The sequence below is a fragment of the Streptomyces sp. SUK 48 genome (genome assembly GCF_009650765.1).
In the GTDB taxonomy this organism is placed as follows: Bacteria; Actinomycetota; Actinomycetes; order Streptomycetales; family Streptomycetaceae; genus Streptomyces.
This window is the reverse complement of sequence record NZ_CP045740.1, coordinates 5,014,978-5,243,964: the sequence shown is the minus strand read 5'-3', so window position 1 is coordinate 5,243,964 and position 228,987 is coordinate 5,014,978. Positions and strand designations below refer to the sequence as shown.

At 71.8% G+C, this 228,987-nt stretch carries 187 protein-coding genes, 5 tRNA genes, 3 rRNA genes, 1 other RNA gene, 12 pseudogenes and 1 riboswitch (1 of these 209 only partly in view); of the genes and pseudogenes, 87 read left to right on the top strand and 121 right to left on the bottom strand.

The features are described 5' to 3' along the window. The 4 genes from GHR20_RS23035 to GHR20_RS23020 form a co-directional block, all read left to right on the top strand. On the top strand, nt 1–142 hold the 3' portion of the coding sequence (locus tag GHR20_RS23035; RefSeq protein ID WP_153814248.1) for an ABC transporter substrate-binding protein. It extends 1,184 nt beyond the left edge of the window; the window shows 142 of its 1,326 coding nt (coding positions 1,185–1,326); its start codon lies off the left edge, out of view; the stop codon is at nt 140–142. Then, entirely contained in the window at nt 139–1,161 is a 1,023-nt protein-coding gene (locus GHR20_RS23030) for a sugar ABC transporter permease (RefSeq protein ID WP_148023627.1), read from the top strand. The genes GHR20_RS23035 and GHR20_RS23030 overlap by 4 nt, the downstream gene beginning before the upstream one ends. Next, nucleotides 1,158–2,051: a carbohydrate ABC transporter permease gene (locus GHR20_RS23025; RefSeq protein ID WP_181516423.1), complete on the top strand. Its 894-nt coding sequence runs from the start codon at nt 1,158–1,160 to the stop codon at nt 2,049–2,051. The genes GHR20_RS23030 and GHR20_RS23025 overlap by 4 nt, the downstream gene beginning before the upstream one ends. A 175-nt stretch (nt 2,052–2,226) precedes the next feature. Then, on the top strand, nt 2,227–3,654 hold the full coding sequence (locus GHR20_RS23020; protein WP_153814247.1) for a GH1 family beta-glucosidase: 1,428 nt from the start codon (nt 2,227–2,229) through the stop codon (nt 3,652–3,654). 108 nt (nt 3,655–3,762) lie between these two features. Here GHR20_RS23020 and GHR20_RS23015 read toward each other — a convergent pair whose 3' ends face one another. The 3 genes from GHR20_RS23015 to GHR20_RS23005 all read right to left on the bottom strand — a co-directional run bounded on the left by GHR20_RS23015 (nt 3,763) and on the right by GHR20_RS23005 (nt 7,423). Continuing rightward, nucleotides 3,763–5,205 carry a cellulose binding domain-containing protein gene (locus tag GHR20_RS23015; RefSeq protein WP_153814246.1) on the bottom strand — a complete coding sequence of 481 codons (1,443 nt, stop codon included), beginning with the start codon at nt 5,203–5,205 and terminating at the stop codon, nt 3,763–3,765. A gap of 110 nt (nt 5,206–5,315) precedes the next feature. Further along, complete coding sequence (locus tag GHR20_RS23010) at nt 5,316–6,719, bottom strand: HAMP domain-containing sensor histidine kinase (RefSeq protein WP_153814245.1); 1,404 nt, start codon at nt 6,717–6,719, stop codon at nt 5,316–5,318. Further along, nucleotides 6,716–7,423, bottom strand: coding sequence for a response regulator transcription factor (locus GHR20_RS23005; RefSeq protein ID WP_111584464.1), 708 nt, complete (start codon nt 7,421–7,423; stop codon nt 6,716–6,718). Before GHR20_RS23005 ends, GHR20_RS23010 begins: the two co-directional genes overlap by 4 nt. Before the next feature lie 125 nt (nt 7,424–7,548). Here GHR20_RS23005 and GHR20_RS23000 point away from each other — a divergent pair, with 125 nt between their 5' ends. Next, on the top strand, nt 7,549–8,073 hold the full coding sequence (locus GHR20_RS23000) for a hypothetical protein (RefSeq protein WP_153814244.1): 525 nt from the start codon (nt 7,549–7,551) through the stop codon (nt 8,071–8,073). A gap of 51 nt (nt 8,074–8,124) precedes the next feature. Here GHR20_RS23000 and GHR20_RS22995 read toward each other — a convergent pair whose 3' ends face one another. Next, a complete protein-coding gene (locus GHR20_RS22995; protein WP_111584463.1) occupies nt 8,125–8,994 on the bottom strand; it encodes a fused MFS/spermidine synthase in 870 nt (289 codons plus the stop codon). A 56-nt stretch (nt 8,995–9,050) separates the two neighbouring features. Beyond that, nucleotides 9,051–9,457, bottom strand: a pseudogene (locus GHR20_RS22990) (hypothetical protein). A gap of 266 nt (nt 9,458–9,723) precedes the next feature. Here GHR20_RS22990 and GHR20_RS22985 point away from each other — a divergent pair. Further along, nucleotides 9,724–11,213: pseudogene (locus tag GHR20_RS22985) on the top strand (hypothetical protein). Between the two features lie 9 nt (nt 11,214–11,222). Here GHR20_RS22985 and GHR20_RS22980 read toward each other — a convergent pair. Next, a pseudogene (locus tag GHR20_RS22980) lies at nt 11,223–11,818 on the bottom strand (histidine phosphatase family protein). A 240-nt stretch (nt 11,819–12,058) separates the two neighbouring features. Here GHR20_RS22980 and GHR20_RS22975 point away from each other — a divergent pair. From GHR20_RS22975 to GHR20_RS22945, 7 genes are all read left to right on the top strand, one after another. Further along, nucleotides 12,059–12,991: a phosphatase PAP2 family protein gene (locus GHR20_RS22975; protein WP_153814243.1), complete on the top strand. Its 933-nt coding sequence runs from the start codon at nt 12,059–12,061 to the stop codon at nt 12,989–12,991. 1 nt (nt 12,992) lies between these two features. Beyond that, a complete protein-coding gene (locus GHR20_RS22970; protein WP_153816101.1) occupies nt 12,993–14,084 on the top strand; it encodes a hypothetical protein in 1,092 nt (363 codons plus the stop codon). Continuing rightward, nucleotides 14,075–15,664, top strand: a complete 1,590-nt coding sequence (locus tag GHR20_RS22965; protein ID WP_153814242.1) for a hypothetical protein — start codon at nt 14,075–14,077, stop codon at nt 15,662–15,664. Before GHR20_RS22970 ends, GHR20_RS22965 begins: the two co-directional genes overlap by 10 nt. Beyond that, on the top strand, nt 15,661–16,998 hold the full coding sequence (locus GHR20_RS22960) for an AAA family ATPase (RefSeq protein WP_153814241.1): 1,338 nt from the start codon (nt 15,661–15,663) through the stop codon (nt 16,996–16,998). Before GHR20_RS22965 ends, GHR20_RS22960 begins: the two co-directional genes overlap by 4 nt. Nucleotides 16,999–17,202: 204 nt before the next feature. Then, on the top strand, nt 17,203–17,571 hold the full coding sequence (locus GHR20_RS22955; RefSeq protein WP_153814240.1) for a hypothetical protein: 369 nt from the start codon (nt 17,203–17,205) through the stop codon (nt 17,569–17,571). Between the two features lie 135 nt (nt 17,572–17,706). Then, nucleotides 17,707–18,249, top strand: coding sequence for a hypothetical protein (locus GHR20_RS22950; protein ID WP_111584455.1), 543 nt, complete (start codon nt 17,707–17,709; stop codon nt 18,247–18,249). Continuing rightward, a tRNA-Lys gene (locus tag GHR20_RS22945) sits at nt 18,240–18,313 on the top strand. The genes GHR20_RS22950 and GHR20_RS22945 overlap by 10 nt, the downstream gene beginning before the upstream one ends. Nucleotides 18,314–18,454: 141 nt before the next feature. Here GHR20_RS22945 and GHR20_RS22940 read toward each other — a convergent pair. Continuing rightward, nucleotides 18,455–19,714: a M6 family metalloprotease domain-containing protein gene (locus GHR20_RS22940; protein WP_153814239.1), complete on the bottom strand. Its 1,260-nt coding sequence runs from the start codon at nt 19,712–19,714 to the stop codon at nt 18,455–18,457. 322 nt (nt 19,715–20,036) lie between these two features. Here GHR20_RS22940 and GHR20_RS22935 point away from each other — a divergent pair, with 322 nt between their 5' ends. Further along, nucleotides 20,037–21,839, top strand: a complete 1,803-nt coding sequence (locus GHR20_RS22935) for an EAL domain-containing protein (protein WP_153814238.1) — start codon at nt 20,037–20,039, stop codon at nt 21,837–21,839. A gap of 36 nt (nt 21,840–21,875) precedes the next feature. Here the strand turns inward: GHR20_RS22935 and GHR20_RS22930 are convergent, their stop codons facing one another. After that, nucleotides 21,876–23,006 carry an LLM class flavin-dependent oxidoreductase gene (locus tag GHR20_RS22930; protein ID WP_153814237.1) on the bottom strand — a complete coding sequence of 377 codons (1,131 nt, stop codon included), beginning with the start codon at nt 23,004–23,006 and terminating at the stop codon, nt 21,876–21,878. 124 nt (nt 23,007–23,130) lie between these two features. Continuing rightward, nucleotides 23,131–23,862, bottom strand: coding sequence for a decarboxylase (locus GHR20_RS22925; protein WP_153814236.1), 732 nt, complete (start codon nt 23,860–23,862; stop codon nt 23,131–23,133). A 383-nt stretch (nt 23,863–24,245) separates the two neighbouring features. Between GHR20_RS22925 and GHR20_RS22920 the strand changes: the two genes are divergently transcribed. The 7 genes from GHR20_RS22920 to GHR20_RS22890 all read left to right on the top strand — a co-directional run bounded on the left by GHR20_RS22920 (nt 24,246) and on the right by GHR20_RS22890 (nt 29,606). Then, complete coding sequence (locus GHR20_RS22920) at nt 24,246–25,244, top strand: D-2-hydroxyacid dehydrogenase (protein WP_153814235.1); 999 nt, start codon at nt 24,246–24,248, stop codon at nt 25,242–25,244. A gap of 138 nt (nt 25,245–25,382) precedes the next feature. Next, nucleotides 25,383–26,297, top strand: coding sequence for an ectoine/hydroxyectoine ABC transporter substrate-binding protein EhuB (gene ehuB, locus GHR20_RS22915; protein ID WP_153814234.1), 915 nt, complete (start codon nt 25,383–25,385; stop codon nt 26,295–26,297). Continuing rightward, on the top strand, nt 26,294–27,013 hold the full coding sequence (ehuC, locus tag GHR20_RS22910) for an ectoine/hydroxyectoine ABC transporter permease subunit EhuC (RefSeq protein ID WP_153814233.1): 720 nt from the start codon (nt 26,294–26,296) through the stop codon (nt 27,011–27,013). Before ehuB ends, ehuC begins: the two co-directional genes overlap by 4 nt. After that, nucleotides 27,010–27,660, top strand: a complete 651-nt coding sequence (gene ehuD, locus GHR20_RS22905; protein WP_153814232.1) for an ectoine/hydroxyectoine ABC transporter permease subunit EhuD — start codon at nt 27,010–27,012, stop codon at nt 27,658–27,660. The genes ehuC and ehuD overlap by 4 nt, the downstream gene beginning before the upstream one ends. Next, nucleotides 27,650–28,432 carry an ectoine/hydroxyectoine ABC transporter ATP-binding protein EhuA gene (gene ehuA, locus GHR20_RS22900; protein ID WP_153814231.1) on the top strand — a complete coding sequence of 261 codons (783 nt, stop codon included), beginning with the start codon at nt 27,650–27,652 and terminating at the stop codon, nt 28,430–28,432. The genes ehuD and ehuA overlap by 11 nt, the downstream gene beginning before the upstream one ends. Before the next feature lie 242 nt (nt 28,433–28,674). Continuing rightward, a complete protein-coding gene (locus GHR20_RS22895) occupies nt 28,675–29,433 on the top strand; it encodes an IclR family transcriptional regulator C-terminal domain-containing protein (protein WP_194858966.1) in 759 nt (252 codons plus the stop codon). Between the two features lie 99 nt (nt 29,434–29,532). Continuing rightward, nucleotides 29,533–29,606 (top strand) — tRNA-Lys (locus tag GHR20_RS22890). A gap of 154 nt (nt 29,607–29,760) precedes the next feature. Here GHR20_RS22890 and GHR20_RS22885 read toward each other — a convergent pair. From GHR20_RS22885 to GHR20_RS22875, 3 genes are all read right to left on the bottom strand, one after another. Further along, nucleotides 29,761–30,366, bottom strand: coding sequence for a lytic polysaccharide monooxygenase (locus GHR20_RS22885; protein WP_148024690.1), 606 nt, complete (start codon nt 30,364–30,366; stop codon nt 29,761–29,763). A 62-nt stretch (nt 30,367–30,428) separates the two neighbouring features. Continuing rightward, nucleotides 30,429–31,631: an SPFH domain-containing protein gene (locus GHR20_RS22880; RefSeq protein WP_153814229.1), complete on the bottom strand. Its 1,203-nt coding sequence runs from the start codon at nt 31,629–31,631 to the stop codon at nt 30,429–30,431. A gap of 93 nt (nt 31,632–31,724) precedes the next feature. Then, nucleotides 31,725–33,011: a peptidoglycan-binding protein gene (locus tag GHR20_RS22875; protein ID WP_153814228.1), complete on the bottom strand. Its 1,287-nt coding sequence runs from the start codon at nt 33,009–33,011 to the stop codon at nt 31,725–31,727. Between the two features lie 176 nt (nt 33,012–33,187). Between GHR20_RS22875 and GHR20_RS22870 the strand changes: the two genes are divergently transcribed. Beyond that, nucleotides 33,188–33,261, top strand: a tRNA-Lys gene (locus GHR20_RS22870). A 182-nt stretch (nt 33,262–33,443) separates the two neighbouring features. Next, nucleotides 33,444–34,115: a FadR/GntR family transcriptional regulator gene (locus tag GHR20_RS22865; protein WP_111584443.1), complete on the top strand. Its 672-nt coding sequence runs from the start codon at nt 33,444–33,446 to the stop codon at nt 34,113–34,115. A 19-nt stretch (nt 34,116–34,134) separates the two neighbouring features. On the opposite strand, the gene GHR20_RS22860 is transcribed toward GHR20_RS22865, so the two are convergent. From GHR20_RS22860 to GHR20_RS22795, 14 genes and pseudogenes are all read right to left on the bottom strand, one after another. After that, entirely contained in the window at nt 34,135–34,653 is a 519-nt protein-coding gene (locus GHR20_RS22860; RefSeq protein ID WP_111584442.1) for a hypothetical protein, read from the bottom strand. Between the two features lie 108 nt (nt 34,654–34,761). Next, nucleotides 34,762–35,541 (bottom strand): HAD-IIA family hydrolase, encoded by a 780-nt coding sequence (locus GHR20_RS22855; protein ID WP_148024686.1) that lies wholly within the window; start codon nt 35,539–35,541, stop codon nt 34,762–34,764. A 104-nt stretch (nt 35,542–35,645) separates the two neighbouring features. Continuing rightward, entirely contained in the window at nt 35,646–36,467 is an 822-nt protein-coding gene (locus GHR20_RS22850; protein ID WP_153814227.1) for an alkaline phosphatase family protein, read from the bottom strand. A 75-nt stretch (nt 36,468–36,542) separates the two neighbouring features. After that, a complete protein-coding gene (locus tag GHR20_RS22845) occupies nt 36,543–37,595 on the bottom strand; it encodes a 2-aminoethylphosphonate ABC transporter substrate-binding protein (protein WP_153814226.1) in 1,053 nt (350 codons plus the stop codon). Between the two features lie 94 nt (nt 37,596–37,689). After that, nucleotides 37,690–38,487 carry an ABC transporter permease subunit gene (locus tag GHR20_RS22840; RefSeq protein WP_194858964.1) on the bottom strand — a complete coding sequence of 266 codons (798 nt, stop codon included), beginning with the start codon at nt 38,485–38,487 and terminating at the stop codon, nt 37,690–37,692. Next, nucleotides 38,474–39,348 (bottom strand): annotated as a pseudogene (locus GHR20_RS22835) (2-aminoethylphosphonate ABC transporter permease subunit). Before GHR20_RS22835 ends, GHR20_RS22840 begins: the two are co-directional and overlap by 14 nt. Next, nucleotides 39,341–40,387, bottom strand: a complete 1,047-nt coding sequence (locus GHR20_RS22830; protein ID WP_111584438.1) for an ABC transporter ATP-binding protein — start codon at nt 40,385–40,387, stop codon at nt 39,341–39,343. Before GHR20_RS22830 ends, GHR20_RS22835 begins: the two are co-directional and overlap by 8 nt. A 1-nt stretch (nt 40,388) precedes the next feature. After that, a complete protein-coding gene (locus GHR20_RS22825) occupies nt 40,389–41,117 on the bottom strand; it encodes an HAD family hydrolase (RefSeq protein ID WP_153814225.1) in 729 nt (242 codons plus the stop codon). Nucleotides 41,118–41,125: 8 nt separating this feature from the next. Next, nucleotides 41,126–42,250 carry a TIGR03364 family FAD-dependent oxidoreductase gene (locus GHR20_RS22820; protein WP_153814224.1) on the bottom strand — a complete coding sequence of 375 codons (1,125 nt, stop codon included), beginning with the start codon at nt 42,248–42,250 and terminating at the stop codon, nt 41,126–41,128. 154 nt (nt 42,251–42,404) lie between these two features. Beyond that, nucleotides 42,405–43,160 (bottom strand): GntR family transcriptional regulator, encoded by a 756-nt coding sequence (locus GHR20_RS22815; RefSeq protein WP_153814223.1) that lies wholly within the window; start codon nt 43,158–43,160, stop codon nt 42,405–42,407. 38 nt (nt 43,161–43,198) lie between these two features. Then, complete coding sequence (locus GHR20_RS22810; RefSeq protein ID WP_153814222.1) at nt 43,199–44,203, bottom strand: hypothetical protein; 1,005 nt, start codon at nt 44,201–44,203, stop codon at nt 43,199–43,201. Nucleotides 44,204–44,405: 202 nt separating this feature from the next. Next, a complete protein-coding gene (locus GHR20_RS22805; protein ID WP_111584435.1) occupies nt 44,406–44,678 on the bottom strand; it encodes a hypothetical protein in 273 nt (90 codons plus the stop codon). Between the two features lie 64 nt (nt 44,679–44,742). Next, the gene (locus GHR20_RS22800; protein ID WP_153814221.1) at nt 44,743–45,078 is read right to left on the bottom strand and encodes a hypothetical protein; all 336 of its coding nucleotides are present in this window, start codon (nt 45,076–45,078) and stop codon (nt 44,743–44,745) included. A gap of 140 nt (nt 45,079–45,218) precedes the next feature. Then, on the bottom strand, nt 45,219–46,352 hold the full coding sequence (locus tag GHR20_RS22795; protein ID WP_153814220.1) for an ROK family transcriptional regulator: 1,134 nt from the start codon (nt 46,350–46,352) through the stop codon (nt 45,219–45,221). A 56-nt stretch (nt 46,353–46,408) separates the two neighbouring features. On the opposite strand from GHR20_RS22795, the gene GHR20_RS22790 reads away from it, so the two are divergent. The 3 genes from GHR20_RS22790 to GHR20_RS22780 all read left to right on the top strand — a co-directional run bounded on the left by GHR20_RS22790 (nt 46,409) and on the right by GHR20_RS22780 (nt 48,978). Continuing rightward, nucleotides 46,409–47,473, top strand: coding sequence for a Gfo/Idh/MocA family oxidoreductase (locus GHR20_RS22790; RefSeq protein ID WP_148024678.1), 1,065 nt, complete (start codon nt 46,409–46,411; stop codon nt 47,471–47,473). Beyond that, nucleotides 47,470–47,982, top strand: a complete 513-nt coding sequence (locus tag GHR20_RS22785; RefSeq protein WP_111584431.1) for a heme-degrading domain-containing protein — start codon at nt 47,470–47,472, stop codon at nt 47,980–47,982. Before GHR20_RS22790 ends, GHR20_RS22785 begins: the two co-directional genes overlap by 4 nt. A 120-nt stretch (nt 47,983–48,102) precedes the next feature. Continuing rightward, entirely contained in the window at nt 48,103–48,978 is an 876-nt protein-coding gene (locus GHR20_RS22780; RefSeq protein ID WP_148024676.1) for an LLM class F420-dependent oxidoreductase, read from the top strand. A gap of 87 nt (nt 48,979–49,065) precedes the next feature. On the opposite strand, the gene GHR20_RS22775 is transcribed toward GHR20_RS22780, so the two are convergent. From GHR20_RS22775 to GHR20_RS22760, 4 genes are all read right to left on the bottom strand, one after another. After that, the gene (locus GHR20_RS22775; RefSeq protein WP_153814219.1) at nt 49,066–49,923 is read right to left on the bottom strand and encodes a fumarylacetoacetate hydrolase family protein; all 858 of its coding nucleotides are present in this window, start codon (nt 49,921–49,923) and stop codon (nt 49,066–49,068) included. A gap of 147 nt (nt 49,924–50,070) precedes the next feature. Then, entirely contained in the window at nt 50,071–50,790 is a 720-nt protein-coding gene (yidC, locus tag GHR20_RS22770; RefSeq protein WP_153814218.1) for a membrane protein insertase YidC, read from the bottom strand. 90 nt (nt 50,791–50,880) lie between these two features. Then, nucleotides 50,881–51,216 carry a DUF6412 domain-containing protein gene (locus GHR20_RS22765; RefSeq protein ID WP_181516417.1) on the bottom strand — a complete coding sequence of 112 codons (336 nt, stop codon included), beginning with the start codon at nt 51,214–51,216 and terminating at the stop codon, nt 50,881–50,883. A gap of 61 nt (nt 51,217–51,277) precedes the next feature. After that, nucleotides 51,278–51,805, bottom strand: coding sequence for a helix-turn-helix domain-containing protein (locus tag GHR20_RS22760; protein ID WP_148024673.1), 528 nt, complete (start codon nt 51,803–51,805; stop codon nt 51,278–51,280). Nucleotides 51,806–52,097: 292 nt separating this feature from the next. Here GHR20_RS22760 and GHR20_RS22755 point away from each other — a divergent pair. Next, nucleotides 52,098–53,413: pseudogene (locus tag GHR20_RS22755) on the top strand (MFS transporter); the annotation flags it as partial. Between the two features lie 5 nt (nt 53,414–53,418). On the opposite strand, the gene GHR20_RS22750 reads toward GHR20_RS22755, so the two are convergent. From GHR20_RS22750 to GHR20_RS22740, 3 genes are all read right to left on the bottom strand, one after another. Then, entirely contained in the window at nt 53,419–54,222 is an 804-nt protein-coding gene (locus GHR20_RS22750; protein WP_153814217.1) for a class E sortase, read from the bottom strand. Between the two features lie 75 nt (nt 54,223–54,297). Continuing rightward, a complete protein-coding gene (locus GHR20_RS22745) occupies nt 54,298–55,032 on the bottom strand; it encodes a TIGR03943 family protein (RefSeq protein ID WP_153814216.1) in 735 nt (244 codons plus the stop codon). Continuing rightward, nucleotides 55,029–56,063, bottom strand: a complete 1,035-nt coding sequence (locus tag GHR20_RS22740) for a permease (RefSeq protein WP_148024670.1) — start codon at nt 56,061–56,063, stop codon at nt 55,029–55,031. The genes GHR20_RS22745 and GHR20_RS22740 overlap by 4 nt, the downstream gene beginning before the upstream one ends. A gap of 245 nt (nt 56,064–56,308) precedes the next feature. On the opposite strand from GHR20_RS22740, the pseudogene GHR20_RS22735 reads away from it, so the two are divergent. From GHR20_RS22735 to GHR20_RS22715, 5 genes and pseudogenes are all read left to right on the top strand, one after another. Next, a pseudogene (locus tag GHR20_RS22735) lies at nt 56,309–57,318 on the top strand (hypothetical protein). An 84-nt stretch (nt 57,319–57,402) separates the two neighbouring features. Beyond that, nucleotides 57,403–57,795, top strand: coding sequence for a very short patch repair endonuclease (locus GHR20_RS22730; RefSeq protein WP_208446852.1), 393 nt, complete (start codon nt 57,403–57,405; stop codon nt 57,793–57,795). A gap of 229 nt (nt 57,796–58,024) precedes the next feature. After that, the gene (locus tag GHR20_RS22725; protein WP_343336017.1) at nt 58,025–59,977 is read left to right on the top strand and encodes a helix-turn-helix transcriptional regulator; all 1,953 of its coding nucleotides are present in this window, start codon (nt 58,025–58,027) and stop codon (nt 59,975–59,977) included. Nucleotides 59,978–60,056: 79 nt separating this feature from the next. After that, nucleotides 60,057–61,034, top strand: coding sequence for a hypothetical protein (locus GHR20_RS22720; RefSeq protein ID WP_153814214.1), 978 nt, complete (start codon nt 60,057–60,059; stop codon nt 61,032–61,034). Further along, nucleotides 61,034–61,990, top strand: coding sequence for a DUF6339 family protein (locus tag GHR20_RS22715; protein ID WP_153814213.1), 957 nt, complete (start codon nt 61,034–61,036; stop codon nt 61,988–61,990). The genes GHR20_RS22720 and GHR20_RS22715 overlap by 1 nt, the downstream gene beginning before the upstream one ends. Before the next feature lie 135 nt (nt 61,991–62,125). On the opposite strand, the gene GHR20_RS22710 is transcribed toward GHR20_RS22715, so the two are convergent. From GHR20_RS22710 to GHR20_RS22680, 8 genes are all read right to left on the bottom strand, one after another. Then, nucleotides 62,126–63,229, bottom strand: coding sequence for a DNA cytosine methyltransferase (locus GHR20_RS22710; RefSeq protein ID WP_243878114.1), 1,104 nt, complete (start codon nt 63,227–63,229; stop codon nt 62,126–62,128). A 47-nt stretch (nt 63,230–63,276) separates the two neighbouring features. Next, nucleotides 63,277–63,999 carry a DNA cytosine methyltransferase gene (locus tag GHR20_RS22705; RefSeq protein ID WP_343336016.1) on the bottom strand — a complete coding sequence of 241 codons (723 nt, stop codon included), beginning with the start codon at nt 63,997–63,999 and terminating at the stop codon, nt 63,277–63,279. Nucleotides 64,000–64,043: 44 nt separating this feature from the next. After that, nucleotides 64,044–64,385 carry a DNA cytosine methyltransferase gene (locus GHR20_RS38375; protein WP_343336015.1) on the bottom strand — a complete coding sequence of 114 codons (342 nt, stop codon included), beginning with the start codon at nt 64,383–64,385 and terminating at the stop codon, nt 64,044–64,046. A gap of 68 nt (nt 64,386–64,453) precedes the next feature. Next, nucleotides 64,454–67,423 carry a Z1 domain-containing protein gene (locus tag GHR20_RS22700; RefSeq protein ID WP_153814212.1) on the bottom strand — a complete coding sequence of 990 codons (2,970 nt, stop codon included), beginning with the start codon at nt 67,421–67,423 and terminating at the stop codon, nt 64,454–64,456. Nucleotides 67,424–67,471: 48 nt separating this feature from the next. Further along, complete coding sequence (locus tag GHR20_RS22695) at nt 67,472–68,497, bottom strand: PD-(D/E)XK motif protein (protein WP_153814211.1); 1,026 nt, start codon at nt 68,495–68,497, stop codon at nt 67,472–67,474. Then, entirely contained in the window at nt 68,497–70,023 is a 1,527-nt protein-coding gene (locus GHR20_RS22690) for an ATP-binding protein (RefSeq protein WP_153814210.1), read from the bottom strand. Before GHR20_RS22690 ends, GHR20_RS22695 begins: the two co-directional genes overlap by 1 nt. A 208-nt stretch (nt 70,024–70,231) precedes the next feature. Continuing rightward, complete coding sequence (locus tag GHR20_RS38370) at nt 70,232–70,933, bottom strand: DUF2267 domain-containing protein (RefSeq protein WP_153816099.1); 702 nt, start codon at nt 70,931–70,933, stop codon at nt 70,232–70,234. A gap of 156 nt (nt 70,934–71,089) precedes the next feature. Beyond that, a complete protein-coding gene (locus GHR20_RS22680) occupies nt 71,090–71,515 on the bottom strand; it encodes an Hsp20/alpha crystallin family protein (protein ID WP_194858963.1) in 426 nt (141 codons plus the stop codon). A 182-nt stretch (nt 71,516–71,697) separates the two neighbouring features. On the opposite strand from GHR20_RS22680, the gene GHR20_RS22675 reads away from it, so the two are divergent. Then, the gene (locus tag GHR20_RS22675) at nt 71,698–72,000 is read left to right on the top strand and encodes a hypothetical protein (RefSeq protein ID WP_153814208.1); all 303 of its coding nucleotides are present in this window, start codon (nt 71,698–71,700) and stop codon (nt 71,998–72,000) included. A gap of 48 nt (nt 72,001–72,048) precedes the next feature. Here GHR20_RS22675 and GHR20_RS22670 read toward each other — a convergent pair whose 3' ends face one another. Together GHR20_RS22670 and GHR20_RS22665 are read right to left on the bottom strand one after the other, a co-directional pair. Then, entirely contained in the window at nt 72,049–73,671 is a 1,623-nt protein-coding gene (locus tag GHR20_RS22670; protein WP_243878112.1) for an MFS transporter, read from the bottom strand. A gap of 95 nt (nt 73,672–73,766) precedes the next feature. Further along, nucleotides 73,767–75,086, bottom strand: coding sequence for a DUF445 domain-containing protein (locus GHR20_RS22665; RefSeq protein WP_194858962.1), 1,320 nt, complete (start codon nt 75,084–75,086; stop codon nt 73,767–73,769). A 289-nt stretch (nt 75,087–75,375) separates the two neighbouring features. Between GHR20_RS22665 and GHR20_RS22660 the strand changes: the two genes are divergently transcribed. Together GHR20_RS22660 and rdgB are read left to right on the top strand one after the other, a co-directional pair. Then, on the top strand, nt 75,376–76,680 hold the full coding sequence (locus GHR20_RS22660) for an SGNH/GDSL hydrolase family protein (protein WP_243878391.1): 1,305 nt from the start codon (nt 75,376–75,378) through the stop codon (nt 76,678–76,680). Between the two features lie 69 nt (nt 76,681–76,749). Further along, nucleotides 76,750–77,352: an RdgB/HAM1 family non-canonical purine NTP pyrophosphatase gene (gene rdgB, locus GHR20_RS22655; RefSeq protein WP_148024663.1), complete on the top strand. Its 603-nt coding sequence runs from the start codon at nt 76,750–76,752 to the stop codon at nt 77,350–77,352. A 55-nt stretch (nt 77,353–77,407) separates the two neighbouring features. On the opposite strand, the gene GHR20_RS22650 is transcribed toward rdgB, so the two are convergent. The 4 genes from GHR20_RS22650 to bcp all read right to left on the bottom strand — a co-directional run bounded on the left by GHR20_RS22650 (nt 77,408) and on the right by bcp (nt 79,440). Continuing rightward, a tRNA-Leu gene (locus tag GHR20_RS22650) sits at nt 77,408–77,480 on the bottom strand. A 25-nt stretch (nt 77,481–77,505) separates the two neighbouring features. Continuing rightward, a complete protein-coding gene (locus tag GHR20_RS22645; protein ID WP_243878111.1) occupies nt 77,506–78,159 on the bottom strand; it encodes an HNH endonuclease signature motif containing protein in 654 nt (217 codons plus the stop codon). Between the two features lie 8 nt (nt 78,160–78,167). Continuing rightward, complete coding sequence (locus tag GHR20_RS22640; protein WP_153814204.1) at nt 78,168–78,824, bottom strand: HNH endonuclease; 657 nt, start codon at nt 78,822–78,824, stop codon at nt 78,168–78,170. Nucleotides 78,825–78,972: 148 nt separating this feature from the next. Continuing rightward, nucleotides 78,973–79,440, bottom strand: a complete 468-nt coding sequence (gene bcp, locus GHR20_RS22635) for a thioredoxin-dependent thiol peroxidase (protein WP_111584414.1) — start codon at nt 79,438–79,440, stop codon at nt 78,973–78,975. Between the two features lie 102 nt (nt 79,441–79,542). On the opposite strand from bcp, the gene GHR20_RS22630 reads away from it, so the two are divergent. The 3 genes from GHR20_RS22630 to GHR20_RS22620 all read left to right on the top strand — a co-directional run bounded on the left by GHR20_RS22630 (nt 79,543) and on the right by GHR20_RS22620 (nt 80,803). Next, nucleotides 79,543–79,869: a DUF3618 domain-containing protein gene (locus GHR20_RS22630; protein WP_148024660.1), complete on the top strand. Its 327-nt coding sequence runs from the start codon at nt 79,543–79,545 to the stop codon at nt 79,867–79,869. A gap of 73 nt (nt 79,870–79,942) precedes the next feature. After that, a complete protein-coding gene (locus GHR20_RS22625; RefSeq protein ID WP_037651486.1) occupies nt 79,943–80,302 on the top strand; it encodes a co-chaperone GroES in 360 nt (119 codons plus the stop codon). Nucleotides 80,303–80,381: 79 nt separating this feature from the next. Continuing rightward, nucleotides 80,382–80,450, top strand: a riboswitch (guanidine-III (ykkC-III) riboswitch). Between the two features lie 35 nt (nt 80,451–80,485). Next, the gene (locus GHR20_RS22620) at nt 80,486–80,803 is read left to right on the top strand and encodes a multidrug efflux SMR transporter (RefSeq protein ID WP_111584412.1); all 318 of its coding nucleotides are present in this window, start codon (nt 80,486–80,488) and stop codon (nt 80,801–80,803) included. A gap of 8 nt (nt 80,804–80,811) precedes the next feature. Here GHR20_RS22620 and GHR20_RS22615 read toward each other — a convergent pair whose 3' ends face one another. Further along, complete coding sequence (locus GHR20_RS22615; protein WP_153816097.1) at nt 80,812–83,652, bottom strand: transglycosylase domain-containing protein; 2,841 nt, start codon at nt 83,650–83,652, stop codon at nt 80,812–80,814. 857 nt (nt 83,653–84,509) lie between these two features. On the opposite strand from GHR20_RS22615, the pseudogene GHR20_RS22610 reads away from it, so the two are divergent. The 4 genes and pseudogenes from GHR20_RS22610 to GHR20_RS22595 all read left to right on the top strand — a co-directional run bounded on the left by GHR20_RS22610 (nt 84,510) and on the right by GHR20_RS22595 (nt 87,761). After that, nucleotides 84,510–85,309 (top strand): annotated as a pseudogene (locus GHR20_RS22610) (ABC-2 family transporter protein). 49 nt (nt 85,310–85,358) lie between these two features. After that, nucleotides 85,359–86,123, top strand: a complete 765-nt coding sequence (locus GHR20_RS22605) for an ABC transporter permease (protein ID WP_111584571.1) — start codon at nt 85,359–85,361, stop codon at nt 86,121–86,123. Nucleotides 86,124–86,129: 6 nt separating this feature from the next. Continuing rightward, nucleotides 86,130–87,092: an ATP-binding cassette domain-containing protein gene (locus tag GHR20_RS22600; RefSeq protein ID WP_153814203.1), complete on the top strand. Its 963-nt coding sequence runs from the start codon at nt 86,130–86,132 to the stop codon at nt 87,090–87,092. 9 nt (nt 87,093–87,101) lie between these two features. Continuing rightward, nucleotides 87,102–87,761, top strand: a complete 660-nt coding sequence (locus tag GHR20_RS22595; protein WP_153814202.1) for a DUF1707 domain-containing protein — start codon at nt 87,102–87,104, stop codon at nt 87,759–87,761. 33 nt (nt 87,762–87,794) lie between these two features. Here GHR20_RS22595 and GHR20_RS22590 read toward each other — a convergent pair whose 3' ends face one another. From GHR20_RS22590 to GHR20_RS22580, 3 genes are all read right to left on the bottom strand, one after another. After that, nucleotides 87,795–88,181: a hypothetical protein gene (locus GHR20_RS22590; protein ID WP_153814201.1), complete on the bottom strand. Its 387-nt coding sequence runs from the start codon at nt 88,179–88,181 to the stop codon at nt 87,795–87,797. A 73-nt stretch (nt 88,182–88,254) separates the two neighbouring features. Further along, on the bottom strand, nt 88,255–88,992 hold the full coding sequence (rph, locus tag GHR20_RS22585; protein WP_148024656.1) for a ribonuclease PH: 738 nt from the start codon (nt 88,990–88,992) through the stop codon (nt 88,255–88,257). 108 nt (nt 88,993–89,100) lie between these two features. Next, nucleotides 89,101–89,334: a PTS glucose/sucrose transporter subunit IIB gene (locus GHR20_RS22580; protein WP_111584405.1), complete on the bottom strand. Its 234-nt coding sequence runs from the start codon at nt 89,332–89,334 to the stop codon at nt 89,101–89,103. A 197-nt stretch (nt 89,335–89,531) separates the two neighbouring features. Here GHR20_RS22580 and GHR20_RS22575 point away from each other — a divergent pair, with 197 nt between their 5' ends. Both GHR20_RS22575 and GHR20_RS22570 read left to right on the top strand, forming a co-directional pair. After that, nucleotides 89,532–90,824, top strand: a complete 1,293-nt coding sequence (locus GHR20_RS22575) for a PTS transporter subunit EIIC (RefSeq protein WP_153814200.1) — start codon at nt 89,532–89,534, stop codon at nt 90,822–90,824. Between the two features lie 188 nt (nt 90,825–91,012). Continuing rightward, entirely contained in the window at nt 91,013–92,278 is a 1,266-nt protein-coding gene (locus tag GHR20_RS22570; protein WP_153814199.1) for a PTS transporter subunit EIIC, read from the top strand. A 71-nt stretch (nt 92,279–92,349) separates the two neighbouring features. Here the strand turns inward: GHR20_RS22570 and GHR20_RS22565 are convergent, their stop codons facing one another. Further along, nucleotides 92,350–93,102, bottom strand: a complete 753-nt coding sequence (locus GHR20_RS22565; RefSeq protein WP_153814198.1) for an MBL fold metallo-hydrolase — start codon at nt 93,100–93,102, stop codon at nt 92,350–92,352. A 247-nt stretch (nt 93,103–93,349) separates the two neighbouring features. On the opposite strand from GHR20_RS22565, the gene GHR20_RS22560 reads away from it, so the two are divergent. Then, nucleotides 93,350–93,823 (top strand): type II toxin-antitoxin system PemK/MazF family toxin, encoded by a 474-nt coding sequence (locus tag GHR20_RS22560; protein WP_111584401.1) that lies wholly within the window; start codon nt 93,350–93,352, stop codon nt 93,821–93,823. A gap of 52 nt (nt 93,824–93,875) precedes the next feature. On the opposite strand, the gene GHR20_RS22555 is transcribed toward GHR20_RS22560, so the two are convergent. From GHR20_RS22555 to clpS, 8 genes are all read right to left on the bottom strand, one after another. Next, nucleotides 93,876–94,310, bottom strand: coding sequence for a hypothetical protein (locus GHR20_RS22555; protein WP_153814197.1), 435 nt, complete (start codon nt 94,308–94,310; stop codon nt 93,876–93,878). 194 nt (nt 94,311–94,504) lie between these two features. Beyond that, nucleotides 94,505–96,595, bottom strand: a complete 2,091-nt coding sequence (locus GHR20_RS22550) for a putative Ig domain-containing protein (protein ID WP_153814196.1) — start codon at nt 96,593–96,595, stop codon at nt 94,505–94,507. A 281-nt stretch (nt 96,596–96,876) separates the two neighbouring features. Beyond that, a complete protein-coding gene (locus GHR20_RS22545; protein WP_148024651.1) occupies nt 96,877–97,827 on the bottom strand; it encodes a cysteine synthase in 951 nt (316 codons plus the stop codon). Nucleotides 97,828–97,843: 16 nt separating this feature from the next. Continuing rightward, nucleotides 97,844–98,122, bottom strand: a complete 279-nt coding sequence (locus GHR20_RS22540; protein ID WP_111584397.1) for a MoaD/ThiS family protein — start codon at nt 98,120–98,122, stop codon at nt 97,844–97,846. Between the two features lie 186 nt (nt 98,123–98,308). After that, complete coding sequence (locus tag GHR20_RS22535; protein WP_111584396.1) at nt 98,309–98,731, bottom strand: M67 family metallopeptidase; 423 nt, start codon at nt 98,729–98,731, stop codon at nt 98,309–98,311. Nucleotides 98,732–98,875: 144 nt separating this feature from the next. Beyond that, the gene (locus GHR20_RS22530) at nt 98,876–100,309 is read right to left on the bottom strand and encodes an amino acid permease (protein WP_148024649.1); all 1,434 of its coding nucleotides are present in this window, start codon (nt 100,307–100,309) and stop codon (nt 98,876–98,878) included. A gap of 327 nt (nt 100,310–100,636) precedes the next feature. Then, a complete protein-coding gene (locus GHR20_RS22525; RefSeq protein ID WP_148024648.1) occupies nt 100,637–101,242 on the bottom strand; it encodes a DUF2017 domain-containing protein in 606 nt (201 codons plus the stop codon). 12 nt (nt 101,243–101,254) lie between these two features. Further along, entirely contained in the window at nt 101,255–101,572 is a 318-nt protein-coding gene (gene clpS / locus GHR20_RS22520; RefSeq protein ID WP_153816096.1) for an ATP-dependent Clp protease adapter ClpS, read from the bottom strand. 56 nt (nt 101,573–101,628) lie between these two features. Here clpS and GHR20_RS22515 point away from each other — a divergent pair, with 56 nt between their 5' ends. Next, on the top strand, nt 101,629–102,975 hold the full coding sequence (locus GHR20_RS22515) for a nicotinate phosphoribosyltransferase (RefSeq protein ID WP_153814195.1): 1,347 nt from the start codon (nt 101,629–101,631) through the stop codon (nt 102,973–102,975). 80 nt (nt 102,976–103,055) lie between these two features. Beyond that, on the top strand, nt 103,056–103,652 hold the full coding sequence (locus tag GHR20_RS22510; protein ID WP_153814194.1) for a nicotinamidase: 597 nt from the start codon (nt 103,056–103,058) through the stop codon (nt 103,650–103,652). A 4-nt stretch (nt 103,653–103,656) separates the two neighbouring features. Here GHR20_RS22510 and GHR20_RS22505 read toward each other — a convergent pair whose 3' ends face one another. Both GHR20_RS22505 and GHR20_RS22500 read right to left on the bottom strand, forming a co-directional pair. After that, a complete protein-coding gene (locus tag GHR20_RS22505; RefSeq protein ID WP_111584391.1) occupies nt 103,657–103,977 on the bottom strand; it encodes a hypothetical protein in 321 nt (106 codons plus the stop codon). A gap of 121 nt (nt 103,978–104,098) precedes the next feature. Beyond that, a complete protein-coding gene (locus GHR20_RS22500) occupies nt 104,099–106,453 on the bottom strand; it encodes an immune inhibitor A domain-containing protein (protein ID WP_153814193.1) in 2,355 nt (784 codons plus the stop codon). Nucleotides 106,454–106,771: 318 nt separating this feature from the next. Between GHR20_RS22500 and GHR20_RS22495 the strand changes: the two genes are divergently transcribed. Continuing rightward, complete coding sequence (locus GHR20_RS22495; protein WP_111584389.1) at nt 106,772–107,011, top strand: hypothetical protein; 240 nt, start codon at nt 106,772–106,774, stop codon at nt 107,009–107,011. A 10-nt stretch (nt 107,012–107,021) separates the two neighbouring features. Here the strand turns inward: GHR20_RS22495 and GHR20_RS22490 are convergent, their stop codons facing one another. Together GHR20_RS22490 and GHR20_RS22485 are read right to left on the bottom strand one after the other, a co-directional pair. After that, on the bottom strand, nt 107,022–107,774 hold the full coding sequence (locus GHR20_RS22490; RefSeq protein ID WP_153814192.1) for an RDD family protein: 753 nt from the start codon (nt 107,772–107,774) through the stop codon (nt 107,022–107,024). Between the two features lie 80 nt (nt 107,775–107,854). Further along, entirely contained in the window at nt 107,855–109,471 is a 1,617-nt protein-coding gene (locus tag GHR20_RS22485) for an RDD family protein (RefSeq protein WP_153814191.1), read from the bottom strand. A 245-nt stretch (nt 109,472–109,716) separates the two neighbouring features. On the opposite strand from GHR20_RS22485, the gene GHR20_RS22480 reads away from it, so the two are divergent. After that, complete coding sequence (locus GHR20_RS22480; RefSeq protein ID WP_153814190.1) at nt 109,717–110,130, top strand: SsgA family sporulation/cell division regulator; 414 nt, start codon at nt 109,717–109,719, stop codon at nt 110,128–110,130. A gap of 41 nt (nt 110,131–110,171) precedes the next feature. On the opposite strand, the gene GHR20_RS22475 is transcribed toward GHR20_RS22480, so the two are convergent. After that, entirely contained in the window at nt 110,172–111,596 is a 1,425-nt protein-coding gene (locus tag GHR20_RS22475) for an FAD-linked oxidase C-terminal domain-containing protein (protein ID WP_153814189.1), read from the bottom strand. Between the two features lie 92 nt (nt 111,597–111,688). Between GHR20_RS22475 and GHR20_RS22470 the strand changes: the two genes are divergently transcribed. Beyond that, entirely contained in the window at nt 111,689–113,179 is a 1,491-nt protein-coding gene (locus tag GHR20_RS22470) for a tetratricopeptide repeat protein (RefSeq protein WP_153814188.1), read from the top strand. Between the two features lie 150 nt (nt 113,180–113,329). Here the strand turns inward: GHR20_RS22470 and hppD are convergent, their stop codons facing one another. Then, nucleotides 113,330–114,478 (bottom strand): 4-hydroxyphenylpyruvate dioxygenase, encoded by a 1,149-nt coding sequence (hppD, locus tag GHR20_RS22465; RefSeq protein ID WP_153814187.1) that lies wholly within the window; start codon nt 114,476–114,478, stop codon nt 113,330–113,332. Between the two features lie 122 nt (nt 114,479–114,600). Between hppD and GHR20_RS22460 the strand changes: the two genes are divergently transcribed. The 3 genes and pseudogenes from GHR20_RS22460 to GHR20_RS22450 all read left to right on the top strand — a co-directional run bounded on the left by GHR20_RS22460 (nt 114,601) and on the right by GHR20_RS22450 (nt 115,833). After that, the gene (locus GHR20_RS22460) at nt 114,601–115,068 is read left to right on the top strand and encodes an Lrp/AsnC family transcriptional regulator (RefSeq protein WP_153814186.1); all 468 of its coding nucleotides are present in this window, start codon (nt 114,601–114,603) and stop codon (nt 115,066–115,068) included. Continuing rightward, nucleotides 115,065–115,576: pseudogene (locus tag GHR20_RS22455) on the top strand (helix-turn-helix domain-containing protein). The gene GHR20_RS22460 and the pseudogene GHR20_RS22455 overlap by 4 nt, the downstream one beginning before the upstream one ends. 71 nt (nt 115,577–115,647) lie before the next feature. Further along, nucleotides 115,648–115,833, top strand: coding sequence for a hypothetical protein (locus GHR20_RS22450; protein ID WP_111584380.1), 186 nt, complete (start codon nt 115,648–115,650; stop codon nt 115,831–115,833). On the opposite strand, the gene GHR20_RS22445 is transcribed toward GHR20_RS22450, so the two are convergent. From GHR20_RS22445 to GHR20_RS22430, 4 genes are all read right to left on the bottom strand, one after another. After that, nucleotides 115,830–116,621, bottom strand: coding sequence for a S16 family serine protease (locus GHR20_RS22445; protein ID WP_153814185.1), 792 nt, complete (start codon nt 116,619–116,621; stop codon nt 115,830–115,832). The genes GHR20_RS22450 and GHR20_RS22445 overlap by 4 nt on opposite strands. Before the next feature lie 144 nt (nt 116,622–116,765). Beyond that, nucleotides 116,766–117,407 carry a helix-turn-helix domain-containing protein gene (locus tag GHR20_RS22440; RefSeq protein WP_093681026.1) on the bottom strand — a complete coding sequence of 214 codons (642 nt, stop codon included), beginning with the start codon at nt 117,405–117,407 and terminating at the stop codon, nt 116,766–116,768. 301 nt (nt 117,408–117,708) lie between these two features. After that, on the bottom strand, nt 117,709–119,499 hold the full coding sequence (locus GHR20_RS22435; protein WP_111584378.1) for a DEAD/DEAH box helicase: 1,791 nt from the start codon (nt 119,497–119,499) through the stop codon (nt 117,709–117,711). Between the two features lie 226 nt (nt 119,500–119,725). Continuing rightward, entirely contained in the window at nt 119,726–121,174 is a 1,449-nt protein-coding gene (locus GHR20_RS22430; RefSeq protein ID WP_153814184.1) for an MFS transporter, read from the bottom strand. Between the two features lie 174 nt (nt 121,175–121,348). Here GHR20_RS22430 and GHR20_RS22425 point away from each other — a divergent pair. Then, nucleotides 121,349–121,420 (top strand) — tRNA-Cys (locus GHR20_RS22425). Nucleotides 121,421–121,441: 21 nt separating this feature from the next. On the opposite strand, the gene GHR20_RS22420 is transcribed toward GHR20_RS22425, so the two are convergent. The 7 genes from GHR20_RS22420 to GHR20_RS22390 form a co-directional block, all read right to left on the bottom strand. After that, nucleotides 121,442–122,602: an SUKH-4 family immunity protein gene (locus tag GHR20_RS22420; RefSeq protein ID WP_153814183.1), complete on the bottom strand. Its 1,161-nt coding sequence runs from the start codon at nt 122,600–122,602 to the stop codon at nt 121,442–121,444. Between the two features lie 156 nt (nt 122,603–122,758). Then, complete coding sequence (locus GHR20_RS22415; protein WP_148024633.1) at nt 122,759–125,062, bottom strand: molybdopterin cofactor-binding domain-containing protein; 2,304 nt, start codon at nt 125,060–125,062, stop codon at nt 122,759–122,761. Further along, a complete protein-coding gene (locus GHR20_RS22410; protein WP_153814182.1) occupies nt 125,059–127,908 on the bottom strand; it encodes a 2Fe-2S iron-sulfur cluster-binding protein in 2,850 nt (949 codons plus the stop codon). The genes GHR20_RS22415 and GHR20_RS22410 overlap by 4 nt, the downstream gene beginning before the upstream one ends. After that, the gene (locus tag GHR20_RS22405; protein ID WP_111584373.1) at nt 127,905–128,798 is read right to left on the bottom strand and encodes an FAD binding domain-containing protein; all 894 of its coding nucleotides are present in this window, start codon (nt 128,796–128,798) and stop codon (nt 127,905–127,907) included. Before GHR20_RS22405 ends, GHR20_RS22410 begins: the two co-directional genes overlap by 4 nt. A gap of 293 nt (nt 128,799–129,091) precedes the next feature. Further along, entirely contained in the window at nt 129,092–130,789 is a 1,698-nt protein-coding gene (locus GHR20_RS22400) for a beta-N-acetylhexosaminidase (protein ID WP_153814181.1), read from the bottom strand. A 222-nt stretch (nt 130,790–131,011) separates the two neighbouring features. Then, nucleotides 131,012–131,305, bottom strand: a complete 294-nt coding sequence (locus GHR20_RS22395; protein ID WP_194858960.1) for a DUF3039 domain-containing protein — start codon at nt 131,303–131,305, stop codon at nt 131,012–131,014. A 29-nt stretch (nt 131,306–131,334) separates the two neighbouring features. Continuing rightward, nucleotides 131,335–131,907 (bottom strand): YqgE/AlgH family protein, encoded by a 573-nt coding sequence (locus tag GHR20_RS22390; protein ID WP_161215296.1) that lies wholly within the window; start codon nt 131,905–131,907, stop codon nt 131,335–131,337. 272 nt (nt 131,908–132,179) lie between these two features. Here GHR20_RS22390 and murA point away from each other — a divergent pair, with 272 nt between their 5' ends. After that, nucleotides 132,180–133,520 carry a UDP-N-acetylglucosamine 1-carboxyvinyltransferase gene (gene murA / locus GHR20_RS22385; protein ID WP_111584369.1) on the top strand — a complete coding sequence of 447 codons (1,341 nt, stop codon included), beginning with the start codon at nt 132,180–132,182 and terminating at the stop codon, nt 133,518–133,520. Nucleotides 133,521–133,677: 157 nt separating this feature from the next. On the opposite strand, the gene GHR20_RS22380 is transcribed toward murA, so the two are convergent. From GHR20_RS22380 to GHR20_RS36865, 5 genes and pseudogenes are all read right to left on the bottom strand, one after another. Beyond that, nucleotides 133,678–133,959 carry an HU family DNA-binding protein gene (locus tag GHR20_RS22380; protein ID WP_014673024.1) on the bottom strand — a complete coding sequence of 94 codons (282 nt, stop codon included), beginning with the start codon at nt 133,957–133,959 and terminating at the stop codon, nt 133,678–133,680. Between the two features lie 309 nt (nt 133,960–134,268). Continuing rightward, nucleotides 134,269–135,684, bottom strand: coding sequence for an NAD-dependent malic enzyme (locus GHR20_RS22375; protein ID WP_111584368.1), 1,416 nt, complete (start codon nt 135,682–135,684; stop codon nt 134,269–134,271). Between the two features lie 368 nt (nt 135,685–136,052). Beyond that, nucleotides 136,053–138,409, bottom strand: a pseudogene (locus GHR20_RS22370) (UvrD-helicase domain-containing protein). Nucleotides 138,410–138,537: 128 nt separating this feature from the next. Then, a complete protein-coding gene (locus tag GHR20_RS22365; RefSeq protein ID WP_153814179.1) occupies nt 138,538–139,101 on the bottom strand; it encodes a CGNR zinc finger domain-containing protein in 564 nt (187 codons plus the stop codon). Nucleotides 139,102–139,208: 107 nt separating this feature from the next. Then, complete coding sequence (locus GHR20_RS36865) at nt 139,209–139,298, bottom strand: BBE domain-containing protein (protein ID WP_194858959.1); 90 nt, start codon at nt 139,296–139,298, stop codon at nt 139,209–139,211. 290 nt (nt 139,299–139,588) lie between these two features. Between GHR20_RS36865 and GHR20_RS22360 the strand changes: the two genes are divergently transcribed. Further along, nucleotides 139,589–140,437, top strand: a complete 849-nt coding sequence (locus tag GHR20_RS22360; protein WP_153814178.1) for a class I SAM-dependent methyltransferase — start codon at nt 139,589–139,591, stop codon at nt 140,435–140,437. A 127-nt stretch (nt 140,438–140,564) separates the two neighbouring features. Here GHR20_RS22360 and ssrA read toward each other — a convergent pair. From ssrA to ftsE, 5 genes are all read right to left on the bottom strand, one after another. After that, nucleotides 140,565–140,933, bottom strand: a transfer-messenger RNA (tmRNA) gene (ssrA, locus tag GHR20_RS22355). Between the two features lie 90 nt (nt 140,934–141,023). After that, nucleotides 141,024–141,566, bottom strand: a complete 543-nt coding sequence (gene smpB / locus GHR20_RS22350; RefSeq protein WP_148024701.1) for an SsrA-binding protein SmpB — start codon at nt 141,564–141,566, stop codon at nt 141,024–141,026. Nucleotides 141,567–141,623: 57 nt separating this feature from the next. Next, a complete protein-coding gene (locus GHR20_RS22345) occupies nt 141,624–142,790 on the bottom strand; it encodes a S41 family peptidase (protein ID WP_194858958.1) in 1,167 nt (388 codons plus the stop codon). A gap of 67 nt (nt 142,791–142,857) precedes the next feature. Continuing rightward, a complete protein-coding gene (gene ftsX / locus GHR20_RS22340; RefSeq protein WP_037651393.1) occupies nt 142,858–143,775 on the bottom strand; it encodes a permease-like cell division protein FtsX in 918 nt (305 codons plus the stop codon). 43 nt (nt 143,776–143,818) lie between these two features. After that, nucleotides 143,819–144,508: a cell division ATP-binding protein FtsE gene (gene ftsE, locus GHR20_RS22335; RefSeq protein ID WP_037651391.1), complete on the bottom strand. Its 690-nt coding sequence runs from the start codon at nt 144,506–144,508 to the stop codon at nt 143,819–143,821. Between the two features lie 206 nt (nt 144,509–144,714). Here ftsE and GHR20_RS22330 point away from each other — a divergent pair, with 206 nt between their 5' ends. Then, nucleotides 144,715–144,906, top strand: coding sequence for a hypothetical protein (locus GHR20_RS22330; protein WP_111584361.1), 192 nt, complete (start codon nt 144,715–144,717; stop codon nt 144,904–144,906). 111 nt (nt 144,907–145,017) lie between these two features. Here the strand turns inward: GHR20_RS22330 and GHR20_RS22325 are convergent, their stop codons facing one another. The 4 genes and pseudogenes from GHR20_RS22325 to GHR20_RS22310 form a co-directional block, all read right to left on the bottom strand. Then, nucleotides 145,018–145,896, bottom strand: coding sequence for a hypothetical protein (locus GHR20_RS22325; protein ID WP_153814177.1), 879 nt, complete (start codon nt 145,894–145,896; stop codon nt 145,018–145,020). A 306-nt stretch (nt 145,897–146,202) separates the two neighbouring features. Next, nucleotides 146,203–147,309: a peptide chain release factor 2 gene (prfB, locus tag GHR20_RS22320; RefSeq protein ID WP_148024621.1), complete on the bottom strand. Its 1,107-nt coding sequence runs from the start codon at nt 147,307–147,309 to the stop codon at nt 146,203–146,205. Nucleotides 147,310–147,355: 46 nt separating this feature from the next. Then, nucleotides 147,356–148,587: pseudogene (locus GHR20_RS22315) on the bottom strand (serine/threonine-protein kinase). 112 nt (nt 148,588–148,699) lie between these two features. Then, a complete protein-coding gene (locus GHR20_RS22310) occupies nt 148,700–150,394 on the bottom strand; it encodes a serine/threonine-protein kinase (RefSeq protein ID WP_153814176.1) in 1,695 nt (564 codons plus the stop codon). A 424-nt stretch (nt 150,395–150,818) separates the two neighbouring features. On the opposite strand from GHR20_RS22310, the gene GHR20_RS22305 reads away from it, so the two are divergent. The 4 genes and pseudogenes from GHR20_RS22305 (at nt 150,819) to GHR20_RS22290 (ending at nt 157,938) form a co-directional block, all read left to right on the top strand. Further along, nucleotides 150,819–154,091, top strand: a complete 3,273-nt coding sequence (locus GHR20_RS22305; RefSeq protein ID WP_153814175.1) for an FHA domain-containing protein — start codon at nt 150,819–150,821, stop codon at nt 154,089–154,091. Nucleotides 154,092–154,309: 218 nt separating this feature from the next. Then, a pseudogene (locus tag GHR20_RS22300) lies at nt 154,310–155,685 on the top strand (ABC transporter substrate-binding protein). Nucleotides 155,686–155,692: 7 nt separating this feature from the next. After that, complete coding sequence (locus GHR20_RS22295; protein WP_153814173.1) at nt 155,693–157,036, top strand: sugar ABC transporter permease; 1,344 nt, start codon at nt 155,693–155,695, stop codon at nt 157,034–157,036. Next, a complete protein-coding gene (locus tag GHR20_RS22290; RefSeq protein ID WP_153814172.1) occupies nt 157,033–157,938 on the top strand; it encodes a carbohydrate ABC transporter permease in 906 nt (301 codons plus the stop codon). The genes GHR20_RS22295 and GHR20_RS22290 overlap by 4 nt, the downstream gene beginning before the upstream one ends. Before the next feature lie 55 nt (nt 157,939–157,993). Here the strand turns inward: GHR20_RS22290 and GHR20_RS22285 are convergent, their stop codons facing one another. The 6 genes from GHR20_RS22285 to GHR20_RS22260 form a co-directional block, all read right to left on the bottom strand. After that, entirely contained in the window at nt 157,994–158,545 is a 552-nt protein-coding gene (locus GHR20_RS22285) for a GNAT family N-acetyltransferase (RefSeq protein WP_208446877.1), read from the bottom strand. Between the two features lie 7 nt (nt 158,546–158,552). Beyond that, nucleotides 158,553–159,284, bottom strand: a complete 732-nt coding sequence (locus GHR20_RS22280; RefSeq protein WP_148024613.1) for a lasso peptide biosynthesis B2 protein — start codon at nt 159,282–159,284, stop codon at nt 158,553–158,555. After that, the gene (locus tag GHR20_RS22275; protein ID WP_148024612.1) at nt 159,277–161,106 is read right to left on the bottom strand and encodes an albusnodin/ikarugamycin family macrolactam cyclase; all 1,830 of its coding nucleotides are present in this window, start codon (nt 161,104–161,106) and stop codon (nt 159,277–159,279) included. Before GHR20_RS22275 ends, GHR20_RS22280 begins: the two co-directional genes overlap by 8 nt. A gap of 67 nt (nt 161,107–161,173) precedes the next feature. Next, a complete protein-coding gene (locus GHR20_RS22270; protein ID WP_148024611.1) occupies nt 161,174–161,311 on the bottom strand; it encodes an albusnodin family lasso peptide in 138 nt (45 codons plus the stop codon). Nucleotides 161,312–161,524: 213 nt separating this feature from the next. Further along, on the bottom strand, nt 161,525–161,989 hold the full coding sequence (locus GHR20_RS22265) for a hypothetical protein (protein ID WP_243878109.1): 465 nt from the start codon (nt 161,987–161,989) through the stop codon (nt 161,525–161,527). Continuing rightward, nucleotides 161,986–162,351: an ATP-binding protein gene (locus tag GHR20_RS22260; protein WP_275549815.1), complete on the bottom strand. Its 366-nt coding sequence runs from the start codon at nt 162,349–162,351 to the stop codon at nt 161,986–161,988. The genes GHR20_RS22265 and GHR20_RS22260 overlap by 4 nt, the downstream gene beginning before the upstream one ends. Nucleotides 162,352–162,677: 326 nt before the next feature. Between GHR20_RS22260 and GHR20_RS22255 the strand changes: the two genes are divergently transcribed. The 5 genes from GHR20_RS22255 (at nt 162,678) to GHR20_RS36860 (ending at nt 164,799) form a co-directional block, all read left to right on the top strand. Continuing rightward, entirely contained in the window at nt 162,678–163,565 is an 888-nt protein-coding gene (locus tag GHR20_RS22255) for a helix-turn-helix transcriptional regulator (protein WP_153814168.1), read from the top strand. Beyond that, on the top strand, nt 163,552–163,743 hold the full coding sequence (locus GHR20_RS22250; protein ID WP_153814167.1) for a DUF397 domain-containing protein: 192 nt from the start codon (nt 163,552–163,554) through the stop codon (nt 163,741–163,743). The genes GHR20_RS22255 and GHR20_RS22250 overlap by 14 nt, the downstream gene beginning before the upstream one ends. Before the next feature lie 59 nt (nt 163,744–163,802). Then, on the top strand, nt 163,803–164,015 hold the full coding sequence (locus GHR20_RS22245) for a DUF397 domain-containing protein (protein WP_153814166.1): 213 nt from the start codon (nt 163,803–163,805) through the stop codon (nt 164,013–164,015). A 108-nt stretch (nt 164,016–164,123) separates the two neighbouring features. Then, complete coding sequence (locus GHR20_RS22240; protein ID WP_153814165.1) at nt 164,124–164,315, top strand: DUF397 domain-containing protein; 192 nt, start codon at nt 164,124–164,126, stop codon at nt 164,313–164,315. Between the two features lie 196 nt (nt 164,316–164,511). Beyond that, nucleotides 164,512–164,799, top strand: coding sequence for an NUDIX domain-containing protein (locus GHR20_RS36860; protein WP_194858957.1), 288 nt, complete (start codon nt 164,512–164,514; stop codon nt 164,797–164,799). 225 nt (nt 164,800–165,024) lie between these two features. On the opposite strand, the gene GHR20_RS22230 is transcribed toward GHR20_RS36860, so the two are convergent. Next, nucleotides 165,025–165,540 (bottom strand): DUF6879 family protein, encoded by a 516-nt coding sequence (locus GHR20_RS22230; protein WP_148024604.1) that lies wholly within the window; start codon nt 165,538–165,540, stop codon nt 165,025–165,027. 345 nt (nt 165,541–165,885) lie between these two features. Here GHR20_RS22230 and GHR20_RS22220 point away from each other — a divergent pair, with 345 nt between their 5' ends. The 3 genes from GHR20_RS22220 (at nt 165,886) to GHR20_RS22210 (ending at nt 172,781) form a co-directional block, all read left to right on the top strand. Beyond that, on the top strand, nt 165,886–168,132 hold the full coding sequence (locus tag GHR20_RS22220; RefSeq protein WP_153814164.1) for a bifunctional glycosyltransferase family 2 protein/CDP-glycerol:glycerophosphate glycerophosphotransferase: 2,247 nt from the start codon (nt 165,886–165,888) through the stop codon (nt 168,130–168,132). A gap of 240 nt (nt 168,133–168,372) precedes the next feature. Beyond that, complete coding sequence (locus GHR20_RS22215; RefSeq protein ID WP_153814163.1) at nt 168,373–170,574, top strand: bifunctional glycosyltransferase/CDP-glycerol:glycerophosphate glycerophosphotransferase; 2,202 nt, start codon at nt 168,373–168,375, stop codon at nt 170,572–170,574. 2 nt (nt 170,575–170,576) lie between these two features. Beyond that, nucleotides 170,577–172,781, top strand: a complete 2,205-nt coding sequence (locus GHR20_RS22210; RefSeq protein ID WP_153814162.1) for a bifunctional glycosyltransferase/CDP-glycerol:glycerophosphate glycerophosphotransferase — start codon at nt 170,577–170,579, stop codon at nt 172,779–172,781. 112 nt (nt 172,782–172,893) lie between these two features. Here GHR20_RS22210 and GHR20_RS22205 read toward each other — a convergent pair whose 3' ends face one another. Further along, on the bottom strand, nt 172,894–173,307 hold the full coding sequence (locus tag GHR20_RS22205; protein ID WP_111584347.1) for an organic hydroperoxide resistance protein: 414 nt from the start codon (nt 173,305–173,307) through the stop codon (nt 172,894–172,896). Between the two features lie 124 nt (nt 173,308–173,431). Here GHR20_RS22205 and GHR20_RS22200 point away from each other — a divergent pair, with 124 nt between their 5' ends. Then, nucleotides 173,432–173,917 carry a MarR family transcriptional regulator gene (locus tag GHR20_RS22200; protein WP_111584346.1) on the top strand — a complete coding sequence of 162 codons (486 nt, stop codon included), beginning with the start codon at nt 173,432–173,434 and terminating at the stop codon, nt 173,915–173,917. Here GHR20_RS22200 and GHR20_RS22195 read toward each other — a convergent pair. Beyond that, a complete protein-coding gene (locus GHR20_RS22195; RefSeq protein ID WP_243878107.1) occupies nt 173,862–175,529 on the bottom strand; it encodes a glycosyltransferase family 39 protein in 1,668 nt (555 codons plus the stop codon). The genes GHR20_RS22200 and GHR20_RS22195 overlap by 56 nt on opposite strands. Nucleotides 175,530–175,640: 111 nt before the next feature. Between GHR20_RS22195 and GHR20_RS22190 the strand changes: the two genes are divergently transcribed. The 3 genes from GHR20_RS22190 (at nt 175,641) to galE (ending at nt 179,683) form a co-directional block, all read left to right on the top strand. Next, complete coding sequence (locus GHR20_RS22190; protein ID WP_153814161.1) at nt 175,641–176,912, top strand: glycosyltransferase 87 family protein; 1,272 nt, start codon at nt 175,641–175,643, stop codon at nt 176,910–176,912. 44 nt (nt 176,913–176,956) lie between these two features. After that, complete coding sequence (locus GHR20_RS22185) at nt 176,957–178,597, top strand: glycosyltransferase family A protein (protein WP_153816092.1); 1,641 nt, start codon at nt 176,957–176,959, stop codon at nt 178,595–178,597. A gap of 90 nt (nt 178,598–178,687) precedes the next feature. After that, nucleotides 178,688–179,683, top strand: coding sequence for a UDP-glucose 4-epimerase GalE (gene galE, locus GHR20_RS22180; protein ID WP_111584567.1), 996 nt, complete (start codon nt 178,688–178,690; stop codon nt 179,681–179,683). A gap of 51 nt (nt 179,684–179,734) precedes the next feature. Here the strand turns inward: galE and GHR20_RS22175 are convergent, their stop codons facing one another. Continuing rightward, nucleotides 179,735–180,373 carry a TetR/AcrR family transcriptional regulator gene (locus tag GHR20_RS22175; protein WP_111584568.1) on the bottom strand — a complete coding sequence of 213 codons (639 nt, stop codon included), beginning with the start codon at nt 180,371–180,373 and terminating at the stop codon, nt 179,735–179,737. Between the two features lie 208 nt (nt 180,374–180,581). Here GHR20_RS22175 and GHR20_RS22170 point away from each other — a divergent pair, with 208 nt between their 5' ends. From GHR20_RS22170 to GHR20_RS22155, 4 genes and pseudogenes are all read left to right on the top strand, one after another. Beyond that, complete coding sequence (locus tag GHR20_RS22170; RefSeq protein ID WP_148024597.1) at nt 180,582–181,493, top strand: ABC transporter permease; 912 nt, start codon at nt 180,582–180,584, stop codon at nt 181,491–181,493. A gap of 79 nt (nt 181,494–181,572) precedes the next feature. Beyond that, entirely contained in the window at nt 181,573–182,394 is an 822-nt protein-coding gene (locus tag GHR20_RS22165) for an ABC transporter ATP-binding protein (protein ID WP_148024696.1), read from the top strand. 181 nt (nt 182,395–182,575) lie between these two features. Then, a pseudogene (locus tag GHR20_RS22160) lies at nt 182,576–184,770 on the top strand (CDP-glycerol glycerophosphotransferase family protein). Then, the gene (locus GHR20_RS22155) at nt 184,767–186,440 is read left to right on the top strand and encodes a glycosyltransferase family 2 protein (RefSeq protein WP_153814160.1); all 1,674 of its coding nucleotides are present in this window, start codon (nt 184,767–184,769) and stop codon (nt 186,438–186,440) included. The pseudogene GHR20_RS22160 and the gene GHR20_RS22155 overlap by 4 nt, the downstream one beginning before the upstream one ends. 85 nt (nt 186,441–186,525) lie before the next feature. Here the strand turns inward: GHR20_RS22155 and GHR20_RS22150 are convergent, their stop codons facing one another. Next, on the bottom strand, nt 186,526–188,040 hold the full coding sequence (locus GHR20_RS22150; RefSeq protein WP_243878106.1) for a hypothetical protein: 1,515 nt from the start codon (nt 188,038–188,040) through the stop codon (nt 186,526–186,528). Nucleotides 188,041–188,222: 182 nt separating this feature from the next. Beyond that, complete coding sequence (locus tag GHR20_RS22145; RefSeq protein WP_153814159.1) at nt 188,223–193,175, bottom strand: NAD-glutamate dehydrogenase; 4,953 nt, start codon at nt 193,173–193,175, stop codon at nt 188,223–188,225. 575 nt (nt 193,176–193,750) lie between these two features. Between GHR20_RS22145 and GHR20_RS22140 the strand changes: the two genes are divergently transcribed. Then, a complete protein-coding gene (locus GHR20_RS22140; RefSeq protein ID WP_111584339.1) occupies nt 193,751–194,317 on the top strand; it encodes a DJ-1/PfpI family protein in 567 nt (188 codons plus the stop codon). 32 nt (nt 194,318–194,349) lie between these two features. On the opposite strand, the gene GHR20_RS22135 is transcribed toward GHR20_RS22140, so the two are convergent. Then, nucleotides 194,350–195,018: an HAD family hydrolase gene (locus tag GHR20_RS22135; RefSeq protein ID WP_111584338.1), complete on the bottom strand. Its 669-nt coding sequence runs from the start codon at nt 195,016–195,018 to the stop codon at nt 194,350–194,352. A gap of 58 nt (nt 195,019–195,076) precedes the next feature. After that, nucleotides 195,077–195,580: a hypothetical protein gene (locus tag GHR20_RS22130; RefSeq protein WP_111584337.1), complete on the bottom strand. Its 504-nt coding sequence runs from the start codon at nt 195,578–195,580 to the stop codon at nt 195,077–195,079. A gap of 288 nt (nt 195,581–195,868) precedes the next feature. Here GHR20_RS22130 and GHR20_RS22125 point away from each other — a divergent pair, with 288 nt between their 5' ends. Then, nucleotides 195,869–196,405, top strand: coding sequence for an Rv3235 family protein (locus GHR20_RS22125; RefSeq protein ID WP_153814158.1), 537 nt, complete (start codon nt 195,869–195,871; stop codon nt 196,403–196,405). Nucleotides 196,406–196,480: 75 nt separating this feature from the next. Here GHR20_RS22125 and secA read toward each other — a convergent pair whose 3' ends face one another. Beyond that, complete coding sequence (gene secA / locus GHR20_RS22120; RefSeq protein ID WP_153814157.1) at nt 196,481–199,294, bottom strand: preprotein translocase subunit SecA; 2,814 nt, start codon at nt 199,292–199,294, stop codon at nt 196,481–196,483. 253 nt (nt 199,295–199,547) lie between these two features. Here secA and GHR20_RS22115 point away from each other — a divergent pair, with 253 nt between their 5' ends. Together GHR20_RS22115 and GHR20_RS22110 are read left to right on the top strand one after the other, a co-directional pair. Further along, a complete protein-coding gene (locus GHR20_RS22115; protein ID WP_111584564.1) occupies nt 199,548–200,120 on the top strand; it encodes a GNAT family N-acetyltransferase in 573 nt (190 codons plus the stop codon). 49 nt (nt 200,121–200,169) lie between these two features. Further along, nucleotides 200,170–201,345 carry a crosslink repair DNA glycosylase YcaQ family protein gene (locus tag GHR20_RS22110; protein ID WP_153814156.1) on the top strand — a complete coding sequence of 392 codons (1,176 nt, stop codon included), beginning with the start codon at nt 200,170–200,172 and terminating at the stop codon, nt 201,343–201,345. Between the two features lie 19 nt (nt 201,346–201,364). Here the strand turns inward: GHR20_RS22110 and GHR20_RS22105 are convergent, their stop codons facing one another. The 7 genes from GHR20_RS22105 to mtnA form a co-directional block, all read right to left on the bottom strand. Continuing rightward, nucleotides 201,365–202,120 (bottom strand): response regulator transcription factor, encoded by a 756-nt coding sequence (locus GHR20_RS22105; protein WP_148024590.1) that lies wholly within the window; start codon nt 202,118–202,120, stop codon nt 201,365–201,367. Between the two features lie 204 nt (nt 202,121–202,324). Continuing rightward, nucleotides 202,325–203,017 carry a ribosome-associated translation inhibitor RaiA gene (gene raiA / locus GHR20_RS22100; RefSeq protein WP_148024589.1) on the bottom strand — a complete coding sequence of 231 codons (693 nt, stop codon included), beginning with the start codon at nt 203,015–203,017 and terminating at the stop codon, nt 202,325–202,327. Nucleotides 203,018–203,331: 314 nt separating this feature from the next. Continuing rightward, nucleotides 203,332–204,177: a ComF family protein gene (locus GHR20_RS22095; RefSeq protein ID WP_153814155.1), complete on the bottom strand. Its 846-nt coding sequence runs from the start codon at nt 204,175–204,177 to the stop codon at nt 203,332–203,334. Nucleotides 204,178–204,382: 205 nt separating this feature from the next. Continuing rightward, nucleotides 204,383–206,215: an LpqB family beta-propeller domain-containing protein gene (locus GHR20_RS22090; protein WP_187279110.1), complete on the bottom strand. Its 1,833-nt coding sequence runs from the start codon at nt 206,213–206,215 to the stop codon at nt 204,383–204,385. Continuing rightward, on the bottom strand, nt 206,205–208,322 hold the full coding sequence (gene mtrB / locus GHR20_RS22085) for an MtrAB system histidine kinase MtrB (protein WP_194858955.1): 2,118 nt from the start codon (nt 208,320–208,322) through the stop codon (nt 206,205–206,207). Before mtrB ends, GHR20_RS22090 begins: the two co-directional genes overlap by 11 nt. Nucleotide 208,323: 1 nt before the next feature. Further along, on the bottom strand, nt 208,324–209,013 hold the full coding sequence (gene mtrA / locus GHR20_RS22080) for a two-component system response regulator MtrA (protein ID WP_187279108.1): 690 nt from the start codon (nt 209,011–209,013) through the stop codon (nt 208,324–208,326). Between the two features lie 144 nt (nt 209,014–209,157). Further along, nucleotides 209,158–210,300, bottom strand: coding sequence for an S-methyl-5-thioribose-1-phosphate isomerase (mtnA, locus tag GHR20_RS22075; protein ID WP_153814154.1), 1,143 nt, complete (start codon nt 210,298–210,300; stop codon nt 209,158–209,160). 140 nt (nt 210,301–210,440) lie between these two features. Between mtnA and GHR20_RS22070 the strand changes: the two genes are divergently transcribed. The 5 genes from GHR20_RS22070 to GHR20_RS22050 are packed head-to-tail and all read left to right on the top strand — an operon-like array spanning nt 210,441 to nt 216,066. After that, complete coding sequence (locus tag GHR20_RS22070) at nt 210,441–211,790, top strand: hypothetical protein (RefSeq protein WP_153814153.1); 1,350 nt, start codon at nt 210,441–210,443, stop codon at nt 211,788–211,790. Nucleotides 211,791–211,842: 52 nt separating this feature from the next. Beyond that, nucleotides 211,843–212,577 (top strand): DUF4129 domain-containing protein, encoded by a 735-nt coding sequence (locus GHR20_RS22065; RefSeq protein ID WP_153814152.1) that lies wholly within the window; start codon nt 211,843–211,845, stop codon nt 212,575–212,577. Next, nucleotides 212,574–213,767, top strand: coding sequence for a DUF4350 domain-containing protein (locus tag GHR20_RS22060; protein WP_153814151.1), 1,194 nt, complete (start codon nt 212,574–212,576; stop codon nt 213,765–213,767). The genes GHR20_RS22065 and GHR20_RS22060 overlap by 4 nt, the downstream gene beginning before the upstream one ends. Continuing rightward, nucleotides 213,764–214,756 carry a MoxR family ATPase gene (locus GHR20_RS22055; RefSeq protein WP_153814150.1) on the top strand — a complete coding sequence of 331 codons (993 nt, stop codon included), beginning with the start codon at nt 213,764–213,766 and terminating at the stop codon, nt 214,754–214,756. The genes GHR20_RS22060 and GHR20_RS22055 overlap by 4 nt, the downstream gene beginning before the upstream one ends. Then, nucleotides 214,756–216,066: a DUF58 domain-containing protein gene (locus tag GHR20_RS22050; protein WP_153814149.1), complete on the top strand. Its 1,311-nt coding sequence runs from the start codon at nt 214,756–214,758 to the stop codon at nt 216,064–216,066. Before GHR20_RS22055 ends, GHR20_RS22050 begins: the two co-directional genes overlap by 1 nt. A gap of 102 nt (nt 216,067–216,168) precedes the next feature. On the opposite strand, the gene rrf is transcribed toward GHR20_RS22050, so the two are convergent. From rrf to GHR20_RS22030, 4 genes are all read right to left on the bottom strand, one after another. Next, nucleotides 216,169–216,285 (bottom strand): 5S ribosomal RNA (gene rrf / locus GHR20_RS22045). Between the two features lie 72 nt (nt 216,286–216,357). Continuing rightward, nucleotides 216,358–219,477 (bottom strand): 23S ribosomal RNA (locus GHR20_RS22040). A 316-nt stretch (nt 219,478–219,793) separates the two neighbouring features. Next, nucleotides 219,794–221,318 (bottom strand): 16S ribosomal RNA (locus tag GHR20_RS22035). Together the 16S, 23S and 5S rRNA genes form the textbook arrangement of a ribosomal RNA operon. 554 nt (nt 221,319–221,872) lie before the next feature. Beyond that, the gene (locus tag GHR20_RS22030) at nt 221,873–222,880 is read right to left on the bottom strand and encodes a stage II sporulation protein M (RefSeq protein WP_148027109.1); all 1,008 of its coding nucleotides are present in this window, start codon (nt 222,878–222,880) and stop codon (nt 221,873–221,875) included. A 144-nt stretch (nt 222,881–223,024) separates the two neighbouring features. Here GHR20_RS22030 and GHR20_RS22025 point away from each other — a divergent pair, with 144 nt between their 5' ends. Beyond that, a complete protein-coding gene (locus GHR20_RS22025) occupies nt 223,025–223,990 on the top strand; it encodes an RDD family protein (protein WP_194858954.1) in 966 nt (321 codons plus the stop codon). A gap of 86 nt (nt 223,991–224,076) precedes the next feature. On the opposite strand, the gene GHR20_RS22020 is transcribed toward GHR20_RS22025, so the two are convergent. The 4 genes from GHR20_RS22020 to manA form a co-directional block, all read right to left on the bottom strand. Then, nucleotides 224,077–224,688: a hypothetical protein gene (locus GHR20_RS22020; RefSeq protein WP_153814148.1), complete on the bottom strand. Its 612-nt coding sequence runs from the start codon at nt 224,686–224,688 to the stop codon at nt 224,077–224,079. 185 nt (nt 224,689–224,873) lie between these two features. Beyond that, a complete protein-coding gene (ahcY, locus tag GHR20_RS22015; RefSeq protein ID WP_153814147.1) occupies nt 224,874–226,331 on the bottom strand; it encodes an adenosylhomocysteinase in 1,458 nt (485 codons plus the stop codon). A gap of 299 nt (nt 226,332–226,630) precedes the next feature. Beyond that, the gene (locus tag GHR20_RS22010; protein WP_111585856.1) at nt 226,631–227,611 is read right to left on the bottom strand and encodes a cation diffusion facilitator family transporter; all 981 of its coding nucleotides are present in this window, start codon (nt 227,609–227,611) and stop codon (nt 226,631–226,633) included. A gap of 129 nt (nt 227,612–227,740) precedes the next feature. Then, nucleotides 227,741–228,892, bottom strand: coding sequence for a mannose-6-phosphate isomerase, class I (gene manA, locus GHR20_RS22005; protein ID WP_148027105.1), 1,152 nt, complete (start codon nt 228,890–228,892; stop codon nt 227,741–227,743). Nucleotides 228,893–228,987: the final 95 nt, after the last annotated feature.

Sequence of the window (228,987 nt, the reverse complement as noted above, 5' to 3'; positions counted from 1 at the left end):
GCAGATCTTCGGCATCAAGGACCAGCCGATGACCACCGCCATCACGGACGTCGGCATCCTCCAGGTCGAGCAGAAGGGCAAGACGCCGGCCGAGGGCTGGAACGCCGCGGCCAAGGAGATCAAGGACGTGCTCGGCCAGTGACCAGCTCCAACGAGGCTCTCGCGCACTCCGCGTCGAGCGCCGAGGCCGCGCCCGGCACCCCGCCGGGCGCGGCCCGGGGCGCTCACGGCCGGGGCGGCCCCGCGGCCGACTCCTGGCGCAGCCGGCTGTACCGCTGGGACATGAAGGGGTCGCCATACGCGTTCGTCGCCCCCTTCTTCATCCTGTTCGGGGCCTTCACTCTGGTCCCGCTGCTCTACACGGCGTGGTACTCACTGCACAATGTGCAGCTTTCCTCGCTGGACCACCAGACCTGGACCGGCCTCGACAACTACCGGAACCTGCTGTCCTCGGACTTCTTCTGGAACGCGCTGAAGAACACCTTCACCATCGGGGTGCTCTCGACGGTGCCGCAGCTGCTGGCCGCGCTCGGGCTCGCCCATCTGCTGAACTACCGGCTGCGCGGCTCGACCGTGTGGCGCGTGGTGATGCTGACCCCGTACGCCACCTCGGTGGCCGCGGCGACCCTGGTGTTCACGCTGCTGTACTCCTGGGACGGCGGCATGATCAACTGGCTGCTGCACTTCGCCGGGGTGGGGCCGGTCAACTGGCGTGAATCCGACTGGGGTTCGCAGTTCGCGGTGTCGTCCATCGTGGTCTGGCGGTGGACCGGTTACAACGCGCTGATCTATCTCGCCGCCATGCAGGCGATACCCGCCGACCTGTACGAGTCGGCGGCGATCGACGGCGCCAACCGATGGCAGCAGTTCCGCCATGTCACCGTCCCGCAGCTGCGTCCGACGATCCTGTTCACGGTCGTGGTCTCCACCATCGGCGCCACCCAGCTCTTCGGCGAGCCGCTGCTGTTCGGCGGGGTCAGCGGGTCCAAGGGCGGCTCCGAGCACCAGTACCAGACGCTCGGTCTGTACATGTACGACCAGGGCTGGATCGTCGGCAACCTCGGCAAGGCGTCCGCGATCGCCTGGTCGATGTTCCTGATCCTGCTGATCATCGCCGCGGTCAATCTGCTGCTCACCCGACGGCTGAGGAAATCCCAATGACCACCAGTGAACTGACGCTGCCGCCGAAGGCGCCGGCCACGCGCGCCCGGCGCCGGGTGATGGGCGCGGGCAAGCAGATGCACGCGGGCCCGGTGACGTACGTCGTGCTGACCGTGTTCGCACTCGTCTCGCTCGCCCCGCTGGTGTGGACGGCGGTCGCGGCCTCCCGCACCGACCGGCGGCTCGCGCAGACCCCGCCGCCGCTGTGGTTCGGCGGCAATCTGTTCAGCAATCTCCAGGCGGCCTGGGACCAGGCCGGGCTCGGCACCGCGATGCTCAACTCGGTGCTGGTGGCGGGCACCATCACGGTCAGCACGGTGCTGTTCGCGACCCTGGCCGGGTTCGCCTTCGCCAAGCTCCGGTTCCGCTTCTCCGGGCTGCTGTTGCTGCTGACCATCGGCACCATGATGATCCCGCCGCAGCTGGCCGTCGTACCGCTGTATCTGTGGATGGCGCACCTCGGCTGGTCGAACCAGCTCCAGACGGTGATCCTGCCGAGCCTGGTGACCGCCTTCGGCACCTTCTTCATGCGGCAGTACCTGGTGCAGGCGCTGCCCTCGGAGCTGGTGGAGGCGGCCCGGGTGGACGGGGCGAGCAGTCTGCGCATCGTCTGGCACGTGGTCTTCCCGGCCGCGCGGCCCGCGATGGCGGTGCTCGGCCTGCTGACCTTCGTGTTCGCCTGGAACGACTTCCTGTGGCCGATCATCGCCCTGAACCAGCAGAACCCGACCGTGCAGGTGGCCCTGAACTCGCTGGGCACCGGCTATGTCCCGGACCAGTCGGTGATCATGGCGGGCGCGCTGCTCGGCACCCTGCCGCTGCTGATCGCCTTCCTGCTCTTCGGCAAGCAGATCGTGGGCGGCATCATGCAGGGCGCGATCAAGGGTTGAGCCCGGTGCGCCGGTCACCCCGCACGGGGCCGGGCCGGCGCCGCCCGGCCCCCTCGTCCGCCCGCCGCGCGGGGCCGCCCGGTCCGCGCCGGGCGCCGTCCCGCCGGCCCCGCGGCCCGCCCCGCACGGCCCGCACCCCACCTCCGGTCCCTCCAACTCATCTGGGAGCGCTTCCATGCCTGAACCCCTCACCCCCGTCACCTTCCCGACCGGCTTCCTCTGGGGCTGTGCGACCTCGGCGTACCAGATCGAGGGCGCGGTGCGGGAGGGCGGCCGCACCCCCTCGATCTGGGACACGTTCAGCCACACCCCGGGCAGAACGGCGGGCGGTGACCACGGTGACATCGCCGTCGACCACTACCACCGTTACCGCGAGGACGTCGCGCTCATGGCCGACCTCGGCCTGAACGCCTACCGCTTCTCCGTCTCCTGGTCCCGGGTGCAGCCGACCGGCCGGGGTCCCGCGGTCCAGGTGGGCCTGGACTTCTACCGCCGTCTCGTGGACGACCTGCTGGAGCACGGCATCCAGCCCGCCGTCACCCTCTACCACTGGGACCTGCCGCAGGAGCTGGAGGACGCGGGCGGCTGGCCGGAGCGGGAGACCGCGCTGCGGTTCGCGGAGTACGCGCAGCTCGTCGGGGACGCGCTGGGCGACCGGGTGGAGCACTGGATCACCCTCAACGAGCCCTGGTGCAGCGCCTTCCTGGGCTACGGCTCCGGGGTGCACGCCCCCGGGCGCACCGACCCGGTGGCCTCGCTGCGCGCCGCGCACCATCTCAACCTCGGCCATGGCCTCGCCGTCTCCGCGCTGCGCTCGGTGCTGCCCGCCCGCGACCAGATCGCGGTCAGCCTCAACTCCTCGGTGGTACGGCCGCTCTCCCAGGACCCGGCCGACCTCGCGGCGGTGCGGCGCATCGACGACCTGGCCAACGGCGTCTTCCACGGTCCGATGCTGCACGGGGCGTACCCCGCCACGCTGCTGGCGGACACCGCCTCGGTCACCGACTGGTCGTTCGTGCGGGACGGCGACCTGGCCGCGGCCAAGGCGCCGCTGGACGCGCTGGGCCTGAACTACTACACGCCCGCGCTGGTCTCGGCCGCCCCCGGCAAGAGCGCGGGCCCGCGCGCGGACGGCCACGGCGCCAGCGAGCACTCCCCCTGGCCGGGCGCCGACGACGTTCTGTTCCACCAGACGCCGGGCGAGCGCACCGAGATGGGCTGGACCATCGACCCGAGCGGCCTGCACGAGCTGATCATGCGCTACTCCCGCGAGGCCCCGGGGCTGCGCCTGTACATCACGGAGAACGGCGCGGCCTACGACGACAAGCCGGACGCCGAGGGCCGGGTGCACGACCCCGAGCGCATCGCCTATCTGCGCGCCCACCTCGCCGAGGTCGAGCGCGCCATCGCGGACGGGGCCGATGTGCGCGGCTACTACCTGTGGTCCCTGATGGACAACTTCGAGTGGGCGTACGGCTACAGCAAGCGGTTCGGCGCGGTGTACGTCGACTACGCGACCCTGGAGCGCACCCCGAAGTCGAGCGCCCACTGGTACGGCAGGGCGGCGCGGACGGGCGAGCTGCCGCCGGTCGACGCGGCGTGAGCCGACCGTACGAGGCCGGCCCTGCGAAGCCGACCGTATAAACAGGGGGCGCGGCACGCAGAGGGGGCGCGGCGTCTCGCTGCCGCGCCCCTGACACGTGCCCATGCCTCACTTGAAGGCGGCGAACGCCTTCGAGAACGCCCACTTGTCCTGGGCGACGGAGCTGCACGTCGGGTCGGCGTAGGGCTTGGGGCCGCCGGGGCACTGCTGGTCGCGGGCGCCGGACCACATGGACAGGCCGCCCAGGCCCTTGGCCGCGGCGAAGCCCGCCAGCTGGGTGGCGTCGGAGACCGTGAAGGTCTCGGCGGAGACGTCGTTGACCCCGATCATCGGGGTGACGGCGACGGTCTTCCAGGCGGCCGCGTCGGAGAGCCCGAGCACGCTCTTGACCTGGGCCTGGGTGGCGGTGGCCGCCTGCTCGGCGTAGCCGCCCATGTCGCCGTTGTACGAGGAGCCGTAGTCCATCGCCATGATGTTGACCAGGCCGGTCTTCACCCCGTTGGCCTTGGCGTTGGACAGCAGGTTGACGCCGTCCTGGGTGAGGCCCTCGGGCATCACCGGGAGGGTGAAGGAGACGTCCAGACCGGGGTGCTGGGCCTGGAGCTTGGCGATGGCCTGGGCGCGGCGGGTGTTGGCGGCCGTGTTCGGCAGCGCGCCGCCCTCCACGTCGAAGTCGACCTTGGTCAGCTTGAACGCGTCGATCGCCTTGCCGTACGCCGCCGCGAGCGCGTCGGCGGAGGAGCAGGTGGTGGCCAGCTCGGAGCCGGAGGCGCCGCCGAAGGAGACCCGGACGTCACCGCCCTTGGCGCGCAGGGCGCCGATCTGCGCGGCCACCGCGTCGCTGGTCACCTCGGTGACGCCGCCCCACTTGGGGGTGCAGCCGCCGCCGTCGGTGATGAAGGCCAGGTTGTAGTTCTTCACCCCGGTGGCGTCGGCGGCGCCGAGCAGGTCGAAGGCCGGGTAGAGGGAGGTGTCCACATAGGGCGCGAACCCGGCGGACGCGGTGGTGCCGGAGCCGGTGCTCGTGGTCGGCGTCGGGGTGGGGGTGGCCGTCCTGGTGGGCGTCGGGGTCGGGGTGGGGGTCCCGGTCCCGGTGGGGCGGCCGCTCGGCTCGGGGGCCGGTCCGTCGTCGGTGGAGCAGGAGCTGTTGTCGATACGACAGCCCGTCGGGGCGCCGCCGCCCTCGACCACGAAGCCGACGGTCACCGACTTGCCGGGGGCGAGCCCCGCGGTGTCCCAGCCGGCGGGGCGGACCGTGACATGGCTCCCGCTGACGCTCGACGCGCCGTTCCACAGCGAGGACAGCTTCGCCCCGGCCGGCAGATCGAACTCCAGGGTCCAGGTCTTCTCCTGCTGGGTGCTGTTGTTGGTGACGACGTACTGGCCGGTGTAGCCGGTGGACCAGTCGCTGGTCCTGGTGTACGCGGCGTTCACCCCCGCCGCGTTCGCCGTGCCCGTGAACAGGAGCGCGCCGCCGCCGACCACGGCCGCGGCGACGATGCCGCCTATCGCCTTGTTCCTGCCACTGATCCTGCGCCGGTGGGTGCTCATGCGCATGCCTGCCTTCGTTCGTCACGGGGGTGTGGTGCGGCAGCACGCTAGCGAGCCGGAATCGGGCAAACCGCTTGATGCGGACGGCCGTTGCAGTCCTTAGGCTTCGCTTAAGGAAGGGATCGGGGCCGGTTAAAGATCGAGGCCGGCCGGCGGGCCCCGCGCCGTCGCACGGCACCCCGGTGACCTCGGCGCTGCGGCCCCCGCGCGTCCCGCTGGAAGCGGATGCGTATCTCGCTGCCGCCCAGCACCGAGGCGCCGACGCGGACGTCGCCCCCGGTGGACTCGGCGAGCCGGCGCACGATGTCGAGACCGAGCCCGGTGGAGCCCGCGGCCCCCGAACCCCGGCCGCGGGCCAGCGCCGCCTCGGGGTCGGGGATGCCGGGGCCCGCGTCGGAGACCAGCACGATCACCGCGTCCTCGCCCTGGTGCACGTCCACCGCGAAGGCGGTGCCCTCCGGGGTGTGCCGGAAGACATTGCCGAGCAGGGCGTCGAGGGCGGCGGCCAGGTCGGCGCGGGCCACGGGTATCCACACCGGGCGGTCCACCCCGGCCACCCGCCAGGTGCGTCCCTCGTCCTCGGCGAGCGCGGACCAGAACTCCATCCGCCGGCCCACCACTTCGGCCGCGTCGCACCCGGCGCCGGCACCGGGCGCGGCCGTCTGGGGCTTGGCCTCGCGCGCGGTGCGGATGATGGTGTCCACCTCGCGCTCCAGCTGGGCGACGGCGGCGCGGGTCTGCTCGGCGGCCGGTCCGGCGCCCAGCGAGGCCGCGTTCAGCCGCAGGACGGTCAGCGGGGTGCGCAGCCGGTGCGAGAGGTCGGCGGCCAGCTCCCGCTCGCCCGCGAGGAGCCGGACGACCTGGTCGGCCATGGAGTTGAACGCGACCGCCGCGAGCCGCAGTTCGGTCGGGCCCTCCTCCGGCACCCGGGCGTCCAGTTCGCCCTCGCCCAGTTCCCGCGCGCCCTCGACCAGCCGGCGTGCGGGCCGCACCATGCGCACCCCGAGCCGGTCGGCGACGGCGACCGAGCCGACGATCAGCGCGAGGCCCACACCGGCCAGCACCGCCCAGGCGGTGCCGACGCCGTTGGTCACCTCGGCCTCCGGGACGTACACCTCGACCACGGCGATCGCGCCGGAGCCGAGGGCCACCGGCTGCAACAGGGTGAAGCCGCCGGTGACGGTGGTGGTGGAGGCCCGGCCGAGCCTTCGTACCGCCCGGATGTCGTGGCCGGTGGCGCGGGAGGTGCCGATGTCGAGGGCGCCGCGGGCGCTCTCGGCGGGCAGGTGGACGGCCATCCCGGAGTCGGCGCCCGCCGCGGCCACCACCCGCTCCAGTTCGTCCCGGTCGGTGGTGATGGACAGCGCGGGCGCCACGGCGGCGGCCTCCCGCTCGGCGCCCGCGAAGGCGCGGTCGCGGGCCATCTCCCGGACCACCAGGCCGAGCGGCACCGCGAAGGCGACGACGACCATGGTGGTGACCGCGAGGCAGACCTTGACCAGGGCCCACCTCATCGCGCCGGCTCCGGGTCCGCCGGGGGTTCCAGCTTCACGCCGACGCCCCGCAGCGTGTGCAGATAGCGCGGCCGGGCCGCCGTCTCCCCCAGTTTCCGGCGCAGCCAGGACAGATGGACGTCGATGGTCTGGTCGTCACCGTACGACTGCTGCCAGACCTCGGCGAGCAGTTCCCTGCGGGGGACGACGACGCCGGGGCGGCCGGCGAGGAAGGCGAGCAGGTCGAACTCGCGGCGGGTGAGGTCGAGCCGGGTGCCGTCCAGCTCGGCCTGGCGGCGCAGCGGGTCCACGGTCAGGCCGCCGACGCGCAGCACGGTGGAGGGCGGGACCTCGCCGCCGGTGGCGCGGGCCCGGCGCAGCACCGCCGCGATCCGGGCGCAGAGGTGGCCGACGGAGAACGGCTTGGTCAGGTAGTCGTCCGCCCCCGCGTTCAGCAGCCGTACTATCTCCGCCTCGTCGTCCCGGGCGGTGGCGATGATGACCGGCACGTCGGTGATGCCGCGCAGCATCTTCAGGGCCTCGGAGCCGTCCAGGTCCGGCAGGCCGAGGTCCAGGACGACCACGTCGAAACGGTGATGGGCGACCTCGCGCAGCGCCTCCAGCGCCGTACCGACGGAGCGCACGGTGTGCGAGGCGTCGGTCAGCTGCCGGATCAGCGCCGAGCGTACGAACTGGTCGTCCTCGACCACGAGCAGACTTGCCATGCGCCGCACCGTACGCCATGCGCGGGAACCCGGTGCGGGCCTGTGGACAACTCCCCGGCTGTGGACAACTCCCCTGTGCACGACCGGTGCCGGCCGGGTGCGACCGGTGGGGCAGGATGGACGCGATGCGCAGAGGACTCGTACACGTGCTGGCCTGGCTGCTCGCCACGGGCGCGGCGGTCACGCTGTCGTGGTGGGGCGTGCACACGGTGATGGCGGGAACGGCGTACGACCCGCCGCGCGCGCTGCCGGTCGTGGGAGCGGGCGCCCCGACGACGACGGCGTCGGCCACGGCTCCGGACCCGGCCGCGCCGCACCGGCCGTCCCGGTCGCGCCCCGCGTCCCCGTCGCCGTCCCCCTCCCCCACGGCGAGCGTCCACCGCTCCGCGGCTCCCCCCGCCACGACCGCTCCCTCCGCCACCGCCTCCGGCGAGGTCAAGGCGTACGACACCGACGGCGGCCACGCGGTGTTCGAGCTGGGCGCGGCCGACGCCACGCTCGTCTCGGCGACGCCGGGGGCCGGCTGGTCGATGCAGGTGTGGAAGACGCAGACCTGGATCCGGGTGGAGTTCAGCCGGGGCACGGACCGGGTGTCGGTGTTCTGCACCTGGCACGACGGGCCGCCGCACGTGGAGATCGGCACGTACTGAGGCGGACGGCCGCTGTCCGCAGGACCGGCCCGGGGCAGTGGTCGGCCGGGCTCAGTCGAACACCGAGGGCGGCGGCGCCGGGGAGTCGACGGCCGCCGCGTCCGTCACCGGCGGCGCGCCGCCGGTGAAGTCGGTGAGCTGACGGCCGTGTTCGACGCGGGCGGTGTGCGGGTCGCAGGCGGCGCGCCGGGTGAGTTCGGGCAGCGGCAGCGGCAGATCGGAGGCGACCAGGATCGCGTTGCCGAAGCGCTTGCCGCGCAGCAGGGCCGCGTCGGCGATCAGCGCGAGTTCGGCGAACCGGGCGGCCGCGGTGGCGATCTGGCCGCGCAGATGGGCGAGCGGCGGGCCGTCGGCGAGGTTGGCGGCGTAGATCCCGGACGGTTTCAGGGCGCGGCGCACCTCGTCCAGGAACTCGGTGGAGGTGAGGTGGGCCGGGGTGCGGGCGCCGCTGAAGACGTCGGCGACGATCAGATCGGCCCAGCCGTCGGGCACCTTGCCGAGTCCCGCGCGCGCGTCCGCCGACCGCACCCTGATCCGGGCGTTCGGGTCCAGGGGCAGCTCCCGCCGCACCAGTTGCACGAGGCGCGCGTCCCGCTCCACCACCTGCTGGGTGGACCGGGGCCGGGTGGCGGCGACGTACCGGGCGAGGGTGAGGGCGCCGCCGCCCAGGTGGACGGCGTGCACGGGCTTGCCGGGCGGGGCGGCGAGGTCGATGACATGGCCGATGCGGCGCTGGTACTCGAAGGAGAGATACGCGGGGTCGTCCAGGTCGACGTGCGACTGGGGCGCCCCGTCGATCAGCAGCGTCCAGGCCCGGCCGCGGTCGGGATCGGGGACGAGCCGCGCGAGGCCGCCGTCGACGGCTTCCTCCACGGCGGCGGTGGCGGCCGCTGCGCGCCGCGGGTTCCTGGACCTGCCCATCCGCCCATTTTCTCAGGTCCCCGCGGTAAACGTTTCAGCAGCACGTGCCGACGGTTTCAGCAGCACTTGTCGGCGGCCTCGATCAGGCGTGCCGCCTCGCCGAGGGCCTCGCGCAGGACGGCCGGGTCGGTGGCGAGGTCGGCGTCGTCGCCGGGGGCAGGAGCCAGTCGGCGCCCGCGACCGGCGGCTCCGGGGCGAGGCGCAGCCCGCGCCCGTTGGTCTGCGTGCAGGTGCTGCCCGGCACGTCCCAGCCGGCCGCGGTGCCCGCGGGCACCAGGAAACCGAGGGTGTCGCGGTCGTCGTCGTGCAGCACCGGCCCCACCGCCTCCGCGGCGGCGCGGCGCAGGATGTCGACCGCTTCCAGGCCCTGCCGGGCCGGTACGGTCACCAGGTCGCACACCGTGTCGCCCGAGGCGGGCGGCAGCGGTGACGTACACGGTTCGTTGCTCTGGCTGGTCTCCATGCCCGCCTCCACCACACAGCACTGTCGCGGTCAACACCTTCAACGCGTCACCGTGTCAACGGCTACGGCACAAGTGCGCCGCAAAGGATGGCACTTCATGGCAGATCACGGATGAGATATCCGCTTTTGTGGCCAAACTCAGCGTGGCGGGACCCTCACAGCCGGTACGTTCTTGCTCGCCGGAACCAGGGCACCACTCGGGCGCCATGTCCCGAACCCGCCCCGGCACCGGCATGGTTCGACGGTTCGCACGAGAGGACCCGGCCATGGCGTCGTCTACCGTGACCTCGTCACAGCCCGAGCGGCCACCCCGGCCGAACCTCGCCTTCCGGCGGCTGCGCGGCCGGCGCTCACCGGCCGAGTTCGCGGCGCTGGTGCGGCGGGCCGCGCGGGAGATCGGTGAGCGGGTGAGCTGTGACGCGCGCTACGTCGGGCGGGTCGAGGCGGGTGAGATCCGCTGCCCGAACTACGCCTACGAGCGGGTGTTCCTGCACATGTTCCCCGGTCGTACGCTCGCCGACCTCGGCTTCGCGCCCCGCTCGTCCGTCCGCGGCCGCGCGGCGCGCACCGCCCCGCGGGCGCGCACCACGGGCGGTGCGAGAGAGGTCGCCGCCGGGCGCCCGGACGAGCCGTTCGAGCCGCCGGACCAGCACAACGCGCAGGACCCGTATGACCCGCACGAGGTGTGCGACCCCCAGGGGCCGTACCCGTACGACCATCCGAACCACGAGGAGAGCGACGTGCTGCGTCGCGCATTCATGACCGGCGGGGCCACCGTGGCCGCCGCCGCGCTGGGCCCGCTGGGGCTCACCCCGGACGCCGTACCCGCGCCCCGGCGCTCGCGCCGTCCCGGGAGCACCGAGGCGACGGCCCTGGAGGACGCCGTCCGCCGGATCCGGCTGCTCGACGACCGGCACGGCGCGGACGGCCTCTACCGGCGCGCGGCGGCTCCCCTGCGCGCGGCGTACGCGCTGCTGGACGCCGGTGCGACCCGGCAGGCCACCGTCGACCGGCTGCACACGGGCGCGGGGGAACTCGCCATCTCCGTGGGCTGGCTGGCGCACGACTCCGGCCGCTTCGACGACGCCCGTTCGCACTACGCGGAGGCGTTGGCCACGGCCCGGATGACCGGGGACGAGGGGCTGGAGGCGCACGCCTTCTGCAACACCGCGTTCCTGGCCCGGGACGCGGGGCGGCCCCGGGAGGCGGTGCGTGCCGCGCAGGCGGCGCAGCGGGCGGCCCGGCCGCTCGGTTCCGACCGGCTGAACTCCCTGCTGGCGCTGCGCGAGGCGGGGGCTGGGCGGGGCTGGCCGACCGCACCGGCTGCGCGCGGGCGCTCGCCCGGGCGCAGGCCCTGTTCGCGCGGGGGCGCTCCGCGGCCGACCCCGAGTGGATGAGCTTCTACGGCGAGGCCGAGCTGGAGGGGCTGGAGGCGCAGTGCTGGTCCATGCTGGGCGACTGGCCGCGGGCGTCCCGGCACGCCCGGCGGGCGACCGACCTCCAGGATCCGCACTTCACCCGGAACATCGCCCTGTACACGGCGGAACTCGCGGACGACCTGGCGCGCGAGGGGCGGCCGGACGAGGCGGCGGAGGCCGGGACGCGGGTGCTGTCGCTGCTGGACCAGGTGCAGTCGTCGCGTATCCAGACGATGCTGGCGGGGACGGCGCGGGTGCTGCTGCCGCATCGGCGGGCGGCGGGTGTGCTGGACTTCCTCGACCGGCACAAGGCGTATCCGAGGATCGCGGGCGCGTAGCGGTAGCTCCTAGCCCGCCAGGTGGCCCACGTCGTTCCAGCTCTCCAGTGCCGGTTCGCCGTACGCCCAGCCCAGGACGGACAGCGAGGTCGGGTTCAGCCGGATCCGCGCGCCGAACTCCAGCGGGAGGCCCAGCCAGCGGGCGGCCAGGGAGCGCAGGATGTGGCCGTGGGCGAAGAGAAGGACGTCGCGGTCGGCGGAGCGGGCCCAGCCGACGACCTCGTCCGCGCGGGCGGCGACCTCGGCGGTGCTCTCCCCTCGGGGACGCCGTCGCGCCAGATCAGCCAGCCGGGGCGGATCGCCTGGATCTCCGCCGGGGTCAGGCCCTCGTAGGCGCCGTAGTCCCACTCCAGCAGCGCGTCCCAGGTCTCGGCCCGCTCCCCGAACCCGGCCAGCGCGCAGGTCTCCGCGGCGCGCACGAGCGGGCTGGTGCGGACCGCCACACCCGGCAGCCCGTCCAGCGGCGCCCGGTGCAGGCGTTCCCCGAGCAGCTTCGCGCCGTGCCGGCCCTCCGCCAGGAGCGGCACATCGGTCCTGCCGGTGTGCTTGCCGGACAGCGACCAAGCCGTCTGTCCGTGCCGGGCCAGCAGGATGCGCGGTGCCATGGGGGAGGACCTTTCCGGGAATCGGGCGCCCGAAGGACGTCACAGGAACAACAGGAGTCGGCCCCTCCATCATCGCTCACACCCTCCGGGGCAACCCCGCGCCCGGCCCGGCGTCTTTGTGGGCCGGAGCCGTCCGCACCGGGCGACTCCGGAGCACCCGCGTGGGCACGAGAAGGACACCGTAAAGTGGCACGGTCGCCCGACGGGGCGGCCGTACCGCAGAAGGGGGAGGGCGATCGGATGGCGCAGACCGAGACACCGGGCACCGAGGTGGCGCCCCGCACCCGGTTGCGCTGGTGGACCGAGCTGCCGCTGCTCCTGCTGGTCTACGGCTGCTACTCGGCCGGCCGCCTCCTGGTACGCGGCGACGTCGACGACGCCGTGGACCACGGCCTGGCGCTGCTGCGCGCCGAGAAGCTGCTCCACCTGAACGCCGAGCACCCCCTCAACCGCCTGTTCACCCGCGAGCCCTGGCTCGGGATACCCGCGGACTTCTGGTACGCCTCGCTGCACTACCTGGTCACGCCCGCGATTCTCATCTGGCTGTTCCGCAACCGCGCCGAGTACTACCGGCGGGCCCGCGCCTGGCTGATGACGTCCACGTTCATCGGACTGATCGGCTTCACCCTGGTGCCGACCTGCCCGCCCCGGCTGCTCGCCGCGAACGAGGGCTTCGTGGACACCATGGCCCACTACAGCTCGTACGGCTGGTGGGGCGGCGACGCCAGCGCCCCGCGCGGCCTGGGCGGCATGACCAACCAGTACGCGGCGATGCCGAGCCTGCACGTCGGCTGGGCGCTGTGGTGCGGGGTGATGCTGTGGCGGCACGGCGGCACCCGGCTCACCAAGGTGCTGGCCGTGCTCTACCCGCTGGGCACCGCCCTGGTCGTCATGGGCACCGCCAACCACTACCTGCTGGACGCGCTCGCCGGCATCGCCGTGATGGGCGTCGGCCACCTGCTCGCGCCGCGTGTGCTGCGGGCCGTCGACCTGGTCCGGGCCCGCCTGTTCAAGGGCTTCGGAGCCGAAGGTTCCCCGATTGTCGGTGGCGGATGCAAGACTTCCGCGGGTGAGCGAATTCCACGGCAGCGAGAGTCGCGGCCCGGCGCCGGAGCCGAGCCCGACCCCTCCCCCACGGACGCGGGCGACGGAGCTCCGGCACCGGCTCGCTGAGCTGCGCGGCGCCGACGTACCCGCGAAGGCTCTGGACGCGCGTGCCCTCGCGGCGCTGGCCGCGAACCCGGGGTGCCGCAGACGGGCGATCCTGGACGGCGCCGGGGTGGACAAGGCCGCACTGGCGAGCGCGCTCGGGGTGCCCTCCGGTTTCGGCCAGTCGCAGTTCGCGCTGACCCGGGGCAACGCGTTCGAGGCGAAGGTGAAGGCCGACGGCGGCGCCGAGCTGCTGCGCCTCGCGCACACCCGGCTCGACCCGGGCGCCGAGGCCCCGGAATCCGCCGCGGTGCCCGACCTGACCGCCCACGGCCCCGAGGGGCGTACGGCGCGTACGGCGCTCGCGCTGCGCGAGGCCACCCGCGCGGGCGGCTGGACGCTGCTGGACCACCCGATGCTCGCCCTGGACGTGGCGGGCTCGCTCGCGTTCCTGGAGCCGGACGCGGTGGTGGTGCACCCGGACGGCAGCTGGTCCGTGGTGGAGATCAAGTCCTTCCCGATGCTGGACGGTTCGGCGGACCCGGCCAAGGTGGGCGCCGCCGCCCGGCAGTCCGCGGTCTACGTGCTCGCCCTGGAGGACGTCGCCGCCCGCCTCGAACCCGCCCCCAGGGTGCGCCACCGGGTGCTGCTGGTGTGCCCCAAGGACTTCTCGAACCTGCCGGCCGGCTCCGCCGTGGACGTGCGCAAGCAGCGGGCGGTCACCGCGCGACAGCTCGCCCGGCTCACCCGGATCGAGGAGATCGCCGAGGAGCTGCCCGAGGGCACCTGTTTCGCGCCCGGCCAGGACACCGGGGAGCTGACGGCCGCGGTGGCGGCGGTCCCGGCGACGTACGCGCCCGAGTGCCTGTCCGCCTGCGAACTGGCCTTCCACTGCCGGGAGCGCGCCCGCGCGGCCGGCGCGGTCACCCGCCTCGGCCGCCCGCTCCGTGCCGAACTGGGCGGTCTGACCACGGTCGAGGACGTCCTCGCGGCGGCCCACGGCGAGCTGGGCGACCCGGACGATCCGGCGGTCGCGGCCCTGCGCCGGGCGGCGGTCCTGCGCGCGGAGGCGCTCCAGGAGGCCCGGGCGCGGGAGGTGGCGGCCGTATGTCGCTGATCGACACCCTCGCCCGTCTGGAGGCCGTCGGCAGCGGACGGGCGCAGCCCACCGCGACCGTGCGGCACCGGCATCTCTCCGCCCGCCCGCTGGTGTTCGTGCCGCTCACCACGGCGGGCGAGGCCGGCGCCCCGCTCGGCGCGCTGGTCGGCACCGACCGGGACGCGCCCCGGCTGCTGGTCGTACCGCAGCCCCGGGACCGCGATCTGCGCTTCACGTTCCTCGCCGAGCTGGCCGACGTGGTCCTGCCGTACATCGACTCCTACGCCGCCGAGGTGGAGGCCGCCGAGCGCACCGAGACCGACCCGGAGACCGGCAAGCGGGTCAAGGTCGAGACGGAGCTGTGCGCGGACGCGCCCCAGCTGATCGTGCCGAGCCGCGCGGGCCTGGCGTTCGTCCGGCTGCTCGGCCGCTCCATGCGGTTCCGCCGGACCGCCGAGCAGGACCCCGAGGCGCCCTATCCCGCGCCGCCCCGGGTGCCGCTGCTCGGGCGCTGGCTCACCCACTACGGGGAGCGGTCCCGGGTCCCCGGCTCCGCGCTGCTGCTCGCCCTCACCGATGTCCTCTCCCGGCACTGGGCGAGCGGCCAGTCGGGCCTGGAGGACCAGCATCTGGGCGCGCTGCTGGCCTGGCTCGACCCGCCGGCGGGCAGCGGCGGCGCCGAGGCCGCGCGGGCGGCCGAGCTGGACCGGGACCCGGCCGGGCAGCTGCGGTGCCCGCCGGCCGGACCGGCCACCGACCCGGCGTTCGACAACAAGCTGCTGGCCCCGGCGATCGAGCGGTACGACCGGGCGCGCACCGCCCTCGCCGCCGCCGAGGACCCGCTGGAGGCCGATGACCGGCTGGCCGCGCTCACCCGGGCCGAGCGGGAGATCCGCGGCCTGGTCGAGAGCCAGGCCCAGCCCACCTGGGACGCGGTGTGGCGGGGCCTGGACCTGCTGCGGGCACTGCCGGAGGGCGGGCATGCCGAGGAGCGCTGGATCCGGGACCGCTGGTCCTTCACCGGGCACCGGGACCGGGTGGTGGCCGGGGAGCCCCCGCAGCCGCGCCGGGACGACGCGGTGACGGCGGCGAACAAACTGGCCACCCGGGAGCGGGAGCAGGCCCGTCTGGAGGCGCAGGAGGCGCTGGACGATCCGCTGGTGATGGCGGGGCGGCGGCTGGCCGGGGAGGCGTTCGCGGGCGAGGTGACCGAGGTCGTCATGGCGTACAGCGAGGGCAAGCGGCCGAGTCCGCGCCCGCTGGTGACGGTCCGCACCGAGGACCGGCCGCATCTGGCGGAGCGCGCGAAGGTGTACCGCTCGCTGGCCGGCCGGCCGCAGTCGGCGGAGTTCGTGGAGCGGGCGGCCGAGGACGCGTTCGTGCTGCGGATCCTCGACAAGATGGGCCGCGGCAAGGAGCCGGAGCCGGGTTCGCTGCCGGAGAAGGGCGACCGGGTCTGCTTCACCCTCTTCGAGCACGAGCAGCGCGGCGGGGCGAAGCTGCCCGACCCGGAGGAGACCCCGTGGACGCACGGCGGGCCGCCCGGCGAGGCCGCGGCGGAGGCCGCCGATCCGGTCACCGAGGAGGATGTGCTGTGACGACCGTCGACGTCGACCCCGGGGCCGCCGCCGCCCGCGCCACGGACGCGATCCTCGACGACACGCTGCACGGCACGGAGCGGGGCGTGGTGGTCGACTCGCCGCCCGGCGCGGGCAAGTCGACCCTGGTGGTGCGGGCGGCGCTGGAACTCGCGGACGCGGGGCGCCCGTTGATGGTGGTGGCGCAGACCAACGCCCAGGTGGACGACCTGGTGCTGCGCCTCGCCGAGAAGAACCCCGGGCTGCCGGTGGGCCGGCTGCACAGCAGCGACGCGGACGCGTACGACAAGGCGCTGGAGGAGCTGCCCCAGGTGCGTACGTCCGCGAAGGCGGCCGACCTCGCCGGGCTGCCGGTGGTGCTGTCCACGGCCGCGAAGTGGGCGCATGTGAAGGTGGACGAGCCCTGGCGGCACGCGATCGTGGACGAGGCGTACCAGATGCGCTCGGACTCGCTGCTCGCGGTGGCCGGTCTGTTCGAGCGGGCGCTGTTCGTGGGCGATCCCGGCCAGCTGGACCCGTTCGCGATCGTCGGCGGCGAGCAGTGGGCGGGGCTGTCGTACGACCCCTCGGCCTCCGCCGTCAGCACGCTGCTCGCCCACAACCCCGGGCTGCCGCAGCACCGGCTGCCGGTCTCCTGGCGGCTGCCCGCGTCCGCGGCGCCGCTGGTCTCGGACGCGTTCTACCCGTACACCCCGTTCCGCAGCGGCACCGGGCCCGGTGACCGCCGGCTCTCCTTCGCGGTGCCCTCCGACGGCTCGGGTCCCGACCGGGTGATCGACGAGGCCGCCGCCACCGGCTGGGGCCTGCTGGAGCTGCCCGCCCGGCACACCCCGCGCACGGACCCGGAGGCGGTGCGCGCGGTGGCCGCGGTCGTCCGCCGCCTGCTGGACCGGGGCGGCGCGGCGCTCTCCGAGCGCTCACCCGACCCGGCCCCGCTGACCGCCGCCCGGATCGCCGTCGGCACCGCCCATCGCGACCAGGCGGCCGCGGTGCGCTCCGCGCTGGCCGACCTGGGCGTCTTCGAGGTGACCGTCGACACGGCGAACCGGCTCCAGGGCCGCGAGTACGACGTCACGGTCGTCCTGCACCCGCTCTCCGGCCGACCCGACGCCACCGCCTTCCACCTGGAGACCGGCCGCCTGTGCGTCCTCGCCTCCCGGCACCGCCACGCCTGCGTCGTGGTCTGCCGCGAGGGCGTGAGCGGCCTGCTGGACGACTACCCCTCCACCGAACCGGTCCAACTGGGCACGCTGGTCAAGTTCCCGGACGGCTGGGAGGCGAACCACGCGGTACTGGCACATCTGGCGGAACACAGGGTGCGCTGGCGCCCGTGACCGAGGCTCGGGTCCCTCACAGCCGACGGCACGGCGATCCCCAGGGGCGCGGGGAACCGCGCGAGCGATAACGACGCACCCGCGGAACACCACGGCGGCCCCCCAAAGCCCGGCGGCGCCCTTGCGTGCCCGCGAGACAATGGACGGTGGCCCGGCAGACCCGCGGGGCCGGTCATCAGAGCCGTACGAGGAGGAGATGAAGACATGGCGGAGCCCACGCCGCGTCGGAACGAACCGCGGCTACGCCCCGCGCCCCTGATCTTCGAGCCCGCGGAAGCGGCCGCCGATCCCGAGCACTTCTTCCAGCTGGAGTCCATCGAGGATCCCCGGGCGCTGCTGTCCCGGGCGACGGAACTCACCCAGGCGTTCCGCGCGGCCGCCGACCGTGCCGTGGAGTTCCAGGCCATCGCCGCGGCCCAGCTCGCCGATCCGCGCCGGTTCGACCGGCTGACCGCCGCCGACATCGCCGAGCGCGCGGAGTGGACCGAGGACTATGCCAAGAAGATGGTCGAGTTCGGCCGGGATCTGCTGCGCGGGAACAGTGAGGGCCGTACCAGCGCCGACCCCGTGTGATCCCGGTGCGATAAACCGACGTGATCGTCATCTGGCATATGCCAGGCGGGCAAGATACTCCCCTCCCCCTCCCCCTGTCCCGGTTTTCCGCAACTCAGCAGAACCGGTTGCTCACTGCCGGTAGACCTGGTCCGCATGAGCGGTACTCCGAACGTCACCCGCGTCACCTCCGACGGCGCCGCCTGGCTCGCCTCGGCCGGGTCGTACCCGCGGCGTGCGCCCGCCCCGGCCGTCCTGCCCTGCGGCACCGTCTTCGACGTGGTGAGCGCCCCGGTCGTCTTCGGGCGCCGGATGCTGGACCGGCTCTGGGACAACGGCCCCGGCTCCGGCCCGGTCGCGATGTCCCGTGGCCGGATGCTGCTGTTCTGCGCCCCCGGCACCGCCCACCGGCTGCCCTCGCTGCTGGCCTGGGAGGAGTGGGGCTCGCACCGCGCGGCGGCCGTACCGCCCCTGCTCTGCCACGGCACGGGCGACGCGGTGACCGTCCCCGCGCCGGACGGCGGCCCCTCGGCCGACCCCCGCTGGCTGGTCGCCCCGGACGCGCGTCACCCCTGGTTACCGGGCCCGGAGGTGCTGCTGTGGGCCGCGGTGCGGGCGGCCAGGGCGGCGGTGCGGATATCGATTTTTCCTCCCCCGGATCAGGATGCTAAGGTCTACGACGTCAGCAGGCGCCGCTAGCTCAGTTGGTTAGAGCAGCTGACTCTTAATCAGCGGGTCCGGGGTTCGAGTCCCTGGCGGCGCACGCGATGGTGATGGCGAGTTCTGAGCGCAAAAAGCGCGGTCGGAACTCGCCATCACTGTTTTTGCGCGGCTTCGCCGCGCGGTGTGGGGGCTTCGCCACCCACGCCCCCTCAGGTCGGCCCCATGGACGTCGGCCGACAGGTCAGCCCCTGAGCCGCTGCGTGATCCGCACCGTCCACGTCCCCGAAGCCGTCCGGTCCACCACCTCGACCTTCACGCCCTCCCCGGGCACGGTGAAGCTCTCGCCCAGGGCGACCGGGGCGTCGGCCAGGGGCGGGTAGACGGAGTCGTCGGGGCAGGCCGAGGTGTGCGGGTGGGCGTCGACGACCTCGATGGGGCCGCCGCCGGACTCCGCGCCGCTGCGCACCCGGTAGACGAGGATGCCCTCGCGGCAGGTCCCGCGGTCGTTGCCGGCGGCGGTGCGGGCCTCGAAGGCGAGGACGCTGTCGGGGCCGGTGCGCACCACCGCCAGCTTCACCCCGTCGCCGAGCCCGAAGGCGGGCGCCCCGCCAGCACCCGGCACCGGGACGCCGGGCCCCGCGGCGAGCGGTTCCAGGGAGATCCGGACCGGGCCCGCCCCGCGTACGCACAGCACCTGGCGCGGCTCCAGCCACCCGAGCCGCCACTTGTGCCAGGCGAACAGGTCCGGCGAGAGCCCGAACTGGCTGCCCATCAGGTCCCAGTCGCCGACGTACGTGTCCCAGTCACCCTTGCCGTCCGCCGGACGGTGGTACAGGTCGGGCAGATCGAAGACATGGCCGCTCTCATGGGCGAGAACCAGCCGGTCCGGCGGGTGCTTCTCGAACACCGTGACGACCCGTCGCACATCCGTGCCGTCCATATGGAGGGGCGTATCGAGATTGACGACTTTGGTGGCGTCGGAGTCCACACCGGGCGCGTCCGGGTCGGCGACGAGGTACACCACCTGGTAGCGGGAGAAGTCCACCGCTTTGTCGGCCACTTTGAAGGCGTCGTTCAGATAGGCGGCCCGGTCCTCGGCGGGCCAGTCCCGCCGCATGGCGTACGCCGTCGAGGGACGGGGCATACGCAGCCAGTGCGTCAGTGGATGCGGGTGCACGGTGAATCTGCCGTAGGACGCCTGCTCGAAGTAGCGGCTGGTCTCCGGGAAGTGATCGGCGGTCAGTTCGGCCGGAGTGGTGCGCGGAGTGCCGTCCGGGAAGGACAGGAAGATCATCACCGCGTCCAGCGCCCGGGTGGGGCGCGTGTAGTCGGAGTCCCAGGAGTCGACACCCTCGGAGTGGTGGGCCTCGGTGCGGTGCAGGGCGCACGGGGCGGTGGAGAAGGGCTCGGCGACCGACGGGCCGGTGAGGATCGAGGTCGCGGCCAGCGCCGACAGCGTGGTGCACACGGCGGCGGTGCTGCGCAGCAGGGGCACGGACATGACCTCCGGACGCGATTGGACAGACCCGCACCCAGATTGCTGCGTTTCGCCACTCGATGCCCTGTTTGTCTGCACCACAAGGGTGAGCGCTCCCCATTTGGGCGCCGGCGCACTACGGCGCTCGACACCCCCGATTCACTCACGGAACGTCACAACTGGTCGACGACCTCAATAACCCGTCCAGGTGCGGGCAGAAACGATCTGTCAGAAAGTCTGTCCGGTCCGGGACACTGGACGACGGCTGGAAGGGCCCGGGGCCAGCCTCTATGATCGGCACACTTTCCGGCACGGACAGAGATCGAGTGCACTGCGGGAGCGAGCGGTGAGCGGAACGTCCGAAGGGCCGACGCCCGCGGCAGACCTCGACCGGTCAGCCGTCACAGACAGTGATCACATCACCTACGACCGTGTCTTCGGTGTGGCGCCGCTCGCCATGGCCGTCGTGGATCGCGAAGGACACGTCCTGCGCGCGAACCCGGCCTTCGGCGAGCTGCTCGGCACCGACTGCGACACTCTCACCGGCCGGTCCGCCGCCGACCTGGTGGACCTGACCGCCGACGCCCGTTCGTGGCACGCCTATCGGGAGGTGCTGTGCGGGCGGCAGGCCAGACTGCGCTGCACCCGCAGGCTGAAGCAGCACGGGGGGAACTCGGTGTGGGTGCAGCTCACCGTGGTCCCGCTGACCGACGGCGAGGAGGGCGTGCTGCTGTCCGCCGCCGACATCAGCGCCCGGCGCGAACTCCAGGCGCGGCTGCGGCACTTGCAGATGCACGACCCGGTGACCCGGCTGCCCAACCGCACCCTGTTCTTCGAGCGGCTCTCGGCCGCGCTGGAGGCGGAGTCGTACGAGCAGAACGGCACCGGCCGGATCGGGCTGTGCTACCTGGACCTCGACGGGTTCAAGGCGGTCAACGACACGCTCGGCCACCGGGTCGGGGACCGGCTGCTGGCGGCCGCGGCCGAGCGGCTGACCAGGGTCGCCGACGAGGCCGGGTACGCGCGCGCCGCGACCCCGCTGGTGGCCCGGCTCGGCGGGGACGAGTTCGCGCTGCTGGTGGAGGACTCCACCGGCACCGAACAGCTCGCCGATCTCGCGGAGTCGGCGCTGGAGGCGCTCCAGGAGCCCTTCGACCTGGCCGGGCAGCGGCTGTCGCTGACGGCCTCCATCGGGGTCGTGGAGCGGCACGCGGCGGGCACCACGGCGACCGGTCTGATGCAGGCGGCGGACACGACGCTCTACTGGGCGAAGGCCGACGGCAAGGGCCGCTGGACGCTGTTCGACCCCGAGCGCAACGCGCACCGGATGACCCGGCAGGCGCTGTCCTCCACGCTGCGGCCCGCCATCGAGCGGGGTGAATTCGCCCTGGAGTACCAGCCGTTGGTGGGCATGGAGGACGGCCGGCTGTCCGGGGTGGAGGCGCTGGTGCGCTGGCACCATCCGCAGTTCGGCACGCTGACGCCGAATCGGTTCATCGGGCTGGCCGAGGAGGACGGCTCGATCGTGCAGCTCGGCCGCTGGGCGCTGGTCACCGCGTGCCGGCAGGCCCGCCGCTGGCAGCTGGCCCATCCCGGCGAGCCGCCGATCTTCGTCAGCGTGAACGTGGCGGTGCGCCAGGTGTGGGACTCCGACCTGGTGGCCGATGTCGCGGAGACCCTGGCGGACACCGGACTGGCCCCGCATCTGCTCCAGTTGGAGCTGACCGAGTCCGCGGTGATGGGCTCGGCGGGCCGCCCGCTCCAGGCGTTGCAGGCTCTCAGCGACATGGGGGTGCGGATCGCCATCGACGACTTCGGGACCGGCTACTCCAACCTCGCCTACCTCAGCCGGCTCCCGGTCTCGGCGCTGAAGCTGGACGGCTCCTTCGTCCGCGGCTTCCAGTACGAGGAGGCGCCCAAGGGGGTCGCGCCCAACCCCGCGGACGAGGTGATCGTGGAGGCGATGATCCAGCTGGCCCACCGGCTGGGTCTCACCGTCACCGCCGAGTGCGTGGAGACCTCCGCCCAGGCCACCCGTCTGCGCCGCATCGGCTGCGACACCGGCCAGGGCTGGCTGTACTCCCGCCCGGTCCCGCCGGATCGCATCTCCGAGCTGCTGGGGGCGCGGGCGTACACCGCCACCACGTGAGGGCCGGCGGCGTGAGGGCCGGCGGCGCAGCGGGAGCTACCCGGCCGTCGGCAACTCGTAGGCGTCGGCGAGGAGTTCGTACGAGCGCACCCGCACCTCGCCGCGATGCGCGTGCGTGGTGATCATCAGCTCGTCGGCGCCGGTGCGCTTCTGGAGGCCGTCGAGGCCGGAGCGCACCTCGTCGGCGGTGCCGTGGACCACGTTGGCGGACCAGGAGGCGATGAACTCCTCCTCCATGGCGCCGAGTTCGGTTTGCTCGGCCTCCGCGGGGTCGGGGAAGAGGCCGGGGCGGCCCATGCGCAGCCGGAGCATGTTGAGGGCCATGGCGCGGGTCTGGCGGCGGGCCTCGCGCTCCTCGTCGGTGGCGAGGGCGGAGACGCCGATGAGGGCGTACGGCTCGGCGAGCACCGGGGAGGGGCGGAAGGTCTGCCGGTAGAGGTCGAGCGCGGGGATGGTGTTCTGCGCCGAGAAGTGGTGCGCGAAGGCGAACGGCAGGCCGAGCATTCCGGCCAGCTGGGCGCTGAAGCCGGAGGAGCCGAGCAGCCAGACCGGCGGGCGGTGCGCGGACTGGACCCCGCCCGGGGCGCTGCCCTGCACCGGGCCGGGGATCGCGTGGATGCGCCGGTAGGGGTGGCCGTCGGGGAAGTCGTCGTCCAGGAAGCGGATCAGCTCGGCGAGCTGCTCGGGGAAGTCGTCGGCGCCCTCGTTCAGGGTGTCGCTGCGGCGCAGGGCGGCGGCCGTGGCCCCGTCGGTGCCGGGGGCGCGGCCGAGGCCGAGGTCGATCCGGCGCGGTGCCAGCGCCTCCAGCGTGCCGAACTGCTCGGCGATCACCAGCGGGGCGTGGTTGGGCAGCATGACGCCGCCGGAGCCGAGCCGGATGCGCTCGGTGTGGGCGGCGAGATGCGCGAGGATCACGGCCGGCGAGGAGGAGGCGACGCCCGGCATGGAGTGGTGTTCGGCCACCCAGTACCGGTGGAAGCCGCGGGCCTCCGTACGGCGGGACAGCTCGACGCTGGTGCGCAGCGCGTCGGTGGCGGTGCGGCCCGCGCCGACGGTCACCAGGTCCAGGACGGAGAGCGGGACGGGCGCGGTGCCCCGCGCCGTACCCCGGATGCCGTCCGCGGCCTCGCGGTTCTCGTGTGCCTGAGCTGCCTCGTCTGCCGACACGGTAGGGGCCTCCTGTTCCCGGCGTGAGCTGTGCCGGAGTGTCGTAACAGGTGGCCCTCCCCGGATATTCCGGCGCGCTCCCCCGCCCGCCACGCCCCCGCCCGCCGCGCCCCCGTTCCGGCTCTCAGACCTGGACGATCGGCTCCCGGGTGAACAGCGCCCCCAGCTCCGGCGCGTTCACCCGGCGGTCGGCGAGCCGCAGCCCCTCCCACACGGTGACCTGGTTCGCGGTGAGCACCGGCTTGGCCAGGTGCTTCTCCAGCACGCCGAGGTGGGCGGCCGTGTGCAGGGCGGTGTCCGGCAGCAGCACCGCCTCCGCGCTCGCGTCGTCCGCGCCCCGGGCCAGCGCCAGCACCTCCTCCTCGCCCCAGCGGGCGGCCTCGGCGGCCGTGCCGGTCCCCGCGGAGCGCGTCCCGGTCACCTCCAGGCCCCCGGCCCGCAGGAACTCCGCGAACAGCGCGGTGACCTCCTCGGGGTAGGTGGCGCCGACGGCGACCCGTCGCACCCCCAGCTCACGGGCCGCGTGCACAAAGCCGAAGGACGTCGAGGAGGCCGGCATCCCGGCCAGCCGGGCCAGGGTGCGCACCTGGTCCTGGGCGCCCTGCCAGCCGTGCACGAAGCCGCCGGAGGTGCTCGCCCACACCACGGTCTCGGCGCCGGCCAGCCGCAGCCGCTCCATGCCCGCGCCGAGCCGCTCGGCCGAACCCGCCCCGCGCAGCGTCTCCACCCGGCGGGCGTCCTCGCCGGGCTCGGTGTGGACCAGGTCCACCCGGATGTCGCTGCCCAGGAGCTGCTCGATGCGCGGATAGTCGTCCTCGGCGAAGTGGCCCGGGTAGAGGAGTCCGAGTGCGGTCATGTCCAGCCTTCCTGCGTGCGGTCGGGCAGTACGGGGCCCCCGCGCGCCGCCTCGTGGGGCAGCGCCCGGTACGGCCCCGCGGCCCGGGTACCCAGCCTCCCCGGGCCCGCCCACCCCGTGACCCGATCGGCCGAGAGCGGCGGGGTCCGCGGCTCGCCCTCCGGCCGAGAACCGTGCGTCCACCGTGCCGTACGCCGGGCGGGGGGAGAGCGCGCCGCAGGTCTTTGGTACTCGCTCCGGGGCGGGCGGCCGATGGCGGACCCGTCCGTGTTGACGGCGGTCGATCCGGGTGCGAGCGTGGGCGATCCGTGTGTCCCGGGCGGCCGGAGGAGCGTCTCCGGGGCGTCTCGGACGCGCCCGCCACGGACCGCCGGGAGCCGCGCATGTCGGACGTCGGGAGCCGTCCCGCCGGACGCCGGGAGCCGTCCCGCACGGGGAGCGTGCCCACCCTGCTCGTGCTGGACGCCGAGCCGCCGCCCCGGCTCGGCGCCCTGACCGGGCGCGCCCGGATCGTGCACACCGACGCGGCGCACCTGGCCGAGCGGCTGCCGGCCGCGGACGCGCTGCTGGTGTGGGACTTCACCTCGACCGCGGTGCGCGCGGCATGGCCGGGCGCGGGTCCCCGGCCCCGCTGGGTGCACACCGCGAGCGCGGGCGTGGACCATCTGCTGTGCCCGGAGCTGGCCGCGTCCGGCACGGTGGTGACCAACGCGCGCGGGATCTTCGACCAGCCGATCGCCGAGTACGTGGCGGCGCTGGTGCTGGCCGTGGCCAAGGATCTGCCGCGCACCCTGGAGCAGCAGCGGGAGCGGGTGTGGCGGCACCGGGAGAGCCGGCGGGTGGCCGGTACCCGTGCCTGCGTGGTCGGGTCGGGGCCCATCGGGCGGGCGATCGTACGGCTGCTGAAGGCGCTCGGTGTGACGACGGCGCTGGTCGGGCGGGTGCCGCGGACCGGGGTGTACGGCCCGGCCGACCTGGACCGGCTGGTCTCCCGGGCGGACTGGGTGATCGCGGCGGCGCCGTTGACGGAGGCGACGTACCGCATGTTCGGCGCGCATGTCTTCGGCGTGATGCAGCCGTCGGCGTTCTTCGTCAACGTGGGGCGCGGCGATCTCGTGGACGAGGACGCGCTCGCCCGCGCCCTGTCCCGGCGCTGGATCGCGGGCGCCGCCCTGGACGTGTTCGCCACCGAACCACTGCCGCCCGGCAGCCCGTTGTGGGACCTCCCCGGTCTGATCGTCTCCCCGCACATGAGCGGGGACACGGTGGGCTGGCGGGACGAACTCGGGCGGCAGTTCGTGGAGTTGTACGAGCGCTGGGCGGCGGGCAGGCCCCTGGTGAACGTGGTCGACATGAAACGCGGGTACGTTCCCGGCCACTGACCCGGCCGGACGCCGGAAACGCTCCGCCGGGTCCTCCCGTGGGGGTTGTGTGGAGGTGCGGGGCGGGAAGCGGGGACACGCCGTCCGGCCGGAAAACCGGGGCGCATACCTCGGACCGGCCTGGGTAGCGGCGCCGCCATGGCCCCACCACATGGGAACGACGGACATATATTCCGGCCAGAACTCAGACCCAGCCGGCGGACATTGCTCGGCTCGATCGCGGCGCTCGGGACACTGGGCGCCGCGGGCTGTACCCGGGTGGCCGCGGCGGACGGGAACGGCGGCGAACTGCTCGACCGGCTCCGCGCGCAGGGCGTCGTACGCCTGGGGATCGCGGGCGAGATCCCCTTCGGGTACATCGACAAGGACGGCCATCTCACCGGTGAGGCACCGGAGTTGGCGAAAGCGGTTTTCAAGCGGCTCGGGGTCGGCCGGGTGCAGCCGGTGCCGACCGAGTTCGGCTCACTGATACCCGGCCTGAACTCGCAGCAGTTCGATGTCGTCGCGGCCGGCATGTACGTCAACGCCGACCGCTGTGAACAGGTCGTCTTCGCGGATCCCGACTACCAGATGCTGGATTCGTTCATCGTCCGCAAGGGGAACCCGAAGGGGTTGCGCTCCTACCAGGACGTCGTCGCCAAGAGGGCGCGGTTCGCGACCGGTACCGGGTACGCCGAGATCCAGTACGCCGTCGAGGCGGGCTACCGGCAGAGCGACATCCTGATCGTGCCGGACCAGGTGGCCGGCCTGAACGCGGTCGAGGCGGGCCGGGTCGACGTGTTCGCCGGTACGGCGCTCACCACCCGCGAGGTCGTGAAGAAGTCGGCCGAGGCGGAGGCGACCGCGCCCTTCGCGCCGCTGGTCAAGGGTCAACGGCACATCGACGGCGGGGCGTTCGCGTTCCGGCCGACCGAGACCCGGCTGCGGGACGCGTTCAACACGGAGCTGCACCGGCTCAAGCGGACCGGTGAACTCTTCCGCATCCTGCGGCCGTTCGGCTTCACCGAGGCCGAGATGACGGACCTGACGGCGAAGGAGCTGTGCGGGCGATGACCTCGGGGCTCTGGAAACTGGTACTCGAGGGCGTCTGGACCACCCTCCAACTGCTGCTGTTCAGCGCGCTGCTGGCCGCCGCGGTGTCCTTCGCGGCCGGCCTGGCGCGCACCCACCACCGGTGGATCGTGCGCTTCGTGGCCGGCGTCTACACCGAGATCTTCCGCGGCACCTCCGCGCTGGTGATGATCTTCTGGGTGTTCTTCGTGCTGCCGATCGCCTTCGGCTGGCAGCTGGTGCCGATGTGGGCGGGCACGCTGGCGCTCGGCCTGACCTACGGCGCGTACGGCTCCGAGATCGTGCGCGGCGCGCTGAACTCGGTGGACCCGGCGCAGAAGGAGGGCGGGATCGCGCTGAGCTTCACACCGGCGCAGCGGATGCGGCTGATCGTGCTGCCGCAGGCGGTGCCGGAGATGATCCCCTCCTTCTGCAATCTGCTGATCGAGCTGCTCAAGGGCACCGCGCTGGTCTCGGTGATGGGCATGGGCGATCTGACGTTCAGCGCCAACCTGGTGCGCCTCGCGCTCCAGCAGAGCGCGGAGATCTACACGTACGTGCTGGTCGTCTACTTCGTGATCGCCTTCGTGCTGACCCGGCTGATGCGCGGCTTGGAGAAGCGGCTGAAGGCCGGGCTGGGCCGGGACACCGGCCAACAGCCCGCGGCGCGTGAGCCGAAGCGGGTGCGGACGACCGGGGTGGGCGGTGGTGTCGTATGACGTGGGACTGGCACGCGGTGAGCGACTTCATGCCGCACTTCCGGGACGGCCTGCTGGTCACGCTTCAGGCGCTGGTCCTCGGCTCGCTGCTGTCCTTCAGCCTCGGCCTGGTGTGGACGCTGCTGATGCGGGCGCCGACCCGGTGGGTGCGCTGGCCGGTCGGGGTGGTCACGGAGTTCGTGCGCAACACCCCGCTGCTGGTGCAGCTGTTCTTCCTCTTCTACGTGCTGCCGGAGTGGGGCCTGACCTTCTCCGCACTGGCCACCGGCGTCTTCGCGATCGGGCTGCACTACTCGACGTACACGATGCAGGTCTACCGGGCCGGCATCGAGGCGGTGCCCGTCGGCCAGTGGGAGGCGGCGACCGCGCTGAACCTGCCCAGGCGGCGGACCTGGACCGCGGTGATCCTGCCGCAGGCGATCCGCCGGGTGATCCCGGCGCTCGGCAACTACGTGATCTCCATGCTCAAGGACACACCGCTGCTGATGGTGATCACCGTGCTGGAGATGCTGGGCCAGGCCCGGCTCTTCTCCCAGCAGCGCTTCCAGTTCACCGAGCCGCTCACCGTGATCGGCGTGGCCTTCATCCTCATCTCCTACCTGGCCTCCCTTCTCCTGCGAGCCCTGGAGCGACGCCTTGTCCGTTGAGCCCCGCACCCAGCCCTCCGGCAGCGCCGCCCGGCCGGCCGATCTGATCCGTCTGGAGCAGGTCACCAAGCGCTTCGGCGCCCACACCGTGCTCGACCACCTGGACTTCGCGGTCCGGCCGGGCCGGCACGTGACCCTGATCGGGCCCTCCGGCTCCGGCAAGACCACGATCCTCAGACTTCTGATGACCCTGGCGAAACCGGACGCGGGGACCATCACCATCGACGGCGAACCGCTGTTCCCGGCGCCGGAGAAGCGGGTCAGGGAGGTGCGCAAGAAGATCGGGATGGTGTTCCAGCACTTCAACCTGTTCCCGAACATGTCGGTGCTGCGCAATCTCACCGAGGCGCCGGTGCAGGTCCTCGGCCTGTCCAAGGACGAGGCGGAGGAGCGGGCGCGGGAGCTGCTGGAGCTGGTGGGCCTCGCCGACAAGTGGGGGGCGCGCCCGGCCCAGCTGTCCGGCGGACAACAGCAGCGGGTGGCGATCGCCCGGGCGCTGGCGATGCGGCCGCGGGTGCTGCTGCTCGACGAGGTGACGTCCGCGCTCGATCCGGAGCTGGTCGCGGGCGTGCTCGACCTGTTGCGGGACATCGCGCGCAGCACCGACATCACGATGCTGTGCGTGACCCATGAGATGGGCTTCGCCCGGGACATCTCCGACCAGGTACTGATGTTCGACGGCGGCCGGGTGATCGAGTCGGGGCCGCCGGAGAAGATCTTCAGCGAGCCGGAGCAGGAGCGCACCCGGGAATTCCTCGGCGCGGTTCTGTGAGGGCGCTGCCGTGAGGGCGCCCCGGTGAGGGCCGTGGACAACGGGCGAGGTCCGGCCACTGGGACATGACTTTGGCATATGCCTCCGGGCCTTCGCCGCAGTTGAGACGGCCGCCGGGACGAGGGGGACGAGCCGGAATCTTGTCAACGCCCCCTCCCCGGCGGCCGTTTGCCCGTTATCGTGGTATCGCCGCACCGTCCGGAAACCACCGCCCCAGCAAGCGAGCGCAGAGGGGACCCACCGTGGCGCTGATGCACGAGCCGACCGCCCCGTACCACTCCGCCCAGGACGCGCTGCGCGTGCTGGAGACCGTGGCGCGCACCGCCGCCGGGGTCACCGAGACCGAGCTGGCCCGGCACACCGGCCTCGGCCCGGAGCGGCTCACCGTGCTGCTGCGGATGCTGCGCCGCGAGGGGTACGTGGAGCAGATCGGCGGCGGGGCGTACGTCACCGGCGACACGCTGCGCCGGCTGACCTCGGCCCAGGACCACGAGCGGGCCCTCGCCGACAAGCTCCAGCTGATGCTGGACCGGCTGCGCGACTCGGTCGGCGCGGCGGTCTACATCAGCCGGTACGTGGACGGCGAGGTCAAGGTCACCCAGTACGCGGCCGGGCCCGCCGCGCCCGCGGTCAACGAGTGGGTGGACTTCCGCTACTCGGCCCACGCCACGGCGGTCGGCAAGAGCCTGCTGACCCAGCTGGACCACAACGGGCGCCGCGACCATCTCGCCCGGCACAAGATGGCCCGCCTCACCTCCCGCACCATCACCAGCGACAAGCTGCTGCTGTCCCGGCTGGAGTCCCAGCCGCCGACGGTGCCGGTGCTCGACCTCCAGGAGTACGCGGTGGGCACGGTCTGCGCGGCCGTCCCGATCACCGCGGGCGCCTCGGTGGGCTGCCTGGCCGTGTCCCTCCCGGTGGAGCACGCGCACCGGCTGAAACAGGCCGCGGACACGCTGAACCGGAACGCGGCGCCGGTGCTGCTGTCGCTGGCCATCTGAGCGGACCCCGGCCGGCCGCTCGGGTGGTCATGAGCACCCCCGGGGACCAGGTAGTATTTTCTTCGTCGCCGGCCGCGAAGAGCGGAAGGCGAGAGTCATGCGCCGCTAGCTCAGTTGGTTAGAGCAGCTGACTCTTAATCAGCGGGTCCGGGGTTCGAGTCCCTGGCGGCGCACGATGACGATGGCGGTCCATGTTCGCAAAAAGCGCGAACATGGACCGCCATCTCTGTTTTTCGCGGCTTCGCCCGCGCGGTGGGGGCTTCGCCACCCACACCCCCAGCGCCGAGATCGGGCCCCTCGCGGCAGCGAGGGGCCCGTCGACGTCGCTCAGAAGGTGACGTCCGAGCAGGCGTAGAACGCGTTGCCCGTGTCGGCGATCGTCCAGACCGCGAGGATCACGTGGTGTCCGGACAGGCCCGTCGGCAGGACGCCGCTGTGGCTGAGCGTCGCCGGCGGCTGCTGGCCGTTGTAGGGCACCGTCAGGAACGGCGTGAGGTTGAGGTCCGAGCGGGACAGCGGGTGGTTCTGGTTCCAGCCCTGCTTGGTGACGTAGTACTTGAAGTCCGTCGTGGCGTGCCGGGCCGTGAACTGCCAGCGGAAGGTGTACGACTGCCCGCCGGTCACCTGGGTGGTGGGCCAGGCGGCGCCGGACGGGGTGGTCGGCGAGCTGAGCTGGGCGAACCGGTCCACGCTGCCGTTGCAGAGCTGGCCGTCGGCGGGCCCGGTGGCCGGGAAGCCCTTGGGCCCCTCGACGCTCTGCGGCTCGTACTGGATGTCGCCGCAGCCCTTGACCGTGCCGTTGGCGCAGAGCTTCTGTCTGCTGATCGGGAGGTCGGTGTAGCCGTGCCCGCTGGCGCCGCCGGTGGAGAGCGCGAACGCTCCCACGGTCACCGCACCGAGCACGACTGCGGACATTCTGGTCGTGATACGCATACTGCCGCTCCTGGAGAACGTGGGGAGTTCACTGAGCCGTGCAGGGGAAGGTCTAGACCAAGTCACAGATTATGGGCGGCACTTGAGCATGTCCATACCGGTGGCGGAGACGGCGGCTCCCCGCGTCCGGCGCAGAAGGCCACCGTGAGATCCCGCACCAGCACCTTGCGCTCGGACTCGTCCAGCTCGACCAGACCGCGCGTGGTCAGCCGGGTCACCGTGTCCTCCACGGAGTCCACCACCGAGCTGAGCATGCTGGCCCGCTGCCGGGCGTCCAGCGCGGCGATCCGGCGGCGCTCCATCGCGGCGGCGACCTCCGGGGCGTACTCCACCCGCAGCGGCCGCACGGAGAACACCTCCAGACCGGCCGGCCCGGTCTCCGCCGTCACCAGCCGGGTCAGCGTCTCCCCCGCCACCGCGGGCCCGCGCCGCCCGCCGCCCGCGGGTTCCACCGGCACCCGGGCCAGCGCCGCCTCCACGCACTCGCGCAGATACCGCTCGTGGTCCTCCAGGCCGAGCACCGCCCGCGCGGTGTCCCGCACCCGCCACACCACGAGCACCGCCACCCGCAGCGGGGTGCCCCCGGGATCGGTCGCGGGGATCGCCTCGCTGCGCCAGTGCCGCAGCCGTACGTCGACCCGCCGGCGCCGCAGCAGCGGGTTGACCCAGAGCAGCCCGGTGCGCCGTACCGTGCCCCGGTAGCGGCCGAACAGGCCCACCACCCAGGCCCGTCCGGTGCGCCCCCGGGCCAGCCCGCCGAACCCGGCCGCGCCGAGCAGCCCGGCCCCGGCGTACGCCGCCCACTGCGCGGGGCCGAGCCCCGTGCCCGCGGGCTCCGGCAGGCGCAGCGCCTGGGCGGCGAGCGGCGGCAGCACCCCCGCCCACCAGGAGGCGGCCAGGCAGCCGGTGACCCCGCAGGCCCCGGCGAGCACCCCGGCCGCCCCGGGCAGCACCCGCACCTCCCGTTCGGCCAGCTCCGGGTCGATCCGGGGCAGCGCGCGCCGCAGCGCCGGTGCCGGGCGGGCGGCGCGCGGCAGTTCGCCGGTGCCCTGCCGGCGCCCCACCACGGCGGGCTTGGGCGTGACCCGCGCCGGTTCATCGCCCTCGGGGCGGTCGCGGTCCCCGGGGTCGTCGCGGAAGAGCAGATGGACCGGGATCTCGGTGGTGGACTCGTTGCGGATCAGCCGGGCCGGGCGGGTGCCGGCGACCGTCACCGGATGGGGTCGCCCCTCGGATTCGGACGGTGTGTGGGTGGTCGTACTCATGCGTGCCTCCAGCCTCCGCGCCAGATGCGTCATGAACGTGAACTGATGGGTGGGGTAAGGCGGTCGGGGATGGGCTATGGCGGGCGGGGTGGGTCAGGAGAACAGGCGGCGCCAGGTCTCGGGGCCGACCGAGCCGTCGGCGGCGCCGCCCCGCCAGCCCTGGCCGCGCTGGAAGGCCGCCACCGCCTGCCGGTCCGCCTCGCCCCAGCGCGGGCCCGGGCCGTCGTCGTAGAACCGGCCGAACCCCTTGCGGGTCAGCTGGACCCCGAGCCGGGTGACGTAGTCGTTGCTCTGCCCCGGGCGGAAGTAGCCCTTGCCGGGGTAGCCGGGCACCCCGTGCGAGGCGGGCTCCGTCGCCTGCGGGGTGATGTCCCGGCCCCCGCCGGAGGTGAGCAGGTCCCAGGTGCGCGGGCCGGGCAGCCCGTCGGCCTCCTCGTCGTCCCAGCCCTGGGCCCGCTGGAACGCCTCGGTGGCGCCGCGGTCCGCCTCGCTCCAGGCCGGGCCCGGGCCGTTCGGGTAGTACGCCGCCGCGCCCCGGGCGATCAGCATCCGGCCCAGCTCGGTGACGTAGGTGTTGACCGCGCCGAGCCCGAAGGAGTCCGCGCCGGGGAAGTCCGGGGAGGTCCTGCCGTCGGTCGTCTCGGCGCCCGCGCTGCCGGTGGCCAGGCCCTTGTAGCGGTAGGGGACGTACTTCCCGGCGTGGCTCCAGTAGGGGTAGGGCGTGGTCCGGCTGCGGGTGTGCGGGGGTGTCTGCTCGTAGACCTTGTAGTGGGTGTGCGCGGAGTCCGTCCAGCCGCCGAAGATCACCACGTGCGAGCCGTTCTGGGGGTTGGCGGTGTTGTGGTAGAGCAGCATGTCGCCGGGCTGGAGCTGGGACTTCTTGATCTTCACGCCGTACTTGGCGAGGCTGCCCGTCCACTGGTTGCTGTTCAGGCCCCAGGCCATCGAGACATAGCCGGAGCAGTCCTGCCGGTAGCCGTCGGTCCAGTAGCGGCCCAAGCTGTACGGCACCTTCGCGGTCACCCAGGACTTGGCCCGCTTGATGATGGCGTCGCGGGTGGTGCGCGGGGTGAGGACGCCGCCGGGCCGGGCGGCGCCGCTGCCGGGACCGTGCAGGGGGGACTCGGCGCCCTGGGGGGTGTCGGGACCGTCGCCGGGGACGGCCTGGCGGTGCGTGGGGTGGCCGGCGGGCAGGGCGGCCGCCGGGGTCACCACGCCGAGGGCGGCGGACACGGCGGCCACGACGGCCATCCCGCGCCTCGCCGGGAGGTGGGCGAGACGGCCGGGCGGCCGGCGGGGACGGGCGCGCCTGCGGTGGACACAGCCGGAACAGCCGCAGTCGCGCGCGGGTTCGAACTCCTCGAACGCCGGAGCGGTCATGCGATCTGCCTCACATTCATGGTGTTTTTGTCCGCTTGTGTGCACGTTGAGCAGTTTCCCAACTGTCCGCACGGCGCGCACTTTGACGGTCCGAATGATGTACGGCGCCCTCCGGGACCCCCTGCCAGTGGTCCGGAGCACCCTCACAGGTCGGGTAGAGTTCTCTCTGTCAGCAGGCGCCGCTAGCTCAGTTGGTTAGAGCAGCTGACTCTTAATCAGCGGGTCCGGGGTTCGAGTCCCTGGCGGCGCACGATGACGATGGCGACCTGTGTCCGCAGACAACGCGGACACAGGTCGCCATCTCTGTTGTTGCGCTGCTTCGCCGCGCGCGGTGGGGGCTGCGCCACCCACACCCCCGAGCCGGTCCCGGCCCCTCCCCCCGGCGGGGACCTTTTCGTATGCCCCTCTTCACCGGGCCGCTACTCTCTGGCCATGGCAGCGCGGGACCTTCAGGAGCGGATCAAGAAGCTGATCGTGGACCGTCGGCTGCCCCCCGGGGCCCCGCTGCCGACCGAGCCGGAACTGATGGAGTTCCTCGGGGCGAGCCGGAACTCGGTGCGCGAGGCGCTCAAGGCGCTCCAGGCGATGGGCATCGTGGAGATCCGGCACGGCTTCGGGACGTACGTCGGCCCGATGACGTTCGCGCCGATGATCGAGGGCCTCGCCTTCCGCACGGTCGTCGGCCACTACCGGGGCGAGGACTCGCTGCTCCAGCTCCTCGAACTGCGCGAGGCGGTGGAGACCGGCCTCGTCTCCCGGCTCGCCGGGCGGCTGCCGCGGGCGGACCTGGCCGAGCTGGACGCGCTGGTCGACCGCATGGAACAGCAGGCGGCCCGGGGCGAGGGCCTCGCCGAGACCGACCGCGCCTTCCACGCCACGCTCTACCGGGGCCTGGACAACGCCCTGCTCAGCGAGGTCCTGGAGGCGTTCTGGGACGCCTTCCACCGGGTGCGCCGGGATCTGGTGGACGTGCCGCAGGACCCCCGGGTGACCTGCCGCCAGCACCGGGAGATCCTGGACGCGGTGCGCGCCGGGGACTCCCCGCGGGCGGAGCGCGCCATAAGGGACCACTTCGGGAACGTACGGACGCGTCTGTCGGGCTGAGCCGCGGCCGCGCGGGGGCTCAGCGGGGACGGCGGCTCCGGCGGGCGCGCAGGCCCACGGCGACGGCGGCGACCGAGGCCAGCGCGAGACCGGTCACGGCCTGCGCGGTGTCGGGTCCGGAGCCGCTGGTGGCCACGGTGGCGAAGTGCGCGGTGGCGTCGACCGGGACGGCAAAGGCTCCTTTGTCAGCTCCTTCGTCCATGGCGACGACCGTGATCCTGCCGCCCACCACCCGGTCGGCGCAGGTCACCTTGACGTCGTAGGCGCCCGGCCCGACCGCGGAGGCGACGCGGGCGCTGCCCGAGAGGGCGCCCCGGGCCCCGGTGAGGCGGGCGTCGGCGGCGAAGGCGGGCGAGGCGGCGACGGCCTGCCTCCCGGTGCAGCCGCCGACCTTCAGGGTCACCTCGGTCCCCGGCGCGGGGGCGGCGGGCGCCGCGGCGAGGGTGCCGCCGTCCGCCGCGTGGGCGGCCTGGGCCGCCGGACCGAGCGCGGCTACGACCAGCAGACCGCTGCACACAGTGAGGGGGAGTGAGCCCATCGTGAACCTCCAGACACGTTAGGAGGTTCTCCCGCCGGGGGCGCCCCCGCATCCCGGCGGGCACCCCCGCTGCTCCGTCCGGGTGAGACCGGGTTTGAGCGGCGGATGTCAGACGAGGTCGACCAGGTCCGCGATGGAGTCCACGACCTGGGAGGGCCGGAACGGGTACGCGTCCACCTCCTGCGGCTGGGTCACCCCGCTGAGCACCAGGAAGGTGCGCATACCGGCCTCCAGGCCCGCCAGTACATCGGTGTCCATCCGGTCGCCGATCATCGCGGACGTCTCGGAGTGGGCGCCGATCGCGTTCAGGCCGGCGCGCATCATCAGCGGGTTGGGCTTGCCGACGAAATAGGGCTTGCGGCCGGTCGCGGCGGTGATCAGGGCGGCGACCGAGCCGGTGGCGGGCAGCGCGCCCTCGGTGGAGGGGCCGACGTTGTCGGGGTTGGTGGCGATGAACCGGGCGCCGTCGTTGATCAGCCGCACGGCCTTGGTCATGGCCTCGAAGGAGTAGGTGCGGGTCTCGCCCAGGATCACGAAGTCGGGCTCGTGGTCGGTGAGGACGTAGCCGACGTCGTGCAGCGCGGTGGTCAGACCGGCCTCGCCGATGACGTAGGCGCTGCCGCCGGGCCGCTGGTCGTTCAGGAACTGGGCGGTGGCGAGCGCCGAGGTCCAGATGTTCTCCGCCGGCACGTCCAGGCCCATCCGGCGCAGCCGGGCGTGCAGGTCGCGCGCGGTGTAGATGGAGTTGTTGGTGAGGACCAGGAAGGGGCGGCCCGAGTCGCGCAGCTTCTTCAGGAAGTTCTCGGCACCGGGGATCGGCACGCCCTCGTGGATCAGGACGCCGTCCATGTCGGTGAGCCACGATTCGATCGGCTTGCGGTCTGCCATGTTGTGCGTCTCCTGGCATGCGTGAGATCTACGAGCGGGGGCCGGAACCACGGCGTACCGACGCCCCCAGCCTAATCAGCCCCGGCTGATCCGTACCCCGTCGATCAGCGGGTAGCCGCCGGCGCGCGCAGGGGGCGCCCGTCCAGGTCCCAGGCCGGGTCGAGGGCGAGGCCGAGATGGGTGAGGGCGGTGGCGGCCACGTCCGGCATCCGTATGTCCGCGCGGACCGAGCCGGGTGCGAGTCCGCCGCCGACGGCGATCAGGAAGGTTCGGCGTTCGGGGAGGCTGGGGCCGCCGTGCCCGCCGGCGTCGGTGTGGCCGTGGTCGGCGGTGACCAGGACCAGCCAGTCCTCGTCGGCGGGGCGTGCTTCGACCGCGGCCACCATCCGCCCGACCCGGGCGTCGGCGCCGTGGATGGCCTCCAGGTACCGCGGCGAGGCGGCGCCGTGCCGGTGGCCCGCGTCGTCGACGCCGTCGAGCTGGACGAACAGCGCGTCCGGGTCCCCGTCCCGCAGCTCGGCGGTCACCCGGTCCGTCGTACCGGCGTCGTACTCCGCGTCCGGGGTGGCGATCCGGGTGCCGACGCGCGCGGAGAAGACCTTCTCGGCGAGCGGTGCCCAGGAGGTGATCGCGCAGGTTTTCAGGTCCGGCCCGGCGGAGGCGAGGCGGGTGAGGAAGTCCGGGTAGCGGGCGAACGCGTGGCCCGCGAAGGAGTTGTCCCGCACCCGGTGTTTGGCGGGCCGGACGCCGGTGAGGATCGTGGCCCAGCCGGGCCCGGACAGCGTGGGCGCGCCGGGCTCGATGAGGCTCGGCGCGGTGAGTCCGGCGGCCGTCAGCGCGGCCAGGTGGGGCGCGTCGGCCTCCCGGATACGGCCGAGGAGGGCGCCGTCCAGGCCGATGACGAGCACTTTGGGCGTACGGGGCACGGAAACCTCCGGGGGCGAGGGCGGCGGGGCGCCGCCCCCGGTGCGGGACCGGGGGCGGCGCGCCGTGCCAATCAATCAGCTCCCGGTCGCCGACTTCCAGTCCTCGACGTACGACGTCAGGTTCTTGTCGATGTCGTTCCAGTCCGGCTGGAAGAGCTCGACGCCGTCCATGAGCCTGGTGAGAGCGATGGCGTTGGCGTCCGTGGCCTTGACGTCCTCGCGGGCCGAGAAGCCGCCCCCGATGGAGCTGACCTCGGTCTGCGCCCGCTGGGAGAGCATGAAGTCGAGCAGCTTCTTGCCGTTGGCGCTGTGCGGGGCCTTCGTGACCAGGCCCGCGGCGTAGGGCAGCGCGAAGGTGGAGGGCTTGCCGTCCTTGCCCGCCGGGAACCAGATGCCGAGGTGGGGCATGGTCTTGGACTGCGCGTAGTTCATCTGGACATCGCCGTTGGCGACGAGCAGTTCGCCCTTGTCGACCTTGGGCGCGAGCTTGCCGGTGGAGGCGGACGGGCCGACGTTGTTGGCCTGGAGCTTCTTCAGGTAGGCGAGGGCCTGGTCCTTGCCGCCGAGGTCGTGCATGGTCTGGATCAGCACGGCCGTGCCGTCGCCCGCGACGCCCGGGGTGGAGTACTGGAGCTTGTTCTTGTACGACCCGTCGAGCAGGTCGTCCCAGGTCTTCGGCGCGGACTTCAGCTGCTTCTTGTCGTAGACGAAGCCGAAGTAGTTGTTCACGACGGAGGTCCAGGTGCCGTCGGGCGCCTTGTCGGCCCCGCCGACCGCGGTGGAGCCCGCGGGCTCGTACTTCTGGAGCAGGCCCTTGGCGTCCGCCTGCTGGATGAACGGGGGCAGCGTGACCAGCACATCGGCCTGCGGGTTGCTCTTCTCGCGGACGGCGCGCTGCACCACCTCGCCCGAGCCGCCCTCGACGTACTTGACCTTGATACCGGTCTTCTTGGTGAAGTCCGCGAAGACCTTGTCGTACCAGCCGTCGCCCCTCTCGCCCTTGAGGCCGTCCGCGCTGTAGACGGTGACCTCCTTGGCGTCGGCGGCGGCGGAGGAACCGCAGGCGGACAGCGCGGGGGCGGCGAGCAGGGCGACGGCTACGGCGAGCGAGAGTCGGGTCCTGGACATGGCGAGGCGAACTCCTGGCGTTCTCGGGGCGATCGGGAGGCGATCGGGGGGATCGGGGGGGTGATCAGGCGATTCGGGGGTGATACGGCGGTGATCAGCGGTACGACGCCCGGGTGCGGACCCGGGCGACGGCGAACAGGACGAGCAGGGTCGCGGCCATCAGCACCACGGCGACGGCGGAGCCGGTGAACAGCGCGCCGCGGTCGGTGGCCGCGTAGATCAGGACGGGCAACGGGGTCCAGTCCGGCGGATAGAGCATCATCGTGGCGCTCAGCTCGCCCATGGACAGGGCGAAGCAGAGGCCGGCGGCCGCGGTCAGGGAGGGCAGCAGCAGGGGCAGCCGCACCCGCCACAGCACGTAGGAGGGCCGGGCGCCGAGCGAGGCGGCGGCCTGTTCACAGGCCGGGTCGAGGCGGGTGATCGCCGCCGACACGGACTGGTGGGCGAAGGCGGTGACCAGCACGGTGTGCGCGAGGATCACGATCCACCGGGTGCCGTTGAGCAGCAGCGGCGGCCGGGAGAAGGCCACCAGGACCGACAGACCCACCACCACGGAGGGCACCGCGACCGGCAGCACGAACAGGGCGTCCAGCATCCGCTTGCCGCGCCTGTGCAGGGCCGCCCCGGCGAGCGCCGCCCAGGTGCCCGCGGTCAGCGCGAGGAGGCTGGCGCCGGTGGCGGTGAGCAGGCTGGTGACGAGCGCCTGGAGGGCCTCGCCGCGGGTCGCGGAGCGGTAGTTGGCGAGCGTCGGGCCCGAGGGCAGCACGCTGGACCAGTGGGTGGCGAAGGAGGCGCCGAGCACCACGAGCAGCGGCAGCGCGAACAGCGGCAGGAAGAGGACGAGGAACACCGCCCACAGGGCCCCTCTGGCCCCTCGGCTATGCACCAGCACGACGGCTCACCACCCGGTAGAGGCCGTAGAGACCCACGGAGATCAGGACGTTGACGACGGCGACCACGCAGGCGCCCGGGTAGTCGGACTCCAGGATCGCCTTGCCGTAGACGAGCATCGGCAGGGTGGTGACCCCCTTCGCGCCGGTGAAGAGCACGATGCCGAACTCGTTGAGGCAGAGCACCAGGACGAGGCTGCCGCCGGCCGCGAGCGCGGGCAGCGCCTCCGGCAGGATCACCCGGCGGACGATCCGCGGCGCCCGCGCCCCCAGCGAACTGGCCGCCTCCAGCTGGGCGGTGTCCAGCTGCGAGAACGCGGCGAGCAGCGGACGCATCACGAACGGTGTGAAGTAGGTGATCTCCGCGAGCAGCACGCCCCAGGGCGTGTTCAGGAACTGGAACGGCCCCTGCGCGGCGCCCGTGAGCCCGGTCCAGGCCCCGTTGGCCATGCCGACGCCGCCGTAGACGAACAGCAGGGCCAGCGTGATCAGGAAGGACGGGAAGGACAGGAACACGTCCACGAACCGGGCCACCGCCCGCGCCCCGGGGAACGGCACGAACGCGATCACCAGTGCCAGCAGGAACCCCAGCACCAGGCACCCGGCGGTGGAGGCGAGCGCCAGCCAGACGGTGGTCCACAGCGCCTGCCGGAACGCCTCCGACGCGAAGACGTCGGCGTACGGCTGGACGGAGGTCCCCCGCTGTCCGGGCAAAACGACTGCTGGACGACGAGGGCGAGGGGGTAGAGGAAGAAGAGGGCGAGGAGGGCGACGGGGGGCAGGGCCCACAGCACCGCGGTGAACGACCGCGGGCGGCGCACCGGTTCACTCCTGGCCGGCGCCGGCCGGACGGCCTCAGCCATGGCTCACTCCCGCGGGCAGCAGCACCGCGTCGTCGGACGCGAAGTGCAGCGTGACCTCGTCGCCCCGCCACGGCGGCTCCCTCAACTCCCGTACGTCGGCCATGACCTGGTGGTCACCGATCTCGACGTACAGCCGGTGCGTGGACCCGCGCCACTGGATCTCCTTCACGACGCCGGTGAGTTGGTTGGGGCCCGCGCCGATCCCGACGAGGTGCGGCCGCACGCACAAGGTGGCCCGCGCGCCCGCGGCCACGCCCGCCGTGTCGACCTTCACCGCCCGGCCCGCGAGGTCGACGCCGTCCGGACCCACCGTCACCGGCAGCAGGTTGGCGCCGCCCACGAAGGACGCCGTGAACGCGTCGGCGGGCGCCCGGTACAGCTCCCTCGGCGTCCCGCACGCGCGCAGCCTCGCCCGGTCCATCACCGCGATCCGGTCCGCCAGGGTCAGCGCCTCGACCTGGTCGTGGGTGACGTACAGCATCGAGACCTCGGGCAGCTCCCGGTGCAGCCGGGCGAGTTCCGTGAGCATCCCGGAGCGCAGCTGCGCGTCGAGCGCGGACAGCGGCTCGTCCAGCAGGAGCACGCCGGGCCGGATGGCGAGCGCGCGGGCGATGGCGACGCGCTGCTGCTGGCCGCCGGACAGCTCGCGCGGATGGCGGCGGGCGAAGGCGGCCATGCCGGTCATCTCCAGTGCCTCGCCGACCCGTTGCCGTATCTCGCTGCGGGCGGTGCCGCGCGCCTTGAGCCCGAAGGCCACGTTCTCGTCGACCCGCAGGTGCGGGAAGAGCGCGTACTGCTGGACGACCATCCCGATGCCCCGGCGGTACGGCGGCAGGTCCGTCACGTCCCGGCCGCCGAGGAACACCCGCCCGGACGCGGGCCGGGCAAACCCGGCGACCGCCCGCAGCGCGGTGGTCTTGCCGGAGCCGGACGGCCCGAGGAGCGCCATGACCTCGCCGGGCTCGACGGTCAGATCGAGGCGGTCGAGGACGACCTGGCCGTCGTAGGCGACCGTGACGGAATCGAAGCGGATGCTCATCTCACCGGGCTCCCGCAAGCAGCGCGGGCAGGCCGGCCACCGAGTCCAGGACGTGGGTGGCGCCCGCCGCGCGGAACTCCGCGTCGCCGTGGGCCCCGGTGCGCACCCCGGCGACCAGCCCGGCCCCGGCGCGCACGCCGCTGAGCACGTCGTACGAGGTGTCTCCGGCCACGGCGACCTGCCGGACGTCCTCGGCGGCCTTGGTGCGCAGGAACGCCTCCAGGACCATGTCCGGGAAGGGCCGTCCGCGCCCGCCGGCGTCCGCCGGGCACAGGGTGAGCGGCACCAGGTCCGCCCAGCCGAGGGCGGCGAGGATGGCGTCCTGGGTGACCCGGGCGAAGCCGGTGGTCAGGACGACACCGCGGCCGCTCGCGAGCAGGGCCTCGACGGTCTCGCGGGCGCCGGGGACGGGAGCGATCAGGCCGCCGTCGACCAGTTCGCCGTACGCCTTCTCGAAGGCGGCGTTGGCGCGCCGGGCCCGCGCCTCGTCCCCGAACAGGTGTCGGAAGACGGAGATCTTGGACTCGCCCATGGTGGCGCGGACGTAGGCGAGGTGCTCGGCGTGCTCGGCCGTGCCCTCCCGGACGCCGAGTTCGGCGGCGGCCACGGCGAAGGCGCGCTCCACGAGCCCGCCGTCGGCGACGGTCGTACCGGCCATGTCGAGGACGACGAGCCGGATGTCGGGGGTCTTCTGCGCGTGGGTGCTCGCGGGGGTCGTCGCGTGGGTCATCGGGGTGCTCACCAGCCCAGTTCGTTCGCGGTGGTCTCGGCTATCGCGGGGGAGCAGGTCATGCCGCGCCCGCCGGGCCCGGTGACCAGCCATACCCCGTCGGCGACCTGCCGGCGGTGCACGACGCGGGTCCTGTCGGTGCACTGCGCGTACACGCCCGCCCAGCGGCGGCGGATCCGCGGCAGCGGCCGGCCCAGCAGGTGCTCCACGACGCCGGTCAGGTGCTCGTACGGCTCCTCGACGGTGTCGAAGGCGAAGGGGTGCTCGTACTCGTGGGTGTCGCCGATGGTCAGGCCGCCGTCGGCGCGCTGCACCATGAGCAGCTGCATCCTGTGCGCGGCCGCCGTCTCGTGCTGCGGCTGGCCGGCGTCGAGCGCGTCGAGCGCCTTCGAGGCGTAGGCCGGGTAGTAGCGGAAGCTGTCGCCGTCCGCGACCGAGGTCGGCAGCGGCTCGCCCAGCGGGTCGGTCTGCATCATCTGGAGCCGGACCCGGCGCACCGGCAGATCGGGGCCGGCCAGCTCGCGCACCAGGCCGCCGAGCCAGGCGCCGGTGGCCAGCACGACCGCGTCGGCGTGGTGCACGTCCCCGTGGTCGTCGCGGACGGTTCCCGCGCCGACCACCTCGCGGACCTCGCGGCCCGGCAGGAAGGTGTAGCGCGGGGACCTGCGCAGTTCCGCGCGCAGGGCGAGCTGCGCGGTGCGCGGCTCGACGGCGGCGTCCCGCTCGCAGAACAGGGCGGCGGTGAACGCGCCGCGCAGGGCGGGGTTGAGCGCGCGGGCCTCGTTTGGGGTCAGCAGCTTGTAGCCGCGGGCCCCGGCGTCCGCGCGGGCCACGGCGGCCTCGGCGACGGCCAGTTCCAGCTCCGTGCGCACCGGGGTCAGGGAGCCGGTGGCGCGGAAACCGAGCTTCGGCACCCTGGCGCCGATGCCCTCCCACAGGTCCCGCGCCCGCAGCGCGGTCTCCAGCTCTTCTCCCCCGGCCCGGCCGCTGACCCAGATCTGCCCGAAGTTGCGCAGCGAGGCGCCGCGCGCCTCGGCCTCCCGTTCGATCTGGACGACCTCGTGGCCACGTTCGATTGCTTGCCAGGCGTGCATGGTGCCGACCACGCCGCCTCCGACGACTGTCACTCTCACGCCGTCCACGGTCCTCGGGGGCGGGTAACCGCAGACGTCCGCCGGCCGACGGGAGCGTGAACTGCCCATCACGTTTGGACTAGACCCGTTATCTTTCTGTGACCTGAAGAGGGGTGGGTATGCCCTGATCTGCCTACCGAAAAGGGATCTTTCTTCAACCCTGGAGGTGGGCGGTGAAGGAGAACCGGTCCCCCCGGTACAGCGAGCGCACCCGCTCCAGCGGCCGGCCGCCGGTGTCCCGGGAGACCCGGTGGATCAGCAGCATCGGCAGCGCGGGCGGGGTGCCGATGAGCAGCGCCTCGCGGGGCGTGGCCAGCACGGTCTCCAGGCGCTCGTCGGCGTCGCCGAAGCTGATGCCCTGGGCGGCGAGATAGCCGTAGAAGGAGGAGTCGGCGTCGAAGTCGGCGTCCAGCCGGGGCACCCGCGCGACCGCGACGTAGGTGCTCTCCAGGCCGACCCGCTCCTCGTCCGCGAGCAGCACCCGCTCCAGGTGCCAGACGGGCTCGCCCGCCGTCAGCCCGGTCTCGGCGGCCAGCGGCCCCGGGCAGGGGAAGCGGTCGAGGGTGACGAGGGTACGGCCGGGCGTACGGCCCTGGCGGCGCACGCCCTCGGTGTAGCTCGCCAGCGACAACGGCTGGGCCAGCTTCGGCCCGGCCACCACGGTCCCGCGCCCCCGCCTGCGCAGCCGCCCCTCCAGCACCAGCTCCCGCACCGCCTGGCGCACGGTCTCGCGGGCGACGTCGTACCGCTCGGCGAGGTCGCGCTCGGTCGGGATGAGGCTGCCCTCCCCCAGTTCCTCCAGCAGTCCGGCGATCCTCGCCTTCACCGCGTAGTACTTCGGGATGCGGCCGTGCTCGGGGATGCCGGACCGTACGGGGGCGCCTGGGGCCTGCTCATAGGGGTAGTCCACGCAGGGATCGTCGCAGACGGGGGCGGGGCTCCCTCAACTCAGCGGCGCCTGCGGGCCAGCAGGAACGCGGCACCGGTCACACAGAGCAGGGCACCGGTGGCGGCGAGCAGGCCATGGGTGAGGGCGGGGCCGGTCCGGGCGAGTTCGCGGGCGCGCCGCCCGGCCTCCTGGGCGTCCTGGGCGAAGGGGAGGGAGGGGTCGGCGGCGGTGCCTGCGGGGCGGGGGGTGCCGGGGCCGTCCGAGCCGGTGCCGGGCTCCGGGGTGCCGGGGTCCGTACTCCCGGTGCCGGAGCTCTGTCCCGCACCCGTGCCCGTTCCCGTTCCCGACAGGTCCTGTGCCACCGGGGTGCCGTCCTGGTCCCCGGGCGGCTCGGGCGCCGGGGACATCGGGGTGCCGACCCCGAACCGGTAGGCATTGGACTCGCCCACCCAGTCCCCGTCCTGGCCGCGCCGCTGCACGGCGGCCGCGTTGGCGGTGACCTGGTCGGGCACGGCGGCCTCATGGGTGAGCGCGAGGCGGACCCGCACGCTGACGGTCTTGCCGGGCGACACGGTGAAACCGCTGAATCCGGGTGCGTCCAGCACGCCGACCAACTCCTTCTCATCGGTGCTCTCGAACGTCACCGGGTGGACGCGGGAGCCGTCGTCGAAGTCCAACCGGGCCTGCCCGGCCGTCAGTTCGTGCCGGTCGTCGACGAGGACGACGACCGGGTGGATGCCCGCGCAGGAGCGGGGGGTGGTGTTGGTGAGATCGATGTACCAGGTGCCGGCACCGGTGCCGGGCCGGTACTCGGTGGGGCCGCCGCGGATCCGGGTGTTCAGGGGGAAGGCGTGCTCACCGGGCGCGGCACAGGAGGGCGCGGAGGTGGCGGCCGCGACGGGGCGCGGGCCGCCGGGGGCCGACGCCGGGACGGGGACCCCGAGGGCCGACGCCGGGACGGGGGCGAGAACGGCGGCCGGGAGGGGGACGAGGGCGGCGGCCGCGGCGAGGCCGAGGGGGCGGAGGGCGATGCGGCCGGGGGACGGGGACGTACACAGTCGCATGAACACATGACCATGCCGGTTCAGGGGCGCGGGGCCGGGCCGCCGCTCCGGGCCGGACCGGAATGCCGCTCGATCGGCCGAGGAGTTTGGCCGGGAGGTGGCCGAGGCGGTTGAGTCGGCCGACCGCTCACACGGTGGCGGTCCGCTCACACGGTGGCGGTCGGCTCACGCGGTGGCGGTCGCCTCACACGGTGGCGGCCCGTCAGGACGCGCCCGCGCAGACGCGCTCGGCCTCGGTGGACGTCGAGTTCCGTACGCTCTCGGCCTTCTGCAGCGCCTGCCGCTGGGCGGTGCCGGGGTGCCCGCCGTTCGCGATACTGCGCAGCAGGTCGGTCTTCAGGCCGTCGTAGTACCGCTCGGCCCGCTGGGCGGCGGCGAGGGCCTTGTCGCAGTTGGACTGCGGGGCGGCGTGGGCCGCGGGCACGGCGACGGAGAACGCGAGAAGCGCTACGGCACCGGCCGCGAACGGTCGCATGGACCTCATGGGAACCTCCGGTGTGTCTCGGGTCGTACGTACGGCTGCGGCTACTGGCTACGGCTCAGGACGACAGCGTGACCACGCGCCCGCTGCCCTTCACCTCCACACATGCCTGGTACGGATCGGGATTCCCCCGCCGTTCCCCGCACGTCCACCTGGCCCCGGCCGCGCGCACCTCGGCCCCGCCCCGCGCGCCGTGCCAGACCTTCGTATAGGCGGCCGCGACCTGGCGTGCCACGCCGCAGGTCACCCGCTTGCCCGCGAGGACGCCCAGCCCCGAGGCGGGGTCGGCGCCGCAGGAGCGGACGCCCGCGCCCCGCGCCGCGACGGCCGTGCCGCCGCCCGGGACACAGACCAGGGCGATCCCGATCGCTCCGATGACCACTCCGGTTCTCATCGACCTCACCGGGCACCTCCGTCCCCTGGGCAACCCCACTCGCATGAGTACCCACATACGGGTCCGGCGTTCGCGCGGCACGCTCGAAAACCGGCGGTCCGGCGCGCCCCCGGCCCCCTCAGCCCCCTCCCCTCGCCCCCTCACCCCTCTCCGCGTCCGAACACCGCCGCCCCCAGCACCATCTCCGCCGCCCCCTGGGCCACGACCCGCTCCCCCCGCCGCACCACGTCCACCGCGACGCCCTCCCGGAGCCCCTCCCGCCGCGCCCGCGCGTCCAGCTCGGCCGACACCCCCCGTATGAAGGGCTCCGGGTCCGCCAGCACGGTCCGCCCCCCGAGCAGCACCCGGTCGATGTCCAGCAGCCCCACGAGATTCCCGGCCCCCACCCCGAGCACCCGCGCCGCCGCCTCCGTCTCCCCCCGGGCCACCGCGGCCAGGCACAGCACCTCCAGGCACCCCCGGTCCCCGCACGCGCAGCGCGGCCCGTCCAGCTGGACGACCTGGTGCCCGAACTCCCCCGCGCCGGTCCGCGCCCCCCGGTGCACCCGCCCGCCGATCACCAGCCCTGCCCCGAGCCCCGTACCGAGATGCAGGTAGGCGAACGAGCCCCCCGCGCCCCCGACCGCCAGCCCCACCGCCGCCGCGTTCGTGTCCTTGTCCACGACGACCGGCACGCCCAGCCGCCCGTGCAGCGCGTCGCGCAGCGGGAAGCCGTCCCACCCCGGGAACCCGGTGACCCGGTGCAGCACGCCCCGCACATGGTCGAGCGGGCCCGGCAGGGCCACCCCCACCCCCAGCGGCGAGCCGGCCTCGGCGAGCTCCCCGAGAGAGCCCAGGCAGCGGCGGAGCAGTTCGGTCACCGCCGCCTCGACCACCCCGAGCACGGCCTCCGCGCCCGCCCCGAGGTCCAGCTCCCCGTGCCGCTCGCCCACCACCTCCCCGTCCAGCCGTACGAGCACCACCCGCAGCGCGTCCCGGTCCAGCTGCACCCCCACCGCGTGTCCCGCCTCCGGCACCAGCCGCAGCACCGTGCGCGGCTTGCCGCCCGTGGAGGCGCGCCGGCCCGCCTCCGCCGCGAGCCCCGCCTCCCGCAGCCGTCGGGTGATCTTGCTGACGGCCTGCGGGGTCAGCCCGGTCCGCTCGGCCAGCTCCAGTCGGCTGATGCCCTCCGTCCCGGCCCCGCGCAGCAGACCGAGCACGAGCGCGCTGTTGTGCGACCGCACCGCCCCCAGGTTCGCTCCGGCCCGTCCGCTGTTCACCCTGTCCTCGCTCACACGCCCATTCTCCCCGCGGCTTGCACTTTGGCAACAGCGTTGCGAAAGTGGAGCGCATGAGCACTCCCCTCCGCGTCGGCCTGATCGGCTACGGCCTCGCCGGCTCCGTCTTCCACGCCCCCCTGATCGCCGCCACCGAGGGCCTCGTCCTCGACACGGTCGCCACCTCGAACCCGGAGCGGCAGCGGCAGGCCCGCGACGCGTTCCCGGACGTGACGCTCGCCGCGGCCCCCGAGGACCTCTTCGCCCGCGCGGGCGAGCTGGACCTGCTCGTCGTCGCCGCCCCGAACAAGACGCACGTCCCGCTCGCCACCGCGGCCCTGGAGGCGGGCCTGCCCGTGGTCGTGGACAAGCCGGTCGCCGGCACCGCCGCCGAGGCCCGGGCGCTCGCCGCCCTCGCCGAGGACCGCGGCCTCCTGCTGTCCGTCTTCCAGAACCGCCGCTGGGACAACGACTTCCTCACCCTGCGCGCCCTCCTCGACGACGGCGCGCTCGGCGAGGTGCGCCGCTTCGAGTCCCGCTTCGAGCGCTGGCGCCCGCGCCCCAAGGGCGGCTGGCGCGAGTCCGGCGACCCGGCGGAGATCGGCGGTCTGCTCTACGACCTCGGCAGCCATGTCGTCGATCAGGCCCTGGTGCTGTTCGGCCCGGCCGCGGAGGTGTACGCGGAGGCCGACGTGCGCCGTCCGGGCGCCGAGGCCGACGACGACACCTTCATCGCGCTCACCCACGCGAGCGGTGTCCGCTCCCACCTCCACGTCTCCGCGACGACCCCCCAGCTCGGCCCGCGCTTCCGGGTGCTGGGCTCCGAGGCGGGCTATGTGAAGTACGGCCTCGACCCCCAGGAGGCCGCCCTGCGCGAGGGCCTGCACCCCGGCCCCCGGTGGGGCGCGGAGCCCGAGGCCCTGTACGGCCGGATCGGCGCCGGCGAGTCCCCGCTGACCGGCGGCGGCACCCCCGTGAAGACCCTGCCCGGTGACTACCCCGCCTACTACGCGGCCGTCGCCGCCGCCCTCACCGGCGCGGGCCCCAACCCGGTGACCGCCCTGGAGGCGGCCGCCGCCCTCGACGTACTGGAGGCGGCCCGCAGGTCCGCCCAGGAGAAGGTGACGGTGACCCTGTGACCACGCAGCAGCAGCAACTCGCGCCCTCCATCGAGGAACTGGAGGAGCAGGAGCACCGCCTGGTGTTCGACCGGTTCACGTACGACGACGCGTGGGCGCTCGGTTCCCTGATGGTCGGGCTGGCCCGCGAGCGCGGGCTGCCGGTCGCGATCGACATCCACCGCGGCGGCCAGCAGCTCTTCCACGCGGCGCTGCCCGGCTCCGCCCCGGACAACGACGCCTGGATCGTCCGCAAGCGCCGGGTGGTCGAGCGCTTCGGCGCCGCCTCCTACCTGGTCGGCTCCCGCTTCCGCGCCAAGGGCACCACCTTCGAGAACTCCTCCCGCCTCGACGCGGACACCTACGCGGCCCACGGCGGCTCCTTCCCGATCCGCCTGGAGCAGGCGGGCATCATCGGCGCGGTGACCGTCTCGGGGCTGCCCCAGGTCGAGGACCACCGGCTGGTGGTGGCGGCGCTGGAGAAGTTCCTCGGCCGCCCGGCGGGCTCCCCCGGCGATTCGACCGACTGAGGGAACCGGGCAGCCAGACCGAGGGAACCCGGGAATCAGCCAGAACGCCCTCCGGTTGGCAGTGGGCACAGACGTGATGAGCACGCCAGCACCACCCCACCCTCCGGAGGGATCGCCCGCATGAGTCAGAGCACCGGCACGCTGAAGGAACGCCTCGGCCGGCACGGCGTCTGGGACGTCGCGCTGCGCGCGGAGGACCCCGCGCGCCGCGGCGAGCAGGAGGACGCCGCCGCCGAGCTGGAGGAACTCGACTTCGGCGCGATCTGGCTCGGCGGCAACAGCACCGCCGCGCACGCGACCCCGCTCATCGAGGCCACCCACCACATCACGGTCGGCACCAGCATCCAGAGCGTCTGGCAGCAGGACGCCGCCACGACCGCGGCCGACTTCGCCCGGCTGGAGTCCTCCCACCCCGGCCGCTTCCTCCTGGGCCTCGGCGTGAGCCACGGACCCCGCGTCGAGGGCTACCACCGCCCCTACTCCGCGATGGTCGGCTACCTGGACGAGCTGGACCGGGCCGGTGTCCCGGCCGGCCGCCGGGTCCTGGCCGCGCTCGGCCCCAAGATGCTGAACCTGGCCGGGGGCCGCGCGGCCGGCGCCATCCCCTACCTCGTCACCCCCGAGCACACCGCGCAGGCCCGCGAGATCCTCGGCCAGGGCCCGCTGCTCGCCCCGGAGTTCAAGGTCGTCCTGGAGCAGAACCCGACCCGCGCCCGCGAGATCGCCCGCGGCTATCTGGCCCGCTATCTCGAACTCCCCAACTACACCAACAACTTCCTGCGCCTCGGCTTCGACGAGTCCGACACCGCGGGCGGCGGCAGCGACCGGCTCATCGACGCGGTCTTCGCCTGGGGCGACGACGACCGCATCCGCCGCCGCGTGCACGCCTTCCACGAGGCGGGCGCCGACCACGTGGCCCTCCAGGTCGTCACGGAGGACGCGGGCCACACCCTCCCGCGGGAACAGTGGCGCAGGCTGGCCCTGCTGCTGCGGTGAGCGGTCCGGCCGCACGGTCCCGGACCGGCGGGCGCCCGAACCGGGTGGGGCCGCGTCACGCGTGACCCGTCCCACCCGGCGCGGCGGCTACGCGTCCTTGAACTCCTGCCGCTGCCGCCCGAGGCCCTCGACCTCCAGTTCCACCACGTCCCCGGCGCGCAGATACGGCTTCGGCTCGGGGTGCCCCATCGCCACCCCGGCCGGCGTCCCGGTGTTGATCACGTCTCCGGGGTACAGCGCCATGAACTGGCTGACGTAGCGCACCACTTCGCCGACCGGGAAGATCTGCTCCGCCGTCGTGCCGTCCTGCTTCAGCTCCCCGTTGACCCAGAGCCGGAGCGACAGCCGCTGCGGATCGGGGACCTCGTCCGCCGTCACCAGCCAGGGCCCGAGCGGGTTGAACGTCTCGCAGTTCTTGCCCTTGTCCCAGGTGCCGCCGCGCTCGATCTGGAACTCCCGCTCGGAGACGTCGTGCGCGACCGCGTACCCGGCGACATGCGCGAGCGCCTCCTCGGCCGACTCCAGGTAGCGCGCCGGGCGCCCGATGACGACGGCCAGCTCCACCTCCCAGTCGGTCTTGGCCGAGCCGCGCGGCACGAGCACGGTGTCGTCGGGCCCGACCACCGTGTCCGGCGCCTTGAGGAAGACGACCGGCTCACCGGGCGGCTCGGCGCCGGTCTCGCGCGCGTGGTCGTGGTAGTTCAGCCCGATGCACACGATCTTCCCGATCCGCCCGAGCGGCGGCCCGACGCGCAGCCCCGCCGCGTCCAGCACGGGCAGCCCGCCGGCGGCGGCCGCGTCCCGCACCCGCCCGAGCGCGGCGGCGTCGGCGAGCAGCGCCCCGTCGATGTCGTCCACGAGTGCGGACAGGTCGCGCAGGGTTCCGTCGGCGTCGAGCAGCGCGGGCCGCTCGGCCCCCGCCGTACCGACTCGCAGCAACTTCATGGGGTCACCCTCTCCCTCGATCGCGGGTGCCCGGCCGAGGTGTGCGGCCATCGGAGGGCTGGACGATCCTCCAATCACCCCGTCCACCCGGCAAGACCCTGTTCACGTACTGGACCGTAACCCCGGCCGTTACGGCCGTTCCGGCCGTTACGACTGCCGGTACAGCGCCGCCCGCTCCACCGCGCTCCACGTCGTACTGGTGACGACGTACAACGCGGCGGCCAGCGGTACGACGGCCACGCTGACCAGGGTGAAGAAGGACAGGAACGGCATCACCTTGCCGACCGCCCCGAGCCCCGGCACCTGCTCCTCGCCGCCGGCGGCGGCCATGACCGGGTTCTGCGCCATCTGCGTCCTCGCGCGCCGGTAGTTGAAGGTGGCGACGCCCGCGACCAGGGCGAAGAGCGCCAGGTAGACGACCCCGGCGCCGCCGAACAGCCCGTCCCCGGCGAGCGCGTCGGCCCACCGCCCGCCGAGCGGCGCGGCGAACAGCCGGTGGTCGAGCAGCGCGTTGCCCGAGGTGCTGGAGAACAGGTGGTAGAGGAGGAAGAACGCGGGGAGCTGGAGCAGGCTCGGCAGGATGCCGGACAGGGGCGAGACCTTTTCCTCGGTGTGCAGTTCGAGCAGCGCTGTGCGGAACCGCTCCTGGTCCTTGCCGTGCCGCTTGCGCAGTTCGGCGATGCGCGGCTGGAGCGCGGCGCGGGCCCGCTGGCCCCGGGCGGCGGCGCGGGAGAGGGGGTGGACGAGGAGTCGTACGAGCGCGGTGAACAGGACGATCGCGGCGGCGGTCGCGGAGCCGTGGCAGAGCGGTGCGAGCAGGTCGGCGAGCCGCTCGACCAGGTGCGCGAAGACGGAGAAGACGGACATGGGTGAGCCCTCCGGGGGTCTCGTCGTGCCGGGGTGAGGTGATGTCGGCAGGACGACCCGCGCGGGGTCACGGAGCGAGAAGAGCGTGCCCTACGCGGTGGTCGCCGGAAGGGTCCGGCCGGGCGCCCGGGGCCTGCGGCGGCCGCGGGCGTCGGGATCACGCTGGGGCAGGAAGGCCGTACGCCGGGCCCGGTCGCGTATGGCCGTACGGACGCGGGTGGGCGGTACGGCGGGTGCGGAGCCGGCGGCGAGCAGCGTGCACAGGGCGAGCGCGGAGCCGGCGGCGGCGGTCGCGGCGAGGGCGACGGCGGTGGTGAGGCCGCCGGTGTCGAGGAGTGCGAGGGGGAGCAGGAAGAGCAGGGGGGCCAGCAGGAACGCGACGGCGCGGCCGGCGGGCCCGCGGCTCATGGCCTGGCTCATCGTCATCCCCCTCCCCCGATCGGCGCTTTCCTCACACCGGATTATGCCTGTTCTCCACCTGTTCGCTTCAGACCTGTTCGGTGGCCATGGGCTCCAGCAGCCGCCGCGGCTTGAGCAGGGCGCGGCTGACCGGATCTACCGGGTCCGGATCGAGTCCGGGGCCCGGCTCCATGACAACGTCGGCGACCGGCACGATGGTTCCGCACCGGGGACATTCGCCGTACGGGCCGAGTTCGGTGCCGCAGGCGGCGTGCCGGAAGTAGCGCAGCCGGGTGTCGGTGAAGTGGTCGCGGCCCCAGAGCCCGAGGGCGCGCAGGGTGGGCCACAGGCCGATGCCGCGCTCGGTGAGCACGTACTCGTCGCGGGGCGGCGACTCCTGGTACCGGCGCTTCTCCAGAATCCCCTCGGTGGTCAGCGCCTGGAGCCGGGCGGCGAGGACGGCGCGCGGGATGCCGAGGTGGACGAGGAAGTCGTTGTAGCGCCGTACGCCGTAGAGCGCGTCGCGTACGACGAGCAGCGTCCAGCGCTCGCCGACGATCTCGAGCGCGCGGGCGATCGAGCACTCCTGTGTCGCGTAGTCCTTGCCCAGTGCCATGCCCTCCACTGTAGCCACTTTCCGACCTTAGGTTCAGTCATCGAACTGACCGTGTTACGGTGACCGTGACCGCTAGGTTCAATGACCGAACTGAGGGCTTGCCATGACCGGGCTCGATTCCGCCGCAGTGGGCGAGGCGCATGGGGTGCAGAAGGTGGCGCGGGGAGTGCGAGAGGTGAAGCGCGAGGCGCGGGGAGTGCGAGAGCCGGCGCGTGGGGCGCGCGAGGCGCCGGGCGGGAGCGGCGCTCACGGCGCGCACGCGGGATCGGACGCCCTCGGGCCCACCCCCGTCCGCCCCCGCGCCACCCTCGCCCTCGTCAGCGCGGCGACCGCCGTGACCCTGATGAACTACACGGCCCCGATGGTCACGCTCCCGCAGACCGCGGCCGCCCTGGGCACCCCGCTCTCCGGCCAGGCATGGCTCCTGAACGGCACCCCGCTGGGCCTCGCCGCCCTGCTCCTGGTGGCCGGCAGCCTCGCCGACGACTACGGCCGCCGCCGGATCTTCCTCGCCGGCACCCTGGCCCTCGGCCTGACCACCGCGCTCGGCGCGCTGACCACCTCGACCTGGCAGTTCACCCTGGCCCGCATCGCCCAGGGCGCCGCGAGCGCGGCCCTGCTGGCGAGCGCCCTCGGCCTGATCGTGCACGCCTTCCCCAGCCCGCGCGGCCGGCTGCACGCGACCGGCGTGTGGGGCGCGTTCGTCAGCGGCGGCATCGCGGCGGGCCCCCTGGTCGCGTCCGCGCTGCCCAACTGGCGCGCCGGCTACGGCGTCCTCGGCGCCGCGGCCCTGCTCCTGGCCGCGCTCGGCACCCGCACCCTCGCCGAATCCCGCGCACCCCGCGGCGGCCGTCCCGACCTACCCGGCGCGCTGACGTTCGGACTCGCCCTGGTCGCCCTGGTCGCGGCCCTCACCCTGGGCCGCGACGGCTGGCTGCGGGCACCGGTCGGCCTGCTGCTGGCGGCGGCCGCGGGGCTGATCGCCGTCTTCGTCGCCGTCGAACGGCGCTCCGGCACCCCGATGATCGACCTGGGCCTGCTGCGCCACCGCCGCTTCCTGGCCTCCTCGGCGGGCGGCCTGTTCACGGGCCTCGCGGTGATCGCCGTCTTCAGCTACCTGCCCTCGGTCGTCCAGCGGACGATGCACCTCTCCCCCCTGGCCACCGCCGGTCTGCTGCTGCTCTGGTCCGGGCTCAGCTTCGGCGTCGCCCTCCAGGTCAAGCGCCTGACCCTCCCCCCGCGCGGCCAGCTCGCCCTGGGCTTCGCCCTGCACGCCGCCGGCGCCCTGACCATGCTCGGCGCCATCGGCTCCGGCTCCTGGACCCGGCTGCTGCCCGGTCTGATCATCGGCGGCGTGGGCAGCGGTCTGCTCAACGGCGCCCTTCCGCTCCTCGCCGTCGACTCGGTCCCCGCGAACGCGCCGCCATGGGCTCCGGCGCCCAGCAGACCCTGCGCTACATCGGCTCCAGCGTCGGCGTCGCCCTGACCATCGCCCTCGCCACCTCCGGCGGCCACCTCGCCCACGGCACGGATCTCGCCCTGCTGGTCTCGGCGGGCCTCGCGGTGATCGGCGCGCTCGGTGTGCTGGCGCTGCGGGACCGCGCGTAGGACGGCTACCGGGGGCGGACCGACACCAGCGTCCCCCACACCGCCATCCGGTACCGGGAGGTGAACTCGGGGGTGCAGGTGGTGAGGGTGATGTAGTGCCCCGGCTCGCGGTACCCGTACCCGGGCCGCACGAGGGAACGTGGGACGGGCCGTACGACCCCCGAGTCCGCCGCCGAGGTCCGGGGCAGCACGCTGTCCACGTCGTAGGTGTACGTCGCCGTCCGCGTCTCCACCTCGACGGCGTCCCCGCGCCGCAGCCGGGGCAGGTACCGGAAGGGCTCCCCGTGGGTGTTCCGGTGCCCGGCGAGCGCGAAGTTCCCCTCCTGGCCGGGCTGTTGGGTACCGGGGTAGTGGCCGACGTACCCCTTGTCCAGGACGTCCGCCTTGCCGACACCCTCCGCGACGGGGACGCGCAGCCCGAGCCGGGGGACGACGAGCACGGCGTACGCCTGGGAGGGGCGGGGGCGGACGGCGGTGTACGACGGCTGCCGTGACGGATTCGGCGTGCGGGGCCCGGGTGTCGTGGGCCCAGGTGTCATGGGCGCGCGGGTCGTGGGCGCGGGCGCGCCCGCCCCCGGCGCAGGGTCATCGGCGCGCGGCCCCCACTCCCGCTCCAGCGCCGCGACCTTCCGCTCGGCCCCCTGCCGCGCCTCCCGGTTGGTCCACCACAGCTGGTGCACCACGAGCAGCAGGACCAGCACCCCGCCGGTGACGAGCAGCTCGCCGCCGCCCCAGAGGATTCTCCGGCGCCGGGCACGCCGGCGCCGATCCCCGTGCCCGACGACCCGGACACCCGCCGCGGTCCGCATCCGCACACCACCTCCAGCCGGAGCCGCCCGCACGATAGGCGCGCGGGCCTCAACTGGCCAGAGGCGCGGCCGATTTCAGGGGGTGCGCGTGGTGGGCAGCGGGAGGGCGTCCTGGTAGCCGTTGAGGGGCCGGGGCACCTTTTCGACGGTACGGGCGTCCAGCGCGACCGCCGCGGAAGCGGTGCCCAGCGTGCCGCCGGGGTGCCAGGTCCCGGTGACGGTGACCCACGTATTGGCGGGCAGCACGGGACCGCCGTACACCCGCACCTTCACCGACTGGGCGTCCGCCGCACAGCAGTTGATGATGATCCGGGTGAGATCCCAGCCGCCCTTCCCGTGCGGGGTGACGATGCCGGTCATCAGGACGGTGCGCCCCTTGATGGCCCGCGCGCGGTCCTGCTGGACCCGGCTGGTGAAGTCGGACAGGGTGATGGGCAGCGGCGAGACGGCGGCCAGCGGCGCGAACTCGCTCTGCTGGGCGACGGGTCTGGGCGGCTGCCGGGAGGCGGTGTAGGCGCCGAGGGCGGGCGGGGCGTAGCAGAGCAGGCTGAGCGCGGGCAGCAGCAACAGCCAGGCGACGCGCGGCACATGGGAGTGGTCGTGCCCGTGACCGTCGTACTCCTGCTGGTGCCGCCTGCGGTCGAGGATCGCGCTGACCACCCCCAGCAGCACCAGCACGCACCCGGAGGCGATGAGCAGGGGCCGCATGCTCTCCTTGACGTACCGCAGGCACAGGTCGGTGACCAGGGAGACGCGCAGCAGGCCGAGCCCGCACAGTACGAGCAGCCCCGATTGCAGGGTCCGCTTCACAGCAGGGCACCTCCGATCAGCGCGCTGCACGCGACGGCGACGACGAGGGTGGCGGCGGAGAACCGTACGGCGAAGGCCCGCCCGAACGTGCCCGCCTGGAGGGCGATCAGCTTCAGGTCGACCATGGGCCCCACCACCATGAACGCCAGCCGCGCCACCGGCGGGAACCCGGTGAGCGAGGCGGCGAGGAAGGCGTCCGCCTCGGAGCAGACGGCGAGCAGCACGGCGAGGGCGGCCAGGAAGAGCACGGACAGCCAGGGCGTGCCGGTGAAGGTGGCGAGCACGGAGCGCGGCACCCCGACGTTGAAGGTGGCCGCCGCCATCGCGCCGAGCACGAGGAACCCGCCGGCGTGCAGGAAGTCGTGCTGGAACCCGGCCCGGAACTCGTCCCACCTGCTGTGCCCGGTCTGGTGCCCGGTGTGCCGTACGGCGGGCCGCAGCCACTCGCTGCGCCCGAACCGCAGCCACAGCCACCCCATGGCGACGGCCGTCGCGAGGGAGGCGAGCAGCCGGGCCAGCACCATGGCCGGATTGCCGGGGAAGGCGATCGCGGTGGCGGTGAGGACGACCGGGTTGATGGCCGGCGCGGACAGCAGGAAGGCGAACGCGGCGGCCGGGGTGACCCCCCGCCCGATGAGGCTGTTGGCCACCGGCACGGACGCGCACTCGCACCCCGGCAGCACCACCCCCGCCACGCCCGCCACCGGTACGGCCAGCAGGGGCCGCCGGGGCAGCATGCGCCGGAACACCCGCTCGGGCACGAAGGCGTTGATCGCCCCGGACAGGGCCGTACCGAGCAGCAGGAACGGCAGCGCCTGCACGGTCACCGCCAGGCACACGGTCCGCCACGCCTCGACGGCCGGGGCGTCCCCCCACCGCCCGACGAGGAAGAGCAGGGTGCCGGGCACGACGGCGGCCCCGACGAGCAGCAGCGGCCAGTACCGGGGCAGCGCACCGGCGCCCTCGCCCTTGGCCCGGGCGGCTTCCCGCCCCTCCCGCTCGGCGTGGACCAACTCCCCCGTCACGCGCATCCCGACCCCACGTCCAGATGTCCACACGGACCGGATGTCTGCGTGGATGTCGATGTACGCACCGAAGATAGCGAGTGGTCCTGTGTGCGGTGGGGCGGGGCGACCCCGGTGTCTCCGGTGCTCCGGGGACGTAGCTGAGGCCGCTTTATCCCGACAGGGACCGGTATATGCGGGGTGTCCCCCTCAGGGATCACCCCACCGGACCGCCCTCACGTTTGTCGGCGCCCGGCAGTACGGTGTCCCCCATGCGCCCCGACACGCCTGCCGAGAACGTCGACCACACCGCCGAAGCGGCACGCCTGGAGCGGACCGCCGGCCTGTACCCGGAGGACGCCGAGGCCCTGCTGCTGCGAGCCGCCGCCCACCTGGAGCTGTCCGGCGACCGCCCCGCGGCCACCACCCTCTACGACCGCCTGCTGTCCACCCCGTCCGCCCTGGAGAACCCGTCGCTGGTACGGGCCCTGAAGGCGTCCAACCTCTGGGAGTACGGCCATGAGGCCGAGGCCCGGGCGATCATCGAGGGCGTCCGGACGACCGCGCCGGACGAGCCGGGCCCCTGGGTGATCATCGCGGAGTCCCTGGAGGCCCACGACGAGCTGGAAACGGCGGAGGAGACGTTCACGGAGGCGGCGCGCCTGCTGCTCCCGGCCGCCGCGGAGCCCCCGGTCGGCCTTCACCCCCTGCTCTACGGCCGCCACCGGGTCCGCCGCATGCGGGGCCTGCCGCACGACGACTGGGACACCCTGGCCGACACCCTGCACACCGCGCCGGTCACCCTGGACGAGCTCCACGACCCCAAGCGCGTGTGGTCCCTCGGCTCGGACAACCCGGCCGAGCTGGAGGCCGAGATCTCCCGCCTGCGCACGGAACTGGGCGCCTACCGGGAGGCCCTCTCCCGCCCCTTCCCGGTGGCCGTCCTGCACTGGCCGGCCCCGGAACTGACCGAACTCCTCTCGGCCTACCCCGCGCTCTCCACGGAGTACCCCTCCCACACCGCCCACCTCACGACCATAGAGTCCTCCCTCCGCGAACTCTCCACCTCCGGCACCGGCAACCTCGGCATCGTCACGGGCACGGTCCCCTCCTACGAAGCCTTCGCCGCCTCGGAGGCAACCTCCCCGGACGACCCGACCTTGCTGCCCCAGTACGCGACGACCCTGGCAGCACGGGGACGGGCGGTCGCCTGGCCCCGAGCAGGGGAGCGGAGTGCTGGTGCGGGGAGGGGCGGGGGTACGTGGAGTGCCACGGATCGTAAGGAAAGCAGGGCCCACGACGACGGTCCCGGTACGACGGAAAGACATGACGGACGGTGGACACCACACCTGAGACCCGTGCCCGAATGAGCCGGCAGAAGAGCCGGAACACTCAGGTCGAAATCGCGTTGCGACGAGCCCTGCACGCCGCAGGTCTGCGATATCGGGTGCATCGCAGACCCTTGAAAGGCGTGCGGCGCGAGGCCGACGTCGTGTTCGGACCGACGAAGGTCGCCGTCTTCGTGGACGGGTGCTTCTGGCATGGCTGCCCGGTCCACGCAACCTGGCCGAAGAACAACTCCGACTTCTGGCGTACGAAGATCGAGACCAATCGTCGGCGGGACCGGGACACGGATCAACGTCTGATATCAGCCGGCTGGCTGCCCGTACGGGTGTGGGAGCACGAAGACCCGGTCGTGGCAGCCGCCCGTGTCCTCGCCCTGGTATTGGCGCGCCGAGCGCAGGACAACCGGCAGTGAGGCCCGGCTCACACCCCCGCCAACCCGCCCAGGAATCAAGGCGGTCAATTATTTTTTGACGCAGCTGGCGCCGTCAAAGCGAGTGCTAGCCTGAACCGCCTAAGCCGACAGGTACTCAGGGTCGCTCTCGCGGCAGGAGGCAGGGCGCACGATGTCCGAACCATCACCATCCGTCTCGCATGGAGAGGATTTCGGGCCGTGGCTTCGACGCCAACTCCATCGAGCCGAGATGTCACAGGCCGACCTGGCGGCCAAGCTCGACAAGACACGTGCCGCCGTCTCCGCTTGGATCAACGGCCGTGCCGAACCGCGGGATGTCACCAAGCGTCACATCGCCGAGATCCTCGGCACAGACCTCGTCGCGGTCGTGACCCGTACCGAGGACATCCCCGTCGAGCGCCCGCGACGCTGGCATCACCGTCTGGCGCATCTCGACGGCGGTCGTGAATACGGCAATGCCGCTGCCTTCGCCTTCGACGCCGATCTCTCGGTACTGGCACGCGAGGCAACCCAGAACTCCCTGGACGAGCGCTACGACGTCGGCTCGCCCGTCCGCGTCCGCTACACATTGCACGAGTTGGACGGACCTCATCTGGACGCCTTCCTCGCCACGCTGCAATGGGAGAAGTTGCTTCCGCATTACGAGGCGGCCTCCCAAGGCAATCAGAAGGTGTCCCGCAGTCTCCGGTCCGCCCTGACGGATCTCTCCCGGGAACGTCGACTGCGTCTGCTGCGCATCGACGACTACAACGCGGCGGGGTTGACGGGGCCCGAATACGGCGACGGCCGGTTCGCCGCGGTGGTCCGCCGCCAACTCGACAGCCACAAGGTCGCGGCGGGGCGGGCCGGAGGTTCGTACGGATTGGGCAAGGCAACCATCTGGGCCGCGAGCCGTTTCGGCCTCGTCCTGATGAACACGACCCTGTCCGAACGGCACGAGGGACGCACCGCAGGTCGCGTGATCGGGCGTCTCGATCTTCCGTGGCACGAGGCGAACGGCACGGCTTACGCGGGGCCCGCCTGGTTCGGCGAACCGGACACCGACCCGGAACACCAAGATGTCTCCCGGTCCTGGTGGGCCGACGATGCCACCCTGCGCGGGCTGCACCTGGATCGATCAACCGACGAACCGGGGACGTCCTTCCTCATCGTGGGGGCGTACGACGCCTCTGGAGCGAACGAGACCTTGCGGGAGATGCACGACGAATTCGTCCGATCACTCGCGGACGGCTTCTGGGCGGCAATGATCGGAGGCCGTTCCGCCGGCCCCCTGCTCGATGCCCGCGTCACCACCCTGCGCAACGGTGCGGTCTACATCCCCGAAGAGCAGGTCGACCCCCATGCCTATCGCCCGGCTGTCAGCCGAGCGCTGCAGGCGTACCTCGACGGCGACACCGTCGAAGAGCTGACCTCCTCTGAACAGGTGGTCCGGGCCGAGGTCCCATTGATCGTGACCCCCCTGAAGGAGCGAGGACGCACTGACGACAAGGGCCACGAGCACCGGGCCGTCCTACTGCTCACCCCGGCCGACGAACAGGACGCACAGCCGAATCGGGTGATCTGCATGCGCGGCAACCGCATGTCCGTCACCGAACAGCGGCCACGCGAGCTGCCGTTGGGCACGCCCTCGTTCCAGGCCGTCTTGCTCGCCGGTTATGCGACGGGGCGGGACGGGGAGGATGTGGCACTCGCCGAGGCATTCCTGCGTGCCTCCGAACCGCCCGAACATGATCGTTGGGACCGAACCGAGGAACTCACGACGACATACCAGCGCGGCGCTCTGTCCCGGCTCAAGGAATTCCGGTCCGCGATCGACGAGACCGTACGCTCTCTTCTGGGCAACCGGGATGTCGTTCGCAGCGGTGGGCCTGCCGTCCTGCGCGAATTGTTGAAACTGGACACGGGGATAGGCGCGGGCGCGCGACGCGTCCAGTCGTTTCCCACCGTACGCAGCGTCGACGCCCGTACGGACGATCGTGGAGCCTGGCATGTCACCGTCCGTCTCAAGCTGCCCGATGCGGCGGACCCTTGGGTTCTGTCCCCGTCGCCAAATTCGACGTGCGTTCGGGCGGCCGCCCCACGGTGGGATGGGAGTTGCTTGTCGGATCCGAGTCTTGTCGGGTGGAGAACGACACGGTCATCGTCGAGCCCGGCGTCCGTACCGCTGTGTTCAGCGGGGTGACCGATCCGTCCAGCCATCCGGTACGCGGCGGGTATGCCCGGCTGATCGTGGACGTGCCCAAGGCTCGCGGAGGTGCGGCGTGAAGGCGGTATTCCCGTATCCAACGCTTCTCGGCGACGTCACGTGCGATGTCGTCTCCGTGATGGTCGACGGCAAACCGCTTCCGTACCGGCACATTTCCGCGTCGGAGCGCGTCGTCGCACTTCATCAATCGGGACGCGCCCAATGGGAGGAAGCGGTTCTCGAGCTGCGAGCGGCTCTGCCGGAAGACGAGTTGCGGAGCGGCCCCTGGCAGGACGTGATCTGCTTGGCGGTGCTGACCGAGAAGGCCACCAACGCCCGCTCCACCACACGCCTTCGCCGTGCTGCGGACGGCTCCATGGCCGGAACGATCACTCTGCCACGCACCTTCCATATCCGGCGCGCGACGCTGTCCGTTCTGGTCGCCGCGACGGTGGAGGGGGTGCCGGGGCGCCTTGTGGGCTCCTTGGAGGACGACTGGTATGTCGATCTCTCCGAAGCCACGCCGGTTCGACAGCGAGAGATCGAAACCGTGGAAGTCGACTTCCGCGACGGGCCGCACGAGTGGCTGCGCCCCTACAAAGACTCGGCCTGGATAGTCGACACCTCAGCCGACATCCCGACGGTCTACCTCAACACGACCGCCGTCGAAGGACTGGTGCAGATTCTGCACGGCTCCGGGGGCAGCACCGCGGAGCACGCGGTGCGCGACATGGCAGCCTCCCAGATCGCCCAGGACGTCTGGACGGCGATGTTCCACACGGCCGCCAGCAATCTGGACGCGGACGAGGACGGCACGCCTGTCATGCCCACCGGATGGCGAGAGGCCGTACTGCGGGTCATGCTCCCGCATGTGTTCCCCGGACGTCAGCTCACCGATGCCCTCTACGAGATCAACGAGCGCCGCACGAAGGGCTTCGGCTGGTCGGAGCTCCAGACCGGAATCCAGTACGCGGCCGGCCGTCGTGCGCAGATCGCCAAGAAACTGACCCGCGCGGTACGAGCCGTCGACCACGCCGAGAGGAGCACGGTCTGATGCGGCATCGCGCAGCATTCGACATCCCACAGTCGCTCGGTTTCCTGCCCGACACAGCAGTGGCCAGGCATTTGAGCCGGGGCATGCAGTCGGGCCAGGAGAGCCCTCCCCAAGTGGCCTTGCGGAAGGCGAGCGGGTCTCTGCCACCCGAGGCCCGGTGGGGAACGAATGCCATCCGAGAACTGGTCGACGAGGCGATGTCGCGCTTCGACGCCAACCGTGCGGCCGCCGACGGTTGGCTCGCCCCACGGTTGCACGCCACTGTACGTATGACTCGCGCCGAGGCGGGCGACGGCCGGCTATGGAATCACCTCGCCATGCTCGTCGCTCCCGACTACGTGGTGTGGCGGCACAGAGGAGCCGAGGTCGCACCCAGTTCACGCTTCTCCGGACCCCACTACACACAGTGCTTCGCCAGGCTGTGGTGGGGGGCCGAACTCTTCCGGAACGGTTCGGACTACCGCCCCGTGGAGACGGCGTGCGCCTTGCAGGACATCCTCAACACCACGCTTCGCCTGGACGTCATCGACCATCGGCCGACCGCCCAGGCATTGATACGCATCTTCGAAAGGTTGCTTTCGGCAGGCACGCCTCGGCCGGCCGACCACGTCAACGCTCTCTCCTCGGCGGTCAACACCGCGGGTAGCACGCTGGTCTACGACGTTCTCGCACCCGACGCCCCTCCACTGGTGGAGGAACTACAGGACTGGATCGCCGAGCGTGAGGAGGCTCCCGCAGTGCCGTGGGACCGCCTCCCGGAAGGCCCCGACGACGGCCGCGCCCCGACGCATTCCGTGGACATCCTGATGCCTCTGTTCGACAAGCTTCTCGCGGAGGCTCCGCTCCGGCACCGCGGCCGTACGCCGGAACAGGCCGGGGAACCTTCAGAGGACAGCGCCGTGCCCGTACAACGTCAGGGGGTGAGTCTGGAGAAGGATTTGCCCGCGTGGACGTGACGATCGAGACGCGACTCGCTTCTCAATCCGATACCTCGGTTTGAGAAGCGGCCTCCTGATCCTTTGGCTCCGGCCGCCACCGCAGAAGCCTCTCCCATACGTCGGCTCGGGGGACGCCCAATTCGAGTGCCCCGCTCAATACGTGCACACCGAAACGCGGGGCACCGCGTTGCCGATCTGCTGTTGCTGGGCAGCATCGCTGCCCCGCCAGGGGTACCGATAGGGAAAGGTCTGGAAGACGCCGGCTTCCTCGTTGCTCAGGCGATCCATCTCGGTTTCCGGGGCATCCAAAGCCACGATCCGATTGCGCTTCCATTTGCCGGTGATCGTCGCGGAAGGCAGATTCGATTCCCTACGGCCACGCGCCTTCGGGTCGCCTCCACTGCCGTAGTTGGATACGACGCAGAACGGCGTGGGACGACGCTTGGCCTCGCCGACGTGCCGGTACATCTCTTGGAGGGCGTCCGCCATCGAGACCCAGGGGGCCCGGCCGGCAAAGAGGGTGTCGCTGTTCTGCACGCCCTTGCGGTACTGGTGATGCGTCGGAGGCAGGAAGTGTTCCGGGAGATCTTCTCCGTTCCTTCGGGCCACGAGTACGGCCCTCCGTCGCGTTTGCGGGACCCCGTACTGTTCCGTGTGGAAGACCTTCGCCTTGGCCTGGTAACCGACGGCGCTCAGAACCTTCTCGTACTCGTGCCAAACCTCGATGACGGAAGGAACCTGCTCCAAGACGATCACTTCGAACGGCCGCGGCTGCGTTTCGCCGTGCCGCGGGCGAAGCATCGCCTCGAAGACCCACCGCAGAGGCTGGAGGACGAGACCGGTTCGCTCGTCGTCGAGTTTGTCCAACTCGCGCTGGATGTCTTCCCAGCGCTCGCCCTTCTTCCCGGCCCGCTCGAGCTCGTACCAGGCGTGCATACGGCGGATGAATCCGGTGACGAGATCGAAAGCCTTACGACCGGAGCCGTTCCCCGCGATGGAGAAGGTCTGGCACGGAGGCCCTCCCGCCAGTACGTTGCAGTTCTTGAAGTCGGGATGATCAGGCCCGAACAGACGGACATCGCCGTGGACGGTCTTCAGGCCCGCGGCCAGCCGAGTGGCCACCGCGTCGTCGTCCCACTCGATTCCGATCGATGGAAGACCCAGAGCCTCGGCCGCCATGTCCAACCCACCGGGGCCGGCGAAGAGATCGACGACGTGAAAGGGCCGTCGTGGCCCAACGGGCGGTGCGCTGGTCATGGTGGCGTTGCCTATCGGTCGGTCTGCAACGACCAACCCTACCGTCACTACTCGCCCTTCGACCCCAGGTCTTCGCCATCGCACCGAAGGACCTGGGCGATGGCCTCGCCGACGGCCCTTGCGAGTGGAGGGGGTGTGGCGTTGCCCACCTGCCGGTATCGGGCCGTCTTGAGACCAGCGATCTTCCACTCGGCTGGAAAGCCCTGTAGCAGCGCCACCTGATCGACGGTGAGCCTCACTCGGCCGCTCCGCCCGATGCTCGGGTTCCAGACGAAGTCCGAGCCCGGGACCCGGTCCGCCACGGTCACGCCGTCGACTCCTATCTGAGCCCACTTCCGCTTGGCTCCGGTCGGCCCGAGGTCCGCCCCGCCCCGCTCCCAAGACCCGCCGACGATGGTGGGAGCGATCACATCGGCCTGAGCCGCCCACGTCGCGGCATCCGGCCATCCACGTTCGCCCATGGATTCCAGAAGCGTCTCCCCCACCGCCGGGCACGGGCCCTCATACGGCTTCGGCCACTCGAAGCGATCGATCAGACCGCCCTTGAACGCGACCAGCAGACCTACCTTCCGGCTCTGTGGTACGCCGAAATCCTTTGCGTTCAGAACGTGCCAGCTGAATCGGTAGCCGAGATGGCCGAGTTCTTCACCGACGTACGCACGGACCGGTTCGTATTCATCCTTCTCGACCAGATCGGGCACGTTTTCCAGAAGAATCGCCCGCGGCTGCACACCGTAGACCAGGTCGACGGCCGCCTTGAGGACCGACAATTCGGCTTCGTCCCCACGCGTACGGTTCGCTGCGGCCGGCGACTTCACCCGAGGGAGGCCCCCGAGAGCAGGTGTACGTCGTAGACCTGCTGATCTTCAAAGGGATCGAAGGCCGTCAAATCGATCTCACGGACGTCCCACCCCGGTCGATTGGCCCGCAGCGTCTCACACGCGATGGGACGGTTGTCGAGCAGGAGAACGGGGTCGAACCCGGCGCGTTCGAGCCCGAGCGCCAAACCCCCGGCTCCCGCGCAGATCTCCAGCGACGTCAGCCTGCTCGTCGGCAAGGCGACACGATCACGACCCTCGGCAAACTCCACGTTTCCCCGCTTCTTGGTGGCGTTCCCCTCGTCGTCGCCGAATACGGCACTTTCGCGGTCGCCCACACATCCGGACGGCAAGATCCCTCGCATCGAGGGTAGCGGCCGCCCGGACCCGGCTGCAGCGATCCCGGTCAACGGGCGTCGATGATCGCTTGTCCTTTCTTGGCGGAGTCGATGGTGGTGAAACGTACAACCCGGCCGTCGGCTCGACGGGCCGTCGCGGGGGCGACGAAAGAGAAGGCCATGGTGATCTTCTCCGGCGTGAGTCGACCTTCTCCATCGATGTCCGGGCGGTTCTGCGGCTCCACAAGGGGATAGATGATCAGTACCCCTCGCCGTGGAGCGACCTCAGACTCGGTGCTCGGATGGCCCGACTCGGGGAGCGCACCCGCGATGCGATGGGGTACCGCACGGTGCTTCGGCTCACTGATCGCACCGAAAAGCGGACCACGCCTACGCTCGCGGCCGAACCAGGCGAACGGGCGGCTCTCCGTACCGAGAAGCAGACGCTGACCGCGTTTGGCGTGCTGAGGCGCGATCACCAACCAGTCGTCGACGTCCGGCGAAGGGCCCTGGTTGATCTCCGTGAGGTAGGCACGGTGGGGCTCGAACTGGGAAGGGGCACCCCAGCGCAGCTTGTCGATCAGCTCAAGGAAGTCCTGGGGAAGGATTCGACCGACGAATGCATCGTATCGGTGGGTGACGGAGTCACTCGTGCCGTCGGGCGGGAAGGTGTAGGCGAGCGATGTGGTGGCCGAGGACAAGGAGTCCAGGACGGGCATCCAAAGTCCGGTATTGTGCCGCAGATCGGCGACCTTGGCCGGATACGCGGTGGGCTCCTGCCACTGCCCCGGCGAACGCAGCTCGACGAGGCGCGCGTTGTACATCTTGTTGGGGCTGGTCGGCTTGAGCCAGGGCAGATGCTGCGAGACGAGCGGCGGCACCTGGTCCGGAGTAACCTGCGGCTTGCCGTCGATCATCGTGGCGTACTGCTGCAATTCACTGCGGAAGCTTTCCTCGTCCAGGCAAATGGCCTCGAACGCCGAGTACAGGTCGATCTCCTTGGCACGCACGGTCTCCGCACGCCCCAGGAAGAGTCGCACGAGGTCTCGATACCCCTCGCGGAAGCCGAACCATCGACCCATCTGCATCAGGGTGGAGGCATTGCCCGTGCGGCGGCGGAAATAGGAGACCGTGAGCCCTTCCACGGTGAAGCCACGCGCGAGTTTCTGGCCACCGATGAGGATCTTCCAGATGGACCGCTTGTCGAAGTCCGCTTTCGCGGTTTCGAGGTCCTTGTCACCATTCACGACGACGATCGGGTTGTCGTCCCCGCCGATGCGAGTCAAGGCCGGACCCACATAGGGGGAGAGGGCTTCGTACGTGGGCGGTACGGCGTGGTCGTCGGCGCGCACCGCAGATACCGGAGCGATGTCCGTCTCGAAGAGCTCGCGTAGCCGCCGATGACCGGTCGAACCCAGATACCCGGCATTCCACCACATGCCGGTCACTTTGCTCAGCAATTCGCGATGCGCCTCGGTGCGCACGGACTCGTGGATGAGCATCGTGTGATGCTGGAAGTACCGGTCGCCCAAGCCTCCCTCTGCTTCTCGGTAGAGCTTCATCGCAGCCGTGAGAACGAACATGTCCATGGCTTGCTGGAGGCAGGCGTCGTCTTCACCGTTCACTGTGATGTTGCGCACGTGGGCGAGTTCGTTGGAGTTCGCGAACGTGCGTTCCCCTTCCGGGATCGGGGAGTCCAAGTCGTGGAAGTCTCGCGCCCCCATGTACCCCTCGGGCCGGGGAAGAGAAAGAATGAAATCCTTCGGGAAGATGTCCTCGGCATCACTGGGGTCGACGAACACGTTGGCGTACGGGGTGGCGGTGTAGCCGACGTACTGCGCCCGCGGCAGGAGTTTAAGCAGCTCCGAGATCTTCTGGTTGATCGCGCTCCGCTCGGCGTCGGGCTTGGCGAGGTCGGAGGTGTTGACCGACGCCTCGTCGGATTCGTCGTCGATGATCAGCACGGGGATCTCGGAAAGCGGCGTCTTGATCTTCTTGAGGTCCTTGACCAACTTTGTCAGGACCGTCTTGTGCTTCTTGACCACCATGAGGCGTGCCGAAGATCGATGCAGGTTACGCGGATCGAAGAGCGGCAGCGCGGGTTCCTGTTTCTCGAATTCGAGTGCCGTGATGCCCTGCAGGAGACTCTTGTAGTCGTCGTCACGTGTCGTCAGGCGCACGATGTCGAAGCCCCCGCGAGCAGACGGCAGATCACCGAAGGTGGTGAACTTGCCCTGAATCCACGCCGGATCATCTGCGTAGTCGGATTCGTATTCGCTCGCCCCGCGCAGGATGTTCTCCCGACCGACGAGTTCCATGTCGAGGCGTCGCTGAGTCTGCGCGCGCAGCATGTTGATGGTGCCGCCGAGGACGATCACCAATCGGTATCCGGCATCGACGGCCTTGGCAATCACACCGGCGAAATTCGCGGTCTTCCCCGACTGCACGTAACCGACCACCAGCCCCTTCGACTGGTAGGCCGCCGGCTGCGTCGGGTCGGCGAGACGCTCGACCACCGCGTCGGTAGCGACATCGAGGCCGGCCACGGCCTCCGCGTCCCACCCCTTGTTCTCCAGATAGGCCCGATATTCCGGCCAATACCAGGAACGTCCCTGCCGTGACTGGGGCGTGTACCAAGGAACGAACTCGTCGCTGATGATCACCGGGACCGCAGCCTGGGAGACCGGGACGAGATTGTCCAGCAGCTTACGGGTTTCCTCCGAAATCGCCAGCAGTCCGTAGACGGCCTCGCGGCGGACCTGCGTGCGTTCCGGTGTGTCCGACCAGGCAGGCTCGGGCAGGAAGTCCCAATCGGTCAGCTTTTTCCGCCACACCTCCACCAGCGGGTCGGTCGGATGTGAGCGCTCCAGCGCGTCCCGCAGCACATCCTCGCTCGCCAGTTCCTCAGCCTGCGGAGACATACTCTCGGCCTGAAATTCGAGAGCGCGCACCAGCTTCTTGGGGCGGCTGGTGTGCATGTCGGCGAGAGCTGTGCTGAGCAACTGAAGAAGAAGGTCGTCGGTCGGACTGCTGGTCATGCTCTTCCTTCGGGGTACCGGCTGAGGAATGCCGTGGGAGGGGGTTCGTCAGGGGAGGCGGAGATCGGAGAGATCGACGGGGTACGGTTCTGCCACAGGCTGGAGTTCGGTCACGTCCACCCTGTAGGTGACCCCGTCTATCCGCCCCTGCGCCGCGGCCGGCAGGTCACCAGGCGTGAGACGTGGCATATCGGCCGCTCGCAACATCAAGGGGCTGTCCCGAGGCGTCCACCGTTCATCGTCCGGTTGGTCGGGATTCCAACCCGTGGCGGACAGAAGTCGGTCCAGACGCGCCCTCGACGCGATACTCTCGGCGGCAGCCGCGTCCCTGGCGGCCTTGACCGATTCTCCGAGGGTGCGGCCCCCGGTGCCGCCTCGGGTGACGCGCAGGGACGCGAACCAGAGCGAGCGTCCGGGGCTCTCTTCGAGTTGCCCGAGGCCGTGCACAGTGTGTCGACGGCGCTCCCCGGCCGTTGTCTTGATCTCCAGATCCGCCGATTGCAGGGCGAAGTCATGCTCCTCGCCGGCCGGGCCCACCCAAGCATCGATTGCCGCTCGCCACCCGGAGGCTTCCGCGAGCCGCACCAGAACGGCGAGTTCGCCCTGGAGGCCGAGGCGCCGTTCGAGAGAGAGACCACGAGTTCGACCGAGCAAAAGGCTCCAACCATGCACCGTCTCGTCGAAGGCCCGAGCCAGGTCCCGGCCTTCGACGACGATACGGTCTGCGACAGCCAGCGCCAGGTCGTGGAAATCGCGGAGGAGTTCCGGTTCAGGCGTCGTGAGACGCACCATCCGCCGGCCGGCGTGCAGGACGTTGTCGACACGCACGGCGGACAGCGGCGAGCGGGGGGCGTGGTGCGGCCCCGTCAGCTCGACATGAAGTGCGATTCCTCTGCCACCGTCCGCTATCTCATACGAGACAAGGGGGTCGCCGACCGACGAGAGCCTGTAACTCGCCGCCAGCCCTCGTCCCAAGTAGTGCTCCACCGTGGTCCACGGCAGCTCGATCGCCTGCGGCTCCTGAGCACGGCTCTGGACTACAGCGCCCCCGGATCCACCTTCACATGCGCTCATCAGTCGGCCATCCGATCGAGTTCGGCCCGCGCCGCTGCGACGAGTACCGCCTGCCACAGCTCGATGTTGTCCTTGAGGCGACTTCCCATGCGCTCGCGCTGGAAGGCATCCTGCATGAGCAGGTACATGAGCGACTTGACCACCGGGGCATCGTTCAGTGTGCCACCGCGACCGCCGAGCAGAGCGCCTCTATACCGCTGGTTGAGCAGGAGAACCTGGGCTTCCTGATCGACCTCGAAGAACTTGTCATTGGGCAGCTTCTGCCAACGGAACTGCAAGGGGTCGTCGTATGTCAGTGGTACCTCTTCCTCAATCGCCTGACGTACTTGTGGATCCATACCGCGCCCCGGCGGAACCACGGCCTTGCGCGCGACGCCCGCGCGTTTGCGTGCCTCGCGGTAGACACGCTCGGCATCCGCTAGATAGGTGGTGAAAGTACGCCCACGGGAGTCCTCGGCCTCGTCCAGCACTCCCGTGAACTCAGGAGACGCCTGGACACCTTCCTTCTTCACTGTCAGTCGAAAGACCATGCCGTCCGGATCGTCCGGAAGTTCCACCGCAACGCGGGCAAGAGCGAGATGCTGCTCCGGCTGTCGGAAGTTGTTCCAGCCGCCGGCCTGGACGAGCCGATCATGGCGGTAGAAGTAGAAGCCCGCCTTTTCGGATACCGCCCCGAATGCCTTGTACTCGTCGAGAGAGGAACGCGGAGGCCATATATGGGCACGAAGTTCGACCGGCCCCAGGTCGGGGACGTCGACGTTGAAAGTGCTCGGATATCCCGAATCTCCGGACACGGGGTAGGCGAACGGGTCCAACGGCTCGACACCGTAGTTCGCATACTCGACACCGGTGCGAACGTCCTGAACCGAGATGGTGATGTGGAAGCCGTCCCCTGCGAGGAAACGATGCAGGTGCAGGCCGAGATGCAGCCCCAGCTTGTTGACAGTTCGGTGGAGGTAGCGATCGGTCTGACCACCACCACCGTGCTTCGGAAAGTCCTTCACTCCGTCCCAACGGACGATCGTGCCCTGGAAGCCGATGGGACGCCCCTGGTAGAAGTCGATGAACTGCTGGGCGAAGTCCGGGTCGATGATGTCGCACTCGAAGCCTTGCTTGGCGTGCTTCATCAACCAGCGGCGACCTGCGGGGCGACTCCGCTTCGTGCGACTGACCACGGTCACCGAATCGGCATGACTGAGCGATGCGGACTTCAACCCGGTACCGAACATGCCCAGGGACCTCTCGCTATAACCACGACGTCCGCCGACAGTCATGGCCACATCGAGTTCGTCCTCACCCATGCCTTTGCCGTCGTCGACCACGACCAGGCTGACGAGTTGTTCTCCGTCACGCAGGAAGTGCACGACGACGTTCGCTGCCCCGGCGTCGATGGAGTTGTCGACCAGGTCGGCGACGGCGGCTTCGAAGCCGTACCCCTGGCTGCTGAGCGCCTCCATGTAGCGTCCGTCCGGAGGCAACAGCTTGGTGCCCGCCGTGGGGACTTCGAACTGCCACTGGCTGACCATGACCTGCCTTCTCCGCCGGACGTCCACTCGTTGAACACCAAACGTCCACATCATGCGTCGCCGGAGCGACCATAGTCGACTGTAGTGACAAAGAGAGTCCGAGAGGTAGGCAGCCCTCAGGGCAGGACGAAGGTGGGCACCTCACCTTTCGCCCGGATGGCCTGCCCGTGTCCCGCACAGGGGCATGGCGCACGGACTCCCACGCAAGTCACTCCATAGCCGTCAGCTCCGCCCTCCCGAACAACAGCGCATACCCCCGAGGCAGTTGAGTCAGCACTCGGTCCGTCAGGTCGGGGCCGATCGTGGTGGAGAGCGTGGTCAGGACCGAGCTGACGTCCCAGCGGGCCGTTGCCGGGGTGGAGTCGGGGAGCCGGGTGGACACCGAGTCGACGAATTCCCGGGCCGGCAGAGGGTGGGGCAGGGGGATCTGGGCAGCGATCAGGTGGCCGGCCTCCGGGGGCAGGGACTGGGCCAGGGCGACGCGTTCGTCGCCGGTGAGGTGGGAGCCGAGGGCGGTGAGGACGGTGCGGGTGAGGTGTTCGGCCCGCGCCCGGGTCGAGTAGCCGCCCGCCTCGCGGACGGCCTCGGTCAGGTCCTCCCAGGTGGTCCGCGGGGCGGGCACCGGTGCCGCCGTGTCCTCTCGGGCGGCCCGCGATGTGGACTCCGGTACCGCCCTGTCCTCCCGAGCCGACTGCGGTGCCGCCGTGTTCTCCCGGGCGGTCCTCGACGCAGGCTCCGGTGCCGCCACGTTCTCCCGGGCGGCACTCGACGCAGACTCCGGTGCCCCCGAGACCTGCGAGGCGGTCCTCAGGGCGTGCTCCCGTACCCTCGGGTTCTTCCAGGCGGGCTGCGGTGCCGGTGTGTTCTTCCCGGTGGGTCGCGCGGCGGGCTTCGGCACCGTCGTGGTCATCGTCATGGCTCCTTCCGCGGGGCGCGCGGGTGTTCGGTACGTCCAGTGGTTCCGTACCCCGTCGCCGTACCGGTGGATCGGGACGGGTGGGCAAGCTCCAGGGGCCGAACGGCCCAGGGCGGGGCGGGACTTGCGGGTCCCGCCCCGCCCCGTGGGTCAGCCGGCGAGCTGCTTGCGGGAGGGGGTGCCGCCGGTGATCTGGATGCGGCGCGGCTTCGCCCGTTCGGCGACCGGGATGCGCAGGGTCAGGACGCCGGACTCGTAGGAGGCGTCGATGCGGTCCGTGTCCAGGGTGTCGCCGAGGAAGAGCTGACGGGTGAAGGTGCCCGTCGGCCGCTCCGCGACCAGCGCCTGAGCGTCCTCGGGAAGAGGACCGCGGCGCTCGGCGCGGACATTGATGACGTTGCGCTCGACGTCCAGTTCGATCGTCTCCGGATCGACGCCGGGGAGGTCGAAGTGGACCAGGAATTCGTCACCGGAACGGTAGGCGTCCATCGGCATCGCCGACGGGCGGTTCGTGCTGCCGAGTACCTGCTGCGCGAGTCGGTCGAAGTCGCGGAACGGGTCGGTACGCATGAGCATCACGGGTCACTCCCTTCTGAAGGTACTGGGTGCGATGCCCTACGCGTATTTATATAGCGCGCAGCCGGAAAGTTGACAAGCCGCGACTCAGGTTAGGTCAGCCCCTCCGCCCCCGCGCTAGCCTCGGCATCCTCTGCGCCATACAGCGCAAGACGTACGACATACGACATTCGGAGGCATCCATGGCCAAGGTTCCCAGCGCTGTCGTCGCCGCGAGCGGACTCGTCGGCGGATACGGGGTCGCCCGGTGGACGAAGAAGCGGCCGCTCGGCGGCGCCGTGCTCGCCGTCGCCGGTGCCGCGGCCGCGCAGCAGTGGCGCGAGAAGGCCGGGAACACCGCCGCCGGTGTGCTGACCGGCGCCTACGTCGGCGCCTTCGCCGGCTCCCACCCGCTCGCCAAGAAGGTCGGCGCCTGGCCCTCCGTCCTCGGCGTCGCCGGCGCCGTCGCCCTCGCCTCCTGGGCCGTCGCCGACCGCAGGGCCTGACGGGCCGGAGAGGGTTTGCACGGGCGGCCCCGGCAAAGGGGCCGAGGCTCATGCCCTGCCCACCGCCGGCGGGCCCTGGGTGCCCGCGCCCGGGCCCGACGCCGCCCCGCCCCGCCCCACCGCCGTGAGCGGCGGCGCCACGTCCTCCAGCGACCGCCGCTCCGCCCGTACCGCCAGCGCCGCCGCCACCAGCCCCGCCACACACATCAACGCCGCCCCGATGGAGAACGCCAGGACCGTGTCACCGACCCGGCCCGTGCCCGTGAGGTCCGCGAAGAGCAGCGGGCCACTGATGCCGCCCGCCGCCGTACCCAGGGCGTAGAAGAAGGCGATGGACATCGCGCGCGTCTCCATCGGGAAGATCTCCGACACCGTCAGATACGCGCTGGACGCGCCCGCCGAGGCGAAGAAGAGCACCGCGCACCAGCACGCCGTCAGCGTCGTCGCGGTCAGCACACCCCGGTCGAACAGCCACGCCGTGCCGAACAGCAGCAGACCCGACAGCAGATACGTCGAGGAGATCATCACCCGGCGGCCCACCGTGTCGAAGAGCTTGCCCAGCAGCAGCGGGCCACAGAAGTTTCCGACGGCGATGACCGCGAAGTAGTAGCCCGTACGGTCCGTCGGCACCCCGAAGAACTTCGTCAGGATCGCGCCGAAACCGAACGTGATCGCGTTGTACAGGAACGCCTGCCCGATGAAGAGAGAGAAACCGAGCACCGCACGCTTGCGGTACCGCCCGAACACCGTCTGGGCGATCTCCCGGAAGGTGACGCTCTTGCGCTGATGGATGGACAGGCGCGCGTCCGTCCCCGGCAGCCGGATGCCCTTCTCCGCCTCCACCTGCCGCTCGATACCGGAGACGATCTCCTCCGCCTCCTCGTCCCGGCCGTGGATCAGCAGCCACCGCGGACTCTCCGGGACATGCCGCCGTACCAGCAGGATCACCAGCGCCAGCACCGTGCCCAGCGCGAACGTCAGCCGCCAGCCCACGTCCATCGCCAGCAGGCTGGTGTTCAGCGCCACGATCGACAGCAGCGAACCGCCCACCGCGCCCAGCCAGAAACTCCCGTTGATGATCAGGTCCACACGGCCGCGGTAGTGGGCCGGGATCAGCTCGTCGATCGCCGAGTTGATCGCCGCGTACTCACCGCCGATACCGAAACCGGTCAGGAAGCGGAACAGGAAGAACCACCAGGCTTCCCAGGAGACCGCGGTCAGGGCCGTCGCCACCAGATACACCGCCAGGGTGATCATGAACAGCTTCTTGCGGCCGTAACGGTCGGTCAGCCGCCCCCAGAACAGCGCACCCACACACGCGCCCGCGACATACAGCGCGGCGGCCGTACCCGTGATCTGCCCGGACGTGATCGACAGACCGCTGCCCGGTTCGGCCAGACGGCTGGCGATATTGCCGACGACCGTGACCTCCAGGCCGTCCAGAATCCACACCGTGCCGAGACCGATCACGATCGTCCAGTGCCAGCGGGACCACGGAAGGCGGTCGAGACGGGCCGGGATGTCGGTGGTGATCGTCCGGCCGCCGTCACCCGACCGGCCGCCGCCACCGACCCGGCCCCCGTCAGCCGAGCGGTCTCCGTCACCCGACCGACCGTCACCCGACCGGCCGAGTCCACCGGCCTCCCGCGACGCCTTCTCGGCTCCTGTCATCGGCTCCTCCTCGTCGAGGACGCCCCCCGAAGCGGGAGGACGGCAGGACGACGGATACCCTCACGCCGCCGTTCCAGGCGCCGGATGACCCGCCGTCAGCCACCCACCGCCCGCGACACCGTGAAGATCAGCAGCCCCGCCAGTGATCCCACCACCGTGCCATTGATCCGGATGAACTGCAGATCGCGCCCGATGTGCGCCTCGATCTTCCGCGTCGTGTGCTCGGCGTCCCAGCCCGCCACCGTGTCCGTGATCAACGAGGTGATCTCCGCCCGGTACGTGGTCACGACATGCACCACCGCACCCTCCAGCCAGCTGTCCACCTTCTCCTGCATCTTCGGCTCGCTCGCCATCCGCGCGCCCAGCGACAGCAGCGCCGACCGCAGCCGCGTCCGCAGCTCACTGCGCTCGTCCTCCGCCGCCGCCACGATCATCGACCGCACGGCCGTCCAGGCCGACGCGATCAGATCCTGCACCTCACCCCGCCCCAGCACCTCACCCTTCAGCCGCTCCACCCGCGCCCGGGTCTCGGTGTCCGACTGGAGATCGGAAGCGAAATCGGTCAGAAAACGGTCCAGAGCACCACGCGCCGGATGAGACGGCATGTCCCGCATCTCCGCGCAGAACCGCAGCAGTTCCTTGTAGACCCGCTCACCGACCTTCCGGTCCACGAACCGCGGCGTCCAGCCCGGCGCCCCGCCCTGCACCGCCCCCATCACATTGTCGCCGTGCAGCACCAGCCAGTCATGGGCCCGCGAGACCACCAGATCCACGGCCCGCTTGTGACCACCGTCCGCGACCACCCTCTCCAGCAACTTGCCCAGCCCCGGCGCGATCTCCCGGGCCCCGGCCCGCCGGGTGATCGCCTCCCCCACCACCGCCTGCACATCCGAGTCCCGCAACACCGTGAGCGCACCCCGCAACGCGGTCGCCAGCTCCGCCGTCACCCGGTCCGCGTGCTCCGGCTCCGCCAGCCAGGCACCCAGCCGCGCACCGACACCGACGGCCCGCAACCGCTGCCGTACGACGTCCTGGGACAGGAAGTTCTCCCCCACGAACTCGCCCAGCGAGACACCCAGCTGGTCCTTCTTCGTCGGAATGATCGCGGTGTGCGGAATCGGCAACCCCAAGGGATGCCGGAACAGCGCGGTCACCGCGAACCAGTCCGCCAGCGCGCCCACCATGCCCGCCTCCGCCGCCGCCGAGACATAGTCGGCCCACGCCCCCGCGCCCGCGTGCCCGGCCAGCTTGGCCAGGACATAGACCACGGCCACGAACAGCAGCAGCCCCGTCGCGGTCAGCTTCATCCGCCGCACCCCGCGCCGACGCTCCTCGTCGGCCGGCGTGAAGGCCGTCATCGTCCGGTACGACGACGACACGGCCGGTCCGGCAGTTCCGGTCTCGGTACGTTCCATCAGCTCCACCCGTTCGGTGATCCCGCGCACAATTGTCCCCTCCTGACCGACTCCCGGAACGGAACAGGAGTTCCCGGCGTCTGTTCAGGCGGGGACTTGGGCCCGGGGTCCCGACGGTGCGACCCGGCCCATGAAGCATCATGGACCCATCAAGACCGGAGCCCGGAGGTCCCTCCCCGAGGAGACCCGGGACTCCCCTCCCGAGGAGAACGGCACGAGCGTGACCACGCGCCCCGACGGAGCCCCCGAGGCTCCCCGCGCACAGCACCGCACCAAGTACCTCGCCCTGATCGGCGCACTCGTCGCACTGGTGGTGGCCGTCAGCGCCGGCATCTACGCCACCGCGGCGGCCGGCGACCACACCGCCGGCACCACCGCCGCAGGCGACCGCCCGCACCACGGGTCCGCCGCACCCGTCTCCACCGGCACCTGGGTCGGCTCCTGGGCGAGCGCACCCGTCGGCGGCGAACCGGGCACCGAGACGGCCGGCCTCGCCGGCCACTCCGTGCGCAACATCGTCCACGCGGACGCCGGAGGCACCAGCGCCCGGATCACGCTGTCCAACCTCTACGGCCAGACACCGCTGGACATCACCCACGCCACCCTCGCACTGTCCGCGGGCGACGCCACCGCCGCGGCCGACGCGGACACCATGCGGCGGCTCACCTTCGGGGGCGCCACCTCCGTCGTCATACCCGCCGGCGAACAGGTCGTCAGCGACGCCGTGCGCCTGCTCATACCCCACGACACCGACGTCCTCGTCACCACGTACTCCCCCACCCCCTCCGGCCCGGTCACCTTCCACCCGCACGCGCAGCAGACCTCGTACGTCGCCACCGGGGACCGCACCGAGGACTCCACCGGCACCCCCTACACCCAACGCACCCCGTACTGGCGGTACCTGACCGCGCTGGACGTGCTCAGCAACGAGGCCGACGGCACCGTCGTCGTCTTCGGCGACTCCATCACCGACGGCATCACCTCCACCGTCGGCGCCAACCGCCGCTGGCCCGACGTCCTCGGCCACCGGCTGCGCTCCGCCCTCGCGGACGGCCGGCGACTGCCGCGCTACAGCGTCGTCAACGAGGGCATCAGCAGCAACCAGGTCCTCGCCGACGGGCTCGGCCGCCCCGCGGAGAACCAGAGCGGACTGAACCGCTTCGGGCGCGACGCGCTCTCCCGCACCGACGTCAAGGTCGTCGTCATCGACCTCGGCATCAACGACATCCTGCGCAACCCCCGCCTCGACGGCCCCGACCACATCCTCACCGGACTGCGCACCCTGGTCCGCGAGGCCCACGCGCGCGGCCTGAAGGTCGTCGGGGCGACCCTGATGCCGTTCCAGGGCCACCGGGGCTGGACCCCCGCCCGGGAAGCCGTACGGCAGCAGATCAACGCGCAGATCCGCGCGGGCCGGGTGTACGACGCCGTCGCCGACTTCGACAAGGCGCTCCGCGACCCCTACGACCCCCGCCGCCTGCGCCCCGACTACGACTCGGGCGACCATCTGCACCCCAGCGACCTCGGCTTCGCCACGATGGCCCAGGTGTTCGACCTGCGGACGCTGAAGGGCGGCGGGCAGACGGAGCTGTGAGGCGGCGCCGGTACCGACCGGCCGAGGGCCCGCACCGGCACCCGCCGACGGCGAGGAATACTGTGCGGCATGACCCGCCTGATCCTCGCCACCCGTAACGCCGGAAAGATCACCGAGCTGAGGGCCATCCTGGCCGACGCCGGGCTCCCCCACGAGCTGGTCGGCGCCGACGCCTACCCCGAGATCCCCGACGTCAAGGAGACCGGCGTCACCTTCGCCGAGAACGCCCTGCTCAAGGCACACGCCCTGGCACAGGCCACCGGGCTGCCCGCGGTCGCCGACGACTCCGGCCTGTGCGTGGACGTCATGAACGGCGCCCCCGGCATCTTCTCCGCCCGCTGGGCCGGCCGGCACGGCGACGACCAGGCCAACCTCGACCTGCTCCTCGCCCAGATCGGCGACATCGCCGAGGAACACCGCGCGGCCCACTTCGCCTGCGCCGCCGCCCTGGCCCTGCCGGACGGCACGGAACGCGTGGTCGAGGGCCAGCTCCGCGGCACCCTGCGGCACGCGCCCGCCGGCACGAACGGCTTCGGCTACGACCCGATCCTCCAGCCCGACGGCGACACCCGCACCTGCGCCGAACTGACCGCCGACGAGAAGAACGCCATCAGCCACCGCGGCAAGGCGTTCCGGGCGCTGGTGCCGGTGGTGCGGGAGTTGCTCGGCTGAATCGACGGAGCGGCCCCGCACCTTGGAAACGAAGGTGCGGGGCCGCTTCTGCGGGTGCGCCCGGTCGGATTCGAACCGACAAACACGACCACCTAAAGATCGCCGCTCGGCCGTTGGCGTACGGGCGCGTGGACCGCGCCCCACTCTACTGTGCTACGCCGTTCGGCGTCCGCCCCCTCTGCACCAGGTGCTGGTCGCTGCGTGGCAGTTGGGGCACAGCAGCCGCAGGTTCTCCCGCCGGTCGTCGGACCAGTCTCCGTCGATGTGGTCGACCTCCAGCGTCAGGGGATCTCCGAGCCATTCGGAACCGATGCCGCACTCGGTGCACCGCTCCGGTACGCCCACCTCACGCAGCGCGCGACGCAGCAGGCGGGTGCGCGTCCGGCGCCGGCCGTCGTGCTTGACCAGGATCTCCTCGGGACGCTTCGCCCGCGCTGTGCCGGTCCTGCCTCTGTGGTGTGCCTGTCCCAGGAAGTGCGCGGTGGAGACGCCCGCTTCGGCGATCCACCGCCGCAGCAGCGCGCGCTGTACGCCGGTGTCCGGGCGCTGAAGGCGGCGCAGCGTCCCGGCGATGGAGATCGACTCGGCCACCGCCGCGTGCAGTTCCCGGGCCGCAGGGCGGCCCTTGCGCCGGTTCAGGAGGCCCCGGTCGTCGAAGTGCGAGATGTCGATGCCGAAGTGGGCGAATCGCCGGGCGAGGTGGCGGCGCACATTGACGTACGGCCGGGTGCCGAAGAAGGCGATCACCTCGTCCAGGCTCGCGCACTGTGCGGCGGCCTCGGCCAGTCGCTCTCGCGTGTACCGCACGCCGCCGCTCACGGGGCTGTGGGCCGCGTGTGCCGCCCCTTGCCCCGGCCCCGGTAATTGTCCGTGACCGAATGGCAGTTGGGGCAGAGGAACCGGAGGTTCTCGATGCGGTTGTTCCGCCAGTCGCCGTCGATGTGGTCGACCTCCAGCGGCAGCGGCCGGCCCCGCCAGACCGGGTCCGTGCCACAGCGGGCGCAGCGTTCCGGCACGCCCAGGGTCTTCATCGCGCGCTTGAGCCGGTCCCCCGGGACGCGTCGGGCCCGGCCGGCGGGCTGCTCGGCGAGCAGGGCCTGCGGCGTGCGGGCGGGCGACGCCCTCCGTCGCTGCGCCGGCATCCGGAAGTGCGTGGTGTCGATCCCGTACGCCTTGATCCTGCGGCTGATGTGCGTGTGATGGCCGCCGACGACCTCCAGACCGAGATGGCGCAGTACCTCGCACATGTTCGTGGAGGCGGCCACGGCTTCCTCGAGCAGTTCCTTCGTCCACTTCGCCCCCTCCCGCTCGAAGTGGGAGACGTCCACGCCGAGTTTCTTCATCCGTCCCAGGAGGTACCGCCTCGTCGAACTCCTCGGATCCACCCCCAGCCTCTCCAGCGCCTCCGACAGCGTCCGTGCGCCGCCGGCCGCCTCCCGCAGCCGCTCCCTGGTGTACGCGCTGGCCCCCATCGAGTCCCCCTCCGGTACGGGCAGGTGTTCGCCGTTCGCATGGATCAACGAACCGGCTGGCGGACGGTCACGGGGGACAGGAAAGCGGCCCGCGCCAGGAGGAGCTGGTGCGGGCCGCCGTCGGAGAGGGGGGGTGGAACGGATCGGGTCAGATGCCCAGGTCCTTGATGATCTTGGCTACGTGGCCGGTCGCGCGGACGTTGTAGAAGGCGTGGGAGATCGTGCCGTCCTCGTCGACGACGAACGTGGAGCGGATGATGCCCAGGTAGGTCTTGCCGTAGTTCTTCTTCTCGCCGAAGGCGGCGTAGGACTCGGCGGTCTTCTTGTCGGGGTCGGCGACGAGGGTGACCTTGAGGGACTCCTTGTCGCGGAACTTGGCCAGCTTCTCCGGGGTGTCCGGGGAGATGCCGATGACGTCGTAGCCGGCGCCGGCCAGCAGGTCGAGGTTGTCGGTGAAGTCGCATGCCTGCTTGGTGCATCCCGGGGTAAGCGCCGCGGGGTAGAAGTACACGATGACCTTGCGGCCCTGGTGGCCCGCGAGGGAGACCTCGTTACCGTCGGCGTCCGGGAGGGTGAAGGCGGGGGCCACGTCCCCCGGCTGGAGTCGCTCGCTCATCGGACCAGCGTAACCGGGGCCCCTTGCGGTGCGGCGCGGGCCGGAGCTGACAGACTGTCCGGAACAGGACAGCAGATTTCGGCAGACTTCGGAGGCCGTACGGTGGCGGACACGGCGGACACCAGAACCCCGGCGCAGATCGAGGCGGACATCAGGCGCCGCCGCGAAGTGCTGGCCGAGACGCTCGACGAGATCGGGGTGCGGGTGCACCCGAAGACGATCGTCGGGGATGCGAAGGCCAAGGCCGCGGCCAATATCGACCACACGGTGGGGCGTGCGTATGTGCAGGTCAACCGGGTGGTGAGCGAGGTCAGGGCGCAGTTCACGGACGAGTACGGGCGGCTGCGCGCGGAGCGGGTCGTGCCGGCCGCGCTCGTGGTCGCCGGGGTGGTGGGCCTGGTCGCCCTGTCCCGGCGGCGCGGGCGCTGACCCGGCGGGTGCCGGGTACGTGCGGCGGCCACCCAGGGGCCACGGGCGGGTGGAAGACAGGTAGGTTCGAGGCGTGAGCGCCAAGAGACACGAGCAGAGCACCCCGCAGCACGACAAGCTGCCCATCCGGATGCTGCACGACCGGGTGCTGGTCAAGCAGGAGACCGGTGAGGGCGAGCGGCGGTCGGGGGGCGGCATCCTGATTCCCGCCACCGCGGCGGTCGGACGCCGGCTGGCCTGGGCCGAGGTGGTCGCGGTCGGTCAGAACGTACGGACCGTGGAGCCCGGGGACCGCGTCCTGTTCGATCCGGAGGACCGGGCCGAGGTCGAGGTGCGGGGTGTGGCGTACGTGCTCATGCGCGAGCGCGATCTGCACGCCGTGGCCGCGGACCGGTTCGAGGGCTCGGAGGATTCGACCGGGCTCTATCTGTGAGGCCGTAGCGGCCCCGTAAGCAAGGCCCATGCGCGAGGAGGGGGGCTGGTGACCATGGTCACCAGCCCCCCTCCTCGTGGTTTTGCTAGGTTCGAGAGCGAGCCCGACGAGACGCGCCGTACCGGGATGCAGGCAAAGACGACGCACCGCAAGAGAAACGTCGTACGTCTCGGAGGTGCCGTCGTGGCCTGGTTTTTGCTGGTCGTGGCCGGTCTGCTGGAAGTGGGCTGGTCGATCGGGATGAAGTACAGCGAGGGTTTCACCCGGCCGGTGCCCAGTGTGCTCACCGGTGCCGGGATCGTCGCCAGCATGGTGCTGCTGTCGTACGCGGCCCGGTCCCTGCCGATCGGTACCGCCTACGGGGTGTGGGTCGGTATCGGCGCGGCCGGGGCGGCGGTGCTCGGCATGGTGGTGCTCGGTGAGCCGGTCACCGCCGCCCGGATCTTCTTCGTGTGTCTGCTGCTGGTCGCCGTGGTGGGGCTGAAGGCGACCAGCGGCTGACGTGCGGCTCAGGTGCCGGGGCCGCCGGGGCCGGTCCCGGTGATGGTGCCGGTGCCGCCGCCCGCGGCGGCACCGCCGCCGCCGTCCGCCGGTGTTCCGCCGCCACCGCCCTGGCCGCCGGCCGCTCCGGCTCCGCCGTTGGGGTCGCCGCCCGCGGCGCCCGCGGTGGACGGGTCGGTGCCGCCGGCCGCGGCGCCACCCGCGGCGGCGCCGCCGTCGGTCTCACCGCCGGTCGCCGCACCGCCGTCGGTCGGGGTGCCGGTGGCGTTGCCGTCGGTGGGGGTGTCGCTCGGGGTGCCGCCGGGCTCGGTGGTGCCACCGGTGGCGCCGCCGTCCGTGCCGGCGGAGGCGCTGGGGTCGCCGGGGCCGGGCGGCTGCGGCTGGTCCGCGCCCTCCTGGAGCTGGAGGTCGAAGGACGAGGCCGGGGTGTTCTTCAGGGCGTCGTGCGTGTACTGGGCCCAGATCTGGGTGGGCGGGCCGCCACCGTTCATCCGGGCCTGGCCGAGCGCGCCGTACAGCGGCATGTGCTTGGCCGTCACCGGGTCCTGGCCCATCACGGAGACCACCGTGGCGAGGTCGGGGGTGTAGCCGGCGAACCAGGCGGCGGTGTCGTTCTCGGCGGTGCCGGTCTTGCCGGCCGCCGCGCGGCCCGCGGCCTGCGCCGCGGTGGCGGTGCCGCCCTGGACCACGCTCTTCAGCATGGCGGTGGTGGTGTCGGCGGCGGCGCGGCTGACGGCCTGCTCGACGTTGCTGTCGGGCAGCTTGATCTCGTCGGTGCCGTTGCGGGTGATCTTCTTGACCATGGTGTACGTGCCGTGCTTGCCGTGGTTGGCGAGCGTGGCGTAGCCCTCGGCCATGTCCAGGACGCTGGCGGTGGCGGGGCCGAGCGCGATGGACGGGTAGGGCTGGAGGTCCGGGGTGTCGGCGGGGATGCCCAGGTCGATGGCGGTCTGCTTGACCTTGCTCGGGCCGACGTCGACGGCCATCTGCGCGTACACCGCGTTCACCGACAGGTCGGTGGCCTTGGTGACGGTGATCTGGCCGTACGACTTCTGGTCCTCGTTCTGCGGGGCGTACGCGCCGCCGCTCCAGCCCTGTACGGGGCGCTCGCTGGTGCCGTCGTACTGGGTGTTCGGGGTGATGCGGCGGCCGTCCTGGGTGGTGGACCCGTTCTGCACCGCGGAGGTGAAGACGAACGGCTTGAAGGTGGAGCCGACCTGGAAGTCACCGCGGGTCGCGCCGTTGGTGTACTGCTTCACGTAGTCGATGCCGCCGTACATCGCGACGACCTGGCCGGTCTTCGGGTCGACGGAGGCGCCGCCCGCGCGGACGTAGCTGTCGGTCTTGTTGTTCTTCTTGTCCAGCTTGGAGACCAGCTGGTCGTTCACGGCCTTGACGAAGGCGTTCTGCTTGCTCTTCTGGATGGTGGTCGTGATGCGGTAGCCGCCGGCCTCGAGCTGGTCGGAGTCGAGGATGTGGTGGGCGATCAGGTAGTGCTTGACGGCGTCCACGAGGTAGCCGCGCTGGCCGGACATGCCGGTGGAGAGCGTCTGCTCCTTCGGCATCGGGAACTTCATCCCGGTGCGCTCGGACTGGCTGAGCCAGCCCTGCTTGACCATGCCGTCCAGGACGTAGTTCCAGCGGGCCACGGCCGCGGACTTGTTCTCCGGGTGGGCGACGACGTCGTACTCGCTGGGCGCGTTGACGAGCGCGGCGAGGTAGGCGGCGCGGGCCGGGTCGAGGTCCTTGGCGTCGCGGCCGTAGTACGCCTGGGCGGCGGCCTGGATGCCGTAGGCGTTGCGGCCGAAGTAGCTGGTGTTGAGGTAGCCCTCGAGGATCTCGTCCTTGGACTTGTTCCGGTCGAGCTTGATCGAGATGAAGAACTCCTTGGCCTTACGGGTGACCGTCTGTTCCTGGGCCAGGTAGTAGTTCTTCACGTACTGCTGGGTGATGGTGGAGCCGGACTGCTTGCCCTTGCCGGTCGCGGTGTTCCAGGCGGCGCGGAGCATGGCCTTGGGGTCGATGGCGGACTCGGTGTAGAAGTCGCGGTCCTCGGCGGCCAGTACGGCGTGCTGGGCGTTCTTGGAGATCTCGCCGAGGGTGACCTTCTCCCGGTTCACCTGGCTGTCGCGGGTGTCGCGGGCGATCTGGGAGCCGTCGGCGTAGAGGTAGACGTTCGCCTGCTTGGTGGCGAGGGCGTTGGCGGGCGGGATGTTGACGAGCGAGTAGCCCACGAGGAACAGCCCGATGACGGCGAGCACCAGGAAGACGAAGGTGCCGAGCACCGTCTTCCAGGTCGGCACGAGGCGCCGCCAGCCGGTGCGCTTGGGCTTCTTGGCCTTGGACTTGCCCTTGCCCTTGCCGTCGTCCGCGCCGTTGCCGGTGGGGGTGTCCGAGGCGGAGGGGGGCGTCGGGCCGTCGCCGGTTCCGGTACGGGGGCCGGAGGTGGCGCCGTTGGCGGTGGTCGCGGCACCGGGGGCGCCGGCGGCACCCGCCGCTTTCGCGGTGCCGGCCGCGCCGAGGGCTCCCGCGGCGGCCGCGGCCGCCGTGCCCGCGGCGCGGGGGCCGCCCGGCCGGGAGCCGGTCGTGTGGCCGGTGGGTCCGCTCGCGTTCGCTCCGGTGGCGGACGTGCCCGCCTTGGCGGGGCCGCCGGGTTCGCCCTTGCGCGGGGCGTTGACGCGGCGGAGCACCTGGGTGGTCTCGGGCGCCGGCGCGTCCTGGCCGGACTGGCCGGACCTGCCGGGCTGATCGGGCTTGCCGGGCTGGCCGGGCCGTCCGGGCTTGTCCGTCGGGCCGGAGCCCTTCGCGGAGTTCTGGGGCTCCCGGGGCGGCGTGATGCGGCGCAGCACCTGGGTGCTCTCGGCCGGCTGCTCGGGCGTCCGGGCGCCCGGGACCTGCGGCTTGCCGGTGCCGGTGGTCTTGCCGGGCTCGCCGCGCTCGGCGGTGTTCTTGCCCTCGGCGGCCGTGGCCGCGCCCTGGTCGGTACGGGCGTCCCGCGCCGCCTGCCGGGCACGGGCGATGGAGGCCGTACGGTCCTGGGGCGCGGGCACGGAACGGCGCGCCGTGTCGGCGGCCGCCGCTCCGGAGTCCCGGTTCGCCCCGCGGTCGCCCGCGGGCGTGCCCTCGGCCGCGCCCCGGGGCTTGTCCGCGCCCTGGGTCCTGCCCGTGCCGCGGTTCTCGTCGGCGTCCCGCGCCTTCCCGGCCGCGCCGGCGTCGCCGGAGTTCCCGGCCCGCGCGGCGCGCTCGCCGGATCCGGCCCGGTCGCCCCCCTCGGCGCGCCCCCCGGGCCGCGCAGACCCCTCGGGCTTCCCGGGCGTGTGCGCCGCCCCGGCCGTCTCCGGCTTCTCGTCCCTCCCCGATTCCTCGGTGTCCTTCACTCGGCCGGCCCCCTTGGACGGGGTGGCGGGAGATCCCGGCGCCGGGGTCCCGGGCCTCGCAGCCGGCAGCGGCTTATCCGGTGCCACGCCTTCGTTCGGCTGCTGCGGCTGTGGCTCGTCGCTCATGTCGTGCACGGACTCCTGTTTCGCGTCGTACGTTCCCGTACGCCTCGTACGCCTTCTGCGGCCCCCCGTTTGAAGACTCTCGCACCTGGCGTTCCGTTCCCGGATTCCGGCACGCTTCGGCCACAAAATGCGTGGCAGGCCGCCGGGCCTCCGGACTAGGCTCCTGCGCTTCGGTGTCGAGTGGTCCGAGGAGGTCGACTGACGTGGGCGCGGGACGGTTGTACGCGGCCGTCGCGTTAGGGGGATTCAGACGGTACGCGACGTATAAGGCCGCCACTGCGGCAGGGGTCTTCACCAACACGGTTTTCGGGCTCATTCTCGTCTACACCTACAAGGCACTATGGGACCTGAAACCGCATCTGGGGGATACGACCAGGCGCAGGCCGTCACCTATGTGTGGCTGGGTCAGGCGTTCCTGTCGACGCTCGCGATCAGCGGCGGGGGCGTCGAGGACGAGCTGATGGAACGCATCCGCACGGGGGATGTGGCGATCGACCTGTACCGGCCGGCCGACCTCCAGCTGTGGTGGCTCTCCGCCGATCTGGGCCGGGCGTTCTTCCAGCTGCTGGGGCGGGGGGTGGTGCCGTTCGTCTTCGGCGCGCTGGTCTTTCCGGCGTACCTGCCGGCGGACCCGGGCACCTGGGCGGCGTTCGGGCTGGCCGTGCTGCTGGCGATGCTGGTCGGCTTCGGCATCCGCTATCTGGTGGCGCTGAGCGCGTTCTGGCTGCTGGACGGCACCGGGGTGAGCCAGATGACGTGGCTGCTCGGCTACTTCTGCTCGGGGATGCTGCTGCCGCTGAACGTGTTCCCGGGGGCGCTCGGCACCGTCGTACGCGCTCTGCCCTGGTCCTCGCTCCTCCAGGCGCCGGCGGACATCCTGCTCGGGCACGGAGATCCGCTGCGCACGTATCTGTTCCAGGGGGCGTGGGCCGTGGTGCTGCTGGGCGGCGGGCGGCTGCTCCAGTCGGTGGCGACGCGGCGGGTGGTGGTGCAGGGTGGCTGAGCGCGGGCGGCTCGTGGCGGGGGCGCGGGCGTACGGGCTGATCGCGGGGATGTGGATCCGGTCGACGATGGCGTACCGGGCGTCGTTCGCCATGACCACGTTCGGGAGTTTCGCGGCGACCTTCTTCGACTTCGTCGCGATCATGCTGATGTTCTCGCGGGTGCGTGCCCTCGGCGGCTGGTCGCTGCCCGAAGTGGCGTTCCTGTACGGCCTGTCGGCGGTCTCCTTCGGTCTCGCGGACCTGGTGATCGGCTCGATGGACCGGCTGGGCCGGCGGCTGCGGGACGGCACGCTGGACGCGCTGCTGGTGCGGCCGGCGCCGATACTGGCGCAGGTGGCGGCGGACCGGTTCGCGCTGCGCCGCCTCGGCCGGGTCACCCAGGGTTCGCTGGTGCTGGGCTGGGCGCTGACCCGGCTGGACGTGGACTGGAGCGTGGGCCGACTGCTGCTGATGCCGGTGGCGCTGCTGGCGGGCTGCGGGATCTTCTGCGCGGTGTTCGTGGCGGGGGCGGCCTTCCAGTTCGTGGCGCAGGACGCGGCCGAGGTGCAGAACGCGTTCACGTACGGCGGTACGACGCTGCTCCAGTACCCGCCGACGGTGTTCGGGAAGGAGCTGGTGCGCGGGGTGACGTTCGTGCTGCCGCTGGCCTTCGTCAACTGGCTGCCCGCGAGCTACATCCTCGGGCGGCCGTATCCGCTGGATCTGCCGGGCTGGGTGGCCTGGACGACGCCGCTGGTGGCGGCGGGCTGCTGCGCGCTGGCCGGGCTGGCCTGGCGGGCGGGACTACGTTCGTACCGGAGCACAGGGAGTTAGGGCGTCATGGACGACTTCATCGCGCTGGAGAAGGTGGAGAAGGTCTTCTCGGTGCGCCGCAAGAGCGGGTTCCTCAAGCGGGAGCGGCACGAGGTGCGGGCGGTGGACTCGCTGTCGTTCACCGTGGCGCGCGGGGAGATGGTGGGCTACATCGGGCCGAACGGCGCCGGGAAGTCCACCACGATCAAGATGCTGACCGGGATTCTGACGCCGAGCGGTGGCCGGCTGCGGGTCGCGGGCATCGACCCCGCGCGGGAGCGGGCGCGCCTCGCGCATCGCATCGGGGTGGTGTTCGGGCAGCGCACCACGTTGTGGTGGGACCTGCCGCTGATCGACTCGTACCGGCTGGCGCACCGTATGTACCGCATCCCGGACGCCCGTTACCGGGAGAACCTGAACCGGCTGGTCGAACTCCTGGAGCTGCGGACGCTGTTGGACACTCCGGTGCGTCAGCTGTCGCTGGGGCAGCGGATGCGCGGGGACATCGCGGCGGCGCTGCTGCACGACCCGGAGGTGCTGTACCTGGACGAGCCGACGATCGGCCTGGACGTCGTCTCCAAGGCCAAGGTGCGGGGGTTCCTGCGGGAGTTGAACGCCGCGAGCGGTACGACCGTGCTGCTGACCACCCATGACCTCCAGGACATCGAGCAGTTGTGCTCCCGGGTGATGGTGATCGACCACGGCCGGCTGATGTACGACGGTCCGCTCACGGGGCTCCACGAGGCCGGGGAGAGCGAGCGGACGCTGGTGGTGGACCTGGAGCGGGAGCTGCCGCCGGTTCAGGTGCCGGCGGCGCGGGTGGTGCGGGTGGAGGGGCCCCGGCAGTGGCTGGCGTTCCCGGCGGGGCAGTCGGCGGCGCCGCTGGTCGCGCAGCTCGCGGCGAGGTATCCGCTGGTGGACCTGTCGGTGCGGGAACCGGACATCGAGGCCGTCATCGCGAAGATGTACGCGGAGAAGGCGGTCTCGTAGGCTGCTGCCATGACCGACGACGCACGTCCCGAACTCCGCGCCTCCGACTTTGACCGGGAACGGGTCGCCGAGGTGCTGCGTGACGCCCTCGCCGAAGGGCGCCTGGACATGGGCGAGTTCGAGGAGCGGCTGGAGGCGACGTACGCGGCGCGTACGTACGGCGAGCTGGTCCCGATCACCCGTGATCTGCCGGCCGGCTCGGCCCCGGCGCCGGTCTCGTTCGGCAAGGCGCCGGTCCGGGACGACAGCTGGTCCTCCCGCATCGTCGGTGGCGAGGGCTCGTCCTCGGGCGGCATCGCCATCCTGTCCGGCTTCGAGCGCAAGGGCCGCTGGACCGTGCCCAGGCGTTTCAAGTGCTTCGCGTTCCTGGGCGGCGCCGACCTCGACCTGCGGGACGCGAACTTCGCCGACCGCGAGGTGGAGATCAATGTCGTGGCCGTCCTGGGCGGCGCCCAGATCACCGTGCCGCCGGGTGTCGAGGTCGTCGTCCGCGGTCTGGGCATCATGGGCGCGTTCGAGCATCCGCGGGACGAGGGCCTGTCCGAGCCGGGTGCCCCGCGGGTGGTCATCGGGGGCTTCGCGTTCTGGGGCGGGGTGGGGGTGGAGCGCAAGGCGAGCAAGCGGGCGCTGAAGCGCGCCGAGAAGGAGCGCGGGGAGCTGCGCGAGTAGCCACGGGGGGACCCGCGCCCGACTCCTTCGCGCCTACTTCGCGCACCCCTTCGTCAGCTCCCCCGCCGCGTCCGTCACGGGTCCGACATCCGGTGTCCGGTCCCCGTTTCGCAGGGCCGTACGGACCCGGCCCACGGCCTTGTCCAGATCGTCCACGGCCTTGTCGACGTCGGTGTCGTCCGTCTTGTCGCCGATCTTCCGCACGTTCCGCTCGATCGCGTCGAGCGCGGCGTCGGCCCGCCCGGGGTCGTGCGCGGCGTTCTCCACCGCCTGCTGGAGATCGGTGACGCCGTCGGCGATGGTGTCGGCGGTGTGCACGCAGTCCATCGCCCGGTGCGTGGCGCCGCAGCCGCCGACGAGGGCCGCGGTGAGCGCGGCGGTCGCCAGGACGGCGGCGAGACGGCCTCGGCTGGCGGCCATGATGATGGTTCCCTCCCCGGATTCCCGCTACTGCGTAGAGGTAGGACGCGGGGAGGGGCCGCCAGGTTGCCCGTCAGGGGGCGAGTGTGGCCTCCAGGGCCGCCCGCTGGTGCGCGGCCAGCGTGTCGCAGCCGCCGACCGCGAGGTCGAGCAGCGCGTTCAGCTCGTCGCGGGCGAACGGCTCCGCCTCCGCGGTGCCCTGGACCTCGACGAAGCGGCCGTCGCCGGTGCAGACGACGTTCATGTCGGTCTCGGCGCGCACGTCCTCCTCGTAGCAGAGGTCGAGGAGGGGGACGCCGCCGACGATGCCGACGGAGACGGCGCTCACCGTGCCGGTCAGCGGCTGCCGGCCGGCCTTGATCAGCTTCTTGCCCTGTGCCCAGGTGATGGCGTCGGCGAGGGCGACGTACGCGCCGGTGATGGCCGCCGTGCGGGTGCCGCCGTCGGCCTGGAGGACGTCGCAGTCGAGGACGATGGTGTTCTCGCCGAGCGCCTTGTAGTCGATGACGGCGCGCAGCGAGCGGCCGATGAGGCGGGAGATCTCGTGGGTACGGCCGCCGATGCGGCCCTTGACCGACTCGCGGTCGCCGCGGGTGTTGGTGGCGCGGGGCAGCATGGAGTACTCCGCGGTGACCCAGCCCTCGCCGCTGCCCTTGCGCCAGCGCGGGACGCCCTCGGTGACGGAGGCGGTGCAGAAGACCTTGGTGTCACCGAAGGAGACGAGGACGGAGCCCTCGGCGTGCTTGCTCCATCCGCGTTCGATGGTGACCGGGCGGAGCTGATCGGGGGTACGGCCGTCGATGCGAGACATGGCATGGAGCCTAGCCGTAGATACGGAAGGGGCTCCTCCCGCGTCGGGAAGAGCCCCTTGCCGGTGAAGTCACCGGCGGCCCGGCGGGACCCGTGCGGGTCCCGGGGCTCACATCATGTCTTCGATCTCCGCGGCGATCGGGTCGGCGTCGGTGCCGATGACGACCTGGATGGCGGTGCCCATCCTGACGACACCGTGGGCGCCGGCGGCCTTCAGGGCGGCGTCGTTCACGAGCGAGGGGTCGGACACCTCGGTGCGCAGGCGGGTGATGCAGCCCTCGATCTCCTCGATGTTGTCGATCCCGCCGAGGCCGGCGACGATCTTCTCAGCCTTGCTGGCCATGTTGCTTCTCCCCTGATCCGAACCGCTTTGTCGCAGTAACCCACAGTTGGCCCATCTTCGCGAGCGGTCATGCCGTCCGTGCCGAAGGATGGCGTTCACGACAGCGGAACCGTCCGGGCAACTGGTCTACACCAGCGGAGGGACGGTCGCCAAACCGCGCCCGAGCCGAGGGGCCGCCGAGTGGCCGGAGGACGCCCATGAGCGAGGGGAGCGCGCCGGGGAACGTGGCGCGGGAGCGCTGGGGCCGGCTGTTCCAGGGCCTGCAGAAGATGGGGCGCAGCCTTCAGCTGCCGATCGCGGTGCTGCCGGCGGCGGGGCTGCTGATCGGGCTCGGGCAGCAGGGTGTGGTGGGCGCGGACGGGCTGGGCTGGACGACGGTCGCGAAGGTGATGCGGGGTGCGGGCGGGGCGCTGCTGGACGGTTCGCTGGGGCTGCCGCTGCTGTTCTGTGTCGGCGTGGCGATCGGGATGGCGAGGAAGGCGGACGGTTCCACGGCGCTCGCGGCCATCGCGGGCTTCCTCGTCTACTACGGGGTGCTGCACCAGTTCCCGCAGGACTGCCCGGGCGGTTCGACGGTGCTGCCGGGGGTGGGCTGCCGGGCCGGGGACGGGACGGTTGCGGCGTTCACCTTCCAGAACCCGGGGGTCTTCGGCGGGATCGTGCTGGGTCTGCTGGCCGCGTTCCTGTGGGCGCGGTTCCACCGGACGCGGCTGGTGGACTGGCTGGGCTTCTTCAACGGGCGCCGTCTGGTGCCGATCCTGATGGCGTTCGCGGCCATCCTGTTCGCGGCGCTGTGTCTGTGGGTGTGGCCGCCGGTCGGGGCGGGGCTGGAGAGCTTCGGCCGCTGGCTGCACGCGGCGGGGGCGTGGGGCGCCGGGCTGTTCGGGGTCACCAACCGGGCGCTGCTGGTGGTGGGCCTGCACCAGTTCCTGAACGTGCCGCTCTGGTTCCAGTTCGGCAGTTACACCCAGCCGGACGGGACGGTGGTGCACGGTGACATCAGCATGTTCCTGGCGGGCGATCCGCACGCGGGGCAGTTCACCTCGGGCTTCTTCCCGATCATGATGTTCGCGCTGCCGGCGGCGGCGCTGGCCATCACGCACTGCGCCAAGCCGCACCGCCGCAAGGAGGTCGGCGGCCTGATGCTGTCGGTGGCGCTGACGTCGTTCGTCACCGGGATCACCGAGCCGATCGAGTACTCGTTCATGTTCATCGCGCCGGTCCTGTACGCGGTCCACGCGGTGCTGACCGGGGTGTCGATGGCGCTGACGTGGGCGCTCGGGGTGCACGACGGCTTCAGCTTCTCGGCGGGGCTGATCGACTACGTCATCAACTGGCATCTGGCGACCAAGCCGTGGCTGATCATCCCGATCGGCCTGTGCTTCGCGGTGGTCTACTACGCCGTCTTCCGCTTCGCCATCACCCGGTTCGACCTCAAGACCCCGGGCCGCGAGCCCGAGGCGGAGGTCGAGGACGTGACCGGACTCTGACCTCCGCGGCCCGCCCCCGCGGCCGCCCTGGCCTGCACGGCGCGTAGCGTTCCGGTCGCGGAATTCGTGGTTCCTTACGGCGCCTTCATCGTGCTACAACAGGTCTACACCAGTAAGTGGTGTAGACCAGAGACGCTGCCGTCCCCTTCCATGGTTCCCGGGCGGCGCCTTGCCTACTGGAGGAACACGTGACCACGGCGACCACCGCTCCGGCGGCCGAGAAGAAGAAGGGCGCCGGCGTGATGGCCGTGCTGCAGCGCATCGGCCGCAGCCTGATGCTGCCGGTGGCGGTACTGCCGGCCGCCGCCCTCCTGGTCCGCCTCGGCAACACCGACATGCTGGGCCGCCCGGACTTCCCGGCGTTCCTGACGAAGATCGCGTCCTTCATGGCGGCGGGCGGCAACGCCATTCTCGACAACATGCCGCTGCTGTTCGCGGTCGGCATCGCCATCGGCTTCGCGAAGAAGTCGGACGGCTCGACGGGGCTCGCCGCGGTCGTCGGCTACCTGGTCTTCAAGAACGTGCTGGGCACGTTCACCGACAAGAGCCTGCCGAAGGTGGCCACCGCCGTCGACGGCAAGGTCGTCATGGTGGACGCCGCGGCGGACGCCAAGGTCCTCGGCGGCGTGGTGATGGGCCTCGTCGTCGCCCTCATATACCAGCGGTTCTACCGCACCAAGCTGCCCGACTGGGCGGGCTTCTTCGGTGGCCGCCGGCTCGTCCCGATCCTCTCGGCCTTCGCCGGTCTGGTGCTCGGGGTCGTCTTCGGCTACATCTGGCCGGTCCTCGGCACGGGCCTGCACAACTTCGGCGAGTGGCTGGTCGGATCGGGCGCGATCGGCGCCGGCATCTTCGGTGTCGCCAACCGCGCGCTGCTCCCGATCGGCATGCACCACCTGCTGAACTCCTTCCCCTGGCTCCAGGCCGGCGAGTACCACGGCAAGAGCGGCGACATCGCCCGCTTCCTGGCCGGCGACCCGACCGCGGGCCAGTTCATGACCGGCTTCTTCCCGATCATGATGTTCGGCCTGCCGGCCGCCTGCCTCGCCATCGTGCACTGCGCCCGCCCCGAGCGCCGCAAGGTCGTCGGCGGCATGATGCTCTCGCTCGCGCTGACGTCCTTCGTCACCGGTGTCACCGAGCCCATCGAGTTCACGTTCATGTTCATCGCGCCGGCCCTGTACGCGATCCACGCGGTACTCACCGGTGTCGCGCTGGCGCTGACCTGGGCACTGGGCATGAAGGACGGCTTCGGCTTCTCCGCCGGCGCGATCGACTTCCTGCTGAACCTGGGCATCGCCAGCAACCCCTGGGGTCTTGCCCTGGTCGGCCTGTGCTTCGGCGCCGTGTACTACGTCGTCTTCCGCTTCGCCATCACCAGGTTCAACCTGCCCACCCCGGGCCGCGAGTCCGACGAGGAACTCGCCGAACTCCGGAAGGCCGAGGCCAAGTAGCACCCGCGCAGGCCGAGGGCCCCGGAACCAGCAGGGTTCCGGGGCCCTCGGCCTGTCGTGCGTACCGTCCCTCAGATCTCGTACACCGCGCCCCGGGCCGCCAGTTCCACCGGACCCGCGAAGGCCGCGCGGGCGTCGCGGAGGTTGACCTCCGGGTCGGTCCAGGGGGCGATGTGGGTCAGGACCAGGCGGCGGGCGGCGGCGCGGGTGGCGGTCTCGCCGGCCTCGCGGCCGTTGAGGTGGAGGTCGGGGATGTCCTCCTTGCCGTACGTGAACGCGGCCTCGCACAGGAACAGGTCGGTGTCCCGGGCCAGCTCGTCCAGTACGGGGGTGACCCCGGTGTCCCCGGAGTAGGTGAGGGACCTGCCCGCGTGCTCGATCCGGATGCCGAACGCCTCCACGGGATGGCGGACCCGGTCGGTGTGCACCGTGAAGGGGCCGATCTCGAACGTGGCCGGCTTGACGGTGCGGAAGTCGAAGACCTCGCTCATCGAGGAGGCGGAAGGCGTGTCGCCGTGCGCCGTGGTCAGACGGTGCTCGGTGCGCTCGGGGCCGTAGACCGGCAGCGCCGCGCAGCGCCCGCCGTCATGGCGGTAGTAGCGCGCGACGAAATACCCGAGCATGTCGATGCAGTGATCGGCGTGCAGATGGCTGAGGAAGATCGCGTCGAGGTCGTAGAGACCGCAGTGGCGCTGCAACTCGCCCAGGGCGCCGTTGCCCATGTCGAGAAGCAGCCGGAAGCCGTCGGCCTCGACGAGGTAGCTCGAGCAGGCCGATTCCGCGGACGGGAACGACCCCGAGCAGCCGACGACGGTGAGCTTCATGAAGCAGAAACCTCCGTAGGCGAAGACAGGTGGGCCGAGGGTCCTCACGGAGCCGAGGAACCTCGAAAAGGGCTGACGGGGGTCGTGCGGTCCGTCGAGCGTACGGCGCCCGGGCGCGGGTCGCTCCTCTGCCAGGGGCCGTTGTGGGCGAACTCACCTGTGCTGTCACCGGTTCGGCTGGTGCCCGGGGCGCACGGGATTCGCACAAGGGCGCGCGCCCCGCGCCGCGCGCCGGTAACGTCGTCGTATGGACACGTCCTGGTGGCTGGCGCTCGCCGCGGTGGTGCTGCTCGCGCTGGTGGCCACGGTCATCGACGGCTGGGGCCGCGGGCGCCGGCCCGCCGGGCGGCGGTCGCGGCCGCCGGGCCGCGCGGGCACCCGGGAGCGGCACGCGGCGCCGCCGCGCGGCGGGCGCCCGTCGCCGGGTGACATCTGGTGGGCGAACGTGCCCTACGAGGACCGCGCCGAGGTCAAGGACCGGCCCTGTCTGGTGCTGGCCGTGCGCGGTGACCGGGCCACGGTCGCGAAGATCACCACCAAGTACCACGACGAGCGCGCCGGGGTGATCCCGCTGCCGCCCGGCGCGGTGGGCGACGCGCAGGGCCGCCCGAGCTTCCTCCAGACCGACGAGCTGCGCGAGGTGCCGGTCGGCGACTTCCGCCGCCGGGTGGGGGTGGTCGACCCGGTCCTGTGGGACCAGGTGCGCCACCTCGCCCGGTAGAACCGGTCGTACCGGCAGAGCCGGCAGAGCCGGCAGAGCCGGAAGAAGAGGGTCAGCCGCTCTTCACCGTCACGGTGACCGTCCACTCCTGGATGCCCTTGCAGGACATCTGGCCGGGAGCGGTCGCGCACATCGGGCGGGAGGACGTCAGCTTCCCGGTGCCCGACGCGCTCGCGTGGTAGGCGGCCTCGGCACCGCCCGGCCGGACGACGAGGCCGGAGTTGATCGCCTTGAGGGCGCCGCCGGTGACGGTGACCGGCTTCCAGGGGCGTTCCTTCGTGCCGCCGAGGCTGAGCCGTACCTCTCCGCCCTTGGCCACGCAGACGGTACGACCGCTGTCGGCCGCCGTCAGGCGCACCGCGTTCCGGCACACCGGGCCGCCGGGGGCCGGGGAGACCTTGCCGCTGCCGGTGGAGCTGGTGTGGGTGCCGCAGCCCGCGAGGAGCAGGGGGGTGGCCGCGAGGGCGAGAAGTGTCGTACGGCGCATGGGGGGACCGCCTTTCTGCGGGGCCGCCGGTTGGCCCGCCTGGTACGGATGGGACGTACCGCGGCCCCGATCGGATCCCGCCGGCTGGCAAAGGACCGGCCAACGAACGGCGGGCAAAGGACCGGCCAACGAACGGATCCCGCACGCGGAGTTCCGCGTGCGGGATCGCAGGGTGGTTCAGGTGGTGCGGGTGATCAGCTGGTGGTCAGGGACGTGTCGTCCACGACGAAGCTGGTCTGGAGCGAGGAGTCCTCCACGCCGTTGAACTTCAGGGTGACCGTCTGGCCCGCCAGCGAGGACAGGTCGAAGGTCTTCTGGACGTAACCCGTCGACTTGTTCAGGTTCGAGTAGGTCGCGAGGGTGGTCGAACCGGCGGTGACCGTCAGCTTGTCGTACGCGGTGCTGGTGCTGGTCTCGGCGGTGTCGACGTGCAGGTAGAAGGAGAGGGTCGCCTTGCAGCCCGCGGGGATCGTCACCGACTGGGACACGGTGTCGGTGTGCGAGGTGCCGTAGCCGTCCATCCACGCCTTGTACGAGCCGCCGTGCGCGGCCTCACCGGAGTCGTTGGTGATGACGCCGCTGGAGGCGGTCCAGCCGGTGTTGCCCGACTCGAAGCCCGGGTTGGCGAGCAGCTGCGAGGAGGTGCAGCCGCCGCCACCGCCGCCGGTGCCCACGGTCCAGGTGAAGGAGGTGGAGCCGGTCGCGCCGGTGGAGTCGGTCGCGGTGACGGTGACCTGGTAGGTGCCCGCGGTGGACGCGGTACCGGAGATCACGCCGGTGGAGCTGTTGATCGACAGGCCGGTGGGCAGGCCGGAGGCGCTGTAGGTCAGGGCCGCGCCCGCGCTGTCGGAAGCCTTGACGGAGAGGCTGACGGAGCTGCCGGTCGTGGTGGACTGGCTGCCCGGGTTGGTCACGGAGACGGTGTTGCCGCCGGTACCGCCGCCCGAGGTGAAGGCCGCGGTGCCGTTCGGGGTGCCCCAGCCGGTCGGACCGTCGTAGCCGGTCTGCGCCTTGCAGAAGTACGCCGTGGAGCAGGAGCCGTTGGAGCCGCTCGTCACGTCGTTCAGGTTGCCGGTGTGGCTGTAGGGGTACTTCGCCGGGTAGTCGCCGGAGCCCGGGGTGCCCGCGAGCGCGTAGACGCTGGCGATGATCGGCGAGGAGGCGCTGGTGCCGCCGTAGACCGCCCAGCCGCTGCCGCCGTAGGTGTCGTAGACCGCGACACCGGTGGCCGGGTCGGCGACCGCGGAGACGTCGGACTCCATGCGCTTGGCGCAGCCCGTGTCGGTCTGCCAGCTCGGCTTCGGGTCGTACGCCGAGCAGCCGGAGCCGGTGCCCTCGGTGGAGCTGGTGTTCCACACCGACTCGCTCCAGCCACGGGAGTTGGAGGCGGTGGTGAGGGCGGTACCGCCGACGGCGGTCACGTACTGGGAGGTCGCCGGGTACTCGGCACCGTAGCCCTCGTCACCGGCGGAGACGGTGATCGCGACGCCCGGGTGCTTGAAGTACTGGGTGTCCTCGCTGGTCTGCGAGGAGTCCTCGGAGCCGCCCCAGCTGTTGGAGACGAACTTGGCGCCGAGCGAGACGGCCTCGTTCTCGGCCACGCCGAGGTCGGTGTCGTTCGCCGAACTGGCCTCGACCAGCACGATGTTGCAGTTCGGGCAGACCGCGCTGACCATGTCGATGTCGAGCATCTCTTCGCCGGCCCAGCCGCTGTCGTTGGTCGGCAGCGAGGTGGTGGAGCCGGTCTGGCTGACCTGCTTGAAACAGCCGTTGGCCTTGGTGCAGGCGGAGAGGCCGTACTGGGACCGGTAGGTGGCCAGGTCCGACTCGGCGTTGGGGTCGTTGAAGGCGTCGACGATGCCCACGGTCATGCCCGAACCGGCCGAGGTGGGCAGGTTGTAGGCGCTGTGCAGGTTGGCCGGGGAGAGGCCGGAGGGCGTGGCGTTGGGCGTGATCGCCGCGGCCAGCTGCTGCTTGATGTCCGTGCGGCGCTGGGCGAAGCAGGACGCGTGGCCCGGCGTGTGGTCCGTGGCGCACACGTGGGTCGTGGGGACCTTCTGCCCGGCCTTGCCGGTCGCGTGGAAGGTCTGCCGCTGGGGGGCGGTCAGCGCCTTGTTGTTCGTGGTGACCTTGCTGGTCTGCGGGTGGGCCGCGACGGCGGGCTGGACCGCGCCGGCCGTCGGCGCGGCGGCGAATCCGGCGACGGTCAGGGAGAGAGCGGGGAAGGCGACGGCCAGAAGTCTTCGCGCACTTCGGGTTCGTCCGCTCGGGCGTGACTCACGCATGTGGGTACTGCCTCCATCGGGAAGTGGGGTTTCTCGCACTGGTTGGCAGCCCGTGACGCGCGTAGCGGCGACCACGCAGTCATGAGCATGACATTCAGGCACACCTCATGCCGACTGAGCGTGACATGACAGGGTGCGGGAGGAACGTAGCCCCGGAAACCGACCACCGGGCAGTGCCGGAAGGATTTCTTTGCTTCCCCATAGGAACGGCTTAGCCCCCTCGTGAGAGGGGGCTGGTGATCACTTGAGACGTGACTCGGCCGAAACTTGTGCCCCGGAAACTAGGCCCAGAGCTGGCCCTGGAGGGTCTCGACGGCGGCTTCCGTGGTGGTGGCCGTGTAGACGCCCGTGGACAGGTATTTCCAGCCGCCGTCGGCCACGATGAAGACGATGTCCGCGGGCTCCCCCGCCTTGACCGCCTTCCCGCCGACGCCGATCGCGGCGTGCAGCGCGGCGCCCGTGGAGATGCCCGCGAAGATGCCCTCCTGCTGGAGGAGTTCACGGGTGCGGGTGACCGCGTCGGCGGAGCCCACGGAGAAGCGGGTGGTGAGGACCGAGGCGTCGTACAGCTCGGGGACGAAGCCCTCGTCCAGGTTGCGCAGGCCGTAGACCAGGTCGTCGTAGCGGGGCTCGGCGGCCACGATCCTGACGTCCGGCTTGTGCTCGCGGAGGTAGCGGCCGACGCCCATCAGGGTGCCCGTCGTGCCGAGGCCCGCGACGAAGTGGGTGATCGAGGGGAGGTCGGCGAGGATCTCCGGGCCGGTGGTGGCGTAGTGCGCGCCCGCGTTGTCCGGGTTGCCGTACTGGTAGAGCATCACCCAGTCCGGGTGCTCCGCCGACAGCTCCTTGGCCACCCGCACCGCGGTGTTCGAGCCGCCCGCGGCCGGCGAGGGGATGATCTCCGCGCCCCACATGCCGAGCAGGTCCCGGCGCTCCTGGGAGGTGTTCTCCGGCATCACGCACACCATCCGGTACCCCTTGAGCTTGGCCGCCATGGCCAGCGAGATGCCGGTGTTGCCGGAGGTCGGCTCCAGGATGGTGCAGCCGGGGGTGAGCCGGCCGTCCTTCTCCGCCTGCTCGATCATGTGCAGCGCGGGCCGGTCCTTGACCGAGCCGGTGGGGTTGCGGTCCTCCAGCTTCGCCCAGATCCGGACCTCGGGGGACGGCGACAGCCGCGGCAGGCGCACCAGGGGGGTGTTGCCCACCGCGGCCAGCGGGGAGTCGTAGCGCATGCTGCTCAGCGACCGATCAGCGCATCCCGCCGGCGACGGCCGGCAGGATCGTCACGTTGTCGCCGTCCGACAGCTTGGTGTTGATGCCGTCCAGGAAGCGGACGTCCTCGTCGTTCAGGTAGACGTTGACGAACCGGCGCAGCTGGTCGCCGTCCACGATGCGGGCCTGGATGCCCGCGTGCCGGCTCTCCAGGTCGGTGAACAGCTCGGCGAGGGTGGTCCCGCTGCCCTCCACGGCCTTCTGGCCGTCGGTGTACGTGCGGAGGATGGTCGGGATGCGGACCTCGATGGCCATGGTGCGGGCTCCTGTCGGAAGGGTCTTCGGGGGCTGCGGGCTCGGTACGTCGGCCGAGGGACGCGCCACCGTCAGAAGCCGAGGGCGCGCACCACAGTCGTAACCATGGGCTCATCGTATCGATTCCCGGTCAGCGGACCGGAATGTGATCTCACCTGTCGGATGAATCCCGGTCGCATGCTGAGATCAGTAGGTTTCGACGACCCTGACCTCCTCCTCGGTGACCTCTCCGTCCACGATCCGGAAGGACCGGAACTGGAAGTCGCCGAGGCCGTCCGTGTCCGCGGTGGACACCAGGACGTAGTGGGCACCGGGCTCATTGGCGTACGAGATGTCCGTGCGCGAGGGGTACGCCTCGGTCGCGGTGTGCGAGTGGTAGATGACCACCGGCTCCTCGTCGCGGTCGTCGAGCTCGCGGTAGAGCCTGAGCAGATCGCCGGAGTCGAACTCGTAGAAGGTCGGCGACATGGCCGCGTTCAGCATCGCGACGAACCGCTCGGGGCGGTCCGAGCCGGCCGGGCCCGCGACGATGCCGCACGCCTCGTCGGGGTGGTCCTTGCGGGCGTGGGCGACGATCTGGTCGTACAGGGCCTGGGTGATGGTCAGCATGGGGGCCAGGATAAGCAGAGGGCCGCCTCGTACCGAGGGATGGTACGAGACGGCCCGCATGCTGGACGTCCTGAGCGGCGGCCGCCGAGGGCGCCACGAGTGCTCCCGACGGCCGGACGTCCCGGTGGGGGTCCGGCGGTGGCGTCAGCGCTTGGCGAAGGCCGCGGCCTCCGGGTTGCGGCGCTTGAGCACCGCGTAGGAGACGCCGAGGATCGCACCCCACAGCGGCGCGCAGTACAGCGAGACCCGGGCGTCCTTGTCGATGCCCATCAGCACGATCACCATGCCGATGAACAGCAGGGAGAGCACGCTGGCGTAAGGGGCGCCGGGGGCCGGGAACTCCGAGCGGGGCAGCAGCCCGCGGTCGGACGCCCTGCGGTAGCGGATGTGGCAGACCAGGATGACGATCCACGCCCACATGCCGGAGATGGTCGCGAAGGAGACGACGTAGTCGAACGCCTTGCCCGGCCACTGGTAGTTGATCCAGACACCGACGAGCATCAGCGCGGCGGAGAACGTGGTGCCGACGAGCGGGGTGCCGCTGCGCGTCAGCCGGGTGAACAGCTGGGGGCCCTGCCCGTTGAGCGCCAGGTCACGCAGCATGCGGCCGGTGGAGTACATACCGGAGTTGCAGGAGGAGAGCGCGGCGGTGAGGACCACGAAGTTGACGATGCCGGCGCCGACCGACAGGCCCATCTTCTGGAAGGCGGCCACGAAGGGGCTCACCCCCGGGTGGAACTCGGTCCACGGCACCACCGAGAGGATCATGATCAGCGCGCCGACGTAGAAGACGGCGATCCGCCACGGCACGGTGTTGATCGCCTTGGGCAGGACCTTCTTGGGGTCCTTGGACTCGCCCGCGGTCACACCGACCAGCTCGACGGCGAGGAAGGCGAACATGACCATCTGGAGCGTCATCAGGGTGCCGCCGATGCCGTGCGGGAAGAAGCCGCCCTGGTTCCACAGGTGGCTCACCGAGGCGGTGTCGCCGGCGTCGGAGAAGCCGATCGTCAGGATGCCCGCGCAGATCAGGATCATGCCGATGATCGCGGTCACCTTGACCATGGAGAACCAGAACTCCAGCTCACCGAAGAGCTTCACGGAGATCAGGTTGGCGGCGTAGAGCACGAACGTGAAGATCAGCGCCGAGGCCCATTGCGGTATGTCGAACCAGTACGTCATGTAGGCGGCCGCGGCGGTGACCTCGGTGATGCCGGTGACCACCCAGAACAGCCAGTACGTCCAGCCGGTGACGAAGCCCGCGAAGGGGCCGATGAACTCGCGCGCGTACTCCGAGAACGAGCCGGAGACCGGGCGGTACATCAGCAGTTCGCCGAGCGCGCGCATGATGAAGAAGATGACGAGGCCCGCGATGGCGTACGCCAGGATGAGGCTGGGTCCCGCCTTGGAGATGCCCTTGCCCGCCCCGAGGAACAGACCGGTGCCGATGGCGCCGCCGATGGCGATCATCTGGATCTGGCGGGAGCCGAGCCCGCGCTGATAACCCTCGCCCTCGCCGCCCTCCGCCCGCGCGGACTCGGGGCCGTCGGGACGCTGGTCGACCTGCGCTGAGGTCATGGTGGTGCGCCTTTCTCCATTCCGATCCGTGCCTCTTGTCGGCCGCGGACCGGGTTTCGAATCCCCCCGGATTGATGGAGTTCATGCCTGGCCGACGGTCGTCGGCTCGGTGGCGCACCCGGCGTACAAGGGTGGTGTTCGCCGGGCGGTCGTGAAGATTTATCACGATCGCAATAGTGATCGGGGGGTCGGGATGTGGCGCGCTTCACAGGGAAAAGCGGACAAAGAGCGAGTGAATACGGCAAACCAGGCCGCAACGGTGACGGGATCGTTATCCGGATTTGAGCGTCCGCTGAGCGAACACGCAAAGCGCCGGGCTCACCGGAATCACGACAGGAGAGTCGCCACCAGGGTCTCCTGGAGGCCGCCCAGCCACAGATAGGCCATCACCATCGGCTTGCGCGGGTCCGCGTCGGGGAGCCGGTAGAGCAGCTCGGTGTCGTCGTCGTCCGCGATCTCCAGCCGGGAGCCGATCGCGAGGCGCAGATCGTTGAGCGAGCCGAGCCAGCGCCGGGACTCCTCGGGCGACAGCTTCAGCACGGCGCCGCCCTCGTCCACCGGGGCGAGCGCGTCGAGGCTGCGGATCACCGCGAGGGCGTTCTCCCGCTTGCCGGCCCGGAGGTCGTTCTCCGTGAAGCGGCGGAACTCGGCGGAGTGCGCGCGCCGCTCCTCGGCCTGGGCGGGCGAGTCCGGGGCCTTCTCCGGGTCGCTGTACGCGTCCGGGAAGAGCCGGCGCAGCACCGGGTCGGCGGGCGGCTCGCTCGGGCCCTCCGCGAACAGCTCGGCGAGCGGGTCGCTGGGGGCGTCCTCGCCGGGGCCCGGTCCGATCAGCTCCAGGAGCTGGACGGCCAGCGAGCGGATGATGGAGATCTCGACGTCGTCGAGGGCGACGGCCGCGCCGCCGCCGGGAAGCGGTTCGAATTGTCCGGGCATGGGATGGGGTCGCTACTTCCGGTCCTGCTGGAGGGTGGCCCACAGACCGTAGCCGTGCATCGCCTGCACGTCGCGTTCCATCTCCTCGCGGGTTCCGCTGGAGACGACCGCCCGGCCCTTGTGGTGGACATCGAGCATGAGCTTGGTGGCCTTGTCCTTGGAGTAGCCGAAGTACGTCTGGAAGACGTACGTCACATAGCTCATGAGGTTGACCGGGTCGTTGTGCACGATGGTGACCCAGGGGACGTCGGACTCGGGTACGGCGAAGACCTCCTCCGCCGACTCGGTGCGTTCGATCTCTACGGGCGCGGGTGACGTCACGGTGACCATGCTGCCATGCGCCCCGGAAATCGTCACACTGACGAATAGGGGGTACGATCCCTGCCATGAACACAGCGGACCTTGGGCTGCCGGTGGATGTTCCCTCGACGGCGCTCTTCACCGACCAGTACGAACTGACGATGTTGCAGGCCGCGCTGAAGGCCGGCACGGCCGAGCGGCGCAGCGTGTTCGAGGTCTTCACCCGGCGGCTGCCGGAGGGGCGGCGCTACGGCGTGGTCGCGGGCACCGGGCGCGTCCTGGACGCGGTGGAGAACTTCCGCTTCGACGAGGGCCAGCTCGGCTTCCTGCGCGAGCAGCGGATCGTCGACGAGGAGACCCTGGCGTGGCTCGCCGACTACCGGTTCACCGGGGACATCTGGGGCTACCCCGAGGGCGAGGTGTACTTCCCCGGCTCCCCGATCCTGCGGGTGGAGGGCAGCTTCGCCGAGTGCGTGCTGCTGGAGACGGTGATCCTCTCCATCCTCAACCACGACTCCGCCATCGCGGCCGCCGCCTCCCGGATGGCCTCCGCAGCCGGTGAGCGCCCGCTGATCGAGATGGGCGCCCGCCGCACCCACGAGCTGGCGGCCGTCGCCGCCGCGCGCGCCGCCTACGTCGGCGGTTTCGCCACCACGTCCGACCTCGCGGCCGGCTTCCGCTACGGCATCCCGACCGTCGGCACCTCCGCGCACGCCTTCACCCTGCTGCACGACCACGAGCGGGACGCCTTCCGGGCCCAGGTGGACACCCTCGGCCCGGGCACCACGCTGCTGGTGGACACGTACGACGTCGCCGAGGCGGTCCGTACGGCGGTGGAGGTGGCCGGGCCGGAGCTGGGCGCGGTGCGCATCGACTCCGGCGATCTGCTGCTGGTCGCGCACCGGGTCCGCCGGCAGCTGGACGAGCTGGGCGCGACCGGGACCCGGATCGTGGTCACCTCGGACCTGGACGAGTACGCGATCGCCTCGCTGGCCGCGGCGCCCGTGGACGCGTACGGGGTCGGCACCCAGCTGGTCACCGGGTCCGGGCATCCGACCGCGTCCATGGTCTACAAGCTGGTCGCGCGCGCCGAGACCGCGGACCCGGAGGCGCCGCTGGTGCCGGTCGCGAAGAAGTCCAGCGGCGGCAAGGCGTCCGTCGGGGGCCGCAAGTGGGCGGCGCGGCGGCTGGACGCGCACGGGGTGGCCGAGGCGGAGGTCGTGGGCACCGGACCGGTGCCGGCGCGGCTCGCCGACCGGCAGCTGCTGGTACGGCTGGTCGAGGACGGCCGGGTCGTGGCGCGCGAGCCGCTGGACGTACCGCGCGAGCGGCACATCGCCGCGCGGGCGAACCTCCCCCTGTCCGCGACGCAGCTGTCGCGGGGGGAACCGGTCCTGCCGACGGAGTACGTCCACGAGCGCCCGGGTAGCTAGGGTCTGTCGTCCGCCCCCTCCCCTACGGGCCCGTCATTCTCTAGGCTCGGGTACTTCACCACCATCAGAAGGACACCATCATGCGTCGCGCGTTGATCGTCGTGGATGTGCAGAACGACTTCTGCGAGGGGGGCAGCCTCGCGGTGGCGGGGGGTGCGGACGTCGCCGCCGCGATCACCGAGCTGATCGGGCAGGCGGGCGGCACGGGGTACCGCCATGTGGTGGCCACCCGGGACTGTCACATCGCGCCCGGCGGCCACTTCGCGGACGACCCGGACTACGTCCGCTCCTGGCCGGCGCACTGCGTCGCCGGCACGGAGGGGGTGGGCTTCCACCCGAACTTCGCCCCCGCGGTCGCCTCCGGCGCCATCGACGCCGTCTTCGACAAGGGCGCCTACTCCGCCGCGTACAGCGGTTTCGAGGGCACCGACGAGAACGACACCCCGCTCGCCGCGTGGCTGCGCGACCGCGAGATCGACGAGGTCGACGTGGTGGGCGTCGCCACCGACCACTGCGTGCGCGCGACCGCCCTGGACGCCGCCCGGGAGGGCTTTCGCACCCAGGTCCTGCTGGACCTGACGGCGGGTGTCTCCCCGGCGACGACGGAGCGGGCCCTTGAGGAGCTACGGGAAGCGGGCGTGGAACTGATCGGCAAGCCGGTCGTCAGCGGCGGCTGATCCGCTACTGGACCACCGCTGACCTGCGCAGCAGCGCCCGGATCGGATGCCAGAGCTCCGGCGTCAGGACACCGTTGTCCGCGGGCGCCGTGCGCCATATGAGGCCGTCGGGGTGGTGCAGGACCGCCGTGATCTCGTCCGGCGTCGGAGGCGCGCTGTTGCCGCGCAGATAGATCGGCCGCAGGCCCAGATTGCGCAGCCGGGTCAGGGCGCGGGCGCGGTTGCCGGCGTGCACCAGGACCCGTACGCCGGCGGCGTCGTCGGGCAGGTTCAGCGCGACGACGACCGTGCCGTTCGGCAGTTTGCAGAAGCCTCCAGCGGCCATGCGGTCACATCCCCGTTCCGGTGAGTGTCAATAAGCGAGTCACAGAACGCACCTAAACACGATCGGCGGCGACCCGCCAAGGGGTTGCCGCCGATACGCGCCTGACCTGCGAAGATGCGAGCTACTTCACCGCGGGTCCGACCTTGACCGAAATCGTCGAGCCGTCCTTGGCCTCGCGGACGATCGAGATCTTGGTGTTGGTGTCAGTTACCTTCACGGCGCCGGCCGGGTTCGCCGGGTCGTAGTAGTCGCTGGTGTGGTCGTTGAAGACCGGGACGCCCCGGGAGGACTTGATCTTCGTCGCGACGTCCGCGTTGTGCAGCGTGAGGCCGTCGGTGCGGTACAGGCTGAACGGGGAGTCGTACGCCTGCATCCGGTTGCGCATCAGCGTGCCGTCGTTCCAGCGCAGCGCGGTCGGGTGCGAGTCGACCGGCAGGATCTGGCCGACGCCCGGGTGGTCCTTGGCGTTGGTGTTGTTGTCCGCCTGGGACAGGTCCCACTTCCAGATCAACAGGCCGTTCTGGTACGCGTAGTGCTCCACCCAGTCGGGCCGCGCCTTCGAACCGAAGTTGTACGGGCCGGTCTTGAGCGTGGTGTCGTACGACACGTACTGCCGGTTCTCGGCGATGTAGTACTGCTTGTAGTCCTTGGTGAAGGACGCGCCGATGCGGGAGAACCCGTTCGAGGCCCAGGCGTTGTCCGCCGACTCGGCGTTGTCCGAGAAGAGCGCGGCGCCGTCGGCGGTCACGGTGATCTCGTCCGCGGTGAAACCGTTCTCCGCGACGCCGCCGTCCGTGAGGTAGCGGAAGCGCAGCTGGATCTTCTGGCCGGCGTAGGCGTCCAGGGGGTACGACAGCTTCTTGTTGGTCTCCGAGAAGCCGGTCAGCGCGGGCTTGCCGCCGCCGTCACGCGGGATGGCCTGGCCGTCCGCGGTGCCGTCCAGGGCGGTCCAGTTGGCGCCGCCGTCGGTGGACACCTCGGTGTAGAGGAAGTCGTAGTTGTTCTCGGTGGCCCACCAGCCGTCCAGGCTCAGCGTGGCCGAGGACTTGCCCGTGAGGTCGACGGACCGGGTCAGCGTGTTCTTCAGGTCGTTGCCGCTGCCGCTCCACCACTGGGTGGCACCCTGTGCGGGCTGGGTGATCTCGGTGGTGACCGCCTTGTCGGGCAGGCTGACGACCAGGGCCTGCCTGTTCTTGGTGTTGTACTCCGCGACGCCCAGCTTGTGCGCGGACTTCACACCGGCCTTGGCGGTGTCGTAGTTCAGCCAGCCCAGCTGGAGCTTGTCCCAGGCGTTCATGTCGCCGGGCAGGTCACCGATGGACTCCTTGCCGGTGCCCAGCCAGGAGCCGGAGGACATCAGGGTCCAGAAGCCTGTGGAGTTGTCGCCGCCGTTGGTGTCGTACTCGTCCGGCAGGCCGAGGTCGTGGCCGTACTCGTGGGCGAAGACGCCGAGTCCGCCGTTCTCCGGCTGGATGGTGTAGTCGCCGACCCAGATGCCGGTGTCGCCGATCTGCGCGCCGCCGAGCTTGTTGGCGGCGGGGCCGGTGGAGCCGGTGTCGGTGCCGAAGGCGTACCAGCGGTGGGCCCAGATGGCGTCCTTGCCCTGGGCGCCGCCGCCCGCGGACTCGTCCTCACCGGCGTGCACCAGCTGGAAGTGGTCTATGTAGCCGTCGGGCTCGTTGAAGTTGCCGTCACCGTCGTAGTCGTAACGGTCCCACTGGTCGTACTTGGCCAGGTCCTTCTTGATGTCGGCCTCGGACTTGCCGGCCGCCTTCTGCTGGGCGACCCAGGAGTTCAGGCCGTCGCTGACCACGTTCCACACGCTGGTGCAGTTGGTGGAGCCGCACGCGTCGTTGCCGTAACGGGCCTCGTTGTAGGGGACCTTGACCCAGTCCGAGACCTCGCCGTCCACCGAGTAGCGGCCCGAGGACTGCTTCTCGTAGTACTTCTTCAGCGACTCGGTCTTCTTGCCGGTGCCGAAGTAGAGGTCCTGGAAGTGCTTCTGGTTGTAGTCCTTCTGCCAGGCCGTGGAGTTGTCCTGCTTGCGGTCCGGCGCGGCGATCGTGTTGTGCAGCGGCCCGGGGGTGCCGCCGAACTTGGGATCGGTCTTGTCGCCGAACTCCACCAGGATCGTGAAGATCTTGTCGGTCTTCTCGCGGCTGAGCTCGACGTACTTGCTCTTGCCCTTGCCGCTCTTGAGCTTGACGACCTTGGAGCCGCCGCGCTCCTGCGGGCTGGTCTTGCCCGCGATGACCTGGTTGAGCGCCTCTTCGCGCTGAGCCTTCTGGGTCTTGCTCAGCGGGCCGTCGAGGTCGTGCGACTTCTGCTGCACCGGGGCCGGGTCGTGCCGGTGCACGGCGCCGGACGGCCTCTGCGTGCTCGCCTCCGCGACCGCGAAGGTGGCGAACGTGGCGGAGGCCGCCGCGATCGTGACACCGATCGCCGCCGCTCTGAACGTCCAGGATCTGCTGGTCACTTGAGTTCCTCCCCCGCGCCCCGCGCGCGGACAGGGGGTTCCCGGGTTCGGAAGTCCGTGCGCGCATGACAAGCGCGTGTTCAAGTGACGACATTTGACTAGAGGTTTAGAAGAAAAGACAGATCTTGACTCTGTAAGGCTCGGTGCACTATGCGGAGTTGACGTCGGCTTTAGCCGGAGCGTGCTTCCTGTGCGCCCCCCATGCACCGGCGCCGTGGGTTAGGTCACGCTTACCAGGGCGTCCGCTCGGGCATGCAGGCGAGGAGAGAGTCGAACGGCCGCCCCCGATACCCGAAGACCTCCGAGGACACGATTGCCATGCCTCGTCCGACCGTCGCCCAGCTCGCCTACGGCGCGAGCACCGTGATCTTCTCGACCCTCGCCATGCTGCTGCTGTCCCAGACGAGTTCGGGCACCGGGATCGCCGTCATCGCCCTCGCGGCACTCGCGCTCGGGCTGCTGGTCGCGATGACGGTGCCGGTGCCGGGGTCCCGCGGCGCACAGCAGGAGGCCGCCGGGACGGCCCCGGAGGGGGAGCGCGTCCCGACGGCCCTGTGAGGTCGTCCGGCTACCGTCGCCGGTCGGTCTCGGTGCTGACCACGACCGTCTTGGCGGCCTTGTCGTGCAGGCCCTGCTTGTAGGGCTTGTCGAAGAAGCTCCAGCCGCCGCAGATCACGGTCCAGACGCAGGCGCAGCAGAAGGCGAACGGCAGCCACAGCACCAGCGCGCGCAGCAGCGAGGTCTGGAGGCCGGGGGTGGCGCCGTCGGACAGGTTGGCCACCCGCATGCGCAGCCACTTCATGCCGAGGGTCTGGCCGGTCCTGTGGATGAGGAAGGTGTCGTAGGCGATGTAGAGCACGGCGGCGATGACGGACTGCCCCAGGGAGCGGGCGGCGTTGATCTGGTCGCCGTTCACGTCGTACTCGCGGACGTTGAACGCCCAGGTGAGCAGGTAGACGACGATGCCGACGAGGATCATGTCGATGATGCGGGCGAGGGTCCGCTTGGCGCTGTCCGCGAGCGGGGGCATGCCGGCCAGGGGGTCGCCGGGGTAGCCCCCGGCACCGTGCGGGCCGCCGCCGTAGGGACCGCCCCCGTAGGGGCCGCCCGGAGGTGGGGGCTGCTGACCCCCGTAGGGAGGCGGCTGCTGACCCCCGTAGGGCGGGGGCTGCTGCCCGTCGTGGGGCGGCGGCTGCCCGCCGTCGCCCGGGGGCGGGGAGTCGTACGGTGAGCCCTGCCCCTGGTTCGGCGGGGGCGGCTTCCTGAACGGGTCGTCCTCGGGTGGCTGCTCTCCGGAGCCGGGGGGCGGTGCGCTGCTCATGGCCCGAGTGGATCGCGAACGCCCCGGCTCCGCATCCGGCGGACGGCCGTACGGGGTACGGCCCTCCACCGGCGCCCCGGTCAGCCGGCGACGAAGGTGTGCGCCGCCTTGTCGTGCCAGCACTGGTGCCAGGGCCGGTCGAACAGGCACCACAGCACGCCCACGATCCCGATGCCGAGCAGCCCGGGGACGCTGTACACCAGCCAGCGGCGCAGCGCCGGGGCGAAGGCCGGGGGCTCATGGCCCTCGATGTCGCGTACGTCGAGGCCGCACAGCTTCTTGCCGAGGGTGCGGCCCCATTTGACGGTGGGCAGCACCTCGTAGCCGACGCCGAGGACGAGCAGCACGGCGAGGACGATGCCGAGGCTGGTGCCGGTGGTGCCGTCGAGCAGCCAGACGGTGACCTCGTGCCCGGACTGCCGGGCCGCGTCGACCTTCTGCTGGATGTGGTCGAGGGCCCGGGTGCCGAGCGGGACGGCCGCGACGGCGGTCACGGCGCCCAGGACCACGGTGTCGATCAGCCGGGCCGCGAGCCGCTTGCCGAGCCCCGCGGGGCGGGCGGCGGCCTGCCGGCGCGCCGCCGCCTGGAAGACGTCCTCCACCGGCGGCTTCCACGGCGCGACGGGCTGTTCCTCCGCCGCTCCCCCGGCCAGCTGGTGCACCTGCTGCGCCCAGGACCCCTGTCCGGGGCCGCCCTGCTGCGGGACCTGCGGGGCGGCGGGCGCGGGCCCCCGGTTCTGGGGCGGCTGTACGGCGCCGAACCCGGGCCCCGGGGCGGGAGCGGGGGCGGGGGCCGGGGCGGGAGCTGGGGTCGGGGCCGAGGGGGTGGCGGGTGCCGGGGGTGTCGCGGGGGTGGGCGCGGCGACCGGGCCCTGCGCGTGGAAGCCGGGCACGTCGGCCTGCTTCGGCGGTACCGGACGCATCGTCATCGTGCCGTCGTCGGTACGGCCGGTGACCGGGCGCCGGAAGACGAAGGTGCCGGGGTCGGGGGCGTCGCCCTCGGCGGGCGGGATCGTGGCGGCGCCGTCGGTGCGCTCCGCCCGCCCGTCGGGCGGTGCGCTCCCCTCGGCGGGAACCCGGGGGTCGGCGCCCCAGGGGCCACCGGCCTGCGCGGGCACGGAGGCGTGCCGCGGATCGGCGTGCCCGGCCTGCTGCCCGGCGGCGCCCTGGTCCCACCGGCCGCCCCAGTCCCCCGCCGCTCCCTGGGGCCCCGGAACGCCTGCCGGGCCCGCCTGTTGGCCGGGGACGCCCGCGACCGCCGGCCCTCCTTGCCGACCGGGGACGGCGCCCGGGTGGCCCAGCGGCCCGCCCGGCCCGGCGAGTTGGCCGGAACCACCCGCGTGGCCCCCTTGACCGGGCACGCCCGCCCGGCCCGGCGCGCCGGTCCCGTCCGCCGCGGGCCAGGGCCCGGCCGCCCCCGAACCTCCCGTTTCCTCGGCGGAGTTGCCGGTGACCGCGGGGCCCGAGGCCGCCGGGCCGCCGGGTTCCTCGTCGAAGAAGTGCGGGCCCGTCTCCTCCACGGCCGGGGTGACGCCCGGGGGCGGGGCGAGCGACTCGCCGTCCTTGGGGGCCGGGCGGCTGGTGCCGGGCACCCAGGCGGCGCCGTTCCAGTACCGGACGTAGCCGGGGATGGACGGGTCCGGGTAGTAGCCCTCGCGGGGCCGGTCGTCACCGGGGGCCGGGGTTGGGGCGCTCATGTCCGTCGTCCCGTATCTGCTCGTGGGTGGGATGGGGCCACCCACATCTATCAGACGCGGGCACGCGCCACCGGCAGTCCCGCAGGACCCACTCCATCCGGTCAACGCGGCGCGCGCCGCCCGGACCGGGCCGAAAAAAATTTCTCCGGACCCGCGTAATGCCCGGCCCGTTGCCTCCTCTCCCCTGGTACGGGCCCGCGCCGAGCGGTCCCGTACGGTCCCCGGCACGAAAGGAAACCCGGATCATGCAGCACACGGTGGTGGAGCGGGAGCTCGAACTCAGGCTGATCCTGTCCCCCGAGCGGAGCATCCCGGTCCCGGCCCGGCTCGTCTACCGCTCCGACGACCCCTACGCCGTCCATGTCGTCTTCCACATCAACTCCGAGTTCCCGGTGCACTGGACGTTCGCCCGCGATCTGCTGGTGGAGGGGGTGTTCCGGCCGTGCGGGCACGGGGACGTGCGGGTGTGGCCGACGAAGTCGGGGGGCCACAGCGTCGTACTGATGGCGCTGAGTTCGCCCGACGGGGACGCCCTCCTGGAGGCGCCGGTCCCGCAGGTCTCCGCCTGGCTGGAGCGCACCCTGCGGGCGGTGCCGCCGGGCACGGAGGGTGAGCAGCTCGGCATCGACGACGCCCTCGACCAGCTGCTCGCCCGGTGAGGCCGGGCCGCACCCGTACGACCACGGGCCGCCCGGCGGGCTCAGAAGAGCTTGCCCGGGTTGAGGATGCCGAGCGGATCGAAGACCTGCTTCACCGAGCGCTGCATCTCCACCCCGACCGGCCCGATCTCCCGTGCCAGCCAGTCCTTCTTCAGCACTCCGACGCCGTGTTCGCCGGTGATGGTGCCGCCCAGTTCCAGGCCGAGGGCCATGATCTCGTCGAAGGACTCGCGGGCCCGGCGGGACTCGTCCTCGTCCCCGGCGTCGAAGCAGACGGTGGGGTGGGTGTTGCCGTCGCCCGCGTGGGCGCAGACGCCGATCGTCAGGCCGTACTTCGCGGCGATCCGGTCGACGCCCTCCAGCATGGCGCCCAGCCGGGAGCGGGGTACGCACACGTCGTCGATCATCGTCGTGCCCTTGACCGCCTCCAGCGCGGTCAGCGAGAGCCGCCGGGCCTTGAGGAGCAGCTCGGACTCGGCCGCGTCCTCGGCCGGGACGACCTCGGTGGCGCCGGCGGCCTCGCACAGGGCGCCGAGGGCGGCGAGGTCGGCGGCCGGGTCCGGGGTGTCGAAGGCGGCGAGCAGCAGCGCCTCGGTGGTCTCCGGCAGGCCCATGTGGGCCAGGTCGTTGACCGCCTTGACGGTCGTACGGTCCATCAGTTCGAGGAGCGAGGGGAGGTGGCCGCCGGCCATGATCCGGCAGACGGCGTCGCAGGCGCTCGCGGCGGACGGGAACTCGGCGGCCAGCACCAGCTGCTGGGGCGGCTTGGGCCGGAGGCCGAGGACCGCGCGCACGACGATGCCGAGGGAGCCCTCGGAGCCGACGAACAGCCGGGTGAGGTCGTAGCCCGCGACGCCCTTGGCGGTGCGCCGTCCGGTGGACATCAGCCGGCCGTCGGCGAGGACGACGTCCAGGCCGAGGACGTACTCGGCGGTCACGCCGTACTTCACGCAGCACAGGCCGCCGGAGCCGGTGCCGATGTTGCCGCCGATGGTGCACATCTCCCAGCTGGAGGGGTCCGGCGGGTAGTACAGGCCGTGCGCCTCGACGGCGCGGGAGAGGTCCGCGTTGATCACGCCCGGTTCGACCACGGCGACCCGGTCGACGGGGCTGATCTCCAGGATGCGGTCCATCTTGGTGAGGGACAGTACGACGCAGCCGTCCGAGGCGTTGGCCGCGCCGGACAGTCCGCTGCGGGCGCCCTGGGGGACGACGGGGACGCGCAGTGCGGTGGCGGTGCGCATGACGTGCTGCACCTGCTCCACGGTGCGCGGCAGGACCACGACGGCGGGGGCTCCGGCGGGGCAGAAGCTGGCCATGTCGTGGGCGTAGGCGGCCGTGACGTCGGGGTCGGTCAGCACGGCCTCGGGGGGCAGACCGGCCAGGAGCCGGTCGGTGAGGCTGCCGGTTGCTGCGATGGCTTCGATGGCTTCATCGCGACGTGCTTCGATGCGGCTCATGATCACAGGTTCGCACTCACGGCCATCGGTGTGAACCCCGTCAGCCTCTCGCCACGCCCGACGCGATCTTCTTGTCATATTGACGCACAGTGAGCGCCATGGACAACCGAGTGAGCGAGCCGGGAACGTCCCTGCCGAGCGGGCCGCCCGCACCCCGCCGTTCCCGGCGGTTGCTGCGGCGGGTACTGGTCACCGCGCTGAGCGGCGGTGTGGTCGCGGGAGCGGTCCTGGCCATGTGGCCGGGGATCGGGCCCGGGACCACGAGTCCGCCCGCCCCGGGCCCCCGGGCCCACCGGGCGCAATTGCGCGCCCCGGCGCAGGCGGCGCTGGCGCTGACCGCGGTGACCACCGGGATGCCGGCCACGCTGCCGGCCCTGACGGCGCTGATCGGACAGCAGGAGCAGCGGGTGCGGGCCCAGCCGCAGGACGCGAAGGCATGGGCGGTACTGGGGACGGCGTACGTCGAACGGGGGCGCGCCACGGCCGGGTCGGCGGACTTCCCGCGGGCCGAGAAGGCGCTGGAGACCTCGCTCCAGGCGGTGGACGAGGAGCAGAACGTCCAGGCGCTGGACGGCCTGACCGCGCTGTCCCTGGCACGCCGTGACTACACCGAGGCGAAACGTTACGCCGAGCAGGCGCAGGAGCTGGCGCCGGCGCGGTGGTCGTCGTACTCCCAGCTCATCGACGCGGACACCGGGCTCGGCGACTACGACGCGGTCGGCGACTCCTTCGACAAGCTGATGGCGCTCAAGCCGGGCGCGGCCGAGCGCCCCGCGGTGATGGCGCGGGCCGCCGCGGTCTACCGGAACCGGGGCTGGCGCGAGGACGCGGTGGCCCAGCTGACCGACGCGGCCGCCGCCGCCCGCACCCCCGCCGAACAGGCCGCCTACCTCACCCAGTTGGGCCAGCTGGCCTTCGAGCGCGGGGACCTCCAGGACGCGCTGCGGCACTACGACGCGGCGCTGCGCCAGGACGCCGCCCAGCCGGCCGCGCCGGCCGGGCGGGCCCGGGTGCTGGCGGCGCTGGGCCGCACGAAGGAGGCGGTGACCGCCTACCGCGACGCGCTGGCCCGCCGCCCGGACCCGCGCGACGCGCTCGACCTGGGCGAGCTGTACGAGTCGCTGGGCATGACCACGCAGGCCCGGGAGAGCTACGGCCAGGTGCGGGAGCTGGCGCGGCGGGAGACGTCGAACGGGGTGGACGACGAGCTGGTGCTCGGGCGGTACGAGGCCGACCACGGGGACGCGCAGCAGGCCGTGGAGCGGCTGCGCACCGAGTACGACCGGCAGCCCGGCACCGAGGTGGCCGACGCGCTCGGCTGGGCGCTGCACCGGGCCGGCGAGGACGAGGAGGCCCTGGAGTACGCCACGACGGCGACGGACGGCACGAAGGGCGGCGGGCTGCGCAGCGCGCTGTACGCCTATCACCGGGGCGCGATCGAGTCCGCCCTGGAGCTGGACGGTCCCGCCCGGCGCAGCCTGCGCGAGGCGCTCCAGATCAGCCCGGCGTTCTCCCCGCTGTGGGCCCGCGAGGCGAGGTCGGCGCTCGCGGCCCTGGGTGACCCGCCGGATGTGCCGGTGCCCGGCTGATCCGTCCGGGTGAACGTGGGACGGGGACCGGCCGGTGGGTGCGGCACCGGGCGGTCCCCGTGGTGGGGGGTGGCGGTCACTCTGTCCAGGGGTCGCGGCGCGTGTCCCTGGAGGTCGCGGCGCTTGTCCTAGAGGTTGCGGCGCGTGGCCCTAGAGGTTGCCGCGCTTCTCCTGCTCGCGCTCGATCGCCTCGAACAGGGCCTTGAAGTTGCCCTTGCCGAAGCCCATCGAGCCGTGCCGCTCGATGATCTCGAAGAACACCGTCGGACGGTCCTGGACCGGCTTGGTGAAGATCTGGAGCAGGTAGCCGTCCTCGTCGCGGTCGACGAGGATCTTCAGCTCGCGCAGGGTCTCCACCGGCACCCGAGTCTCGCCGGCCCACTCGCCGAGGGTCTCGTAGTACGAGTCCGGGGTGTTGAGGAACTCGACGCCGGCCGCGCGCATGTCACGGACGGTCTGCACGATGTCGTTGGAGTTCAGCGCGATGTGCTGGACGCCGGGGCCGCCGTAGAACTCCAGGTACTCGTCGATCTGGGACTTCTTCTTGGCGATCGCCGGCTCGTTGAGCGGGAACTTCACCTTCAGGGTGCCGTCCGCGACGACCTTCGACATCAGCGCGCTGTACTCGGTCGCGATGTCGTCGCCCACGAACTCCTTCATGTTCGTGAAGCCCATGACGTTGTTGTAGAACCCGACCCACTCGTCCATCTTGCCGAGTTCGACGTTGCCCACACAGTGGTCGATCGCCTGGAAGGTGCGGTGCTCGGGCTGCGCGACGATCGGCTGGGCGGCCACGAAGCCGGGGAGGTAGGGGCCCTCGTAGCCGGTGCGCTCGACCAGGGTGTGGCGGGTCTCGCCGTAGGTGGCGATGGCCGCGAGGACGACGGTGCCGTGCTCGTCCTTGACCTCGTACGGCTCGTCGATCGAGCGGGCGCCCTGCGCGACGGCGTACTCGTACGCGGCGCGGGCGTCCGGGACCTCGATGGCCAGGTCGATGACGCCGTCGCCGTGCTCGGCGACATGCTGCTCGATGAGGCGGCCCCAGTCGCTGGACTGCTTGATCACCGAGGTGAAGACGAACCGGGCCGAGCCGTTCTCCAAGACGTAACTGGCGGTCTCGCGGCTGCCGTTCTCCGGTCCGGAGTAGGCGACCAGCTTCATGCCGAAGGCGGAGGAGTAGTAGTGCGCCGCCTGCTTGGCGTTGCCCACGGCGAAGACGACCGCGTCCATTCCCTTGACCGGGAAGGGGTCGGCCTGCCGGGCGGTCGCGTCGGGAGTGTGCTGTGTGGTCTGCGTCATAGCGGAAGGGTGACCGGACTCTGCAAGGTGCGCAATAGTTCCGGTATTCACTGGGCATTTTGTTAAGTGGAACGGCCCAGTAGGCAGGCTTTCTGTACATGATGACCACCCCAGGAGGGGCTGTGGCGATCGATCATCTGGACGGGCGGATCATCGTGCTGCTGGCACGGGAGCCGCGCATCGGCGTACTGGAGATGTCCCGGCGGCTCGGGGTCGCCCGGGGCACCGTGCAGGCCCGGCTCGACCGGCTCCAGTCGAACGGCGTGATCCGCGGCTTCGGCCCCCAGGTGGACCCCGCGGCCCTCGGCTATCCGGTCACCGCGTTCGCCACCCTCCAGATCCGGCAGGGCCAAGGGGCCGACGTACGGGCGTACCTGACGACGGTGCCGGAGGTGCTGGAGCTGCTGACCACCACCGGCAGCGGGGACATGCTGTGCCGTCTGGTGGCCCGTTCGAACGCCGATCTTCAGCGGGTGATCGACCGGGTCGTCGGCTTCGAGGGCATCGTGCGGGCGTCCACCGCGATCGTGATGGAGAACCCGGTGCCGCTGCGGGTGATTCCGCTGGTGGAGCAGGCGGCGGAGGAGTGACGAACCCGCGCCGGCTGGACGCCCGCTCACTGCGCGGGCTCGCCCACCCCTTGCGGATGCGATTGCTGGACGCCCTGCGGGTCCACGGACCCGCCACCGCGTCCGGGCTGGCCGAGCGGCTCGGCGAGTCGAGCGGCGCGACCAGCTACCACCTGCGCCAGCTCGCCGAGCACGGCTTCGTCGAGGACGCCCCGACAGCGCGGACTTCGAGGACGCGGACCCCGAGGTGCGGGGCCTGACGGAGGTCTTCCTCCAGGAGAACGCGGCCCGGCACGCCCGCGAGCTGGCCGGCTGGATCGCCACCCGGGACCAGCTGTCGCCGGCCTGGTCCCGGGCCACCGACATGAGCGACATGACGATGCGGCTCACGCCCGAGCTCGCGCTCGAACTCATCGAGAAGATGCACGCGTTGATCGACGGCTACCGCGACCGGGCGCCCGAAGGGGACACCCCCGAGGTCCGGAACGTACGCATCCATTCGCACCTGTTCCCGATCGACCGCCCGTGACTCGGCGCGGCGTCGAGCGGCTTGCGACACCCCGACCCACAGTGCACCGAACCGGAACGAGAGGCCACGTCATGGATTTCAACGCCCAGCTCGCCCAGCAGCACCGTGCGGACCTCCACGCGGGGGCCGCCGCCGACCACCTCGCCGCGGCCGTGAAGCCGGCGGCGGAACTGCGCACCCGCGTCGGCTGGACCCTGGTCGGCCTGGGACTGCGGCTCGTCTCCGCACCCCGCCCGAACATGGCGCTCGCGCGCTAGCAGCTCGGTACCGGGCCCTTCCCCGTCTCCAGGGCGCGCAGGGAGTCGACCGCGTTCTTCAGGGTGGTCACCGGGACCAGGCGCAGGCCCTTGGGGAGATCCCCGCGGGCGTCGGCGCACTCGGCCCTCGGCACCAGGAAGACGGTGGCGCCGTCCCGGCGGGCGGCCTGCGTCTTGAGGCCCACGCCGCCGACCGCACCGACATGGCCCGCCGCGTCGATCGTGCCCGTACCGGCGACGGTACGGCCGCCGGTGAGGTCGCCCCCGTGGCCGTCACCGTGCAGTTTGTCGATGATCCCCAGGGTGAACAGCAGGCCCGCGCTCGGGCCGCCCACGTCCGCCAGCTTCAGCGTGACCTGGACCTTGCCGGGGCTCAGGTCGAGGTACTTCAGCGCCGCGCTGGTCGCCGCGTCCTGCGACTGCCGCATCTGCGCCGTGTTGTGCCGCTCGATCTCCTTGAGCGTGTTGCCGCTCGGGTACACCGCGTCGCGGGGCATCACGGCCCGGTCGGTGCGGAACCAGTCGCCGGCGAGGTCCGCGAAGGTGAGCCGGGCGTCGGGGCCGGTCGCCTCGATGGTGACCATCCTCAGCTGGCCGCTCGTCCTGCGGGTGTCGGCGCCCTTGACCGAGATGACCTGCGCGCCCCGGTTCGAACCCAGCACGTTCGCCGTCATCCCGGGCTGCGCCACGGAGAAGGGCAGCGGCGCGAACGCCGCGGTGGCGAGGAGCGCGACGACGGGGAGTGCGCACAGGGCGAGGGCCTGGCGGCGCGTGAGACGTGAGAGCACGGGTTCAATTTACGTGACGGCGCCGTCCGGCGGTCGTGCGGTGATCCAGCGCCGCTTCCGGCTCCGGCCGGGCGAGGGCGCCTCGCGCGGTTCCCGCGCCCCGCACGCGGTTGCCCGCGCCGCTCCAGGGGCGCCGCACCCGCCTCAGCGCAACGCCTCCGCCACCTCCCGGGCCGCCTCCACCACCCTCGGGCCGACGCGCTCCGGGACGGAGTCCGCCAGCATGACGACGCCCACGCTGCCCTCCACCCCGGTCACCCCCACCAGCGGCGCGGCCGCTCCGCACGCGCCGGTCTCCAGTTCGCCCTGGGTCAGGGTGTAGGCCGGCTCCGCGGCGGGGGCCCGGCGGGCGGCCAGGATCGCGCGGCCCGCGGCGCCCCGGTCCAGGGGATGGCGGAAGCCCGCGCGGTACGCCACGTGGTAGTCGGTCCACGTCGGCTCGACCACCGCGACCGCCAGCGCCTCCGTGCCGTCGACCAGGGTGAGATGCGCCGTCGCGCCTATCTCCTCCGCCAGCGACCGCAGCGCGGGCAGCGCGGCCTCCCGGACCAGCGGGTGCACCTGGCGCCCGAGCCGCAGCACCCCGAGCCCGACCCGGGCCCGGCCGCCCAGATCACGTCGTACCAGAGCGTGCTGCTCCAGCGTGGCGAGCAGCCGGTACACCACGGTCCGGTTCACGCCCAGTTTGTTGGACAGCTCGGTGACGGTGAGACCGTGGTCGGTGTCGGCGAGCAGCTTGAGGACACGCAGTCCCCGGTCGAGCGTCTGAGAGGTCTCCGCGGTCACGACCCCCACTCCTTCGGCGGTGAGGCCGGCGAACCTCGAAGCGGGAAATGCGTCACCGAGTCCCGTCGGCGACGCGCTCCAGAGGCCGCCGATCGGCAGGACGGCCCGGCGGCTCCGGACCCTGTCGCTTTCACGGCTGCGCTCCGCGGCGGCGCTGCCACGGGGCGTTGCGTAGCGGGACAGTAGCGAAGCGGGTTCGCTGAGCGGAAGTCTTGGTCCAGAATCCGGGCAAGGACGAAGACGAACTGACGGTATACGTCCGGATACGTACGGCAGCGTAACCCCGCCCGTCAGCCGCGCGTCAGCGCATCCGCGTCGCCCACTCCTGCACCTTGGTGATCCGCTGCTTCAGCTGTCCCGCCGTCGCCTCCGCGCTCGGCGGGCCGCCGCACACCCGGCGCAGCTCGGTGTGGATCACCCCGTGCGGCTTGCCGCTCTGGTGGACGTAGGCGCTCACCAGCGTGTTGAGCCGCTTGCGCAGCTCCATCATCTCCTTGTGGGAGACGACGGGGCGCCGCTCGGCGGGCAGTTCGAGCAGGTCGGCCTCGGTGTCCGGCTTCTTCTTGCTGTGCGCGATCTGCCGGGCCTGCCGCTTCTGGAGCAGCATCTGCACCTGGTCGGGCTCCAGCAGTCCGGGGATGCCGAGGTAGTCCTGCTCCTCCTCGCTGCCCGGGTGGGCCTGCATGCCGAACTCGGCGCCGTCGAAGAGGACCCGGTCGAAGACGGCCTCGGACTCCAGCGCCTCGAAGGAGAACTGCTCCTGCTCGCCGGTGTCCTCGTCCTGCTCCTTGTTCGCCTCCTCCATCTCCTTCTCGGATTCGGCGTACGGGTCCTCCTCGCCCTCCTTCTTGGGCTTGTCGAGGGCGTGGTCCCGTTCCTTCTCCATCTCGTTGGCGAAGGTCATCAGGTCGGGCACCGTCGGCAGGAAGACGGAGGCGGTCTCGCCGCGCCGCCGGGACCGCACGAAACGGCCGACGGCCTGGGCGAAGAACAGCGGGGTGGAGATGGTGGTGGCGTACACGCCGACCGCGAGGCGGGGCACGTCGACGCCCTCGGACACCATGCGGACCGCGACCATCCAGCGGTCCTCGCTCGCGCTGAAGTCGTCGATGCGCTGGGAGGCGCCGGTGTCGTCGGACAGGACGACCGTGGCCTTCGTACCGGTGATCTCGCGGATCAGCTTGGCGTAGGCGCGGGCGGAGTCCTGGTCGGAGGCGATGACGAGGGCGCCGGCGTCCGGGATGGCCTTCCTGACCTCGGTGAGCCGCTGGTCGGCGGCGCGCAGCACGCTGGGCATCCACTCGCCGCGCGGGTCCAGCGCGGTGCGCCATGCCTGGCTGACCGCGTCCTTGGTCATCGGCTCGCCGAGCCGGGCGGCGATCTCGTCGCCGGCCTTGGTGCGCCAGCGCATCTGCCCGCTGTAGGAGAGGAAGATGACCGGGCGCACGACGCCGTCGGAGAGCGCGGAGCCGTACCCGTAGGTGTAGTCGGCGGCCGAGCGGCGGATGCCGGCGTTGTCCTCCTCGTACGTGACGAAGGGGATGGGGTTGGTGTCGGAGCGGAACGGCGTACCGGTCAGCGCGAGCCGCCGGGTCGCGGGTTCGAACGCCTCCAGGCACGCCTCGCCCCAGGACTTGGAGTCGCCGGCGTGGTGGATCTCGTCCAGGATCACCAGGGTCTTGCGCTGCTCGGCGCGGTTGCGGTGCAGCATGGGCCGGACGCCGACGCCCGCGTACGTGACGGCGACGCCGTCGTACTCCCGGCCGAGCGGCCCGGCGCTGTACTCGGGATCGAGCTTGATGCCGACCCGTGCCGCCGCCTCGGCCCACTGCTTCTTCAGGTGCTCGGTGGGCGCGACCACGGTCACCTGCTGCACCACGTGGTGGTGCAGCAGCCAGGAGGCGAGCGTCAGCGCGAAGGTGGTCTTGCCGGCGCCGGGCGTGGCGACGGCGAGGAAGTCACGCGGCTGCTCCTGGAGGTACTTCTCCATCGCCCCCTGCTGCCAGGCACGCAGTTTGCTGGCGGTACCCCACGGCGCGCGGCCGGGGAACGCGGGGGAAAGATGGTGCGAGGAAGCGGCGGTGGTAGTCACGGTCTCCGTGGTCAGGTTCAGTCGGCTACGTATGACAACCGGGCCACCCTACCGGCGCCACCCTGCCCTCCCACCCCGAACGACCCGGGGTCACCACCGGGTGGGACCCACGTCACAGCCCCGCCGCGCGGGCGCCCGGCCGGGCGGCGGCCTGTTCGCGCAGGTCGTCGGCGTGCGCGGGGGCGGCGGGCCGACGCGGGCGTCCGGTCGTGAGCCGGCCGCGGGTTCACGAGGCTGTCGTCGTCGCCCTCCCCGCCGCCGGCCGGGTGCCGTTTCCGCAGCGGGTCGTCACCCAGACGCCCGCCAGGGCGACCACCGCCATGGCGAGGAAGACGACGGCGAAGGCGGCGGGGTGGGCGGCGGTGCCGCCGCCGAGGGCCGCGAAGGCGGCGCCCGCGGCGGCGAGGAGGAGGGCGTTGGAGAGGGCGTCGGAGATCTGGAGGGCGGCCGAGTTGGCGCCGGCCTCCTCCGGGGCGGACAGGCGCAGCAGCAGGACGCTGGTGGAGGAGATCACCAGGCCCATGCCGAGGCAGCCGAAGGCCCAGACGACGGCGACGATCCAGGCCGGCACGGCGGGCAGCAGCACGCTGGGCGCGGTCGCCAGCGCGGCGGTGACCAGCACCATCCCTGCCGTCATCAGCCGCTCCCGGTACGGCGCGAGACGCGGCCGGGACTGGAGCCAGGAGCCCAGCGCCCAGGTGCCGCCGCCCGCGGCCAGGGAGAGTCCGGCGAGCGTCGGCGACAGGCCGCGCTGGGTGACCAGCATCAGCGGCACGAAGGACTCGGCGGCGATGAACGATCCGGCGCACACCCCGCGCAGCAGGACGACGGAGGGCAGGCCGCGGGCGGCGCGGTAGGTGCCGCGCGGCAGCAGGCCGAGGACGGCGGGGACCAGCAGGGCGGCACCGGCCGCGCCGGGGAGCAGGGAGAACGGGCGCAGATCCTGGGCGGCGTACTGGACGAGCCCGGCGCCGAGGGCGATACCGAGGGCGAGCCGGATGCGCCGGCGGTCGAGGGGGGCCGCGGCGGCGTCCGCGTCGACCGGTCCCGACGCCCGGCGGCGTATCTGGGGCAGCGCGAGGGCCAGCGGGGGCACGACGAGGACCGGGATGCCGAGGAAGACCCAGCGCCAGCCGAGCTGTTCGGTGACGGCGCCGGAGGCGAGGGGGCCGACGATGGACGGGACGACCCAGCCGGCCGCGAACGCCGCCATGATCGCGGGGCGCAGCCGCTCGGGGTAGGCGCGGCCGACGACCACGTACAGCGCGACGATGACGAGGCCGCCGCCGAGTCCCTGTACGGCGCGCCCGAGGATGAACACCCACATCGTCCGGGCGGTGCCGGCTATCACCAGGCCGGCGGCGAAGGAGCCGATGCCGGTGGTCAGCGCGGCGAGGGGGCCGCGGCGGTCGGCCCACTGTCCGGCCAGGACCATGCCGAAGAGGCTGGTGGTGAAGAAGCCGGAGAACGCGAAGGCGTACCTCGCGACGCCGTCCAGCTCGCGCGCGGCGACGGGCATCGCGGTGCCGACGGCGGTCGCCTCGAAGGCGATCAGGAAGACGACGGACACGATGCCGACGCTCAGCGCCCGGTGGGCCCGGCCGAGCACCCCGCCGCCCTGCTCGAAGCCTTCTTCCACCACGACGTCGTCGACCCGGGACCCCAGCACACTCATGCCCGCCAGAGTAAGGCCCACAACCCCGGATGACTCCTGTCGAAAGTCCCCCTCTCCCCTGCGACCTTGGGCCTAGGACCGCCTCCCGTGAACGCCGTATGGCAGTCACATTGCGGCCGGCCCGGCCCCCTTGAGCACCGCCTCGACCCCGCCATACGGTCGTTCCACCGACACGGCCGTGTGCCCGAGTGGCTCAGGGACTCGCCTGCAAAGCGAGGTACGCGGGTTCAATTCCCGCCACGGCCTCTTTCGACGGGCGGGGTGTTCTCAGAGCACCCCGCCCGTCTCGTCCCGGAAGGATTCCGTCCAGTAGTGCCAGGTCGTGCCCGGGAGGGTGGCGGTCGGGTCGAGGGTGGTCAGGGTGTGGAGCATGGCGGCGGCCAGGTGGTCGTAGGAGGTCGTCGTCAGCTCGTGGGACAGGTGCTGGTCGATGGTGCGTTCGTGGTGGAGGAGCCAGAGGGTGAACGCGAGGGTGGAGACGTCGGTGTTGAGGGGGCAGAGCGCGGCCTCGGGGGCACAGAAGGTCAGCACCGCGCCGGTGCGGCCGTCGACCACCAGGCTGTGGTCCTCGACCAGGCGGCCGAGGCGGATCAAGTGGTCGCAGTGGGCCGGGAGTTCGGCGAGGGGGTAGTCGGGGCACTCCTCGGTGACGTACTCGCGCAGCGTCGGCAGCGGGGCGTCCGGGTCGGTGAAGAAGAGGACCGCCTCCTCGGGCAGCCCGCTCTCGCGCAGGAAGCGGCGGGTCGGTTCGTGCGTGAGCGTGGCCGGGAAGTCGACGTCCTCGAAGCGGGCCACCCGGCCGTGCCCGAACTCCTGGTCGAGGACGCGGGCGGGGATGTCCAGGGTGAGACCGGACGCCGCACCGGGGCCCGCGGCGAGCGCGAGCGGGCGGATCAGGGCCGCCGCCTTCCAGTACGGCGGCACCCGGCCGTCCGTGCCCTCCGCGAAGAGGGCCAGCAGCCGGCGGGACGCCTCGGCGGCCGTCCCCGGTCCGTACTGCCCGGCCAGCGAGGCGAACCGGCCGCGCAGGCCCGCCAGTTCCTCGGTGACCGCGGCGAAGCGCAGCAGCGTGGCCAGCGACGGGGCGAAGGGCCGCCACCCGGAGGGGTCGCGGAGGTACGCCGTGCTGATCTCGCCCGTGTCGCCGTCGAGCAGGATCGACTCCCGCTCCATGCCGGCCGGGTTGAGCAGCTCGCCTATCACCAGGCGGTCCCGCAGCTCCTCGGCCAGGTGGAAGGGGCCGTCCGCCGCGTCCGCGAGGGTGCGCAGGCCGTGCGCGCGCAGCGGCGAGAAGGTCAGCACATCGGTGACGGCGGGCAGCCCGGGGCCCGCGAGCAGGCCGCGCGTCGCGGCATGCGTGACATGGCGGTCCAGCTCGGCCCCGGTCAGCGTGATCGCCGCCGTCCCGGCATCCGTCGTCGTACCCATCGCTCCCCCGCGGCCTCGCCCGTGCGTGACAAAGTACGGGCGCCCGCGCCAGGCAGCTCCCCCACCGCCGAGCACACTACGCGGCCCCACTGACAACGCCCCCGAAGCGGAGAGACGCCGGGCGGCCGCGAGGCGTTGCGCGGCGGCGGTCAGCGGTCAGCGGTCGGTGACCACGGCCGCCTGGGGGCGGATCGGAAGCCGGTTGACCGGGCGCCCGGTGGCCGCGCGGACCGCGGAGGCGATGGCCGCCGGGGACGTCACCACCGGCACCGCGCTGACCGACTTGGCGCCGAACGGCGCCACCACGTCCCGCTCCTCCACCAGCTTGACGATCCGGATGTCCGGCGCGTCCAGGGCGGTCGGCAGGGCGTACCCGGTCAGGTCGGGGTGCCGGATCAGGCCGCGCGGGGTGCGCAGGTTCTCGGTGAGCGCGATGCCCACGCCCTGGGTGACGCCCGCCTCGATCCGGGCCGCCAGCTGGGCGGGGTTGAGCACCCGGCCCACATCCTGGGCGACGGCCAGCTCCACCACCCGCACCGAGCCCAGCTCGATGTCCACGTCCACCACCGCGCGGATCGCGCAGAACGCGAGGCCCACGAACGCGTCGCCCTGCCCGGCCGCGTCCAGCGGCTCGGTGGGGTGCGGGCGGCACTGCGCGGTGGCCCACAGCTCCTTGCCGTCCAGCGCCTCGGTGACGGTGGTCGACAGCACCCCGTCGTACGACGTGATCTTGCCGTCCTCGATCTGGAGCAGCTCGGTCGACATGCCGAACGTGTGGGCGAGCGGCTGGAGCAGCTGGGTGCGGACCATCTTCGCCGCCCGCTCCACCGCGCCGCCCGACACCCAGGTGTGCCGGCCCCGGCTGCCCGGTCCGGACGGCGGCTGGTCGGTGTCGACCGGGGCGACCCGGACCTCCTCGATGCCCAGGGTCTCCTGGACGATCTGCCGGGCCAGCGTGGTGAATCCCTGGCCGGCCTCCACGGCCGCGCACAGCACGGTCGCGATGCCGTCGTGGACCTTGACCGTCGCCGTGGACACCTCGTCGGCGCCCTCCGCGCCGAGCATGTGCACCATGCCGAGGCCGTAGCCGACGCCCCGGCGCACCGCGCCCGGCTCCCCCGCGCCCTCGGGTCCGCCGGGCAGCAGCCAGTCCTCCTCGGGGGTGTCCTTGGGCAGCTCCGGGAGCGGGAAGTCCCGTACGGCCTGGAGGAGTTCGGCGACCGGCGCCGGGCAGGTCACGGTCTGGCCGATGGGCAGCACATCGCCGGTCGCGAGGGCGTTGCGCAGCCGCAGTTCGGCCGGGTCCACGTCCAGCTTCCGGGCCAGCTTGTCCATCTGGGCCTCGTACGCGGCGCACACCTGCATCGCGCCCTCGCCGCGCACATGGCCGGAGGGCGGGTTGTTGGTGCGTACGGCCCAGCCCTCGATGAACGCGTTCGGCACGACGTACGGCCCGCACGCGAAGGAGACGGCGGCGGCCAGCGCGTCCGCGGAGGTGTCGGCGTACGCGCCCGCGTCCAGCAGGATTTGCGCCTCCACCTTCACCAGGTTCCCCTCGGCGTCGGCGTGGTGGCGGTAGCGCAGCAGGGTGGGGTGGCGGTGGGCGTGGCCGAGGAAGGACTCCTCGCGGCTCGCGGTGAGCTTCACCGGGAGGCCGGTGCGCAGCGCCAGCAGGCCGAGCGGGAGCTGGAAGCTGCCGTCCTCGCGGTCGGCGGTGGCCCCCGGCACCCCGGTGACCACGATCTTCACCCGATCCGGGGACAGCCCGAAGCAGGCCGCGGCGGTGTCGCGGTCGTGGTGCGGGTCGGTGGAGGCCAGGTACAGCTCCACCCCGCCGTCGGGGCGCGGCACCGCGAGTCCGGCCTCGGCGCCGATCGGGGCCGGGTCCTGGCGGCCGATCCGGTACAGGCCCTCGACCACGACCTCGCCGGCCGCGTCCGCGTCGCCGTGGCGCAGCGGGATGTGCCGGATCAAGTTGCCGTCGGGGTGCAGGGGTTCGGCCTCGAACGCCTGCTCGGGATCGGTCACCGGGTCGAGGATCTCGTACTCGACGATGATCGCGGCCGCGGCCATCCGCGCGGTGTCCGGGTGGTCGGCGGCGACGGCGGCGATGGCCTCGCCGTGGTGCCGTACGACCTCGGCGGCGAACACCGGCCGGTCGGGGGTGCCCCGGCCGTGGCGGGCGGTGCCCGGCACGTCCTCGTGGGTGATGACGGCGCGCACGCCGGGCATCTCGCGGGCGTGCGCGGTATCGACGGACACGATCCGGGCGTGCGCGTGCGGGGAGCGCAGGACGGCCGCCCAGAGCAGTCCCTCGGCCCACAGGTCGGCGGCGTACGGGAAGGTGCCCTCGGTCTTGGCGCGGGCGTCCGTGTGCGGCAGCGAGACGCCGAGGCCGTGCAGTACCTGCTCGGGCTCGGGGGCGGGTTCCGCGGTGGCGGTGGCGGCTTCGTCGCTCACGCCTGGCCTCCGTCCTGGCCGTAGTGCTGGTCGTACGGGCCGGGCGTGTCGCCGTAGCCGTCCGGGGTGGGTGGCGGCGTGTCGAAGACGCCCGGGGCCTCGAACACCGACGGGTGGGCGCCGCCGGAGCCGGGGGCCGCCTGGTGCGGCACGCGCGCGTCCTCGGCGTCCGCGTCCGCCTCCGGCTCGGGGGCGTGCGCGGCCTCGCGTTCGGCGGCGACCTCCTGGACGGCCTGGACGACGCCCCGGTAGCCGGAGCAGCGGCACAGGTTGCCGCACAGGGCCTGCCGGGTCTCCAGCTCGGTCGGCGCGGGGTTGCCCTCCAGCAGGTCGTGCACGGTCATCGCCATGCCGGGCACGCAGAAGCCGCACTGCACCGCGCCGCACCGGGCCAGCGCCCGCTGCACGTCCGAGGGGTGCCCGTCCTGGGCCAGCCCCTCCACGGTGCGCACCTCGGTGCCGGCGGCGGTGACCGCGGGCACCAGGCAGGAGGCCACGAGCCGCCCGTCGACCTGCACGTTGCAGGCCCCGCACTCGCCCTGCGAGCAGCCGTCCTTGGCCCCGGCGAGGCCGAGCCGCTCGCGCAGCACGTAGAGCAGCGACTCCCCGATCCAGGCGTCGGTGACGGGCCGGTCGGCGCCGTTGACCCGCAGGACGAAGGAGGCGAGCGGGTGGTCGTCGTGAGGCTGGAGGGGGGCGGCCTCCGGCTCCTGCGGTGTCCCGTCGGCTTCGGGTGCCTCGGCCGGTTCGGGCCCGGCGTCGGCGTGTTCGGACGCCTGCTGCGCGGGGGTCGGCGTGTCGCCGTCGGGCACCGGAGCGGGCTCCGCGGGTACGGCGGGCGCGGGCACGGGCGTGTCGGACCGCTGCTCGGGCACGACGGGCACCGCCGCGCCGGACCGCTGTTCGGGTACGACGGGCACGGCCGGGTCGCCGGCGGGCGACGGGGTGCCGTGCGCCGGCGTGGCGGCCGGGTCGGACCCCGTCTCCGGCGGCGCGGCGGCCTCGGGCGCGGCGTCCTGGTCCACGTGTTCGTCGGGACCCACGTGTTCGTCGGGACCCACGTGTTCGTCGGGGCCGACGGGGGGGTCCGCGGGCGGCGTACGGTGCTCCGCCGCGGCCTCGCCCCCGGGGTGCGCCGGGTGCGCGTCCGGGGCGGGGTACGACGGCTCGGTGGAGGGCGAGGGGATGTGCGCGGCGGCGGGGTGATCGCCGGGCTGCGTGCGGCCCGCCTCCGGGTCCGTCTCCGGGCCGGGCTCCGATCCGCCTCGCGCATCGGGGTGGCCGACCTGTTCACGGCCGTCCTGCTCGTGACCCGGCTGTCCGTGGAGCGACTGCTCATGGCCCGGCTGCTCGTGGAGCGACTGCTCGTCACCCGGCTGTCCGTGCGCATCGTGCTCGGGCGTGCCCGGCCCGTGCGCGCCCAGCTCCCTGCGCTCGTCCTGCCCGTCCGGTCCGTTCCGTCCGTCCTGGCCGTGCGCGGCGTACTCCTGCGCGGCGTGCTCCTGCGCCCCGGTCCCGTCCGGACCCGGTACGGCCGCGCCGTCCGCCTGCCCGGGCTGCTCGTACCCGCCCTGGTCGTACCCGCCCGGCGCGTCCGCGCTCGGCGCGTGCCCGGCGTGGTCGTACGCGCCCGGCGCCGCCCCGGTCTGTCCGGAGCCGCCCTGCGCGTACCCGCCCAGCGCCTCCGCGTCCGGCGCGTGCCCGGAGGCATCGTGCGCGCCCGGTGCCACGGGCTCCCCGGCACCGCCCTGCTCGTACGCGTCGTGCCCCAGCGTGTCCTGGCCGTACGCGCCCGGCGCGGAGCCGTCGCGCTCCGGCGCGTGCCCGGTCTGCTCGTGCGCGCCCGGCGCGTGAGCGGACTGGCCATGCGCGTCCGGCCCGTACCCGGCGCCTGGCTGCTCCCGGTCGGCCTGTCCGTGGCCCGCCCGGCCCCGCGCGTCCTGCTCGGGCCCGGCGTGCTCGTAACCGCCCTGTGCGCCCTGCTCGGGCCCCGCGTGCCCGTAGTCGCCCTGCTCGGGCCCCGCGTGCTCGTAACCGCCCTGTGCGGCCCCGGACTGCTCGTACGCGGCCTGGGCGCGGGCCTGGCGGCGTGCCCGGGCGCTGCCGACCCCCTGCGCCGTGCTCTGCGCGCGCCCGGCGCGGAAGTCGGCGCCCTCCGTGTGTCCGCCGGCCCCCGGGTCGTACGCCTCGGGGGCGAACGCCTCGCCCTCGGAGCCGTACGTCTCGTGCCCGTACGCCTCGCCGGACCCGTGTGTGTCCGGCCCCTGCGCGGCCTCCTGGTCGCCCCACGGCCGGCCCGCGTTGGTGGCCCAGGGGGCGGGCGCGCCGCCCGGGAGGGTGGCCGGCGGGGTGCCGCCCCACTGCTCCACCAGGGACGACGTGGTGAACTCGCCTGATTCGTCCGGCAGTTCCCCGTCGGCGACCGGGATCGACCACTGGCCGGTGACGTCATGGCCGGGCGCGGCGGTCGCCGGGGGCTCCTCGAAGTGCCAGTGCTGCGTGGCCGCGGGGTCGTACGTGAAGCGGTCGCCGCCCTGCGTCGCCCCCTGCCCGGTGTCCGGGTCGGGCCACTGGCCGCCGCCCTGGCCGCCGTTCGGGTCGGGCCACTGCCCGGCGCCGTCCTCCGGCGCGGGCCAGCCGCCCTCGGCCGGGGCCCCCGGGATGCGCGGCGGCACATAGCCGTGGCCCGGCGCGGCCAGCGGGCTGTGGCCGGACAGCAGGGCGTCTATGCCGCCCTCCGGGAGCTTGACGAAGGCGGTGGCGCCGTCGTCGTAGTCGCCCTGGGGCAGCGGGTTCCAGCGGCCGCCGCCCTCGGGCGTGCCCTCTCCGTGCCGGTCGTCGGTCACGACAGCGCCCTCCCCAGTGCTCGTCGGGCCAGCGCGGCGACGGTGCGCCGCAGGTGCAGTACGGCGGGCGGCAGCGACGGCACCGTGCCGTCCGCCTCCGGCGCCGGGTCGGGGATGCAGGCCGCGGCGACGTACTCGCCGAAGGCGCTGAGCGCCTCGGGGACGAGCGCGCGGTCGTTGTCCCAGTCGATGAGCTGCGCGACCCACTGCTCGGCCTCCAGCGGCCGCAGCGGCATCGGCGCGATGGCCCCGACGGCGCAGCGCACCCCGCGCCGGGCGGGGTCGAGCACGAGGGCCACGGAGGCCAGCGCGCGGCCGGGTCCGGTGCGCCCGGTCGCCTTCAGGAAGACCTGCGGGGCGTGCAGCAGCGGCACCCGTACGAAGCCGATGAGTTCGCCCGCGCCCAGCATCTCGACGCCCGCCAGCAGGTGCGAGACCGGGACCTCCCGGCGCGCCCCGCCCGGCCCGGCGACGATCAGCGTCGCCTCCAGCGCGGCGAGCACCGGCAGCGCGTCCCCGGTGGGCGCGGCGGAGGCGATGTTGCCGCCCAGGGTGCCCGCGTTGCGGATGTGCGGCGGGCCCGCGGCGCGCGCGGCGGCGGCGAGCGCCGGGATCAGGGCCGCGAAGTCGGGGCGGCCCATGCGCGCGAGGGTGAGTCCGGCGCCGAGCAGCGCGTGGCCGTCCTGGTACTGCCAGCCGCGGATCTCGCTGATCCGGCCGAGCCCGACCAGGGCGGCGGGCCGTAGCTGCCCGGAGTTGACGGCGGCCATCAGATCGGTGCCGCCCGCGACCGGGACCGCGGCGGGCATCGCGGCGAGTGCCGCCACCGCCTCGTCCAGCGTCGTGGGCAGCGTGACGGCCTGCCCCGCCTGCGGTGCGTGCGTGGTCAACCCGGCTGCCCCTTCCCGCTGCCCCACCTGGTCCCGCCTGTTGCGCCGTACGGTACGTGCTGACAGGGCGGACGTGGCAACTCTGGCACATCTTCGCAGGGCTCGAACGCGGGGGTCCGCTAGGAGGCATTCGCCCACCTCATCAGGGAGATGGTCCGGTTTCGCACCACTTCACCGGTGCGCGCGAATTGCCACTCTTCGGTGAAGCTGTCGGGGTTTTTCCGCTCTTTGTTCTATCCGCTGTGCGCGGCAGGCCCGTTGGGGTGCGCCCGGCGGGACGAGGCCGTTCCGGATCACCTGTTGGGCGGCGGTCCGTCGATCGGGTGGCCCGGCACCCCGGGCCGCCGCTGCCACGGCCGGGGTCCGGCCGGCGGCCGGTAGGCGACGCCGAGCGCGTCAAGTCGCCGGTAGTGCGCGGCCATCCGGCGCTCGAAGTCCGCGAAGTCCCGCTCCGGGGGCGCGGGCAGCCGGCTCCAGGCGACCTCCGCGAACGCGGCGAGCCGGGGAAACGCCTGGTAGTCCACGCGCCGGGCGTCCTCCAGGGCCTCGGTCCACACATTGGCCTGGGTGCCGAGGACATGGCGCGCCTCGGCCTCGGTGAGCGCGGCGGGAACGGGTTCGAACCGGTAGACGTCCTCCAGGGTGCGCACGAAGCCGATCGGTACGGGTTCCTCGTCACCGGGGGCCTGCCGGTGGTCCAGGTACACGTACTGCTCGGGGCACATGACGACGTCGTGTCCGGCGCGCGCGGCGGTGACCCCGCCCTCGTAGCCGCGCCAGGAGGAGACCGCGGCGCCGGGGGCGAGCCCGCCCTGGAGGATCTCGTCCCAGCCGATCAGCCGGCGCCCGCGCGCCCCGAGCCAGGTGTCGAAATGCCGTACGAACCACGACTGGAGCTGGTCCTCGTCGGCGAGGCCGAGTCCGGCGATGCGCTCCTGGGCGGCCGACGACTTCTGCCACTGGTCCTTCGGGCATTCGTCGCCGCCGATGTGGACGAACCGCGAGGGGAACATCTCCAGGACCTCCTCGAACACCCCTTCGTAGAACCGGAGGGTGTGGTCGGTGGGGGCCAGGACGTTGGAGTTGATCCCCCAGGTGTCCCAGACGGAGAGCGCGGAGGTGTCGACGACGTCGGTGTTGCCGAGTTCCGGATACGCGGCGACGGCCGCCTGCGAATGCCCCGGCACATCGATTTCCGGCACGACGGTGATGTGCCGCTCGGCCGCGTAGGCGACGATCTCCCGGATGTCGTCCTGGGTGTAGATACCCCCGTGCGGCTTCTCCTCCCACAGCGGTGAGGCCCGGTGACCGAATTTCGTCCGCGCCCGCCAGGAGCCGGTCTCGGTCAGTTTCGGATAGCGCCTGATCTCGATCCGCCAGCCCTGGTCGTCCGTCAGATGCAGATGCAGCACATTGAGTTTGTGCGCGGCCATCAGGTCGAGATAGCGCAGCACCCCGTCCTTGGGCATGAAGTGCCGGGCCACGTCGAGCAGCAGCCCGCGCCAGCCGAACCGGGGGCTGTCGTGCACGCTGAGCGCGGGGAACTCCCAGGTGTCGCGACCGCTGACGGGGGCCCGCCGGAAAGCCTCGGGGCCGAGCAGCTGCCGGAAGGTGCCCGCGGCCCAGAACAGCCCGGCCTCGCTTGCCCCGTCCAGGGTGACCACCCTGTTCTCGGCGGTCAGCCGGTACGACTCCGGGCCGCCGAGCTCGTCCGCGAGCGCGGGCACGATCCGCAGCCGCACCCGGCCGTCCCGGATACGGCTTTCACCCTCGCGGTACGGCTCGAAGGGCAGCCCGGTCGCCGCGCCGACCGTCGAGCGCAGCCAGCGGGCCACCCGTCCGGTGCCCTCGGCGGCCTCGATCCCGGTGTCCGCGTCGACCACGCAGCGTGCCCCCGCCGCCGCGCCGTCCGGCACCGCGATCCGGTCCGGCGCCGGGATCAGCGCCGCCTCCCCGGCCGCCGTCGTCCGCTCGCCGCCGATGTCACCCATGTGGCCTCCACGCCCCGCGTTGCACCCTGTGCAACAGCCGTTTCGCTCCGTACAACCAGCCGGTCGACAGGGAGGCTAGGACGCCCGGCAGCCGCCCACAAGAGGTCTCGACCAATCGGCGGTCCGGGCCTCCCGGCCGGGGCGCCCGCGGGTACGGCAGAGGGCCCCGGCGCACGCCGAAGCGCGCCGGGGCCCTCGCGGGTCACCGCGGGAGGCGGGGCCTTACTTGCCCTTGCCCTTGTCGCCGCCCTTGTCCTTGTCGCCGCCGGCGCTCATGGACTCGTAGATCTCCTTGCACATGGGGCACACGGGGTACTTCTTCGGGTCGCGGCCCGGCACCCAGACCTTGCCGCACAGCGCCACGACGGGGGTGCCGTCGAGGGCGCTCGCCATGATCTTGTCCTTCTGGACGTAGTGGGCGTAGCGCTCGTGGTCGCCGTCGCCGTGGGACACCTGCGGCGTCGGCTCTACGAGGGTCCCCGTACCAGTCCCGCGCTCGGGCTCAAGAGTGCTCATATTGCCCAGGGTACTGAAGCGACCGGGTATCAGTTGAGCGAAGGGTCGTCCGGATACGTGGCCACCATCGCCAGCTCACTGCGCTGGCGGCGCAGCACCTCGCGCCACAGCCGCTCGGGCTCCGGCGAGGACACGTCGCCGGGCTCGGACTCCACCACGTACCAGGCGCCCTCGGCCAGCTCCTCCTCCAGCTGGCCTGGCCCCCAGCCGGCGTACCCGGCGAAGATCCGCAGCGAGCCGACGGCCGGGGCGAGCAGCTCGGGCGGCGCCTCCAGGTCGACCAGGCCGATCGCGCCGTGCACCCGCCGCCAGCCCAGCGGGGCGCGCTCTCCGTTCGCCCCGCCCGGTATGACCGCCACGCCGAGCGCGGAGTCCAGCGAGACGGGGCCGCCCTGGAAGACGACGCCGGGCTCGCCGGTCAGCTCGGCCCAGCCCTCCAGGATGTCGCCGACGCCCACCGGGGTGGGGCGGTTGAGGACGACGCCGAGGGAGCCCTCCTCGTCGTGGTCGAGGAGCAGCACCACCGCGCGGTCGAAGTTCGGGTCCGCCAGGGCGGGGGTGGCCACGAGCAGCCGCCCTGTGAGCGAGGACACCTCGGTCATGCCAGACATGATCCCGCATCTTCCCCTGGAGTGGGGAGCCAATCGGAGTGCCCGGGTGAACGCAGCTCAGGGTGCGTGGAAGCAGGCCCGGCGCACGCTCACGCCCGGTGACCGCGTGTGTCCGATTGCAAACGTTTCGTGTTGTGACACACCTAAGACGCGACAGGGCGGTACGCGGACTTACGGACGGGGGGTGATCGGCGATTACCCTGTCCCACGGCCCGCCCGTGATCGGCGGCCCCCCCTGCCCATCTGATCGGAACGCGAGATTCATGACCGTCAACGACGATGTCCTGCTTGTCCACGGCGGAAACCCGCTGGAGGGCGAGATCCGTGTCCGCGGTGCGAAGAACCTCGTACCGAAGGCCATGGTCGCCGCGCTGCTCGGCAGCGCGCCGAGCCGGCTGCGCAATGTTCCGGACATCCGTGACGTGCGTGTCGTGCGCGGGCTGCTCCAGCTGCACGGGGTGACGGTCCGTCCGGGTGAGGAGCCCGGCGAGCTGGTGCTCGACCCGACGCGCGTCGAGAGCGCCAACGTGGCCGACATCGACGCCCACGCCGGCTCCAGCCGCATCCCGATCCTGTTCTGCGGCCCGCTGCTGCACCGGCTCGGGCACGCGTTCATCCCCGGCCTCGGCGGCTGCGACATCGGCGGCCGGCCCATCGACTTCCACTTCGACGTGCTGCGCCAGTTCGGCGCGACCATCGAGAAGCGGGCGGACGGGCAGTACCTGGAGGCGCCGAAGGGCCTGCGCGGTACGAAGATCACGCTGCCGTACCCGTCGGTGGGCGCGACCGAGCAGGTGCTGCTGACGGCCGTCCTGGCCGAGGGCGTCACGGAGCTGTCCAACGCGGCCGTCGAGCCGGAGATCGAGGACCTCATCTGCGTGCTGCAGAAGATGGGCGCGATCATCGCGATGGACACCGACCGCACCATCCGCATCACCGGTGTGGACAAGCTCGGCGGCTACACCCACCGGGCCCTGTCGGACCGCCTGGAGGCCGCCTCCTGGGCCTCGGCGGCGCTGGCGACCAACGGCAACATCTACGTCCGCGGCGCCCAGCAGCGCTCGATGATGACGTTCCTGAACACCTACCGCAAGGTCGGCGGCGCCTTCGAGATCGACGACGAGGGCATCCGCTTCTGGCACCCGGGCGGCCAGCTGAAGTCCATCGCCCTGGAAACGGACGTGCACCCCGGTTTCCAGACCGACTGGCAGCAGCCGCTGGTGGTGGCGCTCACCCAGGCCACGGGCCTGTCGATCATCCACGAGACGGTCTACGAGTCCCGCCTCGGCTTCACCTCCGCGCTCAACCAGATGGGCGCGCACATCCAGCTCTACCGCGAGTGCCTGGGCGGCTCCGACTGCCGCTTCGGCCAGCGCAACTTCCTGCACTCCGCGGTCGTCTCGGGCCCGACCCGGCTCCAGGGCGCCGACCTGGTCATCCCCGACCTGCGCGGCGGCTTCTCCTACCTGATCGCGGCCCTCGCCGCCGAGGGCACCTCCCGGGTCCACGGCATCGAGCTGATCAACCGCGGCTACGAGAACTTCATGGAGAAGCTCGTGGAACTGGGCGCCAAGGTCGAACTCCCGGGCAAGGCCCTCGGCTGACCCCGAGCAAACAAGCAAACAGGGCGGTCCCCCTCCGAGGAGGGGGACCGCCCTGTTCGACGTCGTCGGGCCTTTGGTGCGGCCCGCCGGGCCGTCAGCCACCCGCGGCGCTCACCTCGAACGGCGCTCCGGTGGACCGGCGCTCACAGCGGAGCGCTTACTTGCCCTTGGCCGCTTCCTTGAGCTTGGAACCCGCGGTGACCTTCACGCTGAAGCCGGCGGGGATGTTGATCGGCTCGCCGGTCTGCGGGTTGCGCGCGGTACGAGCGGCACGGTGGGTGCGCTCGAAGGTCAGGAAGCCGGGGATGGTGACCTTCTCGTCGCCCTTGGCGACGATCTCGCCGACGGTCTCGGCGAACGCGGCCAGCACGGCGTCGGCGTCCTTGCGGGTCACCTCGGCACGGTCGGCCAGCGCGGCCACCAGCTCACTGCGGTTCATGTTGTTACTCCCGTGTTTTCTTGCCGTTGGGGTGTGCCACGCGGCGGTCATGCCCGCGGCACTGCGATGCCGATGCGCTCGCGCCCAGGGACGCATCCTGCCCCTACCTGCGGCGGGAAAGCCAATCCGGCACCCGTAGGAGTCGTGAGAACACCCTGGGGAGTCACACGAAAAGCGCCTGATCGGCGTCACCCTAGAGGGCGCCCGGTACCAGGTGGTTCCACGACGCGCCGGTGCGGGGGGCCACCGTGGTGATCCTCACAGCCCCCGGCACCCTGCGACACGCCGTGGTCGGGCGATCCGCCCTGGTCAGACCGTTGCGCCGACCGCCTTGGCGGCCTCGCGGACCGCGCCGGCGACGGCGCCCGCGACCTTGTCGTTGAAGACGCTCGGAATGATGTAGTTGGGGTTCAGCTCGTCCTCGCTGACCACATCGGCGAGCGCCTTCGCGGCGGCGAGCATCATCTCGGTGTTGACGGTACGGGACTGCGCGTCCAGCAGGCCACGGAAGACACCCGGGAAGACCAGCACATTGTTGATCTGATTGGGGAAGTCCGAGCGTCCGGTGGCCACCACCGCGGCCGTCTGGCGGGCGACCGCCGGGTCCACCTCGGGGTCCGGGTTCGCGAGCGCGAACACGATCGCGCCGTCCGCCATGGTGGCCACGTCGTCGCCGTCCAGGACGTTCGGGGCCGAGACGCCGATGAAGACGTCCGCGCCGCGCACGGCCTCCTTCAGGGTGCCGGTGAGGCCCTCGGGGTTGGTGTTGTCGGCGATCCAGCGCAGCGGCGAGTCGGCCGGGGCGTTCACCAGGTCCTCGCGGCCCGCGTGCACCACGCCGTGGATGTCGGCCACGACGGCGTTCTTGGCGCCCGCCGCGAGCAGCAGCTTGAGGATGGCCGTACCGGCCGCGCCGGCGCCGGACATCACGATCCGGATGTTCTCGATCGCCTTGCCGGTCACGCGCAGCGCGTTGGTCAGCGCGGCCAGCACGACGATGGCGGTGCCGTGCTGGTCGTCGTGGAAGACCGGGATGTCCAGGGCCTCGCGCAGCCGGGCCTCGATCTCGAAGCAGCGGGGCGCGGAGATGTCCTCCAGGTTGATGCCCGCGAAGCCGGGGGCGATCGCCTTGACGATCTCCACGATCGCGTCGGTGTCCTGGGTGTCCAGGCACAGCGGCCAGGCGTCGATGCCGGCGAAGCGCTTGAAGAGGGCCGCCTTGCCCTCCATCACCGGCAGCGCGGCCTTGGGGCCGATGTTGCCGAGGCCGAGCACCGCGGAGCCGTCCGTCACGACCGCGACCGAGTTGCGCTTGATGGTCAGGCGGCGGGCGTCCTCGGGGTTCTCGGCGATCGCCATGCAGACGCGGGCCACACCCGGCGTGTAGACCATGGAGAGGTCGTCACGGTTGCGGATGGGGTGCTTGGACTGCATCTCGATCTTGCCGCCGAGGTGCATCAGGAACGTACGGTCGGAGACCTTGCCGAGGGTGACGCCCTCGATCCCGCGCAGCTTCTCGACGATCTCCTCGGCATGCGCCGTGGAGGTGGCCGCGATGGTGACGTCGATTCGGAGCTTCTCGTGCCCGGACGCGGTGACGTCGAGGCCGGTCACCGAGCCTCCGGAGGACTCCACGGCGTTGGTGAGCTGCGAGACGGCGGTTCCGCTCGCGGGCACCTCCAACCGGATGGTCATCGAGTAGGAGACGCTGGGCGCCGTTGCCATGGCCGACTTCCTCTGCTTTCACCGTGTCGCTATTTGTGCCGTCCGATCGTCGCACCTACCGATCAGTACGTGGTAGTCGCCCTCGGTTGCGGACGTTTTGTTCACGGCTGATGACCGGCTGGCGTGCCTTTTCGGAAAACGACTTCCACCATACGAGAGTGTGCGGGCATAAGAAAGAGGCCCACGTCACTCTGTCGTGACGTGGACCTCCCACGTTGATGACACCGGCCCGCCATGCTCGCCTCGCGGCAAGTGGTCCCTCGAAGGGACGAAGGTTGGGCCCGGGGGCTTGGATCGAGCCGGTGCCGTACCCAGGCTAACAAACGGATGCCGGATGCCATTCCCCCTGCGGGGAGTTCGCCGAAAACTCAGTCGCGCAGCAGATCCGGCACCCCGGCCGCGTCCGGCTCGTCCCGCTCCCCGACACCACCGTGAGCTGCTGGGTCGCCCGGGTGAGCGCCACGTAGAGCACGCGCAGCCCGGCCGGGGACTCGTCGGCGATCTCCGCGGGCGAGACGACGACCGTCGCGTCGTACTCCAGTCCCTTGGCCTCCAGGCTGCCGAGGGCCACCACCCGGTCGCCGAGCCCGGCCAGCCAGCGTCTCGCCTCCTCGCGCCGGTTCATCGCGACGACCACGCCGACCGTGCCGTCCACCAGGCCCAGCAGCCGCTCCGCCTCGGCCCGCACGGCGGTCCGGAGGGACTCCCCCACCAGGGTGAAGCGCGGCTCGACGCCGGTGGACCGTACGGCCCGCGGCGACTCGGCGCCGGGCATGGCGAGCGCGAGCACCCGGGCGGCCAGCTCGGCGATCTCGGCGGGGTTGCGGTAGTTCACGGTGAGCTGGAAGCGGCGCCGGGGGCGGCTGCCCAGGGCCTCGTCACGGGCCTCGGCCGCCTCGTCCGGGTCGGACCAGGAGGACTGGGCCGGGTCCCCGACGACCGTCCAGGTGGCGTGCCGGCCGCGGCGGCCCACCATCCGCCACTGCATCGGCGTGAGGTCCTGCGCCTCGTCCACGATGACGTGCGCGTACTCGGTGCGCTCCTGCGCGAGCCGCTCGGCCCGCTCCCGCTGGGTCTCCTCGCGCACCGGCATCAGCTCGTCCAGACCGGTGAGCTGGTCCAGCGGGTCGAGCTCCCGCTTCCTGCGGGGCCGGGCCGGCACGCCCAGGATCGCCTGGAGCTCGTCCAGCAGGGCGATGTCGTGCACCGTACGGCCGTCCCGCTTGAGCGAGCGGGCCACCTTGCGCACCTCGCCCGGGTTGAGGATCCGGCGCGCCCAGCGGCCGAGCCGCTTCTCGTCGGCCATGGCGTCGAGCACCCGCGCCGGGGTCAGCTCCGGCCACCAGGCGTCCAGGAACCCGATGAAGGCGTCCTCGCCGGTGATGTCCTCGTCGAAGGAGGAGCGCAGCTCGGCGGCCAGCTCCGGATCGGTGTGCCGGGACCCGGCGCCGGACTTCGACCACAGGGCGTCCAGCAGCAGCTTGCGGGCGCGCGGGCGCAGCAGGTTGACGGGGGCGGTGCCGCCGAGGGCCGTACGGCGGACACGGTCCAGCTCCGCGGCCTCCAGTTCGAGCCGGCGGCCGAAGGCGACGACACGCAGCCGGGTGGGGTCGACGGCCCCCCGCGGCGTGTCGTCGTCGTCCTCCTCGGGGTCCACCGGGACGGCGGCGCCCAGCTCCAGCGCTCCCCTGGCGGCCTTCCGCAGCACCTTCAGCATCCGGTACGAGCCCTTGGCGCGGGCCACGGACGGGGAGTCGTACAGCGTCGCCTCCACGCCGTCGACCAGCGAGCCGATCGCCCGGATCGCGACCTGGCCCTCCTCGCCGAGCGAAGGCAGCACGCCCTCGGTGTAGGCGACGAGCAGCGGGGTCGGGGAGACGATGAGGATGCCGCCCGCGTACCGCCTGCGGTCCTGGTAGAGCAGGTAGGCGGCGCGGTGCAGGGCGACGGCGGTCTTGCCGGTGCCCGGGCCGCCCTCCACGTAGGTGATCGAGGCGGCGGGGGCCCGGATGACCAGGTCCTGCTCGGCCTGGATGGAGGAGACGATGTCCCGCATGGTGTGGCCGCGGGCCTGGCCGAGGGCGGCCATCAGGGCGCCGTCGCCGATGACGGGCAGTTCCCGGCCGTCGAGGCGGGCGGTGAGCGCGGGCCGCATCAGGTCGTCCTCGACGCCGAGCACCCGGCGTCCCTTGGACCGGATGACACGCCGGCGCACCACCCGTCCGGGCTCCACCGGGGTGGCCCGGTAGAAGGGCGCGGCGGCGGGCGCGCGCCAGTCGATGACGAGCGGGGCGTACTCCGCGTCGAGGACGCCGATACGGCCGATGTGCAGGGTCTCGGCGATGTCGGCGGTGTTGTCCTCGCGCACGGCCCCCTCGGCCGGCTCGACGGCCGTGTAGGCCCCGTCGGGGCCCTTCTTGCCGTCCTTGCCGAGCAGCAGGTCGATGCGCCCGAAGAGGAAGTCCTCGAACTCGTTGTTGAGCCGGTTCAGGTGGACACCGGCACGGAAGACCTGCGCGTCGCGCTCGGCGAGCGCGCCGGGAGTGCCGACCTGGCCGCGCTGGGCCGCGTCGTTCATCAGGAACTCGGCCTCGTGGATCTTCTCCTCCAGCCGCCGGTACACCCGGTCCAGATGTGCCTGTTCGACGCTGATCTCTCGGTCGCGCACGGAGTCCTGTGCGTCCTGTTCCGAGCCGACCGCGGAATGCTGAACCTGAGCGGCCACCGGGCCCCCTTCTGACGTGCTGGGCAGCCGTCAACCGTACGCGAAGGGGGGCGGGCGAGGCTACGGGACCCGGGTGCTTCGACGGACCTCGTGATCTTGAAGGCGGCCGTCCGGGGGCGGCCGGGGGCTCAGGCGCGGGTGAGGGCGGCCGCCCGGCGCCGGTGGCGGGCCACCCGCTCCCGGTTGCCGCAGACCTCGCTGGAGCACCAGCGCCGGCGGCGGCCCCGGGAGGTGTCGAGGTAGAGGAGCGGGCAGTTGTCCCCCTCGCACTCGCGAAGGGCGGCCCGCGCGACGGGGTCGGTGAGCAGGTCCACGGCGTCCCGGGCGAGGAGCGCGAGCAGGGCGGCGGGTCCGGGCGGCGCGGCCAGCGCCCGTACGAGCGTCCCGTCCCCGCGCCGTACGGCACAGGGCGCGGGCGGCGTCCCCCGGGCCGCCTCGTTGACCCGGCCGAGCGCCCTCCCGTACGGCACCGGGCCGCCGCCGCGCCGCACCAACTGCCCTATGTCCGCGCGCACCTGTCTGAAGCCCACGACCCAGGTCTCGTCGGCGTGCCCGAGCTCCGTACCGGCCGGCACCAGCCCGGCCTCCTCGATCCAGCCGCACAACGCCCGGACGGAGTCCAGCCGTTCACCTGGATGGCCGGTCGCCAGCAGATCCAGACAAACCCGTCCGGCATCGAACCGCAGCGCCATGCGCCTGTCACCGCCTAGGCATACGGGGGAGTCGTAGGGACCGCCTCCCTCCCACAGTGCCCGCCCGGACGCCTCCCCGGAACCCCCCGCACCGGGGCCGGTCGGGCTCAGGCGGGCGGGATGTTCTGGTCGGCCCGGAAGAAGTCGTCCGGGTCGCGGGCGCGTTTGACCGCGGCCGGCCGGTCGCAGTTGCGCAAAAGGCCCGGCTCCCTCCCCCGACCCCGGCGGTCCGGGGCTCCGGCTCGACACGCACCCGGCGCATGGGCGTCAGATCGAGGGTGAGCGCACCGTCCACCAGGCCCAGCAGAACACCTCGGTTCGCACAACGGAACCCCTGCCCACGCCGCGCGTACGGTCCGCCCGCAAGGGGACTCCGCACGCCGGGGGCTCGGTGTGCCCGGCGTCGCCCCGGGGCCGCTCGCCCTCCGCGCCCCCGGGTCTCGCGTTCCGGGGGCCGGGGCGGCGCGGGGAGCCGTAGGTTCGGGGGATGACGAACAGCGCCGTGCAAGAGGAATTCCTGCGGTCCTTCCACGCCGTGCGGCCCGCCGTGACCGCCGAGGCGTTCGGGCGGGGGCGGGGGCCGGACGGGCGGTCCAGTTACGAGCTGGTGCGCGACCGGGTCGCCGGGCACCGGCGGGTGCTCGATCTCGGCTGCGGGGACGGCCTGTTGCTCGACCTGCTCGCGCGGGGCGGCGGCAGGGAGCTCGCCGGGGTGGATCTGTCGCCGCAGTCGCTGGCGCTCGCGCGACGGCGGCCGGCGCTCCGCGCGGCGCGGCTCCACACCGGGCGGGCGCAGGAACTGCCGTTCCCCGAGGGGAGTTTCGACGCCTGCGTCTCCCATCTCGCGCTGATGCTCATGGGGGACATCGAGCAGGTGGCGGCCGAGGTGGCGCGGGTGCTGGTCCCGGGCGGGGTGCTCGTGTGCGCGGTGGGCGGCGGGGCCGTCGGCGGGGAGGCGTACGAGCGCTTCGTCCGGCTGCTGCGGCGCGCGGGCGAGCACTCCCCCGCGCGCATCCCCGCGTTGGGGGACCCGCGGGTGCGCGGCCGGGAGGGGCTCCAGGAGGTTCTCCGGCCGGCGGGGTTCGGGGATGTCGAGTGGGAGATTGTGCCCATCGACATCGGCGGGACCCTGGAGCAGGTGTGGGAGTCCGTGTCCGGGCTCTACGATCTCGCGCCGATGGAGGAGCGGGCCGTCGTCCGGCTCCGTGAGGACTTCCTCGCCGACGTCGCCGATCTCATCACGCCGGAGGGCACCGTGCCCTGCGGGTTCACCGTGCATCTCGCCTCGGCCGGGCTCACCCGGCCCCTCCGGCGCACCTCGCTCCCGCCGCGGTGAGGCGGTCGGCGCTCTCGGTGTCCGGGCGGCCCCGGGGCACGGGGCCGCCGTCCCGGCGCATGGCAAAGGCCCCGCCGCGTGAAGCGACGGGGCCTTTGCCCACATGGGGTTGCCTCCCGCAGGAGGCTCGTGGAGATGGCGGGAATCGAACCCGCGTCCAACGGTGCGGAATCAGGGCTTCTCCGTGTGCAGTTCGCTGTGATTTTCTCAGCCCCGGCGATCACGCGAACAAGTCGCCGACGGGCTCAGTCACTGTTTGATTTCCCTCTTCACCCCGTGACCGGGATCAAGGTTTAGTCCCCTAGCTGATGCCAGGATCCGGGTCGGGAACAGCCCCGGGCTGACACTTCGCAAGTCGCTACTTAGGCAGCGAGGGCGAAGGAATCGCGCTTGGTGTTGGCGATTATTGGTTTCGGCCTGTGGTTTACGAGATCATGGCCGCTTCCTCGACACGCTTCCCCTGCTTCGACAGCCGCTGTCGAAACCGATCATCCCCATGTTGTTTTTTCAAGGTGCGCACCGGACTGTCGTCCGATGCTGCCGCCATCGTACGGGAACAACGCGGCCCCGTGCCACCGTATTCCCCCTACACGCCGCGCTGCCTGCGCTTCGCCGCCGCGATGGCGCGGTCCGACTCGCGCCGGTCCTGCTGCTCGCGCAGGGTCTGCCGCTTGTCGTACTCCTTCTTGCCCCGGGCGAGCGCGATCTCGGCCTTCGCGCGGCCGTCCCGGAAGTACAGGGCGAGCGGCACGATGGTGTGACCGGTCTCCTGGGCCTTGGACTCCAGCTTGTCGATCTCCTCGCGGTGCAGCAGCAGCTTGCGCTTGCGGCGCGCGGAGTGGTTGGTCCAGCTGCCCTGGTGATACTCGGGGATATGGGCGTTGTGCAGCCATGCCTCGCCCCGGTCGATCTGGACGAATCCGTCGGTCAGCGAGGTCCGGCCCTCGCGCAGCGACTTGACCTCGGTGCCGGTGAGCACGAGCCCGGCCTCGAAGGTGTCGATGATCGCGTAGTCGTGCCGGGCCTTCTTGTTCTGGGCGACGATCTTGCGCTTGCCGCCCTTCTCGCCGTCCCTGGTCTTGCCCGCCCCGCCGCCCTGCTTGGGCTGGGACTCCTTCGGTACGTACATTCCCTTGCTCATAGTGCCGTCCATTTTCGCACTACGAGGGGGGCTCGCGGCCAGCCCTTAATCGGCGTCGCCCAGGCCGGCGAGCACGGTCTCGGCGCGCTCCAGGACGCCGTCCCCGGCCTCCAGGTCCGGCGTGATGCCCCGGCCGTCGACCGCGTGCCCGCAGGGGGTGCGGTAGTGGCCCACGGTCAGCTCGGCCACCGAGCCGTCGGGGAGGTTCGTCGGCATCTGGATGGAGCCCTTGCCGAAGGTGCGGGAGCCGATCACCACCGCGCGGCCCCGGTCCTGGAGGGCGCCGGTGAGCAGTTCGGCCGCGCTCATGGTGCCGCCGTCGACCAGGGCGACCAGGGGGCGGGCGGTGTCCCCGCCGGGCGTGGCGTGCAGGGCGCGCTGGGCGCCGTCGACGTCGTAGGTGGCGACCAGGCCGCCGTCCAGGAAGGCGGAGGCGGTGGCCACGGCCTCGGTGACCAGGCCGCCGGAGTTGCCGCGCAGGTCCAGCACGATCCCGTCGCCGGCCGGGGCGGCCCGCAGGGCCTCGCGGACCTGGGCGCCGGTGCCCTTGGTGAAGGCGGCGATCCTGATCAGGGTGGTCCGCACGGACAGCCGGCGCACGCTCACCGAGTCGGTGGTCAGCGTCGTCCGGCGCAGGTTCTCGGACCAGGCGCGGGTGCCGCGCTGGAGGCCGAGCGTGACGGTCGTGCCGGCGGGCGCGTCGTCGGCGTCGCCGCGCAGCCGGGCGACCACCTCGGTGACCGGGAGGCCGTCGGCGCGGGCGCCGTCGACACTGCGCAGCCGGTCGCCGGTGCGGATGCCGGCCGCGGCGGCGGGCGAGCCGGGCCGCACCCCGGTGACCTCGATACGGCCGTCCTGCTCGCGCGCCGCGGAGAGGCCGACGCCGGTGTAGCGGCCGTCGAGGGAGTCCTGGAACTCCTGGTACTCGCCCTCGGAGTAGACGGCGCCCCAGCGGTCCCCGCTGCGGCTGACGGCCCGCTCGGCGGCCTCCATGGGGGACGTGCCGTCGGCCATCGCGCGCGCGGCGGCCTCCCGTACGCCCTCGTCGCGTACGGCGCCCACGGGCACCGTCGTCGTACGGCGGGCGGTGTGGTCCGGGTCCGGGAAGGCCCCGGTGACCGCTCCGGCGACGATGACTCCGGCGAAGACCAAGGTCAGCGCGGCCCCTTGGCGGGCGCGCCGAGGCGGACAGAGCGGGTCTCGGCCGGACATGGCGGTGAGTCTAGGACAACGGGCCCCTCGTCACGGCCCGTTGCCCCGCCCACCGCCTTGGTTTGCGTCACACCTTCAGGTACTTGCGCAGCGCGAAGAACGCGGCCAGGGCCGGCATCAGCACACTGGTCGCGAGGATCAGCGGCAGCTTGGTCAGCACCGAGTCCCAGCCGACGAAGTTGATCAGCGTCAGCTTGTGCGACAGGTCCATGCCGTGGTCGATGGTGAAGTACCGGCCGACCACCAGGAAGACGCAGGCGAGGCCACCGCCGATGAGCCCGGCGACCGCGGCCTCGGCGATGAACGGCGCCTGGATGTAGAAGCCGGAGGCGCCGACCAGGCGCATGATCCCGGTCTCACGCCGACGGCTGAACGCCGACACGCGCACGGTGTTGACGATCAGCAGCAGCGCCACGAACAGCATGAGCGCCATCACGCCGAGCGCGCCCCGGTTCATCAGGTTGAGCAGCTGGAAGAGGTTGTCCAGGATGCCCTTCTGGTCCTGCACCGACTGCACGCCGTCGCGCCCGTTGAACGCGGTCGCGACCACCTGGTACTTCTGCGGGTCCTTGAGCTTGATCCGGTACGACTCCTGCATCTGGTCCGGCGTCAGCGAGCCGGCCAGCGGGGAGTTGCCGAACTGCTCCTTGTAGTGCTTGTACGCCTGGTCCTGCGACTCGTACGACACCTTCTCGACGATCGGCATCTTCTGCAGGTCGGAGAGGATCTGCTTCTTCTGGTCCTCGGTGACCGCGCCCTTGGCGCAGTGCACGTCCTGCTCGGCGTCGTGCTTGTTGCACAGGAAGATCGAGACGTTGACCTTGTCGTACCAGTAGCCCTTCATGGTGCTCACCTGGTCGCTCATCAGCAGCGAGCCGCCGAACAGGGCCAGGGACAGGGCGACGGAGACGATGACCGCGAAGGTCATCGTCAGATTGCGGCGGAGACCGACACCGATCTCCGACAGGACGAACTGGGGGCGCATGGCGTCGGGTTGTGCCTTTCCGTGGACGAACTGGGGCGCGCGGTCAGTGCTGGTAGCCGTAGACGCCGCGGGTCTGGTCGCGGACGAGGCGGCCCTTCTCCAGCTCGATGACGCGCTTGCGCATCTGGTCCACGATGTTCTGGTCGTGCGTCGCCATGATGACGGTGGTGCCCGTCCGGTTGATCCGGTCGAGCAGCTTCATGATGCCGACGGAGGTCTGCGGGTCGAGGTTGCCGGTGGGCTCGTCGGCGATCAGCAGCTTGGGCCGGTTGACGAACGCGCGCGCGATGGCCACCCGCTGCTGCTCACCGCCGGACAGCTCGCCGGGCATCCGGTCCTCCTTGCCGCCGAGGCCGACGAGGTCGAGCACCTGGGGCACGGACTTGCGGATCTCGCCGCGGGACTTGCCGATCACCTCCTGCGCGAAGGCCACGTTCTCCGCGACCGTCTTGTTGGGCAGCAGGCGGAAGTCCTGGAAGACGGTCCCCAGCTGGCGGCGCATCTGCGGCACCTTCCAGTTGGAGAGGCGGGCGAGGTCCTTGCCCAGCACGTGCACCTGGCCGTGACTGCACCGCTCCTCACGGAGGACCAGCCGCAGAAAAGTGGACTTTCCGGAGCCGGAGGACCCCACGAGGAAGACGAACTCGCCCTTTTCCACTTCCAGGGAGACATCCCTGAGTGCGGGACGGGTCTGCTTGGGGTAGACCTTGGAGACATTGTCGAATCGGATCACGGATGCACCACGGGTCGCCGGGGGTAGATGAGCGTGACCATACGCGAACCGGGTGCGCAAGCGCAGGCGCAGGCTGAGGTTGGGCAAGACTTGTACGCTTTTGCCCCGCGCACGGCGCGACGGAAACTGGCACAGTGGGAGGGGAACGTTCGCGTTCTGGTGAGCGTTGTACGAAGTGATACGGCCGGTGCGAGGAGGGCGAGCGCATGACGTACGACCGGTTGGTGTGCGCGAACTGCGCGGCGCCCGTGAGCGAGGGCCGGTGCCCGGTGTGCCGTGCCAACCGCGCGCGTCTTCAGCAGGAGGGCTTCCTGGGCGGGGTCAACCCGATGGCGCTGATCGCGCTGCTCGCGGTGCTGATCGCCGCGGTGGCGCTGCTGGCCCACCAGACGGCCTGACCAGGTAAGAAGCGGCCGAGAAAAGCCCCAGAAACCCGTCAGGGCCCGGAGCGGATGCTCCGGGCCCTTGCGCGTGCGCCGGGTGCGCGGGCGGCTACCGCCCGGCTGCCGTCAGGCGGCCGCGCCGCCCCGGCCCGCCAGGCGCGGCAGGATACGGAAGCCGATGCCGCCGGCGATCATCGTCGCGGCGCCGATGACCAGGAACGTGGTCTGCCCGGCACCGGTCTCGGCGAGCTGCTTGCCGCCGGTCTGCGGCTGCGGGCTGTCCGACCCGGTGTTGGTGAGCGCCGAGGAGCCCTCCTCCTGGGTGGCGTTGTCGTTGCCGCCGCCCTGCGGGCTGTCGCCACCGGTGCCGGAGCCGCCGCCGGTGCCGCCACCGTGGTGACCGCCGCCGCCGGTGCCCCCGCCGTGGTGACCGCCGCCGCCGGTGCCGCCGGAGTTGCCCTGGCCGCCGGAGCTTCCGCTGCCGCCGGTCGTGGAGGGGTCGCCGCCCGTGGTGGACGGGTCGCCGCCGGTCGTGGAGGGGTCACCGCCCGTCGTGGACGGGTCGCCACCCGTGGTGGAGGGGTCGCCGCCCGTGGTGGAGGGGTCCCCACCGGTGGTGGACGGGTCCCCGCCGGTCGTGGAGGGGTCGCCGCCCGTGGTGGACGGGTCCCCACCGGTCGTGGACGGGTCCCCGCCGGTGGTGGAGGGGTCGCCGCCCGTGGTGGACGGGTCGCCGCCGGTCGTGGAGGGGTCACCGCCCGTCGTGGACGGGTCCCCACCGGTCGTGGACGGGTCGCCACCCGTGGTGGAGGGGTCCCCACCGGTGGAGTCGCAGACTCCCACCGGGTCGCAGGGGTCGTCGGCCTTCACACCGAGGTTGATCGGGCCCGCGTGGACATCGAGGTCCAGGGCGGAGGCCGCACCGGCGGCCGTCAGGGACGCACCGGCCGCGATCACGGCGCCCGCGGCTATCCGCGCGACCCGGATCCGCGTCTTCTTCGTCATATGGCTGCTACCCCCAGTAGCTGTTCGTCAAGGAGGCCGCGCGATGGGGCTGGCCGTGATCGACGGAGGCAGCTGACGAAGCCCGAATCAAGGTCGAGCGATTCGGCGCCCCCGGTTCACATGCTCCCCAGTTACACGCATGCCGCGCTCACCCTTCCGATTTTTCATAGCAACGTCAAGGGCGTTCTGGCCGCTTTGCCCGAACCGGAGGGCTTTCAGGGGGATTTGGCGCGTGTGACTGTGATGTAAAAGCCAGACAAAACAACAACTGCCGCCACTCGGGCGGCAGTTGTCATGTCGACAAAGTTACTTCTCCTGCTGCTTGCGCCAGCGAATTCCGGCTTCCAGGAAACCGTCGATCTCGCCGTTGAACACGGCCTCGGGGTTGCCGACCTCGTGCTCGGTGCGCAGGTCCTTGACCATCTGGTACGGGTGGAGCACGTACGAACGCATCTGGTTGCCCCAGGAGTTGCCGCCGTCGCCCTTCAGGGCGTCCATCCTGGCCTGCTCCTCCTGGCGGCGGCGCTCCAGCAGCTTGGCCTGGAGGACGTTCATCGCGGTGGCGCGGTTCTGGATCTGCGACCGCTCGTTCTGGCAGGAGACCACGATGCCGGTGGGCAGGTGGGTGATGCGGACCGCGGAGTCGGTCGTGTTGACGCCCTGGCCACCGGGACCGGAGGAACGGTAGACGTCGATCCGCAGCTCGGACTCGTCGATCTCGACGTGGTCGGACTGCTCGACCACGGGCAGCACCTCGACACCGGCGAAGGAGGTCTGGCGGCGGCCCTGGTTGTCGAAGGGCGAGATGCGCACCAGGCGGTGGGTGCCCTGCTCGACGGAGAGGGTGCCGTAGGCGTACGGCGCCTGCACGGAGAAGGTGGTCGACTTGATGCCGGCCTCTTCGGCGTACGACGTCTCGATGAGCTCCGTCTTGTAGCCGCGCTGCTCGGCCCAGCGCAGGTACATGCGCTGGAGCTTCTCGGCGAAGTCGGCGGCGTCGACGCCCCCGGCCTCGGCGCGGATGTTGACCAGGGCCTCGCGGGAGTCGTACTCGCCGGACAGGAGGGTACGGACCTCCATCTCGTCCAGCGCCTTGCGTACGGAGGCCAGCTCGGACTCGGCCTCGGCGCGGGTGTCCGGGTCGTCCTCCTCCTCGGCCATCTCGAAGAGGACCGAGAGGTCGTCGATGCGACCGCGCAGCGCCTCCGCCTTCCTGACCTCGGCCTGGAGGTGGGAGAGCTTGCTGGTGATCTTCTGCGCCTCGTCCGGGTTGTCCCACAGGGACGGGACCGCCGCCTGCTCCTCAAGCGCGGCGATATCTGCCCTCATCTTGTCGAGGTCCAGGACGGCCTCGATCGACTCCATGGTCGAGGAGAGGGACTTCAGCTCTTCGGATACATCGACGACTGCCACGGTTCAAGCGTAACGGCTGTGGCAAGCGACCTCCGCCGCGCCGGGGTCAGGGGGCGGACGACGTGGACGCCGGGCGCGGGGAGTCCGCCGGGGAGTCCGACGTCGCCCACCACGCGCCGACCGACACCAGCGCCGCCACCGCCACCCCGGCCACCCCCAGCGTGATCCGGCGCCGCCGAACCGCCGCGCGGTGTTTCGCCGAGCCCGGCCGGGGGGCTCCCGCCGGACGCGGTGCCCGGGCCGTGCCGTGCGCGCCGCCGGCCAGCTCGTCGGGGGCGGGCACCCGCATCGACGTGTGGGTGTCGCGGTTGGAGTCGGGCCGGGCGCCCTGGACGAGGGAGACCGCGCCCCGTCGTCGTACCGGCGCACCCCCCGCCGGAGCCGCGGGCGCCGCCGGTTCCTCCTCGGCCGCCTCCTCGGAGAGGTCCGGCTCGTCCACGTCCAGCGGCGGCAGCCCGGCCAGCGTCGGCAACTGCTCCCGCAGCCGCGCCGCCAGTTCGGACGCCCGCAGCCGGGAGGCGGGTGCCTTGGCGAGGCACTGCACGATCAGCTGCCACAGCTCCTCGGGGATGCCGGGGAGGGGGACCACCGTCTCGGTGACATGGCGGCGCAGCACCGCGCCCGGGTGGCCGCCGCCGAAGGGGGTGAAGCCCGCCAGCAGCTCGTACAGCACCGTGGCCAGCGCGTAGATGTCCACGGAGGCCCGCGGGGGCAGCCCCTCGACGATCTCGGGGCCAGGTAGTCCGGCGTACCGATGATCTTCGTGGCGCGCGTCCGGCGCGGCGCGTCGATCAGCTTGGCCACCCCGAAGTCGGTCAGCAGCGCGGGGTGCGCGCCGCCGGGGCCGAGCGGGCCCTGCATGTCGAGCAGCACGTTCTCCGGCTTGACGTCCCGGTGCACGACCCCCGCCGCGTGCGCCGCGGCCAGCGCGTCCGCGACATCGGCGACGATCGCCACCGCGGCCTCGGGAGCGAGCCTGCGCTCCCGTTCGAGGCGGGTGCGCAGATCGGTGCCGCGCACCAGGTCCATCACCAGGGCCAGGTCATTGCCGTCGACGACGAGGTCGCGCACGGTGACGATGTGCGGGTGCTCCAGCCCGAGCAGCGCCGTGCGCTCCTGGACGAAGCGCCCGACCAGCTCCTGGTCCGAGGCGAGGTCCTCCCGCAGCAGCTTGATCGCGACGGGACCCTCGGGCCCCTCGCCCAGCCACACCGTGCCGGCGCTGCCCCGTCCCAGGATCTGGTGCGCGGTGTACCGGCTGCCGATCTTCCGTGCCAAGACTGCTCCTACAGACGCGTGTTGTCGTTAAAACTACGCGTCCGGCGAGCCAACCTTCACCGCGGCGGCGGAAATCACCCGCCAGATGTCGACAAATCTCCAACCTGACGGGTCAGTTGCCGCCGCCCAGGTCCTTCATCCAGCGGCCCGCCTGGTTCGCCCAGTGGGACAGCTCGTGCCAGTAGCCGCGGCCCTGGCCGACCCAGGTGTGCAGCGGGGTCAGCTCCCAGATCAGCCAGCTCGCCACCACCAGGATGACGATCGTGAACAGGCAGCCCTTCAGGCAGCCGAGCCCGGGGATCTTCATCGGGTTGGCGCTGCGCTGCCGCGGCGCCCTGGGCTCCCGCGCGGGCCGCTGCGGCTGCGGCGGCGGGTCGTACTGCTGGGGCCGGCGCTGCGGCTGGTGCTGCTGCGGCTGCTGGGTCGCGTAGCCGTACCCCTGCTGATACCCCTGCTGGCCCTGGCCCTGCCCCTGCTGCCGGCCGCGCTGCTGCGGCTGCTGGGGGCGCGGCTGCGGCGCCTGCCGCGGCTGCTGCTGCGGGCGGGCCACCTGCCGTTGGGGCCGGTGGTGCAGCGGGTCGTCCTCCGGGGAGAGGTACTGGATCTGCGTCTGCTCATTGCGGTCCCGGGCGGCCCGCAGCTGGTTCTGCCAGGGGTGCGGCTGGTCGGGCCCGGCGCCCTGCGGTCCGGTGTTCGGGAGCACGGCCGTCGGATCGGCCGCGCCGGTGTGCGGCAGGACGGCGGTGGGGTCGGCGGCACCGGTGGGCCCCGCGGTGTGCGGCAGGACGCTGGTGGCGCCGTTCGGGTCGTACGAGCCCTGCGGGGACCCGGTCGGCAGCACCTGCGTGGGGTCCGCCGCGCCGGCGATGCCCGGCTCGCCCGGCACCGAGGTCGGGGCCGGGTCGGGGGCCAGCAGCGCGCCGACGCCCTCGGCCGCCGCGATCTGGGCGGAGTTCGCGTGCACCCCGATGCCCTCGGCGACGACCCGCAGGGCGCGCGCGAGGTTCTCGGCGCTGGGCCGCTCCAGGGGGTTCTTGCGCAGGCAGCGCTCGATCACCGTCCACAGCGGGTCCGGCACGGTGGAGGGCCGGCGCGCCTCGGCGCTGAGGTGCTGGTGCAGCACCTCCAGCGAGGTGGCGCCGGAGAACGGTGGACGGCCGGTGACCAGCTCGTACAGCAGGATGCCGGCGCCGTAGACGTCGACGGCGGAGGTCTGCGGGCGGCCCTCGGCGGACTCCGGGGCGACGTAGGCGGGCGTGCCGACGAACTCCTGGGTGCGGGTCAGGCCCGGGGAGTCGGCGAGGCGGGCGATGCCGAAGTCGGTCAGCATCGGGTGCATCTCGCCGTCCCGCTGCCGCAGCAGCACGTTGGCGGGCTTCAGGTCGCGGTGCACGACGCCGTCGCGGTGGCTCACGGCGAGCGCGTCGGCGACCTGCGCGGTCAGCAGGGCGGCGGCGACCGGCGTCAGGGGGCCGTTCTCGCGCAGGTAGCGGTGCAGGTCGGGGCCGTCGACCAGGTCCATGACCAGCGCCAGCAGCTCGCCCTCCACGACCAGGTCGCGGACCCGGACGATGTTCGGGTGGGTGAGCCGGAGCAGGACGGAGCGCTCGCGCAGGAAGCGCATCACGATGTCCGGGTCGCTCGCCAGCTCTTCCTTCAAGACCTTGATCGCGACCGTTTCGCCCGGCTGGCCGGCGACGGCCGCCTCCGCGCCCGCGGTCTCGCGCTGGCGGGCACGCCAGACGGTGCCTGTGGCGCCGCGTCCGAGCGGCTCCTCAAGCAGGTACTTGCTGCCGACTGGCCGCACGTCACGCGCTCCCTGCTGCTTGCTGATGCTGCTTGCCTGCGTTCCGGATGTTCCGCACCACTGTAGTGGGGCCGGGCGGGACGCCACGTAAGCGTTCCCGGGCGGGCTCGAAGGAAAGACGCGTGTCGTTCGTCCGTGGTTGCCCGAAGCCGGTGGCAGCGGCCGCGAACAGCCGTCAAGCCGACGGAAGCCAACGGAAGCGGCCAGAAGAGGGGACGTGGCCGATCTCAACTGATCGCCTTCGTGGTCCATGTCAGGCACTTTTGGGGTCAGAGCCGACCAATCAAGATCACTTCGCACCGGGTGGCGGGCGCGGTGTCGGCGGCAGGTGCGAGGATGCTCCGAGTACTGGCCGACGTGCTCGTGTGGGGTGGGGGGTAGTCCGCGCCCGCGCAGACCCGCGCAGAAGGGACCGCTGACGCCGATGCAGATCCGGCTGACCGTCGTAGACCCGCCGGGCCCGCCCCCGCAGCGGGGCACGAGCCGCGACGTGCTGGTCACGGCGCCCGCGGGCACCGACCTCGCCGCGGTCGCGTCCGCGCTGGCCGGGGCGGTCACCGGGGAGGGCGCGGGCCGCGACACCGGGGGCGCGGCGGTCGTGCTGTACGCCGGCGGGGAGCGGCTGGATCCGCGCCGCGCCGTGCTCGGGGAGCCGCCGCTGGTGGACGGCGCCGTCCTGGCCCTGGGCGCGCCCCTGGCCGCCGAGCCGCATCCCGAGCTGGACGACGCGCCCACCCAGCTGCATGTGGTGGCGGGGCCGGACGCGGGCGGGGTCCATCTGCTGCACGGCGGCCGGATCACGGTCGGGCGCTCCGCGGACGCGGACGTGCCGCTGGACGATCCCGATGTGTCGCGGCTGCACTGCGCGGTGACGGTGGGCGCGGACGGCCGGGTGTCCGTGGCGGACCTGAATTCCACGAACGGTACGACGCTGGACGGCACCCGCATCGGGGACCGGGCGGTGCGGGTCCCCGCCGGGGGCCTGCTGCGGATCGGGGAGTCGGCGCTGCGGGTCGCGCCCGGGGGCCCGCGGGTGCGGGTGCCGGTGGTCGCGGACGGCGAGGGCTGCCTGCGCGTCGCTCCCGGCGCGGACACGCCGGACGCCGGGTTCCCGTCCGCGCCGGTCGCGGGGGCCGGGGCCGGTCCACTGGGTCCGCAGCCGCCGTCGGGCGCCGCGGCGGACACCGGGCACGCCTACGGCTCCGCCTCCTGGGGCGTCGCGGACGCGGGAACCGCAGGACGGGACGGCGACACCCACGCGGGCCGGTTCGGGGTCGGCGGCGAGACGCAGAGCGCCCGGCGCCGGGGCGGGCTCGGCGCCTGGGCCCGGCGGCTGGCCGGGGGGCGCGCGGAGCCGGCGGACGGCGCTGCGCCGTACGGCGAGGGGGTCCCGGCCGTCGGCGCCCCGGACACCGGGGTTCCGCGACGGCCCGACACCTGGCCGGACCCCGCCGCGCTGCTGCTCACCGCGCTCGGCCCCGGCCCCCGGCTGTGGGAGCGCGGCCCCGGCCACCCGGAGGCGCTGGCCGTGCGGCTCGGCACCGCCGACCGGAGCGCGCCGGACGGCTCGGGCCTGCTGCCCGCCGTGCCGGTGACCGCCGCGCTGCGCGAGACGGGCGCGCTGGGCCTGGCCGGACCCCGGCCCCGGCTGTCCGGGCTGGCCCGCGCGGTGCTGGCCCAGCTCGCCGCGCTGCACTCCCCCGATCTGCTGGAGATCGTGCTGATCAGCGCGGACGGCTCCCGCCCGGTGGCGGAGCGCGCGGCCGAGTGGTCCTGGCTCGGCTGGCTGCCGCATGTCCGGCCGAACCACGGCCAGGACTGCCGCCTGCTGCTGGCCTACGACCGCGAACAGGCCGCCGCCCGCGCGGAGGAGCTGCTGCGCCGGGTGGACGACCTCACGGCGCGCGGCGCGGGGACCGCCCGGCCGCATCCGATCCCGGCGCAGAGCACGGGGAGTTCGGGAGCCCGGTCGCGCCCGGGGCCGTACGACACCCCGCCGATCCCCCACCAGAGCCAGGCCCCCGGCACGCCCGGCACGCCCGCCGGTCCCCTCGGCGGTCCGGCCCCCGGCACCCTCTCCCCCGCTTTCGGCACGCCGCCCCGGGTCCCCCGCCGCCCCTCCTGGGCCAAGGACGAGGCCGAGCTCGGCGGCACCGGCTTCCCCGGCCCCTACACGGTGGTCGTGGTGGACGGCGACCCCGGCGGGACCGGGCTCCAGGAGGCCCTGGCCCGGCTCGCCGCGGTGGGCCCCCGGGCCGGGGTGCACGTGCTGTGCCTGGCGGAGGTGTCCGCGTCCTCGGCGTCCTCCCCGGTGGCCCGTACGTACGACGCGGCGTGCGCCGTGACCCCGACGCTCCGGCACTGCGGGGCCGTGGCCCTGCTCAGCGGCGATGTGGCCGGCACCCTCCAGCTGATGCGCGTCGCGCCGAGCGGGCCGGTGTCGCCCGGGGTGCCCGCCACCGTGGACGCGGTGTCCCCGGCATGGGCGGAGCGGTTCGCGCGGGCGCTGGCCCCGCTGCGGCCGGACGGCCCGGCCGGTGCCGGGCACGCGCGGGTGGCGGCGCCGCTGCCGCAGTCGGCGCGGCTGCTCGACGAGCTGGGCCTGGCCCGGGCCACCCCGGCCTCGCTGATGGCCCGCTGGGCGGACGCGGCCGACGATCCGGCGGCACTGGGCGGCCGGGCGCGTGCCGTGCTGGGCGCCGGTCCGCACGGCCCGGTCACCGCGGACCTGGTGACCGACGGACCGCATCTGCTGATCGAGGGCCCGGCGGGCAGCGGCCGTACCGAGCTGCTGCGGGCCCTGGTGGCCGCGCTGGCCGCGGCCGAACGCCCGGACCGGCTGGGCGTGGTGCTCATCGACGGCCGGGACGGCGTGGGCACCGGCAACGGGCGCAACGAGGGGCTGCGGGTCTGCGTGGAGATACCCCATGTGACGACCCACCTGATCGCCAACGACCCGGTGCGCATGCGGGAGTTCGCGCAGTCGCTCACCGCCGAGCTGAAGCGGCGCGCGGAGCTGCTGGGCCGGACCGACTTCGCGCAGTGGCACGCGGGGCGGGCGGCGCCCGGCCGGATCATCGCCCAGCGCACCCCGCCCGGCGCGGGCGACATCGAGGCGCCGCCCAGCTCCACGCTGCGGCTGCGTCCGGGCGCGGCGGCACGCCAACGCGCCGAGGCGGTACCGCCGTTGCCCCGGCTCGTGGTGGTCGTCGACGATCTGGACGCGCTGGTCTCCCCCGCGCTCGGCGCCCCGGGCCGGCCCGCCGCCGGTTCGGTGACCCGGGCCCTGGAGGCGGTGGCCCGGGAGGGCGAGCGGCTCGGCGTGCACCTGGTGGCGGCGGCCGGCACGGACGGCCGTACGGCGGACAGCGAACCGGCCCGCCGGGCGACCCTCCGCATCCGGCTCGCGGCGCCCCAGCAGGGTCCCGACGAACCGGCCCCGGGCCGGGGCGAGTTGGTGCACCTGGACGCCCCTTCTGTGGCGTTCCAGGCGGGCCGGGTCACCGGCCGCATCCCGCGCACCGCGACCCAGCGCCCCACGGTCGTCCCGCTGGACTGGCACCGCATGGGCGATCCCCCCACCCGCCGCCCCGTCCGCGAACTCGGCAACGGCCCCACCGACCTGGCCCTGCTGGCCAGTGCCGTGGAACGCGCCGCCCGCCAGGTCGCGGCCACCCGCGCGCCCTCGCTGCTGTAGGCGCCGGTCAGCCCCAACTCGCCCTGGATCACGGCGCATACGCTCCTGATCACGACCCGGTCACGATCACCCCTTCCCGGACGCAGGCGCTCTTGCCCCGCCTCCACGGCCCGCGTACACCGGAGCGCACGGACAGTGTTCCGGCGTTCACCATGCACGGACGGCGAGGGTGCGCGGACGTGCGCGGTGCGCGGCGGAGAACGACGAACGGGGAAGTGATGCACAGCAGGAGCAGCACCATCCGGACCGGCCGGGCCGCCGGCGCGGTCGCCGCGTTGCTCGCGGGGGCCTTGTACTCGGCGCGTGCTCCGGCGGGGGCGGCGACGACAAGGGCGGCAAGGGGAGCGCGCCGTCCACCGGCGGCTCCGTGTCCCTGCCCAAGCTGGACGGCGCGCATCTGGAGATCGCGGCCGTGTGGACCGGGCAGGAGCAGACGAACTTCAAGAAGGTCCTGGCGGAGTTCGAGAAGCGGACCGGCGCGAAGGTCACCTTCGTGCCCGCGCAGGACCCGATCATCAACTTCCTCGGCTCCAAGATCGCGGGCGGCCAGCCGCCGGACATCGCGATGCTGCCGCAGCCCGGCGCCATCAAGCAGGCCGTGGACAAGGGCTGGGCCAAGCCGGTCGGGCCGGACGCGCTCAAGGAGGTCCAGAAGAACTACTCGCAGGGCTGGCAGGACATCGGCAAGGTGAACGGCAAGCAGTACGGCGTCTACTACAAGGCCGCCAACAAGTCGCTCATCTGGTACAACGCCAAGGTCTTCGAGAACGCGGGCGCCAAGGAACCCACGACGTGGAAGGACCTGCTGACGACCGCGCAGGCCGTCTACGACTCCGGGGTCACGCCCTTCTCGGTGCCGGGCGCGGACGGCTGGCCGCTGACGGACTGGTTCGAGAACGTCTATCTCTCGCAGGCCGGGCCCGAGAAGTACGACCAGCTCGCCCAGCACAAGATCAAGTGGACCGATCCCTCGGTGAAGCAGGCGCTGCGGACGCTGGCGCAGATCTGGGGCAAGAAGGACTACCTGGCGGGCGGGCAGGACGGCGCGCTCCAGACCGAGTTCCCGAACTCGGTCACCCAGACCTTCACCGGCGGCGACCAGCCGAAGGCCGCGATGGTCTACGAGGGCGACTTCGTGCAGGTCAACATCGGTGAGACCAAGGCGAAGGTGGGCACGGACGCCAAGGTGTTCCCGTTCCCGGCGGTCGGCTCCAGCGCACCCGTGGTCTCCGGCGGCGACGCGGCGGTCGTACTGAAGGACTCCAAGGCGGCGCAGGCCCTGATGACCTTCCTCGCCTCCCCGGACGCGGCCACCATCCAGGCCAAGCTGGGCGGCTACCTCTCGCCGAACAAGAACGTGCCCGTCTCGGCGTACCCGAACAGCGTCCAGCAGAAGATCGCCAAGTCGCTGATCGCGTCCGGCGACGACTTCCGCTTCGACATGTCCGACCAGGCCCCGCAGGCGTTCGGCGGCACCCCCGGCAAGGGCGAGTGGAAGGACCTCCAGGATTTCCTGAAGAACCCGGGCGACGTCGCGGGCGCCCAGGCCGCGCTGGAGAAGGACGCGGCGGCCGCGTACGGAAGCGGGAGCTGAGCCGGCGATGGCGTCGGCAGCGGCGGCCGGGGCCCCACCGGGTCCCGCCGCGCCCCGCGCGCGCAAGAGCGTGACCGGCACCCGCAGGGCCGTGGCAGCGCTGTTCCTGCTGCCCGCCCTGGTGCTGCTGGGCGCGCTCGTGGTCTACCCGATCGGGTACTCGGTCGTCCGCAGCTTCGGGACCGACTCCGGTCACGGATTCGCCGGTTTCGACAACTACAAGACGGTCTTCACGGACGACGGCATCCTCACCGCCCTGAAGAACAACGTCATCTGGGTGGTGTTCGCGCCCGCCGTCTCCACCGCGCTCGGGCTGGTCTTCGCGGTGCTGACCGAACGGGTGCGCTGGGGAACGGCGTTCAAGCTCGTCGTCTTCATGCCGATGGCGATCTCGATGCTCGCGGCCGGGATCATCTTCCGGCTGGTGTACGACCAGGACCCGGACAAGGGCGTCGCCAACGCCGCGTGGGTGTCGGTGCACGACACCTTCGCGCGGTCCTCGGCGTTCCCGATGGCGCACCCGGGCCGCGAGTCGCCGCTCGTCCCGCAGAACGGCGGCTTCGTCACCAAGGCGGTCGTACACGCCGGGCGGCCGGTCACCCTGCCGCTCGTCGGGGTCGCCCCGGACAAGATGCCCGGCGACGCGCACCGGGCGGCGGCCGCGCACGCGGAGCCGGGCAAGGTCACCGGCACCACCTGGCAGGACTTCACCCGGGGCAAGGGCGTCGGCCGGCTCGGCGCGCCCGACCCCTCCGAGCTGGGCTATCCGGGGATGCGGATCGAGGCGGTGCGGGACGGCAAGGTCGTGGCGTCCGCGAAGGCGGCGGCGGACGGCACCTTCACACTGCCCGCGGCGGCCGACGGGGCACGGCTGCGGCTGCCCGCGAGCAACTTCCGGGAGCCGTACAACGGCGTCGAATGGCTCGGCCCCTCCCTGGTCACCCCGGCGATCATCGGCGCGTACGTCTGGATGTGGGCGGGCTTCGCGATGGTGCTGATCGCGGCCGGGCTCGCGGGCGTGCCCCGGGAGCTGCTGGAGGCCGCGCGGGTGGACGGCGCCACGGAGTGGCAGGTGTTCCGCAAGGTCACCGTGCCGCTGCTCGCACCGGTCCTCGCGGTCGTCGCCGTCACCCTGATGATCAATGTGCTCAAGGTGTTCGACCTCGTCTACATCATCGCCCCCGGCTCCTCCCAGGACGACGCGAACGTGCTCGCCCTGGAGCTGTACCGCAGGGGCTTCGCGGAGGGCCAGCCGGGTGTGGCGAGCGCGATCGCGGTGTTCCTGCTGCTGCTGGTGATCCCGGTGATGCTGTTCAACATCCGACGGCTCAGGCGGGAGGTACGGCGATGACGGCACTCGCCACCGATACACACGGGACGACCCCACCCGCCGCCCCGGCCCGGCCCTCGCTCGGCGCCCGGATCACCCGCGGGCTGGGCGGCCCCCTGGTCCGCGTCCTCCTCGTCTTGGTCGGCCTGTTCTGGCTGGTGCCGACCATCGGCCTGCTGATCTCCTCTCTCCGCTCCCCGGACGACATGAGCGCGAGCGGCTGGTGGACGGTGTTCACCAAGCCCTCCCAGCTGACCTTCGGCAGCTACCAGAAGCTGCTGGAGAACGGCGACATCACGCACTCCCTGCTGAACACGGTCCTGATCACGGTCCCGGCGACCGTCCTGGTCGTGGTCATCGGCTCGCTCGCCGGATACGCGTTCGCCTGGATGGAGTTCCCGGGCCGGGACTGGTGGTTCCTCGGCGTGGTCAGCCTGCTGGTGGTGCCGGTGCAGGTGGCGCTGATCCCGATCGCCGAACTCTTCGGGAAGGTCGGCCTGTTCGGGACGATCCTCGGCGTGGTCCTGTTCCACACCGGCTTCGGACTGCCGTTCGCGGTGTTCCTGCTGCGGAACTTCTTCGCGGAGATCCCCCGCGAGCTGCTGGAGGCGGCCCGCCTGGACGGCGCCGGCGAACTGCGCCTGTTCGCCCGCGTGGTGATGCCACTGGGCGGCCCGGCCATCGCGAGCCTCGGCATCTTCCAGTTCCTGTGGGTGTGGAACGACATGCTGGTCGCCCTGGTCTTCACCAAGTCCGGCACCCAGCCGATCACGGTCGCCCTCCAGACCCAGGTCCGCCAGTTCGGCAACAACATCGACGTCCTGGCACCCGGCGCGTTCATCTCCATGGTGATCCCCCTGGCCGTGTTCTTCGCGTTCCAGCGGCAGTTCGTGTCGGGGGTGATGGCGGGGGCGGTGAAGTAAGCCTGACGGATGTGGCCGACGGCCCTGGTGCCCCGTTCAGGGGGGCCGGGGCCGTCTACGACACCAGCGGGACGATCACGGAGGGACCGGTGAACTCGGCGGCGAGCGCGTCCATGATCAGCTCGTCGCAGACCTGACCGAGCCAGTACCCCGCCTGGCGGAGCCTTCCGGCGATGCGGAAGCCGGCCTTCTCGTAGGCGTGAACGGCGGCGGTGTTGGGTGCGAGGACCTTGAGCCAGATCATTCGCAGGTTGGTGATGTGGAACCCGTAGTCCAGGACAAGCCGGGTCGTCGCCGCCCCCAAGCCCTTCCCGCGTGCCTCGGGGGCGAGCATCACGACGTACTCGGCGGTGCGGACGGCGGAGTCGGGCAGCAGGGTGGCGATTCCGGCGGGGACCGGTACCTCGCCGGTGAGGTCGTAGACGGTGAAGCGGATGTTGTCGCCCCGGATCTGGTGGGCCATGCCCTCGGTGCGGGCCTCCAGCGACTCGGGCTGCTGGCGGCCGTAACCGACGAGGACGACGGGATCCTGTTCCCACCGCCAGTAGGTCTCCACCAGGTCGGCACGGTACGGGCCGAGTCCGCAGGCGTTGTCGCGGACCCAGATGGTCGGCTCAGGGCTGGCGGTGATGGCGGCCTCCGATGGTGAGGACGGGCGTGTAGACGAGGGTGGACTCGGGCTCGGCGACCGGGGCGCCGTCTTCAGTCTGCACCCAGGCGTGCAGTCGCACGGGATCGGCGGCGATGCCGTGGCACCAGGTGACGGCGAGCCGTCGAGCGGCCAGCAGCAGCACGGCGGCGGCGGACTCCTCCAGACAGGCGGTGCGTGCCGGGGAGCACCACCCGGCGGCTCGGACCGCTCGAACGGCGGCTTCCGCCTGCCGAGGGGTGGCCGGGCGGCGGCAGGTTGACACGGCCCGCTCGACGACCCGGACGACGCGGTTCATCGCGGTGCCGCGCTCGCCGACGGCCTTGACGGCAGCGACGACGGCAAGCGCTCCGGATCCACCCAGCAGGGCAGATGTCAGGACGGGTCCGGGGCGGACAATGCCGGCGGGGTGCTCGGTGCTGCCCCAGCTCGCGGCCGCGGTGGCGGCCGGGGTCACCGGCCACGGACCAGCGGCCGGGGTGGGGGCCAGGAGCCCTGCGGTCAGCAGCTGGTCGGCGAGCCGCCCCGGCAAACAGCCGACGTGGCCCGTGCGGGCGGCGGTGCGGAAGCGTTCAGCGGCGGCGGGCAACAGTCCACGGACTTGGCCGGTGCGGTAGTCGATGAGGACCAGGACGTGCCCGAAGTCGACGGCGCGGACGTGTGCGGGTGGGACGGCGAAGCCGGTCGGCTCAGGCACGAGGTCTGCTCCTCACCGGAGTACGGGTCCAGCCGGGGGCGGGGTCGCGGTGATGGGCGGTGAGCCATGCTTCGGCGGCAAGTGCCTGTTCGAGGGTGGCAAGCGGCATCGGCAGCCCGGCCGCGGCCTGGGCCAGGTGCCGACGGAAGCTTCCGGGATGGAGCAGGCCGAGCGCGGCTAGGTAGCCGTCCGCGAGGGCGGACAGGTCACCCAGGTTGGCCCGCATCCCGGTGTAGTGGTCGGCGTCGAAGCTGCCCTTGGTCGTGCGGGCGGTGGTCTGCGGCGGCAGCAGATCGGCCATCGCACGGGCCAGGTGCGGCTTGTAGGCATGCAGCGCGGGTCGGCTGTCGATCGGACAGGTCAGCACAGCGTCCACCACGACCGGGTCGAGGAAGGGGTTGTGCAGGTCTATGCCGCAGGCAGCGGCGAGCCGGGCGTCGGCGACAGCGGTGCGGGCGACCTCGCGGATCTCGTCCACGAGTACCCGCACCGCGAAGTCAAGGCCCGGCAGTGGGTCGGGCTCGGCGGCGGCCCGTTGGGCGGCCTCGGCCAGCAGACGCCGGGCCTGCGGCTCGGCCCAGGACGGGAGAGGCAGCAGCGGGAACCAGGTGACGCGGCCGTGGTCGTTGCGTCCGGCCGCCGTCCCGACCTGTGCGGCAAGCAGGTCCAGAGCCCGGTGCCGGGTGGTGCGCGCGAGGCGGACTGCGTCTCGCAACAGCGGACCGACCGGAACGTGTCGAAGGCGAGCCCACCCGAGGGCCTCGGCCACCGCGCGGCCCGGGTTGCGGTGGCGGATCAGGTCGGCGAGGTGGGCCGGTGGCTGAAACAGGATGCTGTCGCCGCCGTCGCCGGTCAGGTGAGTACGGCTGCCCAATTCAGCCCGCATCCAGTTCAGTTGGTGGATCAGACGGGCGTTGGTCAGCGTCGAGGGCGCTGGTTCGTCGGACGCCGGGACATCGGTGATCCGCGTGTAGGGCAGGTGCCGGTCGGCGAGCGGCAGCAGATGGTGGGCGATGCGGCACGGATATCGGTCGGCGGCCAGGCGGGCGTGGCGCAGGTCGGCCCCGCCGAGGTTGCCGTCCGGGTGGACGGTGACCGCGTCCAGACGCTGCCCGGCAGGCAGGGCGGTGGCGGCCAGCATCGTGATACTGGTGGAGTCCAGCCCGCCCGACAGGTCCGAGGACAGGTCAGGGGCGTCTGCCCGTAACTCGACCGCGCTTTTCAGCGCGGTACGCAGCCGGACGTGGGGCGGGCCGCCGAGCACCGGCTCCGGGCGCCAGACGGTGGTTGCCCGCCAGGCGGTGGCGTGCGCCGGCAACTCGACCCGTGCGCCGGGTGGCAGCTGATGCACGCCGCTGAAGAAGGTCCGGTCTCCCGCGAGAGCGGGCACCGAGGGCAGCAGAACCGCGCAGGCCAAACGCCCGGCGTCGATGGCCGCGCCGGACAGGCTTGCCAGCAGTCGGGCGGAGGTCGACCAGGCCCAGCCGCCGTCCCACCGGGCGGCGTACACGGGGTAGGCAGCGGCAGGGTCGGTGTACACGACCACCGCACCGTCGTCGGCCTCCTCGACGATCGTGTAGGTGCCGGGCCAACGCCAGGCCGCGTCTGCGGGCAGGGCGCCGTCGGCCAGATGAGAGAACTCGACAGCGCTCGCCCCGCACCAGCCAAGGAGCAGGACGCGGCGTCGGCCGACGATGTCGGCGAGCACGTGGGCAGGGCCGTCGCCGAGTCGCCAGGAACTCGATGCGGCCGCGAGCGGGGTGGAGCCGATGGGACGCGGCAGGCAGACGTCAGGAGTGGTATTGAAACCGCCGAAGATCACGAATTCCTCCCTGGATGCGGTTGGACCGGTGGTGCGGCCCGGCCGGGCCGCACCACCGGGTGGAGGATCAGCTGTTGTAGGCCCGTCGCTTGTCCTCGCTGTGGCCGCCGCCCTGGCCCTCGGTGAGGGCGGCAGCGTCGCCGAGCTCGACCAGCGTCAGCTCGTCCTCGTCGGCCTCGGTGGCGCGAATCTGCTGCTCGATCATCGTGTGATTCCTCTCTGTGTGACCGGAGTTGTGTCCGCCCGGCTTGCCTCAACAGACCGGGTCCGACGCCCAGAAGGGGGCGCCATCTCCCGCCCGGGGTACCTGCGGCGGGAAGTCTCGGTGGTTCAGCTCACGGGGTCAGCGGGCGTCGGGTGCGCCAGGTGTGGTCGCCGGTCCCGCGAACTGGCGGCGCCGGTCCTCGACCAGGAGCTGTCACTGGTTCCGAAGGGCCGTCGTGCCCGCATAGGCCCGTCGAGTGGAGGCGACGCGGTCGAGGTAGTTCGCAAGAGCGTCGGGGCCTGCGCCCGGGGGAATCAGGTCGAGGGCGATGACGAGCAGAGCGGGGCCGCCACGGTTGAGATGAGACCGCCACGCGTCACCGACGGTGGGTACCTGCATGAAGACTGTGGGGTGCCCGTAGTCGAGGGCGGCGTAAGGACCTCGCATCACGATGCGTAGCCCCACAGCCGGCACGGTCTCGACTGCGGGACGCAGTCCCATGGCGTCGACCATGCCCATCAAACCGACCTCGATCGATTCGGCCGTCTCACCGGGGCGTTGCGGAGGAGGGTGTCCGATCAGCAGGAAGGCAACCATGTCGAGCCATGTCGACACGGTGCACCCCGCGACGAAGTCGGCGCCGGGTACGGCCCGGATGGTGAGGCCGGGGCCGGTCACCTGGTCACCTCGACCCATACCTTCTTGCCGAACGGCCTGTCGTCCACACCCCACCGCTCCGCGAGGGCACCGACGATGTGCAGACCGCGCCCTCGGGTGCTGTCGCCCGTCGCCTCGCGGGGCCGGGGGCGGCGTCGCCTGGGATCGTGCACCTCGACGCGCACACGGTCGGGTGTCGTACTGACCACGACGAGGATCGAGTCGCCCGGCTCGGTGCCATAGCGGTAGGCGTTCGTCACCAGCTCGGAGACGATGAGCACGACGGTGTCGACACAGTCGGCGGCAACCGGGGGTTCACCATGTGCCAGTACCTCGCGCACGTAGGTGCGGGCCCGACCGACTGATTCGGGATCGCTCGCCAACAGCAGCGTGGGCGGTGGACCGTCGGGAGGCGGGCAACATGCGGGCGGGGGCGCCTGCGGCAGATTGATCACGAATATCCCCTCACGGGCAAGTTCCGTGCTCAGCAGCCGACTTACGTTGGTCAGTACGGCTACGTAGCGAAAAGTTCGCTTACGGGAATCGGAATTTCAGGCTGCACGGCCGACTCGCCTGCGTGCAAGACTTCACGACGTAACACCACCGAGAAGGTGTCGAACGAACGTCTTGCATTGCGGAGCGGGTGTCCAAGGGCTTTCATCGTGAGGGGCGAAAGTCGCTCATATCGAGTTCCACGGAGGGGCTGTAGATGGCTGAGGGTCCAACTGGATCAACCGTTCCTCGTCGTCAACTGGGGCGTAACCTGAGGGATTTACGCAACCGGGCACGTCTGACAGTGCGTGCGGCGGCGACGAAGCTGGAATGGTCCGAGGCGAAGATGTGGCGCATCGAGACCGGCCAGACTCCACTGCGAAGCCTCGATGTTCAGGCGATGTGTCTGGTGTATGGCGCTCCACCGGACATCACCGAGGCCCTGATGGGACTCGCGAAGGAGACCAAAGCGCGCGGCTGGTGGCATGCGTACGGCGACGTGATCCCGGAGGGGTTCGACATCTACGTGGGCCTCGAAGAGGCTGCGCAGTCCCTGTCGTCGTACGAGAGCGATCTCGTACATGGTCTGCTTCAAACCGATGGGTATGCGCGCGAGATCATCCGCACACATATCCGGGGAATTGACGACGCAGACCTTGATGGCCGCGTGCGCTTCCGCCTCGAACGGCAGGCACTCCTGACCCGAGCCACCGACCCGCCGGTGTTTCGGGCGGTTCTGGGCGAGGCCGTGCTACGTCGTCCCGTCGGCGGGCGGGAGGTGATGATGCAGCAACTCGCGCACCTTGTCTATGTCTCAGAGCTGCCCAACGTCTCGATTCGCGTGGTGCCCTTCGCTGCTGGTATGCACTCAGGAGTGGTTGCCGGCCCGTTCATGATCCTCCGGTTCCCGTTGACCGGTGACGGGGTGGACACGGAACCGCCGACGGTCTACGCGGACGGGTACACCGGGGGTCTGTACCTGGACAAGGAACGGGAGGTGCAGCAGTACGACGCGGCCTTCAACAACGTCTGGGAAGCATCACTGAACGAGCAGGCGTCGAGGCGTCTGATTGCTGAAGTTGCAGGGAGCTATGAAGAGAGTTGAGAACGCCGAGTGGTTCAAGTCGAGCCACAGCAACGGAAACGGCAACTGCGTCGAGGTGGCCTACCTTGACGACGTAGTCGCCACGCGAGACAGCAAAGAGCAGGCAGGCCCGGTCCTGACCAGCGCCTTCGAAGGGTGGCAGGCATTCATCGGAAGCCTGGTCAAGGGCGAGCTTTAGGTGCTGCCCGGCGCTGATCCGGGCACGTCTCCCCTCTGTTCCGGAAGGGAAGATCACTGATGGCTCACGTTGAAGACTCGTCGCTCCTGCCCGTGATGTGGTGGAAGTCGTCGGCGAGTGGTACGCAGTCCGACTGCGTCGAGTGCGGCATCGTCGATACGCAGACGATCGCGGTACGGGACAGCAAGAGGCCGACCGGCCCCGCGTTGCTTCTGTCGCGGGCGAGCGTTGCCAGGCTGGTGAGCGGTATCCGGATGGGCGGTTTCGAGTAAGGCGTCATACGAGCGACAGAACGCCTCCCGCACAGGCCGTTCGGGAGGCGTTTCTCATGCTCCCCGCTGGACCATACCTGGACAAGGAACGGGAGGTAGCAGGGAACTATGAACAGGGTTGAGAACGCTCAGTGGTTCAAGTCGAGCCACAGCAACGGAAACGGCGCCTGCGTCGAGGTGGCCTACCTTGACGACGTAGTCGCCACGCGAGACAGCAAAGAGCAGGCAGGCCCGGTCCTGACCAGCGCCTTCGAAGGGTGGCAGGCATTCATCGGAAGCGTGGTCAAGGGCGAGCTATAGGGATTGCCCGCAGCGATCCGAAGGGCAACGCGCCTCCTGTGGCCACACAGGAGGCGTTTGTCAATTCTCACCAAAGAGGCCAGGTACCAGCCGGATGACCTGCTCGTCCGCGGCTCACGCGCCGAATCGCCGACGCGATCCCCGCCCTCTCACTGGCGTCAGGGGCCTGAGCCACCACCCCGACCCCCCAGGAACCATGAGCGGACAGCCGGCACAGCCCGTCATCGACACTCACGTTCTTCTCCTCGACGGCGAGAAGACCCTGCTCTCGCAGAGAGGCGGTCCCTACGGCTACCGCCGGTGGCACCTGCCGGCCGGCAAGCTCGACCAGGGCGAGACCCTCACCGCCGGCGCAGCCCGCGAGCTCTTCGAGGAAACCGGTGTCACGACCGACCCCGGCCACCTGGAACTCCGGCATGTCGTGCACCACCGTCAGGAGGACGGTTCCGAGCGCATCGGGTTCTTCTTCGCGGCCACCGAGTAGGCGGGAACACCCGTCGACAAGGAGCCCGAGAAGTGTCTCGCGCTCCAGTGGTTCGACACCCATGACCTCCCCGAGGACGTCATCGAGTATCCCTATGCGGGCCTGCACGGCTGTCTCGGCCGGTCCGGCTCTCTGGCGCTGCACGGGTGGCAGTAGCCACTGCGTATCAGCATCTGACCAACCGCACATGACGACCGGCCGGCTGTGGGCACGGAGCGGCTCTCGTCAGATCTTGTACAGGTGGTGCGGAACCGCCCGCTCCCAGACCGCTTCGAAGGCGGCGGAGCACAGCTTCACGGCTTCCGGGTCCGCCGTGATCTCGTCCTCCACCACCACGCCGTCACCCGAGAAGTGGTGCACCCGAAGCAGCGCGCCATCGAACAGCCAGAAGTCATTTCCCGGCAAGGGGATACTCGTGGCCTGTCTCCGCGGCAGCCAGCGCACTTCTTCGCCGGCCATGACGTTGGCGCGGGTGACGTAGTGCTCCCAGCGGATGTAGTCCGAAACCGGCTCGGAGATCACCCGGGCCCGGCGAATCGTCACGCCCCGGGCCACGGTGTCAGTGATCAACTGATCGTAGGGGTGCCACCAGGACTCAAGGTCCTCCCAGGTGATCCGCTCGCCCCGCTTCCACGCCTCGAAGCGGTCCGTCGACGCGTAGGAGTCACGCAGCTCCAAGTGGACGGCGGACCGCTCGCACTGGCCGAGCAACTCAGCGAAACCGGGCACGCTCGACGGCATCACATGCCTCCCTGATCAACGAGACGTCAGCCACGGGGCGGCCCGCGAACGCGGTTTGGTTCACAAGCAGTTACAGCGCCGCCGACGACAAGTGCGTCGAAGCGGCACTCCACGGTACGACCGTCCCCCGGGCCGACTTCGATCGCACGAGGGAAGCGTTGTCATGTGGTGACCGGGACGTGAACGCAGCGCCGTAGAAGGCACGTTGGCTCTCCGCCGACCAGGACCCAGCCGCCCCCACCCGTTCACCGGATATCCCCCGAATGCCGTACGGGCCGTAACCCCGTCACCCTTTCGGCCGTTCCCGGGCAGAACGCCCGCGCCGAAGAGACCCATGGATGTCCCGTGCCCAGGTTCAGTGTCATCGTCCCCGCGTACCAGGTCCAGGCGTACCTCCCCGCGTGCCTGGACTCCGTGCTGTCGCAGTCGTACCCGGATCTCGAAGTGATCGCCGTGGACGACCGTTCGCCGGACGCGTGCGGGGAGATCATCGACGAGTACGCGGCCCGGGACGCCCGGGTGAAGCCGTTACACCTGGCCGAGAACCGGGGACTCGGGCGGGCCCGCAACGCCGGGATCGGGCAGGCCACCGGCGATTATCTGATCTTCCTGGACAGCGACGACACCCTCACCCCGGGGGCGCTCGCGGCGATCGCCGAGCGGATCGAGGCGACCGGCGGGCCGGATGTGCTGGTGTACGACTACGAGCGCGCGTACGGGGACGGCCGGCGGGTGCGCAACCATCTCGCGGCCGAGCTGAGCGAGTGGGGGCGGGCGCCCTTCCGGCTCACCGACCGGCCGGGGCTGCTGCGGGTGCTGATGGTGGCCTGGAACAAGGCGTACCGGCGGGAGTTCGTCGCGGCGGAGGGCCTCACCTTCCCGCCGGGCTACTACGAGGACACCCCCTGGACCTTCCCGGTGCTGATGGCGGCCGGTTCGATCGCGACGCTGGACCGGGTGTGCGTGCACTACCGGCAGCGCCAGGGCAGCATCCTGTCCACCACCAGCCGCAAGCACTTCGACCTGTTCGACCAGTACGAGCGGGTCTTCGCCTACGTCGCCGACCACCCCGAACTCGCCGTATGGAAACCCGAGTTGTACCGGCGGATGATCGACCACTACGGCGTCGTGTTCACCCGCCCCGGACGGCTGCCGCGCGGCAGCCACGGGGAGTTCCTGCGCCGGGCCCGCGACCACCACCGCCGCTACCGGGTGCCGAAGGCGCGGCTGCGGCGGCGCCATCTGCTGATCCGGTTCGGGCTGCACCGCACCTTCCGGGCCCTGCGGTACGGCGCCGCCGTCCGCCGCCGTCTGCGGGGGCTCGTGCTGGGCCCGGCGCGCGCCGTACGCTCCGCCGCGCTGCGGCTGCACTACCGCGTCCAGCTGCGGCTGCCGCTGCGGCCCGAGCGCGCGGTGTTCGCCGTCGAGGGCGGGTACGGCGGCGACCCGGCCGCGCTGGAGGAGGCGATGCGCCGGTACGCCCCGCATGTGCGCTCCTCCTGGATCGCCGACCCGGCGCACCCGCACCCGCTCCCGGCCGGCCCCCGCCTCGTCACCCCGGGCACGGCCGCGCACTGGACGGCGCTCGCCCGCTCCACCTACCTGTTCGGCGACGCCCACCTCACCCGGGGACTGCGCAAGCGGGACGGGCAGATCCTCGTCCGGACCCTCGGCGGAACGCCCCTCGGGCACACGGGACTCGATCTGGTGGAGCGTCCGGGGGCCGTCCCCGGCGCCGACCCCATGGGCCTGCTGCGGGACGTCGCCCAGTGGGACCACGTCGTCTCCGGCAACCGGCACTCCACCCTGACCTGGCAGCGGGTCCACCCGGGCCGCTGGACCGCCCTGGAGTACGGCAGCCCGCGCACCGACGTCTTCCAGCGGGCCACCCAGGACGACGTGGCCCGGCTGCGTGCCACCCTGGGCATTCCCGCGGGCGCGGTCGCGGTCCTCTACGCGCCCGCCCGCCGCGAGCACCACCGCACCCAGCACCTCCCGCTGGACCTGCCGAGGCTCGCCCGCGGCCTCGGCCCGCGCTTCGTGCTGCTCGTCCGCGCCCACGGGGACGTGCCGGTCGAGGGCCCCCGGGTCGTCGACGTCTCCGCGCATCCCTGTCCCGAGAGCCTGTGCCTGGCCACGGACGCGCTGCTCACCGACCAGTCGCCGCTCCTGTTCGACTACGCGGGGCTCGACCGGCCGATCGTGCTGCACACCGGGGACTGGGCGGCGTACACGGCGGTCCGCGGCGCCTATGTGGACCTGCCCGGCGCCCCGCCCGGCGCGGTGGGGCGCGACGAGGACGAACTCGTCGACGTGTTCACCGACGGCCACTGGAACGGCGCGCGCGCCGCGCTGCTGCGGGCCGCGTTCCGGGAGCGGTTCTGCCCCTGGGACGACGGGCGGGCCGCCGAACGGGTCGTGCGGCACATCGTGCTGGGCCGCACCGAGCCGTCCCCGGTGGTGCCGCTCGGCGAGCGCCGTCCGGTGCGCTCCGCCCTGGCGAACACCCCGCACCCGGCGCGCTCCCCGCTGGCCACCGTGCCGCATCCGGCGGGCCCCCGCCCCGTCAGCAGGACCGCCGAACACCTCTGACCCCAAAGGGAGTTCGCATGCTTCTCCGCTCGACCCGGCCCACCCCGAGCCGGCCGCCCACCTGGCGCCCGGCGGGGCGGCCGGGGGCCGGGTGCGTGGCGGGCAGGGCAGGGAGCCGGGTGCGCGTCGCGGGCCCGGCGCGGGCCGGGTGGGCGCGGCGGGCCGGGCCGGGCGCCGGGTGCGCGTGGCGCCGTAGAGACACGTCCGCAGGACGACAGGAAGAACGACAGAAAGAGCAGAATGCCCCGCTTCAGCGTTATCGTCCCCTCCCATGGCGTCGCCGGCCGGCTGTCCCAGGCACTGGACTCGGTCCTCGGCCAGTCCTTCGGCGACCTGGAGCTGATCCCGGTCTGCGACGCGCCCGACGCCCCGGCCGCCGAGGTGGCCGCCGGGTACGCCGGGCGGGACCCCCGGGTGAAGCCGGTCCACTCACCGCCGTCCGCCGGGCTGAGCGGTGCGCGCAATGCCGGGACGCGGGCGGCGCGGGGCGCGTACGTGCTCTTCCTGGACGGCGACGACCTGCTGCTGCCGGGCGCGCTGGCGGCCGTGGACGCCCGGCTGACCGAGACCGCCGGGGTGGAGGTGCTGTACGCGGAGCACGAGCGGGCCCCCTGGTGGGAGGGCGATCCGGTGAACCCCGTGGCGCCGCTGTTCGCCGGTGCCCCGAAGGGCGCCTTCGCGCCCGCCGACCGGCCGGGGCTGACCGGCGCCGCGCTGCCCGCGTGGAGCGCGGTGTACCGCCGCACCTTCCTCACCGAGCACGAACTCACCTTCCCCGAGGGGCACTTCACGGACCTCGGCTGGGGTGGCCTCGTCACGGTCGCCGCCCGGCGGATCGCCGTACTGCGCCGGGTGGTCGTCCGGCACCGGCTGCGCCGCCAAGGCAGCCGGCTGAACCTGCCGGGCGAGGGCCGGCACGCCCTGCTCGACCAGGTGGAGCTGGTCCTCACGCGGGCCGCCGGGCGCGCGCTGCCCGCCGAGCGCACCGGGCCCCTCTTCGACCAGCTGTTCGCGCTGGTGCTGAGGACCGCGGCCAGGCCGGAGCGGCTGGCCCGCGGACACCGGGCGTTCTTCCGCCGCGCGGCCCGCCTGTACCGGCGGTTCCGGCCGGCCGGGCACCGGATGCCGCGCGGCAGCCTCGGGGTGCAGCACCGGCTGCTCGCGGTCGGCGCGTACGACGCCTTCCGCGCCCTGCGCGACGCGAACCGGCTCGCCGGGCGGGCCGCCGAGACCGTGCCCCGCCCGCACGCGGTCCGCACCCGGCTGCGCTACCGCGCCGCCCTGCGCCGCCCCCTCGATCCCGGCCTCGTGGTGTACTGCGCCTACTGGGGCCGCGGCTACACCTGCAACCCGGCCGCGATCCACGCCAAGGCCCGCGAACTCGCCCCGCATCTGCGCTCGGTGTTCCTGGTGGAGGCGGGGCAGGAGCACACCCTGCCGCAGGACGTGGAGTACGCGGTGCTCGGCTCCCACCGCGCCTGGGAGCTGCTGGCCCGCGCCACCTACCTCGTCAACAACGCCAACTTCGCGGAGGGCGTGGTCAAACGGCCCGGCAGCGTCCACCTCCAGACGCAGCACGGCACCCCGCTGAAGACGATGGGCGTGGACCAGTCGACGTACCCGGTGGTGGCCGCGCGCTCCGGCAGCTTCACCAAGCTGCTGGGCCGGGTCGACCGCTGGGACTTCAACCTCTCCTCGAACCGGCACTCCACCCGCATGTGGGAGCGCGCCTTCCCCGGCTCCTGGGAGGCCCTGGAGTACGGCTATCCACGCAACGACGTCTACTGCACGGCGACCGCCGCCGACGTGGCCCGCGTCCGGCGGGAGCTGGGCGTCCCGGAGAACCGGCTCGCCGTGCTCTACGCCCCCACCCACCGCGACCACCACGCGGGCTTCGAACCCGGCCTGGACCTGGACGAGTTCTGCGCGGCGGCCGGCGAGGACGTCGTCGTACTGCTGCGCGCCCACTACTTCTACGACCAGGGCCGCGCCCGGCACTCGGAGCGGATCATCGATGTCACCGCGCACCGCAGCGCCGAGGACGTGTGCCTGGCCGCGGACGCGCTGATCACCGACTACTCCTCCATCATGTTCGACTACGCCAACCTGGACCGGCCGATCGTGATCTACGCCGACGACTGGGACGTCTACCGGCGGTCGCGGGGCGTCTACTTCGACCTGATGGCCGAGCCGCCCGGGCCGGTCGCCCGCACCCCCGGGGACCTGGCCGCCGTGTTCCGCGAGGGCGCCTACGCGGACCCGGAGTCGACGGCGCTGCGGGCCCGGTTCCGCGAGCGGTTCTGCGCGTTCGACGACGGACGGGCCGCCGAACGCGTCGTACGGCGGGTGCTGCTGGGCGAGCCGCCGCAGGCGCTCCCGCCGGTGCTGCCGCTCGCCGAACGCGTGCCCGCCCCCGCCGCCGTGACCCTCGTGAGGAGCTGACCGTGCCCCGCTTCAGTGTGATCGTGCCCTGCTACCGGGTGCAGGCGTACCTGGGCGAATGCCTGGACTCGGTGCTGACGCAGTCGTACCGGGACCTGGAGGTGATCGCCGTGGACGACCGCTCGCCGGACGACAGCGGCGCGATCCTCGACGAGTACGCCGCGCGCGACCCCCGGGTGAAGGTGCTGCACCTGCCGGAGAACGTGGGCCTCGGGCGCGCCCGCAACGCCGGGATGCCGCACGCCACCGGGGACTATCTCTTCTTCCTGGACAGCGACGACACCCTCACCCCGGGCGCGCTCGCGGCGATCGCCGACCGGCTGGCGGAGAGCGGCGACCCGGACGTGCTGGTGTTCGACTACGCGCGCACGTACTGGTGGGGCGGCACCCGGCGCAACGCGCTCGCGGAGGTGCTCGCGGAAGCCGGTCCGGACACGTTCACGGCGGCCGGGTATCCGCGCATCCTGGATCTGCTGATGGTGGTGTGGAACAAGGTCTACCGGCGGGAGTTCGTCGCGGCCGAGGGCTTCGCCTTCCCGCCCGGCTACTACGAGGACACCCCCTGGACCTTCCCGGTGATGCTCAGCGCCGGGCGGATCGCCGCGCTGGACCGGATCTGCCTGAACTACCGCCAGCGCCGGCAGGGCAACATCCTGTCCACCACCAGCCGCAAGCACTTCGACGTCCACGACCAGTACGAGCGGGTCTTCGCCTTCCTGGACGGGCATCCCGAACTCGCTTCCTGGCGGCCGTACCTGCACCGGAAGATGGGCGAGCACTGCCTGGACATCCTGGCCAAGCCGGACCGGCTGCCGCCCGCCGACAAGGCCGAGTTCTTCCACCGCACGGCCGACCTGTTCCGCCGGCTGAAGCCCGAGGGCGCCCGCGTCGACGGCGAGGTGGCCCTGCTGGAGGGCGGCTGGGCGGGCTACCGGCTGCGGCGGCAGGCGGCCCGCGCCGGGCGGGGTGCGGCCCGGCGGGCGGGCGCGGTACGCCGGATGGCGGCCGGGCGGGCCCGCACCGGCTGGGCCTCGCTGCACGCCCGCCGTCCGCTGGACCCCGAGCTGGTGGTGTACTCCTCGTCCGGGCACCGGGGCCTCCTCGGCGACCCGGCCGCCATCCACCGCGCGGCGCTGCGGATCGCGCCGCGGCTGCGCGGGGTGTGGGTGGTGCGGGACGCGGAGACGGCGGCGGGGCTGCCGGCGGACGTCGAGCATGTGATCGCGGGCACCCGGCGCTGCGCCGAGGTCATGGCGCGGGCCGCGTTCCTGGTGAACGACGTGCCCTGGACCGGCGTCCCGGCCAAGCGGCCCGGCGGTGTGCACATCCACACCCATCAGGGCACCCCGCTGAAGTACCTGGGCGCCGACCTGCTGGACAAACCGGGCGCCCGGCTCGGCGTGGACGTGCCGCAGCTGCTGCGCCGCGCCGACCGCTGGGACCACAGCCTGGTCGCGAGCCGCCACGCGGAGCTGGTGTACGAGCGGGCCTACCCCTGCCACTTCGCCTCCGCGCGCACCGGGAGCCCGCGCAACGACGTGCTGGTGAAGGGCGGTCCGAGCGACTTCCGGGCGCGGCACGGCATCCCGGACGACCACACGGTGGTGCTGTACGCGCCGACCCTCCGGGACTACCGCAGGGGCGGCCATGTGGACCGGCTCGACGTGGCCCGGCTCGCGGCCGGTCTCGGCGCGGACCACACGCTGGTGGTGCGGCTGCATCCCGCGCTGGCGGCCGGTCCCGCGCGCGGTCTTGGCCTCGCGGAGCTGGCCCGGCGCGGTGCCGTGCTCGACGCGACGGACGAGCCCGACCTGGCGGACGTGCTGCTCGCGGCGGACGCCCTGATCACCGACTACTCGTCCGTGATGTTCGACTACGCCAACCTCGACCGGCCGATCGTGATCCACGCCGACGACTGGGAGACCTTCCGGCAGACGCGGGGCGTCTACGTCGACCTGACGGCCGAGCCGCCGGGGCATGTCACTTTCTCCCAGCGGGAGTTGACGGGCCTCTTCGCCTCGGGGCGCTGGCGGGACGAGGAGTCGGCCCGGCTGCGCGCCCGGTTCCGGTCCCGCTACTGCGAGTTCGAGGACGGCCGGGCCGCCGAACGCGTCGTCCGCACCCTGCTGCTGGACGAGCCGATGCCGGGCGCGGTACGGCTGCCGGGACAGGCGACGACGGGGCGGTCCGCGCTGACCTCGGCGTGAGGGCCGTACGACCGGAGCGCGAGAACCGTACCGGCCGGTGGCGGGGGACCACGGCCGGTACGGCGGCTACGGGACCTGCGCGGTCCTGGTCGAGCTGGTCGAGCTTTCCGACCTACTCGACGACGAGGTCGACCTCGATGTTGCCGCGGGTCGCGTTGGAGTAGGGGCAGACCTGGTGGGCGGCCTCGACGAGCTTGCGGCCGGTCTCCTGGTCCACGCTCTCGGGCAGCTCGACGCGCAGGGTGACCTTCAGGCCGAAGCCCTCGCCGACCTTGCCGATGCCGACCTCGGCGGTGACGGCGGCGTCGGTGACGTCCACCTTCTCCTTGCGGCCGACGACACCGAGGGCGCCGCCGAAGCAGGCCGCGTAACCGGCGGCGAAGAGCTGCTCGGGGTTGGTGCCCTCGCCGTTGCCGCCCAGCTCCACCGGCGGGGCCAGCTTGACGTCGACCTTGCCGTCGGAGGAGACGGCACGGCCCTCACGGCCGTGGGTGGCGGTGGCGACGGCGGTGTAGAGCGCGTCCATGACGAAACCATCCCTCTCGATGTGTCCTGCGTCGTATCGCTTCGTTGCGATCCTGCTGCCACAAGTAGAGCACACAATTTAGTTGCGCACAATCAAATGCCGGACGAAGAGCTACCCTGGACCCATGACCGCTTCTCCCGCCGAGACCGAGACGGACTGGCTCCACCTGGACAACCAGATCTGCTTCTCGCTGCACGCCGCGTCCCGCGCCTTCAACGGCGTCTACCGCGTGGTCCTCAAGGACCTCGGCCTCACCTACCCGCAGTACCTGGTGATGCTGGTCCTCTGGGAACAGGGCGAGCTGCCGGTCAAGAAGCTCGGCGAACAGCTGCGGCTCGACTCCGGCACGCTGTCCCCGCTGGTCAAACGGCTGGAGACGGCGGGCCTGGTGCGCCGGGAGCGCAGCGTCCAGGACGAGCGCTCGGTGCGGGTCCTGCTCACCGAGGAGGGCTCGGCCCTGCGCGAGCGGGCCCTGGAGGTGCCGCGCCGCATCATCCGCTCCACCGGTTTCGACCGTGCCGAGATCGCCGAGCTGCGCGCCCGCCTCGACCGGCTCACCAGCGCACTGGACGCGGCGGCAGCGACGGAGGCCGAAGCTCCGCGGGACTGAGCGGCCGCGCGTAGAGCCGTACGACGGTGCGCCCGCGCACGGCCTCGCCGCGCACGGTGAACTCCCGCCGGAGCACGTCCAGTTCGGCCCGTTCGCCGGGGTCGCGCGGCGTCCACCGCCCCGCCAGTACGGACCGGTCGGCGACGACCCACACCCGCCGCACCCCCGCCACCCGGCTGCGCACCTCCGGGGCCGGGACCTCCACCCCGTACAGGGTCCCCGACACGCCCCCGGCCCGCGCGAGCACGAGATCCCGCGTCCCGCGAAACGCCTCCGGGTACGCCAGCTCGGTGTTGCGCGTGTACGCCGGCAGGTACAGCACCGCGTCCCCCTTCCGCACCCCGTGCGCCGCCGCCCGCGCGATCGCCGCGAGGTCGTCGGGGCGCCGGGCGGGGTCGCGGTCCTGCTGGAGGAGGGGGAACTGCTGGAGGGGGACGAGGGCGACGGCGAGGAGACCGAGGAGGGTGCCGGAGTGCGCCCGGCGGGGCCGAAGGCATCCCAGCCACCGCAGACGTCCCAGATACCCCAGACGTCCCAGACACCTCAGACGTCCCAGACGCCGCAGACACTCCAGACGCCCCAGGCGCCCCACGGCCCCCGCCACCCACTCGCCCCCCGCCGCCACCAGCAGCGGCGCCCCCGCCAGCGCGTACAGCACGTACCGGTCGACGTACAGCGGCGGCGAGGACTGCGAGACCAGCATCAGCGCCGCGGGCGGCACCACCGTCAACGGCGCCGCCACCCCCGCGAGCGCGAACTCCCCCCGCCGCGGCCCCCGCCACCCGGCCGCCCCCGCCGCCAGCCCCACCACCGCGAGCCCCAGGCAGACCCAGTAGACGCCGTCCGACGCTCCGAAGAACTGACGCGCGAGCCCGGCCACCGTCTCCGGCGTCGGCCTGCGCAGCCACGCCACCTGGGCCGCCTGCGCCCGTGACACCACCACCATCGGCAGCAGCGAGAGCAGGACCGCGCCGGCCGCGCATCCCCACCCGAGCCACACCCGCCCCCGCACCCGGGCCAGCGCCAGCGACACCCCGTGGGCCGCCACCACCAGCACCGCGAACTCGTGCAGCCAGCAGGTGACCGCGAGGACGAGGCCGTACGCCCACCACGTCCCGCGCTCCGCCCCGCGCAGCAGGAGCAGCGTCGCGCCCATGACCCCGGCCGCGACGAGCGCGTAGGAGCGGCCCTCCTGCGCGTAGTGGCCGGCCATCGGGTTCACGGCGTAGAGCAGCCCCGCCCAGAGCCCCACCCGCGGCCGGGCCAGCCGCGCCCCCACCTCGGCCACCAGCGCCGCGGTCGCCACGGCCCCGGCGACCGACGGCAGGCGCAGCACCACCTCGTCGGCGCGCAGGGCGAGCACGGCGTGCATGACGACGTAGTAGAGGCCGTGCACCGCGTCGACCCCGTGCACGAGCCGCCAGATCTGCGGCACGGTCCGCCCCGCGACCTGGAACGAGACCGCCTCGTCCCGCCACATCCCGCCCCGGTCCAGCCCCCACAGCCCGAGCGCCAGCATCACCGCCGCGGGCACCCCCGCCACGGCCGCGCGCGGCGCCCGTGCCCCGGGCGGCTTCCGCGACGGCGCCGGCACGGCTTCGACAGCTTCCACGGGGAGCCCGACGTTCACCACGGCCCGATCTTTTGCGATGAGACGATGTTTGTGGGTGATTGCGGCGTATCGCCGCCGATACTCCATCCACCCGGCTTAGGCTCCAACGCGATGAACGGTCCCCGTGTCACCCACGACCCCGTCCTCAGGCTCGCCGTCGGCTGGCTCGCCACCCGGGCGTCGATGCTGTGGCTGCTCGCGCACGACAGTTCGCCGCTGCTCAGCGGCGGTTCGGTGGCGCGGGAGGTGGGGCGGCTGTACTTCCACTGGTACGGCGTGCTCGAACAGGGGTCGTACCCGGTGCACGACACGCTGTGGCAGTACCCGCCGGGCGCGGGCGCGGTACTGCTGGCGCCGGGGCTGGTGCCGGGGCTGTCGTACGTGCAGGCGTTCGTGGCGCTCACGCTGGCCGCGGACGCGCTGATCGAGGTGGCGCTGGTGCGCGCGGGGCGGCGGCCGGGGCGCAGTCTGCTCGGCGCGGCGCTGTGGACGGGCGGGCTCCCGCTGCTGCTGCATCTGCCGCTCGCGCGGTACGACGTCCAGGTCACCGCCCTCGCGGTCCTCTCCCTGCTGACGCTGGCGCGCTCCCCGCGCGCGGGCGGTGTGCTCGGGGCGCTCGGCGCGCTGGTGAAGGGCTGGCCCGCGCTGGTGCTGCTGGGCACGCCCCGGGGCGCGGCGACGCGCGGCGCGTGGACGTGGGCGGCGGGCGCCGGAGCCGTCGTACTCGGGCTGCTGTCCCTGGCGTTCCGGCATCCGCTGTCCTTCCTGGCGGAGCAGGGCGGGCGCGGGGTGCAGATCGAGTCGCTGGGCGGCACCGCGCTCAACCTCGCCCGGCACGCGGGGTGGTCCGGCCGGCCCCGTTACCAGTACGGCGCGATCGAGTTGGTGGGTCCGTACGTGCCCCTCGTCGCCGCCGTGTCCCTCGCGCTGACGGCGGCCGCGTTCGGGCTGCTGGTGCTGTGGCGGGTGCGGGCGCGGCGCTGGACCGAGGCGACGGCGGCCGACGCGGCGCTGTGCGCGGTACTGCTGTTCACGGTGACCAGCCGGGTGATCAGCCCGCAGTACATGGTCTGGCTGCTGGGGCTCGCCGCGGTGTGCCTGGTCTCGCGGCACACCGGCCAGCGCCCGGTGGCGGTGCTGGTCCTGGCCGCGTCCGCGCTGAGCACGGTGGTGTACCCGCTGTGCTACGCGCTGGTGATCGGGGGCAGTTGGCCCGGCTGTCTGCTGATGCTGGGGCGCAACGGGCTGCTGACGGCCGCGGCGGTGCTGTCCTTCGTCAGGCTGTGGCGGGCCACGGCCGCGCCGGTGGTAAAGGGTGAGCAAAGAACACAACCTTGCCCCGATTCCGACCGTCTACCAAACCGAGCGCTAAGCCTCTCTTAACAGCGTATTACCGAACATTTCTACGCTCCCGGCCTGTGGACCCCATGCTTCCCGACTCGCCCGCCCAGTCAGAGAACACACAGACCCCACAGAGCGCGCCACGCACCGGCGCCGTCGCTGTCGTCGTGATCGGTTACAACGACCGCGCCCATGTGGCCGACGCGGTGCGCTCGGCGCTCGCGCAGGGACCCTCGGTCGCGGAGGTCGTCGCGGTGGACGACCGCTCCACGGACGGCAGCCCCGAGCTGCTCGACCGGATGGCCGCCGGCGACGCCCGGGTGCGGGTGATCCGGCGGGACGTCAACAGCGGTGGCTGCGGCAGCCCGCGCAACACCGGGATCGACGCGGTGACGGCGCCGTACGTGATGTTCCTGGACAGCGACGACGTGCTGCCGCCGGGCGCGGTGGACGCGCTGCTGACCGCCGCCGAGGGGGCGGGCGCCGCGGTGGCGAGCGGGCTGTGCGTGCGCCGGGAGCTGCCCTCGGGGCGTGAACAGCCCTGGCAGGAGACCCTCTACACGGCGCACTCCGTCCTCGCGCGCCCCGCCCAGCGCCCGCGCCTGGTCCACGACACGCTGTGCGTCAACAAGCTGTACCGCACCGACTTCCTGCGCGAGCACGGCATCCGCTTCCCCGAAGGCCGCTTCCTCTACGAGGACTTCGTCTTCACCGCCCGGGTGCTGGCCGCGGGCCCGCGGATCGCGCTGGTGCCGGACCGGGTCTACGTCTGGCACGTGCGCCGCGCCGCCGAACGGCTGTCGCTCTCGCTCGACCGGGGGCACATCGACAACTGGGAGGCGCGCACGCGGGCGTGCGCGCTGGCGTACGACATTCTGCTGGCCGCCGGCCAGAAGGAGCTGGCACGGGCGGCGCGGGCCAAGTTCCTCGACCACGACGTGCGGATGTACGCGCGCGAACTGGGCCTGCGCGACGCGGAGTACCGGCGCGCGTGGTGGACGCACACCCGCGCGTACCTCGGGCGCTACGACGCCGCCGACTGGGAGCAGGACCCGGCCGCGCCCGGCCGGCTGCTGGGCCGGCTGCTCCTGGAGTCGCCCGAGCCGCGCGATCTGCCCCGGCTGCGGGACCTGGCCGCGCATCCGGGCCGGCTGCTCCCGCCGTACGCCCGCACCCCCGACGGCGCCCCGGTCTGGTCCGCGGACCTCCCGCAGGTGTCCCTCGCCCCCTTCCTGACCAGCCCCGTCGAGTCGCTCCCCCTCGCGCTGGACGCGGAGGCGCGCCCGCGCGCGGGCACCGGCACCCTCACGCTGCGGCTGCACGAGCTGTACGGCAGGGTGGCACAGGCGGGGCCGTGCGAGGTGGACGTGCGCTGGGAGTCCCGGGACGACGCGCGGGTCCGGGGGCGCGCGACGGCCGCCCTCGCCCCCGCGGGCCCGGACCTCTGGTCGGCCGAACTGCCCCTGGACGTCGGCGCGCTGGGCGCGGGCGTCTGGGACCTGCGGCTGACCGTGCGCTGCGCGAACGGCGCGCAGCGCGAGGTCACCGCGAGCGCCCGCGCGGGCGCGGGACGGCTCCGCCGGCGGGTCGTGCCCGGCCTCCGGCACGGCGTGCTGCTCGTACAGCCGTACGCGACGCACTCCGGCGCGCTGGCGCTGCGCGTGGCGACGGGGGTGCGCGGGCTCGCCCGGATACTGCGCGGTCGGCTGCGACGGCTGCTGCGCTGACGGGCGGCGGGCCGCCTGCCCTTACTGTGTCCGCAAGTGCTGGCCGTCTGGAACTACTGGGTCTGGAACGAGACCGGGAAGAGAATCAACGTGTCTGTCCTTATCGCCGGTGGAGCGGGTTACATCGGAAGCACCGTCGCGTCGGCCTGTCTGGACGCGGGGATCACCCCGGTGATCCTCGACAGCCTGGTCCGCGGCCGGGCCGAGTTCACCGACGGGCGGATCTTCTACGAGGGCGACATCGCCGACGGCGCCCTGGTCGACCGGATCTTCGCCGAGCACCCGGACATCTCCGCGGTGGTGCACTGCGCGGCGCTGATCGTGGTGCCGGAGTCGGTGGCGGACCCGATCGGCTACTACGAGGCGAACGTCACGAAGAGCCTGGCCTTCGTCGGGCATCTGCGCCGCAACGGGTGCGACCGCCTCGTCTTCAGCAGCTCGGCGTCCATCTACCGGGCCGCGGACGGCTCGCCCGTCACCGAGGACTCGCCGCTGGCGCCGCAGAGCCCGTACGCGCGGACCAAGGCCGTGTGCGAGGAGATGTTCGCGGACATCGCGGCGGCCGGGCAGCTGCGGGTGCTGTCGCTGCGCTACTTCAACCCGGTCGGCGCCGATCCGCTGCTGCGCACCGGCCTCCAGCTCAAGCGGCCCACGCACGCGCTGGGCATGCTGATCCAGGCCCACCAGGCGGGGAAGCCGTTCCCGGTCACCGGTGTGAACTACCCGACCCGCGACGGCACGGGCATCCGCGACTACGTCCACGTCTGGGACCTCGCGGCGGCGCACATCGCGGCGATCGAGCGTTTCGACTCGATCCTCACCGCGTCGTCGCCGTCGATCGCGATCAACCTGGGCACCGGGTCCGGTACGACGGTCCGCGAGCTCTGCGCGGCCTTCGACAACGTGGTGAGCACGCCCCTGGCCACGATCGACACGGACCCCCGCCCGGGCGACGTGGCCGGCGGCTACACCACGAGCGACCGCGCGTCCCGCCTGCTGGGCTGGACCCCGGCCCTCTCCCTGGAGGAGGGCATCCGCTCGGCCCTGGAGTGGATCCCGGTCCGCGACAAGATGCTGAAGGACTGAGCGGGGCCACGCCGCAGGGGGGCGGCGCGCCGTACGCCGGCCGCGCCCCCCTCACAACGCCTTCAACGCCCCCGCCGTCGCCCGTGCCAGCCTCTCCAGATACCCCTTCGGCGGCTTCGGGGAGCGGATGACCACCGAGCGCCAGTACAGCGGGCCGGAGATGAGGTCGAGGGCGAGGTCGGGGTCGAGGTCGGGGGCGACTTCGCCGCGCGCCGCCGCCGCCGCGACGACCTTGCTGGCCACGCCCTCCTGACCGTCCCGCAGGGCCTTCTGGAACGCCTCGGCGATCTCGGGGTTGCGGGCCGCCTCGGCCTGGAGGTCGGGGATGATCTGGGAGGCCACGGGGTGGCGCAGGGCGCGCGAGGTCACCTCGTAGAGCAGCCGCAGGTCGCCCTCCAGGGAGCCCGTGTCCGGCACCGGCAGGCCCAGCACCGCCATCGCGGAGACGACGTCGAGCACCAGGTGCAGCTTGGAGCGCCAGCGCCGGTACACCGCCGTCTTGCCGACCCCCGCCCGGCGCGCGATGCCCTCGATGCTCATCCGCGCGTAACCGACCGCGGCCAGTTCCTCGAAGACGGCCGCCCGGATGGCCTCGGTCACATCCGGGCGCAGCACCGCGGCCCCGGCAGGAGTGCGGCGGCGCGCGCGCTGCGGCGGTTCGGCGGCGGTCCCGGCGGCGTTCGTGGTCATGGCACCCAGCATAGGGCGTGACGACGAAACGGTTGCGTTGCGACGTCGATTGGTTCTACGCTCACGTTGCGACGATACGGTCCCGTCCCGTCGTAAGAGAACGTGAAGAGAAACGTAAGGAAATGCCGGACGACGGGACCGGCCCGCCCTGGTTCCCGACACAGTCGGAGCCGTGGCACCCCCCTCCCCCCGAGCGAAAGCAGCGGATGTGAGCCAGGTCCTCGACACACCGCCCCCGATCCAGGCCCCGGCCGACGACCTCAAGGCGCTGGCCGCCCGGCACGGCCTGTCGGTGAGCGGCGCCCGTCCCTCCCTGCCGGAGTACGTCCGCCAGCTGTGGGACCGGCGCCACTTCATCACCGCCTTCGCCACCGCCAAGCTCACCGCGCAGTACAGCGAGGCGAAGCTGGGCCAGATCTGGCAGGTCATGACCCCGCTGCTGAACGCGGCGGTCTACTACTTCATCTTCGGTGTCCTGCTCGGCACCAAGAAGGGCGTCCCGGACTACATCCCCTTCCTGGTCACCGGCGTGTTCGTGTGGACGTTCACGCAGAGCTCGATCCAGGTCGGCACCCGGGCGATCTCCGGCAACCTCGGCCTGGTGCGCGCCCTGCACTTCCCGCGCGCCGCCCTGCCGATCTCCTTCTGCATCCAGCAGCTCCAGCAGCTGCTGTTCTCGATGGCCGCCCTGGTCGTCATCCTGCTCTGCTTCGGCGTGCCGGTCAGCGCCTCCTGGCTGCTGGTGATCCCCGCCCTGGTCCTCCAGTTCACCTTCAACGCCGGCGTGGCGATGATCATGGCGCGCTGGGGTGCCAAGACCCCGGACATCGCCCAGCTGATGCCGTTCATCCTGCGCACCTGGATGTACGTGTCCGGCGTGATGTGGAGCATCGAGAAGCTCACCAAGAACGACCACCTGCCGCACACCGTCACGGTCCTGCTCCAGACCAACCCGGCCGCGGTCTACATCGACCTCATGCGCTTCGCGCTGATCGACAGCTTCCACTCCAAGCAGCTGCCCCCGCACGTGTGGCCGATCGCCATCGGCTGGGCCCTGCTCGCGGGCGTCGGCGGCTTCATCTACTTCTGGAAGGCTGAGGAGACGTACGGCCGTGGCTGAGCAGAGCGAGCAGAACCAGCGGACCACCACCGATCAGCCTGAGCAGACCACTCATCGGACCGAGCAGACCGGGCAGACCATGCAGAGCGAGCGGATCCCCACCGTCGTCGCCGACAGCGTCGACATCGTCTACCGGATCAACGGCACCGGCTCGGGCCGCGGTTCCGCCACCGCCGCCCTCAACCGCATCATGCGCCGCAAGCAGGCCGAGCAGGCCGCCGGCGTGCGCCGGGTGCACGCGGTGAAGAAGGTGTCGTTCGTCGCCTACAAGGGCGAGGCGATCGGTCTCATCGGCACCAACGGCTCCGGCAAGTCCACCCTGCTCAAGGCCGTCGCCGGCCTGCTGCCGGTGGAGAACGGCCACATCTACACCCACGGCCAGCCCTCCCTCCTCGGCGTCAACGCGGCGCTGATGAACGACCTCACCGGCGAGCGCAACGTCTACCTCGGCGGCCTCGCCATGGGCATGACCCGCGAGCAGGTCAGGGAGCGCTATCAGGGCATCGTCGACTTCTCCGGGATCAACGAGAAGGGCGACTTCATCACCCTGCCGATGCGCACGTACTCCTCTGGTATGGCCGCCCGGCTGCGCTTCTCCATCGCCGCCGCCAAGGACCACGACGTCCTGCTGATCGACGAGGCCCTGGCCACCGGCGACCGCAGGTTCCAGGTGCGTTCGGAGGAGCGGATCCGCGAGCTGCGCGAGACGGCGGGCACCGTCTTCCTGGTCAGCCACAACAACACCTCGATCCGCGACACCTGCGAGCGGACGCTGTGGCTGGAGCGCGGCGAGCTGCGCCTGGACGGCCCCACCGAGGACGTCCTCAAGGAGTACGAGGCGTTCACCGGCGACAAGTCGAACAAGACCGCGAAGAACCCGGCCCCGAAGAAGGCCGCGTAACACGCTCACAAACCCCTCACCACATGAAGGTGTCCGAGAGGGCAACCAGGGACCCGGGACGTCTGTCTAACACCCGGGTCCCCTTCCTCTTACCCCGAACGTGTTCATCCCTTTCATCCGCTTAGTGACAGTATGTTATGAAGGGTGATCCTCCACCTACGACCCGAAGGAGTCCATCGCGATGCCCCAACTCAGCGTCATCGTCTACGGACCCAACGCGCAGGGGCATCTGACGGAACTGCTCGACTCCCTGGAAGCGCACCCCCTGTCCGACGCCGAGATCGTGGTCGCCGCGGTCGGTGACTGGGCCCGCGAGACGGCCGAGGGCCATGCCCCGGACACCGTCGTGGTCCCGCTGCCCGACGGCACCACCGACGCGGCCGCCCGGGCCGCGGGCGCCGCCCGCGCCACGGGCCGCTGGCTGCACTTCGTGCACGCCAAGGACGGTCTGCCGGCCGGCGCGCCCCGGCTGATCGCCGAGCGCGCCGCCGAGCTGGACGACTCCGTGGACGTCCTCCTCCTCGACCACCTCACCACCACCTGGCAGGCCGCCGCCCGGCCGTCCCGCGACGGCCGCTTCCTCGCCGCCGTCGGCCGCGCCGCCCTCCCCCTGGACGAGGCCGTCGACCTGCTGCGGATGACCCCGCTGCTCGGCAACCGCGCCCTGCGCAGGGAGTTCTGGGCGGCCCACGAGGAGCGGCTGACCACCGACGACGAGCCGCGCGCCGCCCGCGCCGCCCTGCTGTGCGCGGGCCGCGTCGCCTGCCTCAACCAGGTGGCGTACGAGAACCGCGAGCTGCGCCCCGAGAGCCTGCCGCCGCTCACCCCCGAGGACCGCTTCGAGCTGGTCGAGCGCTACGAGGCGCTGATGCCGCTGGCCCGCGACCGCCGTGCCCCGCGCGTGGTGCTCTACGACCTGATGATGCGCGACCTGGTGCGCACCTTCGCCGGCGAGAACCTGCCCGACGAGGTGGCCCGCGAGTTCTTCCGCCGCGCCTCCCTCGCCGCGGTGCGCTGGCGCCCCGAGCGCCACGAGCACCCGGCGGGCGTGGAGGGCGTACGGCACGCGCTGCTGGAGGAGGGCGCGTACACGAAGTACCGCGCGTTCCAGGCCGCCAACCGCGCCCGCCGCGCCGCCCGCAAGACCGTACGCGCCCGTAAGCGCCAGGTCGGCGCCAAGCTGCGCGAGCAGCAGTACCGGCGCGCCCTGACCCGTCCCGTCGACCCGGATCTCGCGGTGTTCGCGGCCTACTGGGAGCGCGGGGTGGCCTGCAACCCGGCCGCGATCGCCGCCAAGCTCGCCGAACTGGCCCCGCACATCCACCCGGTGTGGGTGGTGGCCAAGGACAACACGGCCCTGCTGCCGCCCGGCACCGACCATGTGGTGCCCGGCACCCGCCGCTACTGGGAGGTGCTGGCCACCGCCAAGTACCTCGTCAACAACGTCAACTTCCCGAACGCGGTGGTCAAGCGGCCCGACGCGATCCACCTCCAGACCCATCACGGCACCCCGCTCAAGCGCATGGGCCTGGACCAGATCGAACACCCGGCCGCCGCCAAGGGGCTGGACTTCGACGCGCTGCTGGCCCGCATCGACCGCTGGGACTACAGCGTCAGCGCCAACAGCCACTCCACCCGGATGTGGGAGCGCGCCTACCCGGCCCGCTACACCTCGCTGGACCACGGCTATCCACGCAACGACGTCTTCTACACCAGCGGCGCCGAGGCGGTCCGCGCCGCCCGCGCCCGGCTCGGCATCGCCCCCGGCAAGACGGCGATCCTCTACGCCCCCACCCACCGCGACTACGAGGCCGGCTTCACCCCCGCCTCGACCTCGCCGAACTCGCCGACCGGCTCGGCGAGGACACGGTCCTGCTGGTGCGCGCCCACTACTTCTACGGCGGCGCCACCTCCCCGCTGACCGGCCTGCGCCGCTCCGGGCGGCTCATCGACGTCTCCTCCTACGACCCCGTCGAGGAGCTGTGCCTGGCCGCCGACGCGCTGGTCACGGACTACTCGTCGATCATGTTCGACTACGCCAACCTGGACCGCCCGATCGTCGTCTACGCCGACGACTGGGAGACCTACCGCACCACCCGCGGCGTCTACTTCGACCTGATGACCGACCATCCGGGCCAGGTCGCCCGCACCCAGGAGGAGCTCACCGAGATCTTCCGCTCCGGCGCCTGGCGCGACGAGACCGCGGCCAAGGCCCGCACCGCCTTCCGGCGCCGGTTCTGCGAGTACGACGACGGCCGCGCCGCCGAACGGGTCGTACGACGGGTGTTCCTGGGCGAGCCGGAGGACGCCCTGCCCCCGGTGCTGCCGATCGAGGACCGCACCCCCGCCCCGACCCCCGAGGAGGCCACGGCATGACGACCCCGGCCACGACCCCCGACGTCACGGTCACCGTCATCGTGTTCAACGACGCGGCCCGCCTGCCCCGGGCGGTCGCCTCGCTGCGCGCGCAGACGCACGCCAACATCGAGATCGTCATCAGCGACGACCACTCCACCGACGACACGCCCGCGGTGGCGCGCCGGCTGGAGGCGGAGGACGCGCGGGTGCGCTATCTGCGGCTGCCGGAGAACAGCGGCGGGTGCAGCGCGCCGCGCAACCGGGCCATCGAGATCGCCCGTGCGCCGTATCTGATGTTCCTGGACAGCGACGACGAACTCCCGCCGGACGCCGTGGAACTGCTGCTGGCCGCGCACCGCGAGCGCGAGGTCGACTTCACCATGGGCGCGGTGCGCCGGGTACGGGTGGACAACGGCCGCCGTACGACGTGGATGCCGCACCTGGTCGCCGAGCGGCGCACGGTCGAGGGCATCGAGGCGGACCCGCGGCTGCTGTTCGAGCACCTGTCGACCAGCAAGATGTACGCGCGTTCCTTCCTGGACCGGCACGAGCTGCGCTTCCCCGAGGGCATCCACTACGAGGACCAGCTGTTCTCGGCCCAGGCGTACTGCCTGGCCAAGGCGTTCACGATCATCCCGGAACCGGTGTACGTCTGGTACATCGACCCGTACGCGGCGGCCGCCTCGGCGTCCATCTCCAACCAGCGGCACAAGGTCACCAATGTGCGCGACCGGGTCCATGTGCAGCGGCTCATCGACGACTTCCTGGTGGAGAGCGGGCACGCCGGGCTGCGCGAGGACAAGGACTTCAAGTTCCTCAAGCACGACTTCCGGATGTACGCGGGCGATCTGCCCTACCGGGACGAGGAGTGGCTGGCCGCGTTCGCGGACATCGTGAACCCCTACCTCGACACGCTGGCCCCGGGCGCGTTCGCCCGGCTGCCCCGGCCCGAGCGGGTGGTCCTGGAACTGCTGCGCTCCGGCCGCCTCGACGACGCGCGGCTCGCGGCGCGGGGGCTGGGCCAGGAGGTGGCGCCGCGCCAGGTCACCACGGACGCGGCGGGCGTGCCGTACTGGGGCGGGGTCGTCCCGGACACCGAGCGCGGCCGGCGTGAACTGTCCGTCGCCGACCTGGAACTGGAGACGCGGCCGTTCCCGACGGCGCAGTTCCGGCACGAGATCACGGAGCTGGGCCGGGGCGGCGGGGCGACCCTGACGCTCGCCGTCCGCACATACGACCCCGGGCTGCGGCTCCCGGTCGGGCCGCAGCGCGCCGGTCTGATCGTCTCCCCCGGCGGGCGCCGGATGACGGTGCCCTTCCGGCTCGACCCGGTCAGCCCCGGCGTCTTCGAGGGCACGGTCCGGCTGGATCTCTCCGCCGCGCGGCTGCCGCTCCAGGGTTTCCAGGGCATCCGCCATCCGCTGGTCCGCCTGAACCAGCAGGGCCTGTGGAACTCCGGGGTCCTGTTGGCCCCCCTGGACTTCCCCCCGGCCACGGCCCGCGTCGACTACCGCTCCGGCACCACGCCGCACGCGGTCACGGTGGAGCCGGAGGGCCGCAACCCCGGCCGCCTCCAGCTGCGCTGGGAGCCGGTGGGGGTGACGGCGGTGATCCGCCCGGTCCTGCACAAGGTCGCGCGACCGCGGGTCCGCAAGGCGGCCAAGCTGGTGGCGAGCCTCCTGAAGTAGCGCCGTCGGGCGCAGGCTTCTGTGGGCGGCTGCGACTGCGTCGTGGCCGCCCACACCGGTCTCCGCGCCCCTTACGGGGCTGCGCTCAGCGCACCACCCGGTACAGGACCTGGTCCGCGGGCCCGGTCGTCACCTTCCGCAGGCCGGGTCCGGCCAGGTCGGCCGGGCCGACGACCCATCGCACCCCGTACTCCCGCAGAACCCCCCGCCGCTCCGCCGCCGGCGTGCCCGCCGCGAAGAACCGGTCCACCGCGGCGGAGCGCCGCGCGGAGTCCCGCAGGAACACGTCCGGATACCCCGGCGCCACGGTGTACCCGCCGTACGCGGGAATCTGCCGCGCCGGGACCGTCCGCGCCATCACCACGTCCCCGTACCGCACCCACGGCGTGATCCAGTGATAGCCGGCCCACGGCGTCTCGTACTTGTCCGCGAGCACCGACGGCAGCGCGGACTTCCCCGTCGCGTACCCGATCGTCCCCGCCTGCCCCCAGAAGCCCACCGCGAGCGCGAGCCCGAGCACGGCCGCCCACCCGGCCCGCACGGTCCGCCGCCCCGCGGACACCGTCTCCAGCGCGGCCGCGAGCTGCGCCGGGATCAGCGCGGCGGGCAGCGCGCGGCCCCAGGAGTAGTGCCCGGTCAGCCCGCCGGCCGCGACGACCAGCACGCCCAGCGCGAAGAACAGCGCCAGCGCGTCCCACCGGTTGCGCCGCAGCCGCGGCACCAGCGCCGCCACCCCCAGCAGCACCAGTCCGAACCGCGCGAACAGATGCTGGTAGAGCGACTTGTGGATGGCCTCCAGATCCGCCCCGGCGGAGAACAGCGAGAAGAAGTCGTAGTACGGCCAGAGCCACAGCAGCACCGCGCCGAGCGCCAGCCCGGCCCCGAGCCGCAGCCACACCTGCCGGTCCGGCCGCGCGGAGACGACCATGGCCAGCGCGCCGAGCGTGGCGACGACGCCCGTGAACTGGTGGCAGAGCAGGATCAGCGCCCACAGCAGCCCGAGGGCCAGCCACCGGCCGAAGGACGCCCGCGTGCGCAGCGCCCGGGTGAGCCAGGCCCAGAAGTGGAAGCTCAGACCGAGCGCGAACACGCTCGGGTAGGAGATGGTCAGGGCGAGCGAGTGCAGCCCGATGAACCCGCTCCAGTTGAGGACGGCCGTCCCCCACAGCAGCACCAGGCTCAGCAGCGCGAGGGCCGGCGCCGCGCGGTGCGCGCTGAGGGTGCGGACGTACCGCCACACCCCGGTGACCAGCATGGTCAGCCCGGCCAGCGCCCCGATGCGCAGCACCACGAACACCGACAGGCCGCTCACCTTGGCGAGCGCGCCCAGCAGCAGCATCCAGGGCGAGTAGTAGGGACTCGGGGTGTCCGCGTCGACCAGCGGATTGCCGGGGTGCGACAGGTCGTGGCCGAGCCGCTGGATCGTGGCCGCGTGCATGCCGAGGTCGCCGATCCACGGCAGCCGGACGATCACCGCCAGCAGCAACGCCACCACCAGCACCGCGGCCACCTGCGGCACCGCACGGGCCACCCGCGCGCCGCCGCCCGGGGACTCCGGGCTGCTGAGCTGTTCTTCGAGGTCGGACTGTGCTGCGTGCATTCTGCTGGAACACCCAATCGCGGAAGCCCAGGTAATTACAGCGCAGACCCTATCCGAAACACCCCGATAAGCAGGAAACGGTAAATCCGCCTATCTCCTTTGTACAAAGGACGGCAAGAAAAGGAACGCCCCGGACCGATTCTCCATCGGCCCGGGGCGTTCCGCCCGCTCGCGCGGTACGGCTACGAGTGCGTGCGCAGCAGCGTCCGCATCGTCCGCATCGCCACCGACAGGTTGGCGAGGTCGAAGGAGTCCGAACCGCGGATCTCCTCCAGGGTGGTGCGCGCCCGGCCCAGGATCGGGGCGTTCTTCTGCTCCCAGTCCCCGAAGCGCTGCTCCGGCGAGGAGGTGCCGTTGCCCGCCGCGAGCACGTCCGCGGTGAGCGCCGCGTGCGCCGCGTAGAGGTCCTCGCGGATGGAGGCGCGGGCCATGGACTGCCAGCGGTCGTTGCGGGGCAGCTCGATGATGCGGTCCATCAGCTGGGTGATGCCGAGGCGGTCGGCGAGGTCGTAGTAGACCTCGGCGACGTCCAGCGGCTCCTTGCCCATGCGGTCGGCCACCGAGACGATGTCGAGCGCCGGGAAGGCGGAGGAGAACCCGGCCACGCGGGTGGCGAGTTCGTCCGGGACGCCGGCCGCGGACAGCTCGTCGTACACGTGCTGGTACCACTCCAGGTCCGCGCCGCGCAGCAGCTTGGGCAGCTGCTGCCAGACCTGCTCGACGCGCTCGGCGAAGAACTCCACCGTCTCGGCGAGCTGGAGCGGCTGCGGCCGGTTGTTGAGCAGCCAGCGGGTGCCGCGCTCGACCAGCCGGCGCGAGTGCAGCCGGATGCGGGTCTGTACGGCGGCCTCGACCTGGTTGTCCAGGGCCTCCACCGCGTCCCACACCGGGGCCGAGCGGAAGATCGCGCGGGCCGCGGTCTGGGCGCGGACGATCTCCTCCAGGGAGGCGCCGGTCTCCTCGCGCAGCCGGTGCAGATACGTCGTACCGCCCGTGTTGACCGTGTCGTTGACCAGCACCGTGGTGGTGATCTCGCGGCGCAGCGGGTGGTTGTCGACGGCCTCCGCGAACCGCTCGCGCAGGTCGGACGGGAAGTACGCGTGCAGCAGACCGCGCAGGTACGGGTCGTCGGGCAGCGAGGTGGCCAGCAGCTCCTCGGCGACCGTGATCTTCGTGTACGCCATGACGACGGCCGTCTCCGGGCCGGTCAGGCCCTGGCCCTGGGTCAGGCGCTCGCGGATCTGGCGGTCGGTCGGCAGGAACTCCAGGGCCCGGTCCAGGTGACCCTCGCGCACCAGGTGGCGCAGGAAGCGCTGCTGGGCGTGGAGCATGTCCTTGGCCTGGAACAGCGCGTTGGCGAGCGCGGTGTTCTGCGCGTAGTTGTTGCGCAGCACCAGCGCGCCGACCTCGTCGGTCATCCCGGCGAGCAGCTTGTTGCGCTGCTTGACGGTCATGTCGCCGTCCGCGACCAGGCCGTTCAGCAGGATCTTGATGTTCACCTCGTGGTCGGAGGTGTCCACGCCGGCGCTGTTGTCGATCGCGTCGGTGTTGATCTTGCCGCCCTGGTGGGCGAACTCGATGCGGCCGAGCTGGGTCAGGCCCAGGTTGCCGCCCTCGCCGACGACCTTGACGCGCAGGTCGGCGCCGTCGACGCGGATGGCGTCGTTGGCCTTGTCGCCGACGTCCGCGTTCGACTCGGCGGACGACTTCACGTAGGTGCCGATGCCGCCGTTCCACAGCAGGTCGACCGGCGCTTCGAGGATCGTCTTCATCAGGTCGGCCGGGGTCATCTTGGCGACCTTGGCCTCGATGCCGAGGGCCTCGCGGATGTGCGCGTTGAGCTGGATCGCCTTGGCGCTGCGCGGGAAGATCCCGCCGCCCGCCGAGAGCAGCTCGGTGTTGTAGTCGGCCCAGCTGGAGCGGGGCAGCTCGAACAGGCGGCGGCGCTCGGCGTAGCCGGTCGCCGCGTCCGGGTTCGGGTCGATGAAGATGTGCCGGTGGTCGAAGGCGGCGACCAGGCGGATGTGCTCGGACAGCAGCATGCCGTTGCCGAACACGTCACCGGACATGTCGCCGATGCCGACGACCGTGAAGTCCTCGGACTGGGTGTCCACGCCCAGCTCGCGGAAGTGCCGCTTGACGGACTCCCACGCGCCCCGCGCGGTGATGCCCATGCCCTTGTGGTCGTAGCCCGCCGAACCGCCGGAGGCGAAGGCGTCGCCGAGCCAGAAGTTGTACTTCTCGGCGACCCCGTTGGCGATGTCGGAGAAGGTGGCGGTGCCCTTGTCGGCCGCGACGACCAGGTAGGTGTCCTCGCCGTCGTGCCGCACCACGTCCTTGGGCGGGACGACCTCGCCGCCGACCATGTTGTCGGTGATGTCCAGCAGCGCCGAGATGAACGTCTTGTAGCTGGCGACGCCCTCCGCGAGCCACGCGTCCCGGTCCAGCGCCGGGTCCGGCAGCTGCTTGGCGACGAAGCCGCCCTTGGCGCCGACCGGCACGATGACGGTGTTCTTCACCATCTGCGCCTTGACCAGGCCGAGGATCTCGGTACGGAAGTCCTCACGCCGGTCGGACCAGCGCAGACCACCGCGCGCGACCTTGCCGAAGCGCAGGTGCACGCCCTCGACGCGCGGCGAGTACACCCAGATCTCGTACGCCGGACGCGGCGCGGGCAGGTCCGGGATGGCCTGCGGGTCGAACTTCATCGACACGTAGTCGTGAGGGTGGCCGTCGGGGCGCCGCTGGAAGAAGTTGGTCCGCAGGGTCGCCTTGATGACGGTCAGGAAGGAACGCAGGATGCGGTCCTCGTCCAGGCTCGCCACCTGGTCGAGCGCCGCGTCCAGCTCCTCCAGCAGTGCGTCCGTCAGCTCCAGGCCGGCCTGCTGCCGCTCCGGCGACATGCGCGCCTCGAACAGGGAGACGAGCAGCCGGGTGGTGTGGACGTTGTTGCGGAGGGTGTCCTCCATGTAGTCCTGCGAGAAGGTCGAACCGGCCTGGCGCAGGTACTTGGCGTAGGCGCGCAGCACCATCGCCTCGCGCCAGTTCAGCCCGGCGCTGAGCACGAGGGAGTTGAAGCCGTCGTTCTCGGCGTGACCGGTCCAGGTCGCGGCGAACGCCTCCTGGAAGCGCTCGCGGCCGTCGTCGCCCAGGTAGTCGCCGCCGGCGCCGCCGGCCGCCTTGGGGATGCGCAGACCGAAGTCGTAGATCCAGCCGGTGGTGCGGTCCGAGCAGCGCAGCTCGTACGGCCGCTCGTCCACGACCTCGACGCCGATGCGCTGGAGGACCGGCAGCACGGCGGACAGGGAGACGGAGGCGCCCTTGCGGTAGATCTTGAAGCGGCGCTCGTCGGGGGCGGCGCCGACCGGCTCGTACAGGCTCAGCGCGAAGTCGTTGCCCGGCTCCTCGGTCAGCCGCTCCAGGTGCACGAGGTCGGCCACGGCCGCGCGCGGGGTGTGGTCGGCCTTGTAGCCCTCGGGGAAGGCGTTGGTGTAGCGGCGCAGCAGCTCGGCGGCGCGCTCCTCGCCCAGCTCGGCGTTGAGCGCCTCGGCGAATCCGTCCACCCAGGAGCGGGCGGCCTCGACCAGGCGGGCCTCGATGCGGTCCTTGTCGGCGTCCGACAGCTCGGGCAGCTCGGTGCCCTGCGGGACGCGGACGACGAAGTGCAGCCGGGACAGGATCGACTCGGTGTTCCAGGCGGTGAAGTCGACGTTGGTGCCGCCGAGCTCCTCCTTCAGGATGTCGATGATCCGCAGGCGCACGCCGGTGGTGTAGCGGTCGCGCGGCAGGTAGACGAGGGCCGAGTAGTAGCGGCCGTACTCGTCCTGGCGCAGGTACAGGCGCAGCCGGCGGCGCTCCTGGAGGTAGAGCACGCTGGTGACGATCGACTGCAGCTCGGCGGCCGGGGTCTGGAACAGCTCGTCGCGCGGGTAGGTCTCCAGGATCTGGAGCAGATCGCGGCCGTCGTGGCTGTTGGGCGAGAACCCGGCGCGGTCGAGGACCTCGGCGACCTTGCGGCGGATGACCGGGACGCGGCGCACCGACTCGGTGTACGCGGCCGAGGAGAACAGGCCGAGGAAGCGGCGCTCCCCGACGACATTGCCGTCCTTGTCGAACTTCTTGACGCCGATGTAGTCCAGGTACGACGGCCGGTGCACGGTGGCCCGGCTGTTCGCCTTGGTCAGCACCAGCAGCTTGTGCTCGCGGGCCTTGGCGCGGGCGTCGGCCGGCAGCCGCTCGAAGGAGGGGCTGACCGGGTGCTGGTCGTCCTCGGCGTGCTGCGGGTCGGAGCGCAGGATGCCGAGGCCGGTGCCGGCCACGGCGGCCAGGGTGTCGTCACCGCGCAGTTCGTACTCGCGGAAGCCCAGGAAGGTGAAGTGGTCGGTGGCGAGCCAGCGCAGCAGCTCGCGGGCCTCCTCGACCTCGGCCTTCGGCAGGTCGGCCGGGACCGGCTCGCTCTCCAGCTCGCCTGCGACCCGGGCCGCCGCCTCCCGCATCTTGTCCCAGTCCTCGACGGCCTCGCGGACGTCGGACAGGACGCGCAGCAGGTCGGAGGTGATCTGCTTGAGGTCGGCGCGGTCGGTCTCGCGGTCGATCTCGACGTGGATCCACGACTCGACATGCGCGTCGTGCGGCAGCTCGGCGGAGGGCGCCGGGGTCGGCAGGATCTCCAGCAGCTTGCCGGTGAGGTCGCGGCGGACCACGAACTGGGGGTGGATCACGACATGGATGCCGCGCCCGCCCCGGGTCAGCTCGTTGGTGACGGAGTCGACCAGGAACGGCATGTCGTCGGTCACGACCTCGACGACGGTGTGACTGCACGTCCAGCCGTTCTCCTCGACCGTCGGGGTGTGCACCCGGACGTTCGCGGTGCCCTGGGGGCGGCTCTCGGCGAGGCGGTAGTGCGAGACCGCGGCGCCGAAGGTGTCCACCGGGTCGCGGTCGGCGAGGTCTTCCGGCGCGGTGTGCAGGTAGTAGCGCTGGAGGAACGCGAGGGTTGACTCACTGTCCGGGGTGTCCGGGGAGCCCTCGCCCGTCGACCCGGTCGGTAGGTTCCCCCCGACCGGGCTGTTCTCAGCTACCCGAGCGGCCCGTTCGAGCATCTCGGCCTTGGCTTCGTCCAGCTTGGTCTGCATTGTCCTCTGGCTCCTGTCGCGCGCCGTTGCGTGACGTAGAAGGAAGTACTGGCTCTTCCCCTGCGGCTCGACGCCACGGCCCGGAGTTTCCGGTCCGATCCGACGCTATGCCGACAGGTGAGATGAGCGGGGGGGATTCGGCCATTTCCGACACGACCACGGGATGTGACGCTGCTCTCGGCACCGTCGTGTTCCGGGCCGGCCTCGGCGTCCTGGGGGCAGCGGCGCCCCCGTCCCGCCCGCGCGGACCAGCGACCGCCGCCCGGTCACGGAGGTCCTCCGTGCAACCCGGGCGCAGGGCGGGAGCCTGATCGCTCCCGCGAGCTATCGCGCTGATCACGCCACAAGGCTATCGCCCCTGACCCCGGAACCGTCATGAGCCGTATGTGTACAAAACAGAGGGTCAAACTTTGACGTTCTGCACAGCACCGAAGGCCACCCGGGTGGCGTAACCGGATTCGGCCAGGTGGGAGGCGGGGTGGGGTAGCGGCCCCGCGTCTTGCGCCGCACCCTGAGAGCTGTGGCTCGGGACCGGCCGAGGAGTCCGGCCCCGTCCGTCCCGGAGGAGCGCCGACATGCCCGCGAAGATCCTCATCGTCACCGGCGACGCCGCGGAGTCCCTGGAGGTCATGTACCCCTACCAGCGCCTGCGCGAGGAGGGCTACGACGTCGACATCGCGGCCCCTGCCCGCAAGACGCTCCGCTTCGTGGTGCACGACTTCGAGCCCGGCTACGACACGTACACCGAGAAGCCCGGGTACACCTGGCCGGCCGACCTCGCCTTCGCCGAGGTGGACCCCGGCGCGTACGCCGCGCTCGTGATCCCCGGCGGCCGGGCCCCGGAGTACCTGCGCAACGACCCCGAACTGCGCAAGATCCTCAAGGCGTTCTTCGACGCGGACAAGCCGGTCGCCCAGATCTGCCACGGTCCGCTGCTCACCGCCGCGATCGACACCCTGCGCGGCCGCCGGGTCACGGCCTATCCGGCCCTGGAGCCCGACATGCAGGCCGCGGGCGCGAGCTTCCAGGACACGGAGACGGTGACGGACGGCACGCTGGTCTCGGCGCGGGCCTGGCCGGATCACCCGTCCTGGATGCGGGAGTTCATCAAGGTGCTGCGGGCGAAGGCGCCGGTGAGCTGAGGCCGCGGGGCGGTCGCCCTGCGCGGGCCCGGTCACCCGGCTATTCGCCGGGCGACCTCCACCGCCTCCGCCAGCGTGTCCACCACCGGGACGCCGGCCTCCTCCAGGCTGGCCCTGCCGTGCGACCCCCCGGTGTACAGCACCGCCCCGGCGCCCACGTGCTTCGCCGCGACCGCGTCGTCCGCCGCGTCCCCGATGACCACCGTCCGGCCCGGGTCCACCGCGCCGGTGAGCAGCGACAGATGCCGCACCATGTGCTCCGCCTTGCTCCCGCCGGACGGCCCCGTCCGCCCGTCGACGCGCACGAACTGCTCCTCGATCCCGAACCCCCGCACGAGCGGCACCAGTTCCTCGTGTCCGTACATGCTCAGCAGCGACTGGCTGTGCCCCGCCGTCCGCCACCCCCGGAGCAGCTCCGCCGCCCCGTCGGCCAGCGCGCACCGCGCCCGCCGCTCCGTGTACCGCTGATGGAATATCCCGTCCATCAGCTCCCACTCGGCCGCGCTCGGCAGCCGCCCCATCAGCCGCTCGTAGAACTTCGGCACCGGCACGCAGTACAGCGCGCGGTACTGCTCCAGCGTGACGGGCGCCAGGCCCAGCTCCGCGAAGGCGGCGTTGGTCGCCTCGATGATCGCCTCGTTGTCATGGAACAGCGTGCCGTTCCAGTCCCAGACGATGTGCGCGCGTGCGTGCTTCCCCATGCCCAAGACCGTACCCGCCCCCACTGACAATGCCCCGGGTGCGGCCGGTCCTGCCTGGTCAGCCCCGCCCGAGGAGGCTGGGGATCTCCTGCGTGGCGAACCACAGCAGCTCGTGGTCCTCCGCCTCGTCCACGGCGGCCTGAGCGTCCTCGTCCCCGCCGTCCGCCGCCGCCAGCGCCCGCGCCGCCGCGGTCACGTCCGGCCCGGCGTCGTCGGCGTCGGCGTGGACCGCCGCCGCCTTGGCGAGCGGCACCGTCACCCGCACGGTCACCTCGCCCGGCTCGGCCCCGCCGTCGGCCGCGGCCACGACCGCGCCGTCGGCCACGTCCACGGCGACCACGATCCGGCGCCGGGGTGCGTCACCGTCGGCCGCGAGCAGGCGCAGGGAGCCCAGCGCGGCCCGGCCGAGCGCGGCGTACTCGAGTTCCTCGACGTCGTCGGAGCGGTACCAGGCACGCAGGGCGGGCGTGACGGCGTACGCGGCGAAGGGGCCCGCCCCCAGCTCGCCCGTCCTGTGCGCCGCGGCGAGACCGGGGAGGGTCAGGGGGACGTAGACGCGCATGCTCGCCGCTCTTTCCTGGTCGTTCCGGGGGGCTTCAGGATACGTGCGGCTGTCCCCTTTCGAGTCCCTGCCCACCCCCCGTAAATGTCAGCCCCGTACGTCGTACTTCACCCGGTGCGCCCGCATGATCTCGGGGCCCGGCCCTCTGTCCATCCCCCCGGAGAGTGAACCCACGCGCGCCCTCGCCACCAGGGCCCACGTCCTTGCCGCGCGGCCCCCGGCCCCGTACAAGATCCCCACCACCTAGTTACCGCCCGGTATTCCCCGGGCCGTCGAACGGGGACCCCCATGAACAAGGTCATGAGCCGCACCCCTCTGCCTCACCCCCGCCCCCGGCACCGCCCGCCGACCCGGCACGACACCCGCCGACCCGCCCCGGGCCCGCGCCGGGCGTCCGCCGACAGCCGTACGGCCGCCCGCGCGGCGCGCCCGCAACCGCTCACCGGACCGCCGGCGGCGGCCCAGCCGCCCCGTACGGCCCCTCCGGCGCCCGCGCGGCCCACTCGCCCCACGGACCTCTTCGCGGACCGTCTGGTGGCCGTCCTGAGCGGTCAGCGCCCGGTCCACTGGATGCTCCGCCACACCGCGGGCCGCGCCTACGACGACCTGGCCCGCCTCGCCGCCGCCGGTCCCCTGCGCACCCGGGGCACCCGCCCGGTCGTCCGCGACATCGGCTACTACGTCGCCGGTGAGGGCGCGCTGGAGGTCTTCGCCCGCATCGCCGCGGGCAGCCGGCTCCGGGCCCTGGCCTTCCGTCTCGAACTGGGCGCGGACCTGCGCTGGCGCTGCACCGCGGTGGAGACGGGTTCGCGTCCGGCGTCCTGACCGGGCCGTCCCGACCGCGCAACGCGAAGGGGGGCCGGGCTCCACAGGAACCCGGCCCCCCTCAGGGAGTGCGCGTCACTTCTTGCGACGCCGCCCGCCCTTCGCCTGCTTGCGCCGCTCCGCCCGCGTCAGCCCGTCCGACTCGGACCGCACCGGCCCGTCGTCCTCCAGGTCGCGCTCGACGATGCCGCCCTCGCCGTCCACCGTCGGCGCGGAGAAGTGCAGGTCCCGGCGCTGCGGGACGTCGAGCCCCTTGGCACGGATCTCCGGACGCCCCGCGCCCGCCTGCGCCGGCACCGCGTCCTCGGCACCCTCGCCGGCCGCCGCGGCCTCCTCGACCGGCACCTCCTCGACCTGCTGCTCGACCTGGACCTCCAGGTTGAACAGGTAGCCGACGGACTCCTCCTTGATGCCCTCCATCATCGCGGTGAACATGTCGAAGCCCTCGCGCTGGTACTCGACCAGCGGGTCCTTCTGCGCCATCGCGCGCAGGCCGATGCCCTCCTGGAGGTAGTCCATCTCGTAGAGGTGCTCGCGCCACTTGCGGTCGAGGACCGACAGCACGACCCGCCGCTCCAGCTCACGCATGATCTCGGAGCCGAGCTGACCCTCACGGGTCTCGTACTGCGCGTGGATGTCCTCCTTGATGGACTCCGAGATGAACTCGGCGGTCAGGCCGGCACGGTCACCGGCCGCCTCCTCCAGCTCCTCCACGGTGACCTTCACCGGGTAGAGCTGCCTGAAGGCGCCCCACAGCCGCTCCAGGTCCCAGTCCTCGGGGAAGCCCTCGGCGGTCTCCGCGGCGACATAGGCGTCGATCGTGTCGTCCATGAAGTGCTGGATCTGCTCGTGCAGGTCCTCGCCCTCCAGCACGCGCCGGCGCTCGCCGTAGATGACCTCGCGCTGGCGGTTGAGCACCTCGTCGTACTTCAGGACGTTCTTACGCGTCTCGAAGTTCTGCTGCTCGACCTGCGACTGCGCGGAGGCGATCGCGCGGGTGACCATCTTGTTCTCGATCGGCACGTCGTCCGGCACGTTCGCCATGGACATCACGCGCTCGACCATCTGGGCCTTGAACAGGCGCATCAGGTCGTCGCCGAGGGAGAGGTAGAAGCGGGACTCGCCCGGGTCGCCCTGGCGGCCGGAACGACCGCGCAGCTGGTTGTCGATGCGGCGCGACTCGTGCCGCTCGGTGCCCAGCACGTACAGGCCGCCGAGGTCCTCGACCTCGTCCTTCTCCGCCTTGACGGCCTGCTCGGCCTTCTCCAGGGCGGCGGGCAGCGCCCCGGCCCACTCCTCGATGTGCTCCTCGGGGTCGAGGCCGCGCTGGCGCAGCTCCGCCTCGGCGAGGTCCTCGGGGTTGCCGCCGAGCTTGATGTCCGTACCGCGGCCGGCCATGTTGGTGGCGACCGTCACGGCGCCCCTGCGGCCGGCCTGGGCGACGATCGACGCCTCACGCTCGTGGTGCTTGGCGTTCAGCACCTCGTGCTGGATGCCGCGCTTGCTGAGCTGCTGCGAGAGGTACTCGGACTTCTCGACCGAGGTGGTGCCGACGAGGATCGGCTGGCCCTTCTCGTGCTTCTCGGCGATGTCGTCGACAACCGCCTCGAACTTGGCCACCTCGGTGCGGTAGATCAGGTCCGACTGGTCCTTGCGCACCATCGGCTTGTTGGTCGGGATGGGGACCACGCCGAGCTTGTAGATCTGGTGGAACTCGGCGGCCTCGGTCATCGCCGTACCGGTCATGCCGGAGAGCTTGCCGTAGAGGCGGAAGAAGTTCTGGAGGGTGATGGTGGCCAGGGTCTGGTTCTCGTCCTTGATGTCCACCCCTTCCTTCGCCTCGATCGCCTGGTGCATGCCCTCGTTGTAGCGGCGGCCGGCGAGGATACGGCCGGTGTGCTCGTCGACGATCATGACCTCGCCGTCGATGACGACGTAGTCCTTGTCCTTCTTGAACAGTTCCTTCGCCTTGATGGCGTTGTTCAGGTAACCGACGAGCGGGGTGTTCACCGACTCGTACAGGTTGTCGATGCCCAGCCAGTCCTCGACCTTGCTGACACCGGACTCGTGGATGGCGACCGTGCGCTTCTTCTCGTCCACGTCGTAGTCGCCGGTTTCCTCGACGCCCTTGAGCGGGTTTCCGGCCTCGCCCTTCTTCAGGCGCAGGACGAGCTTGGCGAAGTCGCCGTACCACTTGGTGGCCTGGTCGGCCGGGCCGGAGATGATCAGCGGCGTACGGGCCTCGTCCACGAGGATGGAGTCGACCTCGTCCACGATGGCGAAGTTGTGGCCGCGCTGCACCAGTTCGTCCTGCGACCACGCCATGTTGTCGCGCAGGTAGTCGAAGCCGAACTCGTTGTTGGTGCCGTAGGTGATGTCGCAGCCGTACTGCTCGCGGCGCTGGGCCGGCGTCATGTTGGCGAGGATCACGCCGACGTCGAGGCCCAGGAACTTGTGGACGCGGCCCATCATCTCGGAGTCGCGCTCGGCCAGGTAGTCGTTGACCGTGACGATGTGGACGCCGTCGCCGGACAGCGCGTTCAGGTACGCGGGCAGGGTGCCGACGAGGGTCTTGCCCTCGCCGGTCTTCATCTCGGCCACATAGCCGAGGTGGAGCGCGGCGCCGCCCATCATCTGCACGTCGTAGTGACGCTGGCCGAGGACGCGCTTGGCGGCCTCGCGGACGGTGGCGAACGCCTCGGGGAGCAGGTCGTCCAGGCTCTCACCATCGGCGTACCGCTGCTTGTACTCCTCGGTGAGGGCCCGCAGCTCGGCGTCGGAGAGGTCGACGAAGTCCTCTTCGATGGAGTTGACCTGGTCCGCGATGCGGTGCAGCTTGCGCAGGATCTTGCCTTCGCCTGCACGCATGATCTTCGAGAGGACGGACACGGGGGCTGGTCTCCTTGCCGGTCGGGCCTGGGACGGTCGGGTTTCCATGTGACGTACTGAGCAACGGCCATCGTATGCGAGGACCCCGCCGCGCCGGGAGTGCCTGGTGTCCCGGCCGCTGCTTCACAGGGACAACGGACGGAATACGCGGATAGTGCCGCATCGGCGCAGGGATTTATGCGAAATGTGATCGCGCGCTCACGGATCGGGGAAATCGATGGCCCCCGCCGGGCGGTACGAGCAGAATCGCCCGATGGAACCCGTCACGCTCACCACCGGTCGTCTCCGTCTGCGCGCCGTCGGACCGGCCGACACCGAGGCCGTGTACGAGGCCGCCCAGGACCCCGACATCCAGCGCTGGACCACGATCCCCTCCCCGTACCTGCCCGAGCACGCGCGCGGCTTCACGGAGGAGATGGTCCCGGGCGGCTGGGCGCACGGTTCGATGTTCACCTGGGGGATCTTCCTCGCCGGCGGGGAGCTGGCCGGCATGCTCAGCCTGACCATGCGCGCCCCGGCGGTGGCGGAGGTCGGTTTCTGGGCCGCCAAGGAGCACCGCGGCCTCGGCCATGTCACCCAGGGCGTGCTCGCCGCCTGCCGCTGGATCTTCACCGACCTGGGCGTCGACCGGGTCGAGTGGCGCGCCGAGGTCGGCAACCACGGCTCGCGCGGGGTCGCCGAACGCGCGGGCTTCACCCTGGAGGGCACCCTGCGCTCGGCCATCAACAACAAGGGGGTGCGCCGGGACTGCTGGATCGCCTCCCTGCTCCCCTCGGACCTCGGGCTGCCGTCCGCCGCCCCCTACCTGCCCGGCCCGGCTCGGTAGACCGCACCTCGGGACGGGTTGTCAGTGCCGCCAACTATCGTCCAGAGGCATGACGACCCTGCCGCGCCCGACCATCACGCTCACCGCGGACGACGCCCGCCGTATCGCCCTGCGGGCCCAGGGCCTGCTCGGCGCGCCCGACCGGCGGGCCGGGGTGCGCGGGGTGCTGCGCCATCTCGGCGCGGTCCAGCTCGACACCATCTCGGTCCTCGCTCGCTCGCACGAACTGGTGCCGTACGCCCGCCTCGGCGCCGTCGGCCGCACCACGGTGGAGGACGCCTACTGGAAGGACACGCACGCCTTCGAGTACTGGTCGCACGCCGCCTGCCTGCTGCCCGTCGAGGAGTGGCCGCACTTCGCCTTCCGCCGCCGCGCCTACCGCAACCGCCCCCACTGGAACCACGAACTCCCGGACGGGGTCTACGAACAGGTCGTCAAGCAGCTGCGCGCCGAGGGCCCGCTGACCGCGACCGAACTGGGCGGCGCGAAGCGCACCAGCGAGTGGTGGGACTGGTCGGGCACCAAGGTCGCGGTCGAGCGGGCGCTGATGTACGGCGAGGTGGTGTGCGTCGAGCGCCGCGGCTGGAAGCGGGTGTACGACCTCGCCGAGCGCGCCGTCCCCGCCGCGCTGCTGCACGACGAGCTGGACGACGCCGAATGCCTGCGCCGCCTGGTCCGGCTGGCCGGCGAGTCCCTGGGGGTGGGCACGCGTGCGGACATCGCCGACTACCACCGGCTGAAGGGCGAGCAGGTGGACGCGGTGCTCGCGGACTCGGGTCTGGTGCCGGTCGAGGTCGAGGGCTGGGGCAAACCGGCGTGGGCGGACCCGGCGGCCCTGGCGACCCCGCCGCGCGGCCGCCACCGCACCACCCTGCTCTCGCCCTTCGACTCGCTGATCTGGGAACGGGCGCGCACCGAACGGATCTTCGGCTTCACCCACCGCCTGGAGGCGTACACCCCCAAGCCCAAGCGGGTGTACGGCTACTTCGCCATGCCGGTGCTCGCGGGCGGCCGCCTCGTCGGGCGCGTCGACCCGGCCCGCGAGGGCCGCACCCTGGTGGCCCGGCAGGTCACCCTGGACGGCCCCAAGGTGGTCCCCGCCCTCGCCCAGGCCCTGCTGGAGGCGGCCACCTGGGTGAACTGCACGAACGTCCGGGTGGAGCGCGTGGACGACCCCGCCCTGCGCGAGCCGCTCACCACGGAACTCGCCCGCGCCCTCGGCTGAGGCTCGGCTCGGGTACCGGCTAGCGGATCTCCAGGATCTTCTCCCGCATCGCGTAGACCACGGCTTCCATCCGGGAGTGCAGCTGGAGTTTCTCCAGGATGTTGCGGACGTGGTTCTTCACGGTGTTCTCGGAGATGAACAACTCCTTGGCGATGTCCCGGTTGTTCATCCCCGTGGCGACGAGTTTGAGGACTTCCAGTTCACGGTCGGTCAGCCGGGGCGCGGGCACCAGCCGGCGCTCGTCGGTGCGCTGGATCATCGACTTGAACTCGGTGAGGAGTTTCGACGCCATGGACGGGCTGATCTGCGACTGCCCGTCGGCGACCGCGCGAATGGCGGTGGCCACCTCGTCGGTGGAGATCTCCTTGAGCAGATATCCGGTGGCGCCCGCCTTGATCGCGTCGTAGAGGTCGGCCTCCTCGTCGCTGATCGTCAGCATGATGATCTTCGCGCTGGGGGCGACCTCCTTGATGGAGGTGCACGCCTCGATCCCCCCGCGCCGGGGCATCCGGACGTCCATCAGGATGATGTCCGGCAGCAGATCGGCGGCCTTGTCCACGGCCTCGGCGCCGTCGCCGGCCTCGCCGACGACCTGGATGTCCTCCTCGGCCGCGAGCACGATCTCCAGGCCGCGTCTGAAGAGGGCATGGTCGTCCACCACCAGGACTCTGATCGGTTCATCCCGCGAAGAGCCCCCGTCGGAGCACCTGCCGAGCACACCGTCGTCGGTGTCTTCGGCCTCCTCGCTCCGCATCGGTCCGAAGGTGTCCGCCATCGTTCCTCCCCCTGAAGGCTGTGGCCTGTGTGGTCCCGTGCCATCGCCAACCCAAGGCAGCGGCCCACCGGTTGGGCCCTTGCGACCATGATTTCATGCCGGAACGGCACCGAGGCGCCGTGCGCGGCGCGAAGTGGTCGCACACTGGTGCCCCGGGGGCGCACACGCGCTCCAGGGGCACCGGTCGGGCGTCGAGCCGGGCGGTCAGCCGCCCAGCGTGCCCCCTGCCGCCGGGGGCTGCGCCTCGGCGACCATCGGGTCCGTGTTGAGGTGGATCACGCCGTAGTCGTAGGCGTGGCGACGGTAGACGACGCTCGGCTCCTTCGTCTCGGAGTCGACGAACAAGTAGAAGTCATGGCCGACCAGTTCCATCTCGTAGAGGGCCTGGTCCAGGCTCATCGGGGAGGCGACGTGGGTCTTCTCGCGGACGACGAGGGGGCCTTCGCCCTTGACCTCGAGGGAGCCGATCTTCGTGGTCGGCACTCCGTCCGCCTCGTCCTCCCCCACCGGGACGCCGTTTCCGTTGAGCGTCGCCGCGCCCGGGACGTGGTCGGGGACCTCCGCCGCCGAGATCCGCCGTGAGCCGCGGCGCGAGAACCGCTTGTCGTGCTGCTTGCGCAGACGCGCGTCCAGCTTTTCCGCCGCCATGTCGAGTGCCGCGTACGGGTCGCTCGCCGCTGCCTCCGCCCGGATCACCGGGCCCCGGGAGCGGAGCGTGATCTCCACCCGGTCGCAGCGGTCGGCCTGTCGAGGGTTGGGCTCCTTGGACACCTCGACGTCGAGGCTGATCACCTTGCCATCGAGCTTCTGGATCTTCTCCAGCTTCAGCTTCTCGGCCACGTGCTTGCGGAACCGCTCGGGCACCTCGGTCTTGCGGCCTTTGACGACGATGTCCACGCAGAACTCCGTTCCCGGATCACTCCGCCGCTTCGGCGGAGCATCTCCCTTTTGCACCAGGTCCGGTGAGCACCGGACCTCGGACTCGGTGACGTCCACCTCCTCCTCCCCCAAGGGCGAGATCTCCACCCCACTGGCGCGGGTCATTGCGTAAAACCCGCGTCACGGCATTCGGATATGAGAGGTGTGGCCTGCGCCTCTTTCCTCACAACCGAACATATCTCGCCCGGACGGATGTCGTCACCCTCTACTGCCGCGTACCTCCGTTCAGGTGAATAAACCCTGTCACTACCTGCAACGATGCAGGTCGGCGGTCAGTTCCTGTTCATTTCGAAAGAATCCACGGGCGCGGCGATCACAGCCGCGCACGGCGGTGAGCCGACGGCGTTCACCGGCGTCTTATTCGCTGCACCATGCACCCACTTCCTCTTGCGCCACTTCCCCTTCTCGGGTCCTCCGGTGCTTCGTTCCTCCCTTACTTCCCGAGTTGCGTTCTCGTACACAGCTCTTGACCCGCCGATTCGCAGCGCCCGTGCCGCCTCCGCGAGACTGGCGCCGGTGGTGACGAGGTCGTCGACCAGCACGACCCGGCCCCCGGCCAGTAGCCGGTCCCCGCCCGCCGTCACCTCCAGCGCGCCCGCCAGGTTCGCCAGGCGCCGCCGCGCGTCCAGCCCCGCCTGGTCCGCCACGGGCCTCCGCTGGCGCAGCACCGCGGCCACCCGGGCCGGTGTCCCGGTGCGCCGCAGCTCCCCGGCCGCCGCGAGCGCCATGCGCCGTACCGGGTCGTGCCCCCGCGCCCGCACGGCCCAGCGCGCGGAGGGCACGGGCACGAGCACGACGGTCCCCGAAGTCCCGGTCCCGGCCGATGCGTCGAGGCCCGCCCGCACGGCCCCCGCCAAGGCCGCGCCCAGCGCTCCCGTGAGCGTCAGCGCGCCCCGCTCCTTGTGCGCGAGAAGCAGCGCGCGCACCGCCTCCGCGTACGGCGCCGACGCGTACACCGCCGGCAGCCCCGCCGGCTCCGGCCGCGGCCGCACCCGCCGGGGAGCGCTCCCGGCCAGCGCGGTCCGGCAGCGCGCGCAGAGTGTCGTACGAGGTGCTCCACAGCCCGCGCAGTCGGTCGGCAGCACCAGGTCGGTGAGGTCCCGCCACCACCCCCGCATGACCACCACTGTGCCAAGGCCGGAGCCGGCCCACCACCCCTGTGGACAACGGCCTGTGGATAACCCGCACAGGCCGTCTCCGGGCTCTGGCAAGGGTCCTCGGCCGGGCTCTTCCGTCCGGTCCGCTCAGCCCGGACGGACCGCTCAGACGGGACCGACCGCTCAGACGGGACCGACCGGTCAGACGTCAGCCCGAATCGACCGCTCAGCCCGGATAGACCGGTGCCGTGCCGTCCTTGTCGATCTTCTGCCACTGCGCCCCGGTCGGCAGCCGGACGATCCCGTCGTCCGAGTAGGCCACCAGCGGCACCCGGTCGTCCTCGGAGGCGGCGATCGCCTTCACCCCGGGCAGCGCGCCGGGCGCCGGACCGTCGAGGGTGGCGCCGTCGACCTGGACGTAGCGCATCTGCTGCACGCCGCCCTGCTCCTGGCCGACCACCAGCAGCTGGCTGTCCCCGGCCCAGGTCATGGCGCTGACCTGCTCCAAGTCGGGCGCGGCAGGACGGAGTTGGACCACCGAGGGCGCCTCTCCGGCCCGGTCCCCGTGCTCGATCCGGCCGATCTGCAGGGACTGCTTGCCGTCCTTCTCCACGACCAGCGCGACCCGTACGCCGTCGGCGGCCACCCGGACGTCCTTGATCCGGCCGGGCAGGCCCGGGACGGCGACCTTCTCCGCCTTGGCGGAGCCGTGCTCCACGACGTACAGACCGGTGGCCCGCGGATCGCGGTCGGCCACCCACAGGTCGCCGCGCGCGTCCCAGCTGGGTGTGGTCAGCCGGTCGGCGGGCGTCGGACCCTTGCTGGTGACCAGCGCGTCGCCGAGCGAGGCGTCCGAGGTCAGCGAGGTCACGCGCAGCGTCGTGCCGTAGTCGTCGACCGCCGCCACGCTGCGCTCGTCCCGCGACACGGCCACCGACCGGAGGGTCTTGTCGCCCTCGCCGAGCGCGCCCGGCACCTGCACGGACCCGGTGCCGGTGCCCCCGGTCGGCATCCGCACCAGCCGGTGCCTGCCGTCGACGTAGTACAGGTATTCGGGCCGCTTGGACGAGCCGTGCCAGGCGGCGGACTCGGCGCGCTCCTCGGTCAGATCGCACAGCCGACGGCCGCCGGTGCCCTGCAACTCGACGGACTCCAGGGTCGGCGCCAGGTTCCGCAGCGTGAACAGCAGCTGGGCGGCCATCTCGGTGCACCTGGACGCGGAGACGTGCGACTGCTTGAGGTTCAGGGGCACCGTCAGCCGGTTCTGGTCGTCCGGCGCCAGCCCGGACACGCCCTTCTGGAGGGCCGTACCGGTCGGGAAACTGGACCGCACCACCGGGCCGAGCCAGCGGGACGGCGGGCCCAGCACCGAGCGGACCATCTGCGTCATCGCGTCGACCTTGCTGCGCACGAACACCGGATCGGCGACCGCCACCGGCTCCCCGGCCGCCCCGACCGACGTACCGGAGGCGAAGTAGTACTTGTCGACGGACGTGTAGTTGCGCTGGAAGTCCGACTTGCCCATGACCACGCCGTCGGGCAGCTCGTCGATGCGCCACTGCCCGGACTTGCCGTCCCGGGTCAGATGCACCTTCTTGCGGTAGGTGCCGGCCGCGGGCTCGTACGCCTGCTGCTCGTCGACCGTGGCCACCCGGGTGCCGCTCAGCACACAGGTGATGCTGTTGGCCGCCTCCCGGCTGCCCGCGCGGCAGTCCGTCTCGATGCTCGGCCCGTTCGCGAGGACCGTGGTCGACAGCTCGGGCCGCCAGGTGCGCGCGGCGTCGTCCCCCAGGTACTTGCGGGCCGTGTCGTACGACGGGTCGTCGCTGGTCAGCGCCTCCAGGAAGCCCTGCATGATCTCGCCCGGGTTGGCGTCCTCGGCGGGCGGCATGGCGAATACCCGTACCCCGGTGTCCTGCCGGGGCGTGGACTCCACGTCCCGCAGATCACCGCTGTCGGGCATGGAGGCGCACCCGGCCAGCAGAACGACCCCCAAGGCGGTGTACGCCGCCGCGCGCCACGGCTTTCGCCGGACGCCCCCCTCGCGGTCAGCGCCCACGAAATGCCTCCCCTGGCTCGGTCGAATCCTCCGGCCGCGCCGTCCGAGGCCGCTCGGATTCCGGTCGTACCGCCCCGGCGTCCGCCCCCGGATCCGCGGCGGGCCGCTCCTCCGGGCGCCGTACGGGCCCCGTGGGCCGGGGCACCACGCGCGTGCCGTTGCCGTTGCCGGGCAGCGCGGTCGGGTCGGCGGTGGGCGCGACGGGGGCGCGCGGGGGCAGCGCGGGCGCATGGCCGCCGCTCTGCTGCGCCGGAACGGTCGCCCGCTTCTCCGTGCGGGGCGCCCCGGAGTCGTCGGGGCGGCGCCTGCGGCGCGCGTCCTTGGGCTCCAGCGGTATCGGCGAGCCCCGCAGCGGCTCGTCCGCGGTCCTGGGCAGCGTCAGCCGGAACTGCGAACCGCCGCCCGGCTCGCCCCATGCCTGGAGCCAGCCGCCGTGCAGTCGCGCGTCCTCCAGGGCGATCGACAGTCCGAGGCCGGTGCCCCCGGTGGTGCGGGCGCGGGCCGGGTCGGCCCGCCAGAAACGGCTGAACACACGGGTCGCCTCGCCCGGCTTGAGCCCGACGCCGTAGTCGCGCACCGCGACGGCGACCGCGCCGCCGGCGGAGGCCAGCCTGACGACGACGTCCTTGCCCTCACCGTGCTCGACGGCGTTGACGACGAGATTGCGCAGCACCCGCTCCACCCGCCGGGCGTCGGCCTCGGCGACCACGGGCTGCAGGTCGCCGACGACCCGTATCCGGGTGCCCTTGCGCTCGGCGAGCGGCTCGGCGCCGCCGACCACGCGCCGTACGACCTCCCGGAGATCGATCGGCTCGGCCTCCAGGGCGGCCGCGCCCGCGTCGAAGCGGCTGATCTCCAGCAGGTCGGCGAGCAGCGACTCGAAGCGGTCCAGCTGGTCGGCGAGCAGCTCGGCGGAGCGCGCGGTCACCGGGTCGAAGTCCTGGCGGGCCTCATGGATGACATCGGCGGCCATCCGGACCGTCGTCAGCGGGGTGCGCAGCTCGTGCGAGACGTCCGAGACGAACCGGCGCTGCATCCGCGACAGGTCCTCCAGCTGCTGGATCTTGCCCTGGAGGTTCTGCGCCATCTTGTTGAACGCCTCGCCCAGCCGGGCGATGTCGTCCTCGCCGGTGACCTTCATGCGTTCCTGGAGCCGGCCGGCGGACAGCCGCTCGGCGATCCCGGCCGCCATCCGCACCGGCGTGACGACCTGCCGCACCACCAGCCAGGCGATGGCGCCCAGCAGGACGACGACGAACAGCCCGGCGGTCGCCAGGGTGCCCTTGACCAGGCTGAGGGACTTCTCCTCCTGCGTGAGCGGGAAGAGGTAGTACAGCTCGTACGGCCGTCCGTTCGGGTCGTTGACCTGCTTGCCGATGACCAGCGCGGGCTGCGAGTCCTTGCCGTTGGAGTAGACGATCCGGGTGTAGCTCTGGGCGGCCGTCATGCCGTTGTTGACCCGGTGGCGCAGGTCGGTGGGGACGCTGGAGGTCGGGTTGACGTTGCCGGAGCCGCGCGGGCTGCGGCCGCCGCCGCTCTCGTCGCCGACGGGCAGCGTCACCACGTCGAAGGCGCCCGCGCCGCCGCTGGACAGCGACTCCACGAGGTCGCTCATCCACTGGATGACGTTCTGCGTGGGCCGGCCGTCCGCGCCCGCGGTGCCGTCCGTGCTGCCGTCGGCGGTGCCGGGCGTGGTGCCGGTGCCCGTGCCGTTGGTGCCCGCCGCCTCGTCGGCGCGTTGCTTGGCCACCGCGAAGCCGCCCGTGGCCTGGCTCTGCGAGGCGCGCACCTTGGCGTCCAGGAGTCCGTTGCGCACCTGCCCGATCACGACGAAGCCGAGCAGCAGGACGACGCCCAGCGACATCAGCAGCGTGGTGGCGACGACCCTGAGCTGGATGTTGCGCCGCCACAGCCGCATCACCGGCAGCAGCGGCCGGCGCACCCAGCGCAGGAAGAGCCGCAGGACCGGGCTGCCCTGCACCCCGCCCTGCATCAGTCCGCCCTCGAAGAGGCGCCTCAAGCGGGTACCCGCCGCCGTCCGGCCGACAGGCCGCTTCGGGCGTTCCCCGGGCAGGCCGGATCCCGAAGCGACACTGTCCTCGGACACGTCAGCTCGGTCCCGCCTTGTAACCGACACCACGGACGGTCACCACGATCTCCGGCCGCTCCGGGTCCTTCTCGACCTTGGAGCGCAGCCGCTGTACATGCACGTTGACCAGGCGGGTGTCGGCGGCGTGGCGGTAGCCCCACACCTGTTCGAGCAGCACCTCGCGGGTGAACACCTGCCAGGGCTTGCGGGCGAGCGCGACCAGCAGGTCGAACTCCAGCGGGGTCAGCGCGATCGACTGCCCGTCCCGCTTCACCGAGTGCCCGGCCACGTCGATGACCAGGTCACCGATGGTCAGCTGCTCGGGCGCCGGCTCCTCGGAGCGCCGCAGCCGGGCCCGGATCCGGGCCACCAGTTCCTTCGGCTTGAACGGCTTGACGATGTAGTCGTCCGCGCCCGACTCCAGGCCGACCACGACGTCCACGGTGTCGCTCTTGGCCGTGAGCATCACGATCGGCACACCGGACTCGGCGCGGATCAGCCGGCACACCTCGATGCCGTCCCGTCCGGGCAGCATCAGGTCGAGGAGCACCAGATCGGGCTTGCTCTCACGGAACGCGGCCAGCGCCTTGTCGCCGTCGGCTACGAAAGACGGCTCAAAACCTTCACCACGCAGCACGATGCCGAGCATCTCGGCCAGTGCGGTGTCGTCGTCGACGACAAGGACTCGTCCCTTCATAAACGACATCATCCCATTCTCGTAACGACGACAGAGGTGCAGGTGAGCAGGCTCACTGGCCTGTGACGATAGTCGTACGGAGCCGTCACTGTCTGCCCCGGCCGTCTCAAGGGGGCGCTCCGCGGCGCCGGACCCGGGTCCGGCGCCGCGCTCCGGTCAGCCGGTCGCCGCCTCGCGCGCCCGCTCGCAGACCTCCGCGAGCGCGTCGGCCGACACCGGCGTGACGACGCCCTCCTCGGTGACGATGGCCGTCACCAGCTCGGGCGGCGTCACATCGAACGCCGGGTTGTACGCCTGCGTCCCCAGCGGCGCCACCGGGATCCCGCCGCCGGGCCCGGTGATCTGCGCCTGCGGCGCCATCACCTCGGTCACCTCGAAGCCGGGACGCTGCTCGACCTCGATGGACGCGCCGTCGGGGGTGTCCGGATCGATCGTGGTCAGCGGCGCCACCACGATGAACGGCACCCCGTGGTGGCGCGCGAGCACGGCGAGCGGATAGCTGCCCACCTTGTTCGCCACCGAGCCGTCCGCCGCGATCCGGTCCGCCCCGATCAGCACCGCGTCCACCTCGCCCGCCGCGAACAGCGAGCCCGCCGCGTTGTCGGTGAGCAGGGTGTACGCCATCCCGTTGCGGGCCGCCTCGTACGCCGTCAGGCGCGCGCCCTGGAGCAGCGGACGCGTCTCGTCCACCCACAGCCGCCGCAGCCGCCCCACGCGATGCGCCGCGAGCGCCACCGCGAAGGCCGTGCCCTCACCGCCCGAGACCAGCGCGCCGGTGTTGCAGTGGGTGAGGAGCCGGTGCCCGCCGCCGGGCAGCAGCTCGTCCAGCAGCGTCAGGCCGTGCGCCGCCATCCGGGCGCTGGCCTCGGCGTCCTGCCGGTGCAGCGTCTTCGCCGCGGCCAGCGCGGCCGCGGTCGCCGCGGCCGGGTCGCCGCTGCGGGCCAGTTCGGCCTCGTGCGCGGCCCGGGCCCGGCGCACACCGACGGACAGGTTCACCGCGGTGGGCCGGGCCTCCTCGATGGAGCGCGCCGCCTCGGGCACGTCGAAGCCCCGCGCGGCGGCGAGCGCGACGCCGTACGCCCCCGCGATACCGAGCAGAGGCGCCCCGCGCACGGCGAGCGAGCGGATCGCCTCCACCAGCGCCGACGCGTCCGTGCACACCAGCTCGACCTCCTCCGCAGGAAGCCTCGTCTGATCGAGAAGGACCAGTACGGGACCTTCGGGTGGTTCCTCCCATCGGATCGCAGGTATTCCGGACGGCCGTTCGTCCCCGCCGCTTCGTGCCTGATGATCAGCCATACGGTCAGTCTGCCCCGGACACCACGGCCAACTGAAGACATCCGGCCCCTACCTCGCCCGGCCGCGGCTTGACCACGCCATGGCACGATGGCCACCAACCTGCCGCCGCGACCGCGGACGGGCACCGAGAAGGAGCTCCGATGACAGACACTCCGGGCTGGGCCTCGCCCGGATCCGACCCGACGCCCGAGGGACGGGAACCCGGCGCGTCCGACACCGCCGACCAGCCCGCGAACGGCTCCGGCGCACCCGCGCCGCAGCCGCAGGCCCCAGGCGCGCAGTGGTCCGGTCAGCAGCCGCCACCCGGCCAGTGGTCCACGCCCACCGGTGCCCCGGGCCAGACCCCGCCGCCCGGCCCGGGCTGGGGCGGCCCCCGGCCCGGGACGCCCGGCGGCGGCTACGGAGGTCCCCCTGGCTACGGCGCCCCCGGCTACGGGCTGCCCGGCGGATACGGAGCCTGGGGCGGCGGCTGGGGCGGTCCCCCGCCCGCGGCCAAGCCCGGCGTCATCCCGCTGCGCCCGCTCGGCGTCGGCGAGATCCTCGACGGCGCCGTCTCCACCCTGCGCACCTACTGGCGCACGGTCCTCGGCATATCCCTTGCGCTCGCGGTGGTCACGCAGGTCATCGCGGTCCTCCTCCAGGGCTACTTCCTGAACCGGACCGCCGCGAGAACGTCCCTCGGCGACCCGGCCATGCCGCCCGGCGAGGCGCTCCGGGTCATGGGCGAGTCGTTCCTCAGCTCCTTCGCCCTGGGCCTGATCACCCTGATCGGCACCCTCATCGCCACCGCGATGCTGACGAGCGTGACCAGCCGCGCGGTCCTCGGCAGGCCGGCCACCCTGGGCGAGGCGTGGCGGGAGGCCCGCCCGCAACTGCTGAAGCTGTTCGGCCAGATGCTCCTGCTCGGTCTCCTCGGCGTCGGCATCATGCTGGTCGCCTCGGTGCCCGGCGTCATCGGCTTCCTCGCCGGCAGCCGGATCGCCGGAACCGCGCTCCTGCTCCTCGGCTTCGTCGCCGGCGGGGTCGTGTCCATGTGGCTGATGGTGCGCTTCTCCCTGGCCGCGCCCGCGCTGATGCTGGAGAAGCAGGGCATCATGCACTCCCTGCGCCGCTCCGCCAAGCTGGTGCACGGCTCCTGGTGGCGCATCCTCGGCATCCAGCTCCTGTCCGGGCTCATCGTCGGCGTCGTCCGGGTCGTGATCTCGATCCCCTTCACCCTCATCGCCCTGATCGCGAGCGACGACGGCCTGTCCAGCCTGCTCGGCCAGAACGGGGGACACGTCGGCTGGACCTTCCTGCTGATCGTCGGCATCGGCGCGGTGATCGGCACCACCATCACCCTGCCGATCTCCGCCTGCGTCACCGTGTTCCTCTACATCGACCAGCGCATCCGGCGCGAGGGCCTCGACCTCGAACTGGCCCGCGCCGCCGGTGTCCAGGGCACCTTGGCCCCCGCGGGCGCCGCCCCCGGGCCCGTCCCCGGGAGCTGACCGGGTGCTCTTCACGGGGGGATCGTCCACGGCGCCGGGTTCGCCCGGCGCCGTGGCCACAGTCGTACACGGCTTACTGCGCGCCTCGGGCACGTCCGTCCTCGCGGCCGGCGGCCCCGGTGACACACCACCGGTGACCGTCCCGCGCGACCCCGCCCGCGAGGCGGCCCGGCGCGAACTGGCCAAGCGCATGTACCACGAGAACGACCCCGGCCTGTTCGAGCGCGCCCTGAAGGCGTTCTGGAACTGGCTCGACGACCTGTTCGGCAGCGCCGCGGGACCGACCCCCGGCGGCGCGGTCGGCCTCCTGGTCGTGATCCTCTTCGTCCTCGCCGTCCTGGCCGCCCTGTGGTGGCGCCTGGGCACCCCGCGCCGCCGCCCGGCCCGCACCGCCGCCGTCCTGTTCGACGACGGCCCGCGCAGCGCCGCCGAACACCGCGCGGCCGCCGAGGCGCACGCGGCCCAGAGCCACTGGAGCCAGGCCGTCCAGGAACGCATGCGCGCCGTCGTCCGCTCCCTGGAGGAGCGCACCGTGCTCGACATCCGGCCGGGTCGCACCGCCGACGAGGCCGCCGCCGAGGCCGGCCGCGCCCTGCCCGCGCACACCGGCCGACTGCGCGCCGCCGCCCGGGAGTTCGACGACGTGACATACGGCGGACGCGCCGCGAGCGAGGAGTCGTACCAGCGGCTCGCCGAACTCGACCGCGACCTGGAACGCACCAGGCCCGCCCACGCCGACAGCGCGGCCATAACGGCCCACAGCAGCAGCCGGGGGGCCGCCGAGTGACCACCGAGGCCGCGGCACCGACCGCCGCCACCTCCACCGCGCCCACGGCCCGCACCGTGTGGACCCGGACCCGAGGCATCGTCCTCGCCGTCGTACTGCTGCTGGCCGCGGCCGTCGCCATGGCCGCCGTACGGTCCACCGAGCGGCACGGCCGACTGGACCCGCGCTCCGCCGACCCCTACGGCAGCCGCGCCGTCGCCCAGTTGCTGGCCGACCGGGGGGTCACCACGCGCGTGGTCACCACCCTGAGCGCCGCCCGCGCCGCCGCGGGCCCCGACACCACCCTCCTGGTCGCCGTCCCCGACCGGCTCACCGACGGCCAGCAGAGCGAACTGCGCCGGGCGACCGCCCACTCCGGCGGCCGCACCGTCCTCGTCGCGGCGAGCGGCTGGTCCATCGGCCGGCTCGCCCCCGGAGTCAGCGCCGACCCCGCCGACAGCCTCGGCTCCGCCCTGGCCCCCGCCTGCGCCCTGCCCGAGGCCCGGCGCGCGGGCACCGCCGACACCGGCGGCGTCCGCTACACCACCACCCGGCTCGACGCCGACTCCTGCTACCCGAGCGCACGGCTCGCCACCCTGCTGCGCGTCCCGGCCGCATCCGGAGGCGACACCGTTGTGCTCGGCGCGCCCGACATCCTCTACAACGACCGCCTCGACCAGCGGGGCAACGCCTCGCTCGCCCTGCAACTCCTCGGCTCCCGCCCCCATCTGGTCTGGTACCTCCCCTCGCTGTCCGACGCCCCCGCCGCCGGCGACGACAAGAGCTTCTTCGACCTGATCCCCTCGGGCTGGTCCTGGGCCACCCTCCAGCTGTTCATCGCGGCCGTGCTGGCCGCCTTCTGGCGGGGACGCCGCTTCGGACCCCTGGTGCCCGAACGGCTCCCCGTCGCGATCCGCGCCTCCGAGACCGCCGAAGGCCGCGCCCGCCTCTACCGCAAGGCCGCCGCCCGCGACCGCGCCGCCGCCGCGCTGCGCTCCGCCGCCCGCACCCGCCTCGCACCGCTCGTCGGGGTGCCCGTCGCCCAGGCGCACACGCCCGAAGCACTGCTCCCCGCGCTGTCCGCCCATCTCACCGGCGACGGACGGGACATGCGGCCCCTGCTGTTCGGGCCACCACCCGGCGACGACACGGCCCTCATCGCACTCACCGACCAACTCGACGCCCTCGAAAGAGAGGTACGCCGTTCATGACGGACCCGACCACCGACAACGCAGGGCTGACCAAGATCGCGGGCGACCCCCGCGCCTCCCTGGAGTCCCTGCGCGCCGAGATCGCCAAAGCCGTGGTCGGCCAGGACCCCGCCGTGACCGGCCTCGTCGTCGCCCTCCTGTGCCGCGGGCACGTCCTGCTCGAAGGCGTCCCCGGAGTCGCCAAGACGCTGCTCGTGCGCGCCCTCGCGTCCGCCCTCGAACTCGACACCAAGCGCGTCCAGTTCACCCCCGATCTGATGCCGAGCGACATCACCGGCTCACTCGTCTACGACACCCGCTCCGCCGAGTTCTCCTTCCAGGCCGGCCCGGTCTTCACCAACCTCCTGCTCGCGGACGAGATCAACCGCACCCCGCCCAAGACCCAGTCCTCCCTCCTGGAGGCCATGGAGGAACGTCAGGTCACGGTCGACGGCACACCCCGGCCGCTCCCCGAGCCGTTCCTCGTCGCCGCGACACAGAACCCGGTCGAGTACGAGGGCACCTATCCCCTCCCCGAGGCCCAGCTGGACCGCTTCCTGCTCAAGCTGACGATCCCGCTGCCCTCCCGTGAGAACGAGATCGACGTCCTCACCCGCCATGCCTCGGGCTTCGACCCCCGTGATCTGCGCGCCGCGGGCATACGCCCCGTCGCCGGCCCCGCCGACCTGGAGGCGGCCCGCGCCGCGGTCGCCGGGACGACCGTCTCCCCCGAGATCACGGCCTATGTCGTCGATATCTGCCGTGCCACCCGCGAATCCCCTTCCCTCACCATGGGCGTGTCCCCCCGTGGGGCCACCGCCCTTCTGTCCACCGCTCGCGCCTGGGCCTGGCTGACCGGCCGGGACTATGTCATCCCGGACGACGTCAAGGCCCTCGCCCTGCCGACCCTGCGCCACCGCGTCCAGCTGCGCCCGGAGGCGGAGATGGAGGGCGTGACGGCCGACTCGGTCATCAACGCCGTCCTCGCCCACGTCCCGGTCCCCCGCTGATGGCGCTCACCGGACGCGCCGCCCTGCTCGCGGCGCTCGGCTCCCTCCCGGTCGGCATTCTGGAGCCGGGCTGGACGGGCATCCTCGCGGTCAACGGCCCGCTCGCCCTGGCCTGCGCCTGTGACTTCGCGCTGGCCGCGCCCGTACGACGCCTGGTCCTGAACCGCTCGGGCGACACCACCGCCCGGCTCGGTGAGAGCGCCGAAGTGACGCTCACGGTCGCCAACCCGTCGCGCCGGGTCCTGCGGGCGAAGCTCCGGGACGGCTGGCCGCCCAGCAGCTGGCTGCCCGGGACGGAGGTCGAGTCGTCCCGGCACCGGCTGACCGTGCCTCCAGGTGAGCGCAGGCGGGTCACCACCCGGCTGCGTCCCACCCGCCGGGGCGACCGCCAGGCCGACCGTGTGACGATCCGCTCCTACGGCCCCCTCGGGCTATTCTCCCGCCAGGGCGCCCATCGGGTGCCCTGGTCTGTACGGGTTCTGCCCCCGTTCACGAGCCGAAAGCATCTTCCGTCGAAACTCGCTCGATTGCGTGAACTCGACGGTCGTACAAGCGTTTTGACGCGCGGTGAGGGAACGGAATTCGACAGCCTTCGCGAGTACGTCCCCGGCGACGACACCCGTTCGATCGACTGGCGGGCCACCGCCCGGCAGAGCACGGTCGCGGTGCGCACCTGGCGGCCCGAACGCGACCGCCACATCCTTCTCGTGCTGGACACCGGCCGCACCTCGGCCGGCCGGGTGGGCGACGCCCCTCGGCTGGACGCCGCCATGGACGCGGCGCTGCTGCTCGCGGCGCTCGCCTCCCGGGCCGGCGACCGCGTGGATCTGCTCGCCTACGACCGCAGGGCACGCGCCTTGGTCCAGGGCCGCTCCGCCAACGAGCTGCTGCCCTCCCTCGTCGACGCGATGGCCACGCTCGACCCGGAGCTCGTGGAGACCGACAGCCGGGGCCTGACCTCCATGGCCCTGCGCACGGCCCCTCGGCGTTCTCTGATCGTCCTGCTCACGACGCTGGACGCGGCACCGGTGGAGCAGGGGCTGCTCCCGGTGCTCCCCCAGCTCACGCACCGTCATACGGTCCTGGTCGCCGCGGTGGCCGACCCGTACATCGCCCGGATGGCGACGGCCCGGGGCAGCGTGGAGTCGGTGTACGAGGCCGCGGCGGCGGCTCAGGCGCAGAACGAACGTCAGCGCACCGCGGACACGTTGCGCCGGCACGGCGTCACGGTGGTCGACGCGACTCCGGACAATCTGGCACCGGCTCTGGCGGACGCGTACCTGGCTCTGAAGGCGGCGGGTCGGCTGTAGTAGCCGCCGATTCGCCGCCCTTCGGGGTGCTCCCACCCTGAAAAAACGCTCCTGAACGCAGAAAACCCCCGCACCAATGGTGCGGGGGTCTCCCTAAAAATTGTTCGGCGGCGTCCTACTCTCCCACAGGGTCCCCCCTGCAGTACCATCGGCGCTGAAAGGCTTAGCTTCCGGGTTCGAAATGTAACCGGGCGTTTCCCTAACGCTATAACCACCGAAACACTATGAAACTGACAACCGGCACTTTGGTTGTTCGTGGTTTCAGAACCAACACAGTGGACGCGAGCAACTGAGGACAAGCCCTCGGCCTATTAGTACCGGTCACCTCCACCAGTTACCTGGCTTCCAGATCCGGCCTATCAACCCAGTCGTCTACTGGGAGCCTTACCCCATCAAGTGGGTGGGAGTCCTCATCTCGAAGCAGGCTTCCCGCTTAGATGCTTTCAGCGGTTATCCCTCCCGAACGTAGCCAACCAGCCATGCCCTTGGCAGGACAACTGGCACACCAGAGGTTCGTCCGTCCCGGTCCTCTCGTACTAGGGACAGCCCTTCTCAAGACTCCTACGCGCACAGCGGATAGGGACCGAACTGTCTCACGACGTTCTAAACCCAGCTCGCGTACCGCTTTAATGGGCGAACAGCCCAACCCTTGGGACCGACTCCAGCCCCAGGATGCGACGAGCCGACATCGAGGTGCCAAACCATCCCGTCGATATGGACTCTTGGGGAAGATCAGCCTGTTATCCCCGGGGTACCTTTTATCCGTTGAGCGACGGCGCTTCCACAAGCCACCGCCGGATCACTAGTCCCGACTTTCGTCCCTGCTCGACCCGTCGGTCTCACAGTCAAGCTCCCTTGTGCACTTACACTCAACACCTGATTACCAACCAGGCTGAGGGAACCTTTGGGCGCCTCCGTTACTCTTTAGGAGGCAACCGCCCCAGTTAAACTACCCATCAGACACTGTCCCTGATCCGGATCACGGACCCAGGTTAGACATCCAGCACGACCAGACTGGTATTTCAACGACGACTCCACCCACACTGGCGTATGAGCTTCAAAGTCTCCCAGCTATCCTACACAAGCCGAACCGAACACCAATATCAAACTGTAGTAAAGGTCCCGGGGTCTTTCCGTCCTGCTGCGCGAAACGAGCATCTTTACTCGTAGTGCAATTTCACCGGGCCTATGGTTGAGACAGTCGAGAAGTCGTTACGCCATTCGTGCAGGTCGGAACTTACCCGACAAGGAATTTCGCTACCTTAGGATGGTTATAGTTACCACCGCCGTTTACTGGCGCTTAAGTTCTCAGCTTCGCCCCACCGAAATGGAGCTAACCGGTCCCCTTAACGTTCCAGCACCGGGCAGGCGTCAGTCCGTATACATCGCCTTACGGCTTCGCACGGACCTGTGTTTTTAGTAAACAGTCGCTTCTCGCTGGTCTCTGCGGCCACCCCCAGCTCAGGGAGTAAATCCCATCACCGAGCGTGGCCCCCCTTCTCCCGAAGTTACGGGGGCATTTTGCCGAGTTCCTTAACCATAGTTCACCCGAACGCCTCGGTATTCTCTACCTGACCACCTGAGTCGGTTTAGGGTACGGGCCGCCATGAAACTCGCTAGAGGCTTTTCTCGACAGCATAGGATCATCCACTTCACCACAATCGGCTCGGCATCAGGTCTCAGACACATGATGTGCGGATTTACCTACACACCGTCCTACACCCTTACCCCGGGACAACCACCGCCCGGGATGGACTACCTTCCTGCGTCACCCCATCACTCACCTACTAACCGCTTGGTCCGGCGGCTCCACCACTCCCCTCAACTCCGAAGAGATCAGGGCGGCTTCACGGCCTTAGCATCACGATGCTCGATGTTTGACGCTTCACAGCGGGTACCGGAATATCAACCGGTTATCCATCGACTACGCCTGTCGGCCTCGCCTTAGGTCCCGACTTACCCTGGGCAGATCAGCTTGACCCAGGAACCCTTAGTCAATCGGCGCACACGTTTCTCACGTGTGTATCGCTACTCATGCCTGCATTCTCACTCGTCAACCGTCCACAACTACCTTCCGGTGCTGCTTCACCCGGCAGACGACGCTCCCCTACCCATCACAGCACCCGTTGGGGCTATATGCTGCAATGACACGACTTCGGCGGTACGCTTGAGCCCCGCTACATTGTCGGCGCGGAATCACTAGACCAGTGAGCTATTACGCACTCTTTCAAGGGTGGCTGCTTCTAAGCCAACCTCCTGGTTGTCTGTGCGACTCCACATCCTTTCCCACTTAGCGTACGCTTAGGGGCCTTAGTCGATGCTCTGGGCTGTTTCCCTCTCGACCATGGAGCTTATCCCCCACAGTCTCACTGCCGCGCTCTCACTTACCGGCATTCGGAGTTTGGCTAAGGTCAGTAACCCGGTAGGGCCCATCGCCTATCCAGTGCTCTACCTCCGGCAAGAAACACACGACGCTGCACCTAAATGCATTTCGGGGAGAACCAGCTATCACGGAGTTTGATTGGCCTTTCACCCCTAACCACAGGTCATCCCCCAGGTTTTCAACCCTGGTGGGTTCGGTCCTCCACGAAGTCTTACCTCCGCTTCAACCTGCCCATGGCTAGATCACTCCGCTTCGGGTCTTGAGCGTGCTACTGAAACGCCCTGTTCGGACTCGCTTTCGCTACGGCTTCCCCACGCGGGTTAACCTCGCAACACACCGCAAACTCGCAGGCTCATTCTTCAAAAGGCACGCAGTCACGAGAATGTGCAAGCACATTCCGACGCTCCCACGGCTTGTAGGCACACGGTTTCAGGTACTATTTCACTCCCCTCCCGGGGTACTTTTCACCATTCCCTCACGGTACTATCCGCTATCGGTCACCAGGGAATATTTAGGCTTAGCGGGTGGTCCCGCCAGATTCACACGGGATTTCTCGGGCCCCGTGCTACTTGGGTGTCTCTCAAGCAAGCCGCTGACATTTCGACTACGGGGGTCTTACCCTCTACGCCGGACCTTTCGCATGTCCTTCGTCTACATCAACGGTTTCTGACTCGCCCTACGGCCGGCAGACCGTAGAAGAGAGATCCCACAACCCCGCACACGCAACCCCTGCCGGGTCTCACACGCATACGGTTTGGCCTCATCCGGTTTCGCTCGCCACTACTCCCGGAATCACGGTTGTTTTCTCTTCCTGAGGGTACTGAGATGTTTCACTTCCCCTCGTTCCCTCCACTTGCCCTATGTGTTCAGGCAAGGGTGACAGCCCATGACGACTGCCGGGTTTCCCCATTCGGAAACCCCCGGATCAAAGCCTGGTTGACGGCTCCCCGGGGACTATCGTGGCCTCCCACGTCCTTCATCGGTTCCTGGTGCCAAGGCATCCACCGTGCGCCCTTAAAAACTTGGCCACAGATGCTCGCGTCCACTGTGCAGTTCTCAAACAACGACCAGCCACCCATCACCCCGAACCCATCAACGAGTCCGAGTGCACTGGGGCCGGCGACTGAGGAGAAGATCAGATCATTCCCTCAGACACCCAACAGCGTGCCCGACCAGAACCCGTCCGAGGATCATGCGTTCCACACTCCGAAGAGCAGTACTAACAGCCCCCGACCCGGATAACCGGCCGAGTAGTCAACGTTCCACCCATGAGCAACCAGCATCAGACATTCGCCGATGTACTGGCCTCTGACCGAACAAAGTCCGGTAAGAAGTGCTCCTTAGAAAGGAGGTGATCCAGCCGCACCTTCCGGTACGGCTACCTTGTTACGACTTCGTCCCAATCGCTGGTCCCACCTTCGACAGCTCCCTCCCACAAGGGGTTGGGCCACCGGCTTCGGGTGTTACCGACTTTCGTGACGTGACGGGCGGTGTGTACAAGGCCCGGGAACGTATTCACCGCAGCAATGCTGATCTGCGATTACTAGCGACTCCGACTTCATGGGGTCGAGTTGCAGACCCCAATCCGAACTGAGACCGGCTTTTTGAGATTCGCTCCACCTCACGGTATCGCAGCTCATTGTACCGGCCATTGTAGCACGTGTGCAGCCCAAGACATAAGGGGCATGATGACTTGACGTCGTCCCCACCTTCCTCCGAGTTGACCCCGGCGGTCTCCCGTGAGTCCCCAGCACCACAAGGGCCTGCTGGCAACACGGGACAAGGGTTGCGCTCGTTGCGGGACTTAACCCAACATCTCACGACACGAGCTGACGACAGCCATGCACCACCTGTACACCGACCACAAGGGGGGCACTATCTCTAATGCTTTCCGGTGTATGTCAAGCCTTGGTAAGGTTCTTCGCGTTGCGTCGAATTAAGCCACATGCTCCGCCGCTTGTGCGGGCCCCCGTCAATTCCTTTGAGTTTTAGCCTTGCGGCCGTACTCCCCAGGCGGGGCACTTAATGCGTTAGCTGCGGCACGGACAACGTGGAATGTTGCCCACACCTAGTGCCCACCGTTTACGGCGTGGACTACCAGGGTATCTAATCCTGTTCGCTCCCCACGCTTTCGCTCCTCAGCGTCAGTATCGGCCCAGAGATCCGCCTTCGCCACCGGTGTTCCTCCTGATATCTGCGCATTTCACCGCTACACCAGGAATTCCGATCTCCCCTACCGAACTCTAGCCTGCCCGTATCGACTGCAGACCCGGGGTTAAGCCCCGGGCTTTCACAACCGACGTGACAAGCCGCCTACGAGCTCTTTACGCCCAATAATTCCGGACAACGCTCGCGCCCTACGTATTACCGCGGCTGCTGGCACGTAGTTAGCCGGCGCTTCTTCTGCAGGTACCGTCACTTTCGCTTCTTCCCTGCTGAAAGAGGTTTACAACCCGAAGGCCGTCATCCCTCACGCGGCGTCGCTGCATCAGGCTTTCGCCCATTGTGCAATATTCCCCACTGCTGCCTCCCGTAGGAGTCTGGGCCGTGTCTCAGTCCCAGTGTGGCCGGTCGCCCTCTCAGGCCGGCTACCCGTCGTCGCCTTGGTGAGCCGTTACCTCACCAACAAGCTGATAGGCCGCGGGCTCATCCTGCACCGCCGGAGCTTTACACCATCAAGGATGCCCAAGATGGTCATATCCGGTATTAGACCCCGTTTCCAGGGCTTGTCCCAGAGTGCAGGGCAGATTGCCCACGTGTTACTCACCCGTTCGCCACTAATCCACCCCGAAGGGCTTCATCGTTCGACTTGCATGTGTTAAGCACGCCGCCAGCGTTCGTCCTGAGCCAGGATCAAACTCTCCGTGAATGTTTACCGGTAATCCGGTGACACGTTGGAGAGCGGAACGGTCGGAGGAATAGTCCGACCGTTCACAGCGTCCTCGCTGTGTTTATTTCAAAGGAACCACGTCCCGGTCGTGATGACCGGAGACGGGGTATCAACATATCTGGCGTTGACTTTTGGCACGCTGTTGAGTTCTCAAGGAACGGTCGCTTCCTTTGTACTCACCCTCTCGGGCTTTCCTCCGGGCTTCCCTTCGTGTTTCCGACTCTATCAGATCTTTTCTCGATCCGATTTCCTCGGCGCTTTCCAGGTTTCCGCTTTCGCGTTTCCCTTTCCGGCGGTTCCGACTTTATCAGAAGTTCTTGGCCGGTCTGACCGGCCGCTCATTTCTGAGTTAATCGGGAGGATGCTTCTTTTGAATGTCGACAGCGACTTCTTGGAAGCTAGTAGAGTCTAGCGGTCGCCACCGGACGTGTCCAGTTCTAGGCAACTGTTTGAATCTACCTCCCCACGCGACCCGTGTCAACGGCTCTTGTGGGCGAAGAGGAGACTAGCAGCTCAGAAGGGCCGGACGCACATCAGGCGGCGGTGGGCACGGAGGAACTGCGGTCCGCGGCGTCGAGATCACCCGTCTCGCCCTCTCGTGCCGCGCGTCCCCCGAGGACGTAGACGTACGTCAGGAACACCCCCTCGGCCACGACACCGATTCCGATACGGGCCCAGGTGGGCAGTCCGGACGGTGTCACGAAGCCTTCGATGGCGCCGGAGACGAAGAGGACCAGGGCGAGACCGATCGCCATGCCCATCGCGGACCGCCCCTCCTCCGCGAGCGCGGCGCGCCGGGTGCGGGGGCCCGGGTCGATGAGGGTCCAGCCCAGGCGCAGGCCCGTACCGGCGGCGACGAAGACCGCGGTCAGTTCCAGCAGCCCGTGCGGCAGCACCAGACCGAGGAAGGTGTCGAGCCGGCCGGCGGAGGACATCAGACCGAAGCCGACACCGAGATTGAGCATGTTCTCGAAGAGGATCCACAGGACCGGCAGGCCGAGGAAGATGCCCAGGACCAGGCACATCGCGGCCGCCTCGGCGTTGTTCGTCCAGACCTGGGCCGCGAAGGAGGCCGCCGGGTGGCTGGAGTAGTAGGTCTCGTACTCGCCGCCGGGGCGCGTCATCTGGCGCAGCTGGGCGGGGGCCGCGATGGATGCCTGCACCTCCGGGTGCGCGCCGATCCACCAGCCCAGCAGGATCGCGATGGCCGTGGAGACCAGCGCCGTGGGGATCCACCAGCGGCGCGCGCGGTAGACGGCCGCCGGGAAACCGCGGGTCAGGAAGCCGGTCACATCGCGCCAGGACGCGGTGCGGGCACCGGTGACGGCGCCGCGCGCGCGGGCGACGAGCTGGCTGAGCCGTCCGGTGAGCTGCGGGTCGGGTGCGCTGGACTGGATCAGCGAGAGGTGGGTCGCGGTGCGCTGGTACAGGGTGACGAGTTCGTCGGCCTCGGCTCCGTCGAGACGGCGCCGGCGGCTGAGCAGGGCGTCGAGGCGGTCCCATTCGGCTCGGTGTGCGGAGACGAAGACGTCCAGGTCCATCGGGTCTGCCTGCTCCTCGGGCGGTCGCCGACTGATCGTCGTCGATGATCGTGTTTGCTGTCAGCTTGTCCTACCGGCGCGCAACGCGCCCACAGCTTGGCAGACTTGCCGCCCAGGGGCGGATCAGGGGAAGGACGGGCGGGCGTGAGCGAGCTGGTGACCGGCGAGGCGGTGGCGCTCGAACTGCTGCCCGCGAAGTTTCCGAGCAGGGCGTTGGCCGTGCTGCTCGACCTGGCGGCGGCGATGGTCGCGTACGTCGCGGTCACCATGGTGCTCGTGGCGACGACGTCCTCCCTGGACGATGCCGCGCGGACGGCGCTGGGCATCGCGACGTTCCTGCTGGTGCCCGTCGGTGTGCCGATCGCGGTGGAGACGCTGAGCCACGGCCGTTCGCTCGGGAAGCTGGCGCTGGGGCTCCGGGTGGTCCGGGACGACGGCGGCCCGGTCCGGTTCCGGCACGCGCTGGTGCGGGGTGCGATCGGGGTGGTCGAGATCCTCATGACGTTCGGGACGGTCGCGTCCATCGCGTCGCTGGTCTCGGCGCGGGGGCGGCGGCTCGGGGACGTGTTCGCGGGGACCCTCGTCGTACGGGAGCGGATCCCGGTGGGGCAGACCGGCCTTGTCGCGCCGCCACCGCCGCATCTCGCGCAGCGGTTCACCGGTCTGGATCTGTCGGCCGTGCCGGACGGGTTGTGGCTGGCCGTACGGCAGTACCTGACGCGGATGCGGCAGCTGGATCCCGGGGTGTCGTCGGACATGGCGCGGCGGCTCGCCGGTGATCTCGCGGCGCGTACGGGGGCTCCGCTGCCCGTCGATCTTCCTCCGGCCGTCTTTCTGGCGGCGGTGGTGCACGAGCGGCAGTCGCGGGAAGCACGGCAGGCCCGGCAGTCGTTCGATGCGGACGGTTCCGTGGCGGGCGGGGCCCCGTTCGCCTGGGTCGAGGCGGGGCCGACTGCGGAGGCGGACAGGGAGGCGGGGCGCTGGACCGGGCACCGGGAGCCGGCCTCGGTGCGGCCGGGGTCGTCCGCCGTGCCGCAGGCCGCGCCCGCCCCCGCTCCGAAGGAGCAGCCGGGCGAGCGGCCGGCGACCGGGTTCGCGCCGCCCGCGTAGCGCCGCGTGCGGAGAGCGGCCCTTGCCGACTTCCCCGCGAGAGTCCCCGGCTCATCCGCGGCGGACGGACCGCGTGCGACCGCTGCTCAGCGGAACGCCGAGGGCGGTGACTCCAGGTCCTCCAGCTCGATCCCGGGCGCGGCCAGGACCACGTCACCGGCGATGTGGACGGTGTGCTGCTCGCCCGTTTCCAGGGCGCTGACCTGGTATTCCTCCACGGTCAGGGGGCCATTGTCAGTGGCGTGTGCTTCGCTGTTCACCAGTGCCCAGGACTGGTCCACGGTGCGGGGGGCGAGGACCGGTTCGGTGAGGGCGACGAGTCGTACGCGGGTCGCGGAGGAGGGGGTGAGGCGCAGCAGACGAGCGGTGGCGACGAGGAACGCGGGGGACGTGCCGGTGAAGGCGTGGGCGCGCACATTGCCTTCGGTGGCATGGGTTCCGGTGGGGTCCGTGCGGACCCAGGTGACGCCGTCGAGGGCGGCACCGCGTACCTGCCAGCCGCCCGCGTGGAGTTCGAGGCGGATGGGACGGCCGAGGTCGTCCAGGGCGAGATCGACCGAACCGCGCTGGTCGCCTGCGGGGGTCGTCAGCCGGGAGACATAGCGCCAGCCGGACGGGCCGGGGGCGCACTGGAAGTGCTCTTCACCGAGGGGGGTGTGATCGTGCGGATCGTGGAGCGAATAGCGGCCGCGGGGCATGGGGGTCCTGGGTCGTGACGGGCTCGGGGCGTCGCCGCGGTGGGCCGGTCCGGGGCGTTGAGCGCCGGACGGGTGTGTGAGGGGCCGGACCGGACCGGCCGCAAAGGGGCAGGCCCCCGGCACGGGGGTGCGGGGGCCTGCCTCTGCGGACCTGGCCGAGACGCGGTGACGCGGCTCGGGGGCGGTCAGTAGCGGTAGTGGTCCGACTTGTACGGACCCTCGACCTCGACGCCGATGTACGCGGCCTGCTCCGGACGCAGCGTCGTCAGCTTGACGCCGAGCGAGTCCAGGTGGAGACGGGCGACCTTCTCGTCCAGGTGCTTGGGCAGCACGTACACACCGGTCGGGTACTCGTCGGGCTTGGTGAACAGCTCGATCTGGGCCAGCGTCTGGTCCGCGAACGAGTTCGACATCACGAACGACGGGTGACCCGTGGCGTTGCCCAGGTTCAGCAGGCGGCCCTCGGACAGCACGATGATCACCTTGCCGTCCGGGAAGGTCCAGGTGTGGACCTGCGGCTTGACCTCGTCCTTGACGATGCCCGGGATCTTGGCCAGGCCGGCCATGTCGATCTCGTTGTCGAAGTGGCCGATGTTGCCCACGATCGCCTGGTGCTTCATCCTGGCCATGTCGGAGGCCATGATGATGTCCTTGTTGCCGGTCGTGGTGACGAAGATGTCGGCCTTGTCGACGACCTCGTCCAGCGTCGTGACCTGGTAGCCGTCCATCGCCGCCTGGAGCGCGCAGATCGGGTCGATCTCCGTGACGATCACCCGGGCGCCCTGACCGCGCAGGGACTCCGCGCAGCCCTTGCCCACGTCGCCGTAACCGCACACGACGGCCGTCTTGCCGCCGATCAGCACGTCGGTGGCACGGTTGATGCCGTCCACCAGCGAGTGGCGGCAGCCGTACTTGTTGTCGAACTTCGACTTCGTCACCGCGTCGTTGACGTTGATCGCCGGGAACAGCAGCACACCGTCACGCTGCATCTCGTACAGACGGTGCACACCCGTCGTGGTCTCCTCCGTCACACCGCGGATCTCGGAGGCGAGCTGGGTCCACTTCTGCGAGCCGTCCGTGATGGTGCGGTGCAGCAGTTCGAGGATGACGCGGTGCTCGTCGGACTCGGCGGTCTCCAGGCCGGGGACCTTGCCGTCCTTCTCGTACTCGACGCCCTTGTGGACGAGGAGGGTGGCGTCGCCGCCGTCGTCCAGGATCATGTTCGGGCCGCCGGTGGGGCTGTCCGGCCAGGTCAGCGCCTGCTCGGTGCACCACCAGTACTCGTCCAGGGTCTCGCCCTTCCAGGCGAAGACCGGGACACCCTGAGGGTTGTCCGGCGTGCCGTTCGGGCCGACGGCGATGGCGGCGGCCGCGTGGTCCTGGGTGGAGAAGATGTTGCAGGAGGCCCAGCGGACCCGGGCGCCGAGGGCGACCAGGGTCTCGATCAGCACGGCGGTCTGCACGGTCATGTGCAGGGAACCGGTGACACGGGCGCCGGCCAGCGGCTGGGACTCGGCGTACTCCTTGCGGATCGCCATCAGGCCGGGCATCTCGTGCTCGGCGAGGGTGATCTCCTTGCGGCCGAACTCGGCCAGCGAGAGATCGGCGACCTTGAAGTCCTGTCGGTTGTCGACAGTCGTCATTGCGAGCTGCTCCTCGGAAATATAGGGGCGAGGGTGGGTACGGCCGGTCTGCGCGGCGGCGGACATACGGATGCCCGGGAAGAGGACACAGGCATGCCCACGTGCGCGCAGCGCAGTCCGTCGGAGGCCCTCTCTCCCTCGGACGGTCCGTGGTGGGACCGCCCGACCGCCATCAGCAGCGACGTCTGGCTCCGTCCCAAGCTACACCGGACCGCTGGATCGCCCACAGTCCGCGTCCGCATGGTTCAAGCCGTATCCGAGGCGGCCGCGCGGTCCGGGGCGGGGCGGGCGGCGCCGGGTCAGTGGCCGTCGACGTGCGGGTTCGGGCCGCCGGGGGTCGCCAGCGGGTCCGGGCCCTTGGCGGCCTCGGCCTCGCTGTAGATGTCGGGTTCGAGGTAGATCACACGGGCGATCGGGACGGCGGTGCGGATCCGGTCCTCGGCGGCGTCGATGGCGGCGGCGACCTCGGCGGCGGTGTCGTCGTGCCGTACCGCGATCTTGGCGGCGACCAGCAGTTCCTCGGGGCCGAGGTGGAGGGTGCGCATGTGGATGATGCGGGTGACGGAGGCGCCGTCGACGGTCGCGGCCTCGATCTTCTTGATCACGTCGAGGCCGGCCGCCTCGCCCAGCAGCAGCGACTTGGTCTCGGCGGCCAGGACCAGGGCGATGCAGACGAGCAGGACACCGATGCAGATGGTGCCGACGCCGTCCCAGACGCCGTCGCCGGTGAGCAGGGAGAGGCCGACGCCGCCGAGGGCGAGGACGAGACCGATGAGCGCGCCGAAGTCCTCCAGCAGGACGACGGGCAGCTCGGGAGCCTTGGCGCGGCGGATGAACTGCGACCAGGACAGCGAGCCGCGCAGCTCCTTGGACTCCTTGATCGCGGTGCGGAAGGAGAAGCCCTCGGCGAGGATCGCGAAGATGAGGACGCCCACCGGCCAGTACCAGTTCTCCAGGGCGTGGGGGTGGGAGACCTTCTCGTAGCCCTCGTAGATGGCGAACATGCCGCCGACGGAGAAGAGGACGATCGAGACGAGGAAGGCGTAGATGTACCGCTCGCGTCCGTAGCCGAAGGGGTGCTGCGGAGTGGCCTCGCGCTGGGCCTTCTTGCCGCCGACGAGCAGCAGGAACTGGTTCCCGGAGTCGGCGAGCGAGTGGACGCCCTCGGCGAGCATCGAGGACGAGCCGCTGAAGGCGAACGCCACGAACTTCGATGCCGCGATCGCGAGGTTGGCGCCGAGTGCCGCCACGATCGCCCTGGTTCCGCCTGACGCGCTCATGTGTCCGCGTTGTCCCTTCGGTCTCTGCTCGGTCTCTGCGCCTTTGCCCGGCCTTTGCCGGTGGGCCATTGTTGCAGCCCGGCCGGGCCCCGACGCGTCAGGTATCCACAGCCTCGGTCATACGATCGGTCAGACGCGGACGGTGGCGCGGAAGACCGTGCCCGCGCCGGAGATCTCGGCCTCGTCGCCCGCGGGGACGAACACCGACTGCCCCGGGCCCAGTTCGTGCCCGCCCGCGCGGACGGAGCCGGCCGTGCACAGCAGGATCTGCGGGGTGTCCCGGGTGAGGTCGTGGGCGGTGCCGCCCTCGGCCAGGACGTACCGGGAGAGCCGGAACTCGTCGATCGGCGTCTCGTAGACCTCTTCGCCGTCGGGGGTGGCCTCGGGCCGCAGGACACCGGGGTCGCCCGCCTCGAAGCGGACGACGCGCAGGAGTTCGGGCACGTCGACGTGTTTGGGGGTCAGACCGCAGCGAAGGACGTTGTCGGAGTTGGCCATGATCTCGACGCCCAGGCCGTCGAGATAGGCGTGCGGGACGCCGGCGCCCAGGAACAGGGCCTCGCCGGGCTGGAGCCGGACGTGGTTGAGCAGCATGGCCGCGATGACGCCGGGGTCGCCGGGGAAGTGGTGGGCGAGGCCGGCGTACGGGGCGTAGTCGCCGCCCAGGCGGGCGCAGGCGGCGGTGGCCTCGGCGACCGTGCGGGCCATGGCGTCGCGGTCCGCGGAGAGGATCGCGGTGAGGACCTCGCGCAGGGCCGCTTCCTCGGGGCGGGCGCCCAGGAGATCGACGTACGGCTTGAGGGAGTCGACGCCGAGACCGGCGAGCAGTGCGGCGGCCCGGGCGGGCTCGCGGAAGCCGCACAGGCCGTCGAACTCGGTGAGGGCGCAGATCAGTTCGGGCTTGTGGTTGGCGTCCTTGTAGTTGCGGTGCGGCGCGTCGATCGGGACGCCTCTGCGCTCCTCGTCCTCGTAACCCTCCCTGGCCTGCTCCAGATCGGGGTGCACCTGGAGGGACAGGGGCGCGCCGGCGGCGAGGATCTTCAGCAGGAAGGGCAGGCGGGGGCCGAACCTGACCACCGCCTCCTTGCCCAGTTCGCGCTCCGGGTCGGCGTCGATCACCTCGGCGAGCGTGCCGCGCGCGGTGCGCGAGGGGGCGCCGGGGTGGGCGCCCATCCACATCTCCGCCTGGGGTTCACCGGTCGGCTCGACGCCGAGCAGGTGCGGGATGGCGGTGGCGGAACCCCAGGCGTAGGGGCGGACGGTGTTGTCGAGGCGGTCCATGTGTCTTCTCTGTCTTCCGTGCGTGCGCTGCTCGGCCGGCGGGCCTCGCGCGGGGCGCGGTGCCGGGGTGCGATGCCGGGGTGCGGGCCGTGGAA

Excerpts from the sequence above, each read along its gene's own strand:
- GHR20_RS22730 (WP_208446852.1), top strand. The coding sequence starts at position 57,403 with ATGAGCCGGCAGAAGAGCCGGAACACTCAGGTCGAAATCGCGTTGCGA.
- GHR20_RS22695 (WP_153814211.1), bottom strand. The coding sequence starts at position 68,497 with ATGAGCGCATGTGAAGGTGGATCCGGGGGCGCTGTAGTCCAGAGCCGT.
- GHR20_RS22595 (WP_153814202.1), top strand. The coding sequence starts at position 87,102 with ATGACCGACGACGCACGTCCCGAACTCCGCGCCTCCGACTTTGACCGG.
- GHR20_RS22665 (WP_194858962.1), bottom strand. The coding sequence starts at position 75,086 with ATGGAACGTACCGAGACCGGAACTGCCGGACCGGCCGTGTCGTCGTCG.
- GHR20_RS22605 (WP_111584571.1), top strand. The coding sequence starts at position 85,359 with ATGTGGATCCGGTCGACGATGGCGTACCGGGCGTCGTTCGCCATGACC.
- GHR20_RS22725 (WP_343336017.1), top strand. The coding sequence starts at position 58,025 with ATGTCACAGGCCGACCTGGCGGCCAAGCTCGACAAGACACGTGCCGCC.
- GHR20_RS22550 (WP_153814196.1), bottom strand. The coding sequence starts at position 96,595 with ATGCGTGAGTCACGCCCGAGCGGACGAACCCGAAGTGCGCGAAGACTT.
- GHR20_RS22205 (WP_111584347.1), bottom strand. The coding sequence starts at position 173,307 with ATGGACGCGCTCTACACCGCCGTCGCCACCGCCACCCACGGCCGTGAG.
- GHR20_RS22690 (WP_153814210.1), bottom strand. The coding sequence starts at position 70,023 with ATGGTCAGCCAGTGGCAGTTCGAAGTCCCCACGGCGGGCACCAAGCTG.
- GHR20_RS22395 (WP_194858960.1), bottom strand. The coding sequence starts at position 131,305 with ATGAGCACTCTTGAGCCCGAGCGCGGGACTGGTACGGGGACCCTCGTA.
- ahcY (WP_153814147.1), bottom strand. The coding sequence starts at position 226,331 with ATGACGACTGTCGACAACCGACAGGACTTCAAGGTCGCCGATCTCTCG.
- GHR20_RS22740 (WP_148024670.1), bottom strand. The coding sequence starts at position 56,063 with ATGCGCGTGACGGGGGAGTTGGTCCACGCCGAGCGGGAGGGGCGGGAA.
- GHR20_RS22600 (WP_153814203.1), top strand. The coding sequence starts at position 86,130 with ATGGACGACTTCATCGCGCTGGAGAAGGTGGAGAAGGTCTTCTCGGTG.
- GHR20_RS22140 (WP_111584339.1), top strand. The coding sequence starts at position 193,751 with ATGCCCGCGAAGATCCTCATCGTCACCGGCGACGCCGCGGAGTCCCTG.
- GHR20_RS23005 (WP_111584464.1), bottom strand. The coding sequence starts at position 7,423 with ATGGCAAGTCTGCTCGTGGTCGAGGACGACCAGTTCGTACGCTCGGCG.
- GHR20_RS22175 (WP_111584568.1), bottom strand. The coding sequence starts at position 180,373 with ATGACCACGAACGCCGCCGGGACCGCCGCCGAACCGCCGCAGCGCGCG.
- GHR20_RS23020 (WP_153814247.1), top strand. The coding sequence starts at position 2,227 with ATGCCTGAACCCCTCACCCCCGTCACCTTCCCGACCGGCTTCCTCTGG.
- GHR20_RS22345 (WP_194858958.1), bottom strand. The coding sequence starts at position 142,790 with ATGTCCGGCCGAGACCCGCTCTGTCCGCCTCGGCGCGCCCGCCAAGGG.
- GHR20_RS22525 (WP_148024648.1), bottom strand. The coding sequence starts at position 101,242 with ATGCCCGGACAATTCGAACCGCTTCCCGGCGGCGGCGCGGCCGTCGCC.
- GHR20_RS22995 (WP_111584463.1), bottom strand. The coding sequence starts at position 8,994 with ATGGGCAGGTCCAGGAACCCGCGGCGCGCAGCGGCCGCCACCGCCGCC.
- GHR20_RS22430 (WP_153814184.1), bottom strand. The coding sequence starts at position 121,174 with ATGAGTGTGCTGGGGTCCCGGGTCGACGACGTCGTGGTGGAAGAAGGC.
- GHR20_RS22185 (WP_153816092.1), top strand. The coding sequence starts at position 176,957 with ATGCTTCCCGACTCGCCCGCCCAGTCAGAGAACACACAGACCCCACAG.
- ftsX (WP_037651393.1), bottom strand. The coding sequence starts at position 143,775 with ATGCGCCCCCAGTTCGTCCTGTCGGAGATCGGTGTCGGTCTCCGCCGC.
- GHR20_RS22590 (WP_153814201.1), bottom strand. The coding sequence starts at position 88,181 with ATGGCCGCCAGCCGAGGCCGTCTCGCCGCCGTCCTGGCGACCGCCGCG.
- GHR20_RS22555 (WP_153814197.1), bottom strand. The coding sequence starts at position 94,310 with ATGCGCCGTACGACACTTCTCGCCCTCGCGGCCACCCCCCTGCTCCTC.
- GHR20_RS22450 (WP_111584380.1), top strand. The coding sequence starts at position 115,648 with ATGGATTTCAACGCCCAGCTCGCCCAGCAGCACCGTGCGGACCTCCAC.
- GHR20_RS22255 (WP_153814168.1), top strand. The coding sequence starts at position 162,678 with ATGGCTGAGGGTCCAACTGGATCAACCGTTCCTCGTCGTCAACTGGGG.
- GHR20_RS22580 (WP_111584405.1), bottom strand. The coding sequence starts at position 89,334 with ATGGCCAGCAAGGCTGAGAAGATCGTCGCCGGCCTCGGCGGGATCGAC.
- GHR20_RS22110 (WP_153814156.1), top strand. The coding sequence starts at position 200,170 with ATGACGACCCTGCCGCGCCCGACCATCACGCTCACCGCGGACGACGCC.
- rdgB (WP_148024663.1), top strand. The coding sequence starts at position 76,750 with ATGACCCGCCTGATCCTCGCCACCCGTAACGCCGGAAAGATCACCGAG.
- GHR20_RS22070 (WP_153814153.1), top strand. The coding sequence starts at position 210,441 with ATGACAGACACTCCGGGCTGGGCCTCGCCCGGATCCGACCCGACGCCC.
- GHR20_RS22095 (WP_153814155.1), bottom strand. The coding sequence starts at position 204,177 with ATGCGGGGGTGGTGGCGGGACCTCACCGACCTGGTGCTGCCGACCGAC.
- GHR20_RS22480 (WP_153814190.1), top strand. The coding sequence starts at position 109,717 with ATGCAGCACACGGTGGTGGAGCGGGAGCTCGAACTCAGGCTGATCCTG.
- GHR20_RS22710 (WP_243878114.1), bottom strand. The coding sequence starts at position 63,229 with ATGACCAGCGCACCGCCCGTTGGGCCACGACGGCCCTTTCACGTCGTC.
- GHR20_RS22515 (WP_153814195.1), top strand. The coding sequence starts at position 101,629 with ATGAACACAGCGGACCTTGGGCTGCCGGTGGATGTTCCCTCGACGGCG.
- GHR20_RS22485 (WP_153814191.1), bottom strand. The coding sequence starts at position 109,471 with ATGAGCGCCCCAACCCCGGCCCCCGGTGACGACCGGCCCCGCGAGGGC.
- GHR20_RS22505 (WP_111584391.1), bottom strand. The coding sequence starts at position 103,977 with ATGGCCGCTGGAGGCTTCTGCAAACTGCCGAACGGCACGGTCGTCGTC.
- GHR20_RS22825 (WP_153814225.1), bottom strand. The coding sequence starts at position 41,117 with ATGACCCACGCGACGACCCCCGCGAGCACCCACGCGCAGAAGACCCCC.
- GHR20_RS22875 (WP_153814228.1), bottom strand. The coding sequence starts at position 33,011 with ATGACCGCTCCGGCGTTCGAGGAGTTCGAACCCGCGCGCGACTGCGGC.
- ehuD (WP_153814232.1), top strand. The coding sequence starts at position 27,010 with ATGACGTGGGACTGGCACGCGGTGAGCGACTTCATGCCGCACTTCCGG.
- GHR20_RS22200 (WP_111584346.1), top strand. The coding sequence starts at position 173,432 with ATGACCGCTTCTCCCGCCGAGACCGAGACGGACTGGCTCCACCTGGAC.
- GHR20_RS22250 (WP_153814167.1), top strand. The coding sequence starts at position 163,552 with ATGAAGAGAGTTGAGAACGCCGAGTGGTTCAAGTCGAGCCACAGCAAC.
- GHR20_RS22955 (WP_153814240.1), top strand. The coding sequence starts at position 17,203 with ATGGCGGAGCCCACGCCGCGTCGGAACGAACCGCGGCTACGCCCCGCG.
- GHR20_RS22860 (WP_111584442.1), bottom strand. The coding sequence starts at position 34,653 with ATGGGCTCACTCCCCCTCACTGTGTGCAGCGGTCTGCTGGTCGTAGCC.
- GHR20_RS22495 (WP_111584389.1), top strand. The coding sequence starts at position 106,772 with ATGCCTCGTCCGACCGTCGCCCAGCTCGCCTACGGCGCGAGCACCGTG.
- GHR20_RS22880 (WP_153814229.1), bottom strand. The coding sequence starts at position 31,631 with ATGAGTACGACCACCCACACACCGTCCGAATCCGAGGGGCGACCCCAT.
- GHR20_RS22865 (WP_111584443.1), top strand. The coding sequence starts at position 33,444 with ATGGCAGCGCGGGACCTTCAGGAGCGGATCAAGAAGCTGATCGTGGAC.
- GHR20_RS22470 (WP_153814188.1), top strand. The coding sequence starts at position 111,689 with ATGGACAACCGAGTGAGCGAGCCGGGAACGTCCCTGCCGAGCGGGCCG.
- GHR20_RS22240 (WP_153814165.1), top strand. The coding sequence starts at position 164,124 with ATGAACAGGGTTGAGAACGCTCAGTGGTTCAAGTCGAGCCACAGCAAC.
- GHR20_RS22290 (WP_153814172.1), top strand. The coding sequence starts at position 157,033 with ATGACGGCACTCGCCACCGATACACACGGGACGACCCCACCCGCCGCC.
- GHR20_RS22380 (WP_014673024.1), bottom strand. The coding sequence starts at position 133,959 with ATGAACCGCAGTGAGCTGGTGGCCGCGCTGGCCGACCGTGCCGAGGTG.
- GHR20_RS22330 (WP_111584361.1), top strand. The coding sequence starts at position 144,715 with ATGACGTACGACCGGTTGGTGTGCGCGAACTGCGCGGCGCCCGTGAGC.
- GHR20_RS22115 (WP_111584564.1), top strand. The coding sequence starts at position 199,548 with ATGGAACCCGTCACGCTCACCACCGGTCGTCTCCGTCTGCGCGCCGTC.
- GHR20_RS22510 (WP_153814194.1), top strand. The coding sequence starts at position 103,056 with ATGCGTCGCGCGTTGATCGTCGTGGATGTGCAGAACGACTTCTGCGAG.
- GHR20_RS22680 (WP_194858963.1), bottom strand. The coding sequence starts at position 71,515 with ATGCTCATGCGTACCGACCCGTTCCGCGACTTCGACCGACTCGCGCAG.
- GHR20_RS22305 (WP_153814175.1), top strand. The coding sequence starts at position 150,819 with ATGCAGATCCGGCTGACCGTCGTAGACCCGCCGGGCCCGCCCCCGCAG.
- GHR20_RS22545 (WP_148024651.1), bottom strand. The coding sequence starts at position 97,827 with ATGCGCTACGACTCCCCGCTGGCCGCGGTGGGCAACACCCCCCTGGTG.
- GHR20_RS22940 (WP_153814239.1), bottom strand. The coding sequence starts at position 19,714 with ATGTCCGTGCCCCTGCTGCGCAGCACCGCCGCCGTGTGCACCACGCTG.
- GHR20_RS22675 (WP_153814208.1), top strand. The coding sequence starts at position 71,698 with ATGGCCAAGGTTCCCAGCGCTGTCGTCGCCGCGAGCGGACTCGTCGGC.
- manA (WP_148027105.1), bottom strand. The coding sequence starts at position 228,892 with ATGGACCGCCTCGACAACACCGTCCGCCCCTACGCCTGGGGTTCCGCC.
- GHR20_RS22575 (WP_153814200.1), top strand. The coding sequence starts at position 89,532 with ATGAGCGAGGGGAGCGCGCCGGGGAACGTGGCGCGGGAGCGCTGGGGC.
- GHR20_RS22950 (WP_111584455.1), top strand. The coding sequence starts at position 17,707 with ATGAGCGGTACTCCGAACGTCACCCGCGTCACCTCCGACGGCGCCGCC.
- GHR20_RS22640 (WP_153814204.1), bottom strand. The coding sequence starts at position 78,824 with ATGGGGGCCAGCGCGTACACCAGGGAGCGGCTGCGGGAGGCGGCCGGC.
- mtrA (WP_187279108.1), bottom strand. The coding sequence starts at position 209,013 with ATGATGTCGTTTATGAAGGGACGAGTCCTTGTCGTCGACGACGACACC.
- GHR20_RS22270 (WP_148024611.1), bottom strand. The coding sequence starts at position 161,311 with ATGATCGAGCAGCAGATTCGCGCCACCGAGGCCGACGAGGACGAGCTG.
- GHR20_RS22765 (WP_181516417.1), bottom strand. The coding sequence starts at position 51,216 with ATGACGATGAGCCAGGCCATGAGCCGCGGGCCCGCCGGCCGCGCCGTC.
- GHR20_RS22360 (WP_153814178.1), top strand. The coding sequence starts at position 139,589 with ATGACGAACAGCGCCGTGCAAGAGGAATTCCTGCGGTCCTTCCACGCC.
- GHR20_RS36860 (WP_194858957.1), top strand. The coding sequence starts at position 164,512 with ATGAGCGGACAGCCGGCACAGCCCGTCATCGACACTCACGTTCTTCTC.
- mtnA (WP_153814154.1), bottom strand. The coding sequence starts at position 210,300 with ATGGCTGATCATCAGGCACGAAGCGGCGGGGACGAACGGCCGTCCGGA.
- clpS (WP_153816096.1), bottom strand. The coding sequence starts at position 101,572 with ATGGTCACCGTGACGTCACCCGCGCCCGTAGAGATCGAACGCACCGAG.
- GHR20_RS22700 (WP_153814212.1), bottom strand. The coding sequence starts at position 67,423 with ATGACCAGCAGTCCGACCGACGACCTTCTTCTTCAGTTGCTCAGCACA.
- GHR20_RS22295 (WP_153814173.1), top strand. The coding sequence starts at position 155,693 with ATGGCGTCGGCAGCGGCGGCCGGGGCCCCACCGGGTCCCGCCGCGCCC.
- GHR20_RS22010 (WP_111585856.1), bottom strand. The coding sequence starts at position 227,611 with ATGAGCGCGTCAGGCGGAACCAGGGCGATCGTGGCGGCACTCGGCGCC.
- rph (WP_148024656.1), bottom strand. The coding sequence starts at position 88,992 with ATGTCTCGCATCGACGGCCGTACCCCCGATCAGCTCCGCCCGGTCACC.
- GHR20_RS22215 (WP_153814163.1), top strand. The coding sequence starts at position 168,373 with ATGCCCCGCTTCAGCGTTATCGTCCCCTCCCATGGCGTCGCCGGCCGG.
- GHR20_RS22775 (WP_153814219.1), bottom strand. The coding sequence starts at position 49,923 with ATGAAGTTGCTGCGAGTCGGTACGGCGGGGGCCGAGCGGCCCGCGCTG.
- GHR20_RS22805 (WP_111584435.1), bottom strand. The coding sequence starts at position 44,678 with ATGCGACCGTTCGCGGCCGGTGCCGTAGCGCTTCTCGCGTTCTCCGTC.
- GHR20_RS23015 (WP_153814246.1), bottom strand. The coding sequence starts at position 5,205 with ATGAGCACCCACCGGCGCAGGATCAGTGGCAGGAACAAGGCGATAGGC.
- GHR20_RS22790 (WP_148024678.1), top strand. The coding sequence starts at position 46,409 with ATGAGCACTCCCCTCCGCGTCGGCCTGATCGGCTACGGCCTCGCCGGC.
- GHR20_RS22155 (WP_153814160.1), top strand. The coding sequence starts at position 184,767 with ATGACGACCCCGGCCACGACCCCCGACGTCACGGTCACCGTCATCGTG.
- GHR20_RS22125 (WP_153814158.1), top strand. The coding sequence starts at position 195,869 with ATGAACAAGGTCATGAGCCGCACCCCTCTGCCTCACCCCCGCCCCCGG.
- GHR20_RS22780 (WP_148024676.1), top strand. The coding sequence starts at position 48,103 with ATGAGTCAGAGCACCGGCACGCTGAAGGAACGCCTCGGCCGGCACGGC.
- hppD (WP_153814187.1), bottom strand. The coding sequence starts at position 114,478 with ATGACGCAGACCACACAGCACACTCCCGACGCGACCGCCCGGCAGGCC.
- GHR20_RS22965 (WP_153814242.1), top strand. The coding sequence starts at position 14,075 with ATGTCGCTGATCGACACCCTCGCCCGTCTGGAGGCCGTCGGCAGCGGA.
- GHR20_RS23025 (WP_181516423.1), top strand. The coding sequence starts at position 1,158 with ATGACCACCAGTGAACTGACGCTGCCGCCGAAGGCGCCGGCCACGCGC.
- ehuC (WP_153814233.1), top strand. The coding sequence starts at position 26,294 with ATGACCTCGGGGCTCTGGAAACTGGTACTCGAGGGCGTCTGGACCACC.
- GHR20_RS22535 (WP_111584396.1), bottom strand. The coding sequence starts at position 98,731 with ATGCTGACCATCACCCAGGCCCTGTACGACCAGATCGTCGCCCACGCC.
- GHR20_RS22540 (WP_111584397.1), bottom strand. The coding sequence starts at position 98,122 with ATGGCCATCGAGGTCCGCATCCCGACCATCCTCCGCACGTACACCGAC.
- GHR20_RS22800 (WP_153814221.1), bottom strand. The coding sequence starts at position 45,078 with ATGAGAACCGGAGTGGTCATCGGAGCGATCGGGATCGCCCTGGTCTGT.
- GHR20_RS22490 (WP_153814192.1), bottom strand. The coding sequence starts at position 107,774 with ATGAGCAGCGCACCGCCCCCCGGCTCCGGAGAGCAGCCACCCGAGGAC.
- GHR20_RS22830 (WP_111584438.1), bottom strand. The coding sequence starts at position 40,387 with ATGAGCATCCGCTTCGATTCCGTCACGGTCGCCTACGACGGCCAGGTC.
- GHR20_RS22750 (WP_153814217.1), bottom strand. The coding sequence starts at position 54,222 with ATGCGGACCGCGGCGGGTGTCCGGGTCGTCGGGCACGGGGATCGGCGC.
- GHR20_RS22020 (WP_153814148.1), bottom strand. The coding sequence starts at position 224,688 with ATGCCCCGCGGCCGCTATTCGCTCCACGATCCGCACGATCACACCCCC.
- bcp (WP_111584414.1), bottom strand. The coding sequence starts at position 79,440 with ATGAGCGAGCGACTCCAGCCGGGGGACGTGGCCCCCGCCTTCACCCTC.
- GHR20_RS23000 (WP_153814244.1), top strand. The coding sequence starts at position 7,549 with ATGCGCAGAGGACTCGTACACGTGCTGGCCTGGCTGCTCGCCACGGGC.
- GHR20_RS38370 (WP_153816099.1), bottom strand. The coding sequence starts at position 70,933 with ATGACCACGACGGTGCCGAAGCCCGCCGCGCGACCCACCGGGAAGAAC.
- GHR20_RS22365 (WP_153814179.1), bottom strand. The coding sequence starts at position 139,101 with ATGGCGCTGCGGTTCGATGCCGGACGGGTTTGTCTGGATCTGCTGGCG.
- GHR20_RS22400 (WP_153814181.1), bottom strand. The coding sequence starts at position 130,789 with ATGGGTGACATCGGCGGCGAGCGGACGACGGCGGCCGGGGAGGCGGCG.
- GHR20_RS22135 (WP_111584338.1), bottom strand. The coding sequence starts at position 195,018 with ATGGGGAAGCACGCACGCGCGCACATCGTCTGGGACTGGAACGGCACG.
- GHR20_RS22150 (WP_243878106.1), bottom strand. The coding sequence starts at position 188,040 with ATGCACGCAGCACAGTCCGACCTCGAAGAACAGCTCAGCAGCCCGGAG.
- GHR20_RS22145 (WP_153814159.1), bottom strand. The coding sequence starts at position 193,175 with ATGCAGACCAAGCTGGACGAAGCCAAGGCCGAGATGCTCGAACGGGCC.
- GHR20_RS22855 (WP_148024686.1), bottom strand. The coding sequence starts at position 35,541 with ATGGCAGACCGCAAGCCGATCGAATCGTGGCTCACCGACATGGACGGC.
- GHR20_RS22030 (WP_148027109.1), bottom strand. The coding sequence starts at position 222,880 with ATGGACCTGGACGTCTTCGTCTCCGCACACCGAGCCGAATGGGACCGC.
- GHR20_RS22760 (WP_148024673.1), bottom strand. The coding sequence starts at position 51,805 with ATGGCACTGGGCAAGGACTACGCGACACAGGAGTGCTCGATCGCCCGC.
- GHR20_RS22390 (WP_161215296.1), bottom strand. The coding sequence starts at position 131,907 with ATGACCGAGGTGTCCTCGCTCACAGGGCGGCTGCTCGTGGCCACCCCC.
- GHR20_RS22560 (WP_111584401.1), top strand. The coding sequence starts at position 93,350 with ATGGACACGTCCTGGTGGCTGGCGCTCGCCGCGGTGGTGCTGCTCGCG.
- GHR20_RS22165 (WP_148024696.1), top strand. The coding sequence starts at position 181,573 with ATGCAGAGCGAGCGGATCCCCACCGTCGTCGCCGACAGCGTCGACATC.
- GHR20_RS22565 (WP_153814198.1), bottom strand. The coding sequence starts at position 93,102 with ATGAAGCTCACCGTCGTCGGCTGCTCGGGGTCGTTCCCGTCCGCGGAA.
- smpB (WP_148024701.1), bottom strand. The coding sequence starts at position 141,566 with ATGTACGTACCGAAGGAGTCCCAGCCCAAGCAGGGCGGCGGGGCGGGC.
- GHR20_RS22245 (WP_153814166.1), top strand. The coding sequence starts at position 163,803 with ATGGCTCACGTTGAAGACTCGTCGCTCCTGCCCGTGATGTGGTGGAAG.
- GHR20_RS23010 (WP_153814245.1), bottom strand. The coding sequence starts at position 6,719 with ATGAGGTGGGCCCTGGTCAAGGTCTGCCTCGCGGTCACCACCATGGTC.
- GHR20_RS22055 (WP_153814150.1), top strand. The coding sequence starts at position 213,764 with ATGACGGACCCGACCACCGACAACGCAGGGCTGACCAAGATCGCGGGC.
- GHR20_RS22885 (WP_148024690.1), bottom strand. The coding sequence starts at position 30,366 with ATGCGTATCACGACCAGAATGTCCGCAGTCGTGCTCGGTGCGGTGACC.
- GHR20_RS22130 (WP_111584337.1), bottom strand. The coding sequence starts at position 195,580 with ATGCGCGTCTACGTCCCCCTGACCCTCCCCGGTCTCGCCGCGGCGCAC.
- GHR20_RS22420 (WP_153814183.1), bottom strand. The coding sequence starts at position 122,602 with ATGGGTACGACGACGGATGCCGGGACGGCGGCGATCACGCTGACCGGG.
- GHR20_RS22810 (WP_153814222.1), bottom strand. The coding sequence starts at position 44,203 with ATGCGACTGTGTACGTCCCCGTCCCCCGGCCGCATCGCCCTCCGCCCC.
- GHR20_RS22845 (WP_153814226.1), bottom strand. The coding sequence starts at position 37,595 with ATGTCCAGGACCCGACTCTCGCTCGCCGTAGCCGTCGCCCTGCTCGCC.
- yidC (WP_153814218.1), bottom strand. The coding sequence starts at position 50,790 with ATGTCCGTCTTCTCCGTCTTCGCGCACCTGGTCGAGCGGCTCGCCGAC.
- GHR20_RS22050 (WP_153814149.1), top strand. The coding sequence starts at position 214,756 with ATGGCGCTCACCGGACGCGCCGCCCTGCTCGCGGCGCTCGGCTCCCTC.
- GHR20_RS22105 (WP_148024590.1), bottom strand. The coding sequence starts at position 202,120 with ATGGCGGACACCTTCGGACCGATGCGGAGCGAGGAGGCCGAAGACACC.
- GHR20_RS22190 (WP_153814161.1), top strand. The coding sequence starts at position 175,641 with ATGAACGGTCCCCGTGTCACCCACGACCCCGTCCTCAGGCTCGCCGTC.
- GHR20_RS22975 (WP_153814243.1), top strand. The coding sequence starts at position 12,059 with ATGGCGCAGACCGAGACACCGGGCACCGAGGTGGCGCCCCGCACCCGG.
- GHR20_RS22530 (WP_148024649.1), bottom strand. The coding sequence starts at position 100,309 with ATGACCTCAGCGCAGGTCGACCAGCGTCCCGACGGCCCCGAGTCCGCG.
- murA (WP_111584369.1), top strand. The coding sequence starts at position 132,180 with ATGACCGTCAACGACGATGTCCTGCTTGTCCACGGCGGAAACCCGCTG.
- GHR20_RS22920 (WP_153814235.1), top strand. The coding sequence starts at position 24,246 with ATGTCGGACGTCGGGAGCCGTCCCGCCGGACGCCGGGAGCCGTCCCGC.
- GHR20_RS22375 (WP_111584368.1), bottom strand. The coding sequence starts at position 135,684 with ATGGCAACGGCGCCCAGCGTCTCCTACTCGATGACCATCCGGTTGGAG.
- GHR20_RS22230 (WP_148024604.1), bottom strand. The coding sequence starts at position 165,540 with ATGCCGTCGAGCGTGCCCGGTTTCGCTGAGTTGCTCGGCCAGTGCGAG.
- GHR20_RS22325 (WP_153814177.1), bottom strand. The coding sequence starts at position 145,896 with ATGACGAAGAAGACGCGGATCCGGGTCGCGCGGATAGCCGCGGGCGCC.
- GHR20_RS22670 (WP_243878112.1), bottom strand. The coding sequence starts at position 73,671 with ATGACAGGAGCCGAGAAGGCGTCGCGGGAGGCCGGTGGACTCGGCCGG.
- GHR20_RS22715 (WP_153814213.1), top strand. The coding sequence starts at position 61,034 with ATGCGGCATCGCGCAGCATTCGACATCCCACAGTCGCTCGGTTTCCTG.
- ehuB (WP_153814234.1), top strand. The coding sequence starts at position 25,383 with ATGGCCCCACCACATGGGAACGACGGACATATATTCCGGCCAGAACTC.
- GHR20_RS22925 (WP_153814236.1), bottom strand. The coding sequence starts at position 23,862 with ATGACCGCACTCGGACTCCTCTACCCGGGCCACTTCGCCGAGGACGAC.